Source organism: Streptomyces sp. NPDC057565 (genome assembly GCF_042801455.1).
Classification (GTDB): domain Bacteria; phylum Actinomycetota; class Actinomycetes; order Streptomycetales; family Streptomycetaceae; genus Streptomyces; species Streptomyces yanii.
On sequence record NZ_JBHVFU010000003.1, the window covers coordinates 460,613 to 626,550 of the forward strand.

At 70.0% G+C, this 165,938-nt stretch carries 146 protein-coding genes, 1 tRNA gene and 3 pseudogenes; 94 read left to right on the top strand and 56 right to left on the bottom strand.

Going from position 1 to position 165,938, the window contains the following annotated elements:
- The 6 genes from ACFU8W_RS09320 to ACFU8W_RS09345 form a co-directional block, all read left to right on the top strand.
- The coding region (locus ACFU8W_RS09320) for an OmpL47-type beta-barrel domain-containing protein (RefSeq protein WP_384033939.1) at window positions 1-866 on the top strand (866 nt) is incomplete at its 5' end.
- Window positions 867-1,214: 348 nt separating this feature from the next.
- Entirely contained in the window at window positions 1,215-2,375 is a 1,161-nt protein-coding gene (locus ACFU8W_RS09325; protein WP_384033942.1) for an ROK family protein, read from the top strand.
- A 132-nt stretch (window positions 2,376-2,507) separates the two neighbouring features.
- Window positions 2,508-3,155, top strand: a complete 648-nt coding sequence (locus tag ACFU8W_RS09330) for a dihydrofolate reductase family protein (protein ID WP_384033945.1) — start codon at window positions 2,508-2,510, stop codon at window positions 3,153-3,155.
- Window positions 3,156-3,296: 141 nt separating this feature from the next.
- Window positions 3,297-5,801, top strand: coding sequence for an aminopeptidase N (gene pepN / locus ACFU8W_RS09335; RefSeq protein WP_384033948.1), 2,505 nt, complete (start codon window positions 3,297-3,299; stop codon window positions 5,799-5,801).
- Window positions 5,802-6,035: 234 nt separating this feature from the next.
- A complete protein-coding gene (locus ACFU8W_RS09340; RefSeq protein WP_384033951.1) occupies window positions 6,036-7,442 on the top strand; it encodes a pyridoxal phosphate-dependent decarboxylase family protein in 1,407 nt (468 codons plus the stop codon).
- Window positions 7,439-8,848 (top strand): lysine N(6)-hydroxylase/L-ornithine N(5)-oxygenase family protein, encoded by a 1,410-nt coding sequence (locus tag ACFU8W_RS09345; RefSeq protein ID WP_384033954.1) that lies wholly within the window; start codon window positions 7,439-7,441, stop codon window positions 8,846-8,848. Before ACFU8W_RS09340 ends, ACFU8W_RS09345 begins: the two co-directional genes overlap by 4 nt.
- A 68-nt stretch (window positions 8,849-8,916) precedes the next feature.
- Here the strand turns inward: ACFU8W_RS09345 and ACFU8W_RS09350 are convergent, their stop codons facing one another.
- Entirely contained in the window at window positions 8,917-10,716 is a 1,800-nt protein-coding gene (locus ACFU8W_RS09350; protein WP_384033957.1) for a bifunctional metallophosphatase/5'-nucleotidase, read from the bottom strand.
- 134 nt (window positions 10,717-10,850) lie between these two features.
- Between ACFU8W_RS09350 and ACFU8W_RS09355 the strand changes: the two genes are divergently transcribed.
- Both ACFU8W_RS09355 and pyk read left to right on the top strand, forming a co-directional pair.
- Window positions 10,851-11,045 carry a hypothetical protein gene (locus ACFU8W_RS09355; protein WP_384033960.1) on the top strand — a complete coding sequence of 65 codons (195 nt, stop codon included), beginning with the start codon at window positions 10,851-10,853 and terminating at the stop codon, window positions 11,043-11,045.
- A 125-nt stretch (window positions 11,046-11,170) separates the two neighbouring features.
- A complete protein-coding gene (gene pyk / locus ACFU8W_RS09360) occupies window positions 11,171-12,604 on the top strand; it encodes a pyruvate kinase (RefSeq protein ID WP_345514676.1) in 1,434 nt (477 codons plus the stop codon).
- Window positions 12,605-12,612: 8 nt separating this feature from the next.
- Here the strand turns inward: pyk and ACFU8W_RS09365 are convergent, their stop codons facing one another.
- A complete protein-coding gene (locus ACFU8W_RS09365) occupies window positions 12,613-13,398 on the bottom strand; it encodes a helix-turn-helix domain-containing protein (RefSeq protein ID WP_384033963.1) in 786 nt (261 codons plus the stop codon).
- Between the two features lie 82 nt (window positions 13,399-13,480).
- A tRNA-Leu gene (locus ACFU8W_RS09370) sits at window positions 13,481-13,563 on the bottom strand.
- Window positions 13,564-13,662: 99 nt separating this feature from the next.
- On the opposite strand from ACFU8W_RS09370, the gene ACFU8W_RS09375 reads away from it, so the two are divergent.
- Window positions 13,663-14,322, top strand: a complete 660-nt coding sequence (locus ACFU8W_RS09375; protein ID WP_345514679.1) for a response regulator — start codon at window positions 13,663-13,665, stop codon at window positions 14,320-14,322.
- 78 nt (window positions 14,323-14,400) lie between these two features.
- On the opposite strand, the gene ACFU8W_RS09380 is transcribed toward ACFU8W_RS09375, so the two are convergent.
- The 7 genes from ACFU8W_RS09380 to ACFU8W_RS09410 all read right to left on the bottom strand — a co-directional run bounded on the left by ACFU8W_RS09380 (window position 14,401) and on the right by ACFU8W_RS09410 (window position 23,596).
- A complete protein-coding gene (locus ACFU8W_RS09380; protein WP_345514680.1) occupies window positions 14,401-15,117 on the bottom strand; it encodes an ABC transporter ATP-binding protein in 717 nt (238 codons plus the stop codon).
- Window positions 15,114-16,013, bottom strand: coding sequence for an ABC transporter ATP-binding protein (locus tag ACFU8W_RS09385; RefSeq protein WP_384034307.1), 900 nt, complete (start codon window positions 16,011-16,013; stop codon window positions 15,114-15,116). Before ACFU8W_RS09385 ends, ACFU8W_RS09380 begins: the two co-directional genes overlap by 4 nt.
- Before the next feature lie 5 nt (window positions 16,014-16,018).
- Entirely contained in the window at window positions 16,019-17,818 is a 1,800-nt protein-coding gene (locus ACFU8W_RS09390; protein ID WP_384033967.1) for a branched-chain amino acid ABC transporter permease, read from the bottom strand.
- 5 nt (window positions 17,819-17,823) lie between these two features.
- A complete protein-coding gene (locus ACFU8W_RS09395) occupies window positions 17,824-18,753 on the bottom strand; it encodes a branched-chain amino acid ABC transporter permease (protein WP_345514682.1) in 930 nt (309 codons plus the stop codon).
- Between the two features lie 99 nt (window positions 18,754-18,852).
- Window positions 18,853-20,067: a branched-chain amino acid ABC transporter substrate-binding protein gene (locus tag ACFU8W_RS09400; RefSeq protein WP_384034310.1), complete on the bottom strand. Its 1,215-nt coding sequence runs from the start codon at window positions 20,065-20,067 to the stop codon at window positions 18,853-18,855.
- Between the two features lie 634 nt (window positions 20,068-20,701).
- The gene (locus ACFU8W_RS09405) at window positions 20,702-21,172 is read right to left on the bottom strand and encodes a hotdog fold thioesterase (RefSeq protein ID WP_345514683.1); all 471 of its coding nucleotides are present in this window, start codon (window positions 21,170-21,172) and stop codon (window positions 20,702-20,704) included.
- Between the two features lie 147 nt (window positions 21,173-21,319).
- Window positions 21,320-23,596: an FdhF/YdeP family oxidoreductase gene (locus ACFU8W_RS09410; protein ID WP_384033972.1), complete on the bottom strand. Its 2,277-nt coding sequence runs from the start codon at window positions 23,594-23,596 to the stop codon at window positions 21,320-21,322.
- A 157-nt stretch (window positions 23,597-23,753) separates the two neighbouring features.
- Between ACFU8W_RS09410 and polA the strand changes: the two genes are divergently transcribed.
- The gene (polA, locus tag ACFU8W_RS09415) at window positions 23,754-26,465 is read left to right on the top strand and encodes a DNA polymerase I (RefSeq protein ID WP_345514685.1); all 2,712 of its coding nucleotides are present in this window, start codon (window positions 23,754-23,756) and stop codon (window positions 26,463-26,465) included.
- Between the two features lie 34 nt (window positions 26,466-26,499).
- On the opposite strand, the gene ACFU8W_RS09420 is transcribed toward polA, so the two are convergent.
- Window positions 26,500-27,369 carry a DUF4184 family protein gene (locus ACFU8W_RS09420; RefSeq protein WP_384033975.1) on the bottom strand — a complete coding sequence of 290 codons (870 nt, stop codon included), beginning with the start codon at window positions 27,367-27,369 and terminating at the stop codon, window positions 26,500-26,502.
- A 212-nt stretch (window positions 27,370-27,581) separates the two neighbouring features.
- Here ACFU8W_RS09420 and ACFU8W_RS09425 point away from each other — a divergent pair, with 212 nt between their 5' ends.
- The 3 genes from ACFU8W_RS09425 to ACFU8W_RS09435 all read left to right on the top strand — a co-directional run bounded on the left by ACFU8W_RS09425 (window position 27,582) and on the right by ACFU8W_RS09435 (window position 30,699).
- Window positions 27,582-29,267 carry a lytic transglycosylase domain-containing protein gene (locus tag ACFU8W_RS09425; protein ID WP_384033978.1) on the top strand — a complete coding sequence of 562 codons (1,686 nt, stop codon included), beginning with the start codon at window positions 27,582-27,584 and terminating at the stop codon, window positions 29,265-29,267.
- 270 nt (window positions 29,268-29,537) lie between these two features.
- Complete coding sequence (locus ACFU8W_RS09430; RefSeq protein WP_384033981.1) at window positions 29,538-29,675, top strand: SPW_0924 family protein; 138 nt, start codon at window positions 29,538-29,540, stop codon at window positions 29,673-29,675.
- A 13-nt stretch (window positions 29,676-29,688) separates the two neighbouring features.
- Window positions 29,689-30,699: a DUF3068 domain-containing protein gene (locus tag ACFU8W_RS09435; protein ID WP_384033984.1), complete on the top strand. Its 1,011-nt coding sequence runs from the start codon at window positions 29,689-29,691 to the stop codon at window positions 30,697-30,699.
- On the opposite strand, the gene hrpB is transcribed toward ACFU8W_RS09435, so the two are convergent.
- Window positions 30,686-33,184 (bottom strand): ATP-dependent helicase HrpB, encoded by a 2,499-nt coding sequence (gene hrpB / locus ACFU8W_RS09440; protein ID WP_384033987.1) that lies wholly within the window; start codon window positions 33,182-33,184, stop codon window positions 30,686-30,688. The genes ACFU8W_RS09435 and hrpB overlap by 14 nt on opposite strands.
- Window positions 33,185-33,221: 37 nt before the next feature.
- On the bottom strand, window positions 33,222-34,034 hold the full coding sequence (locus ACFU8W_RS09445; protein WP_384033990.1) for a class I SAM-dependent methyltransferase: 813 nt from the start codon (window positions 34,032-34,034) through the stop codon (window positions 33,222-33,224).
- 397 nt (window positions 34,035-34,431) lie between these two features.
- Here ACFU8W_RS09445 and rpsA point away from each other — a divergent pair, with 397 nt between their 5' ends.
- From rpsA to ACFU8W_RS09470, 5 genes are all read left to right on the top strand, one after another.
- The gene (gene rpsA, locus ACFU8W_RS09450) at window positions 34,432-35,943 is read left to right on the top strand and encodes a 30S ribosomal protein S1 (RefSeq protein WP_384033993.1); all 1,512 of its coding nucleotides are present in this window, start codon (window positions 34,432-34,434) and stop codon (window positions 35,941-35,943) included.
- Between the two features lie 474 nt (window positions 35,944-36,417).
- Complete coding sequence (locus ACFU8W_RS09455) at window positions 36,418-37,941, top strand: flavin monoamine oxidase family protein (protein WP_384034312.1); 1,524 nt, start codon at window positions 36,418-36,420, stop codon at window positions 37,939-37,941.
- A gap of 83 nt (window positions 37,942-38,024) precedes the next feature.
- Window positions 38,025-38,963, top strand: a complete 939-nt coding sequence (locus ACFU8W_RS09460; RefSeq protein ID WP_345514693.1) for a PAC2 family protein — start codon at window positions 38,025-38,027, stop codon at window positions 38,961-38,963.
- Between the two features lie 64 nt (window positions 38,964-39,027).
- Window positions 39,028-39,642, top strand: coding sequence for a dephospho-CoA kinase (gene coaE / locus ACFU8W_RS09465; protein WP_345514695.1), 615 nt, complete (start codon window positions 39,028-39,030; stop codon window positions 39,640-39,642).
- Between the two features lie 91 nt (window positions 39,643-39,733).
- Complete coding sequence (locus ACFU8W_RS09470) at window positions 39,734-40,102, top strand: tetratricopeptide repeat protein (RefSeq protein WP_345514696.1); 369 nt, start codon at window positions 39,734-39,736, stop codon at window positions 40,100-40,102.
- A gap of 198 nt (window positions 40,103-40,300) precedes the next feature.
- Here ACFU8W_RS09470 and ACFU8W_RS09475 read toward each other — a convergent pair whose 3' ends face one another.
- Window positions 40,301-40,558, bottom strand: coding sequence for a DUF6343 family protein (locus tag ACFU8W_RS09475; protein WP_376335874.1), 258 nt, complete (start codon window positions 40,556-40,558; stop codon window positions 40,301-40,303).
- Between the two features lie 100 nt (window positions 40,559-40,658).
- On the opposite strand from ACFU8W_RS09475, the gene ACFU8W_RS09480 reads away from it, so the two are divergent.
- The 3 genes from ACFU8W_RS09480 to ACFU8W_RS09490 all read left to right on the top strand — a co-directional run bounded on the left by ACFU8W_RS09480 (window position 40,659) and on the right by ACFU8W_RS09490 (window position 43,087).
- Window positions 40,659-41,777 carry an ADP-ribosylglycohydrolase family protein gene (locus ACFU8W_RS09480; protein ID WP_384033999.1) on the top strand — a complete coding sequence of 373 codons (1,119 nt, stop codon included), beginning with the start codon at window positions 40,659-40,661 and terminating at the stop codon, window positions 41,775-41,777.
- An 83-nt stretch (window positions 41,778-41,860) separates the two neighbouring features.
- Complete coding sequence (locus ACFU8W_RS09485) at window positions 41,861-42,556, top strand: class I SAM-dependent methyltransferase (RefSeq protein ID WP_384034002.1); 696 nt, start codon at window positions 41,861-41,863, stop codon at window positions 42,554-42,556.
- Window positions 42,557-42,643: 87 nt separating this feature from the next.
- Window positions 42,644-43,087 (top strand): DoxX family protein, encoded by a 444-nt coding sequence (locus ACFU8W_RS09490; RefSeq protein WP_345514702.1) that lies wholly within the window; start codon window positions 42,644-42,646, stop codon window positions 43,085-43,087.
- A 109-nt stretch (window positions 43,088-43,196) separates the two neighbouring features.
- Here ACFU8W_RS09490 and ACFU8W_RS09495 read toward each other — a convergent pair whose 3' ends face one another.
- On the bottom strand, window positions 43,197-43,541 hold the full coding sequence (locus tag ACFU8W_RS09495; protein ID WP_345514703.1) for a hypothetical protein: 345 nt from the start codon (window positions 43,539-43,541) through the stop codon (window positions 43,197-43,199).
- A 205-nt stretch (window positions 43,542-43,746) separates the two neighbouring features.
- Between ACFU8W_RS09495 and ACFU8W_RS09500 the strand changes: the two genes are divergently transcribed.
- The 3 genes from ACFU8W_RS09500 (at window position 43,747) to ACFU8W_RS09510 (ending at window position 48,980) form a co-directional block, all read left to right on the top strand.
- Window positions 43,747-44,670: a slipin family protein gene (locus ACFU8W_RS09500; RefSeq protein ID WP_384034006.1), complete on the top strand. Its 924-nt coding sequence runs from the start codon at window positions 43,747-43,749 to the stop codon at window positions 44,668-44,670.
- A 99-nt stretch (window positions 44,671-44,769) separates the two neighbouring features.
- A complete protein-coding gene (locus tag ACFU8W_RS09505; protein ID WP_384034008.1) occupies window positions 44,770-47,691 on the top strand; it encodes a DEAD/DEAH box helicase in 2,922 nt (973 codons plus the stop codon).
- Complete coding sequence (locus ACFU8W_RS09510) at window positions 47,688-48,980, top strand: SWIM zinc finger family protein (RefSeq protein WP_384034011.1); 1,293 nt, start codon at window positions 47,688-47,690, stop codon at window positions 48,978-48,980. Before ACFU8W_RS09505 ends, ACFU8W_RS09510 begins: the two co-directional genes overlap by 4 nt.
- A 361-nt stretch (window positions 48,981-49,341) precedes the next feature.
- Here ACFU8W_RS09510 and ACFU8W_RS09515 read toward each other — a convergent pair whose 3' ends face one another.
- Entirely contained in the window at window positions 49,342-49,800 is a 459-nt protein-coding gene (locus ACFU8W_RS09515; protein ID WP_384034315.1) for a DUF3574 domain-containing protein, read from the bottom strand.
- A gap of 304 nt (window positions 49,801-50,104) precedes the next feature.
- On the opposite strand from ACFU8W_RS09515, the gene ACFU8W_RS09520 reads away from it, so the two are divergent.
- Together ACFU8W_RS09520 and ACFU8W_RS09525 are read left to right on the top strand one after the other, a co-directional pair.
- Window positions 50,105-50,836 (top strand): hypothetical protein, encoded by a 732-nt coding sequence (locus tag ACFU8W_RS09520; protein WP_266986876.1) that lies wholly within the window; start codon window positions 50,105-50,107, stop codon window positions 50,834-50,836.
- Between the two features lie 32 nt (window positions 50,837-50,868).
- Window positions 50,869-50,954: pseudogene (locus ACFU8W_RS09525) on the top strand.
- A 281-nt stretch (window positions 50,955-51,235) separates the two neighbouring features.
- Here ACFU8W_RS09525 and ACFU8W_RS09530 read toward each other — a convergent pair.
- Together ACFU8W_RS09530 and ACFU8W_RS09535 are read right to left on the bottom strand one after the other, a co-directional pair.
- Entirely contained in the window at window positions 51,236-51,889 is a 654-nt protein-coding gene (locus ACFU8W_RS09530; protein WP_384034014.1) for a peptidase, read from the bottom strand.
- Window positions 51,886-53,097 (bottom strand): pyridoxal phosphate-dependent aminotransferase, encoded by a 1,212-nt coding sequence (locus ACFU8W_RS09535; protein WP_030919692.1) that lies wholly within the window; start codon window positions 53,095-53,097, stop codon window positions 51,886-51,888. The genes ACFU8W_RS09530 and ACFU8W_RS09535 overlap by 4 nt, the downstream gene beginning before the upstream one ends.
- Window positions 53,098-53,182: 85 nt before the next feature.
- On the opposite strand from ACFU8W_RS09535, the gene ACFU8W_RS09540 reads away from it, so the two are divergent.
- The 4 genes from ACFU8W_RS09540 (at window position 53,183) to ACFU8W_RS09555 (ending at window position 55,482) form a co-directional block, all read left to right on the top strand.
- Window positions 53,183-53,860, top strand: a complete 678-nt coding sequence (locus ACFU8W_RS09540) for a winged helix-turn-helix transcriptional regulator (RefSeq protein WP_384034017.1) — start codon at window positions 53,183-53,185, stop codon at window positions 53,858-53,860.
- Window positions 53,861-53,990: 130 nt separating this feature from the next.
- Entirely contained in the window at window positions 53,991-54,530 is a 540-nt protein-coding gene (locus ACFU8W_RS09545) for a cupin domain-containing protein (protein WP_384034020.1), read from the top strand.
- A gap of 76 nt (window positions 54,531-54,606) precedes the next feature.
- Complete coding sequence (locus tag ACFU8W_RS09550) at window positions 54,607-54,771, top strand: hypothetical protein (RefSeq protein ID WP_384034023.1); 165 nt, start codon at window positions 54,607-54,609, stop codon at window positions 54,769-54,771.
- A 63-nt stretch (window positions 54,772-54,834) separates the two neighbouring features.
- Window positions 54,835-55,482, top strand: coding sequence for a uridine kinase (locus ACFU8W_RS09555; protein ID WP_384034026.1), 648 nt, complete (start codon window positions 54,835-54,837; stop codon window positions 55,480-55,482).
- Window position 55,483: 1 nt separating this feature from the next.
- Here the strand turns inward: ACFU8W_RS09555 and ACFU8W_RS09560 are convergent, their stop codons facing one another.
- Entirely contained in the window at window positions 55,484-56,380 is an 897-nt protein-coding gene (locus ACFU8W_RS09560) for a carbohydrate kinase family protein (RefSeq protein ID WP_384034029.1), read from the bottom strand.
- Window positions 56,377-57,357, bottom strand: coding sequence for a pseudouridine-5'-phosphate glycosidase (locus tag ACFU8W_RS09565; protein ID WP_384034032.1), 981 nt, complete (start codon window positions 57,355-57,357; stop codon window positions 56,377-56,379). The genes ACFU8W_RS09560 and ACFU8W_RS09565 overlap by 4 nt, the downstream gene beginning before the upstream one ends.
- A gap of 239 nt (window positions 57,358-57,596) precedes the next feature.
- Here ACFU8W_RS09565 and ACFU8W_RS09570 point away from each other — a divergent pair, with 239 nt between their 5' ends.
- A complete protein-coding gene (locus ACFU8W_RS09570; RefSeq protein ID WP_266986890.1) occupies window positions 57,597-57,959 on the top strand; it encodes a cupin domain-containing protein in 363 nt (120 codons plus the stop codon).
- Between the two features lie 63 nt (window positions 57,960-58,022).
- On the opposite strand, the gene ACFU8W_RS09575 is transcribed toward ACFU8W_RS09570, so the two are convergent.
- The 3 genes from ACFU8W_RS09575 to ACFU8W_RS09585 form a co-directional block, all read right to left on the bottom strand.
- Complete coding sequence (locus ACFU8W_RS09575) at window positions 58,023-59,219, bottom strand: MFS transporter (RefSeq protein WP_345514804.1); 1,197 nt, start codon at window positions 59,217-59,219, stop codon at window positions 58,023-58,025.
- A 195-nt stretch (window positions 59,220-59,414) separates the two neighbouring features.
- Entirely contained in the window at window positions 59,415-59,984 is a 570-nt protein-coding gene (locus tag ACFU8W_RS09580; protein ID WP_384034036.1) for a methylated-DNA--[protein]-cysteine S-methyltransferase, read from the bottom strand.
- A gap of 57 nt (window positions 59,985-60,041) precedes the next feature.
- Window positions 60,042-60,986, bottom strand: a complete 945-nt coding sequence (locus tag ACFU8W_RS09585; protein ID WP_384034039.1) for a glycerophosphodiester phosphodiesterase — start codon at window positions 60,984-60,986, stop codon at window positions 60,042-60,044.
- Window positions 60,987-61,199: 213 nt separating this feature from the next.
- On the opposite strand from ACFU8W_RS09585, the gene ACFU8W_RS09590 reads away from it, so the two are divergent.
- The 5 genes from ACFU8W_RS09590 (at window position 61,200) to ACFU8W_RS09610 (ending at window position 68,325) form a co-directional block, all read left to right on the top strand.
- On the top strand, window positions 61,200-62,087 hold the full coding sequence (locus ACFU8W_RS09590; protein ID WP_384034042.1) for an MHYT domain-containing protein: 888 nt from the start codon (window positions 61,200-61,202) through the stop codon (window positions 62,085-62,087).
- A 39-nt stretch (window positions 62,088-62,126) separates the two neighbouring features.
- The gene (gene uvrB / locus ACFU8W_RS09595) at window positions 62,127-64,256 is read left to right on the top strand and encodes an excinuclease ABC subunit UvrB (protein ID WP_384034045.1); all 2,130 of its coding nucleotides are present in this window, start codon (window positions 62,127-62,129) and stop codon (window positions 64,254-64,256) included.
- Window positions 64,257-64,384: 128 nt separating this feature from the next.
- A complete protein-coding gene (locus ACFU8W_RS09600; RefSeq protein WP_030919738.1) occupies window positions 64,385-64,963 on the top strand; it encodes a TerD family protein in 579 nt (192 codons plus the stop codon).
- 147 nt (window positions 64,964-65,110) lie between these two features.
- Entirely contained in the window at window positions 65,111-67,087 is a 1,977-nt protein-coding gene (locus ACFU8W_RS09605) for a TerD family protein (protein WP_384034048.1), read from the top strand.
- Between the two features lie 245 nt (window positions 67,088-67,332).
- The gene (locus ACFU8W_RS09610) at window positions 67,333-68,325 is read left to right on the top strand and encodes a TerC family protein (protein ID WP_384034052.1); all 993 of its coding nucleotides are present in this window, start codon (window positions 67,333-67,335) and stop codon (window positions 68,323-68,325) included.
- A 47-nt stretch (window positions 68,326-68,372) separates the two neighbouring features.
- On the opposite strand, the gene ACFU8W_RS09615 is transcribed toward ACFU8W_RS09610, so the two are convergent.
- Both ACFU8W_RS09615 and ACFU8W_RS09620 read right to left on the bottom strand, forming a co-directional pair.
- Entirely contained in the window at window positions 68,373-69,029 is a 657-nt protein-coding gene (locus ACFU8W_RS09615) for an MBL fold metallo-hydrolase (RefSeq protein WP_266986906.1), read from the bottom strand.
- 10 nt (window positions 69,030-69,039) lie between these two features.
- Entirely contained in the window at window positions 69,040-69,729 is a 690-nt protein-coding gene (locus ACFU8W_RS09620; protein WP_384034056.1) for a maleylpyruvate isomerase family mycothiol-dependent enzyme, read from the bottom strand.
- A gap of 176 nt (window positions 69,730-69,905) precedes the next feature.
- Between ACFU8W_RS09620 and uvrA the strand changes: the two genes are divergently transcribed.
- The 15 genes from uvrA (at window position 69,906) to ACFU8W_RS09695 (ending at window position 87,629) form a co-directional block, all read left to right on the top strand.
- The gene (uvrA, locus tag ACFU8W_RS09625; protein ID WP_384034059.1) at window positions 69,906-72,941 is read left to right on the top strand and encodes an excinuclease ABC subunit UvrA; all 3,036 of its coding nucleotides are present in this window, start codon (window positions 69,906-69,908) and stop codon (window positions 72,939-72,941) included.
- A 430-nt stretch (window positions 72,942-73,371) separates the two neighbouring features.
- On the top strand, window positions 73,372-73,800 hold the full coding sequence (locus ACFU8W_RS09630; RefSeq protein WP_345514728.1) for a Rieske (2Fe-2S) protein: 429 nt from the start codon (window positions 73,372-73,374) through the stop codon (window positions 73,798-73,800).
- 397 nt (window positions 73,801-74,197) lie between these two features.
- Window positions 74,198-74,515, top strand: coding sequence for a hypothetical protein (locus tag ACFU8W_RS09635; protein WP_384034062.1), 318 nt, complete (start codon window positions 74,198-74,200; stop codon window positions 74,513-74,515).
- A gap of 10 nt (window positions 74,516-74,525) precedes the next feature.
- The gene (uvrC, locus tag ACFU8W_RS09640; protein ID WP_384034065.1) at window positions 74,526-76,556 is read left to right on the top strand and encodes an excinuclease ABC subunit UvrC; all 2,031 of its coding nucleotides are present in this window, start codon (window positions 74,526-74,528) and stop codon (window positions 76,554-76,556) included.
- Window positions 76,553-77,536 (top strand): RNase adapter RapZ, encoded by a 984-nt coding sequence (gene rapZ, locus ACFU8W_RS09645; RefSeq protein WP_384034069.1) that lies wholly within the window; start codon window positions 76,553-76,555, stop codon window positions 77,534-77,536. The genes uvrC and rapZ overlap by 4 nt, the downstream gene beginning before the upstream one ends.
- On the top strand, window positions 77,533-78,570 hold the full coding sequence (yvcK, locus tag ACFU8W_RS09650) for a uridine diphosphate-N-acetylglucosamine-binding protein YvcK (protein ID WP_345514731.1): 1,038 nt from the start codon (window positions 77,533-77,535) through the stop codon (window positions 78,568-78,570). The genes rapZ and yvcK overlap by 4 nt, the downstream gene beginning before the upstream one ends.
- Window positions 78,561-79,550, top strand: a complete 990-nt coding sequence (gene whiA, locus ACFU8W_RS09655; RefSeq protein ID WP_030919772.1) for a DNA-binding protein WhiA — start codon at window positions 78,561-78,563, stop codon at window positions 79,548-79,550. Before yvcK ends, whiA begins: the two co-directional genes overlap by 10 nt.
- Window positions 79,551-79,812: 262 nt before the next feature.
- Window positions 79,813-80,817 carry a type I glyceraldehyde-3-phosphate dehydrogenase gene (gene gap, locus ACFU8W_RS09660; protein WP_266986920.1) on the top strand — a complete coding sequence of 335 codons (1,005 nt, stop codon included), beginning with the start codon at window positions 79,813-79,815 and terminating at the stop codon, window positions 80,815-80,817.
- Between the two features lie 108 nt (window positions 80,818-80,925).
- Entirely contained in the window at window positions 80,926-82,137 is a 1,212-nt protein-coding gene (locus ACFU8W_RS09665) for a phosphoglycerate kinase (protein WP_384034074.1), read from the top strand.
- Between the two features lie 6 nt (window positions 82,138-82,143).
- On the top strand, window positions 82,144-82,920 hold the full coding sequence (tpiA, locus tag ACFU8W_RS09670) for a triose-phosphate isomerase (RefSeq protein ID WP_345514734.1): 777 nt from the start codon (window positions 82,144-82,146) through the stop codon (window positions 82,918-82,920).
- A gap of 123 nt (window positions 82,921-83,043) precedes the next feature.
- Window positions 83,044-83,280 (top strand): preprotein translocase subunit SecG, encoded by a 237-nt coding sequence (gene secG / locus ACFU8W_RS09675; RefSeq protein WP_345514735.1) that lies wholly within the window; start codon window positions 83,044-83,046, stop codon window positions 83,278-83,280.
- Window positions 83,281-83,389: 109 nt separating this feature from the next.
- Window positions 83,390-83,725: an RNA polymerase-binding protein RbpA gene (locus tag ACFU8W_RS09680; RefSeq protein WP_078839979.1), complete on the top strand. Its 336-nt coding sequence runs from the start codon at window positions 83,390-83,392 to the stop codon at window positions 83,723-83,725.
- A gap of 154 nt (window positions 83,726-83,879) precedes the next feature.
- Window positions 83,880-85,532, top strand: a complete 1,653-nt coding sequence (gene pgi / locus ACFU8W_RS09685) for a glucose-6-phosphate isomerase (protein WP_384034079.1) — start codon at window positions 83,880-83,882, stop codon at window positions 85,530-85,532.
- A 4-nt stretch (window positions 85,533-85,536) separates the two neighbouring features.
- Window positions 85,537-86,040 (top strand): PH domain-containing protein, encoded by a 504-nt coding sequence (locus ACFU8W_RS09690; RefSeq protein ID WP_384034083.1) that lies wholly within the window; start codon window positions 85,537-85,539, stop codon window positions 86,038-86,040.
- Window positions 86,037-87,629 carry a PH domain-containing protein gene (locus ACFU8W_RS09695; RefSeq protein WP_384034086.1) on the top strand — a complete coding sequence of 531 codons (1,593 nt, stop codon included), beginning with the start codon at window positions 86,037-86,039 and terminating at the stop codon, window positions 87,627-87,629. The genes ACFU8W_RS09690 and ACFU8W_RS09695 overlap by 4 nt, the downstream gene beginning before the upstream one ends.
- Before the next feature lie 312 nt (window positions 87,630-87,941).
- Here ACFU8W_RS09695 and pgl read toward each other — a convergent pair whose 3' ends face one another.
- The 5 genes from pgl to tkt are packed head-to-tail and all read right to left on the bottom strand — an operon-like array spanning window position 87,942 to window position 94,533.
- A complete protein-coding gene (gene pgl / locus ACFU8W_RS09700; protein ID WP_266986935.1) occupies window positions 87,942-88,724 on the bottom strand; it encodes a 6-phosphogluconolactonase in 783 nt (260 codons plus the stop codon).
- Window positions 88,721-89,743 (bottom strand): glucose-6-phosphate dehydrogenase assembly protein OpcA, encoded by a 1,023-nt coding sequence (opcA, locus tag ACFU8W_RS09705; RefSeq protein ID WP_345514742.1) that lies wholly within the window; start codon window positions 89,741-89,743, stop codon window positions 88,721-88,723. Before opcA ends, pgl begins: the two co-directional genes overlap by 4 nt.
- On the bottom strand, window positions 89,740-91,272 hold the full coding sequence (gene zwf, locus ACFU8W_RS09710; RefSeq protein ID WP_345514744.1) for a glucose-6-phosphate dehydrogenase: 1,533 nt from the start codon (window positions 91,270-91,272) through the stop codon (window positions 89,740-89,742). Before zwf ends, opcA begins: the two co-directional genes overlap by 4 nt.
- 5 nt (window positions 91,273-91,277) lie before the next feature.
- Window positions 91,278-92,396, bottom strand: coding sequence for a transaldolase (tal, locus tag ACFU8W_RS09715; RefSeq protein ID WP_384034091.1), 1,119 nt, complete (start codon window positions 92,394-92,396; stop codon window positions 91,278-91,280).
- Between the two features lie 34 nt (window positions 92,397-92,430).
- Window positions 92,431-94,533: a transketolase gene (gene tkt, locus ACFU8W_RS09720; protein WP_384034094.1), complete on the bottom strand. Its 2,103-nt coding sequence runs from the start codon at window positions 94,531-94,533 to the stop codon at window positions 92,431-92,433.
- A 344-nt stretch (window positions 94,534-94,877) separates the two neighbouring features.
- Between tkt and ACFU8W_RS09725 the strand changes: the two genes are divergently transcribed.
- The 3 genes from ACFU8W_RS09725 to ACFU8W_RS09735 all read left to right on the top strand — a co-directional run bounded on the left by ACFU8W_RS09725 (window position 94,878) and on the right by ACFU8W_RS09735 (window position 97,540).
- Complete coding sequence (locus ACFU8W_RS09725) at window positions 94,878-95,831, top strand: heme o synthase (RefSeq protein ID WP_345514747.1); 954 nt, start codon at window positions 94,878-94,880, stop codon at window positions 95,829-95,831.
- A 94-nt stretch (window positions 95,832-95,925) separates the two neighbouring features.
- Window positions 95,926-96,285 (top strand): hypothetical protein, encoded by a 360-nt coding sequence (locus tag ACFU8W_RS09730; RefSeq protein WP_345514748.1) that lies wholly within the window; start codon window positions 95,926-95,928, stop codon window positions 96,283-96,285.
- Window positions 96,286-96,403: 118 nt separating this feature from the next.
- Window positions 96,404-97,540, top strand: coding sequence for an amidohydrolase (locus tag ACFU8W_RS09735; protein ID WP_384034318.1), 1,137 nt, complete (start codon window positions 96,404-96,406; stop codon window positions 97,538-97,540).
- A gap of 6 nt (window positions 97,541-97,546) precedes the next feature.
- Here the strand turns inward: ACFU8W_RS09735 and ACFU8W_RS09740 are convergent, their stop codons facing one another.
- The 3 genes from ACFU8W_RS09740 to ACFU8W_RS09750 form a co-directional block, all read right to left on the bottom strand.
- Window positions 97,547-98,560 carry a heme A synthase gene (locus ACFU8W_RS09740; RefSeq protein WP_384034098.1) on the bottom strand — a complete coding sequence of 338 codons (1,014 nt, stop codon included), beginning with the start codon at window positions 98,558-98,560 and terminating at the stop codon, window positions 97,547-97,549.
- 79 nt (window positions 98,561-98,639) lie between these two features.
- The gene (locus tag ACFU8W_RS09745; protein ID WP_037691728.1) at window positions 98,640-99,407 is read right to left on the bottom strand and encodes an ABC transporter permease; all 768 of its coding nucleotides are present in this window, start codon (window positions 99,405-99,407) and stop codon (window positions 98,640-98,642) included.
- A complete protein-coding gene (locus tag ACFU8W_RS09750) occupies window positions 99,404-100,330 on the bottom strand; it encodes an ABC transporter ATP-binding protein (protein WP_384034102.1) in 927 nt (308 codons plus the stop codon). Before ACFU8W_RS09750 ends, ACFU8W_RS09745 begins: the two co-directional genes overlap by 4 nt.
- A 136-nt stretch (window positions 100,331-100,466) precedes the next feature.
- Between ACFU8W_RS09750 and ACFU8W_RS09755 the strand changes: the two genes are divergently transcribed.
- The 10 genes and pseudogenes from ACFU8W_RS09755 to ACFU8W_RS09800 all read left to right on the top strand — a co-directional run bounded on the left by ACFU8W_RS09755 (window position 100,467) and on the right by ACFU8W_RS09800 (window position 108,205).
- Window positions 100,467-101,207, top strand: coding sequence for a helix-turn-helix transcriptional regulator (locus ACFU8W_RS09755; RefSeq protein WP_384034105.1), 741 nt, complete (start codon window positions 100,467-100,469; stop codon window positions 101,205-101,207).
- Complete coding sequence (gene sufB, locus ACFU8W_RS09760; protein WP_345514753.1) at window positions 101,204-102,625, top strand: Fe-S cluster assembly protein SufB; 1,422 nt, start codon at window positions 101,204-101,206, stop codon at window positions 102,623-102,625. The genes ACFU8W_RS09755 and sufB overlap by 4 nt, the downstream gene beginning before the upstream one ends.
- A 58-nt stretch (window positions 102,626-102,683) precedes the next feature.
- Window positions 102,684-103,865, top strand: coding sequence for a Fe-S cluster assembly protein SufD (sufD, locus tag ACFU8W_RS09765; protein ID WP_345514754.1), 1,182 nt, complete (start codon window positions 102,684-102,686; stop codon window positions 103,863-103,865).
- On the top strand, window positions 103,865-104,182 hold the full coding sequence (locus ACFU8W_RS09770; RefSeq protein ID WP_030919832.1) for a bifunctional 3-phenylpropionate/cinnamic acid dioxygenase ferredoxin subunit: 318 nt from the start codon (window positions 103,865-103,867) through the stop codon (window positions 104,180-104,182). Before sufD ends, ACFU8W_RS09770 begins: the two co-directional genes overlap by 1 nt.
- Before the next feature lie 7 nt (window positions 104,183-104,189).
- A complete protein-coding gene (sufC, locus tag ACFU8W_RS09775; protein ID WP_345514757.1) occupies window positions 104,190-104,954 on the top strand; it encodes a Fe-S cluster assembly ATPase SufC in 765 nt (254 codons plus the stop codon).
- Window positions 104,951-106,207: a cysteine desulfurase gene (locus ACFU8W_RS09780; RefSeq protein WP_345514758.1), complete on the top strand. Its 1,257-nt coding sequence runs from the start codon at window positions 104,951-104,953 to the stop codon at window positions 106,205-106,207. Before sufC ends, ACFU8W_RS09780 begins: the two co-directional genes overlap by 4 nt.
- Before the next feature lie 10 nt (window positions 106,208-106,217).
- Complete coding sequence (sufU, locus tag ACFU8W_RS09785; RefSeq protein WP_345514759.1) at window positions 106,218-106,673, top strand: Fe-S cluster assembly sulfur transfer protein SufU; 456 nt, start codon at window positions 106,218-106,220, stop codon at window positions 106,671-106,673.
- Window positions 106,670-107,008 (top strand): metal-sulfur cluster assembly factor, encoded by a 339-nt coding sequence (locus tag ACFU8W_RS09790; RefSeq protein ID WP_266986967.1) that lies wholly within the window; start codon window positions 106,670-106,672, stop codon window positions 107,006-107,008. Before sufU ends, ACFU8W_RS09790 begins: the two co-directional genes overlap by 4 nt.
- 140 nt (window positions 107,009-107,148) lie before the next feature.
- Window positions 107,149-107,793 (top strand): annotated as a pseudogene (locus ACFU8W_RS09795) (hypothetical protein); the annotation flags it as partial.
- A 46-nt stretch (window positions 107,794-107,839) separates the two neighbouring features.
- Window positions 107,840-108,205, top strand: a complete 366-nt coding sequence (locus ACFU8W_RS09800; protein WP_384034112.1) for a VOC family protein — start codon at window positions 107,840-107,842, stop codon at window positions 108,203-108,205.
- 16 nt (window positions 108,206-108,221) lie between these two features.
- Here ACFU8W_RS09800 and ACFU8W_RS09805 read toward each other — a convergent pair whose 3' ends face one another.
- Window positions 108,222-109,244, bottom strand: a complete 1,023-nt coding sequence (locus ACFU8W_RS09805; protein ID WP_384034115.1) for a hypothetical protein — start codon at window positions 109,242-109,244, stop codon at window positions 108,222-108,224.
- Between the two features lie 227 nt (window positions 109,245-109,471).
- Between ACFU8W_RS09805 and ACFU8W_RS09810 the strand changes: the two genes are divergently transcribed.
- Both ACFU8W_RS09810 and ACFU8W_RS09815 read left to right on the top strand, forming a co-directional pair.
- Window positions 109,472-109,792, top strand: a complete 321-nt coding sequence (locus tag ACFU8W_RS09810) for a DMT family transporter (RefSeq protein WP_384034118.1) — start codon at window positions 109,472-109,474, stop codon at window positions 109,790-109,792.
- A complete protein-coding gene (locus ACFU8W_RS09815) occupies window positions 109,792-110,328 on the top strand; it encodes a TetR/AcrR family transcriptional regulator (protein ID WP_384034121.1) in 537 nt (178 codons plus the stop codon). The genes ACFU8W_RS09810 and ACFU8W_RS09815 overlap by 1 nt, the downstream gene beginning before the upstream one ends.
- 65 nt (window positions 110,329-110,393) lie before the next feature.
- On the opposite strand, the gene ACFU8W_RS09820 is transcribed toward ACFU8W_RS09815, so the two are convergent.
- Window positions 110,394-111,263: a winged helix-turn-helix transcriptional regulator gene (locus tag ACFU8W_RS09820; protein WP_384034124.1), complete on the bottom strand. Its 870-nt coding sequence runs from the start codon at window positions 111,261-111,263 to the stop codon at window positions 110,394-110,396.
- Window positions 111,264-111,381: 118 nt separating this feature from the next.
- Here ACFU8W_RS09820 and ACFU8W_RS09825 point away from each other — a divergent pair, with 118 nt between their 5' ends.
- Both ACFU8W_RS09825 and dapD read left to right on the top strand, forming a co-directional pair.
- Window positions 111,382-112,617 (top strand): MFS transporter, encoded by a 1,236-nt coding sequence (locus ACFU8W_RS09825; RefSeq protein ID WP_384034127.1) that lies wholly within the window; start codon window positions 111,382-111,384, stop codon window positions 112,615-112,617.
- An 89-nt stretch (window positions 112,618-112,706) separates the two neighbouring features.
- On the top strand, window positions 112,707-113,693 hold the full coding sequence (gene dapD, locus ACFU8W_RS09830; protein WP_384034130.1) for a 2,3,4,5-tetrahydropyridine-2,6-dicarboxylate N-succinyltransferase: 987 nt from the start codon (window positions 112,707-112,709) through the stop codon (window positions 113,691-113,693).
- 121 nt (window positions 113,694-113,814) lie between these two features.
- Here dapD and dapA read toward each other — a convergent pair whose 3' ends face one another.
- Window positions 113,815-114,735 (bottom strand): 4-hydroxy-tetrahydrodipicolinate synthase, encoded by a 921-nt coding sequence (gene dapA / locus ACFU8W_RS09835; protein ID WP_384034133.1) that lies wholly within the window; start codon window positions 114,733-114,735, stop codon window positions 113,815-113,817.
- A 155-nt stretch (window positions 114,736-114,890) separates the two neighbouring features.
- Between dapA and ACFU8W_RS09840 the strand changes: the two genes are divergently transcribed.
- A complete protein-coding gene (locus ACFU8W_RS09840) occupies window positions 114,891-115,592 on the top strand; it encodes a DUF4232 domain-containing protein (RefSeq protein ID WP_384034136.1) in 702 nt (233 codons plus the stop codon).
- Window positions 115,593-115,607: 15 nt separating this feature from the next.
- Here ACFU8W_RS09840 and ACFU8W_RS09845 read toward each other — a convergent pair whose 3' ends face one another.
- Together ACFU8W_RS09845 and ACFU8W_RS09850 are read right to left on the bottom strand one after the other, a co-directional pair.
- A complete protein-coding gene (locus tag ACFU8W_RS09845) occupies window positions 115,608-116,051 on the bottom strand; it encodes a GNAT family N-acetyltransferase (RefSeq protein WP_384034321.1) in 444 nt (147 codons plus the stop codon).
- 202 nt (window positions 116,052-116,253) lie between these two features.
- Window positions 116,254-116,682 (bottom strand): hypothetical protein, encoded by a 429-nt coding sequence (locus ACFU8W_RS09850; RefSeq protein WP_384034138.1) that lies wholly within the window; start codon window positions 116,680-116,682, stop codon window positions 116,254-116,256.
- Between the two features lie 171 nt (window positions 116,683-116,853).
- On the opposite strand from ACFU8W_RS09850, the gene sigJ reads away from it, so the two are divergent.
- The 5 genes from sigJ (at window position 116,854) to ACFU8W_RS09875 (ending at window position 123,612) form a co-directional block, all read left to right on the top strand.
- On the top strand, window positions 116,854-117,807 hold the full coding sequence (gene sigJ / locus ACFU8W_RS09855) for an RNA polymerase sigma factor SigJ (protein WP_384034140.1): 954 nt from the start codon (window positions 116,854-116,856) through the stop codon (window positions 117,805-117,807).
- 333 nt (window positions 117,808-118,140) lie between these two features.
- Window positions 118,141-119,598, top strand: coding sequence for a hypothetical protein (locus ACFU8W_RS09860; protein ID WP_384034143.1), 1,458 nt, complete (start codon window positions 118,141-118,143; stop codon window positions 119,596-119,598).
- Between the two features lie 172 nt (window positions 119,599-119,770).
- On the top strand, window positions 119,771-121,228 hold the full coding sequence (locus ACFU8W_RS09865) for an alkaline phosphatase PhoX (RefSeq protein WP_384034146.1): 1,458 nt from the start codon (window positions 119,771-119,773) through the stop codon (window positions 121,226-121,228).
- A 494-nt stretch (window positions 121,229-121,722) separates the two neighbouring features.
- Window positions 121,723-123,306: a TROVE domain-containing protein gene (locus ACFU8W_RS09870; RefSeq protein WP_384034148.1), complete on the top strand. Its 1,584-nt coding sequence runs from the start codon at window positions 121,723-121,725 to the stop codon at window positions 123,304-123,306.
- A 75-nt stretch (window positions 123,307-123,381) separates the two neighbouring features.
- A complete protein-coding gene (locus ACFU8W_RS09875) occupies window positions 123,382-123,612 on the top strand; it encodes a hypothetical protein (protein ID WP_037691698.1) in 231 nt (76 codons plus the stop codon).
- 111 nt (window positions 123,613-123,723) lie between these two features.
- On the opposite strand, the gene ACFU8W_RS09880 is transcribed toward ACFU8W_RS09875, so the two are convergent.
- The 3 genes from ACFU8W_RS09880 to ACFU8W_RS09890 form a co-directional block, all read right to left on the bottom strand.
- Window positions 123,724-124,929 carry a TerD family protein gene (locus ACFU8W_RS09880; RefSeq protein ID WP_384034150.1) on the bottom strand — a complete coding sequence of 402 codons (1,206 nt, stop codon included), beginning with the start codon at window positions 124,927-124,929 and terminating at the stop codon, window positions 123,724-123,726.
- Between the two features lie 36 nt (window positions 124,930-124,965).
- Window positions 124,966-125,196 (bottom strand): hypothetical protein, encoded by a 231-nt coding sequence (locus ACFU8W_RS09885; RefSeq protein WP_345514779.1) that lies wholly within the window; start codon window positions 125,194-125,196, stop codon window positions 124,966-124,968.
- A gap of 193 nt (window positions 125,197-125,389) precedes the next feature.
- Complete coding sequence (locus tag ACFU8W_RS09890; RefSeq protein ID WP_384034153.1) at window positions 125,390-126,199, bottom strand: NAD-dependent epimerase/dehydratase family protein; 810 nt, start codon at window positions 126,197-126,199, stop codon at window positions 125,390-125,392.
- Between the two features lie 273 nt (window positions 126,200-126,472).
- Between ACFU8W_RS09890 and ACFU8W_RS09895 the strand changes: the two genes are divergently transcribed.
- Together ACFU8W_RS09895 and ACFU8W_RS09900 are read left to right on the top strand one after the other, a co-directional pair.
- On the top strand, window positions 126,473-127,447 hold the full coding sequence (locus ACFU8W_RS09895; RefSeq protein ID WP_384034156.1) for a 5-dehydro-4-deoxyglucarate dehydratase: 975 nt from the start codon (window positions 126,473-126,475) through the stop codon (window positions 127,445-127,447).
- Entirely contained in the window at window positions 127,444-128,622 is a 1,179-nt protein-coding gene (locus ACFU8W_RS09900) for a hypothetical protein (protein WP_384034159.1), read from the top strand. The genes ACFU8W_RS09895 and ACFU8W_RS09900 overlap by 4 nt, the downstream gene beginning before the upstream one ends.
- A gap of 42 nt (window positions 128,623-128,664) precedes the next feature.
- Here the strand turns inward: ACFU8W_RS09900 and ACFU8W_RS09905 are convergent, their stop codons facing one another.
- Window positions 128,665-129,873 carry an MFS transporter gene (locus ACFU8W_RS09905; protein WP_384034162.1) on the bottom strand — a complete coding sequence of 403 codons (1,209 nt, stop codon included), beginning with the start codon at window positions 129,871-129,873 and terminating at the stop codon, window positions 128,665-128,667.
- 218 nt (window positions 129,874-130,091) lie between these two features.
- Here ACFU8W_RS09905 and ACFU8W_RS09910 point away from each other — a divergent pair, with 218 nt between their 5' ends.
- The 10 genes from ACFU8W_RS09910 (at window position 130,092) to ACFU8W_RS09955 (ending at window position 142,204) form a co-directional block, all read left to right on the top strand.
- Entirely contained in the window at window positions 130,092-130,751 is a 660-nt protein-coding gene (locus ACFU8W_RS09910; RefSeq protein WP_266987009.1) for a GntR family transcriptional regulator, read from the top strand.
- Window positions 130,752-130,783: 32 nt separating this feature from the next.
- A complete protein-coding gene (locus ACFU8W_RS09915) occupies window positions 130,784-131,686 on the top strand; it encodes a dihydrodipicolinate synthase family protein (protein WP_384034165.1) in 903 nt (300 codons plus the stop codon).
- Entirely contained in the window at window positions 131,683-133,419 is a 1,737-nt protein-coding gene (araD, locus tag ACFU8W_RS09920) for an L-arabinonate dehydratase (protein ID WP_345514786.1), read from the top strand. The genes ACFU8W_RS09915 and araD overlap by 4 nt, the downstream gene beginning before the upstream one ends.
- Before the next feature lie 130 nt (window positions 133,420-133,549).
- Window positions 133,550-134,479 carry a carbohydrate ABC transporter permease gene (locus ACFU8W_RS09925; protein ID WP_384034168.1) on the top strand — a complete coding sequence of 310 codons (930 nt, stop codon included), beginning with the start codon at window positions 133,550-133,552 and terminating at the stop codon, window positions 134,477-134,479.
- The gene (locus ACFU8W_RS09930; RefSeq protein WP_345514788.1) at window positions 134,476-135,384 is read left to right on the top strand and encodes a carbohydrate ABC transporter permease; all 909 of its coding nucleotides are present in this window, start codon (window positions 134,476-134,478) and stop codon (window positions 135,382-135,384) included. The genes ACFU8W_RS09925 and ACFU8W_RS09930 overlap by 4 nt, the downstream gene beginning before the upstream one ends.
- Window positions 135,385-135,533: 149 nt before the next feature.
- Window positions 135,534-136,709, top strand: a complete 1,176-nt coding sequence (locus ACFU8W_RS09935; protein ID WP_384034172.1) for a Gfo/Idh/MocA family protein — start codon at window positions 135,534-135,536, stop codon at window positions 136,707-136,709.
- A complete protein-coding gene (locus ACFU8W_RS09940; protein WP_384034175.1) occupies window positions 136,706-137,536 on the top strand; it encodes a PmoA family protein in 831 nt (276 codons plus the stop codon). The genes ACFU8W_RS09935 and ACFU8W_RS09940 overlap by 4 nt, the downstream gene beginning before the upstream one ends.
- Entirely contained in the window at window positions 137,533-139,068 is a 1,536-nt protein-coding gene (locus ACFU8W_RS09945; RefSeq protein WP_384034178.1) for a family 43 glycosylhydrolase, read from the top strand. The genes ACFU8W_RS09940 and ACFU8W_RS09945 overlap by 4 nt, the downstream gene beginning before the upstream one ends.
- Before the next feature lie 156 nt (window positions 139,069-139,224).
- Window positions 139,225-140,568, top strand: coding sequence for an ABC transporter substrate-binding protein (locus tag ACFU8W_RS09950; RefSeq protein ID WP_384034181.1), 1,344 nt, complete (start codon window positions 139,225-139,227; stop codon window positions 140,566-140,568).
- A 277-nt stretch (window positions 140,569-140,845) separates the two neighbouring features.
- A complete protein-coding gene (locus ACFU8W_RS09955) occupies window positions 140,846-142,204 on the top strand; it encodes a S28 family serine protease (protein WP_384034183.1) in 1,359 nt (452 codons plus the stop codon).
- A gap of 34 nt (window positions 142,205-142,238) precedes the next feature.
- Here ACFU8W_RS09955 and ACFU8W_RS09960 read toward each other — a convergent pair whose 3' ends face one another.
- From ACFU8W_RS09960 to ACFU8W_RS09970, 3 genes are read right to left on the bottom strand one after another with little or no spacing between them, the layout of a single operon-like run.
- Window positions 142,239-142,367, bottom strand: coding sequence for a hypothetical protein (locus ACFU8W_RS09960; protein ID WP_384034186.1), 129 nt, complete (start codon window positions 142,365-142,367; stop codon window positions 142,239-142,241).
- A complete protein-coding gene (locus ACFU8W_RS09965) occupies window positions 142,364-143,077 on the bottom strand; it encodes a hypothetical protein (protein ID WP_384034189.1) in 714 nt (237 codons plus the stop codon). The genes ACFU8W_RS09960 and ACFU8W_RS09965 overlap by 4 nt, the downstream gene beginning before the upstream one ends.
- Window positions 143,077-143,649, bottom strand: a complete 573-nt coding sequence (locus ACFU8W_RS09970; RefSeq protein WP_384034192.1) for a SigE family RNA polymerase sigma factor — start codon at window positions 143,647-143,649, stop codon at window positions 143,077-143,079. The genes ACFU8W_RS09965 and ACFU8W_RS09970 overlap by 1 nt, the downstream gene beginning before the upstream one ends.
- Window positions 143,650-143,883: 234 nt before the next feature.
- Here ACFU8W_RS09970 and ACFU8W_RS09975 point away from each other — a divergent pair, with 234 nt between their 5' ends.
- Window positions 143,884-145,335 carry an NCS2 family permease gene (locus ACFU8W_RS09975; protein WP_384034195.1) on the top strand — a complete coding sequence of 484 codons (1,452 nt, stop codon included), beginning with the start codon at window positions 143,884-143,886 and terminating at the stop codon, window positions 145,333-145,335.
- 27 nt (window positions 145,336-145,362) lie between these two features.
- On the opposite strand, the gene ACFU8W_RS09980 is transcribed toward ACFU8W_RS09975, so the two are convergent.
- The 7 genes from ACFU8W_RS09980 to ACFU8W_RS10010 all read right to left on the bottom strand — a co-directional run bounded on the left by ACFU8W_RS09980 (window position 145,363) and on the right by ACFU8W_RS10010 (window position 153,217).
- Window positions 145,363-147,354: a hypothetical protein gene (locus ACFU8W_RS09980; protein WP_384034198.1), complete on the bottom strand. Its 1,992-nt coding sequence runs from the start codon at window positions 147,352-147,354 to the stop codon at window positions 145,363-145,365.
- Between the two features lie 46 nt (window positions 147,355-147,400).
- Entirely contained in the window at window positions 147,401-148,852 is a 1,452-nt protein-coding gene (locus ACFU8W_RS09985) for a peptidoglycan D,D-transpeptidase FtsI family protein (protein WP_384034201.1), read from the bottom strand.
- A 90-nt stretch (window positions 148,853-148,942) separates the two neighbouring features.
- Complete coding sequence (locus ACFU8W_RS09990) at window positions 148,943-149,602, bottom strand: response regulator (protein ID WP_384034204.1); 660 nt, start codon at window positions 149,600-149,602, stop codon at window positions 148,943-148,945.
- The gene (locus ACFU8W_RS09995) at window positions 149,599-150,849 is read right to left on the bottom strand and encodes a sensor histidine kinase (protein ID WP_384034207.1); all 1,251 of its coding nucleotides are present in this window, start codon (window positions 150,847-150,849) and stop codon (window positions 149,599-149,601) included. Before ACFU8W_RS09995 ends, ACFU8W_RS09990 begins: the two co-directional genes overlap by 4 nt.
- A complete protein-coding gene (locus ACFU8W_RS10000) occupies window positions 150,846-151,871 on the bottom strand; it encodes a hypothetical protein (protein WP_384034210.1) in 1,026 nt (341 codons plus the stop codon). Before ACFU8W_RS10000 ends, ACFU8W_RS09995 begins: the two co-directional genes overlap by 4 nt.
- Before the next feature lie 92 nt (window positions 151,872-151,963).
- Window positions 151,964-152,443 (bottom strand): GNAT family N-acetyltransferase, encoded by a 480-nt coding sequence (locus ACFU8W_RS10005; protein WP_384034213.1) that lies wholly within the window; start codon window positions 152,441-152,443, stop codon window positions 151,964-151,966.
- A gap of 3 nt (window positions 152,444-152,446) precedes the next feature.
- Window positions 152,447-153,217, bottom strand: a complete 771-nt coding sequence (locus ACFU8W_RS10010) for an IclR family transcriptional regulator (protein ID WP_037691667.1) — start codon at window positions 153,215-153,217, stop codon at window positions 152,447-152,449.
- 137 nt (window positions 153,218-153,354) lie between these two features.
- Between ACFU8W_RS10010 and ACFU8W_RS10015 the strand changes: the two genes are divergently transcribed.
- Window positions 153,355-154,875, top strand: a complete 1,521-nt coding sequence (locus ACFU8W_RS10015) for an aldehyde dehydrogenase (NADP(+)) (RefSeq protein WP_384034216.1) — start codon at window positions 153,355-153,357, stop codon at window positions 154,873-154,875.
- Window positions 154,876-154,877: 2 nt separating this feature from the next.
- Window positions 154,878-155,477, top strand: coding sequence for a DUF1349 domain-containing protein (locus ACFU8W_RS10020; RefSeq protein ID WP_384034324.1), 600 nt, complete (start codon window positions 154,878-154,880; stop codon window positions 155,475-155,477).
- A gap of 312 nt (window positions 155,478-155,789) precedes the next feature.
- Here ACFU8W_RS10020 and ACFU8W_RS10025 read toward each other — a convergent pair whose 3' ends face one another.
- From ACFU8W_RS10025 to ACFU8W_RS10035, 3 genes are read right to left on the bottom strand one after another with little or no spacing between them, the layout of a single operon-like run.
- Window positions 155,790-158,540 (bottom strand): alkaline phosphatase family protein, encoded by a 2,751-nt coding sequence (locus ACFU8W_RS10025; protein ID WP_384034219.1) that lies wholly within the window; start codon window positions 158,538-158,540, stop codon window positions 155,790-155,792.
- 6 nt (window positions 158,541-158,546) lie between these two features.
- Window positions 158,547-159,929 carry an ABC transporter permease gene (locus ACFU8W_RS10030; RefSeq protein ID WP_384034222.1) on the bottom strand — a complete coding sequence of 461 codons (1,383 nt, stop codon included), beginning with the start codon at window positions 159,927-159,929 and terminating at the stop codon, window positions 158,547-158,549.
- On the bottom strand, window positions 159,926-160,867 hold the full coding sequence (locus ACFU8W_RS10035) for an ABC transporter ATP-binding protein (RefSeq protein ID WP_384034225.1): 942 nt from the start codon (window positions 160,865-160,867) through the stop codon (window positions 159,926-159,928). The genes ACFU8W_RS10030 and ACFU8W_RS10035 overlap by 4 nt, the downstream gene beginning before the upstream one ends.
- 692 nt (window positions 160,868-161,559) lie before the next feature.
- Here ACFU8W_RS10035 and ACFU8W_RS10040 point away from each other — a divergent pair.
- The 3 genes from ACFU8W_RS10040 to ACFU8W_RS10050 all read left to right on the top strand — a co-directional run bounded on the left by ACFU8W_RS10040 (window position 161,560) and on the right by ACFU8W_RS10050 (window position 163,675).
- The gene (locus ACFU8W_RS10040) at window positions 161,560-161,688 is read left to right on the top strand and encodes a hypothetical protein (protein ID WP_384034228.1); all 129 of its coding nucleotides are present in this window, start codon (window positions 161,560-161,562) and stop codon (window positions 161,686-161,688) included.
- Window positions 161,689-161,793: 105 nt separating this feature from the next.
- Window positions 161,794-162,513, top strand: a complete 720-nt coding sequence (locus tag ACFU8W_RS10045; protein WP_384034231.1) for a DsbA family oxidoreductase — start codon at window positions 161,794-161,796, stop codon at window positions 162,511-162,513.
- Between the two features lie 100 nt (window positions 162,514-162,613).
- Entirely contained in the window at window positions 162,614-163,675 is a 1,062-nt protein-coding gene (locus ACFU8W_RS10050; protein WP_384034234.1) for an aminotransferase class V-fold PLP-dependent enzyme, read from the top strand.
- A 20-nt stretch (window positions 163,676-163,695) separates the two neighbouring features.
- Here the strand turns inward: ACFU8W_RS10050 and ACFU8W_RS10055 are convergent, their stop codons facing one another.
- On the bottom strand, window positions 163,696-164,190 hold the full coding sequence (locus ACFU8W_RS10055; protein ID WP_384034237.1) for a MarR family winged helix-turn-helix transcriptional regulator: 495 nt from the start codon (window positions 164,188-164,190) through the stop codon (window positions 163,696-163,698).
- A 147-nt stretch (window positions 164,191-164,337) separates the two neighbouring features.
- Between ACFU8W_RS10055 and ACFU8W_RS10060 the strand changes: the two genes are divergently transcribed.
- Both ACFU8W_RS10060 and ACFU8W_RS10065 read left to right on the top strand, forming a co-directional pair.
- Window positions 164,338-165,408 carry an alkene reductase gene (locus ACFU8W_RS10060; protein WP_384034240.1) on the top strand — a complete coding sequence of 357 codons (1,071 nt, stop codon included), beginning with the start codon at window positions 164,338-164,340 and terminating at the stop codon, window positions 165,406-165,408.
- A 159-nt stretch (window positions 165,409-165,567) separates the two neighbouring features.
- Window positions 165,568-165,938: pseudogene (locus ACFU8W_RS10065) on the top strand (IS1380 family transposase); the annotation flags it as partial.

A 165,938-nucleotide genomic window follows, 5' to 3' on the forward strand; every position in this document is an offset into this window, starting at 1 on the left:
TCGTGGCACCCGAGCCGCCGAAGGACACCACGCCGCCCGACACCTCCGCGACAGTGTCCGGAACCAAGGACTCCGCCGGGAACTACGTGTCCAGCGCCACGGTCACAGTGACCGCCTCCGACGCCGATTCGGGTGTGGCGGGAATCGAGTACTCGCTCGACGGTGCGTCCTATCGCAACTACACGGCGCCCGTTGACGTCGACGCCGTGGGCCGGCACACGCTGAGCTACCGAGCGACCGACAAGGCGGGCAACACCTCCACGCCGCAGTCGGTGGAGTTCACCGTCGTGGCGGCTCCGCCCGCTGACAGGACGCCGCCGCAGGTGTCGGCCTCCGTATCCGGCACGAAGAACGACTCCGGTGACTACGTCGGCAGTGCGACGGTGACGGTGACGGCTTCGGACGCGGAGTCGGGTGTGGCCAGGATCGAGTACTCCCTCGACGGCGGCCCCTACCTGCAGTACTCCGCCCCGGTGGCGATCGACAGAGCCGGGAGCCACACCTTGCTCTACCGGGCCAGCGACAAGGCCGGCAACACCTCCACGCCGCAGTCGCTGTCCCTCACCGTCGTCGACAGCAAGCCGCCGACCGACTGTCCTGAAACGGACAACCGCTCCACCGTGTTCACCGGCTCGATCAACACCGGTGTCCCGAACCGCGTCACGACCAACGGCTGCACGGTCAACGAGCTGATCGAGGATCACCGGGCCTGGAAGAACCACGGCGCGTTCGTCTCACACGTCGGGGAGATCGTCACGACGCTGCGTAAGGAGGGAGTCCTGGACCAGCGGGAGGCCGCCCTGATCAAGAAGGCGGCCGGCCAGTCCGACGTCGGCATACCGAACCACAGTCTCGCCGGTCGCTGAGTTCACGGCCGGGCGGTGACGCCGCCTGAGCCGAGTGCCTCGGCCGGCTGCGGCAGCGGCCCGCCGAGCGAACCGGACAACGCACCAAAACCGATGGGGTGGAGAGCTGGACGTGCTCCACCCCATCGGGCCTGGTCGCCTCCGCAAGAGCCTGGGCGGCAACGAGACTGTTCTGCTTCGAACCGGCTTTGTCCAACTGCTGATGAAAGTCCTGTGACTCGGTTTCTTTTGCCGTCGACTGCACGGTGCTACGGTCCGGTAGAAGCCGCGCCCCCAAGCACCGGGCATGCGAACGGCTCTGACCACGACGGGGGCGGCGTGAGGAGTACGACGGCTCGACCGGCCAATATGCATCAGGCTCGGCTGCTCCGCCTCCTGCGCGACCTCGGCCCGCAGTCCCGGGTCGCCCTGGGGGACCTGGTCGAGCTGTCGCGCTCCAAGCTCGCGTTCGAGATCGACCGGCTGCTGGAAACCGGTCTGGTCGTCCCGGACGGCCTCGCCGCCTCCCGCGGCGGCCGCCGCTCGCACAACGTCCGGGTCGCCCCGTCGCTGCGGTTCCTCGGCGTGGACATCGGCGCCACCTCGGTGGATGTCGCGGTCACCAACGCAGAGTTGGAGGTCCTCGGCCACGTGGCCGAGCCGCTGGACGTGCGCGAAGGCCCGGTCGCGGTCTTCGAACGGGTGCTGGCGTTGGCCGGCAAGCTGCGCGAGGCGACGTCGACGGAACACTTCGACGGTGCCGGGATCGGCGTGCCGGGACCCGTCCGGTTCCCGGAGGGCGTCCCCGTCGCGCCGCCGATCATGCCCGGGTGGAACGGCTTCCCCGTCCGCGAGGCGATGAGCCAGGAGCTCGGTTGCCCCGTCCTCGTCGACAACGACGTGAACCTGATGGCCCTGGGCGAGCAGCAGGCCGGCGTCGCCCGGTCCGTACGTGACTTCTTGTGCGTGAAGCTCGGGACCGGCATCGGCTGCGGCATCGTCGTCGGCGGCGAGGTCCACCGCGGCATGACCGGCAGTGCCGGCGACATCGGCCACATCCAGGTGGAGCCGGACGGTCTGCGGTGCGCCTGCGGCAACACGGGCTGCCTGGAGGCCTACTTCGGCGGGAACGCCCTCGTACGCGACGCGACCGCGTTCGCCCAGTCCGGCCGCTCGACGGAGCTGGCCGGACGGCTTGCATCGGCCGGCAGGCTGACCCCCGAGGACGTGTCGGCCGCCGCGGCCGCCGGGGACGCCGCGGCCCTGGATCTGATCCGCTGGGGAGGCAACCGTACTGGTCAGGTCATCGCCGGCCTGGTCAGCTTCTTCAACCCCGGCCTGGTCGTCATCGGAGGAGGGCTCACCGGACTGGGCCACAACCTCCTGGCGAGCATCCGCACCCAGGTCTACGGTCAGTCGCTGCCGTTGGCGACCGGCAACCTGCCGATCGTGCTCGGCGAACTCGGCCAGGTCGCCGGCGTCGTCGGCGCCGCCCGGCTGATCAGCAACCACATCTTCTCACCGTCCTGACGCTTCGTTGCGCGGCCGCAACCCGTGGTGAGGCGGGCCCCGCGACGTACCGCGCCTTGAAAGTGGGGCCGACCGGAGCTCGACCGTGATCAGGAAGGGTGGATTTCGGTCGGATCTTCCTGATACAGACCCATGCTCACGGGCAGGCGTATTGTCCGGCCCGTGACCGAATCCCGCACACAGGCGACGAGGAAGATCATCCTGATGACGTCGGTGTCCCTCGACGGATTCAGCGAGGGACCTGACCGCGACATCGGCTGGCACCTCGTCGACGACGAACTGCACCACCACTTCAACGAAGAGCTCAGCACCATGGGCGGCTTCCTCACCGGACGCGTCACCCACGAGCTCATGGCGGACTTCTGGCCCACCGCCGACGCCGACCCCGCCAACGCCGGACCCGTCGCGGACTACGCCCGAATCTGGCGGGACATGCCAAAAACCGTGTTCTCCCGGACCCTGGAAACCACCGACTGGAACACCACCGTCCTACGCGAAGTCGACCCCGAACAGATCCGGGCAATCACCGCACAGCCCGGCGGCGACCTGGCCCTCGGCGGCGCCGATCTCGCAGCGGCCTTCCGACAGCACGACCTGATCGACGAATACCGGATCTACGTCCACCCCGTACTCATCGGACACGGCAAACCCCTGTTCCAGGCATCCGACACCAGAACCGGCCTCCGTCTCGCCGGGACCCGCACCTTCGGCAACGGAGTCGTCCTCCTCCACCACCGGCGCGCCGACCCCGCCCCGCCGGAGACCCCCCCAGGACACTGACCCCGCGGACCCGCCGCGTGGAACCGCCCCAGAACCCACCCCGCCGCCCCCGCCCCGCGCACGCACCCCGCGAACCCGCACCGGCTCAGCCCTGCGAGAACCCACCTGTGCACCCCCCATCCCATGCGGCAGAGTGGATCCATGTCCGTACTGACGCGCGACGAAGCGCAGACCCGAGCCCAGTTCCTCGACGTGGACAAGTACACGATCGACCTCGATCTGACCACGGGAGACGACACCTTCGACTCCCGCACCGTCATCCAATTCACCGCACTCGCGGCCGGAGACACCTTCGTCGAGCTCAAGCCCGCCACTCTGCGCTCCATCACCCTCGACGGACAGCCCCTCGACCCCGCCGACCTCACCGAGAACCGGTTCCCCCTCACCGCACTCACCCCCGGCGCACACGAACTCCGTATCGACGCCGCCATGCGCTACTCCCGCACCGGCGAAGGCATGCACCGCTTCACCGACCCCACCGACGGCGAAACCTACCTCTACACCCAGCTCTTCATGGAAGACGTCCAACGCGTCTTCGCCGCATTCGACCAGCCCGACCTCAAGTCCGTCTTCGCCCTCACCGTCACTGCCCCCGAAAACTCGACCGTCCTCGGCAACGGCATCGCCCAACACAACGGCAACGGCCGGTGGACCATCGCCCCCACCCCACTGATCTCCACCTACCTCGTCGCCGTCGCCGCCGGACCCTGGCACTCCGTCACCACCGAGCACGCCGGAAAGCCCTTCGGCATACACTGCCGGCGCTCCCTCGCCCCCCACCTCGACGCCGACGCCGACGAAATCCTCGACATCACCCGCGCCTGCTTCGACCGCTTCCACGAAAAATTCGACGAGCCCTACCCCTTCGACTCCTACGACCAGGCATTCGTCCCCGAATTCAATGCCGGCGCCATGGAGAACCCCGGACTCGTCACCTTCCGCGACGAATTCATCTACCGTTCCGCCGTCACCGACACCGAACGCCAAGTCCGCGGCATGGTCATCGCCCACGAAATGGCCCACATGTGGTTCGGCGACCTCGTCACCCTCGCGTGGTGGGACGACATCTGGCTCAACGAGTCATTCGCCGAATACATGGGCTACCAGACCCTCGCCGAAGCCACCCGCTTCACCGACACCTGGGTCGACTTCGGTGTCGCCCGCAAGGGCTGGGGATACGACGCCGACCAGCGTCCCACCACCCACCCCGTCGCCCCCGACCCCGCCGCCGTCCCCGACACCGCATCCGCGATGCTCAACTTCGACGGCATCTCCTACGCCAAGGGCGCATCCGCCCTCCGCCAGCTCGTCACCTGGCTCGGCGAAAAGGACTTCCTCGCCGGCATCAACACCCACTTCGCCCGCCACAAATTCGGCAACGCCACCCTCGCCGACTTCATCGACAACCTCGCCTCCGCCACCGACCGCGACGTCCACGCCTGGGCCGACCAATGGCTCCGCACCACCGGCGTCGACACCCTCACCCCCCACGTCGAGGAAACCGACACCACCTGGTCCCTCACCGTCGACCACCACGGCACCCGCCCCCACCGCATCGCCGTCGGCGCCTACGACCACACCCTCGACACCCAGCCGGGCCCCGACCAGCTCGTCCTCCGCGACCGCTTCGAACTCGACATCCCCCAGGACGGCACCCCCACCACCCGCCCCGGCCGCCGCCCCGCCCTCCTCGTCCTCAACGACGGCGACCTCACCTACGCCAAGATCCGCCCCGACGCACCCTCCTGGAACACCGTCGTACGCGGCCTCTCCGGCATCCCCGACGCCCTCACCCGAGCCGTCATCTGGAACAGCGCCCGCGACATGGTCCGCGACGGGGAACTCGACCCCGCCACCTACCTCGAAACCGCCCGCACCCACCTCCCGTACGAAACCGACCTCGCCCTCCTCCAAGGCGTCCTGGGCTTCGCCGGCACCCAGATCGCCGCACGCTACGTCACCCCGGAAAACCGCCCCGCAGCCCTCGCCACCCTCACCTCCCTCTGCCGCGACCTCATCCGCCGCACAGAAGACGGCACCAACCCCGGCCTCCGACTCACCGCCGTACGCCACCTCATCGACGCCGCCACCCAACCCGACACCATCCAGACCTGGCTCACCGACGGCACCGTCCCCGGCGGACCCGAACTCGACCCCGAACTGCGCTGGCGCATCCTCACCCGCCTCGCCACCCTCGGCGCCATCGACGAAACCACCATCGCCGCCGAACTCGAGGACGACCCCAGCGCCACCGGACAGGAAGGCGCCGCCCGCTGCCGCGCCGCCCTCCCCACCCCCGAAGCCAAAGCCGCCGCCTGGGACGCCCTGTTCAACGACGACACCCTCTCCAACTACCTCTTCATCGCCACCGCACAAGGCTTCTGGCAAGCCGAACAGACCGACCTCACCAGCGACTACGTCCCCCGCTACTACCCGGACGCCACCCAACTCGCCACCCGCCGAGGCCCCGCCATCGCCGAAGCCGCCGGACACCACGCCTTCCCCACCTACGCGATCACCGCCGACAACCTCCACCTCGGCGAACAAGCACTGGACGGCAACACCCTCATCCCCGCCCTGCGCCGCAAGCTCGCCGACCAGATCGACGACCTCCGCCGCGCCCTCGCCGTACGCAACGCCCACTGAACCCACAACCCCGCACCACCCCCACAACCACACACCGCACCACCCGTGCCCGGCCCATCCTCACCACCGAGGGGAAGCCGGGCACACCTATACCACCACCGCCCCCCACCACCACCCCCACAGCCACCACCCGTCCCCCTTTCGAGTTCAGATCACCGAGCTCACCGGCCGCGCCACCAGAAACCCGGACAAGCTGACACGTCCACGCACGCGCGCCCGAAGGACCCCACCACCATGCCCACCCCACCCCTCGCCGGAGGCACCACCGGCCCCGCCGCCCTGCGCCCCCTCCTCGACACCGTCCTCACCGCACTCCACGACGGAGCCCAACAACGCCACGGCCCCCTACCCGCCGGCGGACCCCAAACCGTCACCGACCACATACACCACGCCACCCACCCCCTCATCCCCGACCACGGCACCGGCCCCCACCACGCCCTCCGCACCCTGATCACCGCACTCACCCAAGGCGCCGCAGACCCCGCACACCCCCACTGCACCGCCCACCTCCACACCCCACCCCTCGCCCTCGCCACAGCCGCCGACCTCGCCGCCTCCGCCCTCAACCCCTCCATGGACTCCTGGGACCAAGCACCCGCAGCCTCAACCCTCGAAACCGACACCACCACCGCACTCGCCGCCGAGATCTATCCCCACCAACCCCACCCCGACGCCCTCATCACCACCGGCGGCACCGAAGCCAACCAGCTCGCCCTCCTCCTCGCCCGCGAACGCCACGGCGCCGTACAGACCCTCACCGGCGCCAACGCCCACCACAGCATCACCCGCGCCGCCTGGCTCCTCGGCCTCCCCGAACCCCACACCATCCCCGCCCCCACCGGCGTCATGGACCTCACGGCACTCGAAGAAGCCCTCACCCGGCTCCACAACCCCCACCGTGCCCTCTTCGTCACCGCCACCGCAGGCACCACCGACACCGGCCAGATCGACCCCCTCGACGACATCGCCGACCTCTGCACCACCCACGGCGCCGAACTCCACATCGACGCCGCCTACGGCGGACCACTCCTCTTCAGCCCCACCCACCGCACCAAAATCCACGGCCTCGACCGCGCCCACAGCGTCACCCTCGACCTCCACAAACTCGGCTGGCAACCCGCCTCAGCCGGCATCCTCGCCGTCCCCGACCACCACCACCTCCACCCACTCCACCACCACGCCCCCTACCTCAACGCCCACGACGACACCCAAGCCGGCCTCCCCGACCTCCTCGGCCGCTCACTGCGCACCACCCGCCGCCCCGACGCACTCAAGATCGCCGTCACCCTCCAAGCCCTCGGCCGCAACGGACTCGCCGACCTCATCGACCACACCATCAACACCGCCCACCAACTCGCCGACCTCATCACCCACAACCCCACCCTCGACCTCTACCGACCACCCACCATCACCACCGTCCTCTTCCGCCCCACCAACGCCACCGACCACACCGTCGCCACCGTCCGCCGCACCCTCCTCACCACCGGCCAAGCCGTCCTCGGCCGCGCCCACGCCGACAACCGCCTCTGGCTCAAAGCCACCCTCCTCAACCCCCACACCACCCGCCACGACCTCCAAACCCTCCTCGACCTCATCACCCACCTCACCCACACACTCCAGAAAGGCAACCCACCCCGATGACCGACCGACCCACCCCCGACCCCGGCCAGCCACACGACCTCGTCGGCATCGGCATCGGCCCCTTCAACCTCTCCCTCGCCGCCCTCGCCCACGGCATCCACCCCCTCGCCGCGGCCTTCTACGAACAACGCCCCGCCTTCCACTGGCACCCCGGACTCCTCATCGACGGCTCCAGCCTCCAGGTTCCCTTCCTCGCCGACCTCGTCACCCTCGCGGACCCCTCAAGCCCCTGGACGTTCCTCAACTACCTACGCAGCCGCGACCGCCTCTTCCCCTTCTACTTCGCCGAGCGCTTCCACATCCAACGCGCCGAATACGACGCCTACTGCCGCTGGGTCACCGACCAACTCCCCGGACTCCACTTCGGCCACCAAGTCGACGCCATCCGCTGGAACCCCGAACGCACCCTCTACGAAGTCGACTTCACCCAACTCGACACCCACGGCGAAGTCGAAGCCCTCGGCCGCGCCCACACCCGCCACATCGCCCTCGGCATCGGCACCGAACCCTTCATCCCCGAACCCCTCAAACCCCTCGCCCAAGCCGAATCCGTCCCCGTCATCCACTCCGCCGACTACCTCCACCACCGCGAACAACTGCTCCAGGCCGAACACATCACCGTCATCGGCTCCGGCCAATCAGGCGCCGAAATCTTCCTCGACCTCCTCCGCGCCCGCCCCGCCGGACACGAAAAACTCCACTGGCTCGCCCGCACCGGCGCCTTCGCCCCCATGGAGTACTCAAAACTCGGCCTCGAACACTTCACCCCCGACTACAGCCGCTACTTCCACGCACTCCCCGAATCCGTACGCGACGAACTCATCCCGAACCAATGGCAACTCCACAAAGGCATCGACGCCGACACCATCGCCGCCATCCACGACGAGCTCTACCGACGCACCCTCCACGGCGGCTGGCCCGACACCACCCTCACCCCCGGCGTCCACGTACGCACCGCAGGCCGCCTCGCCAACACCCGCGTCGAACTCCACCTCGAACACACCCAACAGAACACCCGCACCCGCCTCACCACCGACGCCGTCGTCCTCGCCACCGGCTACCGCGAACGCCCCCTCGACCGCCTCCTCACCGGCCTCACCCCCCACATCCGCCGCGACGCAGCCGGACGACCCCGCATCGACGCCCAGTTCCGCCTCGAACTCGACCCCACCGTCACCGGCAACATCTACGTACAGAACGCCGAACGCCACACCCACGGCGTCGGCGCCCCCGACCTCGGACTCGCCGCCTGGCGCAGCGCCACCATCCTCAACAACCTCACCCGGACCACCGCCTACCCCCTCCCACAACGCACCGCCTTCACCACCTTCGGCCTCACCCCCCGGAACACCCCCCACATCCCCCACCAGTACCCCGCCCTCATCCCCCTCGTCCGAGGCAACTGACCCCCGCACCCACAACAAAAGGCGGCCGCCCCCTCAAAGAGGAGACGGCCGCCACACCCACCCAACCGCTAGAACACCGGCACACCGTCCCGCGTCAGCCGCCAGTCCACCGAAGCGAACTGCGCACCATCCACCGAACCCTTCGCCTGCACCCAGCCGATGATCGTGTTCCGGATCTCCTCCGAATTCGCCCACAGCTGCTTCGCACCCGGCACATGCGGGAAGTTACCCCCACCGCTCGCCCGATAATTGTTCACCGCCAGCACGAACTCCGCCGCCGGATCGATCGCCTTGCCCTCGAACGACAGATTCACAATCCGCGAACCATTCGGCTTCGCAATATCGATCTCATACGTCAGACCCGACACCGCGTCATAGTTGTAGTCCGGCGTGTTGTCCGCATTCGTCAACTTCGACGTATCCACCGGAGCACCCGCAGTCGTCTGCACGTAATACCGCGCCGAGAACTCCAGATAATCCTTGATCTGCGCACCCGTCAGCAACCGTGCCTCAAGCGTGTTCTCGAACGGATACAGCCCCGCCGCATCCTTGATCGTCACATTCCCCGCCGGAATCTGCGCCGTACGGGAGAAACACGACGCCTGCGACAGCACAGGCAGCGACGCATACGCGCCACCCGCCAGAGCCGCCTTCACCGTCTCCGCCTGAACCACATTGATCAGATCAATGATCGGCTCATCCTTCCAGGCCGCCTCCGCCGTCGTCATCGCCGCCGTCGACGTACCGATCACCTGATTGACGTACGCCACAACCTTCTTGTGCTCATCCGCCAACAACCCCGTGATCTTCGGGTCCTCTGCCACCACGTTCGAGTTCAACACCCGCGAACCCGCACCCTCCACCACCCAGCGGCCCTTCTCCCACACCAGATCGAAGTCGAACAGCGTCAACCGCTGCCCCCACTTCAACGGCTCGGAGAGCACCACCTTCTTGCCCGTCTCCTTGTTCTCCACGAAGTACTCGGGGATCTCCAGGTGAGCATGACCGACAAGAATCGCATCGATACCCGGCACCTGCTCCGCCACCAGAGCCGCCGCGTTCTCCACGTACGGAACCTGATCACCGTACGACGACGTCCCACTGGTCCCCGAATGCGCCGACACGATCACGACATCCGCCCCCATGGACCGAAGCCGCGGCACGAACTTCGCCGCCTGCTCCTCCAACCCCGGGAACACCATCCTGCCGCTGACATTCGCCTTGTCCCAGATCGCGATCCCCGGGTTCGTCAGACCCAGAATCGCCACCTTCACATCCCGACCGTGCGGCGTACGCATCCGCTTGATCACATACGGGGCGAACGCCGGCCGCAACGTCTTCGCATCCAGCGCGTTCGCACCCAGCAGCGGAAAATCACACTGCTCCTCGAACTTCCGCAGCACCGGAATACCGTAGTTGAACTCATGGTTGCCCAGCGCCGCCGCGTCATACCCGATCGCGTTCATCGCCTGCGCCATCGGATGGACCGGACCACGCTCCGCCGTGATCGGATCGATCTTCGCGTAGTAATACGAAAGCTGAGTGCCCTGGATCGTGTCACCCGCATCGATCATCAGGGTGTTGTGACGGCCCTTCTCCGCACGGACCTGCTCCACCAGCGTCGAGATCTTCGCCAGACCCACATCGTTGTGCGCCTTGTCGTCGAACTCCTTGTCCGTGAAGTAGTCCCAGTTGAAGACATTCCCATGCAGATCGGTCGTACCCATCACCGTGAACGAGTACCGCTTCGGCGGACGCCCGGACCCGCGACCCTGGGCCTCGGCAGGCACAGCCATACCCCCAGCCATCGCCACACCGGCCCCGGCCGCAGCCGAAGTGCCCAGGAACGTCCTACGGTTGAGCGGCATCTCGTCTCCCACAGATCAGATCTCGCAGTACACAACGCGCGTAGATAATGACCCACCGGCCACGCCCCGCAACACCCCCTGCAGGTTTCTATCTGATGACCACACGGGTCAGACCCCGACGCGACAGTGGCCCCATGCCCCACACGCCGGCCCCCTGCGGCACCCCCGGCCACCCCCCCGCGCCCGCCGCACCCGGCAGCTTCCGCGGCCGCGCCGCATACGGCGGAGCAGAACCCGAAACACTCCCCGCCCTCGACCTCGAACCCCAACGACAGACCGTCTACGCCCAGGTGGACGCCCGCTTCACCATGGAACCCCCAAAACTCTGAAAACAATGCTCATCAGAGCACCCCGCTGCACAATTCAACACTTGTCAATAACCCTTCACCCAAAGGTTGTTGAGACGACACGCAGGCCCAATTCGCTACCCGTAGGTAAGGTCTAGGCTCAAACCATGCGCCGAGCAAAAATCGTCTGCACCCTGGGCCCAGCCACCGACACATACGAGCAGATCAAGGCACTCGTCGAAGCCGGAATGGACATCGCCCGCTTCAACCTCAGCCACGGCTCCTACGTCGAACACGAACAGCGCTACCGCCATGTACGCAAAGCCTCCGACGAAACCGGACGCAGCGTCGGGATCCTCGCCGACCTTCAAGGCCCGAAGATCCGCCTGGGCCGCTTCCGCGAGGGCCCCGTACTCCTTGAACGCGGCGACAGCTTCACCATCACCGTCGAACCCACCGAAGGCGACCGCAACACCTGCGGCACCACCTACGAAGGCCTCCACACCGACGTCACCACGGGCGAACGCATCCTCGTCGACGACGGCCGCGTCACCCTCGAAGTCACCGACGTCGACGGCCCCCGCGTCCACACCACCGTCATCGAAGGAGGCATGGTCTCCGACAACAAAGGCCTCAACCTCCCCGGCGTCGCCGTCTCCGTCCCCGCACTCTCCGAAAAGGACATCGAAGACCTCCGCTGGGCCCTGCGCACCGGCGCCGACGTCATCGCCCTCTCCTTCGTACGCAGCGGACGCGACATCGACGACGTCCACCGCATCATGGACGAAGAAGGCCGCCGCCTCCCCGTCATCGCCAAAGTCGAAAAACCCCAGGCCGTCGAGAACATCGACGACATCGTCGCCGCATTCGACGGCATCATGGTCGCCCGCGGCGACCTCGGCGTCGAAATGCCCCTCGAACAAGTCCCCATCGTCCAGAAGCGCGCCATCAAACTGGCCAAGCGCAACGCCAAACCGGTCATCGTCGCCACCCAGATGCTCGACTCGATGATCGACAACTCCCGCCCCACCCGAGCCGAAGCATCCGACGTCGCCAACGCCGTCATCGACGGCACCGACGCGGTGATGCTCTCCGGCGAGACCAGCGTCGGCAAATACCCCATCGAAACGGTCCGCACGATGTCCCGCATCGTCGAAGCAGCCGAGGAAGACATCCTCGCCAAGGGCCTGCCCCCGCTCACCGACCGCAACAAGCCCCGCACCCAGGGCGGCGCGGTCGCCCGCGCAGCCGCCGAGATGGGCGACTTCCTCGGCGCGAAGTTCCTCGTCGCCTTCACCCAGAGCGGCGACACGGTCAAGCGCCTCTCCCGCTACCGCTCACCCATCCCGCTCCTGGCCTTCACCCCGGACCCGGCCACCCGCTCCCAGCTGAACCTCACATGGGGCGTCGAGACCTTCCTCGGCCCGCGCGTCGACTCCACGGACGCGATGGTCGCCCAGGTCGACGAGGAGCTCCTGCGGATCGGCCGCTGCGAGAAGGGCGACATCGTGGTCATCACGGCCGGCTCCCCGCCGGGCGTCCCCGGATCGACGAACCTGGTGCGCGTGCACCACATCGGCGAGGACGACAGCCCCAAGTAGATCGGTCGTCAGTGCTTCGGCCCGACGTGAGCGTCCATGAGAGCGACGGACGCCCGTCGGGCGACGGAGATGTTGTATTTCCTGCCCGCGCGCGTGCAGTGCTTCCACTCGACGCCCAGCTTGTCGAGGGTGTCGGTGTAGAGCTGCCTGATGTCGTCCGAGACGTTGGTGAACCAGTACCTCGGGTACTCGTAACGCTTGCGCTCGCCACCGACGAGGCGAGTGGTCCAGTTCATGTTGCGACACCCGTCGGAATGGATCAGGCCCCGGACGAAGTCCCAGGGGTACGCGTCCACGATCTCCTGCTGCCAGGGTTCGAGGGCGATGAGCCGCTCGTGCTTCTTGCCCGGACCGTGCTGCGGGAAGAGGCACCAAAGGTGTTTCGAGTTCATCTTCACTTCGTGGCAGCCTTTCCGGCGGACTCTGCATACGGAGTTCTCGGGAAAGACGGCGCGCATGGCCCCTTCGCACAGATCCATGAGGCCAGGCCACGAGTCGGCGCAGGTGACGGACAGGCTGGGCGTCCGCATGGCCCTGTTCTGGATTATGTGTCCGTCGCCGAGGTAGAGGCCGAGGAGGTACGCGTACGCCGACTGATTCAGCTGCCCGTCGCATCGGGGGCAGAACGAACGATGTGCTCCGGGGCACTCACCGCGTTTGGCGCGGTCCATGTGCTTCCAGTAGCTGATGGTGCCTGCGGGCACATTCAGCTTCCGTGCAACGTCTGCATTTTTTGCGCCAGCTCGGAGAAGGGCGATCGCTTTGTGTCGAATCTCCGGTCCGTGGAAGTTCATACGGACACCATGAGTTACAGACCGCCACCAGAGGTAGCAGAAAGCGGATGTTCACGAGAACGTGAACATCCGCTTTGGGATGTGCCGGGTGCGGGAGTCGAACCCGCACGTCCTTTCGGACAGATGTGTTTGAGACATCAGCGTCTGCCATTCCGCCAACCCGGCTGGCCAACCTCGGGCGAGTCTACCGGGTCACCGCAGGTCCTCGCAGCTAGGTAGGCTGCAGGAGCAGCAGCATCTGCCCGGCCCGCAACGAGGAGCCCCGTGACCACGCCCGAGTCGCCCCAGCCCGTCGCCGACGACGACAAGTCGCACGTCCCGCCGCTGACGACCCGCGTCGTCATCGCCGAGGACGAGGCCCTCATCCGCCTCGACCTCAAAGAGATGCTCGAGGAAGAGGGCTACGCGGTCGTCGGCGAGGCCGGTGACGGCGAGAAGGCGGTCGAGCTCGCCCGGGAGCACCGGCCCGACCTCGTCATCCTCGATGTGAAGATGCCGATCCTCGACGGCATCTCCGCTGCCGAGCGCATCTCCGAGGAGTCCATCGCGCCCGTCCTGATGCTCACCGCTTTCTCGCAGCGCGACCTGGTCGAGCGGGCCCGGGACGCCGGGGCGATGGCGTACCTCGTGAAGCCGTTCAGCAAGAGCGACGTGGTGCCGGCCATCGAGATGGCCGTGTCCCGGTTCGCGGAGCTGAAGGCGCTGGAGAGCGAGGTCGCGGACCTCGCGCAGCGGCTGGAGACGCGGAAGCTGGTGGACCGGGCGAAGAGCATTCTGCAGACGGATTACGGGCTGTCGGAGCCGGCGGCGTTCCGGTGGATCCAGAAGACGTCGATGGATCGTCGGCTGTCGATGCAGCAGCTCGCCGAGGCGTTGATCGAGGATGCCGAGGAGAAGAAGAAAGCAGCGAAGGACGGCGAGTAGCCGCGTAGGTACGTACGGCTGAGGCCCGCACCCCGGATCGATCGGGGTGCGGGCCTCATGCGTGTGGAGGGGTGCGGGTCAGTCCTCGCCGAGGTACGCCTTGCGGACGGATTCGTCGTGGAGGAGGTTCTGGCCGGTGCCGGAGAGGACTATCTTGCCGACCTCCATGACGTGGCCCTGGTCGGCGAGTGAGAGCGCGGCCTGGGCGTTCTGCTCGACGAGCAGGATGGTGGTGCCCTGGGCCTTCAGCTCGACGATGGTCTGCATGATCTTCTGCATCATGATCGGGGAGAGGCCCATGGAGGGCTCGTCGAGCATGAGCAGTTTGGGCTGGGACATGAGGGCGCGGCCCATGGCGAGCATTTGCTGCTCGCCGCCCGAGAGGGTTCCTGCGGCCTGCTTCCGTCGTTCCCCGAGGATGGGGAAGAGGTCGTAGGCGCGCTGGACGTCCTTTTCGATGCCTGCTTTGTCGTTGCGGAGGTAGGCGCCGAGGAGGAGGTTCTCGGTGATCGTCAGCCGGGGGAAGATGTGGCGTCCCTCGGGGGAGTGGGCGAGGCCCAGGGAGACGATCTTGTGGGCGGGGATGTTGGTGAGTGGTTTGCCCTCGAAGAGGATCTGGCCGCCGATGGGCTTGAGGAGGCCGGAGAGGGTGCGCAGGGTGGTGGTTTTGCCTGCGCCGTTGGTGCCGATGAGGGTGACGACCTGGCCGGCTTCGACGGTGAAGGAGATGCCTTTGACGGCTTCGATCTTGCCGTAGGCGACGCGGAGGTCTTCGACCTGGAGCAGTGCGGTCATTGGGTGTCCTCCTCTTCGGTGCGGGTGGTGCTGGTGTCGTCGGCGGGGGCTTCGGCGTGTGCTTCGGCTTCCGCTGCTTCGACTTCGGCGACTTCTTCGGCGCCGGGGGCGCCTTCGAAGGGGGTGCCGAGGTAGGCGGCGACGACGCGTTCGTCGCTCTGGACGACGTCGGAGGTGCCTTCGACGAGCTTTTCGCCCTGTACGAGGACGGCGACGCGGTCGCAGAGGTTGAAGATGAACCGCATGTCGTGCTCGATGACGAGGACGGCGATGCCTTGGTCGCGGATGGCGAAGATGAGTTCTTCGGTGACGCGGGTTTCCTGGGGGTTCATGCCGGCGGTGGGCTCGTCGAGGAGGAGGAGTCCGGGGTCGCTGGCGAGGGCGCGGGCGATTTCCAGCTTGCGCTGGTCTCCGTAGGGGAGGTTGCGCGCGAGGTGGTCGGCCTTGGTGTGGAGGCCGATGAATTCCAGGAGTTCCATGGCGCGTTCCCGGCTGGCGTTCTCGGCCTTGGTGAAGCCGGGGAGGCGCAGGAGGGCGGACCAGAGGCCTTCTTTGGTGCGGGTGTGGCGTCCGACGAGGACGTTTTCCAGGACGGTCATGTTGGCGAAGAGCCGGATGTTCTGGAAGGTGCGGGCGATGCCTGCCTGGGTGACGAGGTGGGGCTTGGGCGGCAGGACGGTGCCTTTGTAGCTGACTTTGCCTTCGGTGGGGACGTAGAGCCCGGTGAGGCAGTTGAAGAAGGTGGTTTTGCCTGCGCCGTTGGGTCCGATGAGGCCGACGATTTCGCCTGCGTTGACGGTGAGGTCGACGTTGCGTACGGCGGTGAGGCCGCCGAAGCGCATGGTCACGCCGCTTGCGTCGAGGACGGTGGTGGCGGTTTTCGTGGTGGTGGTCATGGTGGTCACGCCCCCGCCTTGGCGATGCCGGCGCCGGTTTCCTCGGACTGCCGTGGTTCCGGTACGTCGATCGGGTCGTTCTCGTGGAATTCGAGCTGTTTCCTGCGGTCGGCGACGAGGCCTTCGGGGCGGAAGCGCATCAGGAGGATGAGCGCGATGCCGAAGAGGAACAGCTGGTAGTCCTGCATGAACTGGAGTTTGGCCGGGATGAGGTAGAGCAGGGCTGCGCCGACGAAGGGTCCGCTGAGTGTTCCCATGCCGCCGAGGATGACGGCGGCGAGGAGGAAGGCGGAGTTGGGGGGTACGGAGCCGGCGAATTGGTACTGCTCGGGCGTCACGGTGTAGTTGACGTGTGCCTGGACGGTGCCGGCGAGGCCGGCGAGGGTGGCGCCGAGGGCGAAGGCGAGCAGCTTGAGCCGGAAGGCGTTGATGCCCATGGCGGTGGCGGCGGTTTCGTCTTCGCGGATGGCGACCCAGGCGCGGCCGATGCGGGAGTCTCCGGAGCGTCGGAAGACGAGGACGACGACAGCGGTGACGACGAGCATCAGCAGGTAGTAGTTGGCGGGCCTGCTGAGGGTGAAGGGGCCGATGTCGCGGCTGAGTCCGAAGTCGATCCCGAAGAGGTTGAGGTCCGGGATGCTGGGGATGCCTTGGGAGCCGTTGGTGAGGTCGGGTCCGCTGTTGCCGTTGAGGTTGTTGACGGTGACGCGGAAGATCTCTCCGAAGCCGAGCGTGACGATGGCGAGGTAGTCGCCGCGCAGTCGGAGGGTCGGGGCGCCGATGAGGACGCCGAAGACGAGTGAGACTGCGGCTCCGGTGAGGACGGCGGCCCAGAAGGGGAAGTGGACGCCGATGGCGGAGAGTGGTGCGCCGGAGACGAGGGCCGCGGTGTAGGCGCCGACGCCGAGGAAGGCGACGTAGCCGAGGTCGAGGAGGCCGGCGAGGCCGACGACGACGTTGAGGCCGAGGGCGACGGTCGCGAAGATGAGGATGTTGACGCCGATGAGGGCGTATTCCGCGGTGTCCTGGGTGAAGGGGAAGCAGAGTGCTGCGACCAGGGCTGCGGTGAGGGCGACGTTGCGGTGCTTCGTGGTCAGCGCGGTGATGCGGGAGATGAGTCCGGCGCGGGTGATTGCGGTGAACGCGAAGGCTGCGGTGATGAGGAAGCCGATGAACTGTTCGGAGTCCTCGGTGGGGATGTCGATGCCGTAGGTGAAGACGTACAGCATGGCGCCGAAGGCTGCGGCGATGATGAGGATTTCGGCCCAGGCGGGGAGTGTTTTGGCGCGGGGTGCCGCGGGTGCGGTGAGGCTGTTGCGGAAGCGCTGCCAGGTGCCGGGCCGGGGGTCGTGCTGGGGGAGTGGTTCGTCGCTGGGGAGTGCGAGTGCGGCGATGGTGGAGATGAGTGCGCCGATGCCGCTGACCCATGCGCCGGGTTCGAGGTTGACGACGCCGCCGAGCTCGTAGGCGATGGCTCCCATGGTGTAGCCGGTGGTGCCGAGGGTGCCGAGGGCGAGGAGCCGGACGGGGCTGTTGGTGCCGCCGGGGGTGAGCCAGCCGAGTCCTCGGATGCCGTATCCGCTGAGTACGAAGAGGAGGGTGAGGACGGCGCTGGTGAGGGTGAGGATCTGGAGGCCGCCGGGGTAGCCGGTGACGGTGAGGTCGCCGGGGAATTCGGAGGTCCAGGTCCAGGCGAGGAAGGTACCGGCGAGGGCGATGGCGGCGCCTGCGGCGGTGAGGGCGCGGGCGACGGGGGCGGGCAGCGGGATGAGCGTGTCCCGGGCGGGTGTGGTGTGGGTGGTCATCCGTATCACGCCCGATCCGCGACGCGTTCGCCGAGCAGGCCCTGGGGCCTGAGCAGCAGGACGATGATGAGGAGGACGAAGGCCCACACGTCCTTCCAGGCGCCGCCGCCGAAGAGGTCCATGCCGGGGACGTCGCTCATGTAGCCGGTGGCGAGGGATTCGGCGACGCCGAGTACGACTCCGCCGAGCATGGCGCCGTAGATGTTGCCGATGCCGCCGAGTACGGCTGCGGTGAACGCCTTGAGGCCCATGATGAAGCCCATGCGGAAGCCGATCTGGCCGTTCTTGAGCCCGTAGGCGACGGCTGCGACGGCTGCGAACGCGGCGCCGATGGCGAAGGCCATGACGATGATGCGGTCGGTGTTGATGCCCATGAGCTTGGCGGTGTCCGGGTCCTGCGAGGTTGCCTGCATGCCGCGGCCGGAGCGGGTCTTGGAGACGAAGAGGCCGAGGGCGATCATGCAGACGGGTGCGGCGATGAGGACGAAGAGGTCACCGCGCTGGATGTTGGCGCCGAGGAAGTCGAAGGCGTCGCCCTTGAACTGGGGGAAGGGGTGGTCCTTCGTGGCGTTGGGGTACCACTTCCAGATGGCCTGCTGGAGTGCGAGGGAGAGTCCGATCGCGGTGATCAGCGGGGCGAGTCTGGGTGCGGTGCGCAGGGGCCGGTAGGCGAAGCGTTCGGCTGCGACGCTGATGGCGACGGAGCATATGACGCCGCCGATGATCATGAGGGGGACGATTGCGAGGAGGTTGGAGCCGGCCGGCATCCAGAGGTACACGGTGAGAGCTCCGAAGCCTCCGATCATGAAGATCTCGCCGTGGGCGAAGTTGATGAGCTGGATGATTCCGTAGACCATCGTGTAGCCGATCGCGATGAGACCGTACATCGCGCCGAGGATGAGTCCATTGGCCAGCTGTTGCGGCAGTTCGTTCACCGCAGGGCCTCCGTGGAGTGGTTCGGATATGGCACCGCGCGGGAGCGCTGGTAGCGCTCCCGCGCGGTCTGGTTTTCTGTTCTGACCGGGAGGGCTTGGTCAGTCCTTCTTGTAGGCCTCGCTGAGCTTGGAGACCCACTTGCCACCGTCGACCTGGTAGGCGGTCATCATGGTGTTGGTGGTGTCGCCGAACTCGTCGAAGGAGACGGGGCCGGTGACGCCGTCGAAGCTGACCTTGCCGACGGCCTCGAGGACCTTGGCGCGGGCGTCGTCGGGGAGCTTGCCGTCGTTGGCGGCGACGACGGCCTTGACGGCCTCGATGATGGCCCAGGTGGCGTCGTAGGTGCCGCCGCCGTAGGCCTCGTAGGCGTCCTTGTAGCCGGCCGCCTTGTAGTCCTCGATGAACTTCTTGGCGGAGTCGAGTTCCTCGACGGGCTTGCCGACGGAGGTGGCGATGTCGCCCTGGGCCTTCTTGTTGAGCTTGATGAAGTCGGCGCTGTACATGCCGTCGCCGCCCATGAGGGGGATCTGGACGCTGTCCTTGAGCTGCTGGCTCAGGGGTGCGCCGGCGGGGTACTCACCGCCGTAGTAGACGGCCTTGGCGCCGGACTTCTTGACCTTGGTGACGACGGCGTTGAAGTCGCGGTCGTCGGGGTTGACGTGGTCGGAACCGGCGATCTTGCCGCCGAGCTCGGTGAACGTCGCCTTGAAGGAGGCGGCGAGACCGGCGCCGTAGGGCTTCTGGTCGTCGATCAGGTAGACCTGCTTGATCTTCGCGTTGTTGAAGAGGTACTTCGCCGCGAAGGCGCCCTGGATCTGGTCCGTGGTGGCGGTGCGGAAGTAGGTCTTGTAGGGGCGCTTCTTGTCGCCGGTCTTCCAGTTGTCGCCCTGGGTCAGCTCGGTGCCCGTGTTGGCGGGGGAGATCTGGGTGAGGCCGGCGTCGTTGAGCGGCTTCTGCATCGACTGGGAGACGCCGGAGTTCAGGGGGCCGACGACGCCGACGACCTTCTTGTTGTCGATGAACTTGGTGGCGTTCTGCTGGCCGACGGAGGGCTGCGCCTGGTCGTCGAGCGGCTGGACCTCGAAGGTGATGCCGGGGACGGTCTTGTCCTTGTTGGCCGTCTTGGCGGCGAGGTCGGCGGAGTTCTTGATGCCGAGGCCGAGGGCGGAGAGGTCGCCGGTCAGGGGCGCGTCGACGCCGATGACGACGGTCTGGTTGTCGCCGCCGCCGCTGCTGTTCTTGCTGTCGTCGCGCGACCCGCAGGCGGTGAGCGTCAGTGCTCCGGTGGTGAGCACTGTGGTGAGGATGAGCAAAGAACGGTGTCGCACGAAAAGTCCTTTCCCTGGCGCGGCCTCCTCTGCTTGAGGTGCCGTGTCGTTCGCCGGGCCGTACTGGGTTGGTACAGGGCCGTGCTGCAGACGCGCCCGGCGGCGCGGTGACTGGCCGTGACTCTAGGCGCAGGTGGCGGAGTCGGGGATGGGTCGGCGGAGGATGTGACTGTCTTGTTATGCCGTTGAGGAAGGCTTGAGGTGGCTGTGGCGACATGTACGGCTTTTTGCTGGACGGTGAAGTGACCGCATTCTGAGAACGCGCAGCTCTGCTAAGGGGCTTGAAGCGATCTTGGTGCTGTCGCGCGATCGGGGGCATGAGGGCGCGACGAGGTGCCCGGTGTCTGCGGGGCCGGGTGCTGTGTGCGGCCCGGTGGCGCTTCGGTATTGCGCGCTTGTTACGCAGTGTTACATCGGGGGGTGTGTGGTCCACGCCCTGTGGTGTCGGTGGGCTGTGTGTGGCTGCCGAGTGGGCCACACAAGGGGTTGCGCGGTCAAGGGTGTTGGGTGTGGATGTTGTTCAACGGTCTTGTGCAGACGGGTAGTTGTGGGTGGATATGACTCTGCCCGGCCGGATTTGCGGTCCGGTCGGGCAGAGGTGTGTTCCGGTGTCGGTGCGTCAGGCGGCCGCGGCCTCGGGGGCGTCGCGGAGCAGACAGGTGAGGCGGGCGGTGCAGACCCTCTTGTCCTGTTCGTCGGTGATGACGATCTCGTAGGTGGCGGTGGAGCGGCCACGGTGTACGGGGGTGGCGGTGCCGGTGACGAGTCCGCTCCGTACCCCTCGGTGATGGGTGCAGTTCAGGTCGACGCCGACGGCGAGCTTGGTGGCGCCGCCGTGGAGCATGGTGCCGACGGAGCCGAGGGTTTCGGCGAGGACGGCGGAGGCGCCGCCGTGCAGGAGTCCGTAGGGCTGGGTGTTGCCTTCGACGGGCATGGTGCCGACGACGCGGTCCGCGGATGCTTCGACGATTCGGATGCCCATGCGTTCGCCGAGGTGTCCGGCGGAGAAGAGTGCGGGCAGGTCGACGCCGAGGGCGGCGTACTCGTCGATGATCTCCTGGGGGAACTTGGGTGCGGTGTGCTCGCCCATGGGGTCCGGCTCCGATCGTCTGCGGTGGTTCGTCGTTCTCTCGCTGTGTGCATCGTTCTTATCAGACGACTGAGCGAACGCTTAGTGGGTTGGGTGTGCGGATTCTCTCGGGACGTTCTGCTCCCGGACGTCCCGCTCGCGGACGTTCTACCCCTTGATGTTCTCGAAGCGGACGACGACGGACTTGCTCGCGGGGGTGTTGCTGGTGTCGGCGGTGGAGTCGAGGGGGACCAGCACATTGGTCTCGGGGTAGTAGGCGGCGGCGCAGCCCCGGGCGGTGGGGTAGAGGACGATGCGGAAGCCGGCGGCGCGGCGCTCGACGCCGTCCTTCCATTCGCTGACGAGGTCGGTGTAGGCGCCGTCGGTGAGGCCGAGGGCGCGGGCGTCGTCGGGGTTGACCATGACGATGCGGCGGCCGCCCTTGATGCCGCGGTAGCGGTCGTCGAGGCCGTAGATCGTGGTGTTGTACTGGTCGTGGGAGCGCAGGGTCTGCAACAGCAGTCTGCCTTCGGGGAGTTCGGGGTATTCGACGGGTGCCGCGGTGAAGTTGGCCCTGCCGGTGGCGGTGGGGAAGCGGCGGGAGTCGCGCGGGGCGTGCGGGAGGGTGAATCCGCCGGGGTGGGCGACGCGGGCGTTGAAGTTCTCGAAGCCGGGGACGACGCGGGAGATGCGGTCGCGGATCGTCGCGTAGTCCTTCTCGAACTCTTCCCAGGGGGTGGTGGATCCGGGGCCGAGGACGGCGCGGGCGAGGCGGGCGACGATGGCGGGTTCGGAGAGCAGGTGGGGGCTTGCGGGGGCGAGGTTGCCGCGGGAGGCGTGGACCATGCTCATGGAGTCCTCGACGGTGACGAACTGCTTGCCGCTCGCCTGGACGTCCTTGTCGGTGCGACCGAGGGTGGGCAGGATCAGGGCTCGGGTGCCGGTGACGGCGTGCGAGCGGTTGAGCTTGGTCGATACGTGGACGGTGAGGCGGGCGCGGCGCATGGCGGCCTCGGTCACGGTGGTGTCGGGGGTGGCCGCGACGAAGTTGCCGCCCATGGCGAAGAAGATCTTGGCGTCGCCGTCGCGGAGGGCCTGGATGGAGCGGACGACGTCGTAGCCGTGGTGGCGTGGTGAGGTGATGCCGAATTCCTTGTCGAGGGCGTCGAGGAATTCGGGGGCGGGTCGTTCGAAGATCCCCATGGTGCGGTCGCCCTGGACGTTGGAGTGGCCGCGGACGGGGCAGACGCCGGCGCCGGGCCGTCCGATGTTGCCGCGGAGCAGGAGGAAGTTGACGACTTCGCGGATGGTGGGGACGGAGTGTTTGTGCTGGGTGAGGCCCATGGCCCAGCAGACGATGGTGCGCTTCGAGGCGAGGATCATGCTGAGGGCCTGCTCGATGGTGGCGCGGTCGAGCCCGGTGGCGGTGAGGGTCTCGTCCCAGTCGGCGGCGCGGGCGGCGGCGGCGAATTCCTCGTATCCATGGGTGTGTTCGCGTACGAAGGCGTCGTCGACGGCACCTTCGGTCTCCAGGATCATCTTGTTGAGGAGCCGGAAGAGGGCCTGGTCGCCGCCGATGCGGATCTGCAGGAAGAGGTCGTTGAGGGCGGTGCCCTTGATCATTCCCTGGGGTGTCTGCGGGTTCTTGAACCGTTCCAGGCCGGCTTCGGGCAGCGGGTTCACCGAGATGATCCTGGCGCCTGCGGATTTGGCCTTCTCCAGGGCGGAGAGCATCCGGGGATGGTTGGTGCCGGGGTTCTGTCCGGCGACGATGATCAGATCGGCCTGGTGGAGGTCCTCGAGGGAGACGCTGCCCTTGCCGATGCCGATGGTCTCCGTGAGGGCGGAGCCGGAGGACTCGTGGCACATGTTGGAGCAGTCCGGCAGGTTGTTGGTGCCGAATTCGCGGGCGAACAGCTGCAGCAGGAACGCGGCTTCGTTGCTGGTGCGGCCCGAGGTGTAGAAGAGCGCTTCGTCGGGGGAGTCGAGGGCGCGCAGTTCCCCGGCGATGATCTCGAAGGCGTGCTCCCAGGTCACTGCCTCGTAACGGTCGGCGCCTTCGGGCAGGTACATCGGCTGGGTGATGCGGCCCTGCTGGCCGAGCCAGTAGCCGCTGCGGGTGGCCAGGTCGGCCACGGGGTGGGCGGCGAAGAAGTCGGGGGTGACGCGGCGCAGGGTGGCTTCTTCGGCGACGGCCTTGGCGCCGTTCTCGCAGAATTCGGCGGTGTGCCGTTTGTCGCCCTCGGGCCAGGCGCAGCCGGGGCAGTCGAAGCCGTCCTTCTGGTTGACCTTGAGGAGGGTCCGGGCGGCGCGGCGGACGCCCATCTGTTGTTGGGCGATGCGCAGGCTGTGGGCGACGGCGGGCAGTCCGGCGGCGGCGTGCTGGGCCGGTTCGACGTGTGGTGCGTCCTGGACCGGGTCACCGGTGGGCGGCTTGGTGGCCATGTCTGCTCCCCTTTGAGCCGGCGGCGAACCTGCGCGGCGCCGCTGCATGCGTTCCTGTGGTTGTTCCTGCCGTCGATCGTGTCACGCGGCGCCGGGCGTGTGCCGGGCGAGTGGTCTGCGGTCCGGATTGTCGGTGGTCCGTGGCAGGATCGGGGACGTGGCTGAGACGGCATCGAAGAAGACGGCAGACAACCGACCGCGCCTGCTCCTGATGGACGGGCACTCCCTGGCGTACCGGGCGTTCTTTGCGCTGCCTGCGGAGAATTTCACGACGGGAGCGGGGCAGCCGACGAACGCGGTGTACGGCTTCGCGTCGATGCTGGCGAACACGCTGCGCGACGAGGCGCCCACGCATTTCGCGGTGGCCTTCGATGTCTCGCGCAAGACGTGGCGGTCGCAGGAGTTCCCGGAGTACAAGGCGACCCGTTCGAAGACGCCGGACGAGTTCAAGGGGCAGGTCGAGCTGATCGGCGAGCTGCTGGACGCGATGCGTGCCGATCGTTTCGCTGTCGACGGTTTCGAGGCGGACGATGTGATCGCCACGCTGGCGACGCAGGCCGAGGCGGCCGGCTTCGAGGTGCTGATCGTCACCGGCGACCGGGATTCGTTCCAGCTGATCACGGAAAACGTCACGGTGCTGTACCCGACGAAGGGTGTCTCGGAGCTGACGCGGTTCACTCCGGAGAAGGTCGAGGAGAAGTACGGGCTGACGCCGCAGCAGTACCCGGACTTCGCGGCGCTGCGTGGGGACCCGTCGGACAATCTGCCGGGAATTCCGGGCGTCGGGGAGAAGACGGCGGCGAAGTGGATCAACCAGTTCGGTTCGTTCGACGACCTCGTCGCGCGCGCCGACGAGGTCAAGGGGAAGGCCGGGCAGAATTTCCGGGACCATCTGGAGTCGGTGAAGCTGAACCGCCGGCTGACCGAGATGGTCCGCGACGTGGAGCTGCCGAAGGCTCCGCAGGACCTGGAGCGTGCGCCGTACGACCGCTCGGCGGTCACGGGTGTGCTCGATGTTCTGGAGATCCGTAACCCGAGCCTGCGCGAGCGGCTGCTCGCCGTGGACCCGGGGGCCGCGGAGGCCGAGGCCCCGGCGCCGGCCGCGGGTATCGAGCTGGACGGTGCGGTGCTGGGTGCGGGCGAGCTCGCGCCGTGGCTGGCCGAGCACGGCGGGCAGCCCCTCGGTGTCGCCACGGTCGACACCTGGGCGCTGGGCACCGGCAGTGTGACGGAGGTCGCACTGGCCGCCGGCGGCGGGGCGGCGGCGTGGTTCGACCCGGCGCGGCTCGACGAGGCGGACGAGCGGGCGTTCGCCGCGTGGATCGCGGACGCCGGGCAGCCGAAGGTCATGCACAACGCGAAGAGTGCGATGCGGGTCTTCCCCGAGCACGGCTGGCAGGTCGACGGCGTCGCGATGGACACGGCGCTGGCCGCGTATCTGGTCAAGCCCGGCCGCCGTTCCTTCGCGCTGGACGCCCTGTCGGTGGAGTATCTGGGCCGGGAGCTGGCCCCCGCGGCGGCGTCCGACGGGCAGCTGGCGTTCGGTGCGGACGATCAGGCGGAGGCCGAGGCGCTGATGGCGCAGGCCCGTGCGGTCCTGGATCTGGGCGAGGCGTTCACCGTGCGGCTGCAGGAGGTCGGCGCCGCCGAGCTGCTGCACGACATGGAGCTGCCGACGTCCGCGCTGCTGGCCCGCCTGGAGCGGTACGGCATCGCAGCGGACCGGGAGCATCTGGAAGGCATGGAGCAGCAGTTCGCCGGCGCGGTGCAGCAGGCGGTGAAGGAGGCGCACGCCGCGGTGGGCCGGGAGTTCAACCTCGGGTCGCCCAAGCAGCTCCAGGAGGTTCTCTTCGGTGAGCTGGGGCTGCCGAAGACGAAGAAGACGAAGACGGGTTACACGACGGACGCGGATGCGCTGGCGTGGCTGGCGGTGCAGACGGAGCACGAGCTGCCGATCATCATGCTGCGCCATCGCGAGCAGGCGAAGCTGCGGGTCACGGTCGAGGGTTTGGTCAAGACGATCGCGGCGGACGGCCGTATCCACACCACGTTCAACCAGACGGTCGCGGCGACCGGCCGGCTGTCGTCGACCGACCCCAATCTGCAGAACATTCCGGTCCGGACGGACGAGGGCCGGGCGATCCGCCGCGGTTTCGTCGTCGGCGACGGGTTCGAGACGCTGATGACGGCCGACTACAGCCAGATCGAACTGCGCGTGATGGCCCACCTGTCGGAGGACGCGGGGCTGATCGAGGCGTTCACGTCCGGTGAGGACCTGCACACGACGGTCGCTTCGCAGGTCTTCGGTGTCGACAAGTCCGCGGTGGACGCGGAGATGCGCCGCAAGATCAAGGCGATGAGTTACGGGCTCGCGTACGGGCTGTCCGCGTTCGGTCTGTCGCAGCAGCTGAACATCGAGGCGGGCGAGGCGCGCGGTCTGATGGACACGTACTTCGAGCGGTTCGGCGGGGTCCGTGACTATCTGCACCGGGTGGTGGAGGAGGCGCGGTCCACCGGTTACACGGAGACGGTGTTCGGGCGCCGCCGTTACCTCCCGGACCTGAACAGCGACAACCGGCAGCGCCGTGAGATGGCCGAGCGGATGGCGTTGAACGCACCGATCCAGGGCACGGCGGCGGACATCGTCAAGGTCGCCATGCTCCAGGTCGACCGGGCGCTGACGAAGGCGCGGCTGAAGTCCCGGATGCTGCTCCAGGTCCATGACGAAATCGTGCTGGAGATCGCCAAGGGCGAGCGGAAGCAGGTGGAGGAGATCCTGCGCCACGAGATGTCGACGGCGGTGCAGCTGCGTGCCCCGCTGGATGTGTCGGTCGGCGTGGGTGCGGACTGGGAGTCCGCCGCGCACTGACGTGAGCGGAGCGGCCCCGGCGGTCGTACGGGGCTCAGTCGCCGGGCGGGCTCGACACCAGGCCCGTCCGGCGGCCGGGCTCCCCGGTCCCGGTCGGCGGCCGGTTCTGCTTCCGTTCCCGGAGCCGTATCCACGCCGCGTACAGCACCAGTCCGACGGCGAGCCCTGCTCCGGCGCCGAAGCAGGCGGTGGGGATGATGTCCAGTGGTGTGTCGATGTGCCCGAAGTACGCGTACCAGCGGGCGCACCGGTGGACGATGCCGAGCAGCACGCAGAGGCTCAGCAGGGTGCCCGCGTACCACCGGTCCCGGTGGTCGAGAACGGGTACGGACCGCGGGGCGGGCCGGGTCCCGGTCCGCCGCAGCCCCGACACGGTGAACCAGCCGAGGACGGTCAGCGCCAGGGCCGAACTGCCGTACTGCACCAGTTGGAACACCGGGAATCCGCCGGCGCTCTCACTGAGTACCGGTATCAGCCGGGTGCCCCACCGGTCGTGATGGGTGAACGCGTCCCACACCACATGGCTGCCCGCCCCGAGGACCGCAGACAGGACGAACCAGGCACCTTCCCATGTGTCCCGGGGGCCCTGCCGCTCTCCCCGTACGAAGGTGTGCACGCGCCCCTGCCAGGGCTGCGGGAGCAGTGCCACCAATGGTTCGCGCAGCAGCAGCCAGAGCGCCACGAGCGCCGCCGTGATGAGCACGTCCACCGTGAACACACCCCACACGGCATGGGTGACCTCCCCGAACTCCATCGCACCGGGGATCGCCGTGTCCGCGTAGTACGTCATGTCGGGGGCGAACGAACCGGCGACCAGCGCCGAGGCGAGGAGCGGCCCGCGCCCGGTGCCGTTCCGGCGGATCACCGGGAGGACGGCGGCGGCATGGCTCAGGGTGAACGGCATGGCGGCAAGTATGCGCGAGTGTGCGCCGGACGAGGATCCGGTGCTCGTCCGATGCACAGTCGACGCCCCTTGTACAACTTGCGGTCTGCAACGTGAAATACCGGTGAGAAGCGGTCAGGTCCCTGTGTTCGAGCGGCACAAGTTGCCGTAGGGTCGCCTGAGTCCTCGCGCTGGGGAGCGCGGGCAGCCGTCGACGGGGAGGGACCAGACGTATGGCAGCGCAATTCGGCCGCCGACTGCGCCGAGGGGCGACCACCACTGCGGTGGCCGCAGTTGCTGTGGCGGCGCTCGCCGCCTCGCAGGGCCCCGGCGCAGTACTCGCATCGGACGGCGGCGGCGCCGGTGGTGACCAGCCGGCCGCCGGTTCCACACCGTCCGACGACTCCCCGGCCACCGGCAATTCGCCGTACTACACCGACCTGCCTCCGCTGGTCAGCCCCAACAAACCCGGAACGTCGACGAATCTGCCGATCACCGGCAGCGCGCAATCGGGCATACCGGCTTCGGTTCTGGCCGCGTACAAGAAGGCCGAGCGGTCCCTCGCGGACACCGACGCGGCCTGCCGGCTGCCGTGGCAGCTCCTCGCCGCGATCGGGAAGGTCGAGTCCGGCCAGGCCCGCGGCGGCCGGGTCGACGCGAACGGCACCACGTTCTCCCCGATTCTCGGCCCGGTCCTCAACGGTCAGGGCTTCGCCATGATCAAGGACACCGACAACGGGGCGTACGACGGCGATTCGACGCACGACCGTGCGGTCGGCCCGATGCAGTTCATCCCGTCGACGTGGGCGACGTGGGGTCAGGACGGCAACGGCGACGGCCGCAAGGACCCCAACAACATCTACGACGCGGCGCTCGCCGCCGGGCACTATCTCTGCGCCGGCTCGCGCGACCTGACGGTGGCGGCCGATCTCGACCGGGCGGTCCTCAGCTACAACCACTCGAACGAATACCTCCGTACGGTCCGTTCCTGGTTCGACTACTACAAGCGCGGCACGCACGAGGTCCCCGACGGCAGCGGCGCCGTCCCGCCGCCCCTCGACGGTGGTAAGGATCCGAGCAGGAACCCCGGCACCTCGCCGTCGCCGACCCCGCCGGCGAGTCCGAAGCCGAAGCCGGACCCGAAGCCGGACCCGAAGCCTTCGAAACCGGGCGGCGGTTCGACGAGCCCCGAGCCGACTCCCAAGCCGACTCCCAAGCCGACACCGGCACAGACTCTCGGCGCCGTGGAGAACGCGGGCACCGGCAAGCTGACCGCCACCGCGGGCGACGCGTTCGCCGAACGGATCAAGGTGCGGGCGAAGAACAAATTGGGCGGCCCGCTCGCCAAGGTGTCCGTCACCTTCACCATCGCCGGTGACACCGACACCCGCTTCGAGGGCGGGAAGAGCGCGGTCACCCTGGCCACCGGTGCCGACGGCACGGTGACGGCTCCGGTGCTGCAAGCGGGCGAGAAGACGGGCCGGTTCACGGTCCGGGCCATCGCCACCGGACGTTCGCTGCCGGCTGTCCCGTACACCGCGACCGTGACGGCCCGGCAGGCCGACGCGATCGCCAGGACCGACGACAAGGCACTGACCGCCGCCCCCGGAGCCGAGTTCGCCGACACCGTCGCGGTCAAGGCCACGTACCGGGGTGCGGTCGCGTCCGGTGTCGCCGTCACCGCGACGATGATCACCGACGGGGACGCGCCGGTGGAGAACGACAAGGGCCCGTACTTCAAGGACGCGGACGGCAACACCGTCCGCACCCTGACGGACCTGAAGACCGGCGCCGACGGCACGCTGACGCTCCCGAAGATCTACGCCGACGACACCACGGGCACGTACAGGCTCCGCCTGACCACCGAGGGCGGCGCCACCGTCGTCATCGAGCTCGACGTCGAGGCGCCCGCCGCCTGACGGCAGCCCCGGAGCCGTACCGCGCCCTCAAGCAGCCCCTGTGCCACCACCCGGCACAGGGGCTGCTTCAGGGTGTGCGTGTGAGCTCCTCCAAGTACGTCCAGTACGAGGACGACCCTCCGCCGTGCGATGCACGCACCCCAGCCCCGCTCCTTCACCCACCCCCCCCCCATTGCCGGTCGGTCCCGCGTGTTCTCATCTCGCGTCTCCATTGCTACGGTGCCCCAACCCTGACGACCTGTCAGATCTGCGCTCACCGGGAGGCCGAGCATGCGTGCCGTCATCGCCGCCGCCATCGGGCTGGCCGCGGCCCTCGCCCTCGTGTTCACGGTCACCGCGATCGGCGCACCACCCGGCAAGACCTCGCCCAAACCCCTGCTGACCACCGTCCCCGGACCCAAGAAGTAGGAGGGAGGGCGCCATGCGCCGCCGAGCCGGACTCGTACTCCTGGCCTTCGCCGTCTTCTTCGCCGCCCTGTCGCCACTGCTGCGCTGGTACGCCTTCCCGAGGCTGGCGAAGATCCCGCCGAGCCAGTACCAGGAGGTGGTTCTGGAGGCGAAGCCCGCCACGCTCCTCGACTACAACGACGGCATGAAGGTCAAGCAGGTCCCCAAGGTCACCATCGTGCAGACCCTCAAGGGCAATGTGGAGGAGTCCGAGAAGATCGAGCGCAGCGCCGGCCGCGACGTCGTCGTCTGGGACGCCCTCAGCTACGTGGTCGACCCGAACGGCGCGATGGTCTCGCAGATCCCCGAGCGCTACATCTTCGACGCGCACAGCCAGGCCCCCGTCCACGCCACCGGCGAGAGTGTCGACGGCGACCCCGTCGAGCGCGAGGGCATCGAGTTCAAATGGCCGTTCCTCACCGAGAAGCGCGACTACGAGTACTTCGACGCCCAGACCCGTACCAGCTCGCCGATCCACTACAGGGGCACCCGGACGTTCCGCGGCATGGACGTGTACTACTTCGAGCAGACGATCCCGTGGACCGAGGTCCCGATGCCGAAGAAGATGCCGATCGCGGGCGTGACTGCCGCGCAGGTCGCCAAGACGGGCATGACGCGCTGGTACACCACCAAGCGGATGTTCTGGGTCGACCCGGTCACCGGCGCGCCCGTCAACGGCGAGGAGATCCACAAGGAGGAGCTGCGCAACGCGAAGGCGATGGGCATGTCCGAGGACACGGTCACCGCGTTCGCCGGACACGTGAAGATGCGCGAGGACTACATCGAGTCCACCGTCGCGCTGGTCACGTCCCAGCGTGTGCTGATCCTGCTGCTCACGTCGTACCTGCCTCGGGGATTCCTGATCCTTGCCGCCGGGCTGCTGGCGCTCGCGCTGTGGCTGGAGGCACGGTCCCGGCGGCCGGGCGGCCGGGAGCCCGAGGCGGCGACCGCACCCGCCCCGGATCCGGCGCCTACTCCCGCCTGAGCCGCGCCGAGGTGTACCGGGTCGCCGCGACCGTCGTCGGGTCCTCCGGCCACGGATGCTTCGGATAGCGGCCGCGCAGCTCCGCCCGCACCGCCCGGTATCCGTCCTGCCAGAACGACGCCAGATCGGCGGTGACCGCCGCCGGGCGGCCGGCGGGGGAGAGCAGGTGCACGAGAACCGGCACCCCGGCCACCTTCGGTGTCTCGGTGAGACCGAACAGCTCCTGGAGCTTCACCGCGAGTACGGGCTGCGCCCCGCCGTACTCGACCCGGATCCGGGACCCGCTGGGCACCTCGATCCGCTCGGGTGCCAGCTCGTCCAGCCGGGCCGCCTCGCCCGTCGCCCACGGCAGGAGCCGCCGCAACGCCTGCCCGGCGTCGATGCGGGCCAGGTCGGAGCGGCGGCGGGCCCGTGACAACTCGGGCTCCAGCCATTCCTCGGTACGCGACAGCAGCGCATCGTCCGACACATCGGGCCACGGGAGCCCCAGCTCCCGGTGCAGGAAGGTGAGCCGCTCACGCAGCTGCCCGGTCTCCCGGGTCCAGCGCAGCAGGCCGAGTCCCTCGCGCCGCAGCCCGTCGACGAGCGCTGCCCGCACCAGCGCGGGGTCCGGCTGCTTCAGCGCCCGCACGGACAGTTCGACAGCGCCGAGGCGTTCCACGGAGCGGGCCACCACGTCCTGGCCGTCCCACCGGACCTCCTCGCCCGCGAACCGCAGATGCCCGGCGGCCAGCCGCGCCGTGTCCTCGTCGATGACGGCTGCGAGCCGCACCCGTGCGGACGCCGCGTGCGCCGGGCGGTCAGCGACCGCGACGGCCAGCCAGGGTGCGCTGCGCAGCCGCGATCCGTCACGCAGCTCCGCGCCCGTCCCCGACGCCATCAGGAACGCTCCTTCGCCGCGGGCCCGTGCCACCCGCTCCGGGAACGCCAGCGCGGCCACCAGGCCGACGGCGGCATCATCCGTGCCGGAACCCTCGCGGGCGCCTTCCAGGGACGACGACAGCCGCCGTGCCTCCTGCCGCCAGCGCGCCGCGTAGCCGTCGCCGCCCCGCCTGGCGGTACGCAGCGCCGCCGCCAGGTCGTCCCCGTACTCCCGGGGAGGCTCCTCGCTCAGCAGCGCCACCACCTCCGCGGCCCGGCGCCCGCCCACCTCGTCCGCGCCGTCCAGCAGCGCACGGGCGAGCCGGGGATGCAGGCCGAGCCGCGACATCCGAACGCCCCGGTCGGTCACCCGGCCGACCGCGTCCACCGCGCCGACGGCCGTCAGGACCTCGCGGGCCGCCCCCATCGCCCCGGCGGGCGGCGGGTCGAGCAGCGCCAGCCCCGACGCGTCCGGATCGCCCCAGCAGGCCGCCTGCAGGGCGAACGCCGCCAGATCGGCCACCTTGATCTCCGGCGACGGGAACCGGGCGAGCCGCCCGTCCTCCGCCGGTTCCCAGCACCGGTACACCGCCCCCGGGCCCTCACGGCCCGCCCGGCCCGCCCGCTGCCTTCCGGTGGCCTGCGAGGCCCGCACGGTCGTCAGCGCACTCAGTCCGCGGGCATGATCGGTACGCGGCTCCCTGGCCAGGCCCGAGTCGACGACGATCCGCACCCCCGGCACCGTCAGCGACGACTCCGCGACGGAGGTCGCCAGCACCACCCGGCGCCCCTCGGACGAGCCCGCCAGCACGGCGTCCTGTGCCGCCGCTGGTGCCCGCCCGTGCACCTGCAGCACCTCCGCGGGCACCCCCGCCAGCTGTCCCGCCACCCGGCCGATCTCACCGACGCCCGGCAGGAAGCAGAGCACGTCGCCGTCCCGCTCGGCGAGCGCCCGACGCACCACCGAGGCGACATGCGTCAGCAGCGCCGGGTCGACCCGCATCCCGTGCGGCGGCCCGACCGGTCTCACCGGCGGCGCCCACACCACCTCCACCGGATGCGACACGCCCTGCGCCTCGACCACCGGCGCATCGCCGAGCAGTCGCGCCCACCCCTCCGCGTCCGTCGTCGCCGACGCGGCGACCAGCCGCAGATCGGGCCGGATCGCCTCCCGTACGTCGAGGAGGAAGGCGGCGACCGTGTCCGCGTCCAGATGCCGTTCATGACACTCGTCGATGATCACCGCATCGACCCCGGCGAGTTCCTGGTCGCGCTGGAGCCGTTGCAGGAGCACACCGGTGGTCACCACCTCCACCACCGTGTCGCGCCCCACCACACGCTCCCCGCGGACCGTGAACCCCACACGCTCCCCGGTCCGCTCCCCGAGGAGCCACGCCATGCGCCGGGCCGCCGCGCGGGCCGCGATCCGGCGCGGTTCGGCGACCACCACGCGGCGCGCGGGGCCGTCGCCGACCAGTCCGGCGAGGACCAGCGGGACCAGCGTCGTCTTGCCGGTGCCGGGCGGTGCGCAGAGCACCGCGACACCCCGGTCGTCGAGCGCCTGCCGGAGCGCGGGCACGGCGGTACGGACGGGCAGCCGGTCGAGGGCGTCGGTACGGATCACGCCCCCAGTGTCGTACTCCGGTGCTTCTGGCCCGCGCTCAGTCCCGCACGCAGACGAAGATCGCCGTGCCCGGGATCAGGTTTCCGCGCAGCGGGGACCAGCCGCCCCACTCCTGGTTGTTCCAGGCGGGCCACTCCGGCTCGACCAGGTCGACCAGGCGGAACCCGCCGGCCACCACGTCCCGCACCCGGTCGCCCACGGTCCGGTGGTGCTCGACGTACACGGCGTTGCCCTGCTCGTCCTGCTCGACGTACGGGGTGCGGTCGAAGTAGGAGGCCGCGACGGACAGGCCCTCGGGCCCGGGCTCGTCCGGAAACGCCCAGCGGATCGGATGCGTCACCGAGAAGACCCAGCGGCCCCCCGGGCGCAGCACCCGGTGCACCTCCCGGAAGACCTGCACGGGGTCGGCGACGAACGGCACCGCGCCGTAGGCGGAGCAGGCCAGGTCGAAGGAGCCGTCCCGGAACGGCAGCACCCCGGCGTCCGCCTCCACCAGCGGGACCTCGTCGCCGATCCGCAGCGCGTGCTGGAGCTGGCGGTGGGAGAGGTCGAGGGCGACGGGACGGGCGCCCCGGGCGGCCAGCCAGCGCGAGCACTGTGCCGCGCCCGCACCGATCTCCAGGATGTCCAGGCCGCTGAGCGACTCCGCGGGGCCGAGCAGGCCGGCCTCGGCCTCGTCGAGACCCTCCGGGCCCCAGACGAAACGGTCGTCGCCGAGAAACGCGCCGTGGTCGCTCTGGTACTCGTCGGCGTTCCGGTCCCACCAGCCGCGACTTGCCCGGCTGCTCTCCGCCTCCCCGGCGCTGCGGCGGGTCGCTTCCGGTTCGGTGGTGTAGATCTCTTGGCTCATCGTGTCCGTCGTTGTAGTTTGCCTTCACCCCACCGCACGCGGTACGTACCTAGGGGTACCTGTGAGTACGGAACCGTAGTCACGCAACACGGCCGGGACCGATGTGGCCTCGGAGAACATGAACTGTGCCGGGTTTGGGCCCCTGTGTCCCTCGTGTGCGCCTTCGCGCATTGACCCTGCCCGGCTGCCCCCGTATGCTACAAGTTGCGCTGCGAGCCTGCGCGCCTCAGACCTAGCAGGCTGCGCTTGCATCTGTTGTATGTCCCCTCGGTTCACGAGGCGCCTCCCGTCCCGCGGGTCGGGTGCCTCCCAGGCTGTCCGGCTTCTGCAGAGGCGATACGGGCTCTCGGCGTAGCAGTACCTACGACTCACTGTCCGTACCGGAGCCCTTTCCCACATGACGAGCAGCACCGAGACCACCGCCACCACTCCGCAGGTTGCGGTCAACGACATCGGCGACGCGGACGCGTTCCTCGCGGCGATCGACGAGACGATCAAGTACTTCAACGACGGCGACATCGTTGACGGTGTCATCGTCAAGGTTGACCGGGACGAGGTTCTCCTCGACATCGGTTACAAGACCGAAGGTGTCATCCCGAGCCGCGAGCTCTCGATCAAGCACGACGTCGACCCGAACGAGGTCGTCAAGGTCGGCGACGAGATCGAGGCCCTGGTTCTCCAGAAGGAGGACAAGGAAGGCCGCCTGATCCTCTCGAAGAAGCGCGCTCAGTACGAGCGTGCCTGGGGCACCATCGAGAAGATCAAGGAAGAGGACGGCATCGTCACCGGTACCGTCATCGAGGTCGTCAAGGGTGGTCTCATCCTCGACATCGGCCTCCGCGGCTTCCTCCCGGCGTCGCTCGTCGAGATGCGTCGTGTCCGTGACCTCCAGCCCTACGTGGGCAAGGAGCTCGAGGCCAAGATCATCGAGCTGGACAAGAACCGCAACAACGTGGTCCTGTCCCGCCGTGCCTGGCTCGAGCAGACCCAGAGCGAGGTCCGTCAGACCTTCCTCACGACCCTGCAGAAGGGTCAGGTCCGCTCCGGCGTCGTCTCCTCGATCGTCAACTTCGGTGCCTTCGTGGACCTCGGTGGCGTCGACGGTCTCGTGCACGTCTCCGAGCTGTCCTGGAAGCACATCGACCACCCGTCCGAGGTTGTCGAGGTCGGCCAGGAAGTCACCGTCGAGGTCCTCGACGTCGACATGGACCGCGAGCGCGTCTCGCTGTCGCTCAAGGCGACGCAGGAAGACCCGTGGCAGCAGTTCGCCCGTACGCACCAGATCGGGCAGGTCGTTCCCGGTAAGGTCACGAAGCTCGTTCCGTTCGGTGCGTTCGTGCGCGTCGACGAGGGCATCGAGGGTCTGGTCCACATCTCCGAGCTGGCCGAGCGCCACGTGGAGATCCCGGAGCAGGTCGTCCAGGTCAACGACGAGATCTTCGTCAAGGTCATCGACATCGACCTCGAGCGCCGTCGCATCAGCCTCTCGCTGAAGCAGGCCAACGAGTCCTTCGGTGCCGACCCGGCCTCGGTCGAGTTCGACCCGACCCTGTACGGCATGGCCGCGTCCTACGACGACCAGGGCAACTACATCTACCCCGAGGGCTTCGACCCCGAGACCAACGACTGGCTCGAGGGCTACGAGACCCAGCGCGAGGCGTGGGAGACGCAGTACGCCGAGGCGCAGCAGCGCTTCGAGCAGCACCAGGCCCAGGTCATCAAGTCCCGCGAGGCCGACGAGGCCGCTGCGGCCGAGGGCGCTGCTGCCCCGGCCGGCGGTGCCCCGGCTGCCTCCGGCGGTGCCGGTGGCGGTTCGTACTCCTCGGAGTCCGCGGACAACTCCGGCGCCCTGGCGTCGGACGAGGCCCTGGCTGCCCTGCGCGAGAAGCTGGCGGGCGGCCAGAGCTGACGCTCTGACCCTCCGGTCGGTCATCGACTGCAGTAGCTGACAAGTGAGGCCCGCTCCCTTCGGGGAGCGGGCCTCACTTGTGTCCGGCGTCCGGTTCCAGGGGGGTGACCGTGATGGTGGTCAGGCCCCTGCCGCCGATGGCGTCGTTCGTATCGAAGGATTCAAGTCGTTCTTGTGCATGAATATGGGACGCATATCTGAACATGCCGCCTTGTGGCGACAGGCGTGGAGTGTGCCCCGGTCAAGGTCTGGATCATTGATCTCCGGTGGTCGCGCTGCCGTGAACGGAGAGAAACGTGCGAGATACACGAGTAACTGACGGGCCGTAACACACGCTTGCCAGGATCCCGGCAACCTCAAGATCCGAAGGGGAGCAGGGACATGACGTACACGTCGTACAACCCGCCCGTCGTCACGGGCGCGAGCCGTCGCAGTTTTCTCCGTCAGGTCGGGATCACCGGTGGGGCGGGCGCGATGTTCGCGACCATGGGGGCCCTCGGCCTCGCCCCCACCGCCCGGGCCGCACAGCGCGAACCGGCCTTCCATGCCCCCAGCAAGGGCGACTTCACGCTGAAGGGGAAGGCCGCGGCCAAGGTCGTCGTCGTGGGAGGCGGCATCGCCGGACTCGCCGCCGCGTACGAACTGGGCAAGGCCGGCTACGACTGTACGGTCCTGGAGGCCCGGAGCCGTACCGGCGGCCGCAACTTCACCGTGCGCGGCGGCGATTCCACCACCGACGACTACGGCAACACGCAGACCGCCCGGTTCACCGACGGGCAGTACATGAACGCGGGTCCCGCCCGGATCCCGCAGTGGATGGTCACCCTCGACTACTGCCGCGAACTCGGCGTCCCCATCGAGGTGTTCACCAATGTGAACGCCCATGCGTATATCTTCAACGAGAAGGCAGGCATGAAGGCCCCGGTGCGCTACCGCACCGCGAAGGCCGATGTGTACGGCTACGTCGCCGAACTCCTCGCCAAGGCCACCGACAAGGGCGCCCTCGACCGGCAGATCACCGCCGAGGACCAGGAGCGACTCCTGGAATTCCTCAAGGACTTCGGCGACATCGGCGACACCCTCGACTACACCGGCAGCGCCCGGCGCGGCTACCGCATCGACCCGGCGGCCGCAGGAACCCCCGGCGAGGAACTCGGCTCCGTACCGTCCGCCTCCGAGGTCTTCGCCAGCGGCGTCGGACGCTACTTCTCCTTCGAGTTCGAGTACGACCAGGCGATGCTGATGTTCCAGCCGGTCGGCGGCATGGACCGGATACCCGCCGCGCTCACCCGGGCGATAGGAGAGCGCCGGATCCGTACCGGCGCCGTCGTCGGCGACATCACCGACACGACCCACGGCGTCACCGTCACGTACACCCAGGGCGGGCGCACCCGCACCATCGATGCGGACTACTGCATCGCCGCCCTGCCGCCCAACATCCTCGCCAAGACCGCCCACAACCTCGGCCCCGCCGTACAGGCCGCCCTGGAGGCGTGCAAGCCGTCCTCCGCCGGCAAGATCGGTCTGGAGTACCGCAGCCGCTGGTGGGAGACCGATCATCGGATCTACGGCGGCATCACCGAGACGGACATGGACCTCGCGCACATCTGGTACCCGTCGTACGGGCACCACGGGGAGCGCGGCACCCTCATCGGGTACTACAACTACGGCGCGCAGGCCGACGCGTACGCGGCGCTCACCCCGCGCGAGCGTGAGGCGCGCGCCGTCGCCCAGGGCGTGAAGATCCACGGCGAGAAGTACCGTACGGAACTCGCCTCGTCGTTCTCCCACCACTGGCGGCAGACCCCGCACCTCGAGGCCGCCTGGCACTCCCTGTCCGGCGGCCCCGACGCCCCTGCCTTCGCACCCCTCAACCAGGCTGCGGGCCGCGTCTACTTCGCCGGTGACTACCTCAGCCACACCGATGCCTGGCAGCACGGAGCGTTCACCTCCGCACGGAAGGCGGTCACCGCACTGCACGCGCGCGTTCTGGCATAACCACCCTGTGAAAGGGCACAGGCTGGGAATGCCTGTGCCCCGCCGGGCGTTCTCTCCCAGGAACACGAGGAGGAGCGGTAACCGTGCCTGATCCGCAGAGTTTGTACGAATGGGAGCCGAAGGGCCTGGCCGTCGTCGACATGGCGCTCGCCCAGGAGTCGGCCGGCCTGGTCATGCTCTACCACTTCGAGGGGTACATCGACGCGGGTGAGACCGGCGAGCAGATCGTGGACGGCCTCCTCGAGACTCTGCCGCACCAGGTCGTGGCCCGCTTCGACCACGACCGGCTCGTCGACTACCGCGCACGGCGCCCGCTGCTGACCTTCCGGCGTGACCGCTGGGCGGCGTACGAGACCCCGACGCTGGACGTCCGGGTGGTCCAGGACGCCACCGGGGCGCCCTTCCTGCTGCTGTCCGGGCCCGAGCCGGACGTGGAGTGGGAGAGGTTCGCCGCCGCCGTCGAGCAGATCGTCGAGCGGCTGGGGGTGCGTCTCGCCGTCAACTTCCACGGCATTCCGATGGGCGTCCCGCACACCCGGCCGGTCGGCATCACGCCGCACGGCAACCGCACGGACCTGATGCCCGGCCACCGCAGCCCCTTCGACGAGGCACAGGTCCCCGGCTCCGCCGAGGCACTGGTGGAGTACCGGCTGATGGAGGCCGGGCACGACGTCCTCGGCGTCGCCACCCATGTGCCGCACTACGTCGCCCGCTCCGCGTACCCGGATGCCGCGCTCACGGCACTGGAGGCGATCACGGCCGCGACCGGCCTGGTTCTGCCGGGCATCGCGCACTCCCTGCGCACGGAGGCCCACCGCACGCAGACGGAGATCGACCGCCAGATCGACCAGGGGGACGAGGAGCTCGTCTCGCTCGTCGAGGGGCTTGAGCACCAGTACGACGCGCTCGCGGGCTCCGAGACGCGAGGCAACCTGGTCGCGGAGCCGGTCGACCTGCCGTCCGCCGATGAGATCGGCCTCGAATTCGAACGTTTCCTCGCCGAGCGGGAGGGCGACGGCTGACCGCCGGCGCGGGCGGCGTGACCGGGCCATGACCGCGCCCGGAGGCGGGGCTAATCTCTCGACCATGCTGAAAGTGGGCCTGACCGGCGGAATCGGCGCCGGCAAGAGCGAAGTGTCACGACTGCTCGTCTCGTACGGAGCGGTACTGATCGACGCCGACCGGATCGCGCGCGAGGTCGTCGAGCCAGGGACCCCCGGGCTCGCGGCCGTCGTCGAGGCCTTCGGCGACGGCATCCTCACCGCCGACGGGACCTTGGACCGGCCGAAGCTCGGCTCCATCGTGTTCTCCGACGCCGACCGGCTCGCCACGCTCAACGCGATCGTGCACCCACTGGTCGGCGCCCGCTCCGCCGAACTGGAGAGGGCGGCGGGACCCGACTCCGTCGTCGTCCACGACGTCCCCCTCCTCACCGAGAACGGACTCGCCCCCCTCTACGACCTGGTCGTTGTCGTGGACGCCGCCCCCGGGACCCAACTCGACCGGCTCGTACGGCTGCGCGGCATGACGGAGCCCGAGGCTCGCGCCCGGATGTCCGCGCAGGCCACCCGCGAGCAGCGACGGGCCGTCGCCGATCTGATCGTCGACAACGACGGACCGCTGGAGGCGCTGGAGCCGCAGGTCCGCAAGGTCTGGGAGGAACTGGCGCAGCGGGCCGCTGCCGCCTCCGGGCGGGACTGACGCGGCGGGCCGCCCCGGGCCGGTCCACCGACCGGAATACCTGCACCCGGCCGGACGTTGGAAACGGGTTGACGAAGGGAAGGATGCGACCGTGCTCGAGAGGACCCCGGAAACCCATGTCATCGACTTCCGCGCGGCCGAACGCCTGCTGGCCGCGCGCGACCCGCGGGGTGCGGTCAAGCTGCTGGACTCGGTGATCGCCGCCCATCCGGAGAACACGGCTGCCCGTCTGCTGCGCGCACGCGCCTTCTTCGCCGCCGCCCAGCTGCGCCCGGCCGAGCTGGAATTCGAACTCGTCCTGGAGCGCGAACCGGACAACGCGTTCGCGCACTTCGCACTGGCCCGTACCTTCCAGCGGTCCGGCCGTTCGGAGCAGGCCGTGCGTCACTTCCGGCTGGCCGCCGCACTCGACCCGAACCCGGAGTATCTGCGGGCGGCCCGCTTCGACACGGACAGCTGACGCCACGGTCCGTTCATGAGGATCACGGCTCTCAGGACGGGCCCTCCGAGGATCCGATCGGGGTCGGACCCGGTCCTGCGGAGCGGTGATGCATACCTGCCCGTAGGCCGGCCGGCTGTGCGGCGGCGACGTCTTCCCCCACCGGCCCGTCCCTGATTCCTGTCCCTGATGACGGAGCCCCGCGTCGGGACCCGGAGGTCAGTGCCCGTACCGGCCGCGTCCACCGTGGTCCGGTTCGTACGGGGGGATGTTGCGGCCCGGCTGGTAGTGCGGGCCCTGGTGGATGTGGTGGACGATCACTGCCAGATCCACCAGCGTCAGCAGAAGCAGCAGGCCGCAGGCCGCGGCCCAGCCCGGACGGTCGACCAGGCTGAAGGCTGTCAGGCCGAAGAGCGCCCAGGCCATGCCCCATAGACTCAGGCACAGCCGCAGGCGCAGCGGGCTACGTGCAGTCATTGGTTCATTGCCGGTACGCATAGTGATCGCCTCTCCTCCCAGGATGGACCCGCGGCCGCGGTTTTGAGTAACGACGACGACAGAATGTGGGGGACCGTCCGTGAACGGCACACCATGGGGGCACAGCGCCACCCGCCGGGCCCGGGTCCGCGGGTCGCTGCTCGGCGGTGCGATCGGGGACGCCCTGGGAAACCCGGTGGAATTCCTGTCGCTCTCCGGTATCCGCCGGACCTACGGGGAGCAGGGCGTCCGGGAACCTGTCGCGGACGGGGACGGGGTCGTCGGCCGGGTCACCGACGACACGCAGATGACCCTGTTCACCGCGGAAGGGCTGATCAGGGCGCACTCCCGGGCCATGTCGAAGGGGATCGGCGGCGCCGAGACCGCGATGGTCCGCAACGCCTACCTGCGCTGGCTCGACACCCAGAACCATCCGTCACCGCCCGCCCGCGGCAGGGACGACCTCGTACGGACCGGGTGGCTGCGGCAGCAGCGCTTCCTGTACGCCCGGCGGGCCCCCGGCAACGCCTGCCTCACCGGACTCGCGGCCGGCCACACACCCGACCCGACGGGACCGATCGGCCTGCCGGGCCCGGTCAACACCGGGTCCAAGGGGTGCGGCACGGTGATGCGGTCCGCACCCTTCGGCCTGATCGGCGAGGGAGCGGCGACCGGCTTCGCGCTCGCCGCCCGCTGCGCCCAGATCACCCACGGGCATCCGACCGGTGCGCTCGCCGCCGGGGCCCTCGCCGCGATCATCGCCCATCTGCTGGAGGGCGACTCGATGGCGGGTGCCGTGCTGCGCGCCATGGAGCTGCTGGCCCGCCACCCGGGGCACGAGGAGACGACGGCGGTGCTGCGCGCGGCCGTCGACCTGGCCGCGCAGGGGGCGCCGACCGCCGAGAAGGTGGAGTCGCTGGGGGCGGGCTGGGTGGCCGAGGAGGCCCTCGCCATCGCCGTGTACTGCGCCCTGGTGCTGCCCGGCGCCGACGACGTGGCGGAGTCGCTGTTGCTCTCGGTCAACCACTCGGGCGACAGCGACTCCACCGGCTCGGTCTGCGGCAATCTGCTCGGCGCCCACCACGGTGACGTGCAACTTCCGCCCTCCTGGCTCGTGCTGACGGAGGGACGGGCCGTGATCGCCGAGCTGGCGGATGATCTGTGCCTGGAGTTCGAGCAGGCCGTGGCATGGCCGCAGGAGCGCTATCCGGTGTGCTGACGGACGCCGGACGTCGAGGAGCCCGGTGCGGCAGGGCGTCGCGTGCCGGGAACCGTGCCCAACGGCCGTTCGTTCGGCTGCATATGAGCGGACGACGGGTGCGTGAGGGATATTCGGGGACGGGACCCGGCTCGATCACTCCGGACGGTTGCGCGGTCGAGTTGTACAGACGGCTTTCCGTCGGCGACGAACCGGAGGTGATCGCGTCGGCGGTGCCCGCCGGTGCGAGCATTCTCGAACTCGGCTGCGGGGCGGGCCGTGTGACCCATGCGCTGGTCGAGCGCGGCTTCGAGGTCACGGCTGTGGACGAGTCGCCGCAGATGCTGGAACACGTACGGGGCGCGCGTGCGGTGCAGAGCCCCATCGAGTCCCTCGATCTCGGCGACGAGACCTTCGACGTGGTGATGCTGGCGTCCTATCTGGTGCACACGAGCGAACACCGGGTGCGCGACGGAATGCTGCGCGCCTGCCGACAGCACGTCGGGGAAGGCGGCGTCGTGCTGCTGCAGCGTGAGGGTCTCGATTACCACACCGATCTGCCGCGGGAGCGTGTCGATGCGTCCGGCTGCATCGTGCGGATCGTCTCGGCGGACCCCGTCGGCGACGAGGTGAACGCGGTGCGCGCGGAGTACGTCTTCGACGATGCGCGGTGGACCCAGACCTTCCTGTCGCGAGAGTTGACGAAGGAGCAGTTCGAGGGGCACCTGGAGGCGGCGGGACTGACCGTGGACCGGTATCTCACGGCTGACGGGGTGTGGGTGCGGGCCCGGCCCACGTAGGTGCGGGAGATGCGATGAGTTTCGGAGGGCGGTGGGGTCTACCCCTGTGTACGCGACACCACGCGACGCTTCTTCGAGGAGACCCCGATGTCCGAGATCACGACGGCGACGAACGCGACGACCACTGACGCCACGAGGGAGAGCACGACACGCAGCCGTGGTGCGGTCGCGCTGACCGTCGCCCGGGTCGTACTGGCCCTGTTCTTCGCCTTCAGCGCGTTCGCCAAGCTGATCGCCCATGAAACCGCGATCGAGACCTTCGACCGCATGGGCTGGAGCCATGGCGCGATGTACCTCATCGGCGCCCTGGAGATGGCAGGCGCCATTGCCCTGCTGGTGCCCCTGCTGTCGGGCGTCGCGGCGATGGCCTTCGCCGGGCTGCTGGCCGGCGCCTCCATCGTCCAACTGACGCTGCTCGACCCGGTGAACGCGATCATGCCCGCACTGCTCATCGGGCTGGTCGTCCTGATCGCCCGGGAGCGGCGGGACAGAACGGCACGGCTGGTCGCGCTCATCCGCAGGCGCGCGTAGGGCGAGCGGGCCACCGTGCGTCCACTGCACGTCCACTGCCGCAGCCCGGCACCGAACAGCGTCCCGCGGACGCGCCTCGGTGCCGGGCTGCGGAGGCTCGCCGCCGCGGTCAGTGGACCGTGCTGAAGCTGCGCCAGGGAAGGGAGGTCGCTGCGTTCACATCGGTGAGCGTGGTGGCGACATACGTCGTCCCCGGGCCCGTGCAGTCCCGTGTCCGGTACAGGATGATGTCGATCAGGGTCCCGTTCTGCACTGCTTTGGCACCCGGAACGAGCCGGTGGCAGCCCTTCACCGAGGGGCTGTTCAACATGATCACGGCATCCCGCTCGGTGACGTAGGTGACCGGCCCGACCGCGGTGCGACCGAGGCCGGAACAGCCGGCGACGGTGAGGGTCAGGAGCGCGGTCCCGGCTGCGATGCCGAGACGGCGGCGTCGTTGATCGATCACGGGCATGGGCGGGTCCTCGTCTGTCTCGTCCGGCTCGTCCGTACATCAGGTGCTGACGATGGTCACCCTGCCCTCTCCCGGCCGCCCCGGCATCCGGTGCGGGGCCTGCCGGGTGATCATCCCGTGGGTCGGGGTTCGCCCGGTGTACTTAATGGGCATAACGTGGTAATAGCGGCGTGAATCAGGCATTTCCGGCTTTCAGGGGGCCGTCATGGTCGAACAACTGGTGGTCGCGATAGTGGCGGCGGCGTCCGTGGGTGTGGTCTACGCGGCGGCGGCTGCGCGGGTCGTGAAGCAGTACGAACGGGGCATCGTGCTGCGGCTCGGCAGGCTGCGAAACGATGTGCGCGGCCCCGGATTCACCATGATCCTTCCCGGCATCGATCGGCTGCGGAAGGTCAATATGCAGATCGTGACGATGCCCGTGCCCGCGCAGGACGGCATCACGAGGGACAACGTGACGGTGCGGGTGGATGCGGTCATCTACTTCAAGGTGGTCGATCCGGCGAGCGCGGTCGTGGAGGTCGAGGACTACCGGTTCGCGGTGTTGCAGATGGCGCAGACATCCCTGCGGTCGATCATCGGCAAGAGCGACCTCGACGACCTGCTGTCGAACCGGGAGAAGCTGAACCAGGGCCTGGAGCTCATGATCGACAGCCCTGCGGTGGGCTGGGGCGTGCAGATCGACCGAGTGGAGATCAAGGACGTATCGCTGCCGGAGACGATGAAGCGCTCCATGGCGCGCCAGGCCGAGGCCGACCGCGAGCGCCGCGCGCGGGTCATCAACGCGGACGCGGAGCTGCAGGCATCGAAGAAGCTGGCGGAAGCGGCCGGCGAGATGTCCGCCCAGCCGGCCGCGCTCCAGCTGCGACTGCTGCAGACCGTGGTCGCGGTCGCGGCGGAGAAGAACTCCACACTGGTGCTGCCGTTCCCGGTGGAGCTGCTCCGCTTCCTTGAGCGGGCGCAGCAGCCCGCACCGATGCAGCAGGAACTGCAACAACCGGAGCCGCAGCCTCAGCCGCAACAGGCGCCGCCCGTGGCGCCCGCGGCCGCGCCTCCGCCTCCGCCTGCCGGCGCGCCGGTGGTCTCCGGGCCCACGCGGGTCGCCCGCTCCAAGCCGCTCGCCAGGCACTGACCCGAGCGCCTGCCGGCCGGGGACCGGTTGTCAGACCCCCCGCCTAGACTCGCGTAGTCAGTGGGACGAGACGACCGAGTGCGGGACGGGAGGGGAGCGATGACCTCGGCGGGACGTGTGCAACTGGACGCGCAGGACGTGGCCACGGCTCGCTTCCTGCGGTGCGCTGCCGTCTTCCTGCCCGCGCCGCTGCCGAGGGACGGGCGAGTCGCCTTCTGGGACCCGGACGACGGTCCGCTTCCGGAGATCGAGCCGGCCGGTCCGGCCGAGGGCGCCGAGATCACTGTCGTGCGGCGTCACGGGCAGCAGGGTGAGGTGCGTGTTCGCGCCGTGCCCGCCGTCCTGCTGCCCGTCGCCGACGCCCTGCCGCTGCTGGTCCGCGCCCGGCACCGGCAGTCCGCTCATCCGGCCGCCCGCTGTTGGGGAGCGGCCGCGCTCCATGGGCTCAACCTGGTGGCACGCGGCCGACTGGTCCCCGGTCTGACGGCCGAGGACCACGACGCCTGGCGGGCCGGTCCGCGCGACGCCGAGGACATCGCCCATCTGCGCGCGATCGCCGCTGCCATGCCGCCCGAGGCACATGCCGTCCCGCTCCCGGACCGCTCACCGCTCCAGCTCCCGGACCCCGAGTCGCTGGTCGGTGCGTTCCTCGACGCGGTCGCCGACACCCTGCCCCGGACACCCGCGGCGGCGTACGCGATGGGGGCCCCCTTCGCGGCCCGCGAGGCCCAGCATCTGCCCCGTGCCCGCGACTGGGCCGCCGAGGTCGCTGCCGGTCTGGACGCGGGGGTACGGGTGTCGCTCCGGCTCGACCTGTCGGCGTACGAACTCTTCGACACCGCCGACACGTACGGCGGCCCCGACGCCGACGACACCACCGAAGACACCGCGGACATCCACCGCGGCGCCGCGCGGCATGCCGCCGCGGCGATCACGCAGGTGCACAGCCTGGCCGACCCGACGTACGTCATCGACGCCGCCGCACTGTGGAACGGCGGTGGCGGAGAACCGTTCGGGCCGCGGGCCAGGATCGACGCCGTGCTCGCACTGCGCCGCGCCGCCCGCGTCTGGGCGCCGCTGGAGCGGCTGCTGGACCTGCCGGTCCCCGACGTGCTCGCCCTCACCGAGGACGAGCTGTACGAGCTGCTGAGCGACGCCGGGGCGCGGCTGGCCGCGGCAGGCGTGAGCGTCCACTGGCCGCGCGAACTCGTCCGTTCCCTCTCGGCGACCGCCGTCGTACGGCCCGCGCCCGGCTCGGCCACCGACGGCACCTCGTTCTTCGACGCCGAGCAGCTCTTCTCCTTCGACTGGCAGCTGTCGCTGGGCGACGAGCAGCTCACCGAGCGGGAGATGGACATCCTCGCGGAGGCCCACCGCCCGGTGGTGCGCCTGCGGGACCAGTGGGTCGTCGTCGACCCCGCGCTCGTACGCAAGGCACGCAAGCGTGAGCTCGGCCTGCTCGACCCGGTGGACGCCCTCGCCGTCGCGCTGACCGGCAGCGCGGAGGTGGACGGCGAACAGGTCGAGGCGGTGCCCGCCGGTGCCCTCGCCGAACTCCGCACCCGCATCCTCGCCGACGACGCCACCGTCGAACCGCCGCCCGGGCTGGACGCCACGCTCCGCGACTACCAACTGCGCGGCCTGGCCTGGCTCGACCGGATGACATCACTGGGCCTCGGCGGCTGCCTCGCCGACGACATGGGACTCGGCAAGACCATCACCGTCATCGCGCTGCATCTGCGCCGCGCGCACCCCGCACCCACCCTGGTGATCTGCCCCGCCTCCCTCCTGGGCAACTGGCACCGGGAGATCAACCGCTTCGCCCCGGGTGTTCCCGTCCGCCGCTTCCACGGCACCGACCGCACGCTCGACGACCCGGACGACGGCTTCGTCCTCACCACGTACGGAACGATGCGGTCCAGCGCCGCCGAACTCGCGCAGCACAGCTGGGGACTTGTCGTCGCCGACGAGGCGCAGCACGTGAAGAATCCGCACTCGTCCACCGCGAAGGCGCTGCGCACCATCCCGGCCCCGGCCAGGATCGCCCTCACCGGCACCCCCGTGGAGAACAACCTCTCCGAGCTCTGGGCCCTGCTCGACTGGACCACCCCCGGGCTGCTCGGCCCCCTCAAGGCGTTCCGTGCCCGGCACGCCCGGATCGTCGAGAACACGGGCACCGCGGCAGGACTCGGGAACGAGGAAGCGATCGAGCGCCTCTCCCGGCTGGTCAGGCCGTTCCTGCTGCGCCGCAAGAAGGCCGATCCGGGCATCGCCCCGGAGCTGCCGCCGAAGACGGAGACCGACCACCCCGTCTTCCTCACCCGCGAACAGGCCACGCTGTACGAGGCGGCGGTACGCGAGACGATGGCGTTCATCGAGGCCTCCGAAGGCATCGCCCGCCGTGGACTGATCATGAAGCTGCTGGCCTCGCTCAAGCAGATCTGTAATCACCCCGCGCAGTATCTGAAGGAGGAGCCGACCCGCCTCATCGGCCGCTCCGGCAAGCTCGCCCTGCTCGACGAACTCCTCGACACGATCCTCGCCGAGGACGGTTCCGTGCTGATCTTCACCCAGTACGTGACGATGGCCCGGATCCTCTCGGCCCATCTCGCCTCGCGTGCCGTCCCGTCCCAGCTCCTGCACGGCGGTACGCCGGTGGCCGAACGGGAACGGATGGTGGACCGCTTCCAGTCCGGCGAGGTACCCGTCTTCCTGCTCTCCCTCAAGGCGGCGGGCACCGGACTGAACCTCACCCGCGCCGCCCACGTCATCCACTACGACCGCTGGTGGAACCCGGCGGTCGAGGAGCAGGCCACCGATCGCGCGTACCGCATCGGCCAGACCCAGCCCGTCCAGGTGCACCGGCTGATCGCGGAAGGCACCGTCGAGGACCGGATCGGTGAGATGCTGGCGGCCAAGCAGGCCCTGGCCGACGCGGTGCTCGGCACCGGAGAGACCGCGCTGACCGAACTCAGCGACCGTGACCTCGCCGACCTCGTCTCGCTCCGGAGGCCGTCATGAGCCCCCGCTCCCGGCCCGCGTCGTACGTCCGCGCCCGCCCCGGCCCCGACGACCTGCGGCGCACCTTCGACGCCGTGCCGCCCCGCACGTCCGAGGGCGGCGAACCGTTCGCGGACAGCTGGTGGGGCCGGTCCTGGGTGGCGGCGCTGGAGTCCCTGTCGATGGACGAGGGGCGCCTCGCCCGCGGCCGTACGTATGCCGACAGTGGCCACGTCGCCGCGATCACCGTGACTCCCGGCCGCGTCGTCGCCTACGTCCAGGGCAGCCGCCCCCGCCCGTACCGGACCGAACTGCGGCTGCGAACCCTCACCGACACCGGCTGGGACACCTTCCTCGACGCCGTCGCCGAACGGCCCGGCCATCTCTCCGCGCTGCTCGCCAAGGAGATGCCGCACGGCCTGGTCGACACGGCGGCCGAGACCGGCATCGGACTGCTGCCCGCCGCGGACGACCTCGACCCGAGCTGCTCCTGCCCCGACCACGGCTGGCCCTGCAAGCACGTCGCCGCCCTCTGCTACCAGATGGCCCGCCTGCTCGACACCGACCCCTTCGTCCTCCTGCTGCTGCGCGGCCGGGGCGAGCGCGAACTCGTCGAGGAGCTGGGCCGGCGCAACGCCGCGCACTCCGCCCGGGAACGGCCCACGGCCGCCGCCACCCCCTCCGTGCCGGCGCGTGAGGCGTTCGCCGACCGATTCCTGCCGCCGCTGCCCTCCCCGCTCCCGGAACCCTCGCATCCCGGCCAGCCGCCCTCGTACCCCGAACTGCCCGGCGCCCGCGACCCGCTCGCCCTCGACCACCTCGCCACCGACGCGGCGGCCCGCGCGCTCACGCTCCTCACCACCGGACACGATCCGATCGCCGGGCTCACCCCCTGGCAGGACGCCGTCCGGCTGGCCGCCGCTCGCCCCACCGCCGGGCTCACCGCCACCACCCGCGCCCTCTACCGCGAGCTCGCCTACGCCACCGGCCGCACCACCACCGACCTGGCCCGCGCCGTCGCCGCCTGGCGCCAGGGCGGCGCCGAAGGGCTGGACGTCCTGGAGAATCCCTGGGACCCCCCGGCCGGTCCCTTCGACCGGGCCCGCCCCGCCCTCGCGGCCGGCGACTTTCCCCGCTTCCAGCCCTGGCGCAACCACCTCACCCACCCCGACGGCACACTCCAGCTCCGCTTCGGCCACGACGGCCGCTGGTACGGCTACGAATCGGACCGGGACAAGGACGACTGGTGGCCCCGCGCGATGCCGGACACCGACCCGGTGGGCGCACTCATGGCTCTGCTCGGCCGCTGACACCGGCTCCGCCCGGACTCCCCGGCGGCCTGTCGGCTCCGCAGGTGGACGAAGACAGCGATCAGCAGCGCGACGGCGACCGGAAGAAGGATCAGTCGCGCCTTCCGGAACGACTCGTTCTCCTGCTGGGCCGGCCCGCGGTCGGCGCCGTGCGCCGTCGCCGGATGCTCCCCGGTCCTGTCGGTGATCGTCTTCATGGTCGGCAGCGACGGCGACCAGTCGCCGTGCGTACTGCCGGAGCGGATGCCGGGCGAGCGGGTGCGGGTGCGGAAGGAGCTCTCGCACGGGAAACCCGACGTTGCGATCGGCCACATGGCCGCAGTCGTCGCGGCGGCCGTGCGGCCCAGGACGGGCGGTGTCGTCAGAAGTCGGCGGTCGTACGCTCGTCCAGGCGGCCCACCGAGTTCTGGGCGTATGCGTTCTCGTACGCGTTGCGGATCCGTTCGATCTGCGAATCGCGCACGCGTGACTCGGTCGCCGGGTAGAGCAGGATCACCTCGTAACTGCGCTCCCGCGCGATCATCCCGTGGGAGTCGCGCCACTGGCCGCGGCCGTCCTGGATGGTCAGGCCCTTCGGGAAGCGTGGGGTGATCTCCTCGTCGACGAAGGCGAGGAACTGCTGGTCGGTCACCCCGGGCCCGCCTTCCGGGCGTTCCGTACCGAAGAGCAGCCGGGTCTCCATGTAGGCCTTGCCGCGGGCGAGAGCGGTCGACGCGGCGGGCTGCGAGGCCGCGGGCGTGCCGCCGCCGAGGGTGGCGTTCGCGACAGGTTCGCCCACGGCCAGTACGGCGAAGGCGGCGGCTGCCACCGTGAGTGCGATGGGCCGCCTCGGGCCGTGCCGGCTGTCGTTGCTGAAGGTGTCCGGGCTCGGGTGGCCGGGGCGGCTGGTCGAGTGGGGGAGGAGCGACAAGGGGGTGGCCTTCGTTCGGAGGAGGGGGTGGGCGCGGACCGCGCGCGGCTCACTGTGACAAGGGGCTCCCACCGGAGAGCGGCGGGACATGGCGGCGCGGGGGAAATCACCCGTACCGGTGACGGGGCAGGCGTGGGAGACGGAGTAGCCCGGGAGCCGATCTTCGCCAAAAACCCTTCGTTCCGGTCGGGTTGGCGGTGCTAACTTCCCTCGCGTGGCGAAACTCAACCAGATCATCGCAGTGGAGAAAGGCGTCAAGTCCAAGGCTCACCAGGACCTGACGGCGGCACATCACGGCCTCCAGAAGGCCGGGCTGCTGGCCGGGATCTCCCGGACCTACCAGCCGAAGGACGAGGAGGGTGAGCAGCTTCCGCCCGAGTCGACGCTGGTGCAGATCAAGGCCGAGGACGTGCTGCGGAACACCGCGGCGACGCTGACCCGGCTTTTCGATGTGACCGCCACGAAGGACTGGGCGAACTGTGCGGCCCGCGCGGACGTGAAGGTCGACGGCCGCGTGCTCGTGGCCGAGGTGCCGGTGTCGTATCTGCTCTTCCTGGAGAAGCAGCTGACGGACATCAATACGTTCGTGCGCAAGCTGCCGGTGCTCGACGCCGCCGAGGCGTGGACCCAGGACCCGTCGACGGACTCCTGGAAGACCGAACCGGTCCGCACCCTCCGCACGAAGAAGGTGCCCCGCAACCACGTGAAGGCGGAGGCCACCGAGAAGCACCCGGCGCAGGTCGAGGTGTATTACGAGGACGTCCCGATCGGCTACTGGACGACCGTGAAGTTCTCCGGGGCACTTCCCGCGCGGCGCATCAACGAACTCCTGGACCGGGTGGAGAAGCTCCAGCAGGCCGTGAAGTTCGCCCGCGAGGAGGCCAACGGCGTGGACGTCACCGACCAGCGGGTGGGTGATGCGGTATTCGGCTACCTCTTCGGGTAGCCGACCACGGATTCCCCGGCCACATTGTCACGGCCGGGGTGCGCGAGGAGCGCAAGCTGAAACTGAAGCTTGTCGTGACGACGCGGTTCCAGTGGAGGTTCGATTCCTCCCCCCGGCATTTGCGTACATTCCCTGTACGCGGGCGGGCCGGGGTAGCCCAACTGGCAGAGGCAGACCGCGATCAATCTCAGACTCTTGCTCCAGACTCAGCATTCGCCGCCGATCGCCGGATCAAACGGGCTCGGGCCCATGCGCGTCGAGATGTTGGTTCGACTCCAACCCGCGGAGCTTCGATCTGCGGTCGTCTAAAGGAAGGACGCGGCGACATTACGACTGACCCGGGCTCTTAAAAGTGCCGGCGTGCCGAATGGGCGGCAACACTCAGGGCCCGGGGGCCGGCTACGCCCCCGGGCCCGCTCCCGTTTCCGGTCCCTGCCGCGTTCCGTCGGCGAGCGATACCCCGCGCCCGGCGAAGAACCGCTCGAAGTCGGGCAGGGGCAGTTCCGCGGCCCGCGTCGTGGCCGTCGTGCCCGACGGGTTGTGGAAGTGGACCCCGTAGCCGTCCGGCGTACGGGACGTCAGCAGCACCAGATGACCGCCCCGGCCCGGAGCCGGCCGCTCCGGATGTCGGATCCCGTAGTGCACCGACGCCATCACCGTCCGCCCCTCGTCCAGCAGGGCCACGATCTCGTCCGTCGACAGGTGGCGGTGGACGGTGGCATCGAGGCCGTGCACCTCTCGCACGTACTGTGCGAAGGGCGCGTAGACCAGGCCCCGGATCGCCCCCTCGGCATCCTCCGTGTACGCGCCGTACTTGAGCGCTCCGTCACGCAGGGCGAACAGCGGAGGGGCGCCGGCACCGAGCGCCATGCGCAGACAGGTCACACCGCACAGGTGACCTGCCCAGCGCGCGTACTCGGCGGGCGATTCCGCTCCCGAGTCCGCCCAGCCCGGGTCGGCGGCCGGATCGAGTCCGCCCTCGACGATCGAGCCCACGAGTTCGGGCGAGGCGAACTGCGTATGGACGGCGAACCGGCAGGTGGGACAGGTCACTGGCGGTATCCGTTCAGGAAGCGGCCGATGCGGCTGATCGCCGCGTCGAGATCGTCGGCGTAAGGGAGGGTCAGGATCCGGAAGTGGTCGGGACGCGGCCAGTTGAAGCCCGTGCCCTGAACCACCTGTATCTTCTCCCGCAGCAGCAGATCGAGGACGAACTTCTCGTCGTCGACGATGTTGTGCACCTTGGGATCGATGCGCGGGAACGCGTACAGCGCGCCCTTCGGCTTCACGCACGACACTCCGGGGATCTCGTTGAGCTTCTCCCAGGCCCGGTTGCGCTGCTCGTACAGCCTGCCGCCCGGAGCCACCAGTTCCCGGATGGACTGCCGGCCGCCGAGCGCGGCCTGGATGGCGTACTGCGCGGGGGCGTTCGGGCACAGCCGCATGGAGGCGAGCATCGTCAGGCCCTCCAGATAGTTGCGGGCGTGCTGCTGCGGGCCGGACACCACCATCCAGCCGGAGCGGAACCCCGCCACCCGGTACGTCTTCGACAGGCCGCTGAAGGTGAGACAGACCAGGTCGGGGGCGAGGACTGCCACGCTGTGGTGCTCGGCGTCGTCGTACAGGATCTGGTCGTAGATCTCATCGGCGAGGACCAGCAGACCGTGCCTGCGCGCCAGGTCGAGGATGCCTTCCAGGATCTCGCGCGGATAGACGGCGCCGGTCGGGTTGTTCGGGTTGATGATCACGACGGCCTTGGTGCGGTCGGTGATCTTCGATGCCATGTCGGCGAGGTCCGGATTCCAGTCCGACGCCTCGTCGCAGGTGTAGTGCACGGCCTTGCCGCCCGCGAGGGTGACCACCGCGGTCCACAGCGGATAGTCGGGCGACGGGATCAGCACCTCGTCGCCGTCCTCCAGCAGCGCCTGTACGGACATGGAGATCAGCTCGGACACCCCGTTGCCGAGGAAGATGTCGTCCACCCCGACATCGGTCAGCCCCATCGCCTGGTAGCGCTGCGCCACCGCGCGGCGGGCGGAGAGGATGCCGCGCGAATCGCTGTAGCCGTGGGCCTGCGGGAGCATCCGGATCATGTCCTGGACGATCTCCTCCGGCGCCTCGAATCCGAAGAGTGCGGGGTTGCCCGTGTTGAGGCGGAGCACGCTGTGGCCCGCCTCCTCCAGGGCGTTGGCGTGCTCGATGACCGGGCCACGGATCTCGTAACAGACCTCGTTGAGCTTGCTGGACTGCCGGAATTCCATGCGGTGCCTCCCCGACCCGATTGCGATACTTGGTTTTACCAAGCTCGGGCTTGGAAAGTCCAACAACATGTCTAGACTGCGTCGCATGCCACGTCAGCAGCAGCCACCCGCACGCCCCGTGCGCCGCCGGAGTTACGACCAGTTCTGTGCCACCGCCCGGGCCCTCGACTCCGTGGGGGACCGCTGGACCCTGCTGATCGTCCGTGAACTGCTGGCGGGGCCGCGCCGCTACACCGATCTGCACGCCGACCTTCCCGGCGTCAGCACGGACGTCCTCGCGTCCCGGCTCAAGGACATGGAGCAGGGTGGACTGGCCACCCGTCGCAGGCTGCCGCCGCCCGCCGCCGCATCGGTGTACGAACTGACCGAGCGCGGACACGGGTTGCTGCCGGTCCTCGCCGCGCTCGCCGAGTGGGGCGCGCCGGCGATCGGCGAGCGGCGGCCGACCGACGCGGTGCGGGCACACTGGTTCGCGCTGCCGCTGCTTCGTGCGCTGGACGGGCTGACCCACGCGGGAGTTGTCGAAGTCCGCCTCGATGAGGGGGAGTTCCACGTGCGCGTGGACGGATCGAGTGGACCGGCCGACGGTACGGGGGTGTATGGGGACGGACCCGCCGCTCACGCGGATGCCCGGATCGTGCTCGACGACGAGGTCTGTCTTGCGCTCGGGCGAGGCGAATTCACGCTCGCCGAGGCCGTGAAGGACGGGCGGATCGAGGTCGCGGGCGAGGGGGCGCTGGCCGCTGAGCTGCGCGGCGCGTGACGCTTGCGGGGCCGTCGCGGCGGCCTTGGCGAGGACCTTCCGGAAGACCTCTGTGTCCGGGTGGTTCCGAGGTTCAACTCCCGGGTAGCGTCGGGGCATTTGAGATGCCCGGGACACCGAGGCGGAGGGGATGCGCGTGAGGTTCGGCAGACGGCAGGGGCAGCACGAACAGCAGGATCTGCAAGGGGCACCGGAACAGCAGGGGCCGCAGGGGCGAGTGGGTAAGGCCCTGGTCATCGGCGGCTGCGTCGCGGCGCTCGGCTTCGTGCCGTCGGCGGCACTCGCCACTCCCGGCAGCGGGGTGAGCGGCACGGTTGTCGCGAAGGGCACATCGGCCGGCAAGCTGAAGGTGAAGACGCCGAAGGACCGTACGGACGTGACCTTCCGGACGATCACGGTGGAGCCGGGCGGTTCCACCGGCTGGCACACCCACAGCGGCCAACTGATCGCCGTGGTCAAGTCGGGGACGCTGACGCGCACTCTGGACGACTGCTCGGTCGAGGTGACGCCCGCGGGCACGTCGTTCATCGAACCGTCCGGGTCCAAGCACCGCCACATCGGACGGAACCTGGGCACCGAGCCGGTCGTGCTCTGGGTGACCTATCTGCTGCCCGAGGGAAGCGCGCTCTCCGACGACGCCGAAGCGGTGGAATGCGGCGCGCGGAAGTGACGTGGCGCGTGACGCTCGCCGGCCGCCGACGCCGACCGGCGAGCGTCTTCCCGCACGAGGACCGGAGCGAAGGGTCATGGACGGGGAGAATCCGGAGGCGGAGGACGGGGCGGGCACGCGCGGTCCCGTCCCGGCGCGCCGTGCGGCCCTCGCGCAGGAACTGCTGCAGACGCTCGGCACAAGACGCCCCGGCTTCCCCGCCGGACCGGGGGGATCGCATGCCGCCCCCGCCCGGCCATGACGTGGCACCCCGCTGGTGGGACGGCCGACGCCGGCGCACCGGTCCTGAGGCGATGATGGTCGGATGCGATTCGAAGCGATCACCTGGGAACGGCTGGCCGAAACCTTTGCCGGGTACGCCGACGGGCTGAAGCCGTCCGACGGCGGGCCGTGGCTCAAGGTCGGCGTCGACGGCGCTCCGGCCGCCCGCACCGGGGAGCTGGCCGAGCGTGTCGCACAGGAGCTGAGGATCCGTGGCCGCGCCGTGCTCGTCGTGTCCACCGAGGGGTTCCTGCGCCCGGCGAGCCTGCGCTACGAGTACGGCAAGCAGGACCCCGACTCGTACGTCGACAGCTGGTTCGACACGGGAGCCCTCTGGCGTGAGGTCCTCGGGCCGCTGGAGGCGGGCGGCAGCGGGCGTGTGCTGCCCGATCTCTGGGACCCGGTGACGGATCGGGCCACCCGCAGCCCGTATCAACACCTTCCTGAAGGCGGTGTGCTGGTGATGCACGGGCCGTTGCTGCTCGGGCACTGGTTCCCGTTCGACCTGAGTCTCCATCTGCGGCTCTCGCCGGGTGCGCTGCGGCGGCGCACCGAGGAGAGCGAGTGGTGGACTCTGCCCGCTTTCGCGCGGTACGAGGAGGAGGTGGAGCCTGCCGGGCGTGCGGACGCGATCGTCCGGGCCGACGATCCGCTCCACCCCGCCTGGACCGGGCTGCCCGGGGGCGGGTAGGTCACCCGCCGGGTCGGCCGCCGACCGTTGCGACCGCCTCGGCCCCCGAGCGGCAGCCCGCCGCCGCGGCCGTGGCCTCGTCCGCCCCCGCCAGCCGCGCCGCGAGGAACCCTCCGGTGAACGCGTCGCCCGCCCCGGTGGAGTCCACCGCTGCGCGCACCGGAACGGCCGGAACACGTCCGGTCACCGTCCCTCCGGCGGCGAGCAGGGCACCCTCCTCGCCCAGGGTGACGACGACCCGAGGGAACATCAGGCTCAGCTTGGCGGCGGCGTCGGCCGGTTCGGGGAGTCCGGTGAGCAGCCGGGCCTCGTCCGCGTTCGGCAGCAGCAGCTCCGCTCCCTCCACGGCCGTCAGGAACGTGTCGACGCCGAGTTCGGCGAGGAAGCCCGCGGAGGCTGGATCCACGCTCGCCGGGATGTTCCGCCGCCGGGCCTCCCGCAGGGCCAGCAGGGCCGTCGCGCGGCTCGTCGCGGCGAAGAGGAGATAGCCGGACAGATGCAGATGCGCGATGCCGTCGAGCAGGGACGGCGACCAGTCGGCGGGGCAGAGGCGCAGCACGGCGCCGCTGTCGGTGAGGAAGGTGCGTTCGGCCGCGGAATCGACGAGCGCGACGACGGTGGCGGTCGGCGCTCCGTCGTCCACCACCAGCAGAGGACGCACCCCCGCCCGCCGCAGCACGTCCTCGTGCCAGGCCGCGGAGTCCGCGCCCACCCGTGCCACCAGGCGCACGTCCCGGCAGCCCGAACGCGCCGCCCAGCAGGCGGCATTGGCGCCGGCCCCGCCCGGCAGTGTGCTGATCCGGGCCGCCGTGTCCGTGCCGTGGACGAGTGGCGAGACATGCCGGGCCACCACATCTGTGACCACGTCCCCGATGACGAGCAGGCCGCCGCCGGTCACTGGGATCCTGCCGATTCCCGCTCCAGCGGCCCCTCCTGGACCGTGGCCCAGGCGATGGCGATCCGCGCCGCAAGCGATACGTTTCCGCGCACCGCCGCCACGTTGGCGTCCAGCGACGCCCCTTCGGTCTGCCGCATCAGATGGTCGAGCAGGAAGGGTGTGACGGCCTGGCCCGTGATGCCGCGCTCCCGGCACGCGTCCAGCGCCTCCGCCAGTACGCGGTCGTGGAGGGCAGGATCCAGCTGGTCCTTCTGCGGTACGGGGTTGGCGACGATCAGAGCCGCGGGGGGACCGCCGAGCGTGTCCCCGGCCCGCATCACTTCCGCGACATCCTCGGGCGTACGCACCGTCCAGTCCACCGGCTCCCCCGAACTGCTGAGATAGAAGCCGGGGAAGTGCTCCGTGCGGTAGCCGAGCACTCCGACCCCGAGTGTCTCCAGGCGTTGCAGTGTCGCGGGGACGTCCAGGATCGACTTCACGCCCGCGCACACCACGGTGATGTCGGTCCGTGCGAGCAGCCGGAGGTCCGCGGACTCGTCCTGGGTCTCGGTCCACTCCCGGTGTACACCGCCGAGGCCGCCCGTCGCGAAGACGCGCAGCCCGGCGCGGGCCGCGAGGAACGCTGTCGCGGACACGGTCGTCGCCCCGCTCGCTCCCGCCGCCAGCGCCGGAGCGAGGTCCCGGTGTCCGAGCTTGCGCATCGTCGGATCCTCGGCGACCCGCTCCAACTCGGACTTGTCCAGGCCGACATGGGCCCTGCCGTTCAGTACGGCAATGGTCGCGGGGACCGCCCCCGCGGACCGTACGAGCTCTTCCAGCTCTTCCGCGACCCGTAGATTCCGGGGGCGCGGCAGACCGTGCGCGATGATCGTCGACTCCAGTGCCACGACGGGGCGGTGCGCGGCGAGAGCTTCCCGTACCTCGGTGGAGAGGGCCGGTGCGTACGGGTGGGCGCGGTGCGGCGCGTTCGGTGACATGTCCACATCCCTGTCGCAGGCGGTCCGGCCTCAAACGTGTCCCGGGAGCCGAACAGCCACCGGCTGTGGGCCCTTCCCTTCCGCGACGCGTCGTTCGACGTCGTCGTGCACGCCACGAGCACCACGGCGACGCCATCGCGGCAGCCGGACGGCGCACCCGCACGAGAAGGACCGGCCGGCCTTCTTCCAGTCGGTCCTGGTGGCACGACGGTCCGATGCGGCCGCTAGGGTGACCGACCATGACCACACTTGATCAAGTTCCCGCCTCCTTCGCCGTGCACATCCCGGACGCCGACCTCGAACCGGAACCGCTCGACCCCGCGCAGATCGTCTCGGGCGAGCCCGTGGTGACCGGCAAGGTGCTCTGGGAGTCACCGGACGGCAAGCAACTGCGGGGGATCTGGCAGATCACGCCCGGCGTGGTCACCGACACCGAGGCCAACGAGCTGTTCGTGGTCGTCAGCGGGCGTGCGACCGTCGCGGTCGAGGACGGCGAGACGCTGGAGATCGGCCCGGGGGACGCCTGCGTCCTGCGCGAGGGCGACCGTACGACGTGGACGGTGCACGAGACACTGCGCAAGGCCTACCACATCAGCCTCTGAGCGCCCGGCGCCTGCCCGGCGGGCGCCTGCGGTCCGGTGCCGCTGCCAGGTCCCGCGACCCGGTCAGGTGGTGGCGGGCCGGGACAGCGCCCGGCGCAGCGCCAGCACCGCCATCGGCAGCAACAGACAGGCGCCGGCCGCGTTCAGCCAGCCGTAACCCGCCTGGGAGACGATCACCCCGGCGACCGCGCCGCCGATGCCCGCAGCCGTGTTCATGGTCAGGTCCGACAGACCCTGCACGGCGGCGCGGGCGGGCTGCGGCACAGAGTCGGTGAGGAGCGCCGAACCGGCCACCAGACCCGCCGACCAGCCGAGCCCGAGTACGAACAGGCCGACGGCCGTCTGGCCATGACTGGGACCGGCCGTGCCGGCCAGCAGCGCTGCGCAGGACAGCAGCCCGACGGCCAGACCGATCACGGCGAGCCGTCCGAAGCGGTCCGAGAGCCAGCCCATCACCGGTGAGAACGCGTACATGCCCGCGATGTGGCCGCTGATGACCAGGCCGATCAGCTGCAGGTCCGCGCCGTGGTGGCCCAGATCGACCGGGGTCATCACCATGATCGACACCATCGCGGTGTGCGATCCGGCCACCGTCACCAGCGCCAGCCGGGCCATCGGCGAGGCCCGCACCGCCGCGATGCCCGCCCGCAGCGAACGGCCGCCCGCGGAGCGGCTGTCCTGCGGGGCCAGCGCACGCGCGGTGAGCAGCGGATCGGGCCGCAGCAGCACCCCGACCACCACCGCGGCGAGCAGGAAGATCCCGGCAGCCCAGAGGAACGGTCCGGCCGTCTCGGGTATGGAGGAGGACCGGAAGACCCGGCCCGCCGGAGCCGCAATGTTGGGGCCGAGGACCGAACCGATCGTGGTGGCCCAGATGACGGTGGAGATCGCCCGGCCGCGACGGTCCGGCTCGGCCAGGTCGGCGGCGGCGAACCGCGCCTGCAGATTGGCCGACGAACCGGCACCGAACCCGGCCATGCCGAGCAGCAGCAACGGGAAACTGCCCACGACGGCGGCCACGACCACCAGCCCCGCGCCCAGCGCACCGATCAGATACGCGAGAACGAGGCCGGGGCGTCGGCCCCGCGAGGTCATCAGCGCGGCCAGCGGCAACGACAGCAGCGCCGTGCCGGTCACCGACGCGGTCGGCGCGAGACCCGACAGCGCCTCGGAGCCGCTCACCTGTGTTGCCAGCACGGGGGCCAGGGCGATGCCGATGGGCACCCCGAGGCCGCCGAGGATCTGAGAGGCGATCAGCACTGCGGACGTCCTGCGCCGAAGAGCGGGCAGCTCCGCCGCCGTGACGGGTGCCGACCCGGTGGGCCCGCCCGGCCCGCCCGGTTCGCCGGGTCCGGTGGGGGAGTCAGGTGCATCGAGGGTGTTGGTCACTGACGGAGTGTGCCAGCTCGGACGTGGGTACGAAAACGGGTTCCGGGCCGGTCGGGGTACGCGGGCTCAGAACAGCGGCTGCGGCAGAACTCCTTCCAGCGCCAGCAGCTGCCGCTTGGTCTCCAGGCCGCCGCCGAACCCGCCGAGTCCGCCGTCGCTCTCCACCACCCGGTGGCAGGGCACCACCACGGGCAGCGGGTTGGACCCCATGGCCGCCCCGACCGCCTGCGCGGCCCCCGGCTGCCCCACCCGCGCGGCGAGATCCCCGTACCCGACGACCGTTCCGTACGGCACGCCCGTCGCCAGCTCGCGGAGCACCTGGCGGTTGAAGCCTGAGGTCAGCGACCAGTCCAGGTCGAGCGAGAACTCCCGCAACGAACCGGCGAAGTACTCCACGAGCTGGCGTATCGGCTCGGTGAGGCGCCCGGAACCGGGCGCCTCCACCGGCTCCGTCCCGAGACGGGTGCGCAACAGCCCGACCGCCCTGTCCCGCACGGCGGGTCCGGCGTGGAAGACCACGCTCACCAGCCCCGCGTCGGTCGCGGCAAGCAGCAGCGGCCCGATGTCGCTTCCGACGACAGCCCACTCGACCCTGCCGTCGGCATCGCCTCCGTCGGCATCCCCGTTGTTGTTCATGGAATCCACCGTACGGCCGGCCACTGACAACGGGGGGCGGGATGCTCCCTCCGGTCGTCAGCCGGTGGCCTCGCGCACCACGTCGGGGGTGTTGGTGATGATCCCGTCCACGCCGAGGAGGTCCACCTTCACAGCGGTCGCCGCGCCGTTGACCGTCCAGGTGTTGACCCTCAGCTTCTTGCCGTGTGCGCCGTTCAGCGCGTGCACGGCGGCGACGTAGTCGGCGCCGATCGACGTGTACGACGGGTTGATCTGGTCGGTGAACGCCGCGTACGACGTCAGATCGGCGATCGCGGGGGTGCCGAGGAAGCCGGTGGTGATGTCCGGACGCTGCCGATGGACCTTCTTCAGACTGCCCGCGTCGAAGCTCTGGATCACGAGTCGGCTCCTGACGTGATCGCGGTCGAGCCACCCGGCCCGGCGCAGCACCCGCAGGGTCTCCTTCTCGACGCCCGGATAGAGTTTCGGGCTCTTGATCTCCAGCAGCAGCTTCTGCCGGTTGCGCCCGATCCGGTCCAGGTACTGCGTGAGCGTGGGGACCCGGGTCCCGGTGTACCGCGCACCGAACCAGCTGCCCGCGTCCAGCCGGGCGATCTCCGCGGCCGTGAAGTCCTTGACCGCCCACGGCGCACGGTCAGGGAAGACGTCCTCGACGTCGGTGGTCCGCTTCAGATCGGTGTCGTGGATGACGACCGGCACACCGTCCCTGGTGAGCTGGACATCGTTCTCCACCCAGTCGAAGCCGAGACGGTCGGCCCTGTCGACGGCGGCCAGGGTGTTCTCCGGCGCGTACGCCGAGGCGCCCCGGTGGGCGAAGACGACCGGGGCGGCGTCGGACCTCCCGCCGGCCTGCGCGCCGACCGTCCGGATGCCGGTCACTGTCTCCGTTCCGGTGGCTGAGCCGGTGTCCGTGGCCGGTGAACGGGGGGTCGGAAGCAGCAGCGCGCCGACGCCCAGCAGGGCGGCGGCGGCGAGGGAGACGGTTGCGGTGCGTGCGTGCACGTGTACTCCTTGCGGCAGAGCGACGGACGGGCCGAGTGCGACAGCCGTCTCCCGACCAGGGGCGGGCGAAGGATGGCCATCACGTGAACGCGGCAGGCAGGACGGGGTCACGGGCCGGTTTCCGAGTCGATAAAATGCAGCTCTTCTGTTTGTCTGCCGGGACTTGCGCCTTAGGGTCACCCCGAACCCGGGCTTCTCGAAGGGCGTGCGAGCATGCAGGGCACAATCGACGGTTTCAGCTATGGAGTGGTGACGCCCGTCGCGGCGTTCCTCATGGCGTGCCTCGGCGCGGCCCTCGGGCTGCGCTGCACGACACGGTCGCTGCGCACCGAGCGTTCCTTCAAGGCCGGCTGGCTCGCCCTCGGGGCCACTTCCATCGGCTCCGGCATTTGGACGATGCACTTCATCGCGATGATGGGCTTCAGCGTCGACGAGACGTCGATCGGCTACGACACCCCGATCACGTTCGCCAGCCTGGCCATCGCGATCGTCATGGTCGGTATCGGCATCTTCATCGTCGGCTATCGGGGCGCCACCCCCATGGCCCTGGTCACCGGCGGCACCATCACCGGACTCGGCGTGGCCACCATGCACTATCTCGGCATGGCCGGCATGCGCCTCGAGGGACAGCTCGAGTACGACACGCTCACCGTTTCGCTCTCCGTCGTCATCGCCGTCGTCGCCTCCACGACCGCACTGTGGTCGGCGGTCTCCGTCCACGGCTTCCTGCCGAGCCTCGGCGCCAGCGTGGTGATGGGCGTGGCCGTGAGCGGGATGCACTACACGGGCATGGCCGCACTCAGTGTTCATCTGCACCCCGCGGCCGTCGCGGAGTCCGTGACCGACAGCGGGCCGACCTCGGCCCTGATCCCGCTGATGATCGGCCCGGCCTGCTTCCTCCTGCTCGCCGCGGTGGTCGTCATGTTCGATCCCCTGGTGGTGCTGGGCTCCCCGGAGTGGGACGACCCCCGGAACGGAGTCGGCGCCGGTCGGCCCCCCGGCATCCCCGCCCAGCGCCAGGTCCCACGCTTCGGTACCCACGCCGACCCGGCGTCGTTCCAGTCGCAGCACCGGGACTCTCCGCGCCCCCGGGACCGGTGACCGGGCCCGGTTGTCAGTGGGGGGTCGTACCGTGGTTCCATGCGGCCCGTTTCGAAGATCGAACGTTCGGTGGCGCCTTTCGAGGTCGTCAGTCCCTACCAGCCCAGCGGTGACCAGCCCACTGCCATCGCCGAGCTGGAGCGGCGTATCCGGGCGGGTGAGAAGGATGTCGTGCTGCTCGGCGCGACCGGCACCGGTAAGTCGGCGACCACCGCCTGGATGATCGAGAAGCTGCAGCGCCCCACCCTGGTGATGGCGCCGAACAAGACCCTCGCCGCCCAGCTGGCGAACGAGTTCCGCGAGCTGCTCCCCAACAACGCCGTCGAGTACTTCGTCTCGTACTACGACTACTACCAGCCCGAGGCGTACATCCCGCAGTCGGACACCTACATCGAGAAGGACTCGTCGATCAACGACGAGGTCGAACGACTGCGCCACTCCGCGACGAACTCGCTGCTCACCCGCCGCGACGTCGTCGTGGTCGCCTCGGTCTCCTGCATCTACGGCCTCGGTACGCCGCAGGAGTACGTGGACCGCATGGTCCCGCTCACGGTGGGGGAGGAGATCGACCGCGACCAGCTGCTGCGCCGCTTCGTAGAGATCCAGTACACGCGCAACGACGTCGCGTTCACCCGTGGCACCTTCCGGGTGCGCGGCGACACCATCGAGATCTTCCCGGTCTACGAGGAGCTCGCCGTCCGCATCGAGATGTTCGGCGACGAGATCGAGGCGCTCTCCACCCTCCATCCGCTCACCGGCGAGGTGATCAGCGAGGACCGCGAGCTCTACGTCTTCCCCGCCAGCCATTACGTGGCGGGTCCGGAGCGCATGGAGAAGGCGGTCAACGGCATCGAGCGGGAGCTGCAGGAGCGCCTCGACGAGCTGGAGAAGCAGGGCAAGCTGCTGGAGGCCCAGCGGCTGCGGATGCGCACCACGTACGACATCGAGATGATGCGTCAGATCGGCACCTGCTCCGGCATCGAGAACTACTCGATGCACATGGACGGCCGCGAGCCCGGCACCGCTCCCAACACCCTCCTCGACTACTTCCCCGAGGACTTCCTGCTCGTCATCGACGAGTCGCATGTCACCGTGCCGCAGATCGGCGCGATGTACGAGGGTGACGCCTCCCGCAAGCGCAGCCTCGTCGACCACGGCTTCCGGTTGCCGTCCGCCCTCGACAACCGCCCCCTGAGGTGGGAGGAGTTCACGGAGCGGATCGGTCAGACCGTCTATCTCTCCGCCACCCCGGGCAAGTACGAGCTGTCCCGCGGCGACGGGTTCGTGGAGCAGATCATCCGCCCCACCGGCCTTGTCGACCCGGAAGTCGTCGTCAAGCCCACCGAGGGCCAGATCGACGACCTGGTGCACGAGATCCGCAGGCGTACTGAGAAGGACGAGCGGGTCCTGGTCACCACCCTCACCAAGAAGATGTCCGAGGACCTCACGGACTACTTCCTGGAGCTGGGCATCCAGGTCCGTTATCTCCACAGCGACGTCGACACGCTCCGCCGCATCGAGCTGCTGCGCGAGTTGCGCGCCGGGGAGTACGACGTCCTGGTCGGCATCAACCTCCTCCGCGAGGGCCTCGACCTGCCCGAGGTGTCCCTGGTGGCCATCCTCGACGCCGACAAGGAGGGCTTCCTGCGCTCCGGGACGTCCCTCATCCAGACCATCGGCCGCGCGGCCCGCAATGTGTCCGGCCAGGTCCATATGTACGCGGACAAGATCACCCCGGCGATGGAGAAGGCCATCGACGAGACCAACCGGCGCCGGGAGAAGCAGATCGCGTACAACACCGAGCGCGGGATCGATCCGCAGCCGCTGCGCAAGAAGATCAACGACATCGTGGCGACGATCGCCCGCGAGGAGATCGACACCGAGGAGCTGCTCGGCACCGGCTACCGCCAGGGGAAGGCCGTCAAGGCCCCCGTTCCCGCGCTCAGTGGCAAGGCGGGCAAGGCGGCCAAGGCGGCCGGAGCCAAGAAGGCCGACGCGGTGGTCACGGACCGGCCCGCCACCGAGCTCGCAGGGATCATCGAGGAGATGACCGACCGGATGCGGGCAGCTGCCGCGGACCTGCAGTTCGAAGTGGCCGCCCGACTGCGCGACGAGGTGGGCGAGTTGAAGAAGGAGTTGCGCCAGATGCGGGAGGCGGGCCTCGCCTGACCCACCGCAGCCGGTGTGTTGCAAGACCGACACAAAAATGCTCCGAAGCTGCTGCGCCTTCGGCGTGACTGCGTAGGGTGCTGGGCAGCCGCACGGACGGGTGCGGGGCAGCGGAGAGGGGACAGCGCGTGACGGTCAACATGACCAAGGGCCAGGCCATCAGCCTGCAGAAGAGCGACGGGGGGACCCTGACCGCGGTACGGATGGGGCTCGGCTGGCAGGCGGCGCCGCGCCGCGGTCTGTTCGGCTCGCGCACACGGGAGATCGACCTGGACGCCTCGGCGGTGCTGTTCGCCGACAAGCAGCCGGTCGACGTGGTCTTCTTCCGTCACCTCGTCAGCGACGACGGCTCGGTGAAGCACACCGGCGACAACCTGGTCGGCGGCGCCGGTTCCGGTGGAGACGACGAGGCGATCCTCGTCGACCTGCAGCGGGTGCCGGTTCACATCGACCAGATCGTCTTCACGGTGAACTCCTTCACCGGCCAGACGTTCCAGGAGGTGCAGAACGCGTTCTGCCGCATCGTCGACGAGACCAACGGCCAGGAGCTCGCCCGCTACACGCTGGACGGCGGCGGCCAGTACACCGCCCAGATCATGGCCAAGGTGCACCGCGTGGGCGCCGGGTGGCAGATGACCGCTCTCGGCAACCCGGCCAACGGCCGCACCTTCCAGGACCTGATGCCGGCGATCCTGCCGCACCTGTAGGCACAGCCGGACCGCTCGGGTCCGTATCGGTGGGGGCAGCTCCCGGAGGCAACGGCCGCCGGGAGCTGCCCCGCATGGCACCGCACCACGGCATCACGCCGACAGACAGCGCACCGCGCAGCATCAACTCGTCGAGGGGACAGGGCAATGACGGCCGAGCTGGTCCGGGGGCAGAACCACACCTTGCCCCAGACCCGTCTGGAGATCCGGGTGTCGGCCGGTACGCCCGTCGTGGCCGGTGCCACGCTCGGCGACGAGCAGGGCACGGTGCACGGCATCGAGTGGATCGCCCACCCGGGCTCGCCCCAGCTGCCCGGACTCGAAGTGTCCAAGCAGGCCGCCGCCGAGCACCGGCTCGCCGTGGACCTCGACGCCCTGCCCGCCTCGGTGCACCGCGTCACCGTGCTACTGGCGCTGCCCATGGGCGTCGGTGGCCCGGTCAGGTTCGGTGCGGTCGCCGCACCCTTCGTCGCTGTCACGGGTCTCGAAGGCACCGAGATCGCCACCTTCACCCTCACCGGTCTCGACAGCGAGTCCGCGGTCGCCGCCCTGGAGCTCTACCGCCGTCAGGGCGCGTGGAAGGTCCGCGCGGTCGGCCAGGGCTATGCGGGCGGTCTCGCCGCGATGCTCGCCGACCAGGGGGTGTCCGGTGCGCAGGAGCTGGCCCGGTCGGTCCATGAGGCGGTCGCCCGGGGCTTGGCCCGCTCGGTGGCGCCGCCCCCGCCCCGCACCCCGGAAGGCGACCGGGTCCGCCACGCCGGCACGGCCTCCGGCCAGCAGCCGCCCGCGACACCTCCCGCCGTACCGATCGGCGACCCGGCCCCGGCAGCCACCCCGCTGCCCGGCCCCGCCCAACCCCGACCGGCAGGCGACGCGGGGCCCACCCCGGGTCCCGCCACGAGTGGCCCCATCAACTACGCACACCCGCGCCGCCAGTCCGCGGCGCCCCCGCCGCCCCCGCCCACCGCACCGCCCGCCGAACCGGGCCGGCCCGCCCGGCCCGTCGCCGGGGACGCGACCGGCTGGTCCATGGAGGAGCGTCTCTACAACCAGGTCTGGGGCATGTTCGAGGATCTGGCCCGCACCACCGCCGCCTACCGCAGCGCCGTCGACTTCGCCGAGTCCCGCATGGACCAGGAGCTCGACCGGGCCCTGTCCGACCCGCGCAACCGGATCGGAGGAGCGGGCGACCGGGCCCGCGAGGAGGCCCGTGCCAAGCGCGACCAGTTGACCGACCGGGCCCGCGAGGCGCTCGACCGCGATCTCGCCCAGCTCGCCGCCGAGTCCGCCGTCGTCGAACCCGCACTCCCCGCCGCGTACGCGGGCTGGGACAACCCCGTCTGGCACGCCTACCGCGTCCCCATGGAGATCCCCATGGCCCTGCGGATCGGTGACCTCCATCTGCCCGAGAAAACCGACCTGCGCATCCCGCTGCTCGTACGGCTGCCGCTGGAGCGCGGAATCTGGGTCGACAGCGGGCGTACAGCCTCCGAGGCGGCGTCCCTGACCGGTCCGGACCAGCTCCGCCGACTCGCCATGGAGAACGCCGTCGCGCACGCGGCCCGGCTGCTCGCCGTCTACCCGGCGGACGAGTTCACCGTCCATGTCATCGACCCCGCGGGCTCGGCCGCGGCGGCGCTCGCGCCCCTGGTCGACTCCGGGGTGCTTGCCGCGCCCCCCGGCGCCGGCGCCCAGGGAGTGGCCTCGGTCCTCGCCCACCTCACCCGGCGCGTCGACCTCGTGCAGATGGCGATCCGGGCCGGCGCCGCCGATTCGCTCCCGCCGGACCTGGACACCGCCGAGCAGTTGTTGATCGTCAACGACTTCCCGCACGGCTTCGACGACCGGGCCGTCACCCAGCTGCGCTACCTCGCGGACGAGGGTCCCTCGGTCGGCGTCCACCTGCTGATGGTCGCGGACCGGGAGGACGCGAGTGCGTACGGGCCGGTGCTCGACCCGCTCTGGCGCTCCCTGCTGCGGATCACCCCGGTCGCCGACGATCACCTGGCCGATCCCTGGGTCGGCCACGCCTGGACGTACGAGCCGCTGAGGACTCCGCCCGGCAGCCGGGTGCTGCAGAACGTGCTCGTCCAGGTGGCCGCCGCTCGTCGCGGGCGGCCTTGACCCATCGGACCATCCCTGACCTGCGCTTTTGAAAGATCTTTTTGCTGGCCTTTACCTTTTCTTGGTGTTCCCTGTACTGTTCTTCGAACGGAGGGGAGTACTCCCATACGCGACGCGCCCGTCAGTACGGACTGTGACCGGTCCCGGGGCGTCGGCCCGTGGCGCGCATCCCGTGCGCCGGGGTGGAAGAGACCTCCGGCAGCGACGACGCTGATCAGTAGCCGTAGCGAACTGCCGGAGGCGCAGTGGACGTTTCATGGACTCTCTGGGCACTGACCATTTTTGGTCTGTCAGCCCTTATCGCCGTCGACTTCTTCATCGGGCGCAAGCCTCATGACGTGACGACCAAGGAAGCCGGAATCTGGACGATCATCTGGATCGCGCTGGCCGTGCTCTTCGGGCTCGGTCTGCTCGTGTTCGGCGAGAGCCAGGCATCGGGCGAGTTCTTCGCCGGCTTCATCACCGAGAAGTCGCTCAGCGTGGACAACCTCTTCGTCTTCGTCCTGATCATGGCGAAGTTCTCGGTGCCGTCCCATCTCCAGCAGCGCGTGCTGCTGGTCGGCGTGCTGATCGCGCTGGTTCTGCGAGCGATCTTCATCGCCGCGGGCGCGGCGGTCATTGCCAACTTCTCGTGGGTCTTCTACATCTTCGGCGCGTTCCTGATCTACACCGCCTGGAAGCTCATCCAGGAGGCGCGGGCCGATGAGGAGGAGGACGATTTCGAGGAGAACCGCCTCCTCAAGTCGATCGAACGCCGCTTCGGTGTCGCCGACAGGTACCACGGCACCAAGCTCTTCATCAGGAACAACGGCAAGCGCGTCCTGACCCCGCTGATGGTCGTCATGCTCGCCATCGGCACCACCGATGTGCTGTTCGCGCTGGACTCCATCCCCGCGATCTTCGGGCTGACCCAGGACCCGTACATCGTCTTCACCGCCAACGCCTTCGCCCTGATGGGGCTGCGGCAGCTGTACTTCCTCATCGGCGGTCTGCTGAAGAAGCTGGTCCACCTCAGCTACGGGCTCTCGGTCATCCTCGGCTTCATCGGCGTCAAGCTGGTGCTGCACGCTCTGCACGAGTCCGGGGTGCATGTCCCCGAGATCTCCATCCCGGTCTCGCTCGGCGTCATCTGCGGCGTGCTGGTGATCACCACGATCACCAGCCTCATCGCCACCAGGAAGCAGGCCGCGGCCGAGGCCGAGCGCGAGGCGGAGGAGAGTTCCCGCGTCGAGGCCTGATGCGGCGGTGCGGGTGGGCGGTGCAACCGCTCACCCGCACTCTCATGTCACCAGCCGCGTGCGCGCCACTCGGGCAGCTGCGGACGCTCGTCGCCGAGCGTCGTGTCGTGGCCGTGGCCCGGATAGACCCAGGTCTCGTCGGGCAGCACGTCGAAGAGCTTGGTCTCCACGTCGTGGAGCAGGCTCGCGAACGCTTCGGGGTCCTTGCGGGTATTGCCGACCCCGCCGGGGAAGAGGCAATCCCCGGTGAACAGGTGGGGGGCGCCGTGCGGGTCGTCGTAGACCAGCGCGATGGAGCCCGGGGTGTGACCGACCAGATGGCGCGCGGTCAGGGTGACCTGCCCCACCCGGATCGTGTCGTCGTCGTCGACCAGCACGTCGGTCGGGACCGGGATGCCCTCGGCGTCGTACCGCCCCGCATAGGTACGCGCACCGGTGGCCGCCACCACCTCGCCCAGCGCCTGCCAGTGGTCGCCGTGCTGATGGGTGGTGACGACGGACGCGATGGAGTCGTCACCGATCAGCCGCAGCAGGGTGGGGGCCTCGGCGGCCGCGTCGATCAGGAGCTGCTCGCCGGTGGCCCGGCAGCGCAGCAGATAGGCGTTGTTGTTCATCGGGCCGACGGCGACCTTGGAGATCATCAGGTCCGTCAACTCGTGTACATCCGCAGGTCCGCCGACCTTGACCGTTCCGCTGTACGTCATACGTCTCAGCCTATAGCGGCGGCAGTACGGGAAGAGGGCCGCCGTCGACCTCCAGCACCGAGCCGTCGCGGCGTCCGGCGAGCCAGCCGAGCAGCTCCGGCGCCGGGCCCCGGACCGCGACGGCCGGGCCCTCGGCGCCGCCACCCGTGGTCCAGAACCGGCCGTCGTCGGCGGCCAGACCCGTGGACACCACCTCCGGGTGACGGCCGAACCGCTCCGCGAGGAAGTCGATCTCGCGGGTCACGAATTCGTCCGGAAGGTCCTCGAGCTCGTAGCCGATCCCCAGGTCGACATGGTGCAGTTCGACCTCGATCCAGCGGCGGAAGGGGACCCGGGAGGCGGAGTCGGTCACGCCGTTGCGCATCGTGATGGTGCGGGACCAGTCGGCCGGCTCGGCGGCGGCGGCCAGGAAGCGGGCCGCGCTCTCGCGCAGGTCGGCCAGCTGTTCGGCGAGCGGCCGGGGTGCGTCGCGCTCGATGTCCCGATCGCGGGTTTCGCTGTCTGCGTACATGGGACGGCCCTGGAGAACATTTACGAGCGCGTCGGCGTTACGGGAAAGGTGTGCAAGGACATGGCCCCGGCTCCAGCCGGGCAGCCGTGACGGTTCGGCAGCGGCGACGTCGTCCAGTTTCACCGTCGCGCTGAGGAGTCGATCCGTCGCTTCACGTAGGGCTGCCAGGTCGTGCGCGTGATCAATCATGCGGCTGAGCCTAGCCTCGGCACTCGTTCGGGTGAAGGAGTCATTGACCGTCCGTAAATCGAATGCGCGTGCTATACGCTCGGAATCGAAAAGCTTCGTACACCGCTGTGGCGCCCCCCATACCCTGGGACAGGGGCTCAGTTCCCCCATTTCTCTCTAGAAAGGTGCGGACCGGCGTGACCGACCGTCTCATCGTCCGTGGCGCTCGCGAGCACAACCTCAAGAACGTCTCGCTCGACCTCCCCCGCGACTCCCTCATCGTCTTCACCGGGCTTTCCGGGTCGGGCAAGTCGTCTCTCGCGTTCGACACGATCTTCGCCGAGGGCCAGCGCCGGTACGTGGAGTCCCTCTCCTCGTACGCCCGGCAGTTCCTCGGCCAGATGGACAAGCCGGACGTCGATTTCATCGAGGGCCTGTCGCCCGCCGTCTCCATCGATCAGAAGTCGACCTCGCGCAACCCGCGCTCGACGGTCGGCACGATCACCGAGGTGTACGACTACCTCCGGCTGCTCTTCGCCCGGATCGGCAAGCCGCACTGCCCCGAGTGCTCCCGCCCCATCTCCCGGCAGTCGCCGCAGGCCATCGTCGACAAGGTGCTCGGCCTGCCCGAGGGCAGCCGCTTCCAGGTGCTGTCGCCGCTGGTGCGCGAGCGCAAGGGCGAGTTCGTCGACCTCTTCGCCGATCTGCAGACCAAGGGCTACAGCAGGGCCCGGGTCGACGGCGAGACCATCCACCTCGCCGAGCCGCCCACGCTGAAGAAGCAGGAGAAGCACACCATCGAGGTGGTCATCGACCGCCTCACGGTGAAGGACAGCGCCAAGCGCCGGCTGACCGACTCGGTCGAGACCGCGCTCGGGCTCTCCGGCGGCATGGTCGTGCTCGACTTCGTCGACCTCCCGGAGGACGACCCCGAGCGTGAGCGGATGTATTCCGAGCACCTCTACTGCCCGTACGACGACCTGTCCTTCGAAGAGTTGGAGCCGCGCTCCTTCTCCTTCAACTCCCCCTTCGGCGCCTGCCCCGACTGCACGGGCATCGGTACGCGGATGGAGGTCGACCCGGAACTGATCGTCCCCGACGAGGAGAAGTCCCTCGACGAGGGCGCGATCCACCCTTGGTCGCACGGCCACACCAAGGAGTACTTCGGGCGGCAGATCGACGCGCTCGCCGCAGCCCTCGGATTCCGTACGGACATCCCGTGGGCCGGGTTGCCGCAGCGGGCCAAGAAGGCCCTGCTCTTCGGCCACAAGATCCAGACCGAGGTCCGCTACCGCAACCGGTACGGGCGTGAGCGCGCGTACACCACCCCGGCCTTCGAGGGCGCGGTGCAGTTCGTCAAGCGGCGGCACTCCGACGCCGAGAGCGACTCCAGCAGGGAGCGCTTCGAGGGCTACATGCGCGAGGTGCCCTGCCCGACCTGTGAGGGCACCAGGCTGAAGCCGATCGTCCTCGCGGTCACGGTGATGGAGAAGTCCATCGCCCAGGTCGCCGCGATGTCCATCAGCGAGTGCGCCGAATTCCTCGGCCGGATGAAGCTCAACACCCGCGACAAGAAGATCGCCGAGCGGGTGCTCAAGGAGGTCAACGAGCGGCTGAAGTTCCTCGTCGACGTCGGCCTCGACTACCTCTCGCTGAACCGCGCGGCCGGCACTCTGTCCGGCGGCGAGGCGCAGCGCATCCGGCTCGCCACCCAGATCGGCTCCGGACTCGTCGGCGTGCTGTACGTGCTGGACGAGCCGTCCATCGGCCTGCACCAGCGCGACAACCACCGGCTGATCGAGACGCTGGTCCGGCTCCGCGACATGGGCAACACGCTCATCGTCGTCGAGCACGACGAGGACACCATCAAGGTCGCCGACTGGGTCGTCGACATCGGCCCCGGCGCCGGTGAGCACGGTGGCAAGGTGGTCCACTCCGGCTCGCTCAAGGAGCTGCTCGGCAACGACGAGTCGATCACCGGCCAGTATCTGGTCGGCAAGAAGGCCATCGCGATGCCCGACATCCGGCGCCCGGTCGACCCGGCGCGCAGGCTCACGGTGCACGGAGCCCGGGAGAACAACCTCCAGGACATCGACGTCTCCTTCCCGCTCGGAGTGCTCACGGCCGTCACCGGAGTCTCGGGGTCGGGGAAGTCGACGCTGGTCAACGACATCCTCTACACCCACCTGGCGCGCGAGCTGAACGGCGCCAAGTCGGTCCCCGGGCGGCACACCCGGGTCGACGGCGACGACCTCGTCGACAAGGTGGTGCATGTCGACCAGTCGCCGATCGGCCGTACGCCCCGGTCCAACCCGGCGACGTACACCGGCGTCTTCGACCATGTCCGCAAGCTGTTCGCCGAGACGATGGAGGCGAAGGTGCGCGGCTATCTGCCGGGCCGCTTCTCCTTCAACGTCAAGGGCGGCCGCTGCGAGAACTGCTCCGGCGACGGCACAATCAAGATCGAGATGAACTTCCTGCCGGACGTGTACGTCCCGTGCGAGGTCTGCCACGGGGCGCGGTACAACCGGGAGACGCTGGAGGTCCACTACAAGGGCAAGTCGATCGCCGAGGTGCTGGACATGCCGATCGAGGAGGGCCTGGAGTTCTTCGAGGCCGTCCCGACGATCGCCCGCCATCTCCGCACGCTCCACGAGGTGGGCCTCGGATACGTCAGGCTCGGCCAGTCCGCGCCGACGCTCTCCGGCGGTGAGGCGCAGCGCGTGAAGCTCGCGAGTGAGCTGCAGAAGCGCTCCACCGGCCGCACGGTCTACGTCCTGGACGAGCCGACCACCGGCCTGCACTTCGAGGACATCAGCAAGCTCATCAAGGTGCTGTCCGGACTGGTCGACAAGGGCAACTCGGTGATCGTCATCGAGCACAACCTCGATGTCATCAAGACCGCGGACTGGGTCATCGACATGGGGCCCGAGGGCGGCAACGGCGGTGGCATGGTGGTCGCCGAGGGCACGCCGGAGCTGGTCGCGACGATCCCGGCGAGCCACACGGGCAAGTTCCTCCAGGGCATCCTGGACGCGGACCGGGTGAGTGAGGCAGCGGTGCCCGCAGCGCGGAAGCCCGTGCGGAGGGCGGCCGCGAAGAAGACCGTGGCCGCGAAGTCGTCCCCTGCGCGGAGGACGGCGACGGCCAAGACGGATATCGGCGGGAGCGCGGCGGCCAAGTCGGCCAAGACGGCTGCGGCGAAGAAGACGACCCGCGCACGCAAGGCCTGACGCGCCGCGCGTCGAGGTGACGGCTCCCGGCCGCCAGGCGGGGAGCCGTCACCTCGTGGGTGGCCCCGACCGGTCGAGTCCGGCCACGCTCGGCTGCCGACGGGTGACGGCCGGGTGCGGACGGCAGTAACCGGCGATGGTCCGCCACCGCCCTGCTGCCGCAAGGAGCGGATGGCCGGGCCCGCCGCCGACCCTGCCCGCGTCGGCCGCTGCGGGCCGGTCATGGCTGCTCAGGCGTGGTCGCGACCGGTCCTGATCAGGCATGACCGTCCATGACCGGCCCGGCCGCAGGGCCGCCCGTCTCCGCCGGTATCGTCGGTTCTGTCACTGATGCCGGTGGTGCCCCGGGTGCCTTCCGGTACCCCTGATGCCCCCGACGTCTCCCCGACGCCCCCTCTTCGTCCCACCCCTCTCACCCCGTGGAGTCCGCATGTCCGGCCAGCCCACCGCCCGCCGCACCGTGCTGAAGGGTGCCGCTCTCGCCGGTGTCGCCGGGCTGGGAGTGGCCGCCTGTTCGACCGAATCGAAGCTCGGGCACGCCCAGACGCCGACCCCCACCGCCCCCGTCGAGCTCGGCTCCCCGGACGAGGTGCCGGTCGGCGGGTCCAAGCTCTACCGCGAGCAGCGGGTCGTCGTCAGCTGCCCGGCCAAGGGCGAGTTCAAGGCGTTCAGCGCCCAGTGCACCCACGCGGGCTGCCTGCTGGACAAGGTCGAGGACAACGAGGGGAACTGCCCCTGCCACGGCAGCCGCTTCGACACGACCACCGGCGAGGCGGTGCAGGGTCCGGCCACCGTGCCGCTGCCCTCCGTCCCGGTCAAGGTCGAGGGCGGAAAGCTGATCGCCGGTCCTGACGCCTGACCCTCGACGCACCGGGTCGGGTCACCCCCAGCGCCGGTGGGAGCGGGGCGGCAGGTCGCCGGGGGCGGACCGTTCACGCACCCGCCTCACCGCTCGCACCGCAATGTTCCCCCGCATTGAAGCGTGTTGATCCGTCCCCGACAACAGTTGATCCGTCCCCGACAACAGTTGACGCTCCCTCGGCAGCGTCCGGATGCTCCGATCGCCCCGCCCCCGCCCTGTTCACCGTCGTCGCCCCGCCCCGGCGGCCGCCCACGACGCCGCCACCGGCCCTGGACACCCTGCCCCGGTTCTTCGCCCGGGAGGGGTACTGGCCTGCACGGCGGTCTCCTCGGACGGTCGGAAGGCGTCCCTTTGGGCCGTCCCCGAGGCGGGGACGGCCGGCGCCTGGCAGGTGGTGAACATCGTCGGCGACGACGAGACGCGGTACGCGACCGAGGGAGACCGCAAGCTCCCCGTCGGCGCGGTCTTCTTCCACGAGCCGCGGATCGGCGCCCGGTATGTCCGGAAAGGCAGCCGCGTGCTCGCGCGGGACCAGGGCGCGGCCCGGGCGGCCGGCGCCCGTGGCCCGACATCGGACGCCCACCGCCCCGGGTACAGGAGGATGACCGGAACAGGCTCCTCGGCTCCGGCTGTGCCCGCTCCGGCAGGGCGGGCGGCGGCGCGGCGGCCGGCATCCCCCGTACGTCACCGCACTGTCACTGCCCGCAAGTAGGGTGGGAGGCATGGCAGACCCCTCCAGCTACCGCCCCAAGCCGGGACAGATCCCCGACTCCCCGGGGGTCTACAGATTCCGTGACGAGCACCGCCGGGTGATCTACGTCGGGAAGGCGAAGAGCCTGCGCCAGCGCCTGGCCAACTACTTCCAGGACCTGGCCAATCTCCACCCCCGTACGCGCACGATGGTCACCACGGCCGCCTCCGTCGAGTGGACCGTCGTCGCCACCGAGGTCGAGGCGCTCCAGCTGGAGTACTCCTGGATCAAGGAGTACGACCCCCGGTTCAACGTCAAGTACCGGGACGACAAGAGCTATCCGTACCTCGCGGTCACGCTCAACGAGGAGTTCCCGCGCGTGCAGGTCATGCGCGGTGCCAAGAAGAAGGGCGTGCGCTACTTCGGTCCGTACGGGCACGCCTGGGCGATCCGCGAGACGGTCGACCTGATGCTCCGGGTCTTTCCCGTACGTACGTGCTCCGCCGGTGTCTTCAAGAACGCCGCGCGGACCGGCCGCCCCTGTCTCCTCGGCTACATCGGCAAGTGCTCGGCGCCCTGCGTCGGCCGGGTCACCGCCGAGGAACACCGCGAACTGGCGGACGATTTCTGCGACTTCATGGCCGGCCGCACGGGCACGTACATCCGCCGCCTGGAGAAGGACATGATGGCGGCGGCCGAGGAGATGGAGTACGAGCGGGCGGCCCGGCTCCGCGATGACGTGGAGGCCCTCAAGCGGGCCATGGAGAAGAGCGCCGTCGTCCTCGCCGACGCCACCGACGCCGACCTGATCGCGCTCGCCGAGGACGAGCTCGAGGCCGCCGTGCAGATCTTCCACGTCCGCGGCGGCCGGGTGCGCGGCCAGCGCGGCTGGGTCACCGACAAGGTCGAGGCGGTCGACACCTCGGACCTCGTCGAGCACGCCCTGCAGCAGCTGTACGGGGAGGAGACGGGCGATTCCGTCCCCAAGGAGGTCCTCGTCCCGGCGCTTCCGGAGGACCCGGAAGCGGTGTCCCAGTGGCTCGCCGACCGCCGGGGCTCCCAGGTCAGCCTGCGCATCCCGCAGCGCGGCGACAAGAAGGACCTGATGGTGACGGTCCAGCGCAACGCCCAGCAGGCCCTGGGGCTGCACAAGACCAAGCGCGCCTCCGATCTGACGACACGCTCCCGCGCCCTGGAGGAGATCGCCGAGGCGCTCGGCCTCGATTCGGCTCCGCTGCGCATCGAGTGCTTCGACATCTCCCATCTCCAGGGCGACGACGTGGTCGCCTCCATGGTCGTCTTCGAGGACGGTCTGGCCCGCAAGAGCGAGTACCGCCGCTTCCAGATCAAGGGCTTCGAGGGCCAGGACGACGTCCGCTCGATGCACGAGGTGATCGGCCGCCGCTTCAAGCGGTACCTGCAGGAGAAGGAACGGACGGGGGAGTGGGAGGAGACCCCTGCACCCACCGGAGCCGTCCCGGCCCCGGAAGCCTCCGATGCCGACCCCTTCGAGGTCGGGTCCCGCGAGGACGACGGCCGCCCCAAGAGGTTCGCCTACCCGCCGCAGCTCGTGGTGGTCGACGGCGGCCAGCCGCAGGTCGCCGCGGCCATGCGGGCCCTCGACGAGCTGGGGATCGACGACATCGCCGTCTGCGGCCTCGCCAAGCGTCTCGAAGAGGTCTGGCTGCCCGAGGACGACGACCCCGTGGTCCTGCCCCGCTCCAGCGAGGGCCTCTACCTCCTGCAGCGCGTCCGCGACGAGGCCCACCGTTTCGCCATCACCTACCAGCGCGCCAAGCGGGCCAAGCGCATCCGCTCCAGCCCTCTCGATGCGGTCGCCGGACTCGGCGAGACCAGGAAGCAGGCGTTGATCAAGCATTTCGGCTCCGTGAAGAAGCTGAAGCAGGCGACAATCGACGAGATCTGCGAGGTTCCGGGAATAGGCCGCAGGACGGCGGAATCAGTGGCTGCCGCCCTCGCCTCGACCGCTCCGGCCGCGCCCGCCGTGAACACGGCGACAGGAGAGATCATTGAAGAGGACGACGGGGGCAGCGCAACATGACTGAGCACGAGCAGGAACAAGAGCACAACCAGCAGCACGAGCACGACCGGACAGACCGAGCAGACGGAGCAGGACACGTGAGTACGGGCACCACGATCGAGACGGGCGACGCCGGTGCGGCCATCCCCGAACTGGTGATCATCTCCGGTATGTCGGGTGCCGGGCGGTCCACCGCCGCCAAATGTCTGGAGGACCTCGGCTGGTTCGTCGTCGACAACCTGCCGCCCGCGCTGATCCCCACCATGGTGGAGCTGGGCGCCCGGTCGCAGGGCAATGTGGCCCGGATCGCCGTCGTCGTCGACGTCCGCGGCCGCCGCTTCTTCGACAACCTCCGGGAATCCCTCGCCGACCTCGAGGCCAAGCACGTCACCCGGCGGATCGTCTTCCTGGAGTCGTCCGACGACGCGCTGGTCCGCCGCTTCGAATCGGTCCGCCGCCCGCACCCCCTCCAGGGTGACGGCCGCATCGTCGACGGCATCGCGGCCGAGCGTGACCTGCTGCGCGAGCTGCGCGGCGACGCCGACCTGGTGATCGACACCTCCAGCCTCAACGTGCACGAGCTGCGCGCCAAGATGGACGCCCAGTTCGCCGGCGACGAGGAGCCGGAGCTGCGGGCCACGGTGATGTCGTTCGGCTTCAAGTACGGCCTGCCGGTCGACGCCGACCTGGTGGTGGACTGCCGCTTCCTGCCCAACCCGCACTGGGTCCCGGAGCTGCGCCCGTTCACCGGGCTCAACGAGGAGGTGTCGGCGTACGTCTTCGACCAGCCGGGCGCCAAGGAGTTCCTCAACCAGTACACCGAGCTGCTGCAGCTCGTCGCCGCGGGCTACCGCCGCGAGGGCAAGCGCTATGTGACGATCGCCGTCGGCTGCACGGGCGGCAAGCACCGCTCCGTCGCGATGTCGGAGAAGCTCGCCGCGCGGCTCGCCACCGAAGGGATCGAGACCGTCCTCGTCCACCGGGACATGGGGCGCGAGTGACCAGCCGTAATCTGCGCCTGAGGCGGCTGCGCAGAGCCACGTCCGCGCTCTCCGCCCGCAAGCGCGGCGCCCCGCATCCCAAGGTCGTCGCCCTCGGCGGCGGAATGGGCCTGTCCGCGTCGCTCGCGGCGCTGCGCCGGATCACCGGCGATCTCACCGCCGTGGTCACCGTCGCCGACGACGGCGGCTCCAGCGGCCGGCTCCGCGAGGAGCTCGGCGTCCTGCCGCCCGGCGACCTCCGGAAGGCGCTCGCCGCGCTCTGCGGCGACGACGACTGGGGCCAGACCTGGGCCCAGGTCATCCAGCACCGCTTCCAGTCCAAGGGCGATCTGCACGAGCACGCGGTCGGCAATCTGCTGATCGTCGCCCTGTGGGAGCAGCTCGGCGACCATGTGCAGGCCCTGGACCTGGTCGGCAAGCTCCTCGGCGCGCACGGCAGGGTGCTGCCCATGTCCGCCGTGCCGCTGGAGCTCCAGGCGCTCGTACGGGGCCACGACCCGGCCCGTCCGGACCAGGTGGACACGGTGCGCGGCCAGGCGACGGTGGCGCTCACCCCCGGTGAGGTGCAGTCCGTGCACCTCGTCCCGAACGACCCGCCGGCCGTCCCGGAGGCGGTCGAAGCGGTCCTGGACGCGGACTGGGTGGTGCTCGGCCCGGGATCGTGGTTCTCCTCCGTGATCCCGCATCTGCTCGTACCGGAACTGCTCGACGCGCTCGTCGTGACGAAGGCCCGCAAGGTCCTCTCGCTCAACCTCGCACCGCAACCCGGTGAAACTGATGGCTTCTCTCCGCAGCGTCATTTGGAGGTTTTGGGACGACACGCCCCTAAACTCGCCCTGGACGTGGTGCTGGCCGACGAAGCCGCCGTGCCCGATCGCGAGTCCCTCGCCGATGCCGCCAAGCGGCTCGGTGCCGCGGTCGAGCTGGCGCCGGTGGCCTCACCCGACGGCGTTCCGATCCATGATCCGGAGCTGTTGGCCGCCGCGTACGACCGTATTTTTCGGATGCATGGAAGGATCGGCCCATGGCGATGACGCCAGCGGTGAAGGACGAAATCTCTCGGCTTCCCGTGACCCGGACCTGCTGCAGGAAGGCAGAGGTTTCGGCGATTCTTCGGTTCGCGGGCGGGCTGCACCTGGTGAGTGGCCGGATTGTGATCGAGGCGGAGCTGGACACCGCAATGGCGGCGCGCCGGCTGAAGCGGGACATTCTCGAGATCTTCGGGCACAGCTCGGAGCTGATCGTGATGGCCCCCGGCGGTCTGCGGCGCGGCTCCCGTTATGTCGTACGGGTGGTGGCGGGCGGCGACCAGCTGGCCCGCCAGACGGGTCTGGTGGACGGCCGCGGCCGCCCGATCCGAGGTCTGCCGCCGCAGGTGGTCTCGGGGGCGACCTGCGATGCCGAGGCCGCCTGGCGCGGGGCCTTCCTGGCCCACGGCTCGCTCACCGAGCCGGGCCGCTCCTCCTCGCTGGAGGTGACCTGCCCGGGCCCGGAGGCGGCGCTCGCGCTGGTCGGCGCGGCCCGCAGGCTCTCCATCGCGGCGAAGGCACGCGAGGTGCGCGGCGTCGACCGGGTCGTCGTCCGCGACGGCGACGCGATCGGTGCCCTGCTCACCCGGCTCGGCGCCCATGAGTCGGTGCTGGCCTGGGAGGAGCGGCGGATGCGCCGCGAGGTCCGCGCCACCGCCAACCGGCTGGCCAACTTCGACGACGCCAATCTGCGCCGCTCCGCACGGGCCGCGGTGGCGGCGGGTGCCCGCGTGGGACGTGCCCTGGAGATCCTGGGCGAAGAGGTGCCCGAGCACCTCGCGGCGGCCGGACGGCTGCGCATGGAGCACAAGCAGGCCTCCCTGGAGGAACTGGGCGCGCTCGCCGACCCGCCGCTGACGAAGGACGCGGTGGCCGGCCGGATCCGCCGGCTCCTGGCCATGGCCGACAAGCGGGCCCAGGACCTCGGTATCCCGGGGACGGAATCCACCCTGAGTGAGGAGCTCGCCGACGGCCTGGTGGGCTGAGCGGAAACGGCGGCGAAAGTCGGCCGAAATCGGAACGCGCGGCATACTCGCAGGTGTTGACGGACAGTAATCACCGCTGCGTGTACAGCCGAGTATCCGGAGGCCCGTACTCAAACCGGAGAGTACGGGCCTCCGCGGCGCTTCCGGCACCGCTCGATGTCACTCACGGGCCCTTGGAGAGGTAGGGTCGGAGGCGGTCGGGGACATCCCTATACAACTCGCCGGCGTCGAAAACCGGCGTACCTAACGAGGAGATCGGTTCGTGACGATCCGCGTAGGCATCAACGGCTTTGGCCGCATCGGTCGTAACTACTTCCGCGCGCTGCTGGAGCAGGGTGCGGACATCGAGATCGTGGCTGTCAACGACCTGGGTGACACTGCGACCACGGCCCACCTTCTGAAGTACGACACCATTCTGGGTCGTCTGAAGGCCGAAGTCAGCCACACCGCCGACAGCATCACCGTCGACGGCCACACCATCAAGGTGCTCTCCGAGCGCAACCCGGCCGACATCCCCTGGGGTGAGCTGGGCGTTGACGTCGTCATCGAGTCGACCGGCATCTTCACGAAGAAGGCCGATGCCGAGAAGCACATCGCCGGTGGTGCCAAGAAGGTCCTCATCTCGGCTCCGGCCAAGGACGAGGACATCACCATCGTGATGGGCGTCAACGAGGACAAGTACGACGCGGCCAACCACCACGTCATCTCCAACGCCTCCTGCACCACCAACTGTGTTGCGCCGATGGCCAAGGTTCTGGACGAGAACTTCGGCATCGTCAAGGGCCTCATGACGACGGTTCACGCCTACACGAACGACCAGCGCATCCTGGACTTCCCCCACTCCGACCTGCGTCGCGCCCGCGCCGCCGCGGAGAACATCATCCCGACCACGACCGGTGCCGCCAAGGCCACCGCTCTGGTGCTCCCTCAGCTCAAGGGCAAGCTCGACGGCATCGCGATGCGCGTTCCGGTCCCGACCGGCTCGGTCACCGACCTGGTCATCACGCTGGAGCGCGAGGTCACTCGCGACGAGGTCAACGCCGCCTTCCAGAAGGCCGCCGAGGGCCCCCTCAAGGGCAAGCTCGTCTACACCCAGGACCCGATCGTGTCCTCGGACATCGTCTCGGACCCGGCGTCCTGCACCTTCGACTCCCTGCTGACCATGGCAGAGGGTACGCAGGTCAAGGTCATCGGCTGGTACGACAACGAGTGGGGCTACTCCAACCGCCTCGTCGACCTGACCGTGTTCGTCGGCAGCCAGCTCTGACCGTCGAATCGGCAGGCACCTCGATGTGAGCACGGGGCTCGGACGGCGCAACGCAGCGCCGTTCGAGCCCCGTTGCATGCTTTTCCGCCCTCCAAGGAGTCCAGCAAGATGAAGACGATCGACGAACTTCTCGCCGAAGGGGTCGCCGGCAAGCGCGTATTCGTCCGCGCCGACCTCAACGTGCCGCTGAGCGGCACCACCATCACCGACGACGGCCGCATCCGCGCCGTTCAGCCGACCGTGGAGAAGCTCGCCGCGGCCGGTGCGAAGGTCATCGTCGCCTCACACCTGGGCCGCCCCAAGGGCGCCCCGGACCCGGCCTTCTCCCTGGCCCCCGCCGCCGCCCGGCTCGGCGAGCTGATCGGCGCCGACGTCGCCTTCGCCACCGACACGGTCGGCGAGTCCGCCCGCGCCACGGTCGCAGCCCTCACCGACGGCCGGGTCGCCGTCATCGAGAACCTCCGCTTCAACCCCGGCGAGACGTCGAAGGACGACGCCGAGCGCGGCGCGTTCGCCGACCAGCTCGCCGAACTCGCCGATGTGTACGTGGGCGACGGCTTCGGAGCGGTCCACCGCAAGCACGCCTCGGTCTTCGACCTCCCGGCCCGGCTGCCGCACGCCGCGGGCGACCTGATCGCCACCGAGGTCGGCGTCCTGAAGAAGCTCACCGAGGACGTCGCGCGTCCCTACGCCGTCGTGCTCGGCGGCTCCAAGGTCTCCGACAAGCTCGGCGTCATCGACCACCTCCTGGAGCGGGCCGACCGCATCCTCATCGGCGGTGGCATGGCGTACACCTTCCTCAAGGCCCAGGGCCACGAGGTCGGCAGCTCCCTCCTGCAGGAGGACCAGATCCCGGCGGTGCTGGAGTACCTGAGGCGCGCCGAGGAGAAGGGCGTGGAGTTCGTGCTCCCCGTCGACGTCGTGGTCTCCGAGCAGTTCCCGGACCTCAAGACCAAGGCGCCGACCCAGCACAGCACCGTGCCCGCGCACGCCATCCCGGCCGGCGTGATGGGTCTGGACAACGGACCCGAGACCAACAAGCTGTACGCCTCGAAGCTCGCCGACGCCGTCACCGTCTTCTGGAACGGCCCGATGGGCGTCTTCGAGCACCCCGATTACGCCGAGGGCACCCGGGCCGTCGCCCAGGCCCTCGTCGACTCCTCGGGCTTCAGTGTCGTCGGCGGTGGCGACTCCGCCGCTGCCGTCCGCATCCTGGGCTTCGACGAGAACGCATTCGGCCACATCTCGACCGGTGGCGGCGCCAGCCTCGAATACCTCGAGGGCAAGACGCTTCCCGGCCTCGCCGCACTGGAGGACTGACCTTTCATGAGCACCCGTACCCCGCTGATGGCGGGCAACTGGAAGATGAACCTCAACCACCTCGAGGCCATCGCACACGTCCAGAAGCTCGCCTTCGCCCTGGCCGACAAGGACTACGACGCCGTCGAGGTCGCCGTCCTGCCGCCCTTCACCGACCTGCGCTCGGTGCAGACGCTGGTCGACGGCGACAAACTGAAGATCAAGTACGGCGCCCAGGACATCTCGGCGCACGACTCCGGCGCGTACACCGGTGAGATCTCCGGCCCCATGCTCGCCAAGCTGAAGTGCACCTTTGTGGCCATCGGTCACTCCGAGCGCCGCCAGTACCACCACGAGACCGACGAGATCGTCAACGCCAAGATCAAGGCCGCGTACAAGCACGGCCTCACCCCGATCCTGTGCGTCGGCGAGGAGGAGTCGGTCCGCGAGGAGGGCGGCCACGTCGCGCACACGCTCGCGCAGGTGGACGGGGCGCTCAAGGACATCCCGGCCGAGCAGGCCGAGACCATCGTGATCGCGTACGAGCCGGTCTGGGCCATCGGGACCGGCAAGGTCTGCGGCGCCGACGACGCGCAGGAGGTCTGCGGGGCCATCCGTGGCCGGCTCGCCGAGCTGTACTCCCAGGAGCTGGCCGACGCGGTCCGTATCCAGTACGGCGGCTCGGTGAAGTCCGGGAATGTTGCCGAGATCATGGCAAAGCCCGACATCGACGGTGCGCTGATCGGTGGCGCCGCTCTCGACGCGGACGAATTCGTCAAGATCGTCCGCTTCCGCGACCAGTGAGTATGCGGTAGCGCCGATCCGTCGTACCCTTGCGGGGGCCGAGGAGGTGCGTCCTCCCGGCCCCCGTTGTCCGTCAGATCCGTTAGAGCAGTCCAAGGGAATTCCGGAAAGTAGGGACCAGCCGTGGTTATGGGGTTCTCGATCGCCCTGATCGTCTTCAGCCTGCTGCTGATGCTGCTGGTGCTGATGCACAAGGGAAAGGGCGGCGGCCTCTCCGACATGTTCGGTGGCGGTATGCAGTCGTCCGTCGGTGGCTCCTCGGTCGCCGAGCGAAACCTCGACCGGATCACCGTGGTGGTCGGTCTGGCTTGGTTCGCATGCATTGTTGTGCTTGGTCTGCTGATGAAGCTGGACAACTGACCCGGCGTCCGCGATTCCCGGTGAGGGTGTAACTCCTTTCACTGGACGCGCGTTGGGCCTTACGTAGACTGGGGCATCTTCGAGCACCATCACGCAGGGAGTTACGACCGTGGCAAGTGGCAACGCGATCCGGGGAAGCCGGGTCGGAGCGGGGCCGATGGGGGAGGCCGAGCGGGGCGAGTCCGCGCCGCGTCTCCGCATCTCCTTCTGGTGCTCGAACGGGCACGAGACGCAGCCGAGCTTCGCCAGTGACGCGCAGACACCGGACACTTGGGACTGCCCGCGTTGCGGCTTCCCGGCCGGTCAGGACCGGGACAACCCGCCGGACCCGCCGCGCACCGAACCGTACAAGACGCACCTTGCGTACGTACGTGAGCGGCGCAGCGATGCGGACGGCGAGGCCATCCTCGCCGAGGCCCTGGCCAAACTCCGGGGCGAAATCTAGTTTTTGTTCACCGGCCGGGCACCCATGGGTGCCCGGCCGGAGTGCATTTGTCGGCGCCGCAGCTCTCCGTCGCCTCGTCAACCCCTCTGATCAATTAAGTTGGAGGGGCAGCGGGGCATGGGCACGTACGAGAAGAAGTGGGCTGATATCCGGGATGAACGCACAAAGCCGAACCAAGCTGAATCACACGCCCGAGTGGACCGCTCTCGGCAAGCATCGCGAGCAGTTCGGGCAGACGCATCTGCGGCAGCTGTTCGCCGACCATCCGGAGCGCGGGGCCGGATATACCCTCCGGGTCGGCGATCTGTATCTCGACTACTCCAAGCACCTGGTCACCGACGAGACGCTCCGACTGCTGCGCGAGCTCGCCGACGCCGCCGGAGTCGCCGAGCTGCGTGACGCCATGTTCCGCGGCGAGAAGATCAATACCACCGAGGACCGCGCCGTCCTGCACACCGCGCTGCGCGCCCCGCGCGACGCCGTGATCGAGGTCGACGGCGAGAACGTGGTGCCTGCCGTGCACGCCGTGCTCGACAAGATGGCGGCCTTCGCCGACCGCATCAGGTCGGGGGAGTGGACCGGCCACACCGGCAAGCCGATCAAGAACATCGTCAACATCGGCATCGGCGGCTCCGACCTCGGCCCCGCCATGGCGTACGAGGTGCTGCGCTCCTTCACGGACCGCTCGCTCACCGTCCGCTTCGTGTCGAACGTCGACGGCGCCGACCTGCACGAGGCCGTTCGCGACCTCGACCCCGCCGAGACGCTGTTCATCGTCGCGTCGAAGACCTTCACCACGATCGAGACGATCACCAACGCCACCTCCGCCCGCAACTGGCTGCTGACCGGCCTTCGGGCCGAGCAGGACGCGGTCGCGAAGCACTTCGTGGCGCTCTCGACCAACGCCGAGAAGGTCGCGGACTTCGGCATCGACATCGCCAACATGTTTGAGTTCTGGGACTGGGTCGGCGGCCGCTACTCGTACGACTCGGCCATCGGTCTCTCGCTGATGATCGCCATCGGACCGGACCGGTTCCGCGAGATGCTCGACGGCTTCCACCTCGTCGACGAGCACTTCCGCACCGCCCCGGCGGAGGCCAACGCCCCTCTGCTGCTCGGCCTGCTGGGCATCTGGTACGGCGGATTCTTCGACGCCCAGTCGCATGCCGTACTGCCGTACAGCCACTATCTGTCCAAGTTCACCGCCTACTTGCAGCAGCTGGACATGGAGTCCAACGGCAAGTCCGTGGACCGGGACGGCAATCCGGTCGAGTGGCAGACCGGACCGGTCGTCTGGGGCACGCCCGGCACCAACGGGCAGCACGCCTACTACCAGTTGATCCACCAGGGCACCAAGGTCATCCCGGCCGACTTCATCGGCTTCGCCGAGCCGGTCGCCGACCTGCTGCCCGGCCTCGTCGCCCAGCATGATCTGCTGATGGCCAACTTCTTCGCCCAGACCCAGGCGCTGGCCTTCGGCAAGACGCCGGACGAGGTCCGCGCGGAGGGCGTCGCCGAGGAGTTGGTGCCGCACAAGACGTTCCAGGGCAACCACCCCACGACGACGATCCTCGCGGACAGCCTGACGCCGTCCGTGCTCGGCCAGCTCATCGCGTTGTACGAGCACAAGGTCTTCGTCCAGGGCGCCGTCTGGAACATCGACTCCTTCGACCAGTGGGGCGTCGAGCTCGGCAAGGTTCTCGCCAAGAAGATCGAGCCGGTGCTGACCGAGGGCACAGGGGGCGAGCAGCTGGACAGCTCGACCGCCGCCCTCGTCGCCGCGTACCGCACGCGGCGGGGCCGCTGATCCGATGACCACGGGGGAGAGGACGGTGCGGCTCCGGCCGCCGAACAACACGCTGGACCCGAGGGCCGTCGGCTGGTGGCGGACCCAGTGGCTGCTAGTGACCGCGGCGCCGGTGGCCGTCCTGGCCGTGCTGGGCGCGCTCATCGCGCCCGCCCGGTTCTGGCTGCTGCTGCCCGCCGTGGTCCTCGCGGTCCTCGGTGCGGCCTGCGCCGTCCTCTTCCCCCGCTGGTGGTACCGCACCCACCGCTGGGAGGTCACCGGCGAGGCGGTGTACGTCAGGACCGGCGTGATCCGGCAGGAGTGGCGGATCGCGCCGATGTCCCGGATCCAGACCGTCGACACCGTGCGCGGCCCGCTGGAGCAGCTCTACAGGCTGGCCTCGGTCACCGTGACCACCGCCTCCTCCAAGGGGGCCCTGAAGATCGAGGGCCTCGACCACGAGCTCGCCGCCGAACTGGCCGAGCGGCTGACCCGGATCACCCAGGACACGCCCGGGGACGCCACATGAGTGAGGTCGCGGACGGCACGGGCAGTGAGCGGCCCGCCCCACCGGCCGGCACATCGGACCGGGACCGTACGGACCCCGGGACGACCGCCGGAGCCGGCTGGCGGCAGCTCGACCGGCGTACGGTCCTCGTCACCGCGCTCGTCTCGGCCGGCGTGGCGGCAGGCGCCGCTGTGCCCACCACGCTCGGCCTGGCCGGACGGCTCGGCCTCGCGGCCGCCGTCGCCTGGGTGCTGGCCGGCGCGCTCGCACTGATCGGCTGCGGTGCGGGCGGCGACTACATACGCTGGCGCCGCACCCGCTATCGCATCGGCACCGAGCGCATCGAGCTCCACACCGGGCTGCTGCTGGTCAAGAAGCGCTCACTGTCCCGCGAACGCATCCGCAGCGTCGACCTCACCGCCCACCCCCTGCTGCGGATCCTCGGTCTCGTCACCGTCCGGATCGGTACCGGTGAGCACACCGGCACCGAGGCCACCCTGGAGCTCGACCCGGTCCGCAGGAGCGAGGGCGAGCGGCTCCGCCACGAACTGCTGACCCGCCCGGCCACCGGTGTGCCCGGCACCCACCGCGAGGGCGAGCTCGCCGCACTCGACCCGCGCTGGATCCGCTACGCACCGGTCTCGTTCGTCACCCCCGCCCTCGGCGGTGCGGCGGCCGGGGCGGTGCTGCAGGTCAGCGACTGGTTCGGGGAACAGGGCCAGGTGCTCCACTGGATCGGCGACCGATTCCGGGACACCTCGCTGCTCACGATGGCCGTGATCCTCGTCGTCACGGTGACGGTCGCCGGGGTCTTCGGCGCGCTCGGCCTCTGGGTCGAGATGTGGTGGAGCTACCGCCTGGAGCGCGAACCCGGCGGCACCCTGCGGATCCGGCGCGGGCTCCTCACCTCCCGGTCCGTCACCATCGAGGAGCGCCGACTGCGCGGCGTCGACATCGTCGAACCGCTCGGCATCCGGCTGTTCGGCGCCGCCCGGGTGGACGCGATCACCACCGGCCTCGCCAAGGACGACGAGGAGCAGCACGGCGACCACAACACCCTGCTGCCCGCAGCGCCCCGCAGCGTCGCCGACGCCGTGGCCGCCGACGCGCTGCGCGAGACCACGGCCCCCACCGGTGCCCCGCTGATCCGGCACCCCCTCGCGGCCCGTGGCAGACGGCTGCGCCGGGCGGCCCTGGCCGTCCTGGCACCCGTGCTGATCCTCGGTGTCCTGGGCGTGCTGCTGACGCCCGTCCTGCTGTGGGTTGCCCTGGGCTGCGCCGTGGTGGGGCTGCCGGCCGGCGTGTTCCTGGCCCGTGATGCGTACCGCGGCCTGGGACACGCCCTCAGCGGCGACTATCTGGTGACCCGCTCCGGCACCGTACGGCGGTCCACCGCCGCACTGGAGCGGGCCGGAGTGATCGGCTGGACGGTCAGGCAGTCGTACTTCCAGCGGCGGGCGGGGCTGCTGAGCGTGACCGCCACGACGGCGGCCGGAGCGGGCGCCTACACGGTGTACGACGCCGGTACGAGCGAGGGCCTCGGTTTCGCCTCCGAGGCCGTCCCCGGCCTGCTGGAGCCCTTCCTGGAGCGCACGCTGCCGCACGCGTGACCCCGCTCCGGTGCCGGGCGGATCGGACGTCCTCCGCCTGCGGACCCTTCGGGCCGTCGACGACCGGGACTCGACACGCTCGCCCTCGGCGACGGTCCGGCCGTCCCGGGTGTCGCGCCCTCGCCGTAGCACGTGACGCCACCCTGAGCCGGGTTTGTCTCCGGGTGGGATCGAGTGCGCCGATGCGGCACCGCAGACGTCCCGTGGCGCGGCCCCGGTTCGGCGATCGCTCCCACGGGCGCCGGACAGCAGACAGGCCCGGTCCGCTCCTGGGAGCGAACCGGGCCTGTCGTCAGCCGCGCTGACGGCCACTCAGGGAGAGGCCGGCGGATACAGCGCGCGCGGCAGCTGAGATGCCGCCGCCGAGTCCAGCAGCCACAGTGTGCGGCTGCGTCCGTACGCGCCCGCCGCCGGGGCCTGGATCTCCCCGGCGCCCGACAGCGCGATGGCGGCGGCCTCCGCCTTGTCCTCGCCCGCCGCGAGCAGCCACACCTCGCGCGCGGCCCGGATCGCGGGCAGCGTCAACGAGATGCGGGTGGGCGGCGGCTTGGGAGCGCCGTGCACACCGACGACGGTGCGTTCGGTCTCCCGTACCGCGGGCAGCTCCGGGAAGAGCGACGCGACATGCGTGTCCGGGCCCACGCCCAGCATCAGCACATCGAACGTCGGGACCGGGCCGTGGTCCTCCGGACGGGAGGCGGTGGCCAGTTCGGCGGCGTACGTGGCGGCGGCGGCGTCGGCGTCGTTGCCGCAGGGACCGTCCGAAGCGGGCATCGCATGGACCCGGGACGGGTCGAGCGGCACCGAGTCCAGCAGGGCCTCACGGGCCTGCGTGACATTGCGCTCCGGATCGCCGTCCGGCAGGAACCGCTCGTCGCCCCACCACAGGTCGAGCCGCGACCAGTCGATCGCGTCCCGGGCGGGCGCGGCGGCGAGCGCGGCCAGCAGGCCGTTGCCGTTGCGCCCACCGGTGAGGACCACCGAGGCGTAGCCGCGCGCGGCCTGGGCGTCCACGATCTTCGTGATCAGCCGGGCCGCGGCGGCCTGCGCCATCAGCTCCTTGTCGTGATGCACGACAAGTTGAGGGGCACTCACTTCGCTGCCGCCCTCTTCGCCGCGGTCTTCTTCGCCGCGGTCGGGGTGTCGGCGGGCTCGGCGGCCTTCGGTGCGGCGGGCTCGGGCGCCGCCGGGTCGGCCAGATTCTCCACACCGAACTTCACCGTGGACTCGTAGGTGTTGTCCGGGTCCAGACGGCGCAGCTCCTCGGCGAGCAGCTCGGCGGTCTCCCGCCGCTTGAGCGCCACCGCACGGTTCGGCTGTCCCTCCATGGAGAGCGTGGCCAGCGAACCGTCCGGGCGGTCCAGGACGATGGTGCCGCCCTTGGTCTCCATCCGTACGGCCGTCAGGCCGGGACCGGCGGACTGCGTGCGCCGCACCGGTACCTTGAGCCGGTCCGCGAGCCACATGGCGAGCAGCTCGCAGCTGGGGTTCTCCGACTCGCCCTCGACCGTCGCCGACAGCACCTCGACGGGCTTCTGGTCGAGCGCCGCCGCCAGCATCGAACGCCACGGGGTGATGCGGGTCCAGGACAGATCCGTGTCGCCCGGGGTGTACGACTGGGCGCGCGCCGCGAGTTCGGCGCTCGGCGCCTCCGCCGAGTAGGCGTCCGTGATCCGGCGCTGGGCGAGCGCGCCCAGCGGGTCCTTCGCCGGGTCGGACGGTGCGTCCTCGGGCCACCACAGCACGACCGGGGCGTCCGGCAGCAGCAGTGGCAGGACCACCGACTGGGCGTGGTTGGCCAGTTCACCGTGGAGGCGCAGGACGATGGTCTCGCCGGAGCCCGAGTCGGAACCGACCCGTACCTCGGCGTCGAGCCGCGCGTCGCGCCGGCTGCGCGGCGAGCGGCTGACCCGCTTGATCACCGCGATGATCCGCGAGGGGTGCTCGCGGGAGGAGTCGCTCGCCGCCTTGAGGGCGTCGTACGCGTTCTCCTCGTCGGTGACGATGACCAGGGTCAGCACCATGCCGATGGCCGGCGTGCCGACGGCACGCCGAGCCGACACCAGCGCCTGGTTGATCTTGCTGGAGGTGGTTTCCGTGAGATCGATCTTCATGGCCGACGCCAGCTCCGTCCGTCTCGTGCGAGCATCTCGTCCGCCTCTGCCGGACCCCAGGTGCCCGCCGGGTACTGCGCGGGCTTGCCGTGCTTGTCCCAGTACTCCTCGATCGGGTCGAGGATGTTCCAGGAGAGCTCGACCTCCTGGTGGCGGGGGAAGAGGTTGGCGTCGCCCAGCAGCACATCGAGGATGAGCCGCTCGTACGCCTCCGGGCTGGACTCGGTGAAGGACTCGCCGTAGGCGAAGTCCATCGTGACGTCCCGCACCTCCATGGAGGTGCCGGGCACCTTGGAGCCGAACCGCACGGTCACACCCTCGTCCGGCTGGACCCGGATGACCAGCGCGTTGCCGCCCAGCTCCTCCGTGGCCCCCGACTCGAACGGCAGGTACGGGGCGCGCTTGAAGACGACCGCGATCTCCGTGACCCGGCGGCCGAGCCGCTTTCCGGTACGGAGGTAGAACGGCACGCCCGCCCAGCGGCGGTTGTTGATCGTCAGCTTGATCGCGGCGAAGGTGTCGGTCTTCGACTTGGGGTCGATGCCGTCCTCCTCCAGATAGCCGAGGACCTCTTCGCCGCCCTGCCAGGCGTGCGCGTACTGGCCGCGCACGGTGTGCTTGCCCAGGTCCTCCGGCAGTTCGACCGCCGTGAGCACCTTGAGCTTCTCGGCGACCAGGGCCTTCGGGTGGAAGGAGCCGGGCTCCTCCATCGCGGTCAGCGCCAGCAGCTGCAGCAGGTGGTTCTGGATGACGTCACGGGCGGCGCCGATGCCGTCGTAGTAGCCGGCCCGGCCGCCGATGCCGATGTCCTCGGCCATCGTGATCTGGACGTGGTCGACGTAGCTCCGGTTCCAGATCGGCTCGAACATCGTGTTGGCGAACCGCAGCGCCAGGATGTTCTGGACCGTCTCCTTGCCCAGGTAGTGGTCGATCCGGAAGACCTCGTTGGGCGGGAACACGTCGTGCACGAGCTGGTTGAGCTCCTGCGCACTGGTGAGGTCGTGGCCGAACGGCTTCTCGATGACGGCGCGCCGCCAGGACCCCTCCGTCTGCTCGGCCAGCCCGTGCTTCTTCAGCTGCTGGACGACCTTCGGGAAGAACTTCGGCGGCACGGACAGGTAGAAGGCGAAGTTGCCGCCCGTGCCCTGTTCCTTGTCGAGCTCCTCGATCGTGGCCTTCAGCGTTTCGAAGGCCTCGTCGTCGTCGAAGTTGCCCTGGACGAAGCGCATCCCCTGGATGAGCTGCTGCCAGACCTCCTCGCGGAACGGCGTGCGGGCGTGCTGCTTGACGGCGTCGTGGACCTCTTGGGTGAAGTCCTCGTCCTGCCATTCGCGGCGCGCGAAGCCGATGAGCGAGAAGCCCGGTGGCAGCAGGCCGCGGTTGGCCAGGTCATAGACAGCGGGCATCAGCTTTTTACGGGACAAATCGCCCGTGACGCCAAAGATGACCAGGCCCGACGGCCCCGCGATACGCGGGAGCCGGCGGTCCTGGGCGTCACGGAGCGGGTTGGCTCCGGGAACACCAGACAAAGTGGTCAGCCCTCCGAAGGGGCGAGGCGCTTGAGTTCCGCCTCGGTGGAGTTGAGCAGATCGATCCAGGACGCCTCGAACTTCTCGACGCCCTCGTCCTCGAGGAGCTGCACGACGTCGTCGTAGGAGATCCCGAGCTTCGCGACGGCGTCGAGCTCGGCCTTCGCCTGCTCGTAGGTGCCGGCGACGGTGTTGCCGGTGACCTGGCCGTGGTCGGCCGTGGCCTCCAGGGTTGCCTCGGGCATGGTGTTCACCGTGCCGGGGGCGACCAGGTCGACGACGTACAGCGTGTCCTTGTACGCGGGGTCCTTGACACCGGTGGAGGCCCACAGCGGACGCTGCTTGTTGGCCTGCGCCTTGTCCAGAGCCGCCCAGCGGTCGGAGGAGAAGACCTCCTCGTACGCCTGGTACGCCAGCCGGGCGTTGGCGAGCGCCGCCTTGCCCTTCAGCGCCTTGGCCTCGTCGGTGCCGATCGCGTCGAGGCGCTTGTCGATCTCGGAGTCCACACGGGACACGAAGAACGAGGCCACCGAGTGGATCCGGGAGATGTCCAGGCCCGCGGCCTGTGCCTTCTCCAGGCCCGCCAGGTAGGCGTCCATGACCTCGCGGTAGCGCTCCAGCGAGAAGATCAGGGTGACATTGACACTGATGCCCTTGCCGATGACCTCGGTGATCGCCGGCAGACCGGCCTTCGTCGCCGGGATCTTGATGAGCGTGTTCGGCCGGTCGACCAGCCAGGCCAGCTGCTTGGCCTCGGCGATCGTGGCGTGGGTGTGGTGGGCCAGACGCGGGTCGACCTCGATGGAGACCCGGCCGTCCTGGCCGCCCGTGGCGTCGAAGACCGGGCGCAGGATGTCGGCGGCGTCGCGGACGTCCGCCGTCGTGATCATGCGGATGGCCTCGTCGACCGTGACCTTGCGGGTCGCCAGGTCGGTGAGCTGCTGCTCGTAGCCGTCTCCGTGCGAGATCGCCTTCTGGAAGATGGACGGGTTGGTGGTGACGCCCACGACGTGCTGCTGGTCGATCAGCTCGGCGAGGTTGCCGGAGGTGATCCGCTTGCGCGACAGGTCATCGAGCCAGATCGCCACGCCCTCGTCGGAAAGGCGCTTGAGTGCGTCTGTCATGAGAATTGCATCTCCTACTAGTCGTATAACGGCGTCAGCGCGCGGCGGCGGCGAGAGATTCCCGCGCTGCGGCGGCAACGTGCTCACCGGTGAAACCGAACTCGCGGAAGAGGACCTTGGCGTCGGCCGAGGCGCCGAAGTGCTCCAGCGAGACGATCCGGCCGGCGTCTCCGACATACCGGTACCAGGTCAGGCCGATGCCTGCCTCGACGGCGACACGCGCCTTCACGGACGGCGGCAGAACACTGTCCTTGTACGCCTGGTCCTGCTCCTCGAACCACTCGACCGACGGCATCGAGACCACCCGGGTCGGGATGCCGGCCGCCTGCAGCTCCTCGCGCGCCTCGACGGCGAGGTGGACCTCGGAGCCCGTGCCGATCAGGAGGACCTGCGGCTCTGTGTTCTGCCCTTCGGGCCCTTCGGCCTCGAACAGCACGTAGCCGCCCTTGGCCGCATCCTCGTTCGCCTCGTACGTCGGCACGCCCTGACGGGTCAGCGCCAGGCCGTGCGGGGCACCCTTGCCGAACACCTTCGTGTAGCGGCGCAGGATCTCGCGCCAGGCGATGGAGGTCTCGTTGGCGTCGGCCGGGCGGACGATGTTCAGGCCCGGGATGGCGCGCAGCGAGGCCAGGTGTTCCACCGGCTGGTGGGTCGGGCCGTCCTCGCCGAGACCGATCGAGTCGTGCGTCCACACGTACGTCACCGGCAGGTGCATCAGCGCGGACAGTCGCACGGCGTTGCGCATGTAGTCGGAGAACACCAGGAAGGTGCCGCCGTAGATGCGGGTGTTGCCGTGCAGTGCGATGCCGTTCATGGCCGCGGCCATGGCGTGCTCGCGGATACCGAAGTGGATCGTGCGGCCGTACGGGTCCGCGCCCGGCAACGGGTTGCCCGCCGGGAGGAACGACGACGTCTTGTCGATCGTCGTGTTGTTCGAGCCCGCGAGGTCGGCGGATCCGCCCCACAGCTCGGGGATGATCTCGCCGAGCGCCTGGAGCACCTTGCCGGAGGCGGCGCGGGTGGCGACGCCCTTGCCCGGCTCGAAGACCGGAAGGCTGTCCTCCCAGCCCTCGGGCAGCTCGCCCGCGGAGATCCGGTCGAACTCGGCGGCGCGCTCCGGGTTGGCGGTGCGCCACGCGGCGAACGTCTTCTCCCACTCGCCCTTGGCCTCGCGGCCGCGGTCCAGCGCCTCACGGGTGTGCGCGATGACCTCGTCGGAGACCTCGAAGGTCTTCTCCGGGTCGAAGCCCAGGACCTTCTTGGTCGCGGCGACCTCGTCCTCGCCGAGTGCCGAGCCGTGCGAGGCCTCGGTGTTCTGTGCGTGCGGGGCCGGCCAGGCGATGATCGAGCGGGCCGCGATGAACGACGGGCGCTCGGTCTCGGCCTTGGCCGCCTGCAGCGCCTTGTAGAGACCCGCGGGGTCCAGGTCGCCGTTCGGCAGCTGCTCGACGCGCTGGACGTGCCAGCCGTACGCCTCGTACCGCTTCAGGGTGTCCTCGGAGACCGCGGTCTCCGTGTCGCCCTCGATGGAGATGTGGTTGTCGTCCCACAGCAGGACCAGGTTGCCGAGCTTCTGGTGCCCGGCCAGCGAGGAGGCCTCCGCGGAGATGCCCTCCTGGAGGCAGCCGTCGCCGGCGATGACCCAGACCATGTGGTCGAACGGGGAGGTGCCGGGGGCCGCCTCCGGGTCGAACAGGCCGCGCTCGTAGCGGGCGGCCATGGCCATGCCCACGGCATTGGCGACACCCTGGCCCAGCGGGCCCGTCGTCGTCTCGACACCGGTGGTGTGGCCGTACTCCGGGTGACCCGGGGTCTTCGAGCCCCAGGTGCGGAACGCCTTGAGGTCATCGAGCTCCAGGCCGTACCCGGCCAGGTAGAGCTGGATGTAGAGGGTCAGGCTCGTGTGACCCGCCGAGAGCACGAACCGGTCGCGACCGGTCCAGTCCGCGTCGGCGGGGTCGTGCCGCATCACCTTCTGGAAGAGCGTGTACGCGGCGGGAGCGAGGCTCATCGCCGTACCCGGGTGGCCGTTTCCGACCTTCTGTACGGCGTCAGCGGCAAGGACGCGGACAGTGTCCACGGCCCGCTGGTCCAATTCGGTCCACTGGAGGTCTGTGGTGGTCGGCTTGGTGCTCACCCTGAGTCAGGGCTCCTCTCCACTGTTGTAAACCGGTGACTGGTGACCGCACCGGGCATCGTCGAGCCTACCCCCGACGCAACACGCATTTTCCGGCTGCTTTCCAGGGTGCAGGCGACCCGCGGAGTTCGCCTCCCGTATGAGCGCAACGGCTCACTTCTGCGCTACTCCGATGAGCGCCACTCCTTACTTATGGGCTCATCGGACACGGTGCTTCGGCGCGACTCCAACACGACCCCACCCCCGCGAAGAACGGCCTGTCTCCAACGTCTACAGTGGTCTGGTTCGCGCAAGTCTTTACTGGGCCTTCATGCCTGGAGCTTGCTGGGATTTCTCTGTCAGGGGTGTGCGTGACGGCCGTCGAGTCCCGACCCGCAGGGGTCGCCTTGACTCCGAGCCCAGGGGGCCATCGCCCGTTCGGGGCCCGTATCAAGGCATTCGTGGCACTGACCAAGCCGCGGATCATCGAGCTGTTGCTGATCACCACTGTTCCGGTGATGTTCCTCGCCGCTCAGGGTGTGCCCAACCTATGGCTTGTACTCGCTACCACCATCGGCGGATATCTCTCCGCGGGTGGTGCCAATGCGCTCAACATGTACATCGACCGCGACATCGACGCGTTGATGGACCGTACGTCGCAGCGTCCGCTGGTCACCGGCATGGTGAGCCCCCGCGAGTGCCTGGCCTTCGGTATCGCCCTCGCGGTGATCTCGACGGTCTGGTTCGGGCTGCTGGTCAACTGGCTGTCGGCGGCACTGTCGCTGGGCGCGCTGCTCTTCTACGTCGTCGTCTACACGATGCTGCTGAAGCGGCGCACCTCGCAGAACATCGTCTGGGGCGGCATCGCGGGCTGCATGCCGGTCCTCATCGGCTGGTCCGCCGTGACCAACTCGATGTCCTGGGCCGCGGTCATCCTCTTCGCCGTCATCTTCTTCTGGACGCCGCCGCACTACTGGCCGCTGTCGATGAAGGTCAAGGACGACTACGCCCGTGTCGGCGTACCGATGCTCCCGGTCATCGCGTCCAACCGCGTGGTGGCCCGCCAGATCGTCATCTACAGCTGGGTGATGGTGGCGGTGTCGCTGCTGCTGACCCCGCTCGGCTACACCGGCTGGTTCTACACGGCCGTGGCGCTGCTGACCGGCGGGTTCTGGCTCTGGGAGGCGCACGGCCTGCAGAACCGGGCGAAGGCCGGGGTGTCCGGCCCCAAGCTCAAGGAAATGCGACTGTTCCACTGGTCGATCACCTACGTGTCGCTGCTGTTCGTCGCCGTCGCGGTCGACCCGTTCCTGCGCTGACACCGTTTCGCTCCTGCCGACGGGCGGGGTACGTGGCCCATGCCACGTGCCCCGCCCGTCGCCAGTTGATCTACCCATCGGTAGCATCCGTTGCATGGCAGACACGGCAGAGACCCAGCAGGTTGACGACAGCAAGCAGGCCGCCCGCGCCGAGCGCAGGGCAGCCAGGCTCGCCAAGCAGATCGGTGCCTTCGCCAAGGCGCACGGCGGCGCCGAGGGGCAGCTCGCCTACATCGGGCAGATGGGCACCCGCATCGTGCTGGTCGGCGAGGACGGTGGCTGGGGCGACCTGGTCGCACCCTCGTACGCGGTCGCCGAGAGCGCCACCGCGAAGGCCGGGATCACGATGCACGAGTCCTTCGACGGAGAGTTCGCCGCCAAGGTCCGCACCGGCCCGTACGAGTGGACGCGGATGGCCGGGATCCAGGTCGGCGGCCCCTCCAACAAGGGCTGAGCCGCCGCCCGGGGACATCTCCGGGCCCATCCCGCGGGGCAGGAGCAACACCTGACACCGGGGTCACCCGTTAGGACGGGTACACCCACGTCGTCGCAGGGAGCTCCCGATGACCGACATACTGCCCGTGGCGGATCTGGTCGACCAGCACTGCCACGGGGTGCTCCGCACCGAGCTGGGCCTCGGCACCTTCGAGGCCCGGCTGGCCACGGCAGCGGGGACGCCCGCGCCCGGCACCACCTTCTTCGACACCCAGACCGGTTTCGCCGTACGCCGCTGGTGCCCTCCGCTGCTGGGTCTCGAACCCCACTGCCCACCGGCCCGCTATCTGGCCCGCCGCCGGGAACTGGGCGTCGCGGAGACCGGCCGACGGCTGCTCCGTGCCACCGGCGTCTCCACCTGTCTCGTCGACACCGGGCTTCCGGGCGACCTGACCGGCCCGGCAGAGATCGCTGCTGCGGCCGGGGTCGACGCCGGAGAGATCGTGCGGCTGGAGCCCCTGGCCGAGCGGGTCGCCGACACCTCGGCCACCGTCGGGAGCTTCCTCGCCGACCTCGCAGCGGCCGTGCACACCGCGGCGGCCTCCGCCGTCGCCTTCACCTCCGCCGCGGCCGTACGCCATGGACTGGCAGCCGATCCGGGGCCGCCGTGGCCGGGCGAGGTGCGCGGCGCGGCCGGACGGTGGCTGGCGGGGCGGGCGGCGGAACGCCGGGCGGCACGGTCCGGTGCCGGCGGCCCGGGTACGCCGTGCGCGGCCCCCGACGACCCGGTGCTGCTGCGGCATCTGCTGTGGACCGCGATCGCCTGCGGGCGGCCGCTGCAACTGCAGCTGCGCTCCACCGACCCCCGGCGGATGGCGGGATTCGCCGCCGCGACGGCCGGGCTCGGCAGCGATCTCGTGCTGCTGCACAGCTATCCGCACCACCGGTACGCCGCACAGCTGGCGAGCATCCACCCGCATGTGTACGCCGACGCGGGCGCCGCCCCGACCCGTACGGGAGCACGCGCCGCGGCCGTCCTCGCGGAGGTCCTGGAGCTCGCCCCGTTCGGCAAACTGCTGTTCTCCAGCGGTGCTCAGGGACTGCCGGAACTGCATGTGGTGGGCGCGCGGCAGTTTTGTGAGGCGCTGGGCAGGGTGCTGGGCGGCTGGGTGGCGGACGGCGCGTGGTCGCGCACCGACGCCATGCGGGTGGCCGCGATGATCGCGTCCGGCAACGCGCGCCGGGTGTACGGGCTGGACCGGCGGCCCGCGTAGCAGGGCTCAGCTGGCGGCTGCGGGCTCCGGCGTCTCCGCAGCGGAGGCGGGCACCGGGGCGGTCGCCCCCGGGCGCTCGCGCAGCGAGAGCATCACCCGCACGACGGCGAACCACACCAGGCACGAACCGAGCATGTGCAGCCCGACCAGGATCTCCGGGGTGTCGGTGAAGTACTGCACGTACCCGATCACGCCCTGCGCCATCAGTACCAGGAAGAGATCACGGGTGCGGTGCCTCGGACCGACCGGCGCGTCGACGGCCTTCAGTACGAACCAGAGCGCGACCGTCAGTGCCACAACGACCCAGGCCAGGTCGGCGTGGAGCTGCGCGATCATCTTCCAGTCGAGCGGGATGCGGTGGACGTCGCTGGAGTCGCCTGCATGCCGTCCGGCACCCGTCACGACCGTGCCGACGGCGATCAGCAGACCGGCCGCGACTGCCAGCAGCCAGGTCAGCTGCGAGACCGCCTTGCCGACCAGCGGACGCGGCTCGGCGTCGCCCTCCCGAACCCGCTGCCAGGTCACGACGGCGACCGTGAGCAGCGCGGTGGAGAGCAGGAAGTGCGCCGCGACGGTGTACGGGTTGAGGCCGACCAGCACGACGATGCCGCCGAGCACGGCGTTGCCCATGACCACCCAGAACTGCGCCCAGCCGAGCCGGGTGACGCTGCGCCGCCACGGTTTCGCCGAGCGGGCGGCGATGATCGCCCAGCCGACCGCCGCGCACAGCACGTAGGTGAGCATCCGGTTGCCGAACTCGATGGCGCCGTGGAAGCCCATCGCGCTCGTTGCCGTCAGGGACTCGTCGGTGCACTTGGGCCAGGTGGGGCAGCCGAGACCGGAGCCGGTCAGCCGCACCGCACCGCCGGTGACCACGATGACGACGGCCATCACGACGGCAGACATCGCCGCGCGGCGGACCGTCCGGGGGGACGGGGTCCAGCGTTCGGCGATGAAGAGGAGCGGGTTCCGCGCGGCTTGAGCGACTTCGGCTCGGGTCAGCTTGGGCACGCGCACCATCGTAAGCGGCGGCTTGTGCAAGCTTTCACGAGGGGGACGAGTTACCTCGAAACGTCATGCCGCACGTCGTCGCCGCCGGTCATTCCCAGCGGAAGAACTTTGCCGCCGCGCCCAGCCCGAGCACCGTCCAGACCGCGAGGATGCCGAGATCGCCCCACGGCATCGAGGCGCCGTGCTGGAGCACGTCCCGCAGCCCGTCGGACAGGGCCGCGATCGGCAGCAGCCCCAGCACGGACTGCGCCGCGTCCGGGAACTTGTCCAGCGGCACGATGACCCCGCCGCCGACCAGCAGCAGCAGAAAGACCAGGTTGGCGGCGGCGAGCGTCGCCTCCGCCTTCAGCGTCCCGGACATCAGCAGGCCGAGCCCGGAGAACGCGGCGGTGCCGAGCACGAGCAGCAGCAGGACGGCGAGCGGGTTGCCGTGCGGCGACCAGCCCAGCGCGAACGCGATCACCGTCAGAAGCACGACCTGCAGCACCTCGGTGACCAGTACCGCGAGGGTCTTCGCGGTCATCAGCCCCCAGCGGGGCAGCGGTGAGGCGCCGAGGCGCTTGAGCACGCCGTACCGCCGCTCGAAGCCCGTCGCGATGGCCTGGCCGGTGAAGGCGGTGGACATCACGGCCAGCGCGAGAATGCCCGGCGCCAGGAAGTCGACGGACCTGCCCGCGCCGGTGTCCACGATGTCGACGGCGCTGAACAGCACCAGCAGCAGCGTCGGAATGATTACCGTCAGGAGCAGCTGCTCGCCGTTGCGCAGCAGCATCCTTGTCTCCAGCGCGGTCTGCGCACCGATCATGCGGGGCAGCGGGGCGGCACCGGGCCGCGGGGCGTACGTACCGGCGCTCATGCGCGCAGCTCCTTGCCGGTCAGTTCCAGGAAGACGTCCTCCAGGGTGTGACGCTCGACGGAGATGCCGTCGGGCATCACGCCGTGCTGCGCGCACCAGGAGGTGACGGTGGCCAGCAGCTGTGGGTCGACCTGGCCGGTGATGCGGTACGTGCCGGAGGTGGGCTCGGCCGCCTGCGAGCCGTCGGGCAGCGCCTTCAGCAGCGAGCCGAGGTCGAGACCGGGGCGGCCGGTGAAGCGCAGGGTGTTCTCCGCGCCGCCGCGGCACAGCAGTTCCGGGCTGCCCTGAGCGATGACCCGGCCCGCGTCGATGATGGCGACATCGTCGGCGAGCGCCTCGGCCTCGTCCATGAAGTGGGTGGTGAGGACGACCGACACGCCGTCGGCGCGCAGCTCCCGTACGAGATCCCAGGTGGAGCGGCGGGCCTGCGGGTCGAGGCCCGCGGTCGGCTCGTCCAGGAACACCAGCTCGGGGCGGCCGACGACGGCCATCGCCAGGGCGAGGCGCTGCTGCTGGCCGCCGGAGAGCCGGCGGTACGTCGTCCGGCCGCAGCTGCCGAGGCCGAGACGCTCGATCAGCGCGTCGACGTCGAGCGGGTGGGCGTGCAGTTTCGCCATGTGGCGGAGCATCTCGTCGGCGCGCGCTCCGGAGTAGACGCCACCCGATTGCAGCATCACGCCGATCCGGGGGCGGAGCTCCGCGGCGGCGGCGACCGGGTCGAGGCCGAGGACGCGTACGGTCCCGGCGTCGGGGCGGCGGTAGCCCTCGCAGGTCTCGACGGTGGTGGTCTTGCCGGCGCCGTTGGGACCGAGGACGGCGGTGACCGCACCGGTGCGTATGTCCAGGTCGAGGCCGTCCACCGCGGTCTTGGCGCCGTACCGCTTCACCAGGCCACGGATCTGCACGACCGGCTCGTTCTTCATGGCCGGTAAGTCTAGGCAGCGGCCGGGCGGGCGAGTCCCCGGGGGCCGGATTAGGTAACCCTTAGTGACGAACTCCACCGTTGATCGTTTCGGACCGTGGTTGTCAGGGCCGGAGGAATTACGCAACAATGGCGTTGTGAAATACCAGGGCGAGGCTCCGCAGGAGGAACTCGCGACCGGCGAGCGCTCGACGCGCAACCGGGTCGCGCGCTCCATCCTGGACCACGGCCCGTCCACCGTCGCCGACCTGGCGAAGCGCCTCGGGCTGACCCAGGCCGCCGTCCGCCGCCATCTCGACGCCCTCGTCTCCGACGGTGTCGTCGAGGCCCGCGAACAGCGGGTGTACGGGGCGCGGACCCGCGGCCGTCCGGCCAAGGTGTTCGCCCTGACCGACTGTGGCCGGGACGCCTTCGACCAGTCCTACGACAAGCTTGCCGCCGACGCTCTTCGCTGGATCGCCGAGACCGCGGGCGACGAAGCGGTCGTCGCCTTCGTCCGCGCCAGGGCCGCCGCGCAGTCGGTGGCCTACCGCGAGGCGATCGACGCGGCGGAGCCCGCGCAGCACACAGAGGCGCTGGCCAAGGCCTTGTCCGCCGACGGGTACGCTGCTACGGCGCGAAGCGCGCCCGGCCCTCAGCAGGGCGAGCAGCTGTGCCAGCACCACTGCCCGGTCGCCCATGTCGCCGAGCAGTTCCCGCAGCTGTGCGAGGCGGAGACGGAGGTCTTCTCCAGCTTGCTCGGGACCCATGTGCAGCGTCTGGCCACCATCGCCCACGGCGACGGGGTGTGCACGACGTTCGTACCGCGCGGCGGACCCCCAACCGCACAGACCACCACATCAGCATCTGCAAGCACGGCCGGGAGGAACCCCGCATGACGCTCCCCACGGAGACTGCCCACCCTGAGCTCGAAGGTCTGGGTACGTACGAATTCGGCTGGGCCGACTCCGACGCGGCAGGCGCGGCGGCCAAGCGCGGCCTCTCCGAGGCTGTCGTACGTGACATCTCGGCGAAGAAGAACGAGCCCGAGTGGATGCTGAAGCTCCGCCTCAAGGGCCTGCGGCTGTTCGACAAGAAGCCCCTGCCGAACTGGGGCTCGGACCTGTCGGGCATCGACTTCGACAACATCAAGTACTTCGTGCGGTCCACCGAGAAGCAGGCGGAGTCCTGGGAGGACCTGCCCGAGGACATCAAGAACACGTACGACAAGCTCGGTATCCCGGAGGCGGAGAAGCAGCGCCTGGTCGCCGGTGTCGCCGCGCAGTACGAGTCCGAGGTCGTCTACCACCAGATCCGTGAGGACCTGGAGGAACAGGGCGTCATCTTCCTCGACACGGACACCGCGCTGAAGGAGCACCCGGAGCTCTTCAAGGAGTACTTCGGCACCGTCATCCCGGTCGGCGACAACAAGTTCGCCTCGCTGAACTCGGCCGTGTGGTCCGGTGGCTCGTTCATCTACGTGCCGAAGGGTGTCCACGTCGACATCCCGCTGCAGGCCTACTTCCGTATCAACACGGAGAACATGGGCCAGTTCGAGCGGACGCTGATCATCGTCGACGAGGACGCCTACGTCCACTACGTCGAGGGCTGCACCGCGCCGATCTACTCCTCGGACTCGCTGCACTCCGCCGTCGTCGAGATCATCGTGAAGAAGGGCGGCCGCTGCCGCTACACGACGATCCAGAACTGGTCGAACAACGTCTACAACCTGGTCACCAAGCGCGCCGTGGCGTACGAGGGCGCGACCATGGAGTGGGTCGACGGCAACATCGGCTCCAAGGTCACCATGAAGTACCCGGCCGTCTACCTGATGGGCGAGCACGCCAAGGGCGAGACGCTTTCCATCGCCTTCGCGGGCGAGGGCCAGCACCAGGACGCCGGATCCAAGATGGTCCACATGGCGCCGAACACCTCCTCCAACATCGTCTCCAAGTCGGTGGCGCGAGGCGGCGGCCGTACCTCGTACCGCGGTCTGGTCGAGATCGGCGAGGGCGCCGCGGGCTCCAAGTCCAACGTGCTGTGCGACGCGCTCCTGGTCGACACGATCTCCCGCTCCGACACGTACCCGTACGTGGACGTCCGTGAGGACGACGTGTCCATGGGGCACGAGGCCACTGTCTCCAAGGTCTCCGAGGACCAGCTCTTCTACCTCATGAGCCGCGGTCTGACCGAGTTCGAGGCCATGGCCATGATCGTGCGCGGCTTCGTGGAGCCGATCGCACGCGAGCTGCCCATGGAGTACGCGCTTGAGCTCAACCGGCTGATCGAGCTGCAGATGGAGGGTTCGGTCGGCTAACACAGCCTGATGACCGAATCCCCGACTTTTGACAGAGAAAGCGAGCACTACGACAGCCATGGCTGAGGCTCAGAACATTCCGGCGGGGTCCACCACCACCGGGTCCATCGCGGTGGCCGCCGAGTCGACCGTCGCCACGCGCATGAGCGCGCCCCCGTCCTTCGACGTCGCGGACTTCCCGGTCCCGCACGGCCGCGAGGAGGAGTGGCGGTTCACTCCGCTGGAGCGGCTGCGCGGCCTGCACGACGGCACGGCCGTCGCGACCGGTGGCGCCGTCAAGGTCGAGGTCGACGTCCCCGAGGGCGTCACCGTCGAGACCGTCGGTCGCGACGACGCGCGGCTCGGCAGGGCGGGCACCCCGGTGGACCGCATCGCCGCCCAGGCGTACTCGTCCTTCGAGAAGGCCTCGGTCATCACGGTCGCCAAGGAGGCCGTGCTCGCCGAGCCGATCCGGATCGCCGTGCACGGTGAGGGCGGTGTGGCCTACGCCCACCAGGTCATCGAGCTGGGAGCCTTCGCCGAGGCCGTGGTCGTCATCGACCACACCGGTGACGCGGTCGTCGCGGGCAACGTCGACTACGTCCTCGGTGACGGTGCGAAGCTGACCGTCGTCTCCGTCCAGGACTGGGACGACACCGCGGTCCACGCCGCTCAGCACAACGCGCTGATCGGCCGGGACGCCACCTTCAAGTCGATCGTCGTCACCTTCGGCGGCGACCTGGTCCGCCTCCACCCACGGGTCTCCTACGCGGGCACCGGCGGCGAGGCGGAGCTCTTCGGTCTGTACTTCACCGACAGGAGCCAGCACCAGGAGCACCGCCTTTTCGTCGACCACAACACCCCGCACTGCAAGTCCAACGCCGTCTACAAGGGCGCGCTCCAGGGCGACGGCGCGCACGCGGTGTGGATCGGTGACGTGCTCATCCAGGCCAAGGCCGAGGGCACCGACACCTACGAGATGAACCGCAACCTCGTCCTCACGGACGGCGCGCGGGTCGACTCGGTGCCGAACCTGGAGATCGAGACCGGCGAGATCGTCGGCGCCGGCCACGCCTCCGCGACCGGCCGCTTCGACGACGAGCAGCTCTTCTACCTGATGTCCCGCGGCATCCCGGCCGAGGAGGCCCGCCGGCTCGTCGTGCGCGGCTTCTTCGCCGAGCTGGTCCAGCAGATCGGTCTGCCGGACGTCGAGGCCCGTCTGCTCGACAAGATCGAGGCCGAGCTGAAGGCTTCCGTCTGATGGCCTTCGTCAAAGTCTGTGCGCTGAGCGAGCTGGAAGAGGACACCCCGAAGCGGGTGGAACTCGACGGAACGCCGGTCTCTCTCGTCCGTACCGAGGGCGAGGTGTTCGCGATCAACGACATCTGCTCGCACGCGAACGTCTCACTGTCCGAGGGAGAGGTCGAGGACTGCATGATCGAGTGCTGGCTGCACGGCTCCAGCTTCGACCTGCGCACCGGCAAGCCGTCCGGCCTTCCCGCGACGCGCCCCGTCCCCGTATACCCCGTCAAGATCGAAGGGGACGATGTGCTCGTCTCCGTCACCCAGGAGTCCTGAGTCACCCATGGCAACGCTTGAAATCCGCGACCTGCACGTCTCCGTCGAGGCCGACAACGCCACGAAGGAGATCCTCAAGGGCGTCGACCTGACCGTGAAGCAGGGCGAGACCCACGCCATCATGGGCCCCAACGGGTCCGGCAAGTCGACCCTCGCGTACTCGCTCGCAGGCCACCCCAAGTACACGATCACCAGCGGCACGGTGACCCTGGACGGCGAGGACGTCCTGGCGATGACCGTCGACGAGCGCGCCCGCGCCGGTCTCTTCCTGGCCATGCAGTACCCGGTCGAGGTCCCCGGTGTCTCGGTCTCCAACTTCCTGCGTACCTCCGCCACCGCCGTCCGCGGCGAGGCGCCCAAGCTGCGTACCTGGGTGAAGGAGGTCAAGGAGACGATGGCCGACCTCCAGATGGACCCCGCGTTCGCCGAGCGCAACGTCAACGAGGGCTTCTCCGGCGGTGAGAAGAAGCGCCACGAGATCCTTCAGCTGGAGCTCCTCAAGCCGAAGGTCGCGATCCTCGACGAGACCGACTCCGGCCTGGACGTCGACGCCCTGCGCGTCGTCTCCGAGGGCGTCAACCGGGTCCGTGAGACCGGCGAGGTCGGCACGCTGCTGATCACGCACTACACGCGGATCCTCCGTTACATCAAGCCCGACTTCGTGCACGTCTTCGCCAACGGTCGTATTGCCGAGTCCGGCGGCGCCGAGCTCGCCGACAAGCTGGAGAACGAGGGCTACGAGGCATATGTGAAGGGTGGCGCTTCCGCGTGACACAGCTGCCGGGCCTCCTCGACACCGAGGCGATCCGCAAGGACTTCCCCCTGCTGGATCGTACGGTCCACGACGGGAAGAAGATCGTCTACCTGGACAGTGCGGCGACTTCGCAGAAGCCGCGCCAGGTCCTCGACGCGCTCAGCGAGTACTACGAGCGGCACAACGCCAACGTCCACCGCGGCGTGTACACGATCGCGGAGGAGGCCACGGCGCTGTACGAAGGCGCCCGCGACAAGGTCGCCGCCTTCATCAACGCGCCGAGCCGCAACGAGGTGATCTTCACCAAGAACGCCTCGGAGTCGCTCAACCTCGTGGCCAACATGCTCGGCTGGGCCGACGAGCCCTACCGGGTGGACCACGAGACCGAGATCGTCACCACGGAGATGGAGCACCACTCCAACATCGTGCCGTGGCAGCTGCTCGCGCAGCGCACCGGTGCGAAGCTGAAGTGGTTCGGCATCACCGACGACGGCCGCCTCGACCTGTCCGACATAGATGAGATCATCACGGAGAAGACGAAGATCGTCTCCTTCACGCTGGTCTCCAACATCATGGGCACGATCAACCCGGTCGAGAAGATCATCCGCCGCGCCCAGCAGGTCGGCGCGCTGGTCTGCATCGACGCCTCGCAGGCCGCCCCGCACATGGTGCTCGACGTGCAGGCACTGCAGGCCGACTTCGTGGCCTTCACCGGCCACAAGATGGTCGGCCCGACCGGTATCGGCGTGCTCTGGGGACGGCAGGAGCTCCTGGAGGACCTGCCGCCGTTCCTCGGTGGCGGCGAGATGATCGAGACCGTGTCGATGCACTCGTCGACATACGCCCCGGCGCCGCACAAGTTCGAGGCGGGTACGCCCCCGATCGCGCAGGCCGTCGGCCTCGGCGCGGCCGTGGACTACCTCTCGGCGATCGGCATGGACAAGATCTTCCAGCATGAGCACGCGATCACCGAGTACGCGGTGAAGCGCCTCCTGGAGGTCCCGGACCTGAGGATCATCGGCCCGTCCACCGCGGAGGATCGCGGCGCCACGATCTCCTTCACGCTCGGCGACATCCACCCGCACGACGTGGGCCAGGTCCTCGACGAGCAGGGCATCGCGGTCCGGGTCGGACACCACTGCGCACGGCCGGTCTGCCTGCGGTACGGAATTCCTGCGACGACGCGAGCGTCGTTCTATCTGTACTCCACGCCTGCCGAGGTCGACGCCTTGGTGGACGGTCTGGAGCACGTACGGAACTTCTTCGGCTGAGGGTTGACTGGTGAAGCTTGATTCGATGTACCAGGAAGTGATCCTGGACCACTACAAGCACCCCCACGGGCGCGGCCTGCGGGACGGCGACGCCGAGGTGCACCACGTCAACCCGACGTGTGGAGACGAGATCACGCTCCGGGTGAAGTACGACGGCGAGACCATCGCCGATGTGTCGTACGAGGGTCAGGGCTGTTCCATCAGTCAGGCCAGCGCCTCCGTGCTGAACGAGCTGCTGGTCGGCAAGGAGCTGGGCGAGGCTCAGAAGATCCAGGAGGCCTTCCTGGAGCTGATGCAGTCGAAGGGTCAGCTCGAGCCGGACGACGCGATGGAGGAGGTGCTGGAGGACGCGGTCGCGTTCGCCGGTGTCTCGAAGTACCCGGCCCGGGTCAAGTGCGCGCTGCTGAGCTGGATGGCGTGGAAGGACGCGACGGCGAAGGCGCTGTCCGAAGGGAAGACCGCATGAGCGAGAACGAGACTCTTACCACCAAGCCGGCCTCCGAGGAGGAGGTCCGGGAGGCGCTGTACGACGTCGTCGACCCCGAGCTGGGCATCGACGTCGTCAACCTGGGCCTGATCTACGGCATCCACATCGACGACGCCAACATCGCCACCCTCGACATGACCCTGACGTCCGCGGCCTGCCCGCTGACCGATGTCATCGAGGACCAGGCGAAGTCCGCAACCGACGGCCTCGTCAACGAGCTGCGGATCAACTGGGTCTGGATGCCGCCGTGGGGCCCCGACAAGATCACGGACGACGGGCGCGAGCAGCTGCGCGCGCTCGGCTTCAACGTCTGATCCTCTGTGCTTCCGAACGGCCCCCCGCTCGAGCCGGGGGCCGTTCGGCGTCGTTCGTCCGCCGGTCGCATGATGTGGGTCCGCCGTTGGTGCGGGAGCCGGAACCTGCTCGTCGACATCACGCCGACGAGAGGCACGCTGTGCTGCATCGGCTTTCGCCCCGGAGCCGCCGGGCGACCGCCGCCGCGGCCGGCGTTCTCGCGCTCGCCGCCCTCGGGGGGCAACGCCCCCGCGCACGCGGCGAGTCACGGGACGCCGACGCTCATGCTGTCTGCCTCCTACCAGTACGACGTCGTCCGTCGCCGGAACCGGTGATGCGACCGTGACGGGAACCGGCGCCACCCGGCAGCTCGCGGTCGCCGCGCACGTCCGCGGTCACACGGACCTCACCGTCGAGGTCACGCGGGCTCGGCGGCAGGACTGCCGCCAAAACGCTGCCCTGCGCCGCGTCCGCCGCCGTGCGGAACCCCACCGACACGCGCTATCTCACCGGGTCCTCCGACGCCTCGGCGGCCGTCGATGTCGGCGGCGGATATGCGGTGGCGGCCGACGACGAGTCCAACACGCTCCGGTTGTACAGCCGTTCGGCCGCAGGCACGGCGAGCGGTCAAGTGCCCAAGCAGATCGACGGGTTCAACATCGAGGGACTGGAGTACGCACCCGGCTCGACCCCCACCGCGTACCTCGGCTTCCGGGCGCCGCTCGTACCTCCGAAGGGCGGCGGCAAGACGCTGATCGTGCCCGTCACCGACTTCGACAAGGTGGCCGGCAGTGGGGTGAAGGCCGTCATCGTGTGGCGAACGGCCATGACCGCCGGGCAGACTGGCGGTCATGGCCGTTTCCTTTTACTCCATCGTCGTCGACGCCCACGATCTGCCGTCGCAGGCCCGGTTCTGGTGCCGGGTGCTGGACTGGACGGTGCTGTTCGAGGCCGACGACGAAATCGTCATCGGCGCCGACAAGGACGCCGTGCCCGGCATCACCTTCGTCCCCGTACCCGAGGAGAAGGCGGTCAAGAACCGGCTGCACATCGATCTCGCCCCCGACGACCAGGCCGTGGAGGTCGCGCGCATCATCGGCCTCGGGGCCACCCGGCTGGACGTCGGCCAGGCGGCCGATGTGGGCTGGGTGGTGCTGGCGGACCCCGAGGGGAACGAGTTCTGCGTGCTGAGCCCGAAGAACTCGCTCATCGACTGAGCGGCGCGACCCGCGCTCACGGACCGAACTGCGGGGGCGCGGCGGCCGCTTCGGCGAGGACCGGGCCCAGGTTCTCGTTGCGCATCCGCCGGTCCACGTACAGCAGCCCGGTCACCAGCTGCGGGAACGTCGCCGAGACGAGCTGGCCGATCAGCTGGCCCAGCAGCATGGCCACCAGGTAGCCGCTCACGGCGACGATGACGGCCGCGACGCTCGGGTCGGAGTCCAGGTTCGCCGTGCTGACCATGCCCGGGAACAGGCCGAGGAACGAGAACGGTATCTGGATGATGTAGCTCCCCACCGCCGCCATGATCAGCGCCAGCAGCGAGATGCCGAAGATCCGCCACCAGTCGCCGCGTACCAGCTGCGAGGAGCGGCGCAGCGCCGAGATCGGGCTCTGTCCCTCGAAGACGACGGCGGACGGGGCCAGGGAGAACTTCACCCAGAGCCAGGCCGCCAGCGGGAACGTCGCCAGGGCGCCGAGGAAGCCGAGCGAGATCAGCGCCGCGGCGCCGGACCCGGCATCCAGGCCGACGGCCGCGACGATGGCGGACACCATGGCGACCATCATGAAGACGAATGGGATCAATGTGATCAGCCCGGTCAGGATCACCGTGCCGATGACCGCCGGTACGCGGGCCCAGGCCCGGCGCCAGATGATGCCGAACGTGGTCCGCCGCCCCAGGACAGCGTCCTGCAGGACCGCCGGTACGGTCGCGTACATCATGGCGGTGCCGATCATGAGCGACACGAGGGCGACCAGCCAGACGGCGCCGAAGGCGATCACCAGCGGGGCGATGTCCTCCGTGGACGCGCTCTCCTCGGCGGAGAGCTCGACGACCCGGTGCAGATGGTCGCTGACCGCGGAGTACGCGATCGCGACCGCCGCGCCGACCACGACGACGGCCCCGCCGTACACGGCCGCGCCGATGCCGAAGAGCTGCTTCCAGTAGCGGCCCATCGTGGAGAACGCGCCGCCGAGTATGTCCCCGAGGCTCAGTGGCGCGAGCGGTATCACCCCCGGCTTCGGCGGCGGCATCCACCCGCCCCATCCCGGTGGTCCGGGGGGTCCTCCGTACGGGGGTCCTCCGTACGGCGGGCCCCCGGGTCCGCCGCCCCACCCTGCGTCCTGCGCCACTGCTGCTCCGTTGTGTCGGGGTCCATGTGCTGGTCGGGACACGGTAGCGCTCCTGGTGGGGCAGCGGATCCCTTCTGTGCGCCCGGGTATGTGTACGAGTGTACGCAACGATGCGTACACTCGTACACATGGGATACGGACTGCTGGCCGCGGCCATTGCGGCGGAGGTGGCCGGGACGACGGCCATGAAGTACAGCGAGGGCTTCACCCGGCTCTGGCCCTCGCTCATCACCGTCGTCGGCTATCTGCTCGCCTTCTCGCTGCTCGCGCAGACCCTGAAGACGCTGTCCATGGGTACCGCCTATGCCATCTGGGCCGGGATCGGCACGGCGGCGGTCGCCGGCATAGGGGTCCTCTTCATGGGCGAGTCCGGGAACCTGGTCAAGGTGGTGGGTATCGCGCTGATCATTGCCGGTGTGGTCGTGCTCAACCTGGGCGGAGCGCACTGATGGCCCGCCGGTACGACCCCGAGCGGCGCGGCCGCATCATCGATGCGGCGATCCGGGTGGTCGGTACCAAGGGCATCGCGGGGCTCAGTCATCGTTCCGTCGCCGCCGAGGCGGATGTGCCGCTCGGCTCGACGACGTATCACTTCGCCTCGCTCGACGAGCTATTGGTCGCCGCGCTGCGCCGCTCGAACGAGAATTTCTCCCGGGCCATGCGGGAGAGCGAGGCGCTCCTCGCCCCGGACGCGGATCTCGCCGAGGCGCTGGCCCGGCTGCTGGGGGAGTGGTTCTCCGGCGGGCGCGGGCGCCTGGAGCTGGAGTACGAGCTCTACCTGGCGGCGCTGCGCCGGCCCGTGCTGCAGCCGGTCGCCGCCGAGTGGACGGATGTCACCGCCGAGCTGCTGGCCGGGCGCACCGACCCGGCCACCGCGCGGGCACTGATCGCGCTGATGGACGGGATCTGTCTGCAGGTGCTGCTGACGGGCGGGACCTACGACGCGGCGTACGCGCGGGAGATGCTGGCGCGGATCATCGGCTGACAGCGTCGGCCGCCCCGGCGCCGACGGGTTCGGCGGCGGGGCGGCCCCGGGCGGGCGTCGGGATGTCAGCGGCGGACCGCCGCCAAGGCCGCCTGCACGCTCGCCGCGATGTCCGTGATCGGATACAGCGCCTCGCGGACTGTCCGGTCCCGGTCCACGACCAGGGTCAGCCGCTTCAGCCGGCTGACTCCCGCCGCCCGGAACGTCGGCAGTCGAAGCGCCGCCGCAAGTTCCAGTTCCGCGTCGGACAGGAGCGGGAAGCGCAGCCCCTCCGCGTCGGCGAACGCCCGCTGCTCGTCGGGGCGTTGGGTGGAAACTCCGTGCACCGTCGCCCCCGCTGCGGTGAACTCGGCCAACTGGTCGCGGTACGTGCAGGATTCGAGGGTGCAGCCGCTCGCGCCCGGGATCTCGGCCCAGCCCGGCGGGTAGGCGTCCCGGCGGGCGTACGCGCCGGGGAAGCAGTACAGGACGGTGTGCGGGGTGTCGGCGACCGGGTCGCGCAACACGCCGTCGTAGTCGAGGAGTTGAAGCTCCGGCAGTCGGGTGCCTACCAGGGCGTGGACCCGCGCCGCCTCCTTGGACGCCTCCGTGGCCGTCGCCATCGTCTCCCCGTCTCCCATCACCCAGGTGTCGCCCCAGTCCTGGAGCGCGATCAGTACCGGCAGCAGCGCGCGGCCGCGCGGGGTGAGCCGGTACTCGTACCGGACCGGGCGGTCCTGGTACGGATCCCGGGACAGTACGCCCGCGTCCACCAGCAGCCGCAGCCGCTCGGTGAGCACCTTGCGGGACATGCCCAGCTCGTGCTGGAGCGCGTCGAAGCGGTGCACCCCGCGCGCGGTGTCGCGCACGATCAGCAGGGTCCACCAGTCGCCGACGACATCGAGGGCCTGGGCGATCGCGCAGTCGGCGTCGGACAGGCTGGTGCGCTGCGGCATGACTTCGTCTTCTTCCGTTCTTGCTCGTGCCGAGGCCGCCCCTTACCGGATTGACCTGCGGAGTGCATGCTGCCATAGTCCGTTCCCAAAAGGAACTCACTGGGGGAGGGTGCTGCGGATGAGGATCTTCGGGATGGTGCGGGACGTACCACGGACGGTACGGCTGCTGGCCTTGGGAGGTTTCCTCAACGCAGTCGTCAGCTTCACCTTCGTCTATCTCTTCGTCTATCTGACCGGACCGCGCGGACTCACCGTGCCGCAGGCCGGAGTGATCGCGGGCATCGGCGGCATCGGTCTGGTCGCCGGCAACTTCACCGGCGGCTGGTTCGGCGACCACTACGGTCACCGCCGGATGCTCCTGACGGGCGCGCTGGTGAGCGGCGCGGCGCTCGTCATCCTGCCGGTCCTGCCGGTCGCCGCGATGTACGGGGTGCTGCCGCTCGCACAGTACGCGGCAGGCGTCGTACGTGCCGCCAACGCGGCCCTCGTCGCCGTCTCCGTCCCCGAGGGCGGCAGGCGTCAGAGCTTCGCCCTGATGCGCGCCGGGAGCAACGCCGCCTTCGCCGTCGGCCCACCGCTCGGCGCACTGATCGCCGCCCACTTCTCGTACGGCCCGCTGTTCGTCGCCGACGGCCTCGGGACGCTGCTCTTCGCCGCATACGCATCGAAGGTGCTCCCGGCTCGCGGCACCGTACACACCCGGCCGGCGCACGACCCCGGCGCACCAGGGCTCTGGCGGGAGCTGCGGGTCAGACCCGCGGTGCCGGTGCTGCTCGCCGCGATCCTCTGTGTCGACTTCGTCTACCGGCAGCAGTACTCCACCCTGCCCGTGTTCCTCGCCGATCACGGCCGCAGCGCCCAGTTCTACGGGTGGCTGCTCGCCATCAACGGCGGCGTCATCCTCTGCCTCGAACTCCCGGTGGCGCACGCGCTGCGCCGACGGGCTCCGCTGAGCATCGTGGGTACCGGGCTGCTGCTGGTGGGGCTGGGATACGCGGCACTGATCCCGGGGGCCGGCGTGCTGTTCGCCGTCACCATGATGGTGTCGCTGACCGCCGGCGAGGTCCTGTACAAGTCCACCGCCACGGCGTACGTCGCCGACCAGGCACCCAGCCATGTGCAGGGCCGCTTCCAGAGCCTCTACGCGGGGGCGTCCATCAGCGGCCAGGTGCTGGCCCCGCCGCTCGGCGGCGCACTCTACGCAGCCGCGCCCGATCTGCTCTGGCCGGTGTGCGCGGTCCTGGCCGGCTGTGCGGGGGTGGCGGTGCTGGCGGCGCGGCGGCTGCGGGGGCCGGTGCGAGAGGTGGCCCCGGCGCGGACTCCGGTGCCCGAGCGGCAGGCGCAGCCCGGTTGACCGGGCGGTCGGGGCGGGTGGGGCCCCGCCGCGACCATCCGGCGAGACCGGTTGGCTCCGGCGGGGCCCGGCCGGTTAGGTTTCGTGTCATGACCGACACGACTTCCCGCACCACCGGCGCCGTCGCCGCCGGCCTCGCCACCATCGCCGGCGACGGTTCCGTTCTCGACACCTGGTTCCCCGCCCCCGAGCTCTCCGCCGAGCCCGGCCCGGCCGGAACCGAGCGGCTCACCCCCGACCAGGCCGTGAACCTCCTCGGCGAGGGCGCGGCCAAGGCCGTCGGCGTGGACGCCCGCCGCGGTGTCGAGGTCGTCGCCGTGCGCACGGTCATCGCCTCGCTCGACGACAAGCCGCTCGACGCCCACGACGCGTACCTGCGCCTGCACCTCCTCTCGCACCGTCTCGTCCAGCCGCACGGCCAGAACCTGGACGGCGTCTTCGGCCTCCTGACCAACGTCGCCTGGACGTCGCTCGGTCCGGTCGCCGTCGACGACCTGGAGAAGGTGCGGCTGAACGCCCGCGCCGACGGCCTGCACCTCCAGGTCACCTCGGTCGACAAGTTCCCCCGGATGACGGACTACGTCGCCCCGAAGGGCGTCCGGATCGCCGACGCCGACCGGGTCAGGCTCGGGGCGCACCTCGCCGCCGGTACGACGGTCATGCACGAGGGCTTCGTCAACTTCAACGCCGGCACGCTCGGCACGTCGATGGTCGAGGGCCGCATCTCCGCGGGCGTCGTCGTCGGCGACGGCTCCGACATCGGTGGCGGTGCCTCGACGATGGGCACCCTCTCCGGCGGCGGCAAGGAGCGCATCGTCATCGGTGAGCGCTGCCTGATCGGCGCCGAGGCGGGCGTCGGGATCGCACTCGGCGACGAGTGTGTCGTCGAAGCGGGGCTGTACGTCACCGCGGGTACGCGCATCACCCTGCCGGACGGCCAGATCGTCAAGGCGCGGGAGCTCTCCGGTGCCTCGAACATCCTCTTCCGCCGCAACTCGGTCACCGGCGCCGTCGAGGCCCGCCCGAACAACGCGGTGTGGGGCGGCCTCAACGAGGTCCTGCACAGCCACAACTAGTGCCCCTCCCGGCAAGCCTTGCCCCGTCGCACCACCCCTCACGGGGCAGACATTGCCGGTCACGGCACCAGCCCCGCCCGGCCGCACCGGACGTCGCTCCTCATGGGGCAGACATTGCCGGTCACGGCACCAGGAGGAGCTGACTCGTAGCGGCGAGGAGTTCCTCGTACGCCTTCCGCAGCCCGTCGGCCGCCTCGCGCCCGGCGGGCTGCAGCGGTTCCCGGACCGGTCCGGCGCCGAGCAGCGCCTTGGCCGTCACGGTGCCGGGCAGCCCGGACGACATCATCAACTCGGCCAGCGGAATGGTCAGCCGGTTGAGCCGGGCCGCCTCGGCGGTGTCCCCGGCGTCGAAAGCGTCCAGGACCGCCCGCAGCTGCCGGGGTGCCACATTGGCGACCGTACTCACATAGCCCGCCGCGCCCACCGCGTACAGCGGCAGGTTGAGCTCCTCGCAGCCCGAGTAGTACGAGAGCGAGCCGGCCCCGATCACCTTTGTCGAGCCGAGCAGGTCGTACGCGCAGTCCTTCACTGCCACGATGCGCGGATGGTCCGCGAGCCGCAGCAGGGTCTCCGGCTCGATGCGGGTGCCGGTGCGGCCGGGGATGTCGTACAGCATCAGCGGAACGCCGGTCGCGTCGGCGACGCGCCGGAAGTGCGCCTCGACGGCGGGCTGCGGCGGTCTGCTGTAGTAGGGCGTCACGACCAACAGGCCGTCTGCGCCTGCCCGTTCGGCCTGTCGGGCCAGCTCGACGGTGTGCCGGGTGTCCGCACTGCCGACCCCGGCGACCAGCGGCACACCGTCGCCGACCGCCGCACGGACCGCGCGCAGCAGCGCGGTCTTCTCGGCGTCGGTGGTGGTCGGGGATTCACCGGTGGTGCCGCTGAGCACCAGGCCGTCGCAGCCGTCGGCGACGAGACCGGCGGCGTGGGTGCCGGCGGCATCCAGGTCCAGCTCTCCGTCGGAGGTGAACGGCGTGATCATGGCGCAAAGAGCGCGGCCGAACGGGGCTGCGGGGGTTGCAGGGGCTTCAGGGACTGTCATGTCCGAAGTGTCCGCCGCCCCGACCGTGAAGGTCTACTTAGTTCTGCTTGAGGTGATGGAGAAGAAATGCTCAACCATTGACGTGGGCCCGGAAGCGCGGTCTGGCATGATCGAACGCCTATGCGGCAGGCCGATGCGGGGGCGGGTGCACGAGTATGCGAGGACCGGCGGGCACGAGGACGGGCACCGGAGCACGGAGAGGGGCGGTGGCCGCCTGCCTCGCCGGGGCGCTGGCCCTGACACTGTCGGGATGCGCCGGATTTCTCGTCCCGGCGGGCGAGGGCGAGCCGGAGCCGACTCCGAGCACCTCGTACACGCCCGATGTGCACGCGGACAAGCTGGATCCGTCCGACCTGGCCGTCGCCCCGTCCGCCGACCGGCCCCCCGCGGGGGACGTGTCCGGCTCCACACCCACCCCGAGCGCCGTCGCCACCGGCGACTGCCCGTCCTCCGGCGTCGTCGTGGACATGGGTGAGGTGCAAGCGGCGCTGGGCCACCGGGCCGTGTCGCTCACCCTCACCAACTGTGGCAGCAAGCCGTTCCGGGTGGACGGCTACCCGTCCGTGCGGGCCCTCGACGACGAAGGTGATCCGCTGCCGGTTCCGGTGAACCCCGGCTCCTCGTACATGGGGACCGACCGCGGGCCGAAGGAGGTCATGCTGAAGCCGGGGAAGACGCTGAACGCGCTGCTCGCCTGGGTGTCCACCCCGACCGGCGGCGACCTCATCGAGGGCGACGCGCTGGAGATCGCACCGGCCCCGGGGCTGGAGGCGCGCACGTTCCCGCTGAAGGGGAGTGACGTACGGCTGCTCGACGAGCTGAACATGACCGCCTGGCGCGCCGTTTCGCCCCCGTAGTGCCCCGGGCGGGGATCAGAGGGCGAGCTTGAAGCCTTCGTGGCTGCGGGCGAAGCCCAGCGACTCGTAGAACCGGTGTGCGTCCGTGCGCCGCTTGCTGCTGGTCAGCTGCACCAGCCCGCACCCCCGCAGCCGGGCCCGGTCGACGGCCTGCTTCATCAGCTCCCGACCCAGCCCGCCGCCCCGCCGGTCCGCCCTGATCCTCACCGCCTCGATCAGCGCCCGCTCCTCGCCGTGCTTGCCGAGCCCCGGTATGTACGTCACCTGCAGGCAGCCCAGCACGGTGTCGCCGTCCACCAGCACCAGCATCTCGTTGCGCGGGTCGCTCTCGATGGCGGCGAAGGCGGTCTCGTACGCCTCGTCGACCACGACCGAGGCCGGGTCGACGACCTGCTCCTCGTCGGCGAGGAGCGCGAGGACGGCGGGCAGGTCGGGGCGGGTGGCGACGCGAAGGATCACGACCAGGAGTCTGGCACGTGCGCCGGAGAGGCCGGTGGCCGGATACCGGTGCGGCCGCCCGACCTTGCGCGAGGCCATCGATGTCCTCGCCGCTCTCGCGCCCACGCCGGAGCAGGTGCATGAAGACCCACGTGGCAGAAGGTGTATCCGATCTGTGGATGGTTGGCCGCGGTGGCGGTGGCGACGGTGGTTCGCGCTGCTACTACGACCGGGTGCCTGGGCGCTGCGACAAGCGGGCGAACAGCACCTGGCCCAGCGCCAGCACGCTCAGGCCGAACATCAGGACGCCCAGGGGGACATGGAGCGACGGCACGTGCGCGATGCCCAGCACCACCTGCACCGAAGCGAGCACAAGGAAGCCGGACGCGTAGAGGATGGGGCGGGGCGTACCGCCGCCCGGCCGCCACGCCAGGATCGCGGCGAGCACGTACAACATCGATGCGGCATACATCACGCGCGCTCCGGCGCTGTGCAGTTCCTCGCCGTAGGACGAGGACAGCAGCAGCCCGGCGGTGACCGCCTGGAAGAAGATGGCCAAGGTCTGCAGGGCGATCGCGACCTGCAGGAACGTGAGGCTGCGCTGTACTGCCGTCGTCTCTGCCGTCGTCGCTGCTGTCGTCCGGGTGGCCATGACGCGGTCCCCTTTTCTGCCTCGCGGCGGTGGATCGGTAGTGTCTCGACAGTCCGACGACGTGGGCCCGCGAAATGTGAGGCCGAGCGCCGACCTCGCCGTCCCGTGCGGTGTTTCGCCGAAGTGGCGAAAGCGGAAGCGAACGAGAAGAACCAGGGAGCGGCCGCCACCATGAGCACCCCGTCCGAGCCAGGGAATGATTGGTCCGAGCCGGGCCTGAGCGCGATCGTCGGCGAGCGGCGCCAGCTGATCAATCTCGCCTACCGGCTGCTCGGTTCGCTGGCCGAGGCCGAGGACGCCGTGCAGGAGACCTACGCCCGCTGGTACGCGATGTCGCGGCAGCAGCAGGAGGCCGTCGACTCGCCCGGCGCCTGGCTGACGACGGTGGCCAGCCGCATCTGCCTGGACCTGCTCGGCTCCGCGCGGGTCAGGCGCGAGCGCTACGTCGGCGAATGGATACCCGAGCCGCTGCCCGACCGTGCGGAGTGGATCAGCGGGCCGGCGGGCGGCGGCAGGGCCGAGCCGGCCGACCCCGCCGACCGGGTCACCCTGGACGAGTCGGTGAACATGGCCTTCCTCGTCGTACTGGAGTCGATGACGCCGGCCGAACGCGTGGCGTTCATCCTGCACGACGTCTTCCGGTACCCCTTCGCCGAGGTCGCCGAGATCGTCGGCCGGACGCCGGCTGCCTGTCGGCAGCTGGCGTCCTCCGCCCGTCGACGCATTCGCGCCGCGCAGGCTCCGGCGGTTCCGACGGCCGGGCAGGCCGGTCTGGTGCGGCATTTCAAGGAGGCGTGGGAGGCCAGGGACATCGGAGCCCTCGTCGACCTCCTCGACCCCGACGCCACGATGATCGCCGACGGCGGCGGACTGGTCGGCGCCGCCCTCCGCCCGGTCGAGGGCAGCGAGCGCATCGCCCAGTACTTGATCCACATCGCCGACAAAGCCCCTGGGCTGACGCTCCTGGAGCGGACGGTCAACGGCCGGCCCGGCCTGGTCGCCCAGCACGCCGGCGTCTCCGTGACCGTGGCGGCGTTCGGCCTCGCTGCCGGCCGTATCACTCGCATCTGGGCGATCCGCAACCCGGAGAAGCTCCGTCTGTGGACCGAGAACCGGCAGAGCTGACCCGGCGCCACGAATCCGATCACGCGGTACGCGCCGACAGCGGACGAGAAGGACGCTCAGGGGCTGCTCATGACCATGAAGGGCGGTAGCCGGAGCGACGCCGAGTTCTGCGTCAATCTCCAGGTCGAGTACGGGAGTTGTCAAGGTTTCCCGGGTGGCCGTTCGTCGTCCTTTGCGTGAACCGGGCGGCATCGGGCGAAAAGCGTCTACGCTTGAGAGGCCCGAGTCCGACCGGCACATGAGGGGTGGGAGAGGGTGCGTGCCCAAGCCCCCATGACCCCGCCCCCTGTCGCCGGCCGGACTGAAACCCGTACGCCCGAGGAGAACCACCTGATGTCCGCAGAGCGTCCCACCCTGCCGCCGGTACGACTGCACACCGAGGCGGAGCTGGCACGGGACGCGCTCGTCGCGCCGCTGCTCGCCCGCGCGGTCCGGCTCGCCCGCTGGGCGGGACCGGAGACCCGGGTCGGCGCCGGTGGCGAGCTCGTCGAAGCACAGCTGCCCGCGGCGGCCGAGCACCTCGGGCTGGCGGCGGACGAGGACGGCGCGGCCGACGCCAGTGAGGCGTGGCGGCTCGCGGTCGACACCGGGCTCCTCGACGTCCATGACCCGGAGGGCGAAGCGGAGGGGGACGACGCGGAGGGAACCGTTTCCGCGGGCGAGAACCTGGGGCTGCTGACCGGCGGCTCCCCGCAGGACGTCCTCGCGATCTGGCTCGACGGCCTGGAGGCCGTGCACGCCGATGCCACCGCGCCCTTCTTCGACGACCTCACCGACCTCGTCGACGAGGACGGCTCGATCGACTTCGACGCCCTGGACTGGGACCCGGAGGTGGAAGCCGAATTCCTCGACGGCGTGCTCGGCAACCTGTACCTGCTCACGGTCGGCGACGGCAGCGACAGCGAGGCACCCGTCCCGCTGCCCGCGCTCGCCGCGTCGATGATCGTGCCCGACGACATGGACGAGCCCACCGACGACATCCTGGAGCAGGTGTCGGAGGCGATGATGCGCCTCGACGACCAGTTCCGTCTCCTCGAGCCGATCGGGCTCGTCGCCTACCAGCCGGTGGACGAGGCGTTGCTCGTCGAGGAGCCCGACCGGGCGCAGCCGCCCGCCGACGACGAGGACATCAGCCGGTACGGCATGGTGAAGCTGACCCCCCTCGGTCTGTACGGCATCCGGGCCCGGATGCTGGAGGCCGGTGTCGACGCCCCCGCGATCGGCGATCTCGCCGACAAGGGCGCCGACGCGCTGCTCGGCGGCGTCGCCTACTACCCGGAGCCGGCGGCACGCAGCGAGGTCGAGCAGTGGCTCGCCCGCCGTGGGGCGGACGGTGCCGCGGCCGAACTGCTGGACGCGGCACGCGGCGCTGACCAGCAGGCCCCGCTCCGTCGGCTGCACTGCCAGCAGGCGCTCGCCCTGGTCGGCGCGGAAGCGGAGCCCGCGGTCCGCGCGGTGCTCGACGACCCGGAGCTGGGCGGCCTCGCCCGGGTCTGGCTCGCGGAGCGCGGTGCGGCGGACGTGCCTCCGCCGCCGGAGGCGATGATCTTCTGGCTCGCCATCGACACGATTGCCGCGCAGCTGGAAGCGGACGGCGACCTGGACGAGCTCCAGGGGCTGGTCGAAGGGCTGTCCGGCCAGCACAGCGGCTTCTTCGACCAGGCGTGGCGCGTGGAGCACCCGGCAACGGCGGACGTCCTGGAGGCGATGGGGCGGCTGCACGGCGACAAGAAGAAGGCGAAGGACGCCCGCAAGGCGGCGTTCAAGGCGCGGTCGCGGTCGGGCGGCTGAAGCGGGGCACGGCGGCCGGGGCGGGCAGCTGAGGGAATGTCGGCGGCAGCAACTCTGTGAAGGTTCACGGGAAGCGTGCTGTTCGAAGTCGCCGTCAGTTCAACTTCTGTTAGCGCAGGGGCGGGAGTGTGAGCCCGCAACCAACCCGCCCCAGCTGCTCCAGGAGTACGTGATGCCCTTCACTCGCAGGGAATTCACCAAGCAGTCCGCCCTCACCGGCGCCGGAATCGCCCTGACGGGTACCGTCGCCGCCCTGGCCACCGCCCCCGGCGCCCTTGCGGCCGAGGATTCCCGGCAGGGCCACGACGACGAATCCGGTCACGGTCACAGCGACGAGCCCGGCTACGGGCCGCTGCTCCCCGACCCGAAGGGCATACTCGCGCTTCCCGCCGGATTCTCGTACCGCATCATCACGCACAGCGGTGTCACCAAGCTGGATTCCGGCGAGTACACCCCCTCCAACCACGACGGCACGGCCACCTTCGAGGGCCCGCGCGGCGTCACCCTGCTGGTCAACAACCACGAGCTGAGCGGCACCCGGGCCGGCTGGGAGCACCCGGTCCCGCTCGCCGAGGGTCTCGTCTACGACCCGATCGCCGCCGGTGGCTGCACCGTCGTCGAGACCCGCCGCGACGGCCAGACGGCCGAGTGGGTCGGCATCGCCGGCACGTCCACCAACTGCGCCGGTGGCGCCTCCCCGTGGGGCACCTGGCTCACCTGTGAGGAGACCGAGGACAAGGCCGGCAAGAACGGTCTGCTCAAGGACCACGGCTACGTCTTCGAGGTCGACCCGTACGACAAGCGCGCCAACCGCGACCCGCGTCCCATCAAGGCGTTCGGCCGGTACGCCCACGAGGCCGTCGTCATCGACCCCAAGAGCGGCCACGCCTACCTGACCGAGGACGCGGCCGGTCCCAACGGGCTGCTCTACCGCTGGGTTCCGCCGCACGGCTTCAAGCACGGCCGCGGCAAGCTGCGCACGCTCGCCGACGACGCCGGTGTCCTCCAGGCCACCAAGTGCTTCGACAGCAGCGGTCAGTTCGTCGACGACCTGTCCCGCGCCACGAAGATCGGCACCGTGTACGGCGTGGACTGGGTCGACGTCGTCGACCGTGACGCCAAGACCGTCTCCGTGCGCAAGCAGTTCGGCAACCAGGACGTCACCCGTGCCCGCAAGCTCGAAGGCATGTGGTGGGGCGACGGCGGCGCGTACATCGTCTCCTCGTTCGCCCGCGCGGAGAGCCCCGTCCAGCACGACGGCCAGGTCTGGTTCTACGACCCGAAGCGCCGCACGCTGACGCTGAAGGTGCTCCTCGGGGTGAACGCCGACCCGGCGAAGGACGGCGCGTTCGACGGCCCGGACAACATCACCGTCTCGCCGTACGGCGGTCTGGTCATCGCCGAGGACGGCGAGGGCATCCAGCACCTCTTCGGGGCGACCGAGAGCGGCCGTACGTACCCGATCGCGCGCAACGAGCTGAACGCGGGCACGGCTGAGAAGCCGGAGTACAGCGAGTTCACCGGGGTCACCTTCTCGCCGGACGGGAAGACGCTGTTCGCCAACATCCAGACGCCCGGCATCATGCTCGCCATCACGGGCCCGTGGAAGCGCCAGCCGAACCAGTACTGACGCCGCCGGGACTGCTCCCGGGGCTCCGATGAAAAGCCTTGGTGCGTCCGGAGGTTGATCCTCTAGGGTGCTGTCCGTGTCCAGGTGCGAAGGCAGGACCTACTTCCAAGGGGGAGATCGCGGGTTCGAGTCCCGCCGCCGGTTTTCCGACCGGTGTGGTTCAGGGGTGGAACGCCCTCGTCGGTTCCGCCGACTCTGATCTCTGGGCACAGACAACTTCACGCATTGCATGCACCTCCCGGTGCGCAGGCTGCGGCTACTTCTTCGAAACGAGTTCCGCCGTCGCCGAATCCGATCTCGGGAGGCGCGGCGCCGGCGGTGCCCGGTGCGCAGGCGACGGCTACTTCATGTGAACTGACGGTTGCGGGTTCAAGTCCCGTCCGGCCACGGCCGGTAGCTCAACCGGGTAGAGCATCAGAAATGCCGTCGCCGCCTCCTGACCTCGGGCATCGCACGCGCTGTTCCTCCTCCGAATGAATTCGGGGGAATTCATCATGACCCGCTTCAACACCCGTACCACCAGGCCCCGTGTCGTTTCGCCCGTGCAGTCCACCGGGCGTACCGCGTCCACCCATCAGGGCGGCCGCGGATATCTTCGCGACAACCGCTCCGAGCTCTTTCTGCTCGCGGTCGCCCATTTCGTTTCGCAGGAGACCTTTTACGAGAACGCGGAGCAGCGCGACAGCCGTTTCGCGGAGCTGGTGCGTATCCTCGCCGTCGGCGACCCCGAGTGGACCGCCGGTCTGCTGGGGTGGCTGCGCCGCGAGGGCGGGATGCGGACCGCGTCGATCATCGGCGCCGCCGAGTACGTGAAGGCGCGGCTCGACGCGGGTGCCGAGGACGGACCGTCCAACCGGCAGGTCGTCGACTCCGTCCTGCTGCGTGCCGACGAGCCCGGTGAGCTGCTCGGGTACTGGACCTCGCGGTACGGCCGCGCCGTGCCGAAGCCCGTCAAGCGCGGGATCGCCGATGCCGTACGCCGCCTCTACCACGCGACATCGCTGCTCAAGTACGACACCGCGTCCAAGGGCTACCGCTTCGGTGACATCCTGAACCTGGTGCACGCCGTGCCCGACCCGGAAAAGGCAGGGCAGGGCGAGCTGTTCCGTTACGCGCTCGATCGCAGGCACCACCCGGAGGCGGCGGTTCCGCCCGCCTCGAACCGCATCCTCACCGCCCACCGCGCGCTGATGGAGCTGCCGGTCGAGGAGCGGCGGGCCGCCGTGACCGCACCCGGCGGGGCCGATCGACTGGCCGCGGCGGGCATGACGTGGGAGGCCCTCGCGGGCTGGCTGCAGGGGCCGATGGACGCCGCGGCCTGGGAGGCGGTCATCCCGTCGATGGGGGCGATGGCACTCGTTCGCAACCTGCGGAACTTCGACGAGGCCGGTGTCTCGGACGAGGTCGCCGCCCAGGTGGCGGCGAAGATCTCCGACCCGGCCGTGGTCGCCGCATCGCGGCAGTTCCCGTTCCGCTATCTCGCGGCGTACCGGCACGCTCCGTCGCTGCGTTGGGCCTACCCCCTGGAGCAGGCGCTCGGCCACTCGCTGGCGCGTGTCCCCGCCCTGCGCGGGCGGACGCTGATCCTGGTCGACCGCTCGGGCTCGATGTGGTCGCCTCTCTCGGACCGCTCCCAGCTCAACCGGGCCGACGCCGCCGCGATCTTCGGTGCGGCGCTGGCGCTGCGCGCCGACGAGGCCGATCTGGTGCAGTTCGGCACGAACAGCGCATCAGTTGCGTACCGGAAGGGCGAGTCCGTCCTGAAAGTCCTGGAGCGCTTCGGTGACCTCGGCGGCACCAACACCGCGGAGGCGGTGCGTCGGCACTTCCGCAAGCACGACCGCGTACTGATCGTCACCGACGAGCAGGCGTCGTTCTCGTACGCCGCGGATGCCACCGCGGCCGTGCCGTCCGACGTGCCCGTCTACACCTGGAATCTGGCCGGATACCGGGTCGGTCACGCCCCGTCGGGAAGTGCGAACCGCCACACCTTCGGGGGTCTTTCGGACGCGGCATTCCGCATGGTGCCCCTGCTCGAAGCGGGTGAGGACGCCGACTGGCCCTGGAATCGCCGATGACGAATCCGGCATCAGGGCGCCCCGAGGAGTGGTCGGGCATGGCGTCGGGCGTTCCCAGGGCGCATACTCAAGGTAATGAAACAGTCAGCCGGATCCCGGCGTTACCTGCCTTCCAGTCCCTTCAACCGCCCGGCCCAGGCGGCCCCACCGGTCGAATTGTTCGATGTGGGCGACAGGGTGTCGCACGACCAGTTCGGACTCGGCCGAGTCCTCGCTGTCGAGGGCGACAACGACGCAGTGCTCATTGACTTCTCGGGGCGACAGGGGAGGATCCTGAGCCCGTACTCCAAGCTGACCAAGCTCTGAGAGAGGCGTCGAGCACGCGCAATGTCCGCGTCCCCGTCACGCTCTCCGGCTTCAGGGGCACCTGCATCCGCGCAGGTGCCCCTGAAGGCGTGCCAGGGGCTTTTCGCGGCCCTACAGCGCCTGGGCGGCGGGCTTGACCATGCCGCGGACGGTGCGCGACTTCACGAAGTCGCCCATCGCCGTCATTTCCCACTCGCCGGAGAACTGCTTGATCAGCTTCGCCATCATCACGCCGGTCTGCGGCTCGGCGCCGGTCAGGTCGAAGCGGACCAGCTCCTCACCGGTCGCTGCGTCGACCAGTCGGCAGTAGGCCTTGGCGACCTCGGTGAACTTCTGGCCGGTGAACGAATTGACCGTGAAGACCAGCCCGGTCGCCTCCGGGGGGATCCGGCCGAGGTCCACGACGATCACCTCGTCGTCGCCCGCGCCCTCACCCGTGAGGTTGTCACCGGAGTGCTTGATCGCGCCGTTCAGGATGGAGAGCTTGCCGAAGTAGCAGCTGTCCAGGTGGTTCCGGTTGGGGCCGTAGGCGATCACCGAGGCGTCGAGGTCGATGTCCTTGCCGCGGAACGCGGGCTCCCAGCCGAGCCCCATCTTGACCTGCGAGAGCAGCGGGCGGCCGCCCTTGACCAGGGACACCGTCTGGTTCTTCTGGAGGCTGACCCGGCCCTTGTCGAGGTTGATCTTGCCGGATCCGGTGGGCGCCGGAGCGGCAGCGGGCGGCGCGGCCGGGACCGGGGGAGCGGCGATCCGCGGGTCCACGGGGGCGGCGGCGGGCACCGGGGGTGCGACCGGGGCGGGCGCGGCGGCCGGCTCCTCCTCGACCGAGACGCCGAAGTCCGTGGCGATGCCGGCCAGCCCGTTCGCGTAGCCCTGGCCGACCGCGCGGGCCTTCCAGGCGCCGTTGCGGAGATAGACCTCGATGACCACGAGCGCTGTCTCGGTGCCCAGCCGGGGCGGGGTGAAGGTGGCGAGGACGCTGCCGTCGTCCGCGTTGCGCACGGTGGCGGTGGGCTCGATGCCCTGGAAGGTCTGGCCCGCCGCGTCCGGGCTGGCCGTGACGACGATCTTCTCGATGCCGGGCGGCACCGCGGTGGTGTCCACCACGATCGCGTCCGGCGCCGTGCCGCCGCCTGAGCGGTAGGTCACGCCCGGGCCCATGGGCTGGTTGTAGAAGATGAAGTCGTCGTCGGAACGCACCTTGCCGTCGACGGTGAGCAGCAGGCCCGAGACGTCGAGCCGCACCGGGGCGGCGACGTCCACCGCCACACGGGCGGCGGAGAGAGGGATGTTCGAGCCAGGTGTCATAGCGGTCATGCACGGGGTAACGAACGGCCCGGCTTTGCCGTTCCCTTACCTTCGGCCGGGTTGGTTACGGGGGTGGCTGCGGGCCGTCCGCTCGTTGCCGTGCTTGTACGCGCCGGTCCAGCGGGCCATCACCAGCTGGGCGTCTCCGGACGCCACCTCGGCCAGGAACTTCTCCGCCCGGTTGCCGCGCAGGGTTCCCGCAGGGCGGCCGTGATGGGTGAGGGTGACGCTCGCGTCGGCGTGCATCTCGTACTGGAATCCGGATGGTTTCGGCATGAATCCGCATCCTGCCCGGTGCACGGGTGCGACGTCGCGCGAATATCCTGCCGCGCGTGGGCGAGCGCACCGCGTTCTGCGGACCGCGGCCGCGCAGAACGGACAAGGAGCCGGGCCGCCGCCTCCTGCTCTTCAGGGAGCCCGGTCGGTACCCCGCAGGCGCGGCCCGACCCCCTTCGTTCCTCCGGTCGGGTCAGTACGGCCAGATCGGCGGGTTGGTGACGAAGTGCCCGCCGAGGTGGGCATGGTCCGGGTTGTCCGGGTCGAGTTCGCCTTGTTCGGTGACGAGCTTCTCCGCGTACTGCTCCGAGTCGTCCTGCGGTTCGTACCCCAGCGACCGGGCCGTCGTCAGGTCCCACCACAGACGGGTGTTGTCGGAGGAGCCGTAGACGACGGTGTGGCCGACCTCCTCGGCGGTGAGTGCGGCGTGGAGGAGCCGGGCGCCGTCGCCGGGGCTCATCCAGACCGACAGCATCCGTACCGATGTCGGCTCCATGAAGCATGAGCCGATGCGTACGGACACGGTCTCCATGGCGTGCCTGTCCCAGTAGAGCTGGGCGAGGTCCTCGCCGAAGGACTTGGAGAGGCCGTAGAAGGTGTCGGGGCGGCGCGGTGTGTCGATCGGGATCAGCGGGTCGCCGGGGAGCGGGCGCGGGTGGTAGCCGATGGCGTGGTTGGAGGAGGCGAACACGATGCGTCGGACGCCTTCCTCGCGCGCCGCCTCGTAGAGGTTGTACGTCCCCTCGATGTTGGCCCGCAGGATCTTGTCGAAGGAGGATTCCAGCGAGATGCCCGCGAGGTGGATGATCGCGTCGACGCCCCGCACGGCCTCCCGCAGCGCTTCCTTGTCGCCGAGGTCGGCCGTGATCGCGTCCGGCGCTCCCTCGATCGGGGCGACATCGAAGAGGCGGAGCTCGTAGCCGTACGCGGGCAGCAGTCCGCGCATCAGGGTGCCGAGGCCGCCGGCGGCGCCGGTGAGCAGGACGGTGCGGGGAGCGGGCATGCGCGGATCTCCTCGGTGCATACGTGCGACACATCAAGTGCATGGACAGTATTCACATGCATGGACACGCTAGGAAGTGCGGTCGTATCGCGTCAAGTGTCGCGCACCTCGCGCGCGGCGGAGAAGAGCGGCGGAGAAGATCGGTGCAACTCCGGCCCGGTGGCGCGCCCTCCCTCCTTGACCTGCGCCGCGTGGCTGCCTTAGCGTGACCGTGTTCATGAATATGGACACCGATCAGAATTGTGCACGCTGGAACCTGCTCAGGGAGCGCCCGTGACCTCAGCCCCCCTTGCCGCCCGACTCACCCATGTCGCCGGGCCGCTCTTCTTCCCCGTCACCGCCTACGGACCGGATGGCGCCGTGGACCTCGACGCCTTCCGTGCGCATGTGCGCAGCGGGATCGACGCAGGTGCGGCTGCCGTCTTCGCCTGCTGCGGCACGGGCGAGTTCCATGCGCTGACGCCGGAGGAGTTCCGGCTCGTCGTCGCCGCGGCGGTCGAGGAGACCGCCGGGGAGGTGCCCGTCGTCGCCGGCGCCGGATACGGCACGGCCCTCGCGATCCAGTACGCGAAGCTCGCCGAGGAGGCGGGCGCGGACGGACTCCTCGCCATGCCCCCGTATCTGGTCCTCGCCGACCAGGAGGGGCTGCTCGGCCATTACGCGGCGCTGGCCGCCGCCACCGGTCTGGAGACGATCGTCTACCAGCGCGACAACGCCGTCTTCACCCCGGAGACCGTCGTCGCCCTGGCCCGGACGCCCGGCATCATCGGCCTCAAGGACGGCTACGGCGACCTCGACCTGATGCAGCGCATCATCAGCGCCGTCCGTACCGAACTGCCCGGCCAGGACTTCCTGTACTTCAACGGGCTGCCCACCGCCGAGCTCACCGGCCTCGCCTACCGCGGCATCGGCGTCACGCTCTACTCCTCCGCCGTCTTCGCCTTCGCGCCCGACATCGCCCTCGCCTTCTACCGGGCGCTGGAATCCGGCGACGACGAGCCGGCCAACGCACTGCTCGACCACTTCTACCGGCCGCTCGTCGAACTGCGCGCCAAGGGCCGCGGCTATGCCGTCTCACTGGTCAAGGCTGCCGTCCGGCTGGAGGGCCTGGCGGTCGGCGACGTCCGCAGCCCGCTCACGGAGCCGCCCGCCGCCCACGTCGAGGAGCTGGCCGCGATCATCGAGCGCGGCCGCGCCCTGCTGGAGAAGTACGGGCAGGAAGAGGCCGTGTCCGGGGAGCGCGGGTGAGGGCCTCCGCGTTCCTCTACCCCTGGGACGTCGTCGGGGACCCGGACGCGGCAGCCCGCGTCGCCGGCCTCGGCGTCCAGCAGGTGACGCTCGCCGCCGCCTACCACTCCACCCGGGCCCTGACCCCGCGTCATCCCGGTCGCCGGATCGTCACCGCCGAGCACGCCGCGGTGCTGTACCCGCCGGACCCCGGGCGGTGGGCGGGGCGCGAGCTGTACCCCTACGCGCAGTCCTGGGTGGCCTCGGACGATGCGTACGCCGAGGCCGCGCAGGCGCTGACGGACGCCGGTCTGGAGGTGCACAGCTGGGTGGTTCTCGCGCACAACTCCCGGCTGGGCGCGGAACATCCGGACACCTCGGTGGTCAACGCGTACGGTGACCGCTATCCCTGGGCACCCTGCATCGCGCAGCCCGCGGTCCGGGCGTACCTCGTGGACCTGGCCGCGGAGGCGGCGGTGCGCGACGGCGCGCGCGGCACCGAGCTGGAGTCCTGCGGCTGGTACGGCTTCGCGCATCTGCACGCCCACGACAAGATCGCGGGAGTCGGACTCGGGGACGCGGCGCAGTACCTGATGTCGCTCTGCTTCTGTCCCGCCTGCCGGAGCGGCTACACGGAACACGGCCTGGAACCGGACGAGTTGATCGGCGCCGTGCGCGCGGCTCTGGAGCCCGCCTGGGTCGGTTCCGGTTCCTCGGAGGCAGGCTGGTCGGGGGTCGAGAAGCTCCTCGGCGCCGATCTCGCCGCCGCCGCGCTCCAGTGGCGCGGCCGGGTCGCCCGTACGCTCCAGGAGTCCGCTGTCGCCGCGGTGCGTGCGGCGGCCGGAGCAGGCTTCCAGGTGCTGCTGCACGCCGACCCTGCCGCGTACCGCTCCGGTGCGAACGTCGGTGTCGACCCGCAGCACATCATGGGCGTGGCGGACGGTGTGGTGCTGCCCTGCACGGGCGGTGACGCCGGGCGCGAGACGTATCTCGGCCCGTTCGCCGGACGTCAGGGGGTGGTGGCCGCCAACTTCACCGTGGTCACCGGCATGGGCGGCAGCCCCGCCACGCTGGAGCGTGACGCCATCCACGCGGCCTCGCTCGGCGCGAACCAACTACGCCTGTACCACGCCGGGTTGGCATCCGACCCGGACATCGAGGCCGTCGCCGAGGCGCTTTCACGCCTCGGTCGATGACGGACGCGGACCGGTGGGGGCCCGTCAGTCATCCCCGAGCTCTCAACTCCGGTCGAGCAGGGGAGACCCCACTCGCCGGTCCGCGACCAGCAGGACCGCCGTCAGCAGGCCCGCCGCACCGATGAGTGGCAGCAGCACCCGGATGTCCAGCACAGCGACCAGCCCCGCGCCGAGCGCCAGTGCCACCGCGTTCGGCACCATCATCAGTGAGTTGGCGGTCGCGCTCGTGCGGCCCAGGACCCGGTCCGGCGTCTCCCGCTGCACCGCCGTCATCGCGGCGATCAGTACACACGGCAGCCCCGCCCCGATCGCGGCGCTCGCGACCAGCGCCACCGCGTCGTACGGCAGCGCCCGCACCCCCACCGCCAGCGCGAACAGGGCGATCCCGGCCGCGGTGAACACCCGCTCCGGCAGGCGCCGCAGCAGTGGGCCGGCCAGCAGCCCGACCGCGATCGACCCGCCGCCCTGCACCGCGTACAGCACACCCGCGTACGTGGGGGAGTGCCCGAGCCCGTCGTCGACGACCGCGTAGAGCGCGGCCCCGTTGAGCCCGGCGCACAGCATCGTCACCGCACCCGCAAGCACCAGCGGCCGCAGCACCGTTGACCCCCACACCTGCCGGATCCCCGCTGCCAGTTCGCCCCGCCGGTCCGTGCGGGCGGGCCGGGCCGGCTCCCGTACCCGCACCAGTGCGTAGACCCCGGCGGCCAGCGCGAACGACGCCGCGTCGAGGAGCGCCACCGCGCCGCCGCCGAACCGCGCGTACAGCCCGGCGCCGGTCAGTGGTGCGAGGAGCTTCATGCCCTCGTTCGCGATCATCCGAAACCCGTTGAAGTCGCCGAGCAGCCGGGGATCGACGGTGTGCGCGACGAGCGCCGACTCGGCCGAGTCCATCAGCACACCGCTCACCCCGTACAGCACGAGCACCGCGAAGAGGATCCAGATCCGCCCCGCCGAATCGATCGCGAGCAGCGAGGTGAGCAGCCCCGCCATTGCGAGATTCGCCCCGATCAGCAAGGGTTTGCGGGGCAACCGGTCGGCGACCGCGCCGAGTGCGGGACCGGTCAGCACGGGAAGCCACATGGCGAACACGGCGAGCGCCGCCAGACTGTCCGACCCGGTGAGGGACTTGACCCAGATCCCGCCGGTGAGCCACATCGCGGACGTCCCGAAGCCGGAGACCACCACCGCCGTCAGATACAGCCCGGCGTTGCGGTCCCGCAGCACCTTTCCTGCCGCCGCCCCCGTCATCGCGCCCCCATACCTCGTTGACCTGCAGTTCCGTCAGGAACTCATGCTGGCGACTAAGGACGCGCCGGGGCATCGGGCAGATGCCCTACACCGAGGTCGCCGAAAGTTCTTCCGTCAGAAGCGTTGACGAAACATTCGGCCCGCCTCTAGCTTCATCGCGTCGTACTTCGTACGTCATATATGAGACGCGATACGTGAGATGCGAGAGCCCTTCACCCATGACCTTTGCGCCCACCCCGATTCCGTCCCGCACCCAGTACGTGCTGGAGGCGATCAAGCACGCGATCCTCACGGCGCAGCTGAGACCAGGGCAGGCGCTCGTCGAGACCGAACTCGCCGCACAGTTCGGGGTCTCCAAGACCCCGGTACGCGAGGCGCTGAAGACCCTCGCCGGTACCGGGCTCGTCGTCATGAGCCAGTACAAGGGCGTCACCGTGCGGCTGGTCGACGCGGAGATGGCCCGCGAGGTGTACGACGTACGGCTGCTCCTCGAGCCGGAGGCACTGCGCCGCTCCATCACGCGCAGGGCCTCGCTCGACGCGGCCCAGGAAGCCCTGGAGCGGGCCGACTCCGCCGGTGACAAGGCCGACCGGTCGCTCGCCAACCGCGACTTCCACCGGGCGCTGTACCTGCCCTGCGGCAACCCGCTGCTGGCCCGGATGCTCGACGAGGTCCGCGACCAGGCGGCGCTCGTGTCGACCGTCGCCTGGGCGACGATCCCGTCCTGGGAGCGGGAGGCGGCCGAGCACCGGGAGATCCTGCGGCTCGCGCTCGCCGACGACGCGGACGCCGCGGCCGGGGCCCTGCGCGATCACATCGCGTCGTTCGTCAGCCGCGCCTTCCCCGCCGGAGCGCAGACCGAGGGGGACGGGGCGTGAACCACCAGCACACCGACGAAAGGCCTGTCCGCATGGACCTCACACCGCTGAAGGCGGCCCTCGCAGATGTCGTGGCGATCCCGGTGACCCCGTTCACCGCGGACGGAACCATCGACACGGCCGCCCACCGCGCCCTGCTGCGGCGGCTCCTCGACGGCGGTGTACGCATCCTCACCCCGAACGGCAACACCGGGGAGTTCTATGCGCTCACCCCCGAGGAGCGGCGCACCGTCACCGAGCTCACCATCGACGAGGTGGGCGGCCGCGCCACGATCCTGGTCGGGGTCGGGCACGACGTGCCGACCGCCGTGGCCGCGGCCGAGCACGCCCGCGACGCCGGTGCCGAAATGGTGATGGTCCATCAGCCCGTCCACCCGTACGTCTCGCAGGAAGGCTGGGTCGACTACCACCGGGCGATCGCCGAAGCCGTCCCCGGGCTCGGCGTCGTCCCGTACATCCGCAACCCGCAGCTCGGCGGGGAGGCACTTGCCGGGCTCGCCGACAGCTGCCCCAACGTCATCGGTGTGAAGTACGCCGTCCCGGACGTCACACGGTTCGCCGCGTTCGCCCGGGACGCGGGACTGGACCGGTTCGTCTGGATCGCCGGTCTCGCCGAGCTGTACGCGCCGGCCTACTTCTCCGCCGGCGCCACCGGCTTCACCTCCGGACTCGTCAATGTCGCCCCCGGGGTCTCGCTCGGCATGCTGGAGGCGCTGCGGGCCGGCGACCACGCGGCGGCGATGAAGGTCTGGGAGCAGATCCGCCGCTTCGAGGAACTGCGCGCCGACCGTCAGTCCGCCAACAACGTGACGGTCGTCAAGGAGGCCCTGGCCTCGCTCGGACTCTGCCGCCGCGATGTCCGCCCGCCCAGCCGGGAGCTGCCGCAGGCGCAGCGCGACGAGGTCGCCGGCGAGGTCGCCGGGTGGTCGATATGACGGGCGAGGACGGAAGGATCGGATCCGAGGAGCTGCGCAGCCACCAGTGGTACGGGACGGACGGGCTGCGTTCGTTCAGTCACCGGGCCCGCACCCGGCAGCTCGGCTACCTCCCCGAGGAGCATCTCGGCAAGCCGGTCATCGCGATCCTCAACACCTGGTCCGACATCAACCCCTGCCATGTCCATCTGCGCGACCGCGCGCAGGCGGTCAAGCGGGGCGTCTGGCAGGCGGGCGGTTTCCCGCTCGAATTCCCGGTCTCCACCCTCTCGGAGACGTTCCAGAAGCCGACCCCGATGCTCTACCGCAACATGCTCGCGATGGAGACGGAGGAGCTGCTGCGCTCCTACCCGGTCGACGGCGCCGTGCTGATGGGGGGCTGCGACAAGTCGACGCCCGCGTTGCTGATGGGCGCCGCATCCGTCGACCTGCCGACCGTCTTCGTGCCGGCCGGACCGATGTTGCCGGGGCACTGGCGCAACGAGGTCCTCGGCTCCGGCACCGACATGTGGAAGTACTGGGACGACAAGCGGGCCGGGCTCATCGGCGACTGCGAGATGGGCGAGCTGGAGAACGGACTCGCGCGTTCGCCCGGCCACTGCATGACGATGGGGACGGCGTCCACCCTGACGGCCGCCGCCGAAGCGCTCGGTGTCACGGTGCCGGGAGCCTCGTCGATCCCGGCGGTGGACTCCGGGCACGACCGGATGGCGGCGCAGTCCGGGCTCCGGATCGTCGAACTGGTGTGGCGGCAGCGGAAGCTGTCGTCGATCCTCACCGCGGAGGCGTACGAGGACGCGGTCGCCACCGTTCTCGCGCTCGGCGGCTCCACCAACGCCGTCATCCATCTGATCGCCATGGCGGGACGCTCGGGAGTGAAGCTCACCCTCGACGACTTCGACCGGATCGCCCGCACGGTCCCCGTCCTCGCCAACCTCCGCCCCGGCGGGGCGTACCTGATGGAGGACTTCCACTTCGCCGGCGGGCTGCCCGGATTCCTGGCCCGGCTGACCGACGTACTGCACCTGGACCGGCCGACGGTCTCGTACGACACGCTCCGCGAGCAGCTCGACGGGGCGCTCGTGCACAACTCCGATGTCATCCGGGAGCGGGACAACCCTCTCGCCGAGGAGGGCGGCGTGGCGGTGCTGCGCGGCAACCTCTGCCCCGACGGCGCGGTCATCAAGCACATCGCCGCCGAACCGGAACTGCTGCGGCACACCGGACCCGCGGTCGTCTTCGACGACTACAAGGAGATGCAGCGCACCATCAACGACCCGGCGCTCGCCCTCACCCCGGACCATGTCCTGGTGCTCCGCAACGCCGGACCCAAGGGCGGCCCCGGGATGCCCGAGTACGGCATGCTGCCGATCCCCGACTATCTGCTGAAGCAGGGCGTTCGGGACATGGTGCGGATCTCCGACGCCCGGATGAGTGGCACCAGTTACGGGGCGTGCGTGCTGCACATCGCCCCCGAGTCGTACGTCGGCGGTCCGCTCGCGCTCGTCCGCACCGGTGACCTGATCACCCTGGACGTCGAGGCGCGCCTGCTCCATCTCGATGTGCCGGACGAGGAGCTGGAGCGCCGACGAGCCGCCTGGACTCCGCCGGCCACCCGGTACGAGCGCGGTTACGGCGCGCTCTACCACGACCAGATCACCCAGGCCGACACCGGCTGTGACTTCGCCTTCCTGGCCCGGCAGGGAGAAGTGCCCGACCCGTACGCGGGCTGACCGCCCCACCGAGAATTCCGGCGCACCGCCCGTTCGGCATACCGAACGTCATGCGGTAAGCGCTTGCGCACTCCACGCGCCACCGTCACCCGCACCACCACCCGCACTTCCCTCAGAACGGAGACGTGTCATGGCCCAAGCCACCGCCGTGGCCACACCGCCCAAGGTGCCCCGGCGCCGCTCCGCGAACCCCCGCCGACTGCCTTATCTGCTCATCGCCCCCGCGGGGCTGCTGATGCTGGGCTTCATCGCCTACCCGGTGGTCAGTGTCTTCTACTACAGCCTGCAGAACTACAACGTCACCAAGCCGTGGCGGAACGGCTTCGCCGGCTTCGACAACTTCACCCGGATCTTCACCGACGACGACCAGTTCTGGACGACCCTCGGCTTCAGCGCCCAGTGGGTCGTCACCCAGGTCGCGCTCCAGCTCACGCTCGGCCTGGCGCTGGCCCTGATCGTCAACCAGACCTTCATCGGCCGGGGCATCTCCCGCGCCATGGTCTTCTCCCCGTGGGCCGTCTCCGGCGTGCTGACCAGCACCATCTGGATCCTGCTCTACAACTCCTCGACCGGCTTCAGCCGTTACTTCGCGGACGCCGGGATCGGCGACTACGGCACCTCGGTGCTCTCCGACACCGGCACCGTCTTCTGGGCCGCGACCGTCGCCGAACTCTGGCGCGGGGTGCCCTTCTTCGCCATCCTCATCCTCGCCGACCTGCAGTCCGTCTCCAAGGAGCTGTACGAGGCGGCAGCGGTCGACGGCGCCGGACGGATGCGCCAGTTCTTCCACATCACCCTGCCGCACCTGCGGGACGCGATCATCCTCTCCACGCTGCTGCGCGGCGTCTGGGAGTTCAACAACGTCGACCTGCTCTACACCCTCACCGGCGGCGGACCGGCCGGCGAGACCACCACCCTGCCGCTCTACGTCGCCAACACCGGCATCGAGGGCCACGACTTCGGCTACGCCTCCGCGCTCACCACCGTCGCCTTCGTGATCCTCCTCTTCTGCTCGATCGTCTACCTGCGCCTGAGCAAGTTCGGAGGCGACCACAAGTGACTGCCGCACTCGCCGAGAAGCACACCGACACCGTCGCGGAGCCCGCACGGGACACCCCGCCGCCCACCGTGCGCCGCCGCAGGCGTGAGCGCGCCTTCGACGACGTACCGCGCTGGCAGATCTACGTGCCGCTGGGCATCTATCTGCTCTTCACCCTCATCCCGTTCTACTGGATGTTCCTCTTCGCCGTACGGCCCACCGGATCCACCTCGCTCGTGCCGTGGCCGATGACGGGGGAGCACTTCTCGAAGGTCTGGACCGAGCGCAGCTTCGCCGTCTTCTTCCAGAACAGCATGATCGTCGGCGTCTGCACACTGATCGCCACCACGCTCGTCGCCCTCGCCGGCGGATACGCCCTGGCCCGGTTCGACTTCCGGATCAAGAACGGCTTCATGCTGGCGCTGCTCTGCTCGCAGTTCATCCCGGGTGCCCTGATGCTCGTACCGCTTTTCGAGATCTTCAAGAACCTCCAGATGATCAACTCCCTGGGGAGCGTCGTCATCGCCGAGACGGTCTTCCAGCTGCCGCTCTCCATCATCCTGATCAGCGGTTTCATCAAGAACGTCCCGGCCACGCTGGAAGAGGCGGCCTGGGTGGACGGCTGCTCGCGCTTCCGGGCCTTCTGCGCGGTGGTGCTGCCGCTGCTGCGGCCCGGACTGATCGCCGTCGGCTCCTTCGCCTTCGTGCACAGCTGGAACCACTTCCTGTTCGCCCTGATGTTCCTCAGCGAGCAGGACAAGCAGACGATCCCGGTCGGCCTGAACACCCTCATCGGCGCGGACAGCGTCGACCTGGGGGCGCTCGCCGCGGGTGGCGTGATCGCAGCGGTCCCCGTGGTGATCGTCTTCGCCTTCATCCAGAAGTGGCTGATCACCGGTTTCAGTGCCGGTGCCGTGAAGGGCTGACAGCCCTTCCGCAGCGCGCTGCCGCCCCCCGTCCTGCCCGGTCGAGGAGACCCCCCGATGTCCACAACTCCCTCAACACCGCCTACACGTAAGAGACTCGTCCGACATTCCGTGGCCGCTGCCGTGCTGCTCGCAGGCTGGAGGGCCGGATGAGCACGACCCCGACGCCCGTCCCGCTCGTCCTCGCCGGCGCGCGCGGTCACGGACGCTGGCATCTCGCCAACATCCGCCGCCTGCAGCACAAAGGCCTCGTCCGTCTCGTCGGCATCTGCGAACTGAATCCGCTGACCGAGGACGAACTCGCCCCCTTCGCCGGTGAACTTCCCGTCCAGTCGTCCGACTTCGGGGAGCTCCTCGACTTCACCGGTGCTCGCGCCGCCGTCATCTGCACCCCGATCCAGACCCACACCGAGCTGGCCCTGGCCGCCGCCGCCCGCTCCGTCCACCTCCTGCTGGAGAAGCCGCCCGCCGCGACGTACGCCGACTTCGAGCGGATGCTCACCGGCGTGCGGTCGGCCGGCATCGCCTGCCAGGTCGGCTTCCAGTCCTTCGGCTCGCACGCCGTCCCCGCCATCCGCGAAGTCATGGGCTCCGGCGCCCTCGGCACGGTGCTGGGCATCGGCGCCGCGGGCGCCTGGGTCCGCGACGACGCCTACTACCGGCGGGCCCCTTGGGCGGGGCGGCGCAGGATCGGCACGGTCGACGTCGTCGACGGTGTCCTCACCAACCCCCTCGCGCACGCCGTCGCCACCGCACTCGAACTCGCCGGTGCGGGGACCGCCGACGACGTGACCGCCATCGAAACCGAGCTGTTCCGCGCCCACGACATCGAGGCCGACGACACGTCGTCCGTCCGCATCACCACCACCGGCGGGCTGCCGGTCACCGCGTCCGTCACCCTCTGCGCCGAACAGGCCGGGGAACCGTACGTCATCGTCCACGGCGACCGCGGCCGGATCACCTTCTGGTACAAGCAGGACCGGGTCCTCGTCCAGCGTGCCGGACACGGCCCCGAGGAGGCCGTGCACGGGCGGACCGACCTCCTGGAGAACCTCGTCGAACACCTCGCGGGCCGCGCCGAACTCCTGGTGCCCCCGCACCGCACCGGGGCCTTCATGCGGGTCGTCGAAGCCGTACGGACCGCCCCGGAGCCCGTCGCGCTGCCCTCCGACGCCTGGCACACCGAGCCGGCGACCGCTTCCACCGGAGCGCGCCGGGTGGTCCGCGGGATCGACGCCCTGGTCGCGGCGGGCGCCGACAGCCTCACGCTCTTCTCCGAACTCGGCGTCCCCTGGGCGCTCCCCACCGAGGTGAGTTCATCGTGACCCCCACATCCGTACTCCTGAGCTGCGCCGGACGCCCCGTCGGCCGGTACACCTATCTCCCCACGCCCGAGGGCCGCCCCTACTTCCACCCGGTCACCACCCTCGCGGGCGTCCCGGTCACCGAGGAGCACCCCGCCGACCACCTCCACCACCTGGGCACCTCCGTCGCCGTTCCGGACGTCGCCGGGCACAACTTCTGGGGCGGCCGCACCTTCGTCCGCGACCAGGGCCCCACCGAGCTCGACAACCACGGGGTCCAGCGCCACCTCGGCTGGAAGCTCCGCGACCCGGACGGCTTCGTCGAGGAGCTCAGCTGGGAGGCGGACCACACCGAGCTGCTGCGCGAGCACCGCACCGTCGCCGCAGCCCAACTCTCCGACACCGCCTGGGCGCTGGACTTCTCCTTCTCGCTCACCAACCGCGGCACCGACGACCTCTCCATCGGCAGCCCCGCCACCAACGGCCGCCCCGGCGCCGGATACGGCGGCTTCTTCTGGCGCGCCCCGAAGGAACCCGCCGCGCCCGCCGTGTTCAACGGATTCGGCGACGGCGAGGAAGCGGTCCACGGGCGGGTCGCCGGCTGGGTGGCCATGACGGGCGACGGCTGGACCCTCGTCTTCGCCGGAGCGACCGACGAGACCCGGCGTGACCCGTGGTTCGTGCGGACCACCCAGTACCCGGGCGTCGGCTCCTCCCTCGCCGCCGCCGAGCGGCTGCCGGTCCCGGCCGGTGCCACCGTGGTACGCCGCGTCGTCACCGTCATCGCCGACGGCCGGCTCGACCGGGCGACGGCGGCCGCGTACGTCCGCCGGGCGGTGACCGCGTGAGCCGCCCCTGGACCGCCGACCTGGGCGACGGCACCTATCGCAACCCCGTCCTGAACGCCGACTGGTCCGACCCCGACGTCGTCCGGGTCGGCGACGACTACTACCTCACCGCGTCCAGCTTCGGCCGGGTCCCCGGACTGCCGCTGCTGCACTCCCGCGACCTGGTCAACTGGACGCTCGTCGGCCACGCACTCGACCGCCTCGAACCCGCCGCCGACTTCGCCGTGCCACGCCACGACTGCGGCGTGTGGGCGCCCTCCCTCCGGCACCACGCCGGCCGGTTCTGGATCTTCTGGGGCGACCCGGACCACGGCATCCAGCAGATCAACGCCGAGTCCGTCCGCGGCCCGTGGAGCGCCCCTCATCTCGTCAAGGCGGGAAGGGGACTGATCGACGCCTGCCCGCTGTGGGACGAGGAGACCGGCGAGGCCTACCTCGTGCACGCCTGGGCGAAGTCCCGATCCGGCATCAAGAACCGGATCACCGGCCACCGGATGAGCCCCGACGGACGCGAACTCCTCGACGAGGGCAAGACCCTGATCGACGCGGACCGGATCCCGGGCTGGTTCACCCTCGAAGGCCCCAAGCTCTACCGGCACGGCGGCGAGTTCTGGATCTTCGCCCCGGCCGGTGGTGTGACGACCGGATGGCAGGGGGCCTTCCGGTCACGGGACTTCTTCGGACCGTACGAGGAACGTGTCGTCCTCGCCCAGGGCCGCACCTCGGTCAACGGGCCGCACCAGGGCGGCTGGGTTCGAACCACGGCAGGGCATGACTGGTTCCTGCACTTCCAGGAGCGCGGGGCGTACGGGCGAGTCGTCCATCTCCAGCCGATGCGCTGGGACACGGACGGCTGGCCGGTCCTCGGCGACCACGGCGAACCCGTCTCCGTCCACCCCAAACCCGTCGCCCCCGAGCAGCCCCCCGAAGCCCCCGCGTCCAGCGACGGCTTCCCCGGCGGGCGGTACGGCAGGCAGTGGCAGTGGACGGCGAACCACCGGCCCGGCTGGACGGTCGAGCACGCAGGGGACGGGCTGCGGCTCAGCTGCGTACGGACGGCGTACGCGCACGATCTGCGCGCCCTGCCCAACGTCCTGGTCCAGCGGCTGCCCGCCGAGACCTTCACCGCCGAGGTCGGTATCACCCTCGGCAGCCAGGAGGCGGGGGCCAAGGCGGGGCTCGCCGTGCTCGGCGACGCGTTCAGCTGGATCGGTCTCGAACGCGCCGAGGACGGTGGGATACGGCTCGTGCACCGGTACGCCGAGAGCGTGGCCGAACACGAACGGGACGCCGAACACAGCCGCCCGGCACCCGAAGGACGCGCCCGGCTCCGCATCGAGGTCACTGCGGGCGCCCGCTGCCACTTCCTTGCCGACACCGGCGACGGGGCCGGGTTCCGGTCCTCGGGCCAGCCCTTCGCCGCGGCCCCGTGGCGCTGGGTCGGCGCACTGCTCGGACTCTTCGCCACCGCACCGACCGGGACGGGACCCGCCGGGACGGCCGACTTCACCGACTTCCGCACCACGGCCTGACCCGCACCCCCGACCGGCCAGAGAGCCGCCGCAGACGCCGCCCACCACCAGGTGTCCGACTACCTCGGCGGCGAGGACGGCTGGGCCCCGCAGGGTGCCCACCACTGAACCCCCACGCATGCGCAGCACCGACAGAAACCAGAGAGAAGAGCCGACATGAACATCTCCACGACGCAGCGGGGGCGTGCCGCAGCAGCCGTGTCCCTCGCGGCGGTGCTCGCCCTGACCGCCACCGCCTGCGGTGACGACGGCAGCGGCAGCTCCGGCGACGAAGGCAGCGGCAAGGGCAAGATCGTCTTCTGGGACAACAACGGCGGCGTCCGCACCGACATCTGGAAGGAGATCATCGCCGACTTCGAGAAGAAGTACCCGGAGATCGACGTCCAGTACGTCGGGGTGGCCGCCCCCGAGGCCCAGTCCAAGTACGACAACGCCATCCAGGGCGGCGGCCTGCCGGACGTCGGCGGCGTCGGCGCGGCGATGCTCGCCGGGATCGCCGCCCAGAACGCGCTGGAGCCGCTGGAGGACCGGGCCGCCGAGTCCTCCCTCGACGGCAAGCTGAACAAGAGCATGGTCGAGTCGGTGAAGGCGGCCGGCGGCTCCGACGAGCACATGTACAACGTCCCGATCTCCGCCAACAACGGCGTCCTCTACTACCGCACCGACCTGTTCAAGAAGGCGAACCTGGCCGAGCCGACCACCTGGGACACGTTCTACGCGGCGGCCGACAAGCTCACCGCGGCCAAGAAGAACGAGTTCGGCTACACCATCCGCGGCGGTGCCGGATCCATCGCGCAGGCGATGGACGCGATGTACGGGCAGTCCGGCATCACGTCCTTCTGGGACCCGAGCGGTGAGAAAACCACGCTCAACGACCCGAAGAACGTCCAGGCGCTGGAGAAGTACACGGGCCTCTTCAAGAAGGTCACCCCGTCCGCCGACCTCAACAACGACTTCATCAAGATGGTCGCCCAGTGGGACTCCGGCACCATCGGCATGCTGAACCACAACCTGGGCTCCTACCAGGACCACGTGAAGGCGCTGAGTACCGACAAGTTCCGCGGCATTCCGCAGCCCACCGGCCCCGGCGGCAAGCGGGTGCAGGTCTCCAACCCGGTCGACGGTCTCGGCCTTTTCAAGAGCTCCAAGAACAAGGAGGCCGCCTGGAAGTTCATCGAGTTCGCCGCCTCCCACGAGGCGAACTCGAAGTTCAACGAGACGGCGGGCCTCATCCCGGCCAACACGGAGGCCGCCCAGGACGCCTGGATCTCCGAGGCGGAGCCGACCAAGCTCGCGGCCCAGGCCCTCACCGACGGTTCCACCAGCATCGTCCAGCTCCCGTACTACCTGCCGGACTGGAACACCATCAGCAAGGCCGACAACGAGCCCGAGTTCCAGAAGGTGCTCCTCGGCAAGACCACCGCCAAGGCCTTCCTGGACAAGATGGCCGACGAGCTGAACAAGGCCCAGGCGGAGTGGAAGGACCAGAACAAGAGCTGACACGGACGTCCGTCACGTCACGGCCGACACCCCGGTGACCGGGGGGCCGGCGGCGGTCCGGGTCGCGCCCCGCCGCCGGTCCCTCGCGACGCCCCCGGCGCCGGAGCGGGCAAGGGCCGCTGACCGACGGATCGTCAACAATTCGTCGGAGCAACCGTCGTTGCTCGTCCGTCGGCCCACGGATCCCTTCGGTGCGGAGTGATCACATGGCTGTGGCAAGCGGTTACTATGCCGCCGTCGTGTCCATCGCACCACAGTCGTCCGAGGGGAACCCGCGTTGCGCCACTCACTGCTTCCCGCCCTGTTCTGCACCGGGCTCGTCGCCGCCACCAGCCTGCTCACCGGCACGGCCGCGACCGCCGCCGCTCCCGTCCCGTCCGCCGGCCCCACCTCCGCCGTCGCCGAGGCGACTGCTCAGGCCACCGACGTGCGCGAACGGCTGGACCGGATACCGGGACTCACCGTCGTCTCGCAGACCACCAAGGAGGGATTCCCCTACTACACCCTCACGCTGACCCAGCCGATCGACCACGAGCACCCCGACCGCGGCACGTTCGAGCAGCGCCTCACGCTCTGGCACAAGTCGGAGACCGCGCCGATGGTCCTCTACACGGGCGGCTACTCGCTCTCCAGCTCCACTCGCGAGATCACCAGGCTTCTCGACGCCAACCAGGTCAGCATCGAGCACCGCTACTTCAGCCAGTCCCGGCCCGCGACGGTCGACTGGAACGACCTGACCGTCCAGCAGGAGGCGAGTGACGAACACGCGGTCGTCCAGGCCCTCAAGACGATCTACCGGGCCAAGTGGCTGGGCACGGGCGCGTCGAAGGGCGGGATGACGCAGGTCTACCACGAGCGCTTCTACCCGGACGACCTGGACGCCGTCGTCGCGTACGTCGCACCGAACGACGCCGCCAACAACGACGACAGCGGCTACGAGAAGTTCTTCGAGACCGTCGGCACCCCCGAATGCCGAGCCGCCCTGAACGCCGTGCAGCGCGAGATGCTGGTCCGGCGGGATCGGATGCTGCCCCGCTTCGAGGCCACCGCCGAGAAGCAGGGCCTCACCTTCCAGTACCTCGGATCGGCCGACCGGGCCTACGAGTTCTCCGTACTGGACCAGGTGTGGAACTTCTGGCAGAGCGGCACGTACACCGACTGCCCGGCCATCCCCGACGCGAGGACCGCCACCGATGACGAGTTGTACACCTGGTCGCTGGGGCACGGGCTGAGCCCGTACGCCGACCAGGGCAACGGCGCCGAGGGCAGCGGACCGTACTACCGGCAGGCCGCCGCCCAACTGGGCTGGGCCGACCTCAAGTTCAAGCATCTGGCCGACGTCCGCCACTACCCCGGCATCTACCAGCCCAACTCGGTGCTGCCCGCGGACATGCGGGTCGGGTACGACGGGCGAACCATCAAGGACGTCGACCGCTGGGTCGCCACCCGCGGCGAGCGGATGATGTTCGTCTACGGACAGAACGACCCGTGGAGCGCCGAGCGGTTCAAGCCGAGCAAGCACGACTCCATGCTCTTCGAGGCACCGAACAGCAACCACGGCGCCCTGATCTCCAAGCTGAAGCCCGCGGACCGGGCCGCGGCGGAGGCGACCGTGAAGCGGTGGGCGGGCCAGTGACGACCCGCCCACCGCGGGCGATCGGTGACCCCGGTCAGTCGTAGGTGATGTCCGAGGCGGTGCAGCGGCAGTACGTGCCGTCGGGGCCGCTGCCCGTCTCGGTCGGCTGGTCCTCGCTCTGACCTCCGATGCCGAGATCTCCGCTGCCGCAGAAGCGCTTCAACCCGCCGGCGGGCCGAAGTCGTCGCGCACAGAGGCCGGTTGGCCCGTCGTACGGACGGCGCGCGCCGTCACGTCGTCGCCCCGGGTGTCCCGGTCGCCCTCCGCGTGGTTGTACTGCCCGGCGAACGTGTGCGTGCCGACCGGCACCGTCCGGCCCGGCTTCAGCGTCCAGCGGTAGACGAGGAAACCACCCTTCTGCTGCGCGGAGGCGACGAAGTCCTGTTCCGGCAGGGAGCGCCAGGAACCGGTCGTGTTCACCCCGCCGGTGAGCGCGATCCGCAGCTCGACGGTGAGGCCGGCGAGCGGCTGCTGCGTCTGCAGCGTCACATTGCTCTGGGCCCAGTACCTGTTGCTGTGCGGGTCGACGGCGCCGTCGACCCGGAGCGGCCCGTCCTCGGTGGGCGGTGCGCCGCCCCCGGCCGGTGGTTTCGACGCCGGAGCGGGCGAGGCGGGAGGGCCCGCGACCTGCTGTCCGCGCGGGTCCCCGCCGCCCGCCGACGTGACCGCGTAGGCCCCTGCGGCCAGTACCGCGCAGACCGCCGCCGTCGCCCCGGCGACCCGCAGCCACGGCATCGCCCCGCGCGGGGCCCGCGGCGCACGGGCGGACGGCGTGCCCGTCATTCCGCGCTCGATCCGGGCCAGCATCCGCTCCCGGTCGGGGCGGTGCGCCTCGGCAGCCGTACGCAGCCGCTCACGCAGCTCGTCGTCCATCAGTGTCTTCCTCCGCTGCGCTGCGCCGCGACGGCCACCTGTACCTGCGCGGCGGGCGTATCGGGACCGAGCAGCCGCTGCAGCTCCGTGACGGCGCGCGAGGTCTGGCTCTTCACCGTGCCCACGGAAATCCCGAGCACCAGCGAGGTGTCCCGCTCCGACAGGTCGAAGGCGTGCCGCAGCACCACGCACGCCCGCTTGCGGAACGGCAGCCTGCGCAGCGCCCCCTGGACATCGACGACCACCGACACATCGGGATCGTCGACCGCGTACCCGTCCCCGGCCCCGCGCGGCGCCCAGAACAGGGCGATCCTGCGCCGCTCACGCACCGCGCTGCGGATCCGGGTACGGGCGAGGTTGGCGACGACGGCGCGCGCGTACGCGACGGGATGGTCGGCGTTTCTCACCCGGTCCCAGCGGTGCCAGAGGGCCAGCAGGGCATCGGCAGCCAGATCGTCCGCGCCGTCGGCCTCGCCGGTGAGCAGATGGGCGAGCCGGGCGAGTTCGGCGTAATGGGCCTCGAAGAACTCATGGAACTCGGCGGCAGCGGCATCGTCGACGACTGGGCCCACGGGTACCTCTCTCTGCACTCGAATCCCGGTGACGCGCGGGGTCCGACTGTGTACGGTTCCCGTTCCCACCCGCGGAATGCGGGCGGGGCGAGAGCGTATCAACGCATCCCGGAAGCGCTTCGACACGGGTGCGCGATCCACGTAAGGCGTAACACGGCGAAAACCTGAAGACCCTGTGTCCGAGGGAACAATCCAGCTACCCACCGAGGGACTTTCACCCACCCAGGAGCACCCATGCCGGACAGCACCCTGCAACGCGATGCTGTGGACAGCACCGCGCAACGCAATGCCGTCGACCGCTACTTCGCCATCAGTGACCGCGGCTCGACCTTCGGACGCGAGATACGCGGCGGCTTCGCCACCTTCTTCACCATGGCCTACATCCTGGTCCTCAACCCGATCATTCTCGGCTCGGCCGAGGACAAGTTCGGCGCCCATCTCTCCGGTCCCCAGCTCGTCACCGCCACCGCTCTGGTGGCCGCCGTGATGACCGCGATCATGGGGCTCGGCGGTAACCTGCCGCTCGCCATCGCCGCCGGACTCGGCCTCAACGCCGTGGTCGCCTTCCAGATCGCACCGTTGATGAGCTGGCCCGACGCGATGGGGCTGATCGTCCTCGAAGGTCTGCTGATCTGCGCCCTGGTCGTCACCGGGCTGCGCGAGGCCGTCATGCGGGCCATTCCGTCCGCCCTCAAGCAGGCGATAAGCGTCGGCATCGGGCTCTTCATCGCGTTCATCGGCTTCATCGACGCGGGCTTCGCCACCCGCATCCCCGGCGACACCGGTTCGGTACCCGTCCAGCTCGGCGCCACCGGGCAGCTCTCCGGCTGGCCGGTTCTGGTCTTCTGCCTCGGTGTGCTGCTGACCGTCGCGCTCCTCGCCCGGAAGGTGAAGGGCGCCATCCTCATCAGCATCGTCGTGATGACAATCGTCGCGATCGTCATCAACGAGATCGCGGACATCGCCCCGGCCGCCTGGGGTCTGACCGTGCCGGCCGTCCCCGACGACATCGTGGCCGCCCCGGACTTCGGTCTCATCGGCGCCTTCAGCCTTTTCGGGGCGTTTCAGCAGGTCGGCGTCGTCACCATCGTCCTGCTGGTCTTCACTCTGATCCTCAGTGACTTCTTCGACACGATGGGCACGGTCGTCGGTGTCTCCAACGAGGCCGGACTCCTCGACGAGCAGGGCAAGGTCCCGAACCTCGGCCGGGTCCTGCTGATCGACGGTGCCGCCGCCGTGGCGGGCGGCGCGGCCTCGGCGTCCTCCAACACGTCGTACATCGAGTCCGCGGCCGGCGTCGGCGAGGGCGCCCGCACCGGCTTCGCCTCGCTGGTGACCGGTGCGCTGTTCGCCGTCGCCCTGTTCCTCACCCCACTCGCCACGGTCGTCCCCGCCCAGGCCGCCGCCCCCGCCCTGATCGCTGTCGGTTTCCTGCTGATGGCTCAGGTCCGGCACATCGACTGGGAGCGGTACGAGATCGCCATCCCGGCCTTCCTCACGATCGCCGTGATGCCCTTCACGTACTCGATCACCAACGGCATCGGGGCGGGCTTCCTCGCGTACGTGGTCATCAAGACCGTCATCGGCAAGGCGCGCGAAGTGCACTGGCTGCTCTGGGGCGCCTCGGTACTGTTCGCGGTCTACTTCGCGATCGACCCGATCGAGCAACTGCTCGGCGTGAAGTAGTCATGTCGGCGGGGCGGTCCGGGCCGGTCAGCTCCCGAACGCGCGCAACGCGGCCCGCGCCGCCCCGCACAGCTCGTCGTCCTCCGGCACGGACTCCCAGCCGCCGTGCCTGACCGGGCGTTCATCGGCGGCCAGCACGGCACGCAGGGCCGGGGCCGCCGCGGCGGCGGGCGGGCCGATCTCGGCGAGGCGGTGGACGGCCGTGATCGTCGCCCGGTAGGCGTGTCTGCCCTGCTGCAGCGGGTTCAGCAGCCCGAGCAGAGCGGGTACCGCCTCACTGCTCCGACCGGTGATCTGCCACAGGGCGTAGCCGCACCTCAGCGGAAGCCAGCCCTCCTTGTGCTCGGGAAGCAGGGCCCGTATCCGCTCGGCGTACGGCGCCGCGGACGGGCCCAGTTCGCCGAGGAAGCCCACCACCTCCTCGCGGCCCCAGGGGGCGTCGAACGCCGGCAGCAGCACATCGAGCGCCGGTTGCGGATCGCCGGTCAGCCGCCAGTACGCCACCCGCAGCCGCGATACGGCGAAATTCTCCGCCGGTGCGTCGATCAGCGCCCGCAGACGAGGGCGCGGGACGGCGTCGGCCGCCGCCGGGCCGATCGCGGCGAGGGCGTCGAGCGCCCAGACCGCCGCATCGGTGTCCAGCAGTGACAGCAGCTCCGGGACAGCGGGCGCGGCTGCTCGGCCCCAAGCCGTCAACACCTGGCACAGGGCCCGCCGTTCGTCCTTGAGCGTCGCCGCCGCGAGCCGCCGCAGCAGCGGATCCAGCAGCTCGTCGGCGCACCCGGCCAGTGGCGCGAGGGTGTCCAGCAGCGCCAGTCGGTACATCCACCAGCCGTCGGCGTGCGACTGATGCAGGGCGAAGCCGAGCCGGCCCCCGGACAGTCGGTCCACCACGGGACCCAGACAGCGCCGGTCGCCGAGCCGGGCGAGCGCCCAGACCGCGGTGTCCTGCGCATCCGCGGACACCTCGTCGCCCGTGCACAGGGCTGCCAGACCGTTGGCCCACGGCCGGGCGGCCTCGCCGCACATGCCGAGTACCCGCGCGGCGAACTGCCGGTTCTCCGGCTCGGCGTCGGTGAGCAGTCCAGCGACGGCGGGCAGCAGCACGGGTACGGGGGAGCGCCAGGTGCTGAGCACCTCGGCGGCGGTCCGCAGCGCTCCCGTGCGATGCCCCGCCTGCGGGTGGCCGAGGAGCCGCAGGGACAGTTCCGTTCGGACCTCGCGGTCCGGTCCGAACGCCGCGCCCGTCCACGGCACCAGCCCCGCCGCGTTCCGGAACCCCCACTCGTTCTGCCCCGGTTCGTCGAACCGGGCATCCCGCAGGACCGAGACAACGGTCTCCAGATGTTCCGGGTCCCGCTGCTCCGGGAGGGCCCGTCGCAGCGCGGTGACCGCCGCGAGCCGCTCAGCCGGGGAACCCTGACCGGCGATGTCCCGCAACCGGTCGCGGGTGGAGGTCAGTCCGGGCGCCCGCAGCAGCAGCTTCCCGGCCGCCTCGACGAGCTCCGACCGCACCTCCCCGTTCGGCTCCGCGTCCGACCGCGCCCACAGCGCCTCGCTCACCGCCTCCGCCTCCGCGGCGGCATGCGACAGCGGCTGGGCAACTGCCCGGCGCACCCCCGGATCGGAGTCGTCCAGCAGCGTGAGCAGCACGGGCAGCGCCCCGGTCCACGCCGCGGACCAGCCGGGGTCGACGAACCGGCGCTCCGCCTCCCAGCAGCCGACCCGGGCCAGACTCCCGACGAGCTGCAGCAGTTCCCCGCGGACCGTCACCACCGGGTCGGCGGCCATCGCCACCAGATACGGCAGCAGCGGCGGCGCGGCCGAACAGATCTGACCGCCCTGGTGGTAGACGGAGGTGAGCATCTCCTCCACCGCGTCATCCGCACGCTCCGGCGCGTACACGTCGCGCACCCAGCGCGGCACCTCGACCGCGGAGCCGTACACATGCTTCAGCGCGGCCCAGTCGGTCCGGTCCAGCCCGTCGAGCGTGCGGGGGTCAGAAGGCGCTGAGGTCATGATCCCGATTTTGGCAGCCGCGGCCGGCCCTCCGCGCCCGGTTTTCTCACCCCTGGAGCGCCGCCCTCATCATCTTCTGGGCGATCGGCGCCGCCAGGCCGTTGCCGCTGACCTCCGAGCGGGCCGAGCCCGAGTCCTCCACGACCACGGCGACCGCGACCTCCTTGCCGGTGGACGCCGACTTCGCGTACGAGGTGAACCAGGCGTACGGCGTGTTGCTGTTGCCCACGCCGTTCTGCGCGGTGCCCGTCTTGCCGCCGACCTCCGCCCCGTCGATCCGGGCGTTGGTGCCGGTGCCCTGCTCGACGACGGTGACCATCGCGCTGCGCAGCTGCTCGGCGGTCGAGGCGGAGACGACCCGCTTCGTGTCGCCGTCCGCGAACTCCTGCAGGGTGTTGCCCTCGGAGTCCGTCACCTTCGACACCATGTGCGGGGCCGCCAGCTCACCGCCGTTGGCGAGGGCCGAGGACACCATGGCCATCTGCAGCGGGGTCGCGGTGACCTCGAACTGGCCGATGCCTGTCAGCGCCGTCTGCGCCTTGTCCATGCCCGACGGGTAGAGGCTCTCGGAGGCGCGCACCGGGACGTCCAGCTTCTCCGTGTTGAAGCCGAACTTCTCGGCCATCGCCCGCACCTTGTCCTGACCGAGATCGGCGGCGGCCTTCGCGAAGACGTTGTTGCAGGAGTACTGGAGCGCCGTGCGCAGTGTGGCGTTCTCGCAGGGTGCGGACGCGTTCTCGTTCCTCAGGACCGTGGTGGTGCCGGGCAGCGTGTACGGGTCGGGGCTGTCCGTGCGCTCGTCGACCGAGCTGTAGAGACCGTTCTCCAGCGCGGCCGACGCCACCACCAGCTTGAACGTCGATCCGGGCGCCAGCGGCTGCCGCAGAGCACGGTTGACCAGTGGCTTGTCCGGGTCGGAGAGCAGCTTCTTCCACACGTCGCCGTCGTTCGTCCCACTGATCTTCGACGGGTCGTACGAGGGGGTGGAGACCATTCCCAGAATCTTCCCGGTCGCGGGGTCGATCGCGACGGCCGCGCCCTTGTCGTTGCCGAGCGCCCCGTACGCCGCCTTCTGCACATCCGGGTCGATCGTCGTCAGCACACTGCCGGGCGAGGTCTGCTTGCCCGTCACCACGTCGACGGGGTTCTTCAGCCGGTTGTCCGTGCCGTCGAGCACATGGCTGTAGATCCCTTCGAGCTGGGTGGCGCCGTACGCCTGCGAGCTGTACCCGGTGACGGCGGCATAGAGCTCGCCCTGCGTGTACGTGCGCTTGTACGCGAGATCGCTGCCCCGGGTCTTCTCCGATCCGGTGACCGGTGATCCGGCCACGATGATGTCGCCGAGCGGCTGCGCGTACTGCGCGATGGTGTTCCGCCGGTTGTGGTCGTTGTCCGCGAGTGCCTGGGCCTGGTACGCCTGCACCCAGGTCGCCCGCCCCAGCAGGGCGAGGACCAGCAGCAGGCAGAAGACCGAGGTGTGCCTGATTGTTCTGTTCATCCCGCTGGAGGGACGAGCGGCGGCGTCCGGCGCGTTCCCGTCTGTGCCGCTTCTCACCGATTCTTCATACTGCGCGCCACAGGGCCCGGGTCAGCCGGGCGTGACGAACCCCGACTCGTACGCCGCGATCACCGCCTGAGTGCGGTCCCTGGCTCCGGTCTTCGCCAGCACCGCCGCCACGTGTGTCTTCGCCGTGGCCGGGCCCACCCGCAGCCGTTCCGCGATCTCCGCGTTGGCCAGCCCCGCCGTCATCAGCCGCAGCACCTCCGCCTCCCGTTCGGTGAGCCGGCCCACCCAGGGCGGTGCGGCGGACGCCTGCCGCCTGCCGTACTCGGCCGCCAGTCCCCGTACCGCCGACGGGAACAGCAGGGAGTCGCTGCGCGCGACCAGTCGCACCGCCTGGACCAGGTCCTCGGCCGCCGCGCGCTTCAGCAGGAAGCCCGCGGCTCCGGCGCGCAGGGCGTCGTACACGTAGGAGTCGTTCTCGAAGGTGGTGACGACGACGATCCGCGGGGGCGCGCCGAGCGAGCCGAGGATCTGCTCGGTGGCGCGGATCCCGTCGACCTCCGGCATCCGTACGTCCATCAGCACTACATCGGGGCGCAGCTCCCGCACGACGGAGACGGCCTCGGCGCCGGTCGCCGCCTCGCCGACGACCTGCAGGCCGGGTTCGGCGTCGAGGATGACGCGCAGGGCCATGCGGACCATGCGTTCGTCGTCGGCGACCACGACCCGGATGTCGGTGTTCATCGCTTCTCCTGTGCGGGGATGTGCAGGGGCAGCCGGGCGGTCAGCCGCCACCTGTCGTCGTCGTGCGGTCCGGCCTCGGCGCGGCCGCCGAGCAGGACGGCCCGTTCGGCGATGCCGCGCAGCCCGCGGCCGCCGCCGGGCCGTACCACCGGTGTCCGCCCGGACAGCGGGTTGTCCAGAGTGATCGCCAGCTCCTCGTCGCACACCGCGATCCGCAGCTCCACCGGTGCCGCCCGCCCGCCGTGCCGCAGCGCGTTGCTCAGCCCCTCCTGCACGATCCGGTACGCCGCACGGGACACGGCGGCGGGGACCGTACCCGGATCGCCCCGGGCGACGTACGACACGGGGACCCCGCAGCGGGCCAGCAGCCCGTCCAGTGCGTCGAGCGCCGGTCCCGTCAGTCCGTCCTCCCCCTCGTCCTCCTGTCGCAACAGGCCCAGCACGGAGTCGAGTTCACCGACCGTGCGCCGGGTGGTCTCCTCGATCGCGGCCAGCGCCTCGCGTACGAACTCCGGGTCGCTGTCCAGTACCCGGCGGGCCGCACCCGCCTGGAGCGTCACGGCGCTGAGCGCGTGGCCGACCGAGTCGTGCAGCTCCCGGGCCAGCCGGTTGCGGACCGCCAGGTCGGCCGCCCGGCGTTCGGCGGCGGCCAGCCGGTCGTCGGGGGTCGGGCCCAGCAGCAGCGGAGCGCGGCGGGCCAGCAGCGCCCCGGCCGCCGCCGCGCAGCCGGCCAGGGCGACCAGCATCGCAAGACCGGCGAAGGGCGCCAGGGCCAGCGCCCACGGCCGGGTCAGGGCCCGGGGCAGATCGAGCACCGCGGAGTTCCGTACGGAGGAGAGGAACGGCAGCGTCATCACGGTCACCGCGAAGGGTGTCAGCGCCAGCGTCATCCCGCTGATGACGGCGCCGAGCGCCAGATGCAGCGTGAGCCAGCCCGCGGTCCGTACCCTCGCCTGCCGGGTCCTGGCCGGACCGTCGGCGAGCCGCTCCGCGGGGACACCGCACAGGGCGCGGACCGCCGCCACCGACAGCGGTCGGGCGAGCGGGAAGAGACCGGTGACCGCGGCCATCGGCAGGGCGTACGCGAACGCGGTCAGTTGCAGCGGCAGCGAGTCGAAGGCGTTGCCGTCGCGGTTGTACATGCCGACGACCACGGTGCCGACCAGGAAGTACGGCATCAGCAGCGCGCCGCCGATGATCAGGTGCAGCCAGCGCAGCCGGGCCTGCCGGCCGAGGAGCAGGGTCACGCGGACGGTCCGGCGGGCTTCGTCGCCGCAGCGCGTTCCGCGAAGAAGTAGGCGCCCAGGGCGGCGACCAGGATCCCGACCAGCATCTGTACAGCGTAGGTGAGTTGCATCCCGGCCGTGGGCCGGTCGGCGATGTCGTCGACCGGGCCCAGCGCGACGATGCACAGATAGCCGCCCCAGCAGCCCAGTGCCCCGGAGCCGCCCCAGGCCAGCGCGAGCGGCACCCTGAGGGCGAGTGCACCGCGGCGGCGGAGGGCGAGCAGCAGGACACCGGCGACGGTGACGGCCGTGAACACCGTGTAGACCGCTTCGAGGGCGTAGAAGTCGCTCGTACGGTCCGCGATCCGGGTCTCGGTCAGACCGGCGGTCGATCCGGTCGCCCAGAGGAGATGGACGGTGCCGGGCACGAGCGCGAGGAGTGAGGCCACGACCGCGACGACCCGCAGCGCCGGTGCGGTCGGGCTCTGTGGCAGGTCGCTCAGCGTGCCCTGCCACAGATGACCCCAGCGGTCCCTGGCGTACAGGACGAACAGGGCGCCGAGGGTCAGGCCCTGGACGATGAAGCCGGTGTAGACGACGCCGTAGACCCACTCGTCGAGGAAGGGGCGCCCGTCCCCGCCGGACCCGGCGGTCGTCCCGCCGAACACCTTCACCAGCAGCTGCAGCGGGAAGCCGGTCATGATCGGAAGCAGCAGCCCGGTGGCCACCCACATCGGCACGGTGAGCAGCCAGGCCGGGACTCGTCGCCCCCACGCCTGGGTGAGCAGCAGGGCGAGGACCACGACCGTGCAGTCGAGGAGCACCGACGCACCGTTGGCCACGAGCATCGCGGTGCGGTGGTCGAGCAGCGTGCTGTCGGCGGGGACGCCGATGTGACTGCCCGCGATCCAGGCCGCCTTGAGCGAGATGTACGGCAGGCAGGCGGCGATCGCGAGGGTGCGGAGCACGGCGCGTGTCCGGCCGGTGGGCGGGGGCGGCGCCGGCGCGGTCCCGGTGGCGGGCGCCGTCGGTGTCTGTGTCATGACATCCACGCTCGCGCGCCCCGTCCGCCCGCACGTCCTGCCCGGCGACGATCCGTCTCCGCCGCGCGGCGGAGACGGCCCTCGACCGGCTCTCAGTCCAGCGTGAAGAGCAGTTCGTCGGTCAGCTCGCCGCGGGCGTGCGCGAAGCCCCGGTCCTTGCCCGTGACGGTGAACCCGCACTTCTGCAGCACCCGCACCGAACCGGCGTTGTCGGCCGCCGCCCGGGCGTGCAACGGCCGTTCCGGTACGGCCTCCAGCAGCGCCCGGAGCGCGGCGGTCGCGAGCCCCCGGCCCCAGTGAGGCCGGTCGATCCAGTACGTCACCTGCCGGTCGCCCTCGGACCCGTACACCCCGGCGTTGCCCACCACCTTGCCGTCGGCCAGCACCGTCCTCATCACCACGGTGCGACTGTCCAGGATCCGCGCCCAGTGGGCCTCGAACGCGGGCCGGTCGCCCGGGTCCTCACTGGTGAACGCGGCTGTCCGGACCGACTCCGGATCGGACATGTACGCGAAGAAGAGCGGCAGATCGCTGTCGCGCACCTCGCGCAGCGTGACCTCGGGCGCGCCCACGGGTCAGAGCCTGCGGGTGGCGAGCGTCAGCCGGTCCCGCGCGTCGAACAGCGCGTCCTTGACCATCTGCTCATGCGCCGGGGTGAGCCGGGCGACCGGAACCGAGCAGCTGATCGCGTCGCGCGCCGGCGTGCGGTACGGGATCGCGACGCCGAAGCAGCGCAGTCCCAGGGTGTTCTCCTCGCGGTCCACCGCGTACCCCTGCTCGCGGATGAGGTGCAGCTCCTCGATCAGCTTCTCGCGGTCGGTGAGGGTGTGCTCGGTCAGTGCGGGCAGTGTCTCCGGCAGCATCTTGCGGACCTGCTCGTCGCTGTGGGTGGCCAGCAGCGCCTTGCCGAGCGAGGTGGAGTGGGCGGGCAGCCGGCGGCCGACGCGGGTGAAGGGGCGCAGATAGTGCTGGGACTGGCGGGTGGCGAGGTAGACCACGTTCGTACCGTCGAGACGGGCGAGGTGGATGGTCTCCGTGGTGTCGTCGGAGAGCCGGTCGAGCGTCGGGCGGGCGGCCGCGACGACCTCGTCGCCGTCGATGTACGAGGTGCCGACCAGCAGCGCCCGGACGCCGATGCCGTACCGGGTCCCTGTCGCGTCGGTCTCCACCCAGCCCAGCTCGACCAGGGTGCGCAGCAGCATGTAGAGGCTCGACTTGGGGTAGCCGACGGCCTCCTGCACGGCCGCCAGCGAATGCATACCGGGACGCCCGGCGAAGTACTCGAGCAGCTCCACCGTCCGTACCGCGGACTTGACCTGTGCCCCACCTGACTCGGCAACCGACATCGCCCTCGCCCCTTCCAGCCCACTTCTTGCCAACACTGAACGCCCGGAAATAGAGTCCCTACATATTCACGATCAGGAACTCTGTTCAGAATACCGAACAACTTCTGATGTGTGGCAGAGGACCGGAAGGAAACACGGTGGCAACAGCACCAGTCTGGAGCGTCGACCCCCGCACCGGGAACCCGCGTGAGCAGGTTGCCGTGGAGGCTACAGCGGAGGAGGTCGATCGTGCGGTCCGGGCCGCACATGCCGTACGCGATGCACTCGCCGACCGCACCGTACGTGCCGCATTCCTGCGTACCGCGGCGGATCTGCTCACCGAGGCCGGGGAGCACGTCATCGAGGCCGCCGACGCCGAGACCGCACTCGGACCGGCCCGACTCACCGGTGAACTCGCCCGCACCGCCGCCCAGTTGCGCGCGTTCGCCGAGGTCGTCGACGAGGGCTCCTTCCTCGACATCCACATCGACCACGCGGACGCCACCCGCACCCCGCCGTGGCCCGACCTGCGCCGCTACAAGATCCCGCTCGGCGTCGTCGCCGTCTACGCGGCCAGCAACTTCCCGCTCGCCTTCTCCGTCCCCGGCGGCGACACCGCCAGTGCCCTGGCGGCCGGCTGCCCGGTCGTCGTCAAGGCACACCCCGACCACCCCGCCACCTCGGAGCTCTGCGCCTCCGTGCTGCGCAGGGCCGCCGCGAAGGTCGGGCTGCCCGAGGACGTACTCATCCTGGTGCACGGATTCGAGGCGGGCGTCGAGCTGGTCAAGCACCCGCTCGTGGCCGCCGCCGGGTTCACCGGCTCCATCCGTGGCGGACGGGCGCTGTTCGACGCCGCGGCCGCCCGGCCGGCCCCGATCCCGTTCCACGGCGAGCTCGGCTCCCTCAACCCCGTCGTCGTCACCGAGGCGGCCGCCGCCGAGCGCGGCGAGCAGATCGGTGCCGGGCTCGCGGGCTCGATGACCATGGGCGCGGGCCAGTTCTGCACCAAGCCCGGCTTCGTCCTGGCCCCCGTCGGCGAGACCGGCGACCGGCTGCTGAAGGCGCTGACCGAGGCGGTCAGCGACAGCGAGGCCGCCGTCATGCTCGACCACCGGATGCGGGACGCCTTCGTCGCAGGCGTACGCGAACGGGCCGAACTCCCCGACGTGGACGCCCCCGTCACCCCCGGCGCGGGCGGCGACCACACCGTCTCCGCCGGCTTCCTGACCGTTCCGGCACAGCTGCTCGCCACCGAAGGGCCGCACGACGCGCTCCTGGAGGAGTGCTTCGGCCCGGTCACCGTCGTCGCCCGCTATGCCTCCGAGGACGAGATCACCGCCGTCCTCTCCCGGCTTCCGGGCAACCTCACCGCCACCCTCCAGATCGCCACGGAGGGCGCCGACGCCGATGCCCCCGGACTCCTCACGGCCCTCACCCCGCTGGCCGGCCGGGTCCTCGTCAACGGCTGGCCGACCGGGGTCGCCGTCGCCCCCGCCCAGCACCACGGCGGTCCCTACCCGGCCACCACCTCCACCTCCACGTCGGTCGGCGCCACCGCGATCGAGCGCTGGCTGCGCCCGGTCAGCTACCAGACGACTCCGGAGGCCCTGCTGCCGCCGGAGCTGCGCGAGGACAACCCGCTGGGCCTGCCGCGCCGCGTCGACGGGCGCCGCGCGTGACGGTGAACCTGCCCGAACTCCCCTTTGAGCTACGGCCGTTCGGGCCCGAGGGGCAGTGGGCGTACGAGGGCGGCGCACTGACCGGCCGGGCGGGCGCCCGGCAGGACCGGTTCGTACCGCCGGGCGGTGACGGGCTCGCATCCGTGAGCGACGCACCGCGTCTGCTCGGCACCGCACCCGACGGCGACTTCCAGCTGATCGCCCGGGTGAAGGTCGGCTTCGCCGCGGCCTTCGACGCCGGAGTGCTCTACCTCCACGTCGGGGAACGGGAGTGGGCGAAACTCTGCCTGGAGTTCTCCCCGGCCGATCCCACCATCTGCACGGTCGTCACCCGCGGTCACTCCGACGACGCCAACTCCTTCGTCGTGGACGGCGACAGCTTCTGGCTGCGGCTCAGCCGCACCGGCAGCGCCTACGCCTTCCACGCCTCCGCCGACGGGGAGAAGTGGACCTTCGTCCGCACCTTCGCCCTCGGCTCAGCGGAGCAGCCGGCGGCCATCGGCTTCCTGGTCCAGTCGCCGACCGGCGAGGGCTGCCGGGCGTCGTTCGACCGGATCGCGTTCCGGCCGTCCGGGCTCGACGACCTGCGCGACGGCAGCTGAACCCTGGCGGGGGTTCGCTGTTGCGGTGCCCCGGTCCGGGGTGGCTGGTTCCGTCCTCAATCGCCGGACGGGCTTGAGGTGTCGGTCTGGGCCCTGGTGGCATGGTCGCCTGCCCCGGAGGGCCCCGCCCGCCCCACCACCCGGCAGGGGCGGGCCCACCCCGTTTCCATCGCGGCTTGCCCGATGGGCCGTCACGCGTCGGTGTTTCGGCAGCCTCTCCTTGCCGTACAGGAGACAGAAGAGGGCCCCTGGCCGGTGTCGCCGCCGGCCAGGGGCTCCTTTACGCGATCAGGCTGTGCTGACCGGCCAACGTCAGCCGTCGTTCTCCGCCGACGGGATGAACGCGCCCGGCACGTCCTGAGGAGCGTAGATCTTCTTCTCGCCCGGGAACGGCTTCTTCCAGTTGTACCGCTCGTACCAGGCCAAGTGGTTCATCTGCGCCGGGGGAGCATAGTCCGGCACGGCCCGGGGACCGGTCAGCCGCTGCTTCGACTTCCACTGGTCCCACTCGGCGGCGACGTTCTTCATGTCCGCCGGCACCGAGGCCGCCGGCACGGCCTCCGCCTTCGGGTTCTGCGCCGCGGGGGTGTCCAGACCACAGGACGGCGCGCCGTTCTTCACACCGTCGGTCAGCGAGACCCGGTTGGGCAGCGCGGTGAACGGCGTGAAGTCCGGGCTCTGGGTGAACGCCGCAGCCATCGGGGTGGCCGCGGTGTCCTTCTGGTTCATCGGCTGGATCCCAAGGATCTGCTCGATGGTCCGCATCATGTTGATCTGCGAGTAGTAGTGGCTGTCCACCGCGCCGTGCTTGGCCCAGGGGCTGATGATCTGGACCGGGGCGCGGTGGCCGTCGACGTGGTCGGTGCCGGCCTGGGAGTCGTCCTCGACGACGAAGATCGCCGAGTCCTTCCAGTACTTGCTGTGCGAGATCTCGTCAACGATCTTGCCGACGGCGAGGTCGTTGTCCGCGACCTGGGCGGCACCGCTCACCGGGCCACCGGTGTGGTCGCTGGAGAGCCAGAACATGTTCAGGTTCGCCGCACCGTTCTTCTGGAAGTCCTTCTTCCAGATCTCGGCGCGGTAGATGTCCGGGACGCTGGTGTCGAACTTCGGGTAGCCGTGCACCGACACGTCGTTGAGCGACGGGATCGGCGAGGTCGAGTTCAGCGGGTAGGCGGTGTCCTGACCGGTGGCCGCCATGTTCTTGGTGTCGCAGTACAGGTTCTGCCAGCTCGCGCCCGACGGCTTGGTCAGGAACTGCTGGAACTCACCGAAGTTGCGGACGGACTTGCCGGCGTCCTGCGCACCGGTCCAGATGAAGCCGGTCCGCTGGTGGCCGAGGGCGTCGTCCTCGGTGTCGTAGCTGCGGGTGTACTCACCGGCGGAGGACTCGGTGTACTCCGGGTTGTCGGACTGCATCAGCCAGTTGTGGCCCTCGGCGGAGTTCGTGCCGATGTCGTACGTGTTGTCGTACAGGCCGAACTTCCGGGCCAGGGCGTGCTGGTTCGGCGTGACGTTCTCGCCGTACTGCGCCAGCGACGGGTCGCCGTTGCCCTCCGGCATGTCACCGAAGACCTGGTCGTAGGTCCGGTTCTCCTTGACGAGCAGGAAGACGTGCTTGATCGTCGAGGGGTCGCCGAGCTTGACCGGGACCGGCACCGGCTTGGCAGGGGAGCCGTCGGACTTCTTGAGCGACTCGCCGTTCCAGCCGTTCTGCTTGAAGACCTTGCCGGTGTAGGACCTGATCACGCTGTCGTCGGGCAGCGTGAACTTCTGCACGCTCGACGTCGTGTCGTGGGTGCCGTGACCGCTGGCCTTACGGCGCGCGTCGACACCACGGGTGTTGGAGACGTAGACCTGGTCGCCGACAGTGGTGATCTCCGACGGGAAGTAGTCCGTCGGGAGCAGACCGACGTAGCTCACCGGCTCCTGCGCGGAGGTGTACTTGTAGACCGCGACCGCGTTGGCACGGCCGAGGGTCACCAGCAGGTGACCGTCGTCGGTGAGGGTCACCGCGTCGGGCTCGTAACCCACCGAGGCCTCGGCCCACGGCTGGGTGGCGATGGTCTGGACGACCTTGTCCTTCGCCGTGTCGATGACCGACACGTCGTTGGTCGCGGTGTTGGTGACGAACAGCGCCCCGTTCTTGGCGTACAGGGCGGTCGGGTGCAGACCGACCTCGATGCTGGAGGGGGCGGCCTCCTGGTTCGCCAGGTCGATGACGCTGACCGTGCCGCTGGTGGTGGCAGCGGTCTTCTGGTCGGCGAGTACCTGCGTGCCGTACGAGTTGATCGTGGGCTCGCCGGGCTTGGCCGGGCGGCCACCCTCGTTGCTGACGTAGAGCTTGTCGCCGACGACGATCATGTCGCGCGGGGCGTTGCCCACGGCCCAGCTCTGCTTGATGGTCCCGGTCGCCGCGTCGATGGAGACGACCCGGTTCTGGCCGTTGACCGCGGAGTACACGGTCTTGCCGTCGGCCGAGAACACCGCCTCGCCCACCAGGGCCTTCTTGGAACCCTGAGCCGGGATGGTGACGGTCCTCGGGCTGGAGACGCTGCCGTCCGCGTTCACGGTGAACACGGTGTAGCCGTCCGGCTGGCCCAGCCACAGCTGCTTGCCGTCGGGCGAGTACGTCGGGCCTTCCTGGCCCACGTTGTTGCTGCTGATGCGGGGGTTGGACGACGCGGCGTTGCTGACGAGCTGCTGCTTCTTCCAGTTCTTCAGGTCCACGATGGCCAGGGCCGCGCCACCGTCGGTGACCGAGGCGGCCATGTGCGTGCCGTCCGGGCTGACCGAGGACGACATGATCTTGCCCTCGTTGATGACAAGACGGTCGCCGTACGGGGCGATGTACTGGTTGCCGGAGACGACCTGGCCGTCGGCGGTGACCTGACCGACCTGGTCCGTGCCGAACTGGTGGGTCTGCGCGAACGCCGTGCCGGCGACCACGAGAGCGACGGCGGTGGTGCCGGCCGTCAACAGCGGTATCCGGCGGCCGATGAGTCTACCGAGGAGGCTGATCCGAGCTTCCTCGGCGAGCTTGCGGCGGCGAGTTACCTGCATGGAGTGTTATCCCTTCGGGGTGGTGTCGAGCAGCTCGACGTTGCCGTCGAACTGCCACAGCGGGTTCGGTGCGTCGCCTTCGGGGGTCCGCACCAGGAAGTAGCCGTTCACTTCCTTCGGTCCATCGCCATCGGCCATGAACCGCCCGTCCGGAGTGACGTCGAGTTGGTAGATGGCCTGTCCTGAGGCCTCGACGCCGGGAAGATGCCAGGTGACGACGCAGCGCCAGTCGTTGCCCGGGCCCTGCGCTGCGACCCTGGTGCTTCCCTTGTTGCACGCCGCCGTGGCCTTCAACTGGGCCTCGGTGACGGCGGGTCGGTTGAGTTGGTCGGTCTGCATGCGGTACAGGTGCGCGAACGCCGTGGCGACCGAGCGCTGCACCTTGTTCTGATCGATCCCGGAGCCCGTCGCCGAGGTCGTCGCGGCGACGACCGCGAACGACACGGCGGCCACTCCGACGAGCGGCAGGACTCCGACGGTGATCGCGCGGCGGCCCGAACCGTCGTGGGTCGGGTTGGTGAATTCGCGCCGTACGAAGAGCAGGTAGGCCAGCGCCGTCGCGACCACGGCCCACACGAGGCTGACGACGATGCCGATCAGCAGCGGGCCGAGCTGCTGCGGGCCGGTGAACAGTCCGTTCCAGGAGATGAAGGCGTAGCTGGGCAGGGCGACCCGGACGGCCACGGGGAGCGGCAGCATCTGGGCTACCGCCATCGCGAGCGAGACGAGTACGGGCACCAGCAGCCCCATCGGGGAGCGTCCCAGCGTGACCGACCCGAGGAAGCCGAGCGCGGCGAGCGCCAGGGTCGGAGCGAGGACGCAGATCCAGGAGAGCAGGACCTGAACGGCGGCGTCCGACGGCGCCAGGAGGTGGCCGTCGAGGCCGACCAGCGGCTGGTTGCCGACCGCAAGGAGGCCGCCGACCGTGCTGGAGACCGCGAGCCCGGCCACGAGCAGCAGCAGGACGGTGAGGCTGGCGGCTGCCTTCGCCACGAAGATCCGCCGAGGCGAGCGGACCGCCACGAGCAGCTGGCGCCAGGTGCCGAGCCGGTCCTCGGAGGCGAACACGTCACCGGCCACGATCGAGGTCAGCAGCGGGAGCGCCCAGGCCCCCGCGAAACCGAGCATCACCAGCGGCCCGGCCCACCCGGAAGCGTGCATCCAGCGCCCGAAGAGGGTGTCCACGGGAAGCGTGGCCTGCTGGCTCACGCCGGCGACGAAGAGGGCGGGAACGATCCAGCAGGCGAGGACCAGCAGGCGGATCCGCCACTGTGAGACGAGCTTGACGAACTCGAAGCGACAGACGCGGGTGACGGGGACGCGAGGGCCCCTGGTCACCTGCTCGTATTCCTGCTCCTGTTCCCGGCTCGGGGTGAGGGTCGCGGTCATCGGCCGGCCTCCTGCTGTTCGGTGAGGGCGAGAAACGCGGCTTCGAGCGGCGACACCACGGGGGCGAGCTCGCGCACCGCGATGCCCGCGTGCACCAGCCCCGCAACCAGTTCGTCGAGGGCGGGCACCTGCGCGCGCACGACGAGCGTGTGGGCGTCGTGCCGTACGTCGGCGTCGTCGACGACCTGGATCCCGGCCGTGTCGACAGCCAGTCCGCGGGCGGCCTGCGGGTCGGAGGCGAGCAGCCGGTAGTCGAGTTCGCGGTCGTCGGTGGCCAGCTTGCTCAGCGGGCCGGAGAAGACGACGCGTCCGGCAGCGAGGATGGTCACCTCGGAGCACAGCGCCTCGAGGTCGTCCATGTTGTGGCTCGAGAGCACGACGGCGGTCCCGTCGGCCGCGAGCCGGTTGAGGACACCGTGCACGTGCTTCTTGCCCGCCGGGTCGAGGCCGTTGGACGGTTCGTCGAGCACGAGCAGCCGGGGCTTGGTCAGCAGGGCGGCGGCGAGTCCGAGCCGCTGGCGCATGCCGAGGGAGAAGCCGCGGGTGCGGTCGTCGGCGACGCCGGTGAGGCCGACCTCGTCGAGTACGTCGTCGACTTCCGCCGTGCGCGCGTCGTGGCCGCGGAGTGCGGCCAGCGCGGCGAGGTTCTGCCGTGGGGTGAGCGAGGGGTAGAGAGCGGGACTGTCCACGAAGCCGGCGACACCGTCGGGAGCGTCGAGTGCCCGCCCGACCGGTGTGCCCAGGACCTCGAGGCGACCGCTGTCGGCAACCGCGAGCCCCAGCAGGAGGCCGAGCAAGGTCGTCTTCCCGGCGCCGTTCGGTCCGACCAGGCCATGGATCTGCCCCCGCGTCACATCGAGGTCTATGCCGTCGAGCGCGACGACGTCGCCGAAACACTTCGTGACGCCGCGAGCCCGGATGGCGTTGTGTGTGTCCATGAACCCCTTCTTTCGAAACCCTCAGAGACCTTAGGGACGGCGCACAGCGCAGGCAGGGACGGCCAGTTGAATATTCGTGTAATGGGAAACGACCGGCAGGCGCTGCGCCGGTGCCTCGCCGGTAGCCGTCACCCGCACCTTTTCGATGCCGGATCGCAGAGCTCACCGGGCCACCGGGCACGTGCGGTCGCAAGCATCGCCGCCAGTTGGATCGTGATCACGACAGGGCATCGGCAGGTCCCGTGTGCACGAAGTAACCAGCATCGGGCGGCCGGACTTGGGCCACAGCTGGATGCACCGACTCCGTACGAACTGCCGTGCCCGCAATCCGGTGCGCTACCGGCGCGAAGCGTGCCCGGGACGCACCGTGCAGGCACCGCACCAGTGTCGAAGGCGGCGGGTTCGGCAACACCCCTGATCTCCAGCGGCACTTGCATGCCCATCGCGAGATCCCGCCCGCAGACGAACAGCAGATCACGCCGCCCTCGTGCGGTCCGCCGCGCGGGACGGCGCGGCGGGACGGACGGGCGCGCGGGGGCCGGCGCGGCGGGACGGACGGGCGCGCGGGGGCCGGCGCCGCTGCCGGCCGGTGCGGTCGTGGGGAGCGTGGCGCCGGTGAACCAGGGTCTGTCTCCGGTTGTGATCACACTCGGCGGAGTGTCCCTTCGCCGGAGACAGGAGGAGGAACCGGAGTGAGTTACGTCAAACCTCTCCACATCCGCGTCCGGGAGTGCGGGGCCCGCGGAGCCGTCCTCGACCGGGACATCAACACGGCGGTCCACGTCGCCATGGCCCCCGGGGCGGCGCGGGACCGGCCGTAGGCAACCGGGGGAATCAGGGCGTCCGCTCCTGCGTTATGAAATGGGCGGAGACTGACTCCGCGCTGCCCGAGCCGTTCGTACGAGAACACGGAGAGAAGAAGAGACATGCGCGTCGAGATCTGGAGCGACATCGCCTGCCCCTGGTGCTACATCGGGAAGGCCCGCTTCGAGAAGGGCCTGGCGGGGTTCGCCCACCGCGACGAGGTCGAGGTCGTGCACCGGTCCTTCGAGCTCGACCCCACGTACGCCAAGGGCGACACCGTGCAGGTCATCGACATGCTGGCGCAGAAGTACGGGCGCACCCGGGAAGAGGCGAAGGCCATGGAGGCGAATGTCGCGGCCAACGCGCAGGCCGAGGGACTCGGCTACCGCACCGAGGGCCGCGACCACGGCAACACCTTCGACATCCACCGGCTGCTCCACCTGGCCAAGGCTCGCGGCCGCCAGGACGAGCTGCTGAGCCTCGCCTACCGGGCGAACTTCGCCGAGGAGCGGTCCGTCTTCGACGGTGACGTGCTGGTCGAGCTGGCCGTCGAGGCCGGGCTCGACGTCGATGAGGCGCGCGCCGTCCTCGCCGACCCCGAGGCGTACGCCGACGAGGTGCGGGCCGACGAGCGCGAGGCGTCCGAGCTGGGGGCCAACGCGGTGCCGTTCTTCGTGCTCGACCGGCGGTACGGGATCTCCGGCGGCCAGCCCGCCGAGGTGTTCGCCCAGGCGCTGGAGCAGGCGTGGAAGGACCGTCCGCTGACCGCAATCGGCTCGGACGCGGCAGCCTGCGACGCCGACGGGGCGTGCGAGGTCCCGCAGCCCGGCGTACAGAGCTGACCCGCTCCATCCCGCCCGGCTGCGCACATGAGCATTGCTTGGGGACACCCCTCAATTCTTCGTGATTGACGATGAGTTGAGGGGGCTTCAGGGTGGGCGTATGGAGATCTCCTCGCTCACCCAGGCGGCAGGCGCCGAGTTTGCGCCCAAGACCACGTATCTCAACACCTCCAGCTGCGGGCTGCTGCCCCGCCGCACCGTCGAGGCGGTGAAGGCGCTCGCCGACGAGAATGCCGCGGGCACCGGTGCGGGCGCGGGCAGCTTCGACGCCGTGGACGCCGCACGGGTCCGGTTCGCCGGTCTCGTCGGCGTCGGCCCCGACCGGGTCGCCACCGGCAGCTCGGTCGCCGTGCATGTCGGTCTGATCGCGGCCTCGCTGGAGCCGGGCGCCGAAGTGCTGGTTCCCGAGGGGGAGTTCAGCTCGGTCGTCGGCCCCTTCGCGGCCCGCGGGGATCTGCGGATGCGGTACGTCCCGCTGGACGGCATGGCCGAGGCGGTGCGGCCCACGACCTCGCTGGTCGCCCTTTCCTCCGTGCAGTCCGCCGACGGCCGACTCGCCGACCTCGACGCGGTCCGGGCGGCGGCCGCCGCGCACGGAGCCCGGGTCCTGCTCGACGCCACCCAGTCCGCGGGCTGGCTTCCGCTGGACGCCGGGGCCTACGACTACACCGTCACGGGCGGCTTCAAGTTCCTGCTCTGCCCGCGCGGTACGTCGTTCCTCACGGTCACCGAGGAGGCGCAGGAGACCCTGCCGCCCCTCTTCGCGAGCTGGGTGGCCGGCGAGGACCGCTGGAACAGCACCTACGGTCCGATCGGCCGGCTCGCCGGTACCGCGCGCCGCTTCGACGAGGCGCCCGCCTTCCTCGCCTACCACGGCGCCGAGCACTCCCTCGCACTGCTGGCCGAGATCGGCATCGACGCCGTACACGCCCACAACACCGCGCTCGCCGCCCGGTTCCGTACCGGGCTGGCCGGGATCGGTCACGAACCGGTGCCCGGCCGGACCGCGATCGTCGCCGTGCCGGGTCTCGGCGGCCGGGAGCCCGCGCTGGCGCGGGCCGGGATCACGGTCTCGGACCGGGCCGGGAATCTACGGGCGGCATTCCACCTCTACAACACGCAGGCCGATGTGGACCGCGCGCTGGAGGTGCTGGCGGGCTGACCGTCCCGGCCCGCTTCAGGTCAGCGGGAATCCGGGCAGCACTCGGACTGGTGGCAGAGGTTCTCCTCGACCTTCGCCAGCAGCCGGGCCAGCTCGGTGCGCTCCGCCGCGTCGAGACCGGCGAGCGTGTGCTCCTCCAGATCCGTCCAGGCGCGCTCCACATCGGAGTGCAGCGCGCAGCTGTCGGCACTGGCCTCGACCAGGACGGCCCGCCGGTCGTCCGGGTCGGGGCAGCGGCGGACGTGTCCGGCCTGTTCGAGCCGCTGGAGCATCTTGGTGACGGTCGACGGGTCGAGGTCGACCGCCTTGATCAGCTCCGACTGGCGCACCGCGCCCGCATCCCACAGGTGCATCATCAGGAACTCCTGGCCGGGGTAGAGCCCGGCTGCCCGGAGCGCCTTGCCCGCGGCGATCCGGTGCAACCGGGCGACCCGTGAGACGGCATGACTGACCGGGCCGCCGCGGGCGGCGCTCGGCAGCTCGGTACAGGCGGGGTCGACGGGTTCGGCCTTCATGGGGACTCCTCGGGGCGATGCTCCGGCCTGGTCCGTGGCCGGTTCCTGCGCTTGCTGCGCACTTTACCTTGGTCGGCCAATTAATGGGTTACAGTGACGCAGAACCGAAATACTTGGCCGACCATGTAATTTTCTTTGGGGGCTCCCATGACCACCGCATTCGACCCGATCGATCTGTCCGGCACCCAGCTCGCCAACCGCATCGCCATGGCCCCGATGACTCGCAGCCGGGCCGGTGAGGGTGGCACCGCCACCGATCTCACCGTCGAGTACTACGCCCAGCGCGCCTCCGCCGGGCTCATCATCACCGAGGGTATCCAGCCGTCCGTCGTCGGCCAGGGCTACCCCTTCACCCCGGGCCTGCACAGCGCGGAGCAGGTCGCGTCCTGGCGCAAGGTCACCGACGCGGTGCACGCGGCGGGCGGCAGGATCTTCGCCCAGCTCATGCACGCGGGCCGGATCGGCCACCCGGACCTGCTGCCGGACGGGCTCGCCCCCGTCAGCGCCTCCCCGGTCAAGCCCGCCGGACAGCTCTACACCGGCACGGGGCTGGAGGACTTCACCACACCGCGCGAACTGACCGACGACGAGGTCCGGCAGACCATAGCCGACTTCGCGACGGCCGCCCGCAACGCGGTCGACGCAGGCTTCGACGGGGTCGAGCTGCACGGCGCGAACGGCTACCTCATCCACCAGTTCCTCGCCCCCAACACCAACCTGCGCACCGACGAGTGGGGCGGCTCCGAGCAGGCCCGTATCCGCTTCGCCGTCGAGGTGGTCAAGGCCGTCGCCGGCGAGATCGGCGCGGAGCGCACCGGGCTGCGCATCTCGCCCGGAAACCCGTACAACGACATCGACGAGCCCGCGCCGGACGCGGTCTACACCGCGCTGGTGGGGGAGATCGAACCGCTCGGCCTCGCCTATCTGCACATCCTGGAGGCGGTGGAGATCCGCGAGCTGACCCTCGCGCTGCGCAAGCAGTTCTCCGGCACCTTCGTCATCAACGTGCTGACGGACGGGCCGACCGGACCGGACGACCACTCGGTGATCGACGACGGGATCGCCGACATCATCTCGTACGGCGCTCTGTTCATCGCCAACCCGGACCTGCCGGCCCGCCTGAAGGCCGGCGGCCCGTTCAACACCCCTGACCCGTCCACCTTCTTCGGCGGGGACGCCAAGGGCTACGTCGACTATCCGGCACTGGACGCCGCCTAAGCCTCGATCCACCGGGTGATGGTTCGTCCAGTGCCTGGACATGAAAGTGGAGATGCACTCTGACCTGGGAAAATAGGAGTTCTCTAGGCTTCTACTCAACCAGTTCGGAGGTGCATCTCCGGGATGCATTCTTCCACGCCGCCACGTGCGGTGTCCGCTGTGTTCGATGACCCGAACCTGGTTGCGCATGCCGGGCTGGTTCCGGTGATGCGGCTGGCCGAACGGTGTGGGCTGTCGGACCTGGTGACGCAGAAGGTGAAGCTGACCGGGACGACGAACGGCGCGGGTGCGTCGGCGGACTCGAAGGTCAGCAGCATCGTGGCCGGCATGGCGGCGGGCGCGGACAGTATCGACGACCTCCGCGTGCTGCGGCACGGGGCGATGCCGGCTGTGTTCGGCGGTATTCGCGCCCCGTCCACGCTGGGCACCTTCCTCCGCGCGTTCACCCACGGTCACGCCCTCCAACTCCACGCTGTGCACCGCAGATTCCTGGCCGCGCTGGCCGCGCACACTCCACTGCTGCCCGGCTC

Coding starts and splice junctions, on each gene's coding strand:
- ACFU8W_RS09880 (WP_384034150.1), bottom strand. CDS start 124,929: ATGACCGCTATGACACCTGGCTCGAACATCCCTCTCTCCGCCGCCCGT.
- ACFU8W_RS10010 (WP_037691667.1), bottom strand. CDS start 153,217: ATGTCGGTTGCCGAGTCAGGTGGGGCACAGGTCAAGTCCGCGGTACGG.
- uvrC (WP_384034065.1), top strand. CDS start 74,526: ATGGCAGACCCCTCCAGCTACCGCCCCAAGCCGGGACAGATCCCCGAC.
- ACFU8W_RS09455 (WP_384034312.1), top strand. CDS start 36,418: ATGTTCGCGACCATGGGGGCCCTCGGCCTCGCCCCCACCGCCCGGGCC.
- ACFU8W_RS09975 (WP_384034195.1), top strand. CDS start 143,884: ATGCCGGACAGCACCCTGCAACGCGATGCTGTGGACAGCACCGCGCAA.
- sufC (WP_345514757.1), top strand. CDS start 104,190: ATGGCAACGCTTGAAATCCGCGACCTGCACGTCTCCGTCGAGGCCGAC.
- coaE (WP_345514695.1), top strand. CDS start 39,028: ATGCTGAAAGTGGGCCTGACCGGCGGAATCGGCGCCGGCAAGAGCGAA.
- tal (WP_384034091.1), bottom strand. CDS start 92,396: ATGACAGACGCACTCAAGCGCCTTTCCGACGAGGGCGTGGCGATCTGG.
- ACFU8W_RS09485 (WP_384034002.1), top strand. CDS start 41,861: ATGAGCGGACGACGGGTGCGTGAGGGATATTCGGGGACGGGACCCGGC.
- rpsA (WP_384033993.1), top strand. CDS start 34,432: ATGACGAGCAGCACCGAGACCACCGCCACCACTCCGCAGGTTGCGGTC.
- ACFU8W_RS09425 (WP_384033978.1), top strand. CDS start 27,582: ATGGCAGCGCAATTCGGCCGCCGACTGCGCCGAGGGGCGACCACCACT.
- ACFU8W_RS09840 (WP_384034136.1), top strand. CDS start 114,891: ATGCGAGGACCGGCGGGCACGAGGACGGGCACCGGAGCACGGAGAGGG.
- ACFU8W_RS09935 (WP_384034172.1), top strand. CDS start 135,534: ATGAGCACGACCCCGACGCCCGTCCCGCTCGTCCTCGCCGGCGCGCGC.
- ACFU8W_RS09555 (WP_384034026.1), top strand. CDS start 54,835: ATGCGATTCGAAGCGATCACCTGGGAACGGCTGGCCGAAACCTTTGCC.
- ACFU8W_RS09325 (WP_384033942.1), top strand. CDS start 1,215: ATGCATCAGGCTCGGCTGCTCCGCCTCCTGCGCGACCTCGGCCCGCAG.
- ACFU8W_RS09630 (WP_345514728.1), top strand. CDS start 73,372: ATGTCCGGCCAGCCCACCGCCCGCCGCACCGTGCTGAAGGGTGCCGCT.
- ACFU8W_RS10000 (WP_384034210.1), bottom strand. CDS start 151,871: ATGACACAGACACCGACGGCGCCCGCCACCGGGACCGCGCCGGCGCCG.
- tpiA (WP_345514734.1), top strand. CDS start 82,144: ATGAGCACCCGTACCCCGCTGATGGCGGGCAACTGGAAGATGAACCTC.
- ACFU8W_RS09495 (WP_345514703.1), bottom strand. CDS start 43,541: ATGCCCGTGATCGATCAACGACGCCGCCGTCTCGGCATCGCAGCCGGG.
- ACFU8W_RS09825 (WP_384034127.1), top strand. CDS start 111,382: ATGAGGATCTTCGGGATGGTGCGGGACGTACCACGGACGGTACGGCTG.
- ACFU8W_RS09430 (WP_384033981.1), top strand. CDS start 29,538: ATGCGTGCCGTCATCGCCGCCGCCATCGGGCTGGCCGCGGCCCTCGCC.
- ACFU8W_RS09965 (WP_384034189.1), bottom strand. CDS start 143,077: ATGGACGACGAGCTGCGTGAGCGGCTGCGTACGGCTGCCGAGGCGCAC.
- ACFU8W_RS09490 (WP_345514702.1), top strand. CDS start 42,644: ATGTCCGAGATCACGACGGCGACGAACGCGACGACCACTGACGCCACG.
- ACFU8W_RS10030 (WP_384034222.1), bottom strand. CDS start 159,929: ATGACCGCGACCCTCACCCCGAGCCGGGAACAGGAGCAGGAATACGAG.
- ACFU8W_RS09665 (WP_384034074.1), top strand. CDS start 80,926: ATGAAGACGATCGACGAACTTCTCGCCGAAGGGGTCGCCGGCAAGCGC.
- sigJ (WP_384034140.1), top strand. CDS start 116,854: ATGAGCACCCCGTCCGAGCCAGGGAATGATTGGTCCGAGCCGGGCCTG.
- ACFU8W_RS09510 (WP_384034011.1), top strand. CDS start 47,688: ATGAGCCCCCGCTCCCGGCCCGCGTCGTACGTCCGCGCCCGCCCCGGC.
- ACFU8W_RS09570 (WP_266986890.1), top strand. CDS start 57,597: ATGACCACACTTGATCAAGTTCCCGCCTCCTTCGCCGTGCACATCCCG.
- ACFU8W_RS10025 (WP_384034219.1), bottom strand. CDS start 158,540: ATGCAGGTAACTCGCCGCCGCAAGCTCGCCGAGGAAGCTCGGATCAGC.
- ACFU8W_RS09745 (WP_037691728.1), bottom strand. CDS start 99,407: ATGAGCGCCGGTACGTACGCCCCGCGGCCCGGTGCCGCCCCGCTGCCC.
- ACFU8W_RS09690 (WP_384034083.1), top strand. CDS start 85,537: ATGACCACGGGGGAGAGGACGGTGCGGCTCCGGCCGCCGAACAACACG.
- uvrB (WP_384034045.1), top strand. CDS start 62,127: ATGCGGCCCGTTTCGAAGATCGAACGTTCGGTGGCGCCTTTCGAGGTC.
- ACFU8W_RS09620 (WP_384034056.1), bottom strand. CDS start 69,729: ATGATTGATCACGCGCACGACCTGGCAGCCCTACGTGAAGCGACGGAT.
- ACFU8W_RS09885 (WP_345514779.1), bottom strand. CDS start 125,196: ATGCCGAAACCATCCGGATTCCAGTACGAGATGCACGCCGACGCGAGC.
- sufD (WP_345514754.1), top strand. CDS start 102,684: ATGGCTGAGGCTCAGAACATTCCGGCGGGGTCCACCACCACCGGGTCC.
- ACFU8W_RS09990 (WP_384034204.1), bottom strand. CDS start 149,602: ATGAACACCGACATCCGGGTCGTGGTCGCCGACGACGAACGCATGGTC.
- ACFU8W_RS09865 (WP_384034146.1), top strand. CDS start 119,771: ATGCCCTTCACTCGCAGGGAATTCACCAAGCAGTCCGCCCTCACCGGC.
- ACFU8W_RS09380 (WP_345514680.1), bottom strand. CDS start 15,117: ATGACCGCACTGCTCCAGGTCGAAGACCTCCGCGTCGCCTACGGCAAG.
- ACFU8W_RS09540 (WP_384034017.1), top strand. CDS start 53,183: ATGCCACGTCAGCAGCAGCCACCCGCACGCCCCGTGCGCCGCCGGAGT.
- ACFU8W_RS09340 (WP_384033951.1), top strand. CDS start 6,036: ATGCCCACCCCACCCCTCGCCGGAGGCACCACCGGCCCCGCCGCCCTG.
- ACFU8W_RS09985 (WP_384034201.1), bottom strand. CDS start 148,852: ATGAACAGAACAATCAGGCACACCTCGGTCTTCTGCCTGCTGCTGGTC.
- ACFU8W_RS09890 (WP_384034153.1), bottom strand. CDS start 126,199: ATGCCCGCTCCCCGCACCGTCCTGCTCACCGGCGCCGCCGGCGGCCTC.
- ACFU8W_RS09820 (WP_384034124.1), bottom strand. CDS start 111,263: ATGCCGCAGCGCACCAGCCTGTCCGACGCCGACTGCGCGATCGCCCAG.
- ACFU8W_RS09695 (WP_384034086.1), top strand. CDS start 86,037: ATGAGTGAGGTCGCGGACGGCACGGGCAGTGAGCGGCCCGCCCCACCG.
- ACFU8W_RS09905 (WP_384034162.1), bottom strand. CDS start 129,873: ATGACGGGGGCGGCGGCAGGAAAGGTGCTGCGGGACCGCAACGCCGGG.
- ACFU8W_RS09445 (WP_384033990.1), bottom strand. CDS start 34,034: ATGAGCCAAGAGATCTACACCACCGAACCGGAAGCGACCCGCCGCAGC.
- dapA (WP_384034133.1), bottom strand. CDS start 114,735: ATGACAGTCCCTGAAGCCCCTGCAACCCCCGCAGCCCCGTTCGGCCGC.
- ACFU8W_RS09750 (WP_384034102.1), bottom strand. CDS start 100,330: ATGAAGAACGAGCCGGTCGTGCAGATCCGTGGCCTGGTGAAGCGGTAC.
- ACFU8W_RS09500 (WP_384034006.1), top strand. CDS start 43,747: ATGGTCGAACAACTGGTGGTCGCGATAGTGGCGGCGGCGTCCGTGGGT.
- ACFU8W_RS09355 (WP_384033960.1), top strand. CDS start 10,851: ATGCCCCACACGCCGGCCCCCTGCGGCACCCCCGGCCACCCCCCCGCG.
- ACFU8W_RS09870 (WP_384034148.1), top strand. CDS start 121,723: ATGACCCGCTTCAACACCCGTACCACCAGGCCCCGTGTCGTTTCGCCC.
- ACFU8W_RS09790 (WP_266986967.1), top strand. CDS start 106,670: ATGAGCGAGAACGAGACTCTTACCACCAAGCCGGCCTCCGAGGAGGAG.
- ACFU8W_RS09770 (WP_030919832.1), top strand. CDS start 103,865: ATGGCCTTCGTCAAAGTCTGTGCGCTGAGCGAGCTGGAAGAGGACACC.
- ACFU8W_RS09410 (WP_384033972.1), bottom strand. CDS start 23,596: ATGGCCACCAAGCCGCCCACCGGTGACCCGGTCCAGGACGCACCACAC.
- sufB (WP_345514753.1), top strand. CDS start 101,204: ATGACGCTCCCCACGGAGACTGCCCACCCTGAGCTCGAAGGTCTGGGT.
- ACFU8W_RS09590 (WP_384034042.1), top strand. CDS start 61,200: ATGCAGGGCACAATCGACGGTTTCAGCTATGGAGTGGTGACGCCCGTC.
- ACFU8W_RS09330 (WP_384033945.1), top strand. CDS start 2,508: ATGCTCACGGGCAGGCGTATTGTCCGGCCCGTGACCGAATCCCGCACA.
- dapD (WP_384034130.1), top strand. CDS start 112,707: ATGACCGACACGACTTCCCGCACCACCGGCGCCGTCGCCGCCGGCCTC.
- pgi (WP_384034079.1), top strand. CDS start 83,880: ATGAACGCACAAAGCCGAACCAAGCTGAATCACACGCCCGAGTGGACC.
- ACFU8W_RS09405 (WP_345514683.1), bottom strand. CDS start 21,172: ATGGGCGAGCACACCGCACCCAAGTTCCCCCAGGAGATCATCGACGAG.
- ACFU8W_RS09910 (WP_266987009.1), top strand. CDS start 130,092: ATGACCTTTGCGCCCACCCCGATTCCGTCCCGCACCCAGTACGTGCTG.
- ACFU8W_RS09950 (WP_384034181.1), top strand. CDS start 139,225: ATGAACATCTCCACGACGCAGCGGGGGCGTGCCGCAGCAGCCGTGTCC.
- ACFU8W_RS09915 (WP_384034165.1), top strand. CDS start 130,784: ATGGACCTCACACCGCTGAAGGCGGCCCTCGCAGATGTCGTGGCGATC.
- ACFU8W_RS10045 (WP_384034231.1), top strand. CDS start 161,794: ATGCGCGTCGAGATCTGGAGCGACATCGCCTGCCCCTGGTGCTACATC.
- pyk (WP_345514676.1), top strand. CDS start 11,171: ATGCGCCGAGCAAAAATCGTCTGCACCCTGGGCCCAGCCACCGACACA.
- ACFU8W_RS10035 (WP_384034225.1), bottom strand. CDS start 160,867: ATGGACACACACAACGCCATCCGGGCTCGCGGCGTCACGAAGTGTTTC.
- ACFU8W_RS09535 (WP_030919692.1), bottom strand. CDS start 53,097: ATGGAATTCCGGCAGTCCAGCAAGCTCAACGAGGTCTGTTACGAGATC.
- opcA (WP_345514742.1), bottom strand. CDS start 89,743: ATGAAGATCGATCTCACGGAAACCACCTCCAGCAAGATCAACCAGGCG.
- ACFU8W_RS09505 (WP_384034008.1), top strand. CDS start 44,770: ATGACCTCGGCGGGACGTGTGCAACTGGACGCGCAGGACGTGGCCACG.
- ACFU8W_RS09580 (WP_384034036.1), bottom strand. CDS start 59,984: ATGAACAACAACGGGGATGCCGACGGAGGCGATGCCGACGGCAGGGTC.
- ACFU8W_RS09605 (WP_384034048.1), top strand. CDS start 65,111: ATGACGGCCGAGCTGGTCCGGGGGCAGAACCACACCTTGCCCCAGACC.
- ACFU8W_RS09810 (WP_384034118.1), top strand. CDS start 109,472: ATGGGATACGGACTGCTGGCCGCGGCCATTGCGGCGGAGGTGGCCGGG.
- ACFU8W_RS09420 (WP_384033975.1), bottom strand. CDS start 27,369: ATGCCGTTCACCCTGAGCCATGCCGCCGCCGTCCTCCCGGTGATCCGC.
- ACFU8W_RS10055 (WP_384034237.1), bottom strand. CDS start 164,190: ATGAAGGCCGAACCCGTCGACCCCGCCTGTACCGAGCTGCCGAGCGCC.
- ACFU8W_RS09815 (WP_384034121.1), top strand. CDS start 109,792: ATGGCCCGCCGGTACGACCCCGAGCGGCGCGGCCGCATCATCGATGCG.
- ACFU8W_RS09385 (WP_384034307.1), bottom strand. CDS start 16,013: ATGACCACCACCACGAAAACCGCCACCACCGTCCTCGACGCAAGCGGC.
- araD (WP_345514786.1), top strand. CDS start 131,683: ATGACGGGCGAGGACGGAAGGATCGGATCCGAGGAGCTGCGCAGCCAC.
- ACFU8W_RS09925 (WP_384034168.1), top strand. CDS start 133,550: ATGGCCCAAGCCACCGCCGTGGCCACACCGCCCAAGGTGCCCCGGCGC.
- ACFU8W_RS09350 (WP_384033957.1), bottom strand. CDS start 10,716: ATGCCGCTCAACCGTAGGACGTTCCTGGGCACTTCGGCTGCGGCCGGG.
- ACFU8W_RS09475 (WP_376335874.1), bottom strand. CDS start 40,558: ATGACTGCACGTAGCCCGCTGCGCCTGCGGCTGTGCCTGAGTCTATGG.
- ACFU8W_RS09805 (WP_384034115.1), bottom strand. CDS start 109,244: ATGCCGCCGCCGAAGCCGGGGGTGATACCGCTCGCGCCACTGAGCCTC.
- ACFU8W_RS10050 (WP_384034234.1), top strand. CDS start 162,614: ATGGAGATCTCCTCGCTCACCCAGGCGGCAGGCGCCGAGTTTGCGCCC.
- ACFU8W_RS09615 (WP_266986906.1), bottom strand. CDS start 69,029: ATGACGTACAGCGGAACGGTCAAGGTCGGCGGACCTGCGGATGTACAC.
- ACFU8W_RS09565 (WP_384034032.1), bottom strand. CDS start 57,357: ATGTCACCGAACGCGCCGCACCGCGCCCACCCGTACGCACCGGCCCTC.
- ACFU8W_RS09435 (WP_384033984.1), top strand. CDS start 29,689: ATGCGCCGCCGAGCCGGACTCGTACTCCTGGCCTTCGCCGTCTTCTTC.
- ACFU8W_RS09875 (WP_037691698.1), top strand. CDS start 123,382: ATGAAACAGTCAGCCGGATCCCGGCGTTACCTGCCTTCCAGTCCCTTC.
- ACFU8W_RS09980 (WP_384034198.1), bottom strand. CDS start 147,354: ATGACCTCAGCGCCTTCTGACCCCCGCACGCTCGACGGGCTGGACCGG.
- whiA (WP_030919772.1), top strand. CDS start 78,561: ATGGCGATGACGCCAGCGGTGAAGGACGAAATCTCTCGGCTTCCCGTG.
- ACFU8W_RS09550 (WP_384034023.1), top strand. CDS start 54,607: ATGGACGGGGAGAATCCGGAGGCGGAGGACGGGGCGGGCACGCGCGGT.
- ACFU8W_RS10060 (WP_384034240.1), top strand. CDS start 164,338: ATGACCACCGCATTCGACCCGATCGATCTGTCCGGCACCCAGCTCGCC.
- ACFU8W_RS09740 (WP_384034098.1), bottom strand. CDS start 98,560: ATGGTGCGCGTGCCCAAGCTGACCCGAGCCGAAGTCGCTCAAGCCGCG.
- ACFU8W_RS09850 (WP_384034138.1), bottom strand. CDS start 116,682: ATGGCCACCCGGACGACAGCAGCGACGACGGCAGAGACGACGGCAGTA.
- pepN (WP_384033948.1), top strand. CDS start 3,297: ATGTCCGTACTGACGCGCGACGAAGCGCAGACCCGAGCCCAGTTCCTC.
- ACFU8W_RS09800 (WP_384034112.1), top strand. CDS start 107,840: ATGGCCGTTTCCTTTTACTCCATCGTCGTCGACGCCCACGATCTGCCG.
- ACFU8W_RS09730 (WP_345514748.1), top strand. CDS start 95,926: ATGGCAGACACGGCAGAGACCCAGCAGGTTGACGACAGCAAGCAGGCC.
- ACFU8W_RS09545 (WP_384034020.1), top strand. CDS start 53,991: ATGCGCGTGAGGTTCGGCAGACGGCAGGGGCAGCACGAACAGCAGGAT.
- ACFU8W_RS09390 (WP_384033967.1), bottom strand. CDS start 17,818: ATGACCACCCACACCACACCCGCCCGGGACACGCTCATCCCGCTGCCC.
- ACFU8W_RS09365 (WP_384033963.1), bottom strand. CDS start 13,398: ATGAACTTCCACGGACCGGAGATTCGACACAAAGCGATCGCCCTTCTC.
- ACFU8W_RS09860 (WP_384034143.1), top strand. CDS start 118,141: ATGTCCGCAGAGCGTCCCACCCTGCCGCCGGTACGACTGCACACCGAG.
- rapZ (WP_384034069.1), top strand. CDS start 76,553: ATGACTGAGCACGAGCAGGAACAAGAGCACAACCAGCAGCACGAGCAC.
- ACFU8W_RS09345 (WP_384033954.1), top strand. CDS start 7,439: ATGACCGACCGACCCACCCCCGACCCCGGCCAGCCACACGACCTCGTC.